General features: G+C 47.6%; 223 protein-coding genes and 11 tRNA genes (1 of these 234 cut by a window edge). 151 read left to right on the top strand and 83 right to left on the bottom strand.

The genetic code is table 11. The annotated features are described in order from the left end of the window. Window positions 1-512 carry the end of an aerobic respiration two-component sensor histidine kinase ArcB gene (arcB, locus tag MHM95_RS15835; protein ID WP_239385738.1) on the top strand. 1819 nt of this gene lie to the left of the window's left edge, so the window shows 512 of its 2331 coding nt (coding positions 1820-2331); its start codon lies off the left edge, out of view; the stop codon is at window positions 510-512. Here the strand turns inward: arcB and arcA are convergent, their stop codons facing one another. The 3 genes from arcA to MHM95_RS15820 form a co-directional block, all read right to left on the bottom strand. Next, on the bottom strand, window positions 513-1235 hold the full coding sequence (gene arcA / locus MHM95_RS15830; protein ID WP_022944137.1) for a two-component system response regulator ArcA: 723 nt from the start codon (window positions 1233-1235) through the stop codon (window positions 513-515). 107 nt (window positions 1236-1342) lie between these two features. Further along, the gene (locus MHM95_RS15825; RefSeq protein ID WP_026110996.1) at window positions 1343-1855 is read right to left on the bottom strand and encodes a YfiR family protein; all 513 of its coding nucleotides are present in this window, start codon (window positions 1853-1855) and stop codon (window positions 1343-1345) included. Between the two features lies 1 nt (window position 1856). After that, window positions 1857-3476, bottom strand: a complete 1620-nt coding sequence (locus tag MHM95_RS15820; RefSeq protein WP_022944135.1) for an ATP-binding protein — start codon at window positions 3474-3476, stop codon at window positions 1857-1859. Window positions 3477-3545: 69 nt separating this feature from the next. Between MHM95_RS15820 and MHM95_RS15815 the strand changes: the two genes are divergently transcribed. Continuing rightward, a complete protein-coding gene (locus tag MHM95_RS15815) occupies window positions 3546-4040 on the top strand; it encodes a DUF3293 domain-containing protein (protein ID WP_239385737.1) in 495 nt (164 codons plus the stop codon). Here the strand turns inward: MHM95_RS15815 and MHM95_RS15810 are convergent. Further along, window positions 4003-5049: a methyltransferase gene (locus MHM95_RS15810; RefSeq protein WP_239385736.1), complete on the bottom strand. Its 1047-nt coding sequence runs from the start codon at window positions 5047-5049 to the stop codon at window positions 4003-4005. The genes MHM95_RS15815 and MHM95_RS15810 overlap by 38 nt on opposite strands. Window position 5050: 1 nt before the next feature. Next, a complete protein-coding gene (gene trmB / locus MHM95_RS15805) occupies window positions 5051-5776 on the bottom strand; it encodes a tRNA (guanosine(46)-N7)-methyltransferase TrmB (protein WP_239385735.1) in 726 nt (241 codons plus the stop codon). Window positions 5777-5885: 109 nt separating this feature from the next. Here trmB and mutY point away from each other — a divergent pair, with 109 nt between their 5' ends. The 6 genes from mutY (at window position 5886) to MHM95_RS15775 (ending at window position 7845) form a co-directional block, all read left to right on the top strand. Then, window positions 5886-6983, top strand: a complete 1098-nt coding sequence (gene mutY, locus MHM95_RS15800) for an A/G-specific adenine glycosylase (protein WP_239385734.1) — start codon at window positions 5886-5888, stop codon at window positions 6981-6983. Window positions 6984-7039: 56 nt separating this feature from the next. Next, complete coding sequence (locus MHM95_RS15795) at window positions 7040-7312, top strand: oxidative damage protection protein (RefSeq protein ID WP_022944130.1); 273 nt, start codon at window positions 7040-7042, stop codon at window positions 7310-7312. A 117-nt stretch (window positions 7313-7429) separates the two neighbouring features. Continuing rightward, window positions 7430-7505 (top strand) — tRNA-Phe (locus MHM95_RS15790). Window positions 7506-7562: 57 nt separating this feature from the next. Then, window positions 7563-7638 (top strand) — tRNA-Thr (locus tag MHM95_RS15785). 7 nt (window positions 7639-7645) lie between these two features. Then, a tRNA-Phe gene (locus MHM95_RS15780) sits at window positions 7646-7721 on the top strand. 48 nt (window positions 7722-7769) lie between these two features. Next, window positions 7770-7845, top strand: a tRNA-Phe gene (locus MHM95_RS15775). Between the two features lie 422 nt (window positions 7846-8267). On the opposite strand, the gene MHM95_RS15770 is transcribed toward MHM95_RS15775, so the two are convergent. Genes MHM95_RS15770 through MHM95_RS15760 form a run of 3 tightly spaced genes read right to left on the bottom strand, consistent with a single transcriptional unit; the run spans window position 8268 to window position 10112 of the window. After that, complete coding sequence (locus tag MHM95_RS15770) at window positions 8268-8954, bottom strand: LrgB family protein (protein ID WP_239385733.1); 687 nt, start codon at window positions 8952-8954, stop codon at window positions 8268-8270. Then, entirely contained in the window at window positions 8951-9343 is a 393-nt protein-coding gene (locus MHM95_RS15765; RefSeq protein WP_022944117.1) for a CidA/LrgA family protein, read from the bottom strand. The genes MHM95_RS15770 and MHM95_RS15765 overlap by 4 nt, the downstream gene beginning before the upstream one ends. Further along, window positions 9315-10112 (bottom strand): crotonase/enoyl-CoA hydratase family protein, encoded by a 798-nt coding sequence (locus MHM95_RS15760; RefSeq protein ID WP_152441097.1) that lies wholly within the window; start codon window positions 10110-10112, stop codon window positions 9315-9317. The genes MHM95_RS15765 and MHM95_RS15760 overlap by 29 nt, the downstream gene beginning before the upstream one ends. A gap of 257 nt (window positions 10113-10369) precedes the next feature. Here MHM95_RS15760 and MHM95_RS15755 point away from each other — a divergent pair, with 257 nt between their 5' ends. From MHM95_RS15755 to MHM95_RS15735, 5 genes are all read left to right on the top strand, one after another. Beyond that, a complete protein-coding gene (locus MHM95_RS15755; protein ID WP_239385732.1) occupies window positions 10370-11545 on the top strand; it encodes an efflux RND transporter periplasmic adaptor subunit in 1176 nt (391 codons plus the stop codon). A gap of 11 nt (window positions 11546-11556) precedes the next feature. After that, the gene (locus MHM95_RS15750) at window positions 11557-14673 is read left to right on the top strand and encodes a multidrug efflux RND transporter permease subunit (RefSeq protein ID WP_239385731.1); all 3117 of its coding nucleotides are present in this window, start codon (window positions 11557-11559) and stop codon (window positions 14671-14673) included. 121 nt (window positions 14674-14794) lie between these two features. Next, window positions 14795-15109, top strand: a complete 315-nt coding sequence (locus tag MHM95_RS15745; RefSeq protein ID WP_022944113.1) for an HI1450 family dsDNA-mimic protein — start codon at window positions 14795-14797, stop codon at window positions 15107-15109. A gap of 9 nt (window positions 15110-15118) precedes the next feature. Then, the gene (locus MHM95_RS15740) at window positions 15119-15931 is read left to right on the top strand and encodes a DUF481 domain-containing protein (protein WP_045978550.1); all 813 of its coding nucleotides are present in this window, start codon (window positions 15119-15121) and stop codon (window positions 15929-15931) included. 33 nt (window positions 15932-15964) lie between these two features. Further along, window positions 15965-16405, top strand: a complete 441-nt coding sequence (locus tag MHM95_RS15735) for a hypothetical protein (protein ID WP_045978551.1) — start codon at window positions 15965-15967, stop codon at window positions 16403-16405. Window positions 16406-16447: 42 nt separating this feature from the next. Here the strand turns inward: MHM95_RS15735 and MHM95_RS15730 are convergent, their stop codons facing one another. Together MHM95_RS15730 and MHM95_RS15725 are read right to left on the bottom strand one after the other, a co-directional pair. Then, window positions 16448-16936, bottom strand: coding sequence for a peptidylprolyl isomerase (locus MHM95_RS15730; protein ID WP_022944110.1), 489 nt, complete (start codon window positions 16934-16936; stop codon window positions 16448-16450). A gap of 12 nt (window positions 16937-16948) precedes the next feature. Continuing rightward, window positions 16949-17857: a folate-binding protein YgfZ gene (locus MHM95_RS15725; RefSeq protein ID WP_022944109.1), complete on the bottom strand. Its 909-nt coding sequence runs from the start codon at window positions 17855-17857 to the stop codon at window positions 16949-16951. A gap of 145 nt (window positions 17858-18002) precedes the next feature. Here MHM95_RS15725 and MHM95_RS15720 point away from each other — a divergent pair, with 145 nt between their 5' ends. Further along, complete coding sequence (locus MHM95_RS15720) at window positions 18003-18254, top strand: succinate dehydrogenase assembly factor 2 (protein ID WP_022944108.1); 252 nt, start codon at window positions 18003-18005, stop codon at window positions 18252-18254. Further along, a complete protein-coding gene (locus tag MHM95_RS15715) occupies window positions 18247-18672 on the top strand; it encodes a protein YgfX (RefSeq protein WP_082079264.1) in 426 nt (141 codons plus the stop codon). Before MHM95_RS15720 ends, MHM95_RS15715 begins: the two co-directional genes overlap by 8 nt. Here the strand turns inward: MHM95_RS15715 and nadB are convergent. Then, on the bottom strand, window positions 18647-20263 hold the full coding sequence (gene nadB / locus MHM95_RS15710) for an L-aspartate oxidase (protein WP_022944106.1): 1617 nt from the start codon (window positions 20261-20263) through the stop codon (window positions 18647-18649). The genes MHM95_RS15715 and nadB overlap by 26 nt on opposite strands. A 203-nt stretch (window positions 20264-20466) precedes the next feature. Between nadB and rpoE the strand changes: the two genes are divergently transcribed. From rpoE to MHM95_RS15655, 11 genes are all read left to right on the top strand, one after another. Next, window positions 20467-21048: an RNA polymerase sigma factor RpoE gene (rpoE, locus tag MHM95_RS15705; protein ID WP_022944105.1), complete on the top strand. Its 582-nt coding sequence runs from the start codon at window positions 20467-20469 to the stop codon at window positions 21046-21048. 1 nt (window position 21049) lies between these two features. Next, complete coding sequence (locus tag MHM95_RS15700; protein ID WP_239385730.1) at window positions 21050-21652, top strand: RseA family anti-sigma factor; 603 nt, start codon at window positions 21050-21052, stop codon at window positions 21650-21652. A gap of 60 nt (window positions 21653-21712) precedes the next feature. Then, window positions 21713-22600 carry a MucB/RseB C-terminal domain-containing protein gene (locus MHM95_RS15695; protein WP_231658110.1) on the top strand — a complete coding sequence of 296 codons (888 nt, stop codon included), beginning with the start codon at window positions 21713-21715 and terminating at the stop codon, window positions 22598-22600. 3 nt (window positions 22601-22603) lie between these two features. Beyond that, window positions 22604-23053: a SoxR reducing system RseC family protein gene (locus MHM95_RS15690; RefSeq protein WP_239385729.1), complete on the top strand. Its 450-nt coding sequence runs from the start codon at window positions 22604-22606 to the stop codon at window positions 23051-23053. Between the two features lie 68 nt (window positions 23054-23121). Further along, window positions 23122-24909: a translation elongation factor 4 gene (lepA, locus tag MHM95_RS15685; protein ID WP_239385728.1), complete on the top strand. Its 1788-nt coding sequence runs from the start codon at window positions 23122-23124 to the stop codon at window positions 24907-24909. Window positions 24910-24930: 21 nt separating this feature from the next. Beyond that, window positions 24931-25866: a signal peptidase I gene (lepB, locus tag MHM95_RS15680; protein WP_022944100.1), complete on the top strand. Its 936-nt coding sequence runs from the start codon at window positions 24931-24933 to the stop codon at window positions 25864-25866. A 2-nt stretch (window positions 25867-25868) separates the two neighbouring features. Then, window positions 25869-26546, top strand: coding sequence for a ribonuclease III (gene rnc / locus MHM95_RS15675; protein WP_022944099.1), 678 nt, complete (start codon window positions 25869-25871; stop codon window positions 26544-26546). A 1-nt stretch (window position 26547) separates the two neighbouring features. Further along, window positions 26548-27447: a GTPase Era gene (gene era, locus MHM95_RS15670; protein ID WP_138547680.1), complete on the top strand. Its 900-nt coding sequence runs from the start codon at window positions 26548-26550 to the stop codon at window positions 27445-27447. A 6-nt stretch (window positions 27448-27453) separates the two neighbouring features. Next, complete coding sequence (recO, locus tag MHM95_RS15665) at window positions 27454-28149, top strand: DNA repair protein RecO (protein ID WP_239385727.1); 696 nt, start codon at window positions 27454-27456, stop codon at window positions 28147-28149. Between the two features lie 7 nt (window positions 28150-28156). Then, window positions 28157-28888 carry a pyridoxine 5'-phosphate synthase gene (gene pdxJ / locus MHM95_RS15660; RefSeq protein ID WP_022944096.1) on the top strand — a complete coding sequence of 244 codons (732 nt, stop codon included), beginning with the start codon at window positions 28157-28159 and terminating at the stop codon, window positions 28886-28888. A gap of 71 nt (window positions 28889-28959) precedes the next feature. Continuing rightward, window positions 28960-29355, top strand: coding sequence for a hypothetical protein (locus MHM95_RS15655; protein ID WP_239385726.1), 396 nt, complete (start codon window positions 28960-28962; stop codon window positions 29353-29355). A 26-nt stretch (window positions 29356-29381) separates the two neighbouring features. Here MHM95_RS15655 and barA read toward each other — a convergent pair whose 3' ends face one another. Next, on the bottom strand, window positions 29382-32141 hold the full coding sequence (gene barA, locus MHM95_RS15650; RefSeq protein WP_235419859.1) for a two-component sensor histidine kinase BarA: 2760 nt from the start codon (window positions 32139-32141) through the stop codon (window positions 29382-29384). Window positions 32142-32220: 79 nt separating this feature from the next. Between barA and rlmD the strand changes: the two genes are divergently transcribed. The 5 genes from rlmD (at window position 32221) to eno (ending at window position 39573) form a co-directional block, all read left to right on the top strand. Continuing rightward, a complete protein-coding gene (gene rlmD, locus MHM95_RS15645) occupies window positions 32221-33534 on the top strand; it encodes a 23S rRNA (uracil(1939)-C(5))-methyltransferase RlmD (protein ID WP_239385725.1) in 1314 nt (437 codons plus the stop codon). Window positions 33535-33542: 8 nt separating this feature from the next. Beyond that, window positions 33543-35708: a GTP diphosphokinase gene (relA, locus tag MHM95_RS15640; RefSeq protein ID WP_239385724.1), complete on the top strand. Its 2166-nt coding sequence runs from the start codon at window positions 33543-33545 to the stop codon at window positions 35706-35708. Continuing rightward, window positions 35708-36469 carry a nucleoside triphosphate pyrophosphohydrolase gene (mazG, locus tag MHM95_RS15635; protein WP_239385723.1) on the top strand — a complete coding sequence of 254 codons (762 nt, stop codon included), beginning with the start codon at window positions 35708-35710 and terminating at the stop codon, window positions 36467-36469. The genes relA and mazG overlap by 1 nt, the downstream gene beginning before the upstream one ends. A gap of 107 nt (window positions 36470-36576) precedes the next feature. Beyond that, window positions 36577-38211: a CTP synthase gene (locus tag MHM95_RS15630; protein WP_022944090.1), complete on the top strand. Its 1635-nt coding sequence runs from the start codon at window positions 36577-36579 to the stop codon at window positions 38209-38211. Window positions 38212-38280: 69 nt separating this feature from the next. Then, on the top strand, window positions 38281-39573 hold the full coding sequence (eno, locus tag MHM95_RS15625) for a phosphopyruvate hydratase (protein WP_045978620.1): 1293 nt from the start codon (window positions 38281-38283) through the stop codon (window positions 39571-39573). A gap of 109 nt (window positions 39574-39682) precedes the next feature. Here the strand turns inward: eno and MHM95_RS15620 are convergent, their stop codons facing one another. Continuing rightward, window positions 39683-39925 carry a hypothetical protein gene (locus MHM95_RS15620; RefSeq protein WP_239385722.1) on the bottom strand — a complete coding sequence of 81 codons (243 nt, stop codon included), beginning with the start codon at window positions 39923-39925 and terminating at the stop codon, window positions 39683-39685. Window positions 39926-40141: 216 nt separating this feature from the next. On the opposite strand from MHM95_RS15620, the gene MHM95_RS15615 reads away from it, so the two are divergent. Together MHM95_RS15615 and MHM95_RS15610 are read left to right on the top strand one after the other, a co-directional pair. Continuing rightward, window positions 40142-40465: a hypothetical protein gene (locus tag MHM95_RS15615; RefSeq protein WP_022944087.1), complete on the top strand. Its 324-nt coding sequence runs from the start codon at window positions 40142-40144 to the stop codon at window positions 40463-40465. A 5-nt stretch (window positions 40466-40470) separates the two neighbouring features. Then, on the top strand, window positions 40471-40902 hold the full coding sequence (locus MHM95_RS15610) for a fosfomycin resistance glutathione transferase (RefSeq protein ID WP_239385721.1): 432 nt from the start codon (window positions 40471-40473) through the stop codon (window positions 40900-40902). A gap of 39 nt (window positions 40903-40941) precedes the next feature. On the opposite strand, the gene mutH is transcribed toward MHM95_RS15610, so the two are convergent. Next, window positions 40942-41610, bottom strand: a complete 669-nt coding sequence (mutH, locus tag MHM95_RS15605; protein WP_045978562.1) for a DNA mismatch repair endonuclease MutH — start codon at window positions 41608-41610, stop codon at window positions 40942-40944. Window positions 41611-42069: 459 nt separating this feature from the next. Here mutH and rppH point away from each other — a divergent pair, with 459 nt between their 5' ends. From rppH to MHM95_RS15560, 9 genes are all read left to right on the top strand, one after another. Then, window positions 42070-42591 (top strand): RNA pyrophosphohydrolase, encoded by a 522-nt coding sequence (rppH, locus tag MHM95_RS15600; protein WP_022944084.1) that lies wholly within the window; start codon window positions 42070-42072, stop codon window positions 42589-42591. 9 nt (window positions 42592-42600) lie between these two features. Beyond that, on the top strand, window positions 42601-44874 hold the full coding sequence (ptsP, locus tag MHM95_RS15595) for a phosphoenolpyruvate--protein phosphotransferase (protein ID WP_151172375.1): 2274 nt from the start codon (window positions 42601-42603) through the stop codon (window positions 44872-44874). Window positions 44875-44949: 75 nt separating this feature from the next. Next, on the top strand, window positions 44950-45756 hold the full coding sequence (locus tag MHM95_RS15590; protein ID WP_022944082.1) for a sulfite exporter TauE/SafE family protein: 807 nt from the start codon (window positions 44950-44952) through the stop codon (window positions 45754-45756). 12 nt (window positions 45757-45768) lie between these two features. Next, entirely contained in the window at window positions 45769-46584 is an 816-nt protein-coding gene (gene lgt, locus MHM95_RS15585) for a prolipoprotein diacylglyceryl transferase (protein ID WP_022944081.1), read from the top strand. Between the two features lie 4 nt (window positions 46585-46588). Beyond that, window positions 46589-47422, top strand: a complete 834-nt coding sequence (locus MHM95_RS15580; RefSeq protein WP_239385720.1) for a thymidylate synthase — start codon at window positions 46589-46591, stop codon at window positions 47420-47422. Between the two features lie 79 nt (window positions 47423-47501). Then, the gene (locus tag MHM95_RS15575; protein ID WP_138542749.1) at window positions 47502-48095 is read left to right on the top strand and encodes a FlgO family outer membrane protein; all 594 of its coding nucleotides are present in this window, start codon (window positions 47502-47504) and stop codon (window positions 48093-48095) included. 12 nt (window positions 48096-48107) lie between these two features. Beyond that, entirely contained in the window at window positions 48108-48833 is a 726-nt protein-coding gene (locus MHM95_RS15570) for a FlgO family outer membrane protein (protein ID WP_239385719.1), read from the top strand. A gap of 60 nt (window positions 48834-48893) precedes the next feature. After that, complete coding sequence (locus tag MHM95_RS15565; RefSeq protein ID WP_022944077.1) at window positions 48894-49463, top strand: FlgO family outer membrane protein; 570 nt, start codon at window positions 48894-48896, stop codon at window positions 49461-49463. Window positions 49464-49529: 66 nt separating this feature from the next. Then, window positions 49530-49604, top strand: a tRNA-Arg gene (locus MHM95_RS15560). 108 nt (window positions 49605-49712) lie between these two features. Here the strand turns inward: MHM95_RS15560 and MHM95_RS15555 are convergent. The 4 genes from MHM95_RS15555 to MHM95_RS15540 all read right to left on the bottom strand — a co-directional run bounded on the left by MHM95_RS15555 (window position 49713) and on the right by MHM95_RS15540 (window position 53393). Further along, on the bottom strand, window positions 49713-50240 hold the full coding sequence (locus MHM95_RS15555; RefSeq protein ID WP_235419866.1) for a hypothetical protein: 528 nt from the start codon (window positions 50238-50240) through the stop codon (window positions 49713-49715). Between the two features lie 10 nt (window positions 50241-50250). Then, the gene (locus tag MHM95_RS15550; protein ID WP_239385718.1) at window positions 50251-51084 is read right to left on the bottom strand and encodes a hypothetical protein; all 834 of its coding nucleotides are present in this window, start codon (window positions 51082-51084) and stop codon (window positions 50251-50253) included. Window positions 51085-51339: 255 nt separating this feature from the next. Then, window positions 51340-52074 carry a glutathione peroxidase gene (locus MHM95_RS15545; RefSeq protein WP_235419868.1) on the bottom strand — a complete coding sequence of 245 codons (735 nt, stop codon included), beginning with the start codon at window positions 52072-52074 and terminating at the stop codon, window positions 51340-51342. Window positions 52075-52223: 149 nt separating this feature from the next. Then, the gene (locus MHM95_RS15540; protein WP_239385717.1) at window positions 52224-53393 is read right to left on the bottom strand and encodes a flagellar assembly protein T N-terminal domain-containing protein; all 1170 of its coding nucleotides are present in this window, start codon (window positions 53391-53393) and stop codon (window positions 52224-52226) included. A 127-nt stretch (window positions 53394-53520) separates the two neighbouring features. On the opposite strand from MHM95_RS15540, the gene MHM95_RS15535 reads away from it, so the two are divergent. The 3 genes from MHM95_RS15535 to MHM95_RS15525 all read left to right on the top strand — a co-directional run bounded on the left by MHM95_RS15535 (window position 53521) and on the right by MHM95_RS15525 (window position 56865). Then, window positions 53521-53976 (top strand): LPP20 family lipoprotein, encoded by a 456-nt coding sequence (locus MHM95_RS15535; RefSeq protein ID WP_045978622.1) that lies wholly within the window; start codon window positions 53521-53523, stop codon window positions 53974-53976. Window positions 53977-54283: 307 nt separating this feature from the next. Beyond that, a complete protein-coding gene (locus MHM95_RS15530; protein WP_235419869.1) occupies window positions 54284-54919 on the top strand; it encodes a transglutaminase-like cysteine peptidase in 636 nt (211 codons plus the stop codon). Further along, window positions 54916-56865, top strand: coding sequence for a LapD/MoxY N-terminal periplasmic domain-containing protein (locus tag MHM95_RS15525; protein ID WP_239385716.1), 1950 nt, complete (start codon window positions 54916-54918; stop codon window positions 56863-56865). Before MHM95_RS15530 ends, MHM95_RS15525 begins: the two co-directional genes overlap by 4 nt. Here MHM95_RS15525 and MHM95_RS15520 read toward each other — a convergent pair. From MHM95_RS15520 to MHM95_RS15505, 4 genes are read right to left on the bottom strand one after another with little or no spacing between them, the layout of a single operon-like run. Beyond that, the gene (locus MHM95_RS15520; protein WP_239385715.1) at window positions 56862-57458 is read right to left on the bottom strand and encodes a response regulator transcription factor; all 597 of its coding nucleotides are present in this window, start codon (window positions 57456-57458) and stop codon (window positions 56862-56864) included. The genes MHM95_RS15525 and MHM95_RS15520 overlap by 4 nt on opposite strands. Window positions 57459-57460: 2 nt before the next feature. After that, window positions 57461-58885 (bottom strand): HlyD family type I secretion periplasmic adaptor subunit, encoded by a 1425-nt coding sequence (locus MHM95_RS15515; RefSeq protein ID WP_239385714.1) that lies wholly within the window; start codon window positions 58883-58885, stop codon window positions 57461-57463. Next, window positions 58882-61014: a type I secretion system permease/ATPase gene (locus tag MHM95_RS15510; RefSeq protein ID WP_239385713.1), complete on the bottom strand. Its 2133-nt coding sequence runs from the start codon at window positions 61012-61014 to the stop codon at window positions 58882-58884. Before MHM95_RS15510 ends, MHM95_RS15515 begins: the two co-directional genes overlap by 4 nt. A gap of 23 nt (window positions 61015-61037) precedes the next feature. Then, complete coding sequence (locus MHM95_RS15505; RefSeq protein ID WP_239385712.1) at window positions 61038-63011, bottom strand: TolC family outer membrane protein; 1974 nt, start codon at window positions 63009-63011, stop codon at window positions 61038-61040. Window positions 63012-63239: 228 nt separating this feature from the next. Here MHM95_RS15505 and MHM95_RS15500 point away from each other — a divergent pair, with 228 nt between their 5' ends. Then, window positions 63240-69266, top strand: coding sequence for a retention module-containing protein (locus MHM95_RS15500; protein WP_239385711.1), 6027 nt, complete (start codon window positions 63240-63242; stop codon window positions 69264-69266). 56 nt (window positions 69267-69322) lie between these two features. Here the strand turns inward: MHM95_RS15500 and flgN are convergent, their stop codons facing one another. From flgN to flgA, 3 genes are all read right to left on the bottom strand, one after another. After that, window positions 69323-69751 carry a flagellar export chaperone FlgN gene (gene flgN / locus MHM95_RS15495; protein WP_022944063.1) on the bottom strand — a complete coding sequence of 143 codons (429 nt, stop codon included), beginning with the start codon at window positions 69749-69751 and terminating at the stop codon, window positions 69323-69325. Further along, window positions 69744-70070 carry a flagellar biosynthesis anti-sigma factor FlgM gene (gene flgM, locus MHM95_RS15490; protein WP_239385710.1) on the bottom strand — a complete coding sequence of 109 codons (327 nt, stop codon included), beginning with the start codon at window positions 70068-70070 and terminating at the stop codon, window positions 69744-69746. Before flgM ends, flgN begins: the two co-directional genes overlap by 8 nt. A gap of 72 nt (window positions 70071-70142) precedes the next feature. Next, window positions 70143-70859, bottom strand: a complete 717-nt coding sequence (gene flgA, locus MHM95_RS15485) for a flagellar basal body P-ring formation chaperone FlgA (protein WP_239385709.1) — start codon at window positions 70857-70859, stop codon at window positions 70143-70145. A 167-nt stretch (window positions 70860-71026) separates the two neighbouring features. On the opposite strand from flgA, the gene MHM95_RS15480 reads away from it, so the two are divergent. The 32 genes from MHM95_RS15480 (at window position 71027) to MHM95_RS15325 (ending at window position 103481) form a co-directional block, all read left to right on the top strand. Beyond that, window positions 71027-71959, top strand: coding sequence for a chemotaxis protein (locus tag MHM95_RS15480; protein ID WP_022944060.1), 933 nt, complete (start codon window positions 71027-71029; stop codon window positions 71957-71959). A gap of 47 nt (window positions 71960-72006) precedes the next feature. Then, entirely contained in the window at window positions 72007-72840 is an 834-nt protein-coding gene (locus tag MHM95_RS15475) for a protein-glutamate O-methyltransferase CheR (RefSeq protein ID WP_026110988.1), read from the top strand. Window positions 72841-72913: 73 nt separating this feature from the next. Then, the gene (gene flgB, locus MHM95_RS15470; RefSeq protein WP_045978574.1) at window positions 72914-73324 is read left to right on the top strand and encodes a flagellar basal body rod protein FlgB; all 411 of its coding nucleotides are present in this window, start codon (window positions 72914-72916) and stop codon (window positions 73322-73324) included. A gap of 2 nt (window positions 73325-73326) precedes the next feature. Next, entirely contained in the window at window positions 73327-73749 is a 423-nt protein-coding gene (gene flgC, locus MHM95_RS15465) for a flagellar basal body rod protein FlgC (RefSeq protein WP_045978575.1), read from the top strand. 14 nt (window positions 73750-73763) lie between these two features. Beyond that, window positions 73764-74441: a flagellar hook assembly protein FlgD gene (locus MHM95_RS15460; protein ID WP_022944056.1), complete on the top strand. Its 678-nt coding sequence runs from the start codon at window positions 73764-73766 to the stop codon at window positions 74439-74441. 39 nt (window positions 74442-74480) lie between these two features. Beyond that, complete coding sequence (gene flgE / locus MHM95_RS15455) at window positions 74481-75806, top strand: flagellar hook protein FlgE (RefSeq protein ID WP_022944055.1); 1326 nt, start codon at window positions 74481-74483, stop codon at window positions 75804-75806. A gap of 129 nt (window positions 75807-75935) precedes the next feature. Next, the gene (locus MHM95_RS15450; RefSeq protein ID WP_022944054.1) at window positions 75936-76679 is read left to right on the top strand and encodes a flagellar basal body rod protein FlgF; all 744 of its coding nucleotides are present in this window, start codon (window positions 75936-75938) and stop codon (window positions 76677-76679) included. 21 nt (window positions 76680-76700) lie between these two features. After that, a complete protein-coding gene (gene flgG, locus MHM95_RS15445) occupies window positions 76701-77489 on the top strand; it encodes a flagellar basal-body rod protein FlgG (RefSeq protein ID WP_022944053.1) in 789 nt (262 codons plus the stop codon). A 14-nt stretch (window positions 77490-77503) separates the two neighbouring features. Then, complete coding sequence (flgH, locus tag MHM95_RS15440; RefSeq protein ID WP_026110987.1) at window positions 77504-78184, top strand: flagellar basal body L-ring protein FlgH; 681 nt, start codon at window positions 77504-77506, stop codon at window positions 78182-78184. 11 nt (window positions 78185-78195) lie between these two features. Then, complete coding sequence (locus MHM95_RS15435) at window positions 78196-79287, top strand: flagellar basal body P-ring protein FlgI (protein ID WP_022944051.1); 1092 nt, start codon at window positions 78196-78198, stop codon at window positions 79285-79287. A 150-nt stretch (window positions 79288-79437) separates the two neighbouring features. Next, window positions 79438-80373, top strand: a complete 936-nt coding sequence (gene flgJ / locus MHM95_RS15430) for a flagellar assembly peptidoglycan hydrolase FlgJ (RefSeq protein WP_239385708.1) — start codon at window positions 79438-79440, stop codon at window positions 80371-80373. A gap of 3 nt (window positions 80374-80376) precedes the next feature. Continuing rightward, entirely contained in the window at window positions 80377-82386 is a 2010-nt protein-coding gene (gene flgK / locus MHM95_RS15425; RefSeq protein ID WP_239385707.1) for a flagellar hook-associated protein FlgK, read from the top strand. A gap of 5 nt (window positions 82387-82391) precedes the next feature. Further along, on the top strand, window positions 82392-83639 hold the full coding sequence (gene flgL / locus MHM95_RS15420) for a flagellar hook-associated protein FlgL (RefSeq protein WP_239385706.1): 1248 nt from the start codon (window positions 82392-82394) through the stop codon (window positions 83637-83639). Between the two features lie 279 nt (window positions 83640-83918). Next, entirely contained in the window at window positions 83919-84911 is a 993-nt protein-coding gene (locus tag MHM95_RS15415) for a flagellin (RefSeq protein ID WP_138507733.1), read from the top strand. Between the two features lie 389 nt (window positions 84912-85300). Continuing rightward, window positions 85301-86284 carry a flagellin gene (locus MHM95_RS15410; RefSeq protein WP_138587855.1) on the top strand — a complete coding sequence of 328 codons (984 nt, stop codon included), beginning with the start codon at window positions 85301-85303 and terminating at the stop codon, window positions 86282-86284. Window positions 86285-86443: 159 nt separating this feature from the next. Further along, on the top strand, window positions 86444-87436 hold the full coding sequence (locus MHM95_RS15405; protein ID WP_138507731.1) for a flagellin: 993 nt from the start codon (window positions 86444-86446) through the stop codon (window positions 87434-87436). A 78-nt stretch (window positions 87437-87514) separates the two neighbouring features. Next, window positions 87515-87946 carry a flagellar protein FlaG gene (locus MHM95_RS15400; protein ID WP_239385705.1) on the top strand — a complete coding sequence of 144 codons (432 nt, stop codon included), beginning with the start codon at window positions 87515-87517 and terminating at the stop codon, window positions 87944-87946. 24 nt (window positions 87947-87970) lie between these two features. Then, the gene (gene fliD / locus MHM95_RS15395; protein ID WP_138507730.1) at window positions 87971-89386 is read left to right on the top strand and encodes a flagellar filament capping protein FliD; all 1416 of its coding nucleotides are present in this window, start codon (window positions 87971-87973) and stop codon (window positions 89384-89386) included. Between the two features lie 14 nt (window positions 89387-89400). Further along, window positions 89401-89823 (top strand): flagellar export chaperone FliS, encoded by a 423-nt coding sequence (fliS, locus tag MHM95_RS15390; RefSeq protein WP_239385704.1) that lies wholly within the window; start codon window positions 89401-89403, stop codon window positions 89821-89823. Further along, window positions 89816-90100: a hypothetical protein gene (locus MHM95_RS15385; protein WP_138587853.1), complete on the top strand. Its 285-nt coding sequence runs from the start codon at window positions 89816-89818 to the stop codon at window positions 90098-90100. The genes fliS and MHM95_RS15385 overlap by 8 nt, the downstream gene beginning before the upstream one ends. 85 nt (window positions 90101-90185) lie before the next feature. Next, window positions 90186-92309, top strand: coding sequence for a 6-hydroxymethylpterin diphosphokinase MptE-like protein (locus tag MHM95_RS15380; RefSeq protein ID WP_239385703.1), 2124 nt, complete (start codon window positions 90186-90188; stop codon window positions 92307-92309). After that, window positions 92306-93496, top strand: coding sequence for a UDP-N-acetylglucosamine 4,6-dehydratase (locus MHM95_RS15375; protein ID WP_239385702.1), 1191 nt, complete (start codon window positions 92306-92308; stop codon window positions 93494-93496). Before MHM95_RS15380 ends, MHM95_RS15375 begins: the two co-directional genes overlap by 4 nt. Further along, on the top strand, window positions 93496-94653 hold the full coding sequence (locus tag MHM95_RS15370; RefSeq protein WP_239385701.1) for a LegC family aminotransferase: 1158 nt from the start codon (window positions 93496-93498) through the stop codon (window positions 94651-94653). Before MHM95_RS15375 ends, MHM95_RS15370 begins: the two co-directional genes overlap by 1 nt. Continuing rightward, the gene (gene neuC, locus MHM95_RS15365; RefSeq protein WP_138590774.1) at window positions 94650-95807 is read left to right on the top strand and encodes a UDP-N-acetylglucosamine 2-epimerase; all 1158 of its coding nucleotides are present in this window, start codon (window positions 94650-94652) and stop codon (window positions 95805-95807) included. The genes MHM95_RS15370 and neuC overlap by 4 nt, the downstream gene beginning before the upstream one ends. Further along, window positions 95800-96882: an N-acetylneuraminate synthase gene (gene neuB, locus MHM95_RS15360; RefSeq protein ID WP_138590772.1), complete on the top strand. Its 1083-nt coding sequence runs from the start codon at window positions 95800-95802 to the stop codon at window positions 96880-96882. Before neuC ends, neuB begins: the two co-directional genes overlap by 8 nt. Then, entirely contained in the window at window positions 96875-97507 is a 633-nt protein-coding gene (locus tag MHM95_RS15355) for a NeuD/PglB/VioB family sugar acetyltransferase (protein ID WP_239385700.1), read from the top strand. The genes neuB and MHM95_RS15355 overlap by 8 nt, the downstream gene beginning before the upstream one ends. Window positions 97508-97519: 12 nt before the next feature. Continuing rightward, a complete protein-coding gene (locus tag MHM95_RS15350) occupies window positions 97520-98578 on the top strand; it encodes a nucleotidyltransferase family protein (protein ID WP_138507721.1) in 1059 nt (352 codons plus the stop codon). Further along, a complete protein-coding gene (locus tag MHM95_RS15345; protein WP_239385699.1) occupies window positions 98578-99543 on the top strand; it encodes a Gfo/Idh/MocA family oxidoreductase in 966 nt (321 codons plus the stop codon). The genes MHM95_RS15350 and MHM95_RS15345 overlap by 1 nt, the downstream gene beginning before the upstream one ends. Continuing rightward, window positions 99543-100238, top strand: coding sequence for an acylneuraminate cytidylyltransferase family protein (locus tag MHM95_RS15340; RefSeq protein WP_138590764.1), 696 nt, complete (start codon window positions 99543-99545; stop codon window positions 100236-100238). The genes MHM95_RS15345 and MHM95_RS15340 overlap by 1 nt, the downstream gene beginning before the upstream one ends. Beyond that, window positions 100235-101044 (top strand): SDR family oxidoreductase, encoded by an 810-nt coding sequence (locus MHM95_RS15335; RefSeq protein WP_239385698.1) that lies wholly within the window; start codon window positions 100235-100237, stop codon window positions 101042-101044. The genes MHM95_RS15340 and MHM95_RS15335 overlap by 4 nt, the downstream gene beginning before the upstream one ends. Window positions 101045-101114: 70 nt before the next feature. Further along, window positions 101115-101900 (top strand): flagellin, encoded by a 786-nt coding sequence (locus MHM95_RS15330; RefSeq protein WP_045978595.1) that lies wholly within the window; start codon window positions 101115-101117, stop codon window positions 101898-101900. 150 nt (window positions 101901-102050) lie between these two features. Continuing rightward, the gene (locus tag MHM95_RS15325; protein WP_022944847.1) at window positions 102051-103481 is read left to right on the top strand and encodes a sigma-54 dependent transcriptional regulator; all 1431 of its coding nucleotides are present in this window, start codon (window positions 102051-102053) and stop codon (window positions 103479-103481) included. A gap of 60 nt (window positions 103482-103541) precedes the next feature. Here MHM95_RS15325 and MHM95_RS15320 read toward each other — a convergent pair whose 3' ends face one another. Beyond that, window positions 103542-104117, bottom strand: a complete 576-nt coding sequence (locus MHM95_RS15320; protein WP_022944846.1) for a DNA-3-methyladenine glycosylase I — start codon at window positions 104115-104117, stop codon at window positions 103542-103544. Window positions 104118-104290: 173 nt separating this feature from the next. Between MHM95_RS15320 and MHM95_RS15315 the strand changes: the two genes are divergently transcribed. From MHM95_RS15315 to MHM95_RS15165, 31 genes are all read left to right on the top strand, one after another. Next, window positions 104291-105406, top strand: coding sequence for an ATP-binding protein (locus tag MHM95_RS15315; protein WP_235419887.1), 1116 nt, complete (start codon window positions 104291-104293; stop codon window positions 105404-105406). Continuing rightward, the gene (locus MHM95_RS15310) at window positions 105399-106799 is read left to right on the top strand and encodes a sigma-54 dependent transcriptional regulator (RefSeq protein ID WP_138547723.1); all 1401 of its coding nucleotides are present in this window, start codon (window positions 105399-105401) and stop codon (window positions 106797-106799) included. The genes MHM95_RS15315 and MHM95_RS15310 overlap by 8 nt, the downstream gene beginning before the upstream one ends. Before the next feature lie 188 nt (window positions 106800-106987). Continuing rightward, entirely contained in the window at window positions 106988-107320 is a 333-nt protein-coding gene (gene fliE, locus MHM95_RS15305; protein ID WP_026111098.1) for a flagellar hook-basal body complex protein FliE, read from the top strand. A 19-nt stretch (window positions 107321-107339) separates the two neighbouring features. Next, on the top strand, window positions 107340-109061 hold the full coding sequence (fliF, locus tag MHM95_RS15300; RefSeq protein ID WP_022944842.1) for a flagellar basal-body MS-ring/collar protein FliF: 1722 nt from the start codon (window positions 107340-107342) through the stop codon (window positions 109059-109061). After that, on the top strand, window positions 109054-110091 hold the full coding sequence (fliG, locus tag MHM95_RS15295) for a flagellar motor switch protein FliG (RefSeq protein ID WP_022944841.1): 1038 nt from the start codon (window positions 109054-109056) through the stop codon (window positions 110089-110091). The genes fliF and fliG overlap by 8 nt, the downstream gene beginning before the upstream one ends. Window positions 110092-110094: 3 nt before the next feature. Then, window positions 110095-110952, top strand: coding sequence for a flagellar assembly protein FliH (gene fliH, locus MHM95_RS15290; RefSeq protein WP_239385697.1), 858 nt, complete (start codon window positions 110095-110097; stop codon window positions 110950-110952). Next, entirely contained in the window at window positions 110949-112286 is a 1338-nt protein-coding gene (gene fliI / locus MHM95_RS15285) for a flagellar protein export ATPase FliI (RefSeq protein WP_239385696.1), read from the top strand. The genes fliH and fliI overlap by 4 nt, the downstream gene beginning before the upstream one ends. Further along, window positions 112279-112731 (top strand): flagellar export protein FliJ, encoded by a 453-nt coding sequence (gene fliJ, locus MHM95_RS15280; RefSeq protein ID WP_130145089.1) that lies wholly within the window; start codon window positions 112279-112281, stop codon window positions 112729-112731. The genes fliI and fliJ overlap by 8 nt, the downstream gene beginning before the upstream one ends. A 72-nt stretch (window positions 112732-112803) precedes the next feature. Next, window positions 112804-114681, top strand: a complete 1878-nt coding sequence (locus tag MHM95_RS15275; protein WP_239385695.1) for a flagellar hook-length control protein FliK — start codon at window positions 112804-112806, stop codon at window positions 114679-114681. Between the two features lie 46 nt (window positions 114682-114727). Next, the gene (gene fliL / locus MHM95_RS15270; RefSeq protein ID WP_239385694.1) at window positions 114728-115261 is read left to right on the top strand and encodes a flagellar basal body-associated protein FliL; all 534 of its coding nucleotides are present in this window, start codon (window positions 114728-114730) and stop codon (window positions 115259-115261) included. Window positions 115262-115270: 9 nt separating this feature from the next. After that, window positions 115271-116365 (top strand): flagellar motor switch protein FliM, encoded by a 1095-nt coding sequence (fliM, locus tag MHM95_RS15265; protein WP_022944834.1) that lies wholly within the window; start codon window positions 115271-115273, stop codon window positions 116363-116365. Between the two features lie 42 nt (window positions 116366-116407). Further along, entirely contained in the window at window positions 116408-116812 is a 405-nt protein-coding gene (fliN, locus tag MHM95_RS15260) for a flagellar motor switch protein FliN (RefSeq protein WP_022944833.1), read from the top strand. Next, entirely contained in the window at window positions 116809-117204 is a 396-nt protein-coding gene (gene fliO / locus MHM95_RS15255) for a flagellar biosynthetic protein FliO (protein WP_022944832.1), read from the top strand. The genes fliN and fliO overlap by 4 nt, the downstream gene beginning before the upstream one ends. A gap of 4 nt (window positions 117205-117208) precedes the next feature. After that, complete coding sequence (gene fliP / locus MHM95_RS15250; RefSeq protein WP_022944831.1) at window positions 117209-117952, top strand: flagellar type III secretion system pore protein FliP; 744 nt, start codon at window positions 117209-117211, stop codon at window positions 117950-117952. Window positions 117953-117954: 2 nt separating this feature from the next. Continuing rightward, window positions 117955-118224 (top strand): flagellar biosynthesis protein FliQ, encoded by a 270-nt coding sequence (gene fliQ, locus MHM95_RS15245; protein WP_022944830.1) that lies wholly within the window; start codon window positions 117955-117957, stop codon window positions 118222-118224. A 2-nt stretch (window positions 118225-118226) separates the two neighbouring features. Next, window positions 118227-119006, top strand: a complete 780-nt coding sequence (fliR, locus tag MHM95_RS15240; RefSeq protein WP_022944829.1) for a flagellar biosynthetic protein FliR — start codon at window positions 118227-118229, stop codon at window positions 119004-119006. 8 nt (window positions 119007-119014) lie between these two features. Further along, window positions 119015-120145 (top strand): flagellar biosynthesis protein FlhB, encoded by a 1131-nt coding sequence (gene flhB / locus MHM95_RS15235; RefSeq protein WP_239385693.1) that lies wholly within the window; start codon window positions 119015-119017, stop codon window positions 120143-120145. An 80-nt stretch (window positions 120146-120225) separates the two neighbouring features. Then, the gene (gene flhA, locus MHM95_RS15230; protein WP_022944827.1) at window positions 120226-122331 is read left to right on the top strand and encodes a flagellar biosynthesis protein FlhA; all 2106 of its coding nucleotides are present in this window, start codon (window positions 120226-120228) and stop codon (window positions 122329-122331) included. A 31-nt stretch (window positions 122332-122362) separates the two neighbouring features. Next, window positions 122363-123862 carry a flagellar biosynthesis protein FlhF gene (gene flhF / locus MHM95_RS15225; RefSeq protein WP_045978605.1) on the top strand — a complete coding sequence of 500 codons (1500 nt, stop codon included), beginning with the start codon at window positions 122363-122365 and terminating at the stop codon, window positions 123860-123862. Next, window positions 123855-124715: a MinD/ParA family protein gene (locus MHM95_RS15220; RefSeq protein WP_022946906.1), complete on the top strand. Its 861-nt coding sequence runs from the start codon at window positions 123855-123857 to the stop codon at window positions 124713-124715. Before flhF ends, MHM95_RS15220 begins: the two co-directional genes overlap by 8 nt. Before the next feature lie 15 nt (window positions 124716-124730). Next, window positions 124731-125453, top strand: a complete 723-nt coding sequence (locus tag MHM95_RS15215; protein WP_022946905.1) for an RNA polymerase sigma factor FliA — start codon at window positions 124731-124733, stop codon at window positions 125451-125453. Between the two features lie 38 nt (window positions 125454-125491). Next, the gene (gene cheY / locus MHM95_RS15210; protein ID WP_010560568.1) at window positions 125492-125875 is read left to right on the top strand and encodes a chemotaxis response regulator CheY; all 384 of its coding nucleotides are present in this window, start codon (window positions 125492-125494) and stop codon (window positions 125873-125875) included. 17 nt (window positions 125876-125892) lie between these two features. Then, window positions 125893-126648, top strand: a complete 756-nt coding sequence (locus MHM95_RS15205; RefSeq protein ID WP_022946904.1) for a protein phosphatase CheZ — start codon at window positions 125893-125895, stop codon at window positions 126646-126648. Between the two features lie 16 nt (window positions 126649-126664). Next, window positions 126665-128962: a chemotaxis protein CheA gene (locus tag MHM95_RS15200; RefSeq protein ID WP_239385692.1), complete on the top strand. Its 2298-nt coding sequence runs from the start codon at window positions 126665-126667 to the stop codon at window positions 128960-128962. Window positions 128963-128975: 13 nt separating this feature from the next. Next, window positions 128976-130109: a chemotaxis response regulator protein-glutamate methylesterase gene (locus MHM95_RS15195; RefSeq protein WP_022946902.1), complete on the top strand. Its 1134-nt coding sequence runs from the start codon at window positions 128976-128978 to the stop codon at window positions 130107-130109. After that, the gene (locus MHM95_RS15190; protein WP_045978608.1) at window positions 130102-130866 is read left to right on the top strand and encodes a flagellar motor protein; all 765 of its coding nucleotides are present in this window, start codon (window positions 130102-130104) and stop codon (window positions 130864-130866) included. The genes MHM95_RS15195 and MHM95_RS15190 overlap by 8 nt, the downstream gene beginning before the upstream one ends. A gap of 1 nt (window position 130867) precedes the next feature. Next, the gene (locus tag MHM95_RS15185; RefSeq protein WP_151172403.1) at window positions 130868-131848 is read left to right on the top strand and encodes an OmpA family protein; all 981 of its coding nucleotides are present in this window, start codon (window positions 130868-130870) and stop codon (window positions 131846-131848) included. Next, window positions 131848-132630: a ParA family protein gene (locus MHM95_RS15180; protein ID WP_022946899.1), complete on the top strand. Its 783-nt coding sequence runs from the start codon at window positions 131848-131850 to the stop codon at window positions 132628-132630. Before MHM95_RS15185 ends, MHM95_RS15180 begins: the two co-directional genes overlap by 1 nt. After that, a complete protein-coding gene (locus MHM95_RS15175) occupies window positions 132627-133481 on the top strand; it encodes a chemotaxis protein CheW (RefSeq protein WP_239385691.1) in 855 nt (284 codons plus the stop codon). Before MHM95_RS15180 ends, MHM95_RS15175 begins: the two co-directional genes overlap by 4 nt. 62 nt (window positions 133482-133543) lie before the next feature. Next, a complete protein-coding gene (locus tag MHM95_RS15170) occupies window positions 133544-134038 on the top strand; it encodes a chemotaxis protein CheW (protein WP_022944775.1) in 495 nt (164 codons plus the stop codon). Window positions 134039-134041: 3 nt separating this feature from the next. Next, window positions 134042-134458: a DUF2802 domain-containing protein gene (locus MHM95_RS15165; RefSeq protein WP_239385690.1), complete on the top strand. Its 417-nt coding sequence runs from the start codon at window positions 134042-134044 to the stop codon at window positions 134456-134458. On the opposite strand, the gene MHM95_RS15160 is transcribed toward MHM95_RS15165, so the two are convergent. Then, window positions 134455-134760, bottom strand: coding sequence for an EscU/YscU/HrcU family type III secretion system export apparatus switch protein (locus MHM95_RS15160; RefSeq protein ID WP_022944773.1), 306 nt, complete (start codon window positions 134758-134760; stop codon window positions 134455-134457). The two genes, MHM95_RS15165 and MHM95_RS15160, sit on opposite strands and share 4 nt — an antisense overlap. A gap of 1 nt (window position 134761) precedes the next feature. Continuing rightward, window positions 134762-136966, bottom strand: coding sequence for a flagellar hook-length control protein FliK (locus tag MHM95_RS15155; protein ID WP_239385689.1), 2205 nt, complete (start codon window positions 136964-136966; stop codon window positions 134762-134764). Between the two features lie 102 nt (window positions 136967-137068). Here MHM95_RS15155 and ccmA point away from each other — a divergent pair, with 102 nt between their 5' ends. The 10 genes from ccmA to MHM95_RS15105 are packed head-to-tail and all read left to right on the top strand — an operon-like array spanning window position 137069 to window position 144765. Next, on the top strand, window positions 137069-137689 hold the full coding sequence (gene ccmA, locus MHM95_RS15150) for a cytochrome c biogenesis heme-transporting ATPase CcmA (protein ID WP_081604405.1): 621 nt from the start codon (window positions 137069-137071) through the stop codon (window positions 137687-137689). Continuing rightward, window positions 137689-138375 (top strand): heme exporter protein CcmB, encoded by a 687-nt coding sequence (ccmB, locus tag MHM95_RS15145; RefSeq protein ID WP_022944770.1) that lies wholly within the window; start codon window positions 137689-137691, stop codon window positions 138373-138375. Before ccmA ends, ccmB begins: the two co-directional genes overlap by 1 nt. Window position 138376: 1 nt before the next feature. Then, window positions 138377-139126, top strand: a complete 750-nt coding sequence (locus MHM95_RS15140) for a heme ABC transporter permease (protein WP_022944769.1) — start codon at window positions 138377-138379, stop codon at window positions 139124-139126. After that, a complete protein-coding gene (gene ccmD / locus MHM95_RS15135; protein ID WP_022944768.1) occupies window positions 139116-139328 on the top strand; it encodes a heme exporter protein CcmD in 213 nt (70 codons plus the stop codon). Before MHM95_RS15140 ends, ccmD begins: the two co-directional genes overlap by 11 nt. Next, window positions 139325-139804, top strand: coding sequence for a cytochrome c maturation protein CcmE (gene ccmE / locus MHM95_RS15130; protein ID WP_045979864.1), 480 nt, complete (start codon window positions 139325-139327; stop codon window positions 139802-139804). Before ccmD ends, ccmE begins: the two co-directional genes overlap by 4 nt. A 3-nt stretch (window positions 139805-139807) precedes the next feature. Next, window positions 139808-141760 carry a heme lyase CcmF/NrfE family subunit gene (locus MHM95_RS15125; protein WP_138547556.1) on the top strand — a complete coding sequence of 651 codons (1953 nt, stop codon included), beginning with the start codon at window positions 139808-139810 and terminating at the stop codon, window positions 141758-141760. Beyond that, on the top strand, window positions 141757-142326 hold the full coding sequence (locus MHM95_RS15120; RefSeq protein ID WP_045979862.1) for a redoxin family protein: 570 nt from the start codon (window positions 141757-141759) through the stop codon (window positions 142324-142326). The genes MHM95_RS15125 and MHM95_RS15120 overlap by 4 nt, the downstream gene beginning before the upstream one ends. Then, window positions 142323-142784 (top strand): cytochrome c-type biogenesis protein, encoded by a 462-nt coding sequence (locus MHM95_RS15115; RefSeq protein ID WP_022944764.1) that lies wholly within the window; start codon window positions 142323-142325, stop codon window positions 142782-142784. Before MHM95_RS15120 ends, MHM95_RS15115 begins: the two co-directional genes overlap by 4 nt. After that, entirely contained in the window at window positions 142784-144019 is a 1236-nt protein-coding gene (ccmI, locus tag MHM95_RS15110; RefSeq protein ID WP_152441052.1) for a c-type cytochrome biogenesis protein CcmI, read from the top strand. The genes MHM95_RS15115 and ccmI overlap by 1 nt, the downstream gene beginning before the upstream one ends. An 8-nt stretch (window positions 144020-144027) precedes the next feature. Next, window positions 144028-144765 (top strand): VacJ family lipoprotein, encoded by a 738-nt coding sequence (locus MHM95_RS15105; RefSeq protein ID WP_022944762.1) that lies wholly within the window; start codon window positions 144028-144030, stop codon window positions 144763-144765. 59 nt (window positions 144766-144824) lie between these two features. Here the strand turns inward: MHM95_RS15105 and MHM95_RS15100 are convergent, their stop codons facing one another. After that, a complete protein-coding gene (locus MHM95_RS15100; protein ID WP_151172410.1) occupies window positions 144825-146045 on the bottom strand; it encodes an HDOD domain-containing protein in 1221 nt (406 codons plus the stop codon). Window positions 146046-146419: 374 nt separating this feature from the next. Here MHM95_RS15100 and putP point away from each other — a divergent pair, with 374 nt between their 5' ends. Then, a complete protein-coding gene (gene putP, locus MHM95_RS15095) occupies window positions 146420-147907 on the top strand; it encodes a sodium/proline symporter PutP (RefSeq protein WP_026111087.1) in 1488 nt (495 codons plus the stop codon). Between the two features lie 111 nt (window positions 147908-148018). Here the strand turns inward: putP and MHM95_RS15090 are convergent, their stop codons facing one another. From MHM95_RS15090 to MHM95_RS15055, 8 genes are all read right to left on the bottom strand, one after another. Next, entirely contained in the window at window positions 148019-148750 is a 732-nt protein-coding gene (locus tag MHM95_RS15090) for a DUF3379 family protein (protein WP_045979857.1), read from the bottom strand. Further along, window positions 148743-149267: a sigma-70 family RNA polymerase sigma factor gene (locus MHM95_RS15085; protein ID WP_257220993.1), complete on the bottom strand. Its 525-nt coding sequence runs from the start codon at window positions 149265-149267 to the stop codon at window positions 148743-148745. The genes MHM95_RS15090 and MHM95_RS15085 overlap by 8 nt, the downstream gene beginning before the upstream one ends. Window positions 149268-149408: 141 nt before the next feature. Continuing rightward, the gene (locus tag MHM95_RS15080; protein ID WP_239385688.1) at window positions 149409-151010 is read right to left on the bottom strand and encodes a BatD family protein; all 1602 of its coding nucleotides are present in this window, start codon (window positions 151008-151010) and stop codon (window positions 149409-149411) included. Beyond that, on the bottom strand, window positions 151004-152902 hold the full coding sequence (locus MHM95_RS15075; protein WP_239385687.1) for a VWA domain-containing protein: 1899 nt from the start codon (window positions 152900-152902) through the stop codon (window positions 151004-151006). The genes MHM95_RS15080 and MHM95_RS15075 overlap by 7 nt, the downstream gene beginning before the upstream one ends. Further along, on the bottom strand, window positions 152899-153894 hold the full coding sequence (locus tag MHM95_RS15070) for a VWA domain-containing protein (protein WP_045979854.1): 996 nt from the start codon (window positions 153892-153894) through the stop codon (window positions 152899-152901). Before MHM95_RS15070 ends, MHM95_RS15075 begins: the two co-directional genes overlap by 4 nt. After that, window positions 153887-154318: a DUF4381 domain-containing protein gene (locus tag MHM95_RS15065; RefSeq protein ID WP_239385686.1), complete on the bottom strand. Its 432-nt coding sequence runs from the start codon at window positions 154316-154318 to the stop codon at window positions 153887-153889. Before MHM95_RS15065 ends, MHM95_RS15070 begins: the two co-directional genes overlap by 8 nt. Then, the gene (locus tag MHM95_RS15060; RefSeq protein WP_239385685.1) at window positions 154319-155284 is read right to left on the bottom strand and encodes a DUF58 domain-containing protein; all 966 of its coding nucleotides are present in this window, start codon (window positions 155282-155284) and stop codon (window positions 154319-154321) included. It abuts the gene before it with no gap. Next, the gene (locus tag MHM95_RS15055; RefSeq protein WP_022944752.1) at window positions 155284-156240 is read right to left on the bottom strand and encodes a MoxR family ATPase; all 957 of its coding nucleotides are present in this window, start codon (window positions 156238-156240) and stop codon (window positions 155284-155286) included. Before MHM95_RS15055 ends, MHM95_RS15060 begins: the two co-directional genes overlap by 1 nt. 292 nt (window positions 156241-156532) lie before the next feature. Between MHM95_RS15055 and fadI the strand changes: the two genes are divergently transcribed. The 4 genes from fadI to MHM95_RS15035 all read left to right on the top strand — a co-directional run bounded on the left by fadI (window position 156533) and on the right by MHM95_RS15035 (window position 161243). Further along, complete coding sequence (gene fadI / locus MHM95_RS15050; protein ID WP_022944751.1) at window positions 156533-157843, top strand: acetyl-CoA C-acyltransferase FadI; 1311 nt, start codon at window positions 156533-156535, stop codon at window positions 157841-157843. After that, window positions 157843-160029 (top strand): fatty acid oxidation complex subunit alpha FadJ, encoded by a 2187-nt coding sequence (fadJ, locus tag MHM95_RS15045; RefSeq protein ID WP_239385684.1) that lies wholly within the window; start codon window positions 157843-157845, stop codon window positions 160027-160029. Before fadI ends, fadJ begins: the two co-directional genes overlap by 1 nt. 199 nt (window positions 160030-160228) lie before the next feature. Further along, the gene (locus MHM95_RS15040; RefSeq protein WP_022944749.1) at window positions 160229-160420 is read left to right on the top strand and encodes a hypothetical protein; all 192 of its coding nucleotides are present in this window, start codon (window positions 160229-160231) and stop codon (window positions 160418-160420) included. Window positions 160421-160790: 370 nt separating this feature from the next. Next, window positions 160791-161243 carry an FxLYD domain-containing protein gene (locus MHM95_RS15035; protein WP_239385683.1) on the top strand — a complete coding sequence of 151 codons (453 nt, stop codon included), beginning with the start codon at window positions 160791-160793 and terminating at the stop codon, window positions 161241-161243. Window positions 161244-161381: 138 nt separating this feature from the next. On the opposite strand, the gene MHM95_RS15030 is transcribed toward MHM95_RS15035, so the two are convergent. From MHM95_RS15030 to MHM95_RS15020, 3 genes are all read right to left on the bottom strand, one after another. Next, window positions 161382-161681, bottom strand: a complete 300-nt coding sequence (locus tag MHM95_RS15030; protein ID WP_239385682.1) for a hypothetical protein — start codon at window positions 161679-161681, stop codon at window positions 161382-161384. A 71-nt stretch (window positions 161682-161752) separates the two neighbouring features. Continuing rightward, window positions 161753-163852, bottom strand: a complete 2100-nt coding sequence (locus MHM95_RS15025) for an EAL domain-containing protein (RefSeq protein ID WP_235045733.1) — start codon at window positions 163850-163852, stop codon at window positions 161753-161755. A gap of 213 nt (window positions 163853-164065) precedes the next feature. After that, window positions 164066-166774 (bottom strand): insulinase family protein, encoded by a 2709-nt coding sequence (locus tag MHM95_RS15020; protein WP_239385681.1) that lies wholly within the window; start codon window positions 166772-166774, stop codon window positions 164066-164068. A gap of 164 nt (window positions 166775-166938) precedes the next feature. On the opposite strand from MHM95_RS15020, the gene sixA reads away from it, so the two are divergent. Continuing rightward, window positions 166939-167406 (top strand): phosphohistidine phosphatase SixA, encoded by a 468-nt coding sequence (gene sixA, locus MHM95_RS15015; RefSeq protein WP_022944744.1) that lies wholly within the window; start codon window positions 166939-166941, stop codon window positions 167404-167406. 3 nt (window positions 167407-167409) lie between these two features. On the opposite strand, the gene MHM95_RS15010 is transcribed toward sixA, so the two are convergent. Continuing rightward, entirely contained in the window at window positions 167410-167739 is a 330-nt protein-coding gene (locus MHM95_RS15010; protein WP_022944743.1) for a translation initiation factor, read from the bottom strand. Between the two features lie 120 nt (window positions 167740-167859). Between MHM95_RS15010 and MHM95_RS15005 the strand changes: the two genes are divergently transcribed. From MHM95_RS15005 to MHM95_RS14990, 4 genes are all read left to right on the top strand, one after another. Then, window positions 167860-168165: an STAS domain-containing protein gene (locus tag MHM95_RS15005; RefSeq protein ID WP_022944742.1), complete on the top strand. Its 306-nt coding sequence runs from the start codon at window positions 167860-167862 to the stop codon at window positions 168163-168165. Further along, entirely contained in the window at window positions 168158-169852 is a 1695-nt protein-coding gene (locus MHM95_RS15000; protein WP_239385680.1) for a fused response regulator/phosphatase, read from the top strand. The genes MHM95_RS15005 and MHM95_RS15000 overlap by 8 nt, the downstream gene beginning before the upstream one ends. Before the next feature lie 135 nt (window positions 169853-169987). Then, on the top strand, window positions 169988-170653 hold the full coding sequence (locus tag MHM95_RS14995; RefSeq protein WP_239385679.1) for a GAF domain-containing protein: 666 nt from the start codon (window positions 169988-169990) through the stop codon (window positions 170651-170653). Window positions 170654-170681: 28 nt separating this feature from the next. Continuing rightward, window positions 170682-171875 carry an amino acid aminotransferase gene (locus MHM95_RS14990; RefSeq protein ID WP_239385678.1) on the top strand — a complete coding sequence of 398 codons (1194 nt, stop codon included), beginning with the start codon at window positions 170682-170684 and terminating at the stop codon, window positions 171873-171875. A gap of 56 nt (window positions 171876-171931) precedes the next feature. On the opposite strand, the gene MHM95_RS14985 is transcribed toward MHM95_RS14990, so the two are convergent. Further along, window positions 171932-172243, bottom strand: coding sequence for a YebG family protein (locus MHM95_RS14985; RefSeq protein WP_053911165.1), 312 nt, complete (start codon window positions 172241-172243; stop codon window positions 171932-171934). Between the two features lie 216 nt (window positions 172244-172459). Between MHM95_RS14985 and MHM95_RS14980 the strand changes: the two genes are divergently transcribed. Beyond that, window positions 172460-172756, top strand: coding sequence for a ComEA family DNA-binding protein (locus MHM95_RS14980; protein ID WP_138510590.1), 297 nt, complete (start codon window positions 172460-172462; stop codon window positions 172754-172756). Window positions 172757-172791: 35 nt separating this feature from the next. On the opposite strand, the gene MHM95_RS14975 is transcribed toward MHM95_RS14980, so the two are convergent. From MHM95_RS14975 to MHM95_RS14965, 3 genes are all read right to left on the bottom strand, one after another. Further along, window positions 172792-173094 (bottom strand): DUF6170 family protein, encoded by a 303-nt coding sequence (locus tag MHM95_RS14975; RefSeq protein WP_239385677.1) that lies wholly within the window; start codon window positions 173092-173094, stop codon window positions 172792-172794. Continuing rightward, complete coding sequence (gene dsbB / locus MHM95_RS14970) at window positions 173091-173612, bottom strand: disulfide bond formation protein DsbB (protein ID WP_022945073.1); 522 nt, start codon at window positions 173610-173612, stop codon at window positions 173091-173093. Before dsbB ends, MHM95_RS14975 begins: the two co-directional genes overlap by 4 nt. A gap of 158 nt (window positions 173613-173770) precedes the next feature. Then, window positions 173771-174034, bottom strand: a complete 264-nt coding sequence (locus tag MHM95_RS14965; RefSeq protein WP_239385676.1) for a hypothetical protein — start codon at window positions 174032-174034, stop codon at window positions 173771-173773. Between the two features lie 493 nt (window positions 174035-174527). On the opposite strand from MHM95_RS14965, the gene MHM95_RS14960 reads away from it, so the two are divergent. The 5 genes from MHM95_RS14960 to MHM95_RS14940 all read left to right on the top strand — a co-directional run bounded on the left by MHM95_RS14960 (window position 174528) and on the right by MHM95_RS14940 (window position 181040). Beyond that, window positions 174528-176372, top strand: a complete 1845-nt coding sequence (locus MHM95_RS14960; protein ID WP_239385675.1) for a hypothetical protein — start codon at window positions 174528-174530, stop codon at window positions 176370-176372. 228 nt (window positions 176373-176600) lie between these two features. Next, on the top strand, window positions 176601-177560 hold the full coding sequence (locus tag MHM95_RS14955; RefSeq protein WP_239385674.1) for a hypothetical protein: 960 nt from the start codon (window positions 176601-176603) through the stop codon (window positions 177558-177560). 490 nt (window positions 177561-178050) lie between these two features. Next, window positions 178051-178764, top strand: a complete 714-nt coding sequence (gene fadR, locus MHM95_RS14950) for a fatty acid metabolism transcriptional regulator FadR (protein ID WP_022945083.1) — start codon at window positions 178051-178053, stop codon at window positions 178762-178764. A gap of 280 nt (window positions 178765-179044) precedes the next feature. Continuing rightward, the gene (locus tag MHM95_RS14945) at window positions 179045-179650 is read left to right on the top strand and encodes a peroxiredoxin C (protein ID WP_022946413.1); all 606 of its coding nucleotides are present in this window, start codon (window positions 179045-179047) and stop codon (window positions 179648-179650) included. A gap of 157 nt (window positions 179651-179807) precedes the next feature. Beyond that, window positions 179808-181040 (top strand): ectonucleotide pyrophosphatase/phosphodiesterase, encoded by a 1233-nt coding sequence (locus MHM95_RS14940; RefSeq protein ID WP_239385673.1) that lies wholly within the window; start codon window positions 179808-179810, stop codon window positions 181038-181040. A 71-nt stretch (window positions 181041-181111) separates the two neighbouring features. Here the strand turns inward: MHM95_RS14940 and MHM95_RS14935 are convergent, their stop codons facing one another. From MHM95_RS14935 to MHM95_RS14915, 5 genes are all read right to left on the bottom strand, one after another. Further along, window positions 181112-182875, bottom strand: coding sequence for a DEAD/DEAH box helicase (locus MHM95_RS14935; RefSeq protein ID WP_239385672.1), 1764 nt, complete (start codon window positions 182873-182875; stop codon window positions 181112-181114). Between the two features lie 304 nt (window positions 182876-183179). Beyond that, complete coding sequence (locus tag MHM95_RS14930; protein ID WP_022946410.1) at window positions 183180-183446, bottom strand: GrxA family glutaredoxin; 267 nt, start codon at window positions 183444-183446, stop codon at window positions 183180-183182. A gap of 101 nt (window positions 183447-183547) precedes the next feature. Beyond that, window positions 183548-183826: a peptidylprolyl isomerase gene (locus MHM95_RS14925; protein ID WP_022946409.1), complete on the bottom strand. Its 279-nt coding sequence runs from the start codon at window positions 183824-183826 to the stop codon at window positions 183548-183550. Window positions 183827-183835: 9 nt separating this feature from the next. Continuing rightward, window positions 183836-184858, bottom strand: a complete 1023-nt coding sequence (locus MHM95_RS14920; RefSeq protein ID WP_239385788.1) for a galactose oxidase — start codon at window positions 184856-184858, stop codon at window positions 183836-183838. 22 nt (window positions 184859-184880) lie between these two features. After that, complete coding sequence (locus MHM95_RS14915; RefSeq protein ID WP_152441030.1) at window positions 184881-185369, bottom strand: TlpA disulfide reductase family protein; 489 nt, start codon at window positions 185367-185369, stop codon at window positions 184881-184883. A gap of 218 nt (window positions 185370-185587) precedes the next feature. Between MHM95_RS14915 and MHM95_RS14910 the strand changes: the two genes are divergently transcribed. The 3 genes from MHM95_RS14910 to MHM95_RS14900 all read left to right on the top strand — a co-directional run bounded on the left by MHM95_RS14910 (window position 185588) and on the right by MHM95_RS14900 (window position 186929). Next, window positions 185588-186034: an Hsp20 family protein gene (locus MHM95_RS14910; protein WP_022946406.1), complete on the top strand. Its 447-nt coding sequence runs from the start codon at window positions 185588-185590 to the stop codon at window positions 186032-186034. A gap of 64 nt (window positions 186035-186098) precedes the next feature. Beyond that, window positions 186099-186443 carry a Fis family transcriptional regulator gene (locus tag MHM95_RS14905; RefSeq protein WP_239385671.1) on the top strand — a complete coding sequence of 115 codons (345 nt, stop codon included), beginning with the start codon at window positions 186099-186101 and terminating at the stop codon, window positions 186441-186443. Between the two features lie 9 nt (window positions 186444-186452). After that, complete coding sequence (locus MHM95_RS14900) at window positions 186453-186929, top strand: NYN domain-containing protein (RefSeq protein ID WP_239385670.1); 477 nt, start codon at window positions 186453-186455, stop codon at window positions 186927-186929. On the opposite strand, the gene MHM95_RS14895 is transcribed toward MHM95_RS14900, so the two are convergent. The 5 genes from MHM95_RS14895 to MHM95_RS14875 form a co-directional block, all read right to left on the bottom strand. Continuing rightward, the gene (locus tag MHM95_RS14895; protein WP_239385669.1) at window positions 186915-187430 is read right to left on the bottom strand and encodes a hypothetical protein; all 516 of its coding nucleotides are present in this window, start codon (window positions 187428-187430) and stop codon (window positions 186915-186917) included. The two genes, MHM95_RS14900 and MHM95_RS14895, sit on opposite strands and share 15 nt — an antisense overlap. After that, window positions 187427-188614, bottom strand: a complete 1188-nt coding sequence (locus tag MHM95_RS14890) for a peptidylprolyl isomerase (protein WP_239385668.1) — start codon at window positions 188612-188614, stop codon at window positions 187427-187429. The genes MHM95_RS14895 and MHM95_RS14890 overlap by 4 nt, the downstream gene beginning before the upstream one ends. After that, window positions 188614-189633, bottom strand: a complete 1020-nt coding sequence (locus MHM95_RS14885; RefSeq protein WP_235419924.1) for a phospholipase — start codon at window positions 189631-189633, stop codon at window positions 188614-188616. Before MHM95_RS14885 ends, MHM95_RS14890 begins: the two co-directional genes overlap by 1 nt. A gap of 95 nt (window positions 189634-189728) precedes the next feature. Next, the gene (locus tag MHM95_RS14880; RefSeq protein ID WP_239385667.1) at window positions 189729-191285 is read right to left on the bottom strand and encodes a cryptochrome/photolyase family protein; all 1557 of its coding nucleotides are present in this window, start codon (window positions 191283-191285) and stop codon (window positions 189729-189731) included. Beyond that, window positions 191278-192597 (bottom strand): DASH family cryptochrome, encoded by a 1320-nt coding sequence (locus MHM95_RS14875; RefSeq protein WP_239385666.1) that lies wholly within the window; start codon window positions 192595-192597, stop codon window positions 191278-191280. The genes MHM95_RS14880 and MHM95_RS14875 overlap by 8 nt, the downstream gene beginning before the upstream one ends. 124 nt (window positions 192598-192721) lie before the next feature. Between MHM95_RS14875 and MHM95_RS14870 the strand changes: the two genes are divergently transcribed. Further along, a complete protein-coding gene (locus tag MHM95_RS14870; protein ID WP_022946398.1) occupies window positions 192722-193504 on the top strand; it encodes a DUF4124 domain-containing protein in 783 nt (260 codons plus the stop codon). Between the two features lie 71 nt (window positions 193505-193575). Here MHM95_RS14870 and MHM95_RS14865 read toward each other — a convergent pair whose 3' ends face one another. The 3 genes from MHM95_RS14865 to MHM95_RS14855 form a co-directional block, all read right to left on the bottom strand. Further along, window positions 193576-194748: a type III PLP-dependent enzyme gene (locus MHM95_RS14865; protein WP_239385665.1), complete on the bottom strand. Its 1173-nt coding sequence runs from the start codon at window positions 194746-194748 to the stop codon at window positions 193576-193578. Window positions 194749-194904: 156 nt separating this feature from the next. Beyond that, the gene (locus tag MHM95_RS14860; protein ID WP_239385664.1) at window positions 194905-195900 is read right to left on the bottom strand and encodes a DUF4382 domain-containing protein; all 996 of its coding nucleotides are present in this window, start codon (window positions 195898-195900) and stop codon (window positions 194905-194907) included. Between the two features lie 60 nt (window positions 195901-195960). Then, window positions 195961-196554 carry a hypothetical protein gene (locus MHM95_RS14855; protein ID WP_022946395.1) on the bottom strand — a complete coding sequence of 198 codons (594 nt, stop codon included), beginning with the start codon at window positions 196552-196554 and terminating at the stop codon, window positions 195961-195963. A 432-nt stretch (window positions 196555-196986) separates the two neighbouring features. On the opposite strand from MHM95_RS14855, the gene MHM95_RS14850 reads away from it, so the two are divergent. Genes MHM95_RS14850 through MHM95_RS14825 form a run of 6 tightly spaced genes read left to right on the top strand, consistent with a single transcriptional unit; the run spans window position 196987 to window position 202616 of the window. Then, on the top strand, window positions 196987-197433 hold the full coding sequence (locus MHM95_RS14850; RefSeq protein ID WP_157795522.1) for a hypothetical protein: 447 nt from the start codon (window positions 196987-196989) through the stop codon (window positions 197431-197433). A gap of 31 nt (window positions 197434-197464) precedes the next feature. After that, complete coding sequence (locus MHM95_RS14845) at window positions 197465-197941, top strand: hypothetical protein (RefSeq protein ID WP_151172444.1); 477 nt, start codon at window positions 197465-197467, stop codon at window positions 197939-197941. A gap of 54 nt (window positions 197942-197995) precedes the next feature. Further along, window positions 197996-198694: a molecular chaperone gene (locus tag MHM95_RS14840; RefSeq protein WP_239385663.1), complete on the top strand. Its 699-nt coding sequence runs from the start codon at window positions 197996-197998 to the stop codon at window positions 198692-198694. 1 nt (window position 198695) lies between these two features. Next, window positions 198696-199400: a hypothetical protein gene (locus tag MHM95_RS14835; RefSeq protein ID WP_239385662.1), complete on the top strand. Its 705-nt coding sequence runs from the start codon at window positions 198696-198698 to the stop codon at window positions 199398-199400. Continuing rightward, window positions 199376-201796 (top strand): fimbria/pilus outer membrane usher protein, encoded by a 2421-nt coding sequence (locus tag MHM95_RS14830; protein WP_239385661.1) that lies wholly within the window; start codon window positions 199376-199378, stop codon window positions 201794-201796. Before MHM95_RS14835 ends, MHM95_RS14830 begins: the two co-directional genes overlap by 25 nt. Continuing rightward, window positions 201786-202616: a hypothetical protein gene (locus tag MHM95_RS14825; protein WP_239385660.1), complete on the top strand. Its 831-nt coding sequence runs from the start codon at window positions 201786-201788 to the stop codon at window positions 202614-202616. Before MHM95_RS14830 ends, MHM95_RS14825 begins: the two co-directional genes overlap by 11 nt. A 4-nt stretch (window positions 202617-202620) precedes the next feature. On the opposite strand, the gene MHM95_RS14820 is transcribed toward MHM95_RS14825, so the two are convergent. The 14 genes from MHM95_RS14820 to leuS form a co-directional block, all read right to left on the bottom strand. Next, on the bottom strand, window positions 202621-203172 hold the full coding sequence (locus MHM95_RS14820) for a LuxR C-terminal-related transcriptional regulator (RefSeq protein ID WP_022946388.1): 552 nt from the start codon (window positions 203170-203172) through the stop codon (window positions 202621-202623). 107 nt (window positions 203173-203279) lie between these two features. Further along, the gene (lipA, locus tag MHM95_RS14815; RefSeq protein WP_138589182.1) at window positions 203280-204248 is read right to left on the bottom strand and encodes a lipoyl synthase; all 969 of its coding nucleotides are present in this window, start codon (window positions 204246-204248) and stop codon (window positions 203280-203282) included. Then, complete coding sequence (gene lipB, locus MHM95_RS14810) at window positions 204245-204898, bottom strand: lipoyl(octanoyl) transferase LipB (protein WP_239385787.1); 654 nt, start codon at window positions 204896-204898, stop codon at window positions 204245-204247. The genes lipA and lipB overlap by 4 nt, the downstream gene beginning before the upstream one ends. A 12-nt stretch (window positions 204899-204910) precedes the next feature. Then, window positions 204911-205189, bottom strand: a complete 279-nt coding sequence (ybeD, locus tag MHM95_RS14805; protein ID WP_022946385.1) for a DUF493 family protein YbeD — start codon at window positions 205187-205189, stop codon at window positions 204911-204913. A 157-nt stretch (window positions 205190-205346) separates the two neighbouring features. Continuing rightward, window positions 205347-206507, bottom strand: coding sequence for a serine hydrolase (locus tag MHM95_RS14800; RefSeq protein ID WP_022946384.1), 1161 nt, complete (start codon window positions 206505-206507; stop codon window positions 205347-205349). A 47-nt stretch (window positions 206508-206554) separates the two neighbouring features. Next, the gene (locus tag MHM95_RS14795; RefSeq protein WP_045979817.1) at window positions 206555-207322 is read right to left on the bottom strand and encodes a septal ring lytic transglycosylase RlpA family protein; all 768 of its coding nucleotides are present in this window, start codon (window positions 207320-207322) and stop codon (window positions 206555-206557) included. Then, window positions 207322-208425: a rod shape-determining protein RodA gene (gene rodA, locus MHM95_RS14790; protein ID WP_022946382.1), complete on the bottom strand. Its 1104-nt coding sequence runs from the start codon at window positions 208423-208425 to the stop codon at window positions 207322-207324. The genes MHM95_RS14795 and rodA overlap by 1 nt, the downstream gene beginning before the upstream one ends. Beyond that, complete coding sequence (gene mrdA / locus MHM95_RS14785) at window positions 208422-210305, bottom strand: penicillin-binding protein 2 (RefSeq protein ID WP_045979816.1); 1884 nt, start codon at window positions 210303-210305, stop codon at window positions 208422-208424. The genes rodA and mrdA overlap by 4 nt, the downstream gene beginning before the upstream one ends. A gap of 8 nt (window positions 210306-210313) precedes the next feature. Continuing rightward, the gene (rlmH, locus tag MHM95_RS14780; RefSeq protein ID WP_022946380.1) at window positions 210314-210784 is read right to left on the bottom strand and encodes a 23S rRNA (pseudouridine(1915)-N(3))-methyltransferase RlmH; all 471 of its coding nucleotides are present in this window, start codon (window positions 210782-210784) and stop codon (window positions 210314-210316) included. 2 nt (window positions 210785-210786) lie between these two features. After that, window positions 210787-211104: a ribosome silencing factor gene (gene rsfS, locus MHM95_RS14775; protein WP_022946379.1), complete on the bottom strand. Its 318-nt coding sequence runs from the start codon at window positions 211102-211104 to the stop codon at window positions 210787-210789. A gap of 55 nt (window positions 211105-211159) precedes the next feature. After that, the gene (nadD, locus tag MHM95_RS14770) at window positions 211160-211801 is read right to left on the bottom strand and encodes a nicotinate-nucleotide adenylyltransferase (protein ID WP_239385659.1); all 642 of its coding nucleotides are present in this window, start codon (window positions 211799-211801) and stop codon (window positions 211160-211162) included. A 2-nt stretch (window positions 211802-211803) separates the two neighbouring features. Beyond that, entirely contained in the window at window positions 211804-212838 is a 1035-nt protein-coding gene (gene holA, locus MHM95_RS14765; protein WP_151172453.1) for a DNA polymerase III subunit delta, read from the bottom strand. Beyond that, on the bottom strand, window positions 212838-213332 hold the full coding sequence (lptE, locus tag MHM95_RS14760; protein WP_239385786.1) for an LPS assembly lipoprotein LptE: 495 nt from the start codon (window positions 213330-213332) through the stop codon (window positions 212838-212840). Before lptE ends, holA begins: the two co-directional genes overlap by 1 nt. 1 nt (window position 213333) lies before the next feature. Further along, window positions 213334-215916 carry a leucine--tRNA ligase gene (gene leuS, locus MHM95_RS14755; protein ID WP_239385658.1) on the bottom strand — a complete coding sequence of 861 codons (2583 nt, stop codon included), beginning with the start codon at window positions 215914-215916 and terminating at the stop codon, window positions 213334-213336. A 167-nt stretch (window positions 215917-216083) separates the two neighbouring features. On the opposite strand from leuS, the gene MHM95_RS14750 reads away from it, so the two are divergent. The 5 genes from MHM95_RS14750 to MHM95_RS14730 all read left to right on the top strand — a co-directional run bounded on the left by MHM95_RS14750 (window position 216084) and on the right by MHM95_RS14730 (window position 222764). Next, window positions 216084-216542 carry a hypothetical protein gene (locus MHM95_RS14750; RefSeq protein ID WP_022946374.1) on the top strand — a complete coding sequence of 153 codons (459 nt, stop codon included), beginning with the start codon at window positions 216084-216086 and terminating at the stop codon, window positions 216540-216542. Between the two features lie 61 nt (window positions 216543-216603). After that, window positions 216604-219012: an ATP-binding protein gene (locus MHM95_RS14745; RefSeq protein WP_022946373.1), complete on the top strand. Its 2409-nt coding sequence runs from the start codon at window positions 216604-216606 to the stop codon at window positions 219010-219012. Further along, window positions 219005-219478 (top strand): FKBP-type peptidyl-prolyl cis-trans isomerase, encoded by a 474-nt coding sequence (locus MHM95_RS14740; RefSeq protein ID WP_022946372.1) that lies wholly within the window; start codon window positions 219005-219007, stop codon window positions 219476-219478. The genes MHM95_RS14745 and MHM95_RS14740 overlap by 8 nt, the downstream gene beginning before the upstream one ends. Window positions 219479-219680: 202 nt before the next feature. Beyond that, the gene (locus MHM95_RS14735; RefSeq protein WP_239385657.1) at window positions 219681-221321 is read left to right on the top strand and encodes a chitinase; all 1641 of its coding nucleotides are present in this window, start codon (window positions 219681-219683) and stop codon (window positions 221319-221321) included. A 135-nt stretch (window positions 221322-221456) separates the two neighbouring features. Further along, window positions 221457-222764, top strand: coding sequence for an amidohydrolase (locus MHM95_RS14730; RefSeq protein WP_239385656.1), 1308 nt, complete (start codon window positions 221457-221459; stop codon window positions 222762-222764). Between the two features lie 11 nt (window positions 222765-222775). Here the strand turns inward: MHM95_RS14730 and lnt are convergent, their stop codons facing one another. The 5 genes from lnt to miaB are packed head-to-tail and all read right to left on the bottom strand — an operon-like array spanning window position 222776 to window position 228217. After that, window positions 222776-224326: an apolipoprotein N-acyltransferase gene (gene lnt, locus MHM95_RS14725; RefSeq protein ID WP_239385655.1), complete on the bottom strand. Its 1551-nt coding sequence runs from the start codon at window positions 224324-224326 to the stop codon at window positions 222776-222778. Further along, window positions 224301-225182: a CNNM family magnesium/cobalt transport protein CorC gene (gene corC, locus MHM95_RS14720; RefSeq protein WP_022944677.1), complete on the bottom strand. Its 882-nt coding sequence runs from the start codon at window positions 225180-225182 to the stop codon at window positions 224301-224303. The genes lnt and corC overlap by 26 nt, the downstream gene beginning before the upstream one ends. A gap of 60 nt (window positions 225183-225242) precedes the next feature. Next, the gene (gene ybeY / locus MHM95_RS14715; RefSeq protein WP_239385654.1) at window positions 225243-225704 is read right to left on the bottom strand and encodes an rRNA maturation RNase YbeY; all 462 of its coding nucleotides are present in this window, start codon (window positions 225702-225704) and stop codon (window positions 225243-225245) included. Beyond that, entirely contained in the window at window positions 225701-226732 is a 1032-nt protein-coding gene (locus tag MHM95_RS14710; protein ID WP_022944679.1) for a PhoH family protein, read from the bottom strand. The genes ybeY and MHM95_RS14710 overlap by 4 nt, the downstream gene beginning before the upstream one ends. Window positions 226733-226780: 48 nt before the next feature. Continuing rightward, window positions 226781-228217 (bottom strand): tRNA (N6-isopentenyl adenosine(37)-C2)-methylthiotransferase MiaB, encoded by a 1437-nt coding sequence (gene miaB, locus MHM95_RS14705; RefSeq protein ID WP_022944680.1) that lies wholly within the window; start codon window positions 228215-228217, stop codon window positions 226781-226783. Between the two features lie 253 nt (window positions 228218-228470). Between miaB and MHM95_RS14700 the strand changes: the two genes are divergently transcribed. Further along, window positions 228471-229625: an FAD-dependent oxidoreductase gene (locus MHM95_RS14700; RefSeq protein ID WP_239385653.1), complete on the top strand. Its 1155-nt coding sequence runs from the start codon at window positions 228471-228473 to the stop codon at window positions 229623-229625. 126 nt (window positions 229626-229751) lie between these two features. Here the strand turns inward: MHM95_RS14700 and MHM95_RS14695 are convergent. The 6 genes from MHM95_RS14695 to MHM95_RS14670 all read right to left on the bottom strand — a co-directional run bounded on the left by MHM95_RS14695 (window position 229752) and on the right by MHM95_RS14670 (window position 230650). Further along, window positions 229752-229836, bottom strand: a tRNA-Leu gene (locus MHM95_RS14695). A gap of 79 nt (window positions 229837-229915) precedes the next feature. Continuing rightward, window positions 229916-229990: transfer RNA gene (locus MHM95_RS14690), tRNA-Gln, on the bottom strand. Window positions 229991-230131: 141 nt separating this feature from the next. Then, a tRNA-Leu gene (locus MHM95_RS14685) sits at window positions 230132-230216 on the bottom strand. A gap of 38 nt (window positions 230217-230254) precedes the next feature. Continuing rightward, window positions 230255-230331 (bottom strand) — tRNA-Met (locus MHM95_RS14680). A 2-nt stretch (window positions 230332-230333) separates the two neighbouring features. Continuing rightward, window positions 230334-230408 (bottom strand) — tRNA-Gln (locus MHM95_RS14675). Window positions 230409-230565: 157 nt separating this feature from the next. Continuing rightward, window positions 230566-230650 (bottom strand) — tRNA-Leu (locus tag MHM95_RS14670). Window positions 230651-230686: the final 36 nt, after the last annotated feature.

Below are 230686 nucleotides of genomic sequence, written 5' to 3'. Positions count from 1 at the left end.
AGCTACGGGGCATTAAAGTGCAAGGCTCACTCGCCAAGCCGATTAATACCAACAAACTCGATAAGATGCTAGCGACGCTCTTTGGTATTGGAAAAGACTGTGCACAGCAGGCAGCAGCCAAACAACTAGTCGATGCTGCATCGCCGCAAGCACTCGATGTGGATGAGATAAACCTAGATAGAGAGATTATCTCTGAATTCTTGGATTCTATGGGGGCGAAAGCCTTTGCCCGCAGCGTTGACTTGTTTGCAAAGTTGGCACCTGGGTATCAGCAGCAAATGCAAGATAACCTTGCCAGTGATGTGGATGAGTACAAATCAGTCGCCCATAAATTGAAAGGAGCCGCAGGCTCAGTGGGACTCAAAGCGGTGCAGTTGCAGGCCAAGGAAATGGAGAATAATTGTCAGCAGGTTGAACAAGAACAGCGCCAGCAATGGTTAACGCAGTTAGATGGGCAAATAAAAGAAGGGCTCAAGGCCCTTCAGTCATTCTTATCTCAGTTAGCTCAGTAATTACGAGTTGCTGTCGATTTTTCCGATAAAACGATAACCTTCACCATGGATGGTGCTGATCAGCTCAGGCGTGCTGGCGTCGCTTTCAAAGTGTTTACGGATACGACGAATAGTCACATCAACAGTACGGTCGTTAGCACGAAGCTCACGGCCAGTCATATGTTTAATCAGCTGCTCGCGGCTAAAGATACGACCTGGTGAGTCTAACATTAGACGTAATGCGCGATACTCACCCTTAGGTAAGCGCTTAGATTCACCCGCCGGAGACGTTAAGCAACGGCTGTTTTCGTCTAATTCCCAACCGTTAAAGTTAAGCACACCATCAGACTCAAGTGCAGGGTCATCTTTGCTGGCTGCTGTGCGAGAAATAAGGTTGCGGGCACGAATAGTTAATTCGCGTGGGTTAAATGGCTTAGTGATGTAATCGTCCGCACCAATTTCAAGACCTAAAATACGATCGACATCGTTGTCACGGCCGGTCAAGAAAATCAAACCAACATTGCGTTTTTGACGCAATTCACGGGCGAGGATCAAGCCATTTTTACCTGGTAAGTTGATATCCATAACAACCAGGTTAATTTCATCATTGGTGGTGAGCTTATCATGCATATCATCACCATCAATGGCTTCAACTACAGTGTAGCCTTCCGCTTCAAATAAGCTAACGAGGTTCAGGCGGGTTACGTCTTCATCCTCTACGATCAGAATGACTGGCGTTTGCATTGTTAATTAACCTTTTCGGAATATTTTATTTACAGAAAAACCGGAAAAACGAGAATTCCGCGAATACTTGCGATTATAGGAGTATATCTAAATGTTAACAAGTAAAATCAATTTGGATAAAACTTAGATACTGTCATCAGCCTGGCTTGTACTTTAAAGCTTACTTGCTCGAGCTGCTCCCTGTTGATATACAGTCGAATCTTCTTACCTTCCTGAATTAAGGCAGCCACACCGCCTTGCTCAAGGAACTCGAAATTACTGCCAACGGTGAATGTTGTTAAAGGCCGAGTTTTGATCCAAGGCGACAGTATATCATTCTCTATTTTTCCATCAAAGTATGTGATGTCACATTGCCGAGAAAGTTCATCATTTTGTGAACTTTTACTGAGTTCGGTTATGGCAATTGGTTGTCCACGTATCAATAAGTTCTGTTGTTGCGCAAGAAATGCACCAGGCCCTTTGCTTAAGTTAGTAAAACAATAGCGCACCGAATCAGACTGAACATGAGTAAAGTCGATAAACTTGGCTATTTGAAAAAGCAGCGCCGAGCGCACTTGATCGGGCGTTCCTGCTTGAGCAGATAGGCTGCACATCAAGGCGGCTAAACAGACTACACGCATACTACTGTACCCCACTTAATGGGATCTGAACTATGAAGTGACTGCCTTGTTTATGCTCAGGAGCAAGCAGCACCTTGCCGCCAAGTGCTTGAGTTACGAGGTTGTAGACTAGGTGTAAGCCTAAACCACTGCCGCCAGAGCCTCGCTTCGTGGTCACAAAAGGATCAAAGACCCTGGGCTTTAATGTTTCGCTGATGCCGCTACCATTGTCTCGGTAGTCAATCTGCAGCTGTCCGGAGTCGGTTTGTACATCAATATCTATACGTGGATCTGGGTGATCTTTGAAGGCATGGATAAGAGAGTTACTGATAAGCTGCTGCAGTATCTGTTGGATAGGCCCAGACTTTGATTGGATATGTAAATCCTCGGGGCAGTGCACGTTTATCTGCGGGCTAATGTCATCAAGGTCGGCACGCATACTAATCATGACCTCGCCAATGAGCGCGCTTAAATTAACGTCGGTGATGCTCTCACTATCTTGGGTCACAGCGACTTTTTTAAAGCTGGCGATAAGCTCGGCTGCGCGGTTAAGGTTGCGATAAATCAACGACAGATTTTCTTCACCATCTACCAAGAAGCGCCCTAGCTGTTGCGAGGTGAGTGTTTTTTCTTCAAATGAATGGCGAATATCACCGAGCTTGTCACGCATTAATGTTGAGGCAGTTATCCCCAATCCCAAAGGGGTATTGACCTCGTGAGCGACACCCGCAACCATTTGCCCCAGTGACGCCATCTTTTCATTTTCAACAATTTGATTCTGATATTGGTGCATCCGCTCTAGCGTACTGAGTAGCTCTTGGTTAGCGTCGCGCAGGGCATCGGTGCGCAGGTTCACTTTTTCCTCAAGACTCTGGTTTAGGGCTTCTATTTCTTTTTTATCTGTCTCATTACGCTCGATTTGCTTTTCTGTGCGCCGCAGCATGGTGTTGACACTTAGCGCCAGCTGATTGAGTTCTGCTATATTACTGCTCGGGGCGCGAACGGTATAGTTACGGTTTTTGGCAACGTCTTGCAGTAACTGGCTCAATGTATCAATAGGATTACCGATATGGCGCTGGAAAATACGCGCTATAACATAGGCAACAACCAGCACCGCTACGCTCAACATAATATCGATAATTATTTTGCGGTGCAGGTAATTCTCAATACTCTCTAAACTGGCTCGAACATACACATAACCTATGGTGTTGTCTTGGTTGGTGATGGCTTTAATGATTTCTAAGTGGCCATCTTCGACTTCTCCCTTACCGATACTCTCGAGACGTTTAGTTTTTACTGGCACTGGTGGCGTGCGAGGGGCGTTATAACTGGCAAAAAACTCAACTTCGTCATTGAATTCATCTATACGATAAATATGAATGTTTTTTATTGCCTCTACAGCCTGAAAGGCTTGTAGGCGCTGCTCTTCGGTTTTGCTGTCGTCAAAAAGAACCGTCACTTGAGCGTTAAAAGCGGTGAGCTCGGCAAAGGTTTCTACGCGCTCTTCCAGCTGTTCTCGCTGCTCTTGAATGTCAATGTAGGTAGAAATAGTAATAGACAAAATGAGCGACAATGACGCAACAGACATGACCGCGTAGATCAATGCCTTTCTTATACTAGTTGTTGAGCCTTGAATACTCATGAGTGTGCGCGGTTCACTAATAGCTGTGTTACAACATTAAACTAGTTTAGCAAATCATTGAATAGTCGAATGTTAAAATCAGAAAAATGCATAAATAAAAGCACTTTTGTCGGCATAGATAAGGATACCTTAGCGGCCTATGAAAATCCTTACTTCTGGTTTGCTCAAAAACCTAGTTATATCGCGTCTGGGTTTATTATAACCGCTTGGAATCCGCAGGGGCTGCGCCTTGGACAAAGACAAAATCGCTTACATACGCAGCGCTTGGCTAAACGGCTCGCAGGCTTTGACCTGCACTGGGGTTTTGGCGGTAACCAAGAGATGACCTATCGCGAGCGCAGCGCCTTAGTGCGAGCACCTCGCAGCTATGGCAAGAAGCTAATGAAGGAATTTAGCCAAAATGCTATCTACCTAATAAAAGGTGGGCGACTATATTTGTATTTCTATAATGCTCAAGAAACATCGGTCAACGGGGATTGGCAGCGCCGTGTAAGCCATCTAAGACAACTGCCACGGCGTAATTATGCTATTGGTTTTGATACACCGCAAAACGCTTCGTTTTAGCAATTGTTTGGTGAGTGTTAAATTGTTGCTGTAGTTGCTCTGGGTAGGCTAAAAAGCTATTAGCGACTAGAGTAAGCGCACCGCCTTTATTCAGGTGTACTTTCGCGCTGGCAAAAAAGCGAGCGGTGATATCATAATCGGTCTTTAGCCCGGTATGAAAGGGCGGGTTGCTGACGATGATGTCAAAGCGCTCGTTGATGTTGGTTAGGCCATCGCTGAGCACAATATTGCCTTGCAGGTCATTGGCGCGAAGGGTTTGCTCACTGGCATATGCGGCTAAGGCGTTTACATCCAAGGCACTGCCTTGAATGTGGGCAAAGCGCTTCAAGCAAAAGCTGATAATAACTCCGGCACCGCAACCAAAATCAAGTAAGGATTGGGTGTTAGTTAAATCAGGTAAGTTATCCAGTAACAACGCCGTACCATCATCCAGTTGGCCATGGTTGAATACACCCGGTAGGCTAACTATATCACAGCTCACTTGTTCACCAGCTATGCTGCGAGTAAGACAAAAGCGCTTTTCGTAGCGACTGATATCGAACTCGGGCAGCGGGGTAATATCGCTGTATTGGTATAATTGACAATGTTTGGCAGAGTCAACCTTATGGCCATGAGCGAGGCCTTTTAGCTGTTTATCAATGGATTTTACGCCGCCTTTTTTCTCCCCCACCACCAGTAACTGCGCATCATCATTAATACAAGCACGAATATTATCTAAGGTCATTAAAGCTTCGGCTTTGGCCTTAGGATAATAGTAAATTACTAAGTCGAAGCGGTGTTTAGGAAGCTCATGAGACACCAGAGTTTGGGCCTGATGTTGCTGGGCTTGGCGTTGTGCAAAGTCGCCATTCGCTTGGTTATAAGAGAATAAATGAATATCAGCTGTTGGGTTCAGCTCACGCAGTTCGCTTGCAAACCCATCACAGTTAAAATTGACCACTAAAATGGTTTGCGCGACTAACAGCTCAGGGCTGCGCAGTAGGATCTGCGACGGGTTGCTCAGTACCATATTATTTCACGCGCTCAAACATTAAGTCCCAAACACCATGGCCAAGACGATGGCCACGTTGCTCAAACTTAGTTAGTGGGCGAAAATCTGGACGTGGTACATAGTCATTCGTGCTTGATTGGTTGCTAAAATGGCTATTGCCTTGCATTACTTCGAGCATGTGTCCAGCATAGTTTTGCCAATCTGTCGCCATATGAAAGACCCCGCCAATTTTTAGTTTGCTGCGCAGGTTTTCGACAAATTCAGGTTGCACAATGCGACGTTTGTGGTGACGTTTTTTATGCCATGGATCGGGGAAGAACAATTGCACTTTAGCTAGGCTTTCATCGCTGATACAGTCCGCTAACACTTCCACCGCATCGTGTTCAAAAACGCGCAAATTAGTAACGCCTTCGGCATCAGCGTCCATCAGGCAAGCACCTACTCCAGGGCGGTGAACTTCGATGCCGATAAAGTTTTGCTCTGGTGCGTTTTTAGCCATTTCTACAAGCGATTTACCCATGCCAAAACCGATCTCAAGAACAACATCATTGTCATTGCCAAACACTTGGCTGAAATCAAGTAAGCCATTTTGATGCTCAAGCCCCATTGTCGGCCAGCATTTCTCTAGTGCCGCTGCTTGACCTTTGGTCAGTCGGCCTTCGCGTTTTACGAAGCTGCGTACCTTACGGATATACTTTCCTTCGCGCTGTGCTTGCTCCAATGCTTGTTGCGTAGATTCACTCATGGTCTTGGCTGTCTCTGTAAAAATGGGTGCGTATTATCCCCAGTTGTAAGAGGAAGTACAAGTAAAGGGTATTGATATTTACCTGCACAATTATAGACTGAGCGCAAATATGTACAGGGGCGTTATAAAAGTAGTGGAAATAAGTAAAAGCACGCGTGATTGGTTTGCCACTCAAGTACTCGATTGGTACGACAAACATGGTCGCAAGACGCTGCCTTGGCAGCTAGAAAAAACACCCTATAAAGTTTGGGTATCAGAGATTATGCTGCAGCAAACGCAAGTTGCTACGGTGATCCCTTACTTCAACCGCTTTATGGCGCGTTTTGAGACTATTGAGGCGTTGGCTGAAGCGCCGCAAGATGAGGTTCTCCATTATTGGACAGGTTTGGGGTATTACGCTCGAGCACGTAATCTACATAAAACCGCACAGTTGATCTGTGAGCAGTACCAGGGTCAGTTTCCGCACACCTTGGAAGAAGTAATGGCTCTGCCTGGGATAGGGCGCTCTACTGCGGGTGCTATCTTAAGCCTATCGCGCGGCGAGCATCATGCGATTCTCGATGGCAATGTAAAGCGGGTATTAGCGCGGTTTTTTATGATTGAGGGCTGGTATGGTGTCAAAAAAGTGGAAAACCAACTTTGGCATCTAAGCGAGCAATTAACGCCAAAGCACGGTGTCACTCAGTTTAATCAGGCGATGATGGACTTGGGAGCAAGCCTGTGCTCACGTAGTAAATATGACTGTCAGCCCTGCCCACTCAATGATAAGTGCCAGGCGCGAATCAATGACAAAGTAAACGAGTTCCCACATTCAAAACCCAAAAAGCAAGTGCCGAAGAAGCATTGCGTAATGTTTATTCCCGTTTATGAAGGGCACACCTACATGGAAAAGCGCCCCGATCAAGGCATTTGGGGAGGGCTACATTGCTTTATCGAGTTTGCGAACCAGGATGGGGTTAAAGAGTTTATGGCAATCAATGGTATTAGCGGTAAAGAACATAGGTTAGAGCCATTTACCCATGTATTTTCACACTTTCAGTTAACTATAGAGCCTATTGTTGTGCATTTGCACAAACCCATACAACAGCTTGCAGAGCGCGCAGTACTAACTTATTCACTAGCGCAGCAACCTGAGGTGGGGCTAGCAGCACCGACAAAGAAATTATTGAAACAGCTAAAGCAGCACCTTGCAGGTGCGAGTGTTTAAGCATTAGGTTACACTACAGAGCAATATGTATTAGATAATCGTAAATGAGGATAAACATGGCACGTACGGTATTTTGTCAGAAGCTGCAAAAAGAAGCTCCGGGACTTGCTTTTCAACTTTACCCTGGTGAAGTAGGCGAGAAGATCTTCAACAATATTTCTCAACAAGCATGGGATGAGTGGCAAAAGAAGCAGACCATGTTAATTAACGAAAAGCATCTAAATATGATGGATCCGGAGCATCGTACCTATTTAGAAGAGCAAATGGTTGGCTTTTTGTTTGAAGGTAAAGATGTAGAAATTGAAGGTTACAGACCACCTGAAAAGTAGCAACTTAGCCGGGATTTTCGTCAATAAATCTCGGTTTGCATGAAAACTGTGCAAACGGTTTGTTTATTTTAAAAAATGGTTGACTTGATACCCTAAAAACCGTTTAATACGCCGCACGCCCAGATAGCTCAGTCGGTAGAGCAGAGGATTGAAAATCCTCGTGTCGGTGGTTCGATTCCGCCTCTGGGCACCATTATTAAAGGTGTTTTTGACAATTCAGAAGCACGTGCTTTTGCACACAGTTTTGTGTGCCTGCTTAGCTCAGTTGGTAGAGCAACTGACTTGTAATCAGTAGGTCGCCAGTTCGACTCCGGCAGCAGGCACCATTCATTTGCCCAGATAGCTCAGTCGGTAGAGCAGAGGATTGAAAATCCTCGTGTCGGTGGTTCGATTCCGCCTCTGGGCACCATTATTAAAGGTGGCGCTCAATGGGCGCCATTTTTATGAAAAAACTTTTGCCCAGATAGCTCAGTCGGTAGAGCAGAGGATTGAAAATCCTCGTGTCGGTGGTTCGATTCCGCCTCTGGGCACCACGATTTAAGAAACCCTGATCAGTAATGGTCGGGGTTTTTTATTGCCTGTAGCATAATGCAAGGCGTAATCTCACGCTTATTAGCTCGGGTGGTTCGATGGTAAAATACATCCATGTATTTCACCGCTTTGCGGGCAATTACCATTGCCCAAAATTGCTCCAGACAATTTTGTCCGCATCTAAGCACCACGATTTAAGAAACCCTGATCAGTATTGGTCGGGGAGTTTTTTATTGCCTGCAGCATAATGCAAGGCGTAATCTCACGCTTATTAGCTCGGGTGGTTTTGACCAACCAGCCTCCTTCCTCTTTAGCTTGCTTTGCTAACACCGCATTCGCCACTACATCGGTACCTAAATAACGTAAGAAAGCATTCAGGAGCCAAGAAGGTGTTGCAACCGGCCAGTAATAATGCCTCAGATAGTCAAAGCACTAAGCTGGCAAGCCAAGGGTAGTAGATAGGCACGATGATAGGCGAGAGCAGTGCACTTAACGCCATGGCTGCCGAGGCGTAGGCGGCGCTGGTTTCATTGTCGGCAATAGCGGTGGCGGTGCCAATGGCATGGCAAGCACCGCCGAGGGCCACGCCTTGAGCCCCCTTATGATTGATGCCAGTCAGCTTAAGCGTGTTGAAGCCAACAATAGCACCGACAATACCAATGAGAATGACCATGGATGCGGCAATGCTGCCAAGTCCGCCTAACTGCTCGGTGACAAGTAAGGTGATAGGGGTAGTGACTGCAAGGCTAGCAAGGGAGGCCTGCAATTGTTCGGGTACCCTAAGCAAAGAGGTGATCACAACGGCGGTGGTGGTGGCCGTGATTATTCCGGCAGCCACAGCGATAAACATCAATAAAAGCTGTCGCCTTAACTGGTGGATTTGCTTATAAAGTGGCACTGCTAAAGCAACGACGGCCAACTCCAAAAGATAATCGAAAATTTGTGTGTGAGCGCGATACTCGTTGATGTCGATGTGCCAGGCCGACAAGATAAATACTGAGGCGGCAATAGTGAGCAAGACGGGGTTGCATAGTGGCGAGCGTACCTTGGTGTGCAGGGCTCGAAACGCTAAAAATAAGGCCACTGTCATAGGGATAGCCAAATACATCATTGCTCTTTACCCAAACGTTGCATTATCGTCCCGATGATAAACAGGCCAATCAGCGGGACGATTACTAAGCACAACAACAGTGGCAACCAATAGCGGGCGACCAATTCGACATGCTCTATAATGGCAGCGGCTGCGGGCACAAAAAACAGCGGCATATAATTAAGTAAGGGATGAGCACTGCTAGTAAGCCAGTGCAGTTTAACAATGCCTAATTGCAAAGCTAAGAATAGCGCTAGCATGGCACTGAGTGGTGCTGGGAAGCTCACTGAGAAGTAGTCGCTGAGGGCATGGGCTGAGAATAGAAAAGCGCTAATTATAGCAGCACTCAACATGAATCTAGCGCTGTGTTTAATGATCTTTTTACCAGCGCCGACGCGGTTGGTACTCATCGAAGGAATCATCCTTGCGCGAAGCATTTTTAATAGCAATACGGGTATTTTTACACATCAGCAGTTTAATTTGCGAGAAAGTTTCCTTAGCCAATAGTCTACGATGGGGCTGTCGGTAAGCGCTTTGCGTTAACCGTTTGATTGCACTGATGGCATCCGGTGAACGCGCGCTAAAGGTGTCGATGATATGTGCAGCGCGTTGCTGCAAATTGTTATCAACATAAGATACCAAGCCTAAATTGAGGGCCTGTTGCGCTGTAACAGGCTCTGCAGACATGGCAAGCTGTAAGTAATTGTCGGCACTGAGGACTCCTGGAAGCACTAAGCTTGCCCCCATATCGGGGCATAACCCCCAGCGTGACTCCATGATCGCTAAGCTAGCATCCTCACTGGCGATGCGAATATCAGCGCCTAAGGCTATTTGCATCCCGCCACCCCAACATCGCCCTTGTAGTAGAGCAATTACGGGAATACTTAACGACTGCCACCCCAGCACCACACGTTGAGCGAGGTTTTGGTTGCCTGGCAGCGGTTTAAACAGCAATTTGCAGATATCGGTGGGTTTGCTGATCACACTTTTAACGTCTAGCCCAGTGCAAAAATCCGGCCCTTGTGCTTGAAGTATCACCGCTCGCAAATCACGCTGCTTCTTGATTTGTTTAATCACCCCATCAAGTTGTTTGAACATCTCAAAGTTCAGTGCATTACGTTTACTTTCATTAGCCAAGGTTACATAGGCGACTTGCTTAGCAGTGGTTAGTGTTATCATTATTATCTCCTCTGACCAGTATCAATTTACCTCAACATCTGATTGATGTCATGTTCCCGTTACTAGCACTTGATATACTCTGCTTGCGCAATGCACTGTACTCATTTTTAAATATCGGTATAACTTAAATACAGTGAGTTACAAAATAGTCTATATTTCTCAGGGAACTAGATTTATTTTATGTCAGTCTATTGAGCGCCTATCTGGCCATTGAAAACAACATTGCTAGCGACATAACGATTCTAAGGAGACACGCGATGCATTTATCCCCTTCGGGCCCAAAGTATTTCTATCATTCAGTTTTAGCTGGGCTCTGTTCGTTAGCCTTGGTGGGCTGCTCTGAACCGCAACAACAAAACCAGAGCATGCCAGCGCCGGCGGTGTCTGTTTATGAAGTGGCGATGCAAGAGGTTGGTAATTATCGCGAGTTTGTCGCTCGCACCGAGGCCTTTCAGGAGGCAGATATTCGTGCTCGAGTTGAGGGTGAACTCATTGAGCGGACTTTCCGTGAGGGCGCATATGTAGAAAAAGGCCAAACGTTATTTAAAATTGATGCATCGGAATACACCGCCAGTGTGAGTGAAATTGAAGCGTCCTTAAAAAGTAATCGTGCAGCGGCCTCTCGAGCTGAGCGAGATCTTAAGCGAGGGCGTGAAATTGCCAAAGATGGGTTTATTTCTGAGGCAGACTTAGACAAATTGCAAACGAACTTAGATCAAGCCCAAGCCGCTGTTAAGTCTAGTGAAGCGGCGTTAGAAAAGGCCAAGCTGAACCTCAGTTACACCACTATCGACGCGCCATTTAGTGGCCGCATAGGTAAAGTGAGCTTTGATGTGGGCAATATCGTTAACCCACAATCCGGTGCCTTGGCACAACTAACAGATATCGACCCCATTTATGTTAGTTTTCAAGTAGAGGAATCCGATTACATCAGTTACCAACAGTCGCATCAGCAAACTAATAATAGCCCTGAAGATGTCCCTTTAGACTTAAGCCTGCGCTTACCCAATGATACTGACTTTGAACAGCCGGGTACGCTGGATTTTGCCGACACTAAAATTGACCGTAGCACGGGGACGGTTGAGTTACGTGCCAAATTTGATAACCCCAATGGCATTGTAATGCCGGGCTTGTTTGTGACCTTAGTGGTTGAGAGTCAAGATAAGCAGTCGCAAGCCTTGGTGCCGCAAGCAGCAGTGCAGGAAAATCAACAAGGCAAATTTGTCTTGGTTGTCAAAGGTGACAATACAGTGGCGCAGCGCTTGGTGGATTTGGGTCGACGCATCGATGCCATGTGGGTGGTTAAATCAGGTATTGAGCAAGGCGAGCGGGTTATTGTCGAAGGCCTACAAAAAGTGCGCTCAGGGGTGGAAGTAAATCCTGTTGTCAAACAAGTCGACGCCAAAACCGGCACCATCAGTGACCAACAATAAGCGAGTCGAGGATGATCAGTAAAACTTTTATATCCAGGCCCAAACTGGCGCTGGTGATCTCCATTGTTATTACATTGGCTGGGCTTATCTCTTTGACCCAGCTGCCCGTCAATATGTATCCGCAAATCACGCCGCCGCAGGTATCGGTGACCGCGATTTACCCCGGGGCCAGCGCACAAACCATTGAAGAGACAGTTATTCGTCCCATTGAAGAGCAAATTAATGGCGTCGAAGACATGATGTACATCGAGTCCACATCCAGTAACAATGGCTCGGCAACCATCACCGTTTACTTTAATGTCGGTACGGACACCGATATGGCCCAAGTGAATGTGCAAAACAGGGTGGCGTTGGCAGAACCTAGTTTGCCTCAGGAAGTACGCCGTCAGGGGGTAACGGTTAAGAAAAAATCTAGCAACATGTTGATGGGCATAAGTTTGTACTCAGAAGACCCCAATATGGATGCTATGTTCTTAAGTAACTACGCCACTAATTACCTTACTGAGCCACTCGGGCGTATCCCTGGGGTTGCCTCTGCTGAGGTGATGGGTGAGAAAACCTATTCCATGCGTATTTGGTTACGGCCAGATAAAATGGCCTCCCTAGGAGTAACAGTGGCGGAAGTGAAGGCTGCACTGGAGGAGCAAAACACCTTGGTCGCCGCCGGTAAGCTGGGCGCCGCTCCGGCGCTCCCCAACCAACAATTCGAATATGCGATTCAAGCTCAGGGGCGCCTTGTCTCTGCCGATGAGTTCGGACAAACCATTGTGCGTGCTAATTTGGACGGTAACTTTGTGCGCCTTAAAGACATCGCGCGCATAGAGCGGGGCTCAAAAAGCTATTCAGGTAGTGCTACATTCAATCAAAAAGACACCGGTTTTATTGTTATTTATCAGCTCACCGACGCCAATGCCACGGCGGTTGCTGAGCAAGTTAAAAAACGTATGGCGGAACTGTCTAAGCAGTTTCCTGATGGCCTTGAATACAAAGTGCCTTATGACACCACTGAGTTTATTAACCGCTCCATTGATGAGGTGGTGGTAACTCTTTATCAAGCGGTGGCATTGGTCATCTTGGTGGTGTTTCTATTTTTACAAAATTGGCGTGCCACCTTGGTACCAACTGTGGCGATCCCAGTATCGCTCATTGGTACTTTTGCGGCGATGATGGCGATGGGCTACTCCATTAACCTGATTACGTTATTTGGTTTAGTACTGGCGATCGGCATTGTCGTGGATGATGCCATCATCGTGATAGAAAACGTTGAGCGCATACTCAGAGAGGACAAGCTACCCATTAAGGAAGCAGTGACCAAAGCCATGGAGCAGGTGAGCGGGCCTATTGTGGCCACAACGTTGGTGCTGTTAGCGGTGTTTGTACCCGTAGGCTTTATGCCAGGGATCACCGGAGAGTTATACAAGCAATTTTCTGTCACCATTAGCTTTGCTGTACTGATTTCATCAATCAATGCCCTGACACTGAGCCCGGCGCTCTGTAGTTTGTTGTTGTCAGCTGAAAAAATGAAGCCAATAAAATGGTTACGACCTTTTGAAAACGCCATAACCCGCTCCACGAAGAGTTATACCGGTGTGGTTGGGTTTATGCTCAAACGAGCAGGGCGGATAGGTATTGTTGTGGTGGCGCTATTTGTTGCTACCGGTTGGTTTGCTACTAATGTACCTACCGGATTTGTGCCCCCAGAAGACCAAGGCTTTGTCTTTGTTGATGTGCAGTTGCCAGATGCCGCCGCGATTAATCGTACCGATGCTGTGGTAAAGAAAATCAGCGATGTGATCATGCAAGATCCAGCCACTGAAGATTTTATTGGCGTCTCCGGGTTCTCTTTACTAGGTGGCGCTGGCTCAAACAACGCGTTGGGCATTATGGTGCTCAAAGACTGGGAGCAGCGAACGGCACCAGATATGGGCTTAAAACAGATTATTACCCGTATCCAAGGGCAGTTATGGGCCATGCCAGATGCCCAGATTATGGTCTTTAATGCACCGCCTATCCCAGGGTTGGGCAATAGCTCGGGGTTTGAGTATCGATTATTAGACTCCGAAGGTAGAGACCCAGCCGAGCTAGCGCAAGTTATGAATGGTTTGATATACGATGCCAACCAACGCCCTGAACTGCAGAATGTATTTAGTACATTCCGCGCCAATGTGCCGCAATACTTTTTAGAGGTCGATCGCAATAAAGCGAAAGCACAAGGGATCACCTTGAGCAATATCTTCTTAACCCTGCAAGCGCAGTTAGGCTCGCTCTATGTGAACGACTTTAATCAGTTTAGCCGTACTTATCAGGTCACCATTCAAGCTGAGGCTCAATTCCGTGCTGAACCTGCTGATTTGCAGCATTACTATGTACGCAATAGTGAGGGGGATATGGTCCCTCTGACGACCATAGCCACGCTGAAGCCTATTCTTGGCCCTACCAGTATGAACCACTTCAATTTATATAGAAGTACCAGTATTACCGGCAGTGCTGCACCTGGTTATTCCAGTGGGGATGCCATTGCGATCATGAAGGAGCTCTCTGCACAGTTGCCCAATGGGTATATTTTTGATTGGGCAGGGCAAACACGACAAGAAATTTTAGCGGGCGACCTCGCGCCGGTACTCTTCTCACTGGCGGTGCTCTTTGTGTTCTTGTTCTTAGTCGCGCAGTACGAGAGTTGGACGATTCCGTTTGCGGTCATAGCCGCTGTACCCTTGGCTATTTTTGGGGCCATGGCTACCTTGTTTACGGTGGGAATGACGAACAACATCTACGCCCAAGTCGGCTTTGTACTGCTAATAGGTATGTCGACTAAGACAGCTATCTTGATTGTTGAGTTTGCTATGGAGCAACGCAAGGCGGGGCAGAGTATCTTTGATGCCGCGCAGATAGCCGCATCGCAGCGTTTCAGAGCGGTCTTAATGACGGCCTTGTCTTTCGTCCTAGGTGTGTTACCGCTGGTGTTGGCAAGTGGCGCAGGGGCGGCAAGTCGAGTGTCTTTAGGTGTCACAGTGATGTCAGGCATGATTGCCGCGACTGTGTTTGGTACCTTATTTGTGCCCTTGTTTTACACCTATATTCAGCATATGCGCGAGGGTGTTAAGAGGCGACTCGGCATTAATAGCTAAAGTATAAAGCAGTGCACTAAGAGCCGGGAGTTTCCCGGCTTTTTATTGGTCGCGAGACAATGCACATTCTTATCAAGTTTTGTTATTATCGCCAGAAATAAGCATCAACGGGATCAGCACCATGTCAGGGCCGCGCCTATTCACTGAACAAGAAATAACTCATCATGCCTATGAAGTATTCTTGGAGCTTGCACCTGAGCACTTGTCCGAGCAGGACATCAACGATTTTAACGAGCATCGTGAGGCTCTGGGGTTTATAGAAGAAAGTGCGCCAAGTGAGCAATGGCAAGGGATTGTGGCGATGGAAATCGAGCCGGAGTTTTACAGCGAAGTGAGCATCGGGCTCGAGCTGGAGAATGAAGACTTGGTATTCGCACGGGTATTGATCAGCCGTGATAAAGATGCGCCATTTTGTCACGTTATTTGGAAAGAGTAAGCACTAACTATGCGTTTTATCGCTCTATTAATTGCTTGTTGGAGTGTAAGTTGTTGGGCCGTTGACCCATTTGAAGACTTTCATGAATACGGACAGTTGACGGATGCAGAAATCCACGAAATTCACCAAGGTGAAATGTTTTACGGCGACGCCGAGTTTGGCTTTATCGTGACTCGAGGTAACACCGATTCAACGAGCTTTAAGCTACGTAGCAATATTTACCAAGATTTCACCCATTGGCGCAATCAGTTCAAATTTGACTCTTTATACCGTCGTGATGTTGATGCTGAAACCGGCGAAGAAACTATTTCGGCGCAACGGTTTTTTGGCTCTGCACAAACGAACTACAAAGTAGGCGAAAAAAACGCCTCGTTGTTCTTTTACGCCGATTACGAGGAAGATGAATTTAGTGGTTTGGAGTACAAGGCCACAGTGGCAACCGGCTATGGTAACCGTCTCTACAAAGGGGTGAAAAACACCGTCGACTTTGACATCGGCCCAGGTCTATATCGCTCTGAGGGCAAACCCGCTGAAGAAGGTGAAGAGCCGACTGAAAGTGAAACCGGGTATTTATTGCGCTTAGCTTTACAGTGGGAGCGCACGGTCTCTAAACGTACTCGTTTTAATCAGTTTATCAGTGCTGAGCAGTCACTCTCAGGGCTGAATTCGCGGCTAAAATCAGAAACTTCTTTGATTAGCCAAATTATGGGGCAGTTATCACTTAAATTTGCTTATTTATATCGTTATAACTCCAAACCGGAAGAAGATAAGCGCAATTTCGACTCAGAATTAAGTGCCACTTTCGTCTATAGTTTCAATTAATGTTAGCGCTGCGCTGACACAAAAAGGAATAGTATGTATCAACATAAGCAAACTGCTTGGGCCATTCTCATTATTTTGTTGTGGGTGGGCGGCTTTTTGGGATTAGCCTTTTATCTTATGGAAGGGGATGGTCCGATGATGCTGTTTGCGGCCATTTTAGTGATACTGGCATTTTTATTTCATGGCTTAACAGTGCGTGTAGATGAACAGGGCGTAGAATGGTTTTTTGGCCCTGGTATCGCTAAAAAGCGACTCGCATTTGATGAGATTAAATCGGTTGCTGTTGTCAGTAACTCGTTTCGTCATGGGGTGGGCATTCGCATTACTCATGATGGCTGGGTATACAATGCCAGTGGTTTTGCTGCTGTAGCCATCGAGCTGCATGACGGCACATTTTATCGCGTTGGCAGTAATGACGCTGATAATCTGGCTAAGCACATTAGTGCTCACTTACCGGCTCAGGAACAAAGCTAAAAAAAGGCGCTTAAGCGCCTTTTTTTAAAGAGTCACAGACAACTATTCGTGGTCGTGATCACATCCCCCTTCGCCGTGAACATGGCCATGGGCTAATTCATCAGCGGTGGCATCGCGTACATCTACAATTTCCACGTCAAATTTTAGGTGGACACCTGCAAGTGGGTGGTTACCGTCAACGATCACATCTTCACCTTGAATATCGACGATAATAACTGTTTGCTCACCGTCATCAGTGGTGGCGCGGAACTGCATGCCTACCTCAATATCCATACCATCGAACATTGATTTAGGTACAGCCTGCATCAATTGCTCATGACGCTCACCATAGCCATCTTCCGGCGCGATTTCGACACTCAGGGTATCACCTGCTTGTTTACCAATTAGCGCATTCTCTAAGCCCGGGATCAAAAAGCCAGTGCCAACAATAAAGACTAATGGCTCACCATCAAAGGTATTGTCGATGGTGTTATCGGCTTTGTCGACTACGCTGTAGTGCATAGTTACGACTTTCTTCTCGGCTATATTCATAACGTTTCCCAATTATTCTTCAGTGAGTGAGTAAGGGAGTGGCTCAATACTGAACATCACCTCAGGTGCGTGTTTTGCACGAAGTTGACTGTCGAGTTCAAGATCGTTTGGCAACACGGCCAAGCCATAAAGCCTGCCTTGATCAACCGCTTGTGCTATCAAGGTGCCACCGCGACGCCAATTGTCACCGACCTGACGTTCTAAATCCACTGGCTGTACTTGACCCTCTGTGAGCGGTGGCGCTAGTTTGCTGTCTGCTTGCGCAGAGAGTACGAACATCGCGCGTTTGTTTTTACCTAGGTACTTCATGCGCGCGACAGTCTCTTGACCAGTGTAGCAGCCTTTACTAAAGCTGATGCCGCCAAGCGCATGTAAATTAACCATTTGCGGGACGTATTCATCAATTGCGGCAGCACATAAGCTGGGCTCTGCGGCCTTAATTTGCGCGCACAAAAAAGCCTCGCTTGAGTGCGCGGGTGCTAAGGTGTCGGCATCGGCTACAACAAGGTAACGGTCATCGGCAAGAGTGAGCACCAACCCTTCAGGTAGGTTGGTCGCGGGATTATCAAGGTTGACTCCTAAGTGCGCACCTAGAGCTTGTTTATCACCTAACACGCCAGATACCTGTTGCGTCATAGAGGTGATTTCAACTTGGCTAAATACCGCATATTTCTTTAGCTCTCGCAGCGCTGCTTCGGCCTCATCGGCGCTACAAATTAATAAATAGCCTTGCTGATAAGCTGCGATGCGAAAGCAGGCCCATAGCTTTCCTTTTGCGCTGCATTGCCCTGCCCACAGCCAAGTGTTTGGCTCAACAAGGTTAATATCTTGTGTGAGTTGTCCTTGCAGGTAAGATTTAGCATCAACACCACTAACGTAGATCGCAACATAATCTGTTGCGTAAACAGTAAATGCAGACATACACGACTCCTTAGGTACGCAAGCTAATGACAAGCGCAAGTGTATCGTAAGCGTCGCAGTGATGACACCCGATAGACGCAAAATAGCTGTGAGTAGCAACAGTTTTTGCTAAACTGCGGCGCAGTAAACCATAAAGAGGTAAACCATGGCGAAGTTAGACAGTAAAGCACGCTTACGTTGGGCGTGTCGCAGAGGCATGCTTGAGCTTGATGTGTTGTTTATGCCCTTTGTTGAAGAGGCGTACGACTCCCTTAATGATGATGACAAGGCGACGTTTCAACGTTTGTTGGCGGCTGATGATCCCGATTTATTTGCTTGGTTTATGGGTCATGAGCAATGCGAAGACGCAGAACTTGCGCGTATGGTTAAAATCATTCTAGACCGCGTACGTGTATAGAGGTGTATTTTCTGCCAATACGGCGAATCACCGGCCATTGTTGGGGCTAGTCGGGCTTATCTACATAATACTCGTGTTTAGTCAGCCGCAATGGTTATGGGCTTTGCTATGTGCAATTGTGCTCATGATCGCGAGTTGGCATGGCTGGCGGGTATATAAGCGTTGCTGGCCGCGCTATGGCATTATTACTATTGATAATCAGCAAGTAGAATTGCATGGCCAAGGCATTGAGCTCAGTGGCAAGCTATTAAAGGGGACTAAGGTATTCAATGGCCTAGTATGGCTGCATTTGCAAAGTACCTACACCGGCGCTAAGCGGCACGTGTTTATAGCGGATAAAGCGATGGCGCCCGAGCAGTTTCGTGACTTAGCTCGGGCTGTTAACGAAAACCTTAACGACCCAGTGTCGCAGGATTAAGCTCGGTGATATGGCTATGCGGTAAACGCTCTGGGTAGTCCAAGGTGTAGTGTAGGCCTCGGCTTTCTTTGCGCGCTAAGGCACTGTGGATAATAAGCTCGGCAACTTGGACGAGGTTACGTAGCTCCAATAAGTTATTGCATACCCGGAAATTCGCATAATACTCATGGATCTCTTGTTGCAATAACTCTACTCGACGTAGTGCACGCTCAAGGCGTTTGGTCGAGCGCACAATGCCGACGTAATCCCACATAAATAGCCTGAGCTCATGCCAGTTATGGGTAATGACGACCTCTTCATCGGAGTTAGTGACCCGGCTTTCGTCCCAATCGGGCAGGGTGCTAGGCTCTGCGGGTAACCCCAATTTTGCGACGATGTCTTTGGCTGCAGCTTGGGCAAAGACAATACACTCCAACAACGAGTTGCTAGCCATGCGGTTCGCTCCATGCAGACCCGTGTAGGCGACCTCGCCAATGGCATAGAGATTGTCCAAGTCGGTTTTGCCGTTAAAGTCGGTCATCACGCCGCCACAGGTGTAGTGCGCTGCAGGGACTACCGGAATGGGTTCTTTGGTGATATCGATTCCCACACTTAGGCACTTGGCGTAAATGGTGGGGAAGTGCTCGATGATAAATTCTTTATCACGATGGGAGATGTCTAAATAGACGCAATCAGCCCCTAAACGCTTCATTTCAAAATCAATGGCTCTGGCTACGACATCGCGAGGGGCTAGCTCGGCGCGCTCGTCAAACTCCGGCATAAAGCGTGTACCATCTGGGCGCAATAAATAAGCTCCCTCACCGCGCATTGCCTCGGTAATTAAAAAGTTCTGTAATTTTGGATGATACAAGCTTGTGGGATGAAACTGGTTAAATTCCATGTTAGCTACTCGGCAGCCTGCTCGCCACGCCATGGCAATGCCATCGCCACTGGCAACATCAGGATTCGAGGTATACAAATACACTTTACTGGCGCCGCCGGTGGCCAAAGCAATAAAGCGAGCGCTGAGAATTTCTACTTGCTCTTTGGCACGGTTATAAACATACACGCCATGACAATGTTTGCCGTCGCGGCCAAGTTTGGCGTCGGTAATAAGGTCGATGGCGTTGTAATTCTCTAACAAGGTAATATTAGGGTGTGCTTGCACCCGCTCAATCAGCGTTGTTTGCACTGCTTTACCAGTGGCATCGGCGGCGTGCAGAATACGGCGATGGCTGTGTCCACCTTCACGAGTTAAATGGTAACGCTCATGACCTTTGTCATCGGTTTCCATATCAAAAGGGACACCTTGCTCTATTAGCCAGCGCATGCAAGCCTTCGCATTCGATGCTGTGTAGTGCACAGCCTCACGATCGCACAGCCCAGCACCTGCTTCTAAGGTGTCTTCAACGTGCGACTCAATGCTGTCGTTTTGCTTGTCGAAAACGGCAGCAATACCGCCTTGGGCATATAAAGTCGACCCTTCTCGCAGTGCACCTTTACTAATAACCGTAACTTGGCAATGGTTGGCAAGTGACAAGGCCAGTGATAAACCAGCGGCACCGCTACCTATGACGGTAACGTCGCTGTGATGTTGTTTGTTTGGGTTCATGTTATAATGTGGCTTGAGGTTTTTATACCTACGTGGCTCTATATGTATCATATTTACGGGTGTCACACGACTTTAGTTGCTTGCCAATGCAAAAATATTTGCCCAAGCGCGAACTTTTTCATTTTACTCAGGTCAGACACAGTGTATTTGGTAGCAAAGATGCAGCAAGAAAAGCACGACAACGCAGAGGAGTACCGGCTCGAATGAGCGAGCAGGATTTGGATTTAGCGCTGGTAAGAAAGGTTCAACAAGGAGATAAAAATGCTTATAACCTGTTGGTCACCAAATATCAGAATAAGGTTGCAGGATTGATTTCTCGTTACGTTGCCAATCAAGGTGATGTTGCAGATGTAGCTCAGGAGGCGTTTATTAAAGCCTACCGGGCCCTGCCTAACTTTCGGGGCGACAGTGCGTTTTATACTTGGTTATACCGTATCGCGGTGAACTGTGCGAAAAATTACTTAGTAGCACAGGGTCGTCGGCCGCCTGCGAATGATGTAGATGCAGACGAAGCAGAGTTTTACGAGGGCGCTGATTTATTGCGCTCAAATTCAACGCCCGAGAATTTGCTTCTGAGTGACGAGGTCAGAGACGTTATTTTTGCAACCATAGATAAGCTACCAGAAGATTTAAAAACAGCCATCACTCTGCGGGAGCTAGAGGGGATGAGCTACGAGGAAATCGCTGCGGTGATGGATTGCCCTGTGGGTACGGTACGTTCGCGTATATTTCGTGCCCGAGAAGCGATAGATAATAAGTTAACTCCGTTAATAGGTGAGTCTTAATATGACTAAAGCAAAGTGTAGTGAGCAGGATAAGGCGTTTGTCTCTGCTTTGGTTGACAACGAAGTGTCTTTGGACGATGTCCAAACTGACGATATTGATTCGCAAACCTTAGCCCGCTACAGCCTAATTGGCGACGCGATGCGCTCAGAGACCGCGCCTTCAATTCAATTAGATATTGCCGCTTCGGTTGCTAAGCAATTAGAAAACGAACCTGTCCATGCTGAATTCGGCCAACAACAAGCACAACAACAGCCGGCCGCATCACAGCAAAGCGCTCAGGTTATATCTGGTGGATGGTGGCGTGGTATCGCCCAAACAGCGATTGCCGCAAGTGTTGCTGTGGTTGCTGTAGTGGGTGTGCAACAATATGGCACTTCTGGTTCAGAGCAAAGCGACTTGCCACCTTTGCAATCGCAGCCATTTTTAGGTTCCGCATCGCCGGTAAGTTATTCTTCGGAGCCGGCGCTTGATAACGCCGAGCGTGGTTTAAGAGAATTGCAGAAGCAGCGTATTGGTGCGCTTGTTATGGAGCACCAGCGACAAACCCGTGAAGCGGCGCGCATCGCTGCTAACGACGAGTCACAAAGTAAAAAGGATCAGTAACAAGTAATGAAGTACCTGTATGTTGCGCTTTTTAGTCTGTGGCTGACTCCTGCGTTGGCCATGTCCGAGATGACCGCTAAACAGTGGTTGGATAACATGGCTACGGCCGTTAAGCAGCGCAACTTTGTTGCTTCTTTCGTGGTCGTCAAAGACCGTGCCATGGAGCCTTATCGTTGGAGCCATGGTATTTATCAAGAGCAGGAGTTAGAGCTTCTTACGCTGTTAAATGGTGCCGGCTTGGAAATGGTGCGAGTTGATGATCAGGTCACCTATTACGAGCCGCAAAATCAGCCATATTCAATCGCTACTAATACCATCGCTGGGCCTATTCCCGAAGTCTTATTTAGCGATATTGATAAGTTGCAAAGCAACTACCGCTTTGTGCTTGGAAATAAAGGACGTATCGCTGGGCGACCGGCACAGCAAATTCGCATCGAGGCGAAAGACCAAGATAAGTACAACTACTGGTTGTGGTTGGATACTGAGACCTCGTTATTGCTTAAATCCGCTTATGTGAATCACAGTGGTGAGTTGCTAGAGCAGTTACAGTTAAGCCATATCAGTGTGACCGAGCAACCTGCTCCGGAGCTGGTGGAAATCAGTCAACGTGAATTTCCCACGCCGCTGCCGAAACTAGATGGGCAAAGCGGTGAAAGCAGCTGGAGTATCGGATGGCTGCCGCAAGGGTTTGAACTGCTTAAAGCCGACCGCCATAAACTGAACATGAATAATGAGCTGGCCGATTACTACCTTTATTCTGACGGCTTAGTTGATGTCTCGGTGTTTGTGCAGCGGCCTCTAGCTAGTCAGCGTCCTAGCGGTGCACTGACCTCGGGAGCAACTACCGTGTATATTCATAATGCCGGAGCTTACGATGTTTCGGTGATAGGAAATATCCCGACGGCAACGGCGAAAAACATTGCCGAATCTGTCCAGCGTCCTCTGTAGATTATGATCGAGCAAACCCTAACGGTGGTATCAGTGAAAGGGGATACCGCCTTTTTAAAAAGCGAACAAAAGCCAGCTTGTGCAGGGTGCAACGGTAAATGTGGCGCGCAAATCTTTGCCAAGTTATTCAAAACCGACAAAAAGACCTTCCCGTATCAATTTTCTGAACCTGTTGTTGTGGGGCAAAAAGTGAAGTTAGCTTTGGATGACTCCCACATTGTCAGCAGTTCGTTTGTTGTTTATATCTGGCCATTGTTGGCGGCATTGGTAAGCGCCGTGCTTGTACAAAGTGTTTTAGGCTTAGGCGAACTGGCACAAATTGGCACTGCTGTGGTGGCCGGTTTCGTTGGCTTTGTCCTGGCAAAACAACGTCTTGCACAGGTTGTTCATGATGTAAAAGTATTAAAAATTTACCCTTTGAGCCTACCTATTTCGCAAAGAGTTGGTGATTAGCGTCAATTAAAGGTAAAATCGGGCCTTTATTTACACGAGCTCAAGTTTAAGAAGTCAGAATCCAATTTATGAAGCATATCCGTAACTTTTCGATTATCGCCCATATCGACCATGGTAAATCGACCCTTTCCGATCGTTTGATCCAAGTATGTGGCGGGTTAACCGACCGCGAAATGCAGCAGCAAGTTCTGGATTCAATGGACCTCGAGCGTGAGCGTGGTATTACCATCAAAGCGCAAAGTGTAACCTTGAATTACACCGCCAAAGACGGTGAAACTTATCAGCTTAATTTTATCGACACCCCAGGGCACGTTGACTTCTCCTATGAAGTATCGCGTTCTCTTGCGGCCTGTGAAGGCGCGTTGCTTGTTGTTGATGCTGGCCAGGGTGTCGAAGCACAAACCTTAGCCAACTGTTACACTGCCATTGAAATGGACTTAGAAGTGGTGCCTATTCTTAATAAAATAGACCTACCACAAGCAGATCCACTGCGTGTTGCCGAAGAAATAGAGGACATTGTCGGGATTGATGCCACTGATGCCGTGCAGTGCAGTGCAAAAACAGGAATTGGTATCGACGATGTGCTAGAGCGTATCGTTCGCGATATCCCGCCACCGCAGGGCGACACCGACGGGCCTCTTAAAGCACTTATTGTCGACTCGTGGTTTGACCCTTATCAAGGCGTTGTGTCTTTGGTGCGCATTGTTCAAGGCGAGCTGAAAACGGGCGACAAGATTAAAATCATGTCGAACGAGCAAGTTCATATTGCTGACAAGGTGGGTATCTTTACCCCTAAACAAACTAATACTGGCACACTGAAAACGGGCGAAGTAGGCTTTGTAATCGCCGGTATTAAAGAAATCCATGGTGCGCCAGTCGGTGATACGATTACCTTGGCGAAAAACTCAGCACAAGAGCGTTTACCTGGCTTCCAGCGCGTTAAGCCACAGGTATATGCAGGCATGTTCCCGATTTCTTCGGATCAATACGAGGCATTTCGTGATGCTCTTGATAAGCTCAGTCTCAATGATGCATCGCTGTTTTTCGAACCGGAAAACTCAACCGCATTAGGTTTTGGTTTCCGTTGTGGCTTCTTGGGCATGTTGCACATGGAAATCATCCAAGAACGCTTAGAGCGTGAATATGATATTGACCTCATTACAACCGCGCCTACGGTAATCTATGAGGTTGAGACCAAAGACGGCACGATTCAGATTGATAATCCATCGCAGTTGCCTGCTGTAAACGATATTCTTGAAATTCGCGAGCCTATTGTTGAGGCCAATATTCTTGTGCCACAAGAATACTTAGGCAGCGTTATTACTTTGTGTGTTGATAAGCGCGGCGTGCAAACGCGTATGAATTATCATGGTAATCAAGTGGCTATCACATACGAACTGCCGATGGCCGAAGTGGTGATGGATTTCTTCGATAAGTTGAAGTCGACCAGCCGTGGTTTTGCCTCTCTGGATTATAACTTTAAAGAATTCCGTACCTCAGACATGGTGCGGGTCGATATTCTTATTAACGGCGACCGTGTTGATGCCCTAGCGATGATTTGTCACCGCAATAATGCTCAAGGGCGAGGCCGTGAGCTTGCAGAAGCACTGCGCGAACTTATCCCAAGGCAGATGTTTGATATCGCAATTCAAGCGGCTATTGGCAATCATGTTATTGCCCGCTCGACAGTTAAGCAGTTGCGTAAAAACGTAATCGCTAAATGTTATGGTGGCGACGTGAGCCGTAAGAAAAAGCTCTTGCAGAAGCAAAAAGAAGGTAAAAAGCGTATGAAGCAGCTTGGCAATGTGGAAGTGCCACAAGATGCCTTCTTAGCAATTTTAAAAGTTGGCAAATAATAACAAAAGGAAATGCCTCTGATGGCCGGATATTTCTCCATATTTTTGGTGTTATTAACCCTTGGTTCTGGGTTAATTTGGTTGGTTGACCATCTTGTATATGCACCTAAACGTAAAGAGCGTATAGCCCTAGCTGAAGGGGCGGCGGGTAAAGAACTTGATGAAGAGTTGAAGCAAGAAATCGCACCTGAGCCTGTGCTTACCGAGCATGCTAAGTCGATTTTCCCAATGATCGCTATCATTACGGTGTTTCGCTCTTTCATTTTTGAACCCTTCCAAATTCCATCGGGGTCAATGATGCCGACCCTTTTGGTGGGGGACTTTATCCTCGTACAGAAATACTCTTACGGCGTTAAAGACCCGGTCTGGCGCAGTGAACTTATTGAGACCGGCAAGCCGGAGCGCGGAGATATTGCGGTATTTAAGTTTCCACCAGATCCTAAATTAGACTTTATTAAACGTGTCATTGGGCTGCCTGGCGATGCCATTGTGTATCGCAATAAGCAGCTGTATATCAAACCAAACTGCGCCGAGGGTGAGCGTACTCAAGGTGCATTGCAATGTGGCGAATATAATAAAATTGCGCTAGAGATCATCAATAAGGATGAGTTCTCGCTCAGAGGACAATCGCTGGTGCGGCTGCAAGAGAGTTTGGGTGAAGTTGAGCATGACATTCTGATTAATCCAACGTTGCCTGAATTTAAGAGCAAATATTATCGCCAGCAGGGATCAAAAATTGATGAATGGATTGTTCCCGAAGGCCATTATTTTATGATGGGTGACAATCGCGATAACAGTCAAGATGGACGCGCTTGGGGGTTTGTACCTGAGGCTAACCTTGTCGGTAAGGCCGTGTTTATTTGGATGAGTTTTGAATTTGAACATGAACCAGATAGCGCGCTTCCAAGTTGGGTTCCAACCGGCGTACGATTCGAACGCCTAGGTAATATTCAGTAACAATGAAGAAAAACGTAGCAGAACTTTATAAAAAAATTGGTTATACCTTTAGTGAGCAAAACTTACTAGAGCAAGCCCTTACACACCGCAGCCACAAAGGCCAGCATAACGAGCGCCTGGAGTTCTTAGGTGACTCTATCCTTAGCTTTGTTATTGCCGATGCGTTGTACCACAAGTTTCCTAAAGCGCGAGAGGGCGATTTAAGCCGTATGCGCTCGACCTTGGTTCGTGGGCAAACACTTGCCGAATTTGGCGTTGAATTTGAATTGGGTGATTACCTGCGCTTGGGACCCGGTGAGCTAAAAAGCGGCGGTTATCGCCGTGAGTCTACATTAGCTGATGCGGTAGAAGCGATCATCGGTGCGGTGTTCTTAGACTCCGATATCGATACCTGCCGTGACCTAGTACTAAGCTGGTATGCTACTCGCCTTGAGTCAATTTCCCCAGGAATGAATCAAAAAGATCCAAAAACTCTACTGCAAGAGTTTTTACAGGCGCGCAAACTCCCCTTGCCGGGCTACACTGTGATTGATACGAAAGGTCAAGCGCACAATCAAACATTCACGGTTGAATGTATTGTTGAAGGCATGGACAGCATTATTTCTGTAGGCAGTTCACGCCGTAAAGCAGAGCAAAAAGCGGCGGAAAAAGCCTTAAAGATGTTAAAGAATGACAGCTGATATGCAAACAACTACCCATTGCGGTATGGTCGCCATTGTTGGCCGCCCCAATGTAGGAAAATCGACCTTGCTTAATAAAATTGTTGAGCAAAAGGTCAGTATTACCTCGCGTAAGCCACAGACCACGCGCCATCGCATTATGGGTATCCACACCGAAGATAATTACCAAACGGTTTACGTTGACACACCTGGCTTACACGTAGAGGAAAAACGTGCTATCAACCGGCTAATGAACCGCGCAGCATCAAGCTCAATAGGTGATGTTGAATTGGTGATTTTTGTTGTTGAGGGGACGCATTGGACTGATGATGATGAAATGGTACTCAGCAAAGTCAGTGGCGGCAAAACCCCGGTGTTGGTCGTGATCAATAAGACCGATCAAGTTAAAGACAACAACTTGATTTTGCCGCACATTAAGTGGCTCAGTGAGAAAGGCGATTTTGCTGGCATTATTCCAGTATCGGCAAAACACAACCGCAATCTTGATTTGATCAAAAAAGAGGTACGCGCTCGCTTGCCAGAAAGTGAGTTCTACTTTCCAGAAGATTATATTACCGATCGCTCAATGCGGTTTTTAGCGGCTGAAGTAGTGCGTGAAAAGCTGATGCGCTTTATGGGTGATGAGCTGCCTTACTCGGTTACTGTAGAGATTGAACAGTTTAAGTGGCAAGACAATGGTGTATGGCATATTAATGCACTGATCCTTGTTGAGCGTGAAACACAAAAACGTATGGTGATCGGTAACAAAGGTGAAAAGTTAAAAACTATCGGCCGAGAAGCACGTAAAGACCTTGAGCATATGCTCGATAATAAAGTGTTTTTAGAGCTTTGGGTGAAGGTCAAATCAGGTTGGGCAGATGACGAGAGAGCACTGCGCAGCTTAGGTTATGGCGAAGATTAAACGCCGATGGAAGCCGGTTTTGACCGTGCCTTTTTACTTCATCGTCGAGCCATTAGTGACTCGCAGTGGCTCGCTGATTTTTTAGTACAACACCGTGGTATGATGCGCATGATCGTGCGCCTCAGTGGTAAACACGCCGTAAAACATAAGGCTCAGTTACAGCCTTTCCAACCTTTGCTCATACGCTATCAAGGCGGCGGCGATCTTAAGTATTTGCAGCATTTCGAACTATCAGGCTCACACCCCGCTTTGATTGGTGACAAACTATATTGTGGTTTTTACATGAACGAGTTGGCCGTGCGTATCGTACCTTTGAACGAGCCGCTGGAGCAGGTGTACGACCTTTATCAAGCGCAGCTCAAGGCCTTGGCGGCCACTAACCACATGGCAGCGAGCTTACGCTATTACGAGCTCACTTTATTGGAAAGTTTGGGGTATGGTGTTGATTTTGAATACGATAATACCGGTAAAGAAATCAGCGCTGATTGTCATTATGACTACTATCCAGAGCAAGGGTGGGTGATGCAACAACAGCCTAAATATGGCTATGGTTTTAGCGGTAAGCAAGTGCTTGCAATGGCTGCGCGTGAGTTTACAGATCCTGAAATTCAACAGGCGGCGAAGCATTTTTGTCGCTTTCTACTTAAACCCTTGCTAGGCAGTAAGCCATTGAAAAGCAGAGAATTATTTAAATCAAGGTAAGGCAGCAATGAAAGAAATTCTATTAGGCATTAACGTTGATCATATCGCCACCTTGCGCCAGGCGCGCGGCACTCGTTACCCTGACCCTGCCCATGGCGCAGCAATCGCTGAGCATGCGGGCGCTGATGGCATTACTATCCACCTGCGCGAAGACCGTCGTCATATTCAAGACCGCGATGTGTATGTGATGAAAGACACCATTCAAACCCGTATGAACTTAGAAATGGCGGTGACTGAACAGATGCTGGCCATTGCCCTTGAGGTACAACCCGCGTTTGTATGCCTAGTACCAGAAAAGCGTGAGGAGCTCACCACCGAAGGGGGGCTTGATGTGGTCGGTCAATTCGATAAAGTTGCCGACGCGGTTAAACGACTCACGGCTGCGGGTATCAAAGTCAGTCTATTTATTGATGCCGATAAAGCGCAAATTGATGCCAGTGTGAAAGCGGCGGCACCCTATATTGAAATTCACACCGGAGCCTATGCCGATGCCGAGAATGACCAGCAACAAGCGAAGGAACTAGAAATTATTCGTGAAGGTGTGCGTTATGCTCATAATCAAGGGCTCATCGTCAATGCAGGACATGGCTTGCACTATCATAATGTGAAGCCAATTGCCGCGATGGAAGAAATCTATGAGCTTAATATTGGTCACGCCGTTATTGCTCGTGCGGCCATTGATGGCATGGAAAAAGCGGTTCGTGACATGAAGCGCTTGATGTTAGAAGCGCGGGCGTAATTAGACCCTAAGCACTGGTGCTGCCCAGCTCGGTGGTATGAGTGCTTTGCAGTTGCTGAAGTAAACATAACATGCGCAGCGCCTCAACCGATCTCGATAACAGGGCACCTGTTTGGCTGGCGCTGTCGGAATTGTTTTTAGATACTGCAGTGAGTGATCACTATGATGCTATCGCCCGGTGCTGTGCGCACTCACCTTACAGTCTCAATGAACTTGCCTTTATTTTACATTATGAAGTCGCCCCAGTGCTGTGGCGAAACTTATTATCACCTGCTGGGCACTGGAGTGGTTTTGATGAGCAGTGGCTTATCAGCGCAGTCAAAGCGCATGTACTTAGCGCACGCACACCGCTAAGGCGGGCGTTACTGTATCTGTACTCGCTTTGTTATCGTCGCTATCTGCACCATCATTGGCAGGCATTAGTACCAAGGATAAAGCACTGGCGACAAGTGCAAGGCAATGCTTAATGCACTGCCTTCACGTATCAGTACAGTCAAGATGAGCTGCTTTTCTCTAAACCGGCGTCAGCCATTAGATTGCTCAACTCGTCTTGTAGCTCTAAAAGCTCGGGCTCAATATCATTAATGCTGGCTTTTTCTTTCATTGCAGTTTCAATCAGCTCGGCGAGCTTTTTCAACTTAGGCACGCCGGTATAGCAACAAGCACCATGAAACTTGTGGATTATCGACAGTAAACGTTCATGATCATCTTTTGCCATCGCCTCTTCGATAAGGTTCAGTGTTTCAGGAATACTTAATAGCAACATATTCAGCATCTCTTGGGCCAAATCTTCCTTGCCACCGGCACGTTGCAATGCCAGCTCCCAATTTAAACTGTCGCTGATAAAGGGGGGCTCGCTTAGTGGCGGTTTAGCACTGACGCGCTCACGAGCAAGCTTGTCATTGGGGGCATAATGCAATAGAGCATCGCTGAGCATATCCTCATCTAACGGCTTAGTAAGGTAACTGGCAAAGCCGACATGTTTTAACTGCTCCTTTTCACCATCTAAGGCATGGGCAGTGACCGCAATAATCGGGGTATCTTCATTCAGAGATGACTCTAAGATTAGTTTACACGCGGTAATGCCATCCATAATCGGCATTTGAATGTCCATAAAAATTAAGTCGTAACGATGGCTTTTACATACTTCGACCGCTTGCGCGCCGTTATGTGCGGTATCTAAACTCTCCACTTGTTCTTCGAGTAAGGCACAGATCAGTTTTAGGTTGGCATCATTGTCATCGACCACCAAGGCTTTGAGTGGCAAACGGGTCGTATGATGGTCGTGAGTGTGAATAGTTGGGTGATCCAAGCGAAATGGCGCGGCCAACATTTCGCAGAATTTGCGATGGTTAATTGGCTTACTAAGACACCCATCGGCACCACTGCCAACGAGTGCCTCACGCATATTATGTGACACTGTGTTGAGTAACAAGTAGAGGTAGTCACTGCATTGACGAGCAATGGCAATGAGCTGCTTCATTCTGGCCATGGACTCTGCGCCGCCGGGGTCACCAAGCACACAGATATCGTAGTTGAATGCGTTACTAGCAGCCTGCTCGAGCTCTTCTATGGTGCGGCACCCGGTTAAATGCACGCCCCAAGCCGCCAAAATACTGCTGGTTGCCATATAACTGTGTTCGTTCTGCTCGAAATACAGCACCCGCTTGTTGACCAACGAAGCACAAGGCAGGTCAAGTTCAAAGTGATGTTCAGGTACTTTGAACACGGCGTTGAAGGTAAAACAGGTGCCCTTGCCGGGAGCCGAGTTCAGAGTGATGCGACCGCCCATAGCCTCGACTAAATGTTTGGTAATGATAAGGCCGAGGCCTGTGCCGCCAAATTTTCGGGTAATGGAAGAGTCGGCTTGGCCAAAGGGCGTAAACAAAGTGTCTTGCTTGTCCATGGCAATGCCCACACCCGTATCCTTAACAGATATTAACAATGAGACACGTTCGTCGTTCAACAACCGGCTACTAATATCAATATTGACTTCGCCGTGTTCGGTAAATTTAATGGCATTACTGACTAAGTTAGTCAGTATTTGCCGAAAGCGTGTGGGGTCGCCAACAAGGTGATCGGGCACGTTTGGGTTTACGTGAATAGACAACTCCAGGTTCTTCTCATGAGCGCCGGGGGCTAATAAGGTGAGCACTTCATTAACGGCATCACGGATTTGGAATTGAATGCTTTCCAGTTCCATGGCGCCAGCTTCAAGCTTAGAAAAATCGAGAATGTCACTGATGATTGTCAACAGGCTATTCGCTGAGAGCTCAATGGTATCGAGGTAATCTTTTTGGTTTTTATTCAGTGGCGTTTTATAAAGCTGGCGGGCAAATCCGATGACTCCGTTCAGTGGGGTACGCAGTTCATGACTCATTTTCGCTAAGAAGTCTGATTTAACTTGGTTGGCAGCCAATGCATCACGTTTGGCGATATTGAGCTGGATGTTTTGCATCTCATACTGCTCGAGGGTTTCTTGATAATCAGCAGTGGCTTGGTCAATATGACGCTGCATCTCATCCTTTTCTTCGGCCATATGCTGGTTAATATGCAGTAACCCTTGGCGCAGCTGTTCGAGCTCGCCCTGCATTGGCTTTTGAATATTATCAGCCTCTTTCCCATGAGCGACTTCTTGGGTTGCTTGAACTAAACGCGACAGTGGCTGAGTGATCATACGGCTCAAACGAATCGATATCACCACGGCAAAGCCAATGGCTAGCAGAATGACCGCAGCACTGATCAGCACCGCCTTTTGCTGCTCGACTACCGCAACTTGGCGATTAAATTGCACCATGACAATGCCATTAGTTTTAAAAGGCTGATGACTCGGCGCATTGGGGTCAAGTATGCCATGGTAGATAACCAGGAAATCGCCTTCTCGGGTGGTTTTGCTACTGGTTTTATTATCAAGCGTCGGTACTTGGGTTAAACGCGCAAACTCACGGTGTAAGTTGCTGGCCAACACCAGTTCATCGTTGCTATCGAAAATAGCAACGGACTTAATAAGAGGTGAGTGTTTGTTATGAATATGCCTGGCGATGCGCTCAAGTGCGCCTTGGTCGTTGTTCGCCAATGGGTTTTCCAGCGCTATACTTAAGGGCTCGATGATCGTATTACCTTGCTCGATAAGAAATTCATCCAGCTCAAGGTAGCGATTTATAGTAAAATAACCGCCAAGTAACAGACCAATCACCACAGTAGGCACCAAGGTCAGGATCAATACCGAGTCCCGCAGGCCTAATCGGTTCATAATCAACCATATTTTTTGTCTGTGATAGGTTTAGGTTATAGCTTTCACAGGCCTTTCGCAATGTTAATTAGGGTAGTCAATGGCGAAGTTCTTTAAGCCCACAAAAAAATCAGTCAGTCAGCGCTTTCGTACCTTGTCGATATCCGGGCTCGACCACCATGGTCGCGGTGTCGCCAAAGATAAAGGTAAAGTGATCTTTGTTGCTGGGGCGCTCGGATCGGAGCAAGTCAAAGCAGAAATACTCAGCGATAAAAAGAATTACGCTGAAGCACGCTGTGTGAAAGTATTAAGCCCCAGTGCTGAACGAGTGGAGCCAAAGTGCCAACACTACCAGCACTGTGGTGGTTGTAACTTGCAGCACCTCGAGACAAGTGCACAGTTGGCTGAAAAACAAAAATCGTTAGCGGCGTTATTTCATAAGTTCACTGGGCTCAGTTCATTGCCATGGCAGAGTCCCATTGATAGCTCACCTTGGCATTATCGTCGTAGTGCCCGGGTAAGCGTATATTGTGATAATAAGCAAGAGACCATCAAAGTAGGTTTTCGCCAGCAGGGATCAAAACAGATCACTAATATTGTTGCTTGCCCGGTGCTTGATGCAGGGTTTATGGGTGTCTTTGACTTCTTTCGTGATGTTATTGGTGCGCATCGTGCTTTGCGCTGTATTACCCATTTACAGTTGGTGAGTGCCAAAGAACATAATTTCATTGTTGTACGCCACACTAAAACAATAGCGCAAGCACTGCGCGAAGATATAAACGCGCAGGCGCAACAACACAATTGGCAACTTGTTTGGCAAAGTGAAGCGCAGCAGAGCTTGCCTAGCACTTACTATGAGCTGGAAAGTAGTCAGCTCCGCCTTGGCTTTGGTTTGCAAAATTTCATTCAAGTAAATGCCGAGGTCAACGACAAAATGCTTACGCAAGCCATGTCATGGCTTAATTTAGCGGCGCATGAGCGGGTATTGGATTTGTTTTGTGGGGTGGGCAATTTCTCGTTGTTAGCGGCCATGCAAGCACAGCATGTTACGGGTGTCGAAGGAGTTGAATCGGCCGTCTCTCATGCGCGCGACAATGCTCAGCATAATGGCATTGATAACTGTGATTTTTATTGCAGTGACCTCACGCAGCCATTAGCGCAAGCACAGTGGTTTTCAAGTGAACTTGATGTGTTGATCCTCGATCCATCTCGTACTGGTGCTGAGGCGGTGCTTGCGCAATTACCGTGCAATCAGTTTAAACGTATCTTGTACGTGTCGTGCGATCCCGTTACTCTGGCCAGAGACAGTAAAATTATACTCGCCAGCGGACACCAGCTAACTAAGCTTGGGATAATGAATATGTTCCCACATACCGGGCATATTGAAACAATGGCCTTATTCGAACGGGGGTAGTTGCGGCCATGGTGGCAACCAGACAATCACACCGTACAGCACAGATAGAGAGCTTTGATACGGCGCTAAATCAACTAGCTCTGAGCGATGACAAACATGCGTTAGTGAAAGCGGCCGCCGACTATTGTGGTGAGCGCCAGTGCGCCGAGCATGACCGTCTTGCCTTAGAGATGGTAGAAATTTTGGCGCAGTTAAACCTGGACGCCAATTCATTGGCGACGGCCTACCTAACGCCCTATTTCCTTGCTGGTTGTATAGATATTGAAGACACTCGCAACACCTTCAACAAAGACGTGGGTCTGTTACTCAAAGGGGTGGAGCAAATGGCAACCATCAGCACTTTGGCTCATGCTGGCAGCGGCCAAGTGCAGGTGGATAAAATTCGCCGCATGCTGTTGGCAATGGTGGAAGACGTTCGCGCGGTGGTGATTAAACTCGCGCAGCAGGTTTGCTATTTGCGTGAAGTGAAAAATGCCGAAGAAGAAGAGCGCGTAATTGCAGCCAAAGAAACCGCTAATATTTTTGCCCCTCTTGCAAACCGTCTTGGTATTGGTCAGTTAAAGTGGGAGCTAGAAGATTTAGCTTTTCGCTATTTGCATCCACAAACCTACAAACGCATTGCTAAATTGCTTGAAGAGAAGCGCTTAGACCGTGAAGCGTATATGCGCGATATGGTCAAGCAGGTAGAAGACAAGCTTACCCAAGCGGGAATTCAGGCGCAGGTATATGGCCGCCCGAAGCACATTTTCAGTATTTTTAAGAAAATGAGCAAAAAGAACTACGAGTTTGATCAATTATTCGACATTCGTGCCATGCGCATCATCGTCGATGAAATTCAAGATTGTTACGGTGCCTTGGGTATCGTACACACCAGTTGGCGTCATTTACCCAAAGAGTTTGACGATTATGTTGCCACACCCAAACCGAACGGCTATCAATCCATTCATACCGTGGTCTTCGGGCCGGAAGGAAAAACCGTAGAAATTCAGATCCGTACCCAGCAAATGCATGAGGATGCGGAGCTAGGTGTGGCGGCACATTGGATGTATAAAGAAGGTGCACTGCCTGGTCGGGACTCGGGTTACGAGCAAAAAATTAATTGGTTGCAGAAGATTCTGCAGTGGCAAGAAGATGTCGTGGATGGCACCGACCTAGCGGATGAATTGAAAAACCAGGTGGTCGAAGACCGGGTCTACGTGTTCACCCCGCGCGGCGATATTTTCGATTTACCCCATGGGGCAACCCCCTTGGATTTTGCCTATTACATTCATTCCAACGTTGGTCATCGTTGTGTTGGCGCTAAGGTATTTGGCAAGATTGTGCCTTTCACCTACCAGTTACAAACTGGTGATCAGGTCGAGATTCTTACCCAAAAAGAGCCCAATCCGAGCCGTGATTGGCTTAATCCTAGCTTAGGGTATATCCGCTCCTCACGAGCACGTTCGAAGATCCACCACTGGTTTAAGCAGCTAGATCGAGACAAAAACTTACAAGCTGGTAAGGATATTCTCGATGGCGAGCTGCAAAAGCTCGATATTCACTACAAAGACCTCGAGCCGGCGATTAAGCGTTTTAATTTCTCAGCTCTTGATGACCTCTTGGTCGCTATCGGTGCCGGTGATGTGCGTCTAAATCAGCTGCTTAACTTTGTGCAAAACAAAGGTGAAAGCGAACCACAAATCAAGTTCAAGCCGCACCGAGGTAATCACAAAGGCGATAAAAATGGCATCGTGGTTGATGGCGTTGGTTCGCTGATGAGCCATATGGCGGGCTGCTGTGAGCCGGTGCCGGGCGATAGCATTTGTGGCTATATTACTCAGGGTCGAGGCATCGCGGTGCATCGCAGTGACTGTGAGCAATTTGCGCAGCTACAAGAGCGTCACCCCGAGCGCATTGTGGAGGTCAGTTGGTCGCAAAAAACCAGCCAAGACTTTGCTCTGTCAATTAAGGTCGAGGCCAACGATCGCCAAGGGTTAATTCGCGATATCAGCGCGGTGCTCGCCAATGAGAAGGTCAATGTGATGAGCATGAATGTGAATACTATTGATGAGAAGCAACTGGCGATATTTTCGATGAAGATCGCGGTCTCAGACCTAAGCAGCACCAATCGACTGCTAACGAAGTTACTGCAAATTGATGGCGTGTACGATGCCAACCGAGTTGGAGCTAGCTAATGGGCTCTGTTGATGAACTATTGGCGATTATGGCCAAGCTGCGCTGTCCTGAGTCGGGTTGCGAATGGGATTTGGGGCAAGATTTTCACACCATAGTGCCGCACACTATTGAGGAAGCCTATGAGGTCGCCGACACCATAGAGCGTGGTGATTTTACTGCCCTTAAAGCCGAGCTTGGCGACCTGTTATTTCAGGTGATTTTTTATGCGCAACTGGGAAAAGAACAGCAGCTGTTTGATTTTGAAGACATCGTCAGTGGTTTAAATCGTAAGCTCAAGCAGCGTCATGGTCATATTTTTGCCGATGAAGCCGAGCCCGGAAATTGGGAGCAGCGCAAGCATCAGCAGCGCCAAGCGCAAGGGCAAAAGCAGCTTCTAGACGATATTCCCAGCAATCTTCCAGCGCTCAGTGCGGCTCACAAAATTCAAAAGCGGGTCGCCAGTGTGGGCTTTGATTGGCCCTGCATTAGCGGCGCTTTGGATAAGGTGAATGAAGAGGTCGAGGAAGTGCGTGAGGCCATCAACATTGATCCACACAGCGATCACAGTGCTGAAGAAATTGGTGATTTGCTGTTTGCCACCGTTAATGTCGCTCGCCATCTTGGTCGTGACCCTGAGCAGTTACTGCGCCAAGCCAATCGAAAATTCACTAAGCGATTCAACCAAGTGGAAGTACACATCAATGAGCAGCAGCACAGCCTTAAGGACGCCTCATTAGCGCAAATGGAAGCAGCGTGGCAAAAGGTCAAATCACAAGAGTAAGGCCGCACCCGTAGGCCAATTTAAACTGGATTGGCGAAGGTGGCTTTGCTATACTATCGCCCCGTCTTGATTCTATTTAATCCATTTCCTGATATCTTAGGGTTCGCATGAGTACAAAATTTATCTTCGTTACGGGCGGGGTGGTTTCCTCGTTGGGTAAAGGTATTGCCGCAGCGTCTTTGGCCGCTATTTTAGAAGCACGTGGCTTAAAGGTGACCATCTTAAAGCTGGATCCTTATATCAACGTTGACCCGGGCACTATGAGCCCGATTCAACACGGTGAAGTGTTTGTTACCGAAGACGGGGCTGAAACAGACCTTGACCTAGGTCACTACGAGCGCTTTATCCGCACCAAAATGACCAGCCGCAACAACTTCACTCAAGGACGCGTATACGAAGATGTGTTGCGCCGTGAGCGCCGTGGTGAGTACCTAGGCGCCACCATTCAGGTTATTCCACATATCACTAACGATATCAAACGCCGTGTGATTGAAGGCGCAGAAGGGCATGATGTGGCCATCGTGGAAATCGGCGGCACGGTTGGTGATATTGAATCACAACCTTTCTTAGAAGCAATCCGTCAGCTTGGTACCGAGCTTGGACGTGAAAATGCGCTGTTCATGCACTTAACTCTAGTGCCTTTCTTAGGCCCGGCAGGAGAAGTGAAAACCAAGCCTACGCAGCACTCGGTGAAAGAGCTTCGTTCCATCGGTATTCAGCCTGATGTGCTGGTATGCCGTTCGGCGTGTAAATTGCCGGCCAACGAGCGCGCTAAAATAGCACTATTCACCAATGTTGAAGAAAAAGCGGTTATCTCACTGCAAGACGTCGACAGCATTTACAAAATTCCGGCGTTATTAAAGTCGCAAGATTTAGACAATATTATTTGTCGCCGTTTTTACTTAGATTGCCCAGAAGCGGATCTGTCTGAGTGGGAACAAGTACTGTATCAAGAGTCGAACCCAATTGGGGAAGTGACCATAGGTATGGTCGGTAAGTATATTGAGCTTCCTGATGCTTATAAATCGGTGAATGAAGCCCTTAAACATGCCGGTTTGAAGAATCGCTTAACTGTTAATATCCAGTATGTTGACTCCCAGGATATTGAGAGCAAAGGCGTTGAATTACTGCACGGCTTAGACGCTATCCTCGTACCGGGTGGCTTTGGCGGCCGAGGTATTGAAGGCAAAATTCGCACAGCGCAGTATGCTCGTGAAAACAAGGTGCCTTACCTAGGTATTTGTTTGGGGATGCAAGTCGCATTGATTGAATACGCACGCAACGTTGCTGGCCTAGAAGGGGCGAACTCAACCGAATTTGATGCCGGCTCTGCGCATCCGGTGGTTGGCCTTATCACCGAGTGGCTGGATAAAGACGGTAATGTTGAAATGCGTGATGCAGACTCTGATTTAGGCGGCACTATGCGTTTAGGCGCGCAGTTATGTCACCTTAAAGAGGGTTCAAAAGTACGCGAGGTGTACGGCAGTGACCAAGTGGTTGAGCGTCACCGCCACCGCTACGAAGTAAACAACAATTATGTTGAACAACTTGAGCAAGCGGGTCTGAAATTCACCGGTCTCTCCGAAGATAAAAAGCTGGTGGAAATCATCGAAAATGAAGATCATCCATGGTTTATTGCGGCGCAATTCCACCCGGAATTCACCTCAACACCACGCGATGGTCACCCACTATTTGAAGGTTTCGTGGCAGCAGCAAACAGCTTCCAGAAACAATCTTCGTAATTGTCAGATAAAGCCGTGCTCATGCACGGCTTTTTCGTTTTACACTTGGGACAAGAGGAATCAAGCAAGATGTCAGAAATTGTTAAAGTGATCGGCCGTGAAGTGATGGACTCACGAGGTAACCCAACTGTTGAAGCTGAGGTTCACCTAGCCAGTGGTGCATGGGGTCGTGCCTGTGCTCCATCAGGTGCATCAACCGGTACGCGAGAAGCATTGGAGCTGCGCGACGGCGACAAAGCACGTTACCTAGGCAAAGGTGTGCTAACCGCAGTCGGTTACGTAAACAACGAAATTGCCACCGCATTAAAAGGTCAAAATGCCCTTGAACAACGCGCTATAGATGCGGTGATGTTAGAGCTAGATGGCACTGAAAACAAAGAAAAACTAGGTGCAAACGCGATTTTGGCTGTGTCTTTAGCGAATGCTAAAGCAGCCGCTCAAGAAAAGGGCGTAGAGCTGTTCGAACATATCGCTGATATCAATGGCACCTCAGGTAACTACTCTATGCCTGTGCCGATGATGAACATTCTTAACGGTGGTGAACACGCCGATAACAACGTTGATATTCAAGAGTTTATGGTTCAGCCAGTAGGCGCATCTAGCTTCCGTGAAGCGCTGCGCATGGGCGCGGAAATTTTCCATAGCTTGAAGAAAGTACTCAGTGCTCGCGGCTTAAATACTGCGGTGGGTGATGAAGGTGGTTTTGCCCCTGATCTGAAGTCGAACGAAGAAGCTCTGGAAGTGATCGCTGAAGCGGTTAAAGCTGCCGGTTATGAGCTCAACAAAGACGTGACCTTGGCGCTTGATTGTGCTGCGTCAGAGTTTTACCACGATGGTAAATATGACCTTAAAGGTGAAGGCAAAGAGTTTGATTCTGCTGGGTTTGCAGATTTCTTGGCTGACTTGGCGGCGCGCTATCCAATCATCTCTATTGAAGATGGCTTGGATGAGAGTGACTGGGACGGCTGGAAAATTCTGACTGACAAAATTGGCGATAAGGTGCAATTGGTCGGCGATGATTTATTCGTAACAAACACGAAAATCTTAAAGCGCGGTATTGATGAAAGCATTGGTAACTCGATTCTTATCAAGTTTAACCAAATTGGTTCTCTGTCTGAAACCTTGGATGCGATCAAAATGGCGCAAGATGCGGGCTTCACAGCGGTTATTTCACACCGCAGTGGTGAAACTGAAGACGCCACCATCGCTGATTTGGCAGTAGGCACAGCAGCCGGTCAAATTAAGACGGGTTCATTGTGTCGCTCTGACCGTGTCGCTAAGTACAACCAGTTGCTACGTATTGAGCAGCAACTGGGTGATAAAGCGGTATATAAAGGTCGCTCGGAAATCAAAGGTCAATAACCAGTTGTTGAACAAAAAAACCGCAGCTCAGCTGCGGTTTTTTTATTGCTGGTATTATCAAGCACTTAAAAGCTTGGCTTGTGGTTAAATAGCACCACTAATACGAAGGTTATTGAAGGCTGTTGGTTGTACCGCGATTGAGCTCACGTTTTACGTAATCTTGACCTGCTTTTTCTTGTGCTGCTTTTTCTTCAGCAGTCATACAGACGCGCTTGGGTATGTTCGAGCCAGTCGGCCTTTTCAACTCACAAATCAGGCCGTCATTATTAGCGGTTTGTCCTTCATTAGTTTGGCCAGCGCAACCACTTAATAGCACCACTGCACATCCTGCCAAAAGCAATCCTAATTTCATTATTATCTCCTTAATAGTCCGTTAGCCCTCTTTTGGGGCCACCTTCATGTTATAAGGGAATTACTTTTCAGTTGCCAGTAAAGTAAGTGTTATTAATTGTTTTTAATAGTTAAATTAACCTGTTGTTAATATTGTTTACCTTTCATTGTTGTGTCACTATGAGTCTAAATCGGAACAGTCGCTGTATCTGCATTGGTAACGCTCAAGGAGGGCAGGGTGACAGTACTTTATTTTCTCGGATGTCCAGAATTAGACACGCTTAATACCGATGAGCGTAGTCAGGTCGTGGAACAGGCCTATAAAGAGTTTCGGGCAGTGCACCCGGTAAAATGGGCGATACGCTGGTTGTTAATTGTCTTGGCGCTATTACCCTCGGTGATACTAGGCGTGTTGATTGGCACTGAGGCTGCGCTCGCCAGTGCAGTGATAGCTATGGTGCTACTGCACATTGTCATTGCAGAGAAAGAGAGCACCTTAGCGCGCCATTATTTGCACCAGCATTTCAGCGAGCTCTGTGCGAAAGTGTTGCTTAAGTACTAAAACTGATGTTGCTAGGCATCAATCATCTTACTTTGACGGTGCATGATTTGCGGCGTTCGTTACAGTTTTACTCCGAGCTGCTATGTTTCACTCCGTTAGTGCGTTGGCGCCAAGGTGCTTACCTGCAAAACCAAGAACTGTGGCTATGCCTTAATGTTGGCCGACCCCAACCAGCGCAAGATTACTCCCATATTGCTCTAACGGTGGAGCCAAACCGTTTTTGTGAATTGCAACAGCGATTAACCGCCGCTGATGTGTGTTTTTGGCAGGAAAATAGCAGTGAAGGAAACTCTTTGTATTTCCTAGACCCTGATGGTCACAAGTTAGAAGCGCATGTTGGCGATTTAGGTAGTCGATTAGCAGCGATAGCGCAAAAGCCCTACGAACAATTGCATTGGTATCCACAAGGGCAGGCAGTGATAAAAGGCTATGATTGATACCTAAATCGGCGCTAGTTAGTCCGTTACAGACTGGGTTTATAAGGCGAAATGGTTGGCTAGAATCTGTCTCGTAAAATGGGTTTTAAGGTAAAAGCCACGGGGCAGAGTTTGAATTGTTTTGCCTTGTGGGCCAATGGCGTCGGTTAACGCTTGGCTGTTTGCTGCTTTAGGACGCAGTTGCAATACTTCGCCATAATGGCCGTTGAGCGTTTCTATTTTCCCCAATGCAATCAGCTCGGTGAGCTCCTCCCAATCACGTTTAAGCTGTGCAAACTGTTGCTCATTGGGACGCCACAAAAAGCCACTGCCAATGACTCTGTCGATTACTGCGATATCACGTTCGGCCAGTATTGGCAGCCACAGTACGTGATTAAGCTTCTTGTACACTGTGCTTTGTTCAAAGGTCAGCCCTTGTAGATTGGTTAAGGGGGCGACACTGACAAAGGTCGTCTCCAGTGGCAAACCTTTTTGCGAGATGGGCAGCGTTTTCAGTTCGACACCTAATGACACAAAGTCGGGTTCGGGCAGTGAGCCAGCACTGGCTCCTAACGCAAGTTCAATAAGCTGACCAACCCAGCCTTTTTCACGCAGCAAGTCTTGCGGTGTTTTAAAGCCCAGCTCACCTGCCAATTGTCCCAGCGTTTTACCTGCTATAGCATCGACCCGTTGTTGCAGTTGACTAAGGGTTTGTGGCGGTGCGTTCATGTCTTTGTCTCTAGAGTATTTCAATCGCTATGTTAGCAAACTCTTGCGTAGCGGAGAATGCGTCACCTTACTATCTCGGCTAAGTATTGCTAGCAAGTGCCTTAGTTGGTGTTATTTTGAACATGTTTTCAGTGGTTAAAATAACATCGCTTTATAAGTCCTTGTCGAAAAATAACATTATGAAAAATAAAGACATTTTCCATTTTTCCTCTCGGGCTTTAATAATGTGCTGTTGTTTTAATCCACAAAATACAGTCCTATAAACATATTTATCCACAGAATCTGTGGAGAAACACCTTTTTATGATTATCAATTGTGGATTTGTTCTATTTTTACCCTTGTTTTTTAAAAGTTATGCACAACTTGTGAGTAAGTTGGTGTTTAGTGCGAATAATATTTGCTGTGCTTTAGGGATTATGGAACAATCGATAAAAATCGACTTACAAATGAGGCACTAAGGTGATTGATGCCGAAGGTTTTCGTGCCAATGTCGGAATCGTAATTTGTAATAACCAAGGCCAAGTCTTTTGGGCTCGTCGTTACGGACAGCATTCTTGGCAATTCCCGCAAGGTGGCGTAGACGATGGGGAAACGCCCGAGCAAACCATGTATCGTGAATTACACGAGGAGGTTGGCTTACTCCCTGAAGATGTAGAGATACTGGCAAGTTCTAGACATTGGTTGCGTTATAAGTTACCGAAGCGGTTGATCCGCAGAGATTCCACACCTGTGTGTATTGGCCAAAAACAAAAATGGTTCTTGCTAAAATTAAAGTGCAAAGATGAAGACGTAGATTTACTTAAAACTCACCACCCTGAGTTTGATGACTGGCGTTGGGTGAGTTATTGGTATCCTGTGCGTCAGGTCGTGGCCTTTAAACGCGACGTATACCGCCGGGTAATGAAAGAGTTTGCGCCGGTTGCTATGCCTTTTAATCGCAAGGAGTCACAGCCGCAAGGGCAGTGGCGCCAACGCCGATAGGAGAACACCATGTTAGCCACCATGCGCACCATCGTCGAGCAAGTTGCTCAGCAACCGAGTTTGGAAAGCGCATTGGTGGTATTTGTATCGCAAGTAAAAAAAGCGATGCGCACCGAGTGTTGCTCAATTTACTTCGCTGATTACAGTAAAGATAACTTCGTCTTAATGGCTACCGATGGCCTCAATCCTGGTGCTGTGGGTCAGTTTCGAGTCGGTTTTACTGAAGGCTTGGTGGGCTTAGTGGCGCAGCGTGAAGAACCTATTAATTTGGCTTATGCCAAATCGCACCCGCGCTTTGTCACCTCCGATTTAGTGCAAGAAGATCAGTACAATGCCTTTCTTTCTGTACCTATTGTGCATCAACGCCGCGTGCTCGGTGTTATTGTCGTGCAGCAGCAGGCTGCGCGGGTATTCAGTGAAGATGAAGAGTCATTTTTAATTACTCTTTCTGCTCAGCTAGCGCCTCAGTTGGCCGACGCACAACTGCAAACCTTGCTCAACCAAGATGGGCAAAGCCAGCGCTCCACAACTCTTAAAGGCATATCCGGCTCGCCGGGTATCGCTTTGGGGCAGGCCTATGTGGTGTTGCCTAAAGTTGACTTTTCGTCGGTTGAAATGCGCAAAGAGCCTAACAAACTCAAACAAAAGCAGCTATTTTTCCAGGCGGTAGCCGCCACCCACAAAGAGTTCAGCACCCTGGCAACGTCGATGCAAGGGCACCTTCCCGATGAGGCTGTGGCTGTCTTTGAAGTGTATTTACAGCTTCTTGATGCGAAGAGCTTAGGACGCGATGTTGAATTAGAAATAGCCGATGGGTGGTGCGCCAAAAGTGCGCTGAAGCGGGTTATTGAGCGTCTAGTGCAGCAATTCAATGCTATGCAAGATCCTTATATAAAGGAGCGCGCTGTTGATGTTAAAGACATTGGTTTACGGGTTCTGCACCACCTATTAAATACTGAGAAGGCCACCAAGGTGTATCCAGACGATACAATTTTGGTGGCGCACACATTAACCCCAGCTATGCTAGCTCAGGTTCCCAAAGAAAAACTCAAAGGGGTGGTCAGCGTCCATGGTGCGGCGAACTCCCATGCCTCTATTCTTACCAAGGCGATGAACATTCCCACCGTGTGGGGCATCAATGATATTCCTCTATTGCAGTTTGACCAAAAGGAATTGATTGTTGATGCTTATGCGGGGCGCGTCTATTTATGTCCTAGCGAGGCTCTTAAGCAAGAGTACGCACAAGTACAGCATCACGATGCAAAATTACATGACCAGTTTGAGTCTGAGCACCATCTTGAGGCGAAAACCGCAGACGGGAAAAGCATCGACTTGTTGCTTAACGCTGGCTTAGATTTAGGCAGTGAGCTCAATAGTGCCCGATATTGCGATGGTGTTGGGCTGTACCGTACTGAGTCTTGGTTTATGCAAAAGGGGACATTTCCGTCTCAGCATGAGCAAGAGGTGTGGTATCGCCAAGTACTCAGCAGCTACCATCCTGCGCCAGTTACTATGCGTACACTGGATATTGGCGGTGATAAGGCACTGGATTATTTCGATATTGACGAGGAAAATCCGTTCTTAGGGTGGCGCGGTATTCGCGTAAGTTTGGATCATCCGGAGCTTTTCCTCGATCAACTGAAAGCCATGATCAAGGCCAATACTGGCTTAGGTAATCTACGTATTATGTTGCCGATGATAAGTGATATCGGGGAGGTCGATGACGCGTCTGCGCTGATGGAACGCGCTTATTATGAGTTGCAACAAGATGCACCGGATCAATTCAGCTACATTGATAAGCCGCTAGTGGGAGTGATGATTGAGGTGCCCTCGAGCATGTATTTACTCAAGGAGTTAGCGGCCAAAGTTGATTTTTGTTCGGTGGGCAGTAACGATTTAACTCAGTATCTGTTAGCTGTGGATAGAGCTAACTCCAGAGTGGCTGGGCTTTTTGACCCTTATCATCCCGCAGTTTTACGAGCTTTAAACGGTATTGCCCAGCAATGCCAAAACGCCAACTTTCCCTTTAGCCTATGTGGTGAACTTGCCGGTGAGCCTGAAGGCGCGGTGCTCCTTATTGCTATGGGGTTTGACAGCCTAAGTATGAACTTCAGCTCGTTACACAAAGTGAAGTGGGTGATCCGCCGTGTCGGCTTGGCCGCTTGTGAGGTGCTATTGCATCAATGTTTGGCTGCTTCCAGTGCAAAGAAAGTGCATCGCTTGGTGCGTGAATTTATGCTCGAAAACCACCTTGGCGCGCTTCTTTATACGCAAAAAGAGTGATCAATAAGTGGTCGTGAAATTGCCTTTATAACCTGATATATTAGCGCTATAAGAAAAGTTTATAAGAAGGGCGGTATGGCTGACCTGATATGGCTATTTTTGCTATGCACAGTGCTTGGCAGCGTAGTAGGCTTTTTAGCTGGATTACTGGGAATAGGAGGCGGCTTACTTATTGTCCCGGCGCTTTCGGCGTTATTGGTGCACTTTCATGTCACGGATGTTGAGCACGTGTTAGTGATTGCCATTGCTACCTCCTTGGCTTCGATTTTATTCACCTCCACCTCTTCTGCTTTGGCGCATCATCGTAACCAAAATGTCCCCTGGCAAGTTGCACCTTGGGTGCTTGTAGGCGTTTCACTGGGCGCCCTGATAAGCGGCTTTATGGCAAGTTATATACCTCAACAGGGATTGAAAACCATATTTGCTGTCTGTGTGATGTTCATTGCGATGCGTATGATTGTCTCTACGCGCAGAGTAATGAAGACTCGGGCTATGCCTAAAGGTCCTGTGGTTGCTGCTAGTACCTCGGTACTTGGGGCCATATCCGGGTTAATCGGTATCGGCGGCGGCGCGCTTGTGGTGCCGCTTTTAAATTATTTTTCTGTGGATATGAAAAAGGCCATTGGCTGCGCCGCAGTCAGTGGCATAGCCATTGCGCTGTTTGGCTGCTTGGGTTACATTGCCTCCGGGTGGCAAGTGAAGAGTTTAAGCGATGGCTTCTTGGGCTTTGTGTATTTACCTGCTTTAGCGGGGATTGTTGTCACCTCCTGGTTCACTGCTCCTTTTGGCGCGCGAGCAACGCATTTTTTACCAGTATCGCAAATTAAGAAAATCTTCGCCGTGCTATTGGTGGTGATCGCCTTGCGAATGGTGTTTAGTTAGGCATTGGAATTTATGGCTTTAGAGTTTCCGCAAATCGACCCCATTATTTTTGAAGTGGGTCCGGTGGCTGTACGTTGGTATGGCTTGATGTATTTAATTGGCTTTGCTTTCGCTCTGTGGCTGGCAAACCGACAAGCAGCAAAACCTGGCTCAGGGTGGAGCAAAGAGCAGGTAAGCGATCTGCTGTTTTACGGCATGCTCGGTGTGATCCTCGGCGGACGTGTGGGCTATGTGCTGTTTTATCAGTTTAGCTATTTCCTCGAAAATCCATTGTATTTACTGCGTATTGACCAAGGCGGAATGTCCTTTCACGGAGGCACCCTCGGCGTGATCGCGGCGATTGTGTGGTTCGCTAAAGCCAAAGGTAAGTCAATCTTGGCGGTGGGCGACTTTGTGGTGCCTTTGGTGCCGTTAGGACTACTGGCCGGGCGCATTGGTAACTTTATCAATGGCGAGCTTTGGGGGCGCGCATCTGATGTGCCTTGGGCTATGGTATTTCCTACTGGCGGGCCTGAGCCAAGACACCCTTCACAATTATACGAGGCATTTTTTGAAGGCCTCGTGCTGTTTCTTATTTTGCAGTGGTTTATACGCAAGCCACGCCCAGCAGGCAGTGTCGCCGGATTGTTTTTACTCGGTTACGGGGTATTCCGTTTTGCCATTGAGTACTTCCGTGAACCTGACGCTCATTTAGGCCTGTTTGCAGACTTTATTTCCATGGGGCAAATTTTATCCTTGCCAATGATTATCGTGGGTGCTGGGCTGATGTATTGGGCATACCAGCATAACAACAGCACAGAGAAACACGGTTCACAACAACCAAGCTAATACTATGAAGCAATATTTAGATTTAATGCGCCATGTGAAAGAGCATGGCACCAAAAAAGAAGACCGGACCGGTACCGGTACCCTTAGTGTATTCGGCTATCAAATGCGCTTTAATTTGCAAGAAGGGTTTCCCTTGGTGACCACCAAGAAGTGTCATTTGCGCTCGATTATCCACGAGTTGTTGTGGTTCCTTAAGGGCGATACCAATATTGGTTATCTTAACGATAATGGCGTGCGCATTTGGGATGGTTGGGCCACGGCAGAAGGTGAGCTGGGCCCAGTATATGGCAAACAATGGCGCAGCTGGGAAGGTCCTAATGGTGAAGTGATTGACCAGATTAAGGACGTGGTCGAGCAAATTAAAACTAATCCAGATTCACGACGGTTAATTGTGAGTGCCTGGAATCCAGCATTGTTGCCAGATACTCAGTTTAGCCCTAGCGAAAATGCCGCTAAGGGCAAGCAAGCACTGCCGCCGTGTCACACGCTATTCCAATTCTATGTGCTTGATGGCAAGCTGAGTTGTCAGCTATACCAACGTAGTGCAGATATTTTCTTAGGTGTGCCGTTTAATATTGCCAGCTATGCGTTACTGACCATGATGATAGCGCAAGTATGCGATTTAGAATTAGGCGACTTTGTCCATACCTTTGGCGATGCGCACTTGTACTTGAACCACTTACAGCAAGTAGAGGAACAGCTTGGGCGTGAACCCTTCGCCAAACCGACCATGAAGATTAACTCTGAAGTGAAAGATATCTTTTCTTTTAGCTTTGATGACTTTGAGCTGGTGGATTACCAGTGCCATCCTCATATCAAGGCGCCTGTTGCTATTTAATCTAGCCTCAGGTTATTGCTGGCACCTTTATTGCAGGCACATTAAATAATATTCATAAATGTGTTTCGGTGAGGGTGTCATGCGACTCTTAATCACGATTTTGCTAGCGGCGATGGTGACGGCTTGTGCGCCTTCACAACGCATAGAAATTGTGCCCCGCGTCGGTGAATACCGACCTGTTCAAGAAAATACTATTCACCAATATAGTGTCCGTCTTGCCAATAATATGACAGCGGCGCTGCAAAGCATTGCTCCGGGTGCCAAAGTCGCAGTCGGCACCTTTTTGCCGCCCCAGTCTTTAACGCTCAAGCAAATGACACCTCAGCAACATCAGATAGCTCTACAACTTCAAGAGAGTTTTATCACCCTCTACAATCAAATGGGTTTCTCTGTGGTTGAATATCGAACCCGTAATAGCATTGCTTTGCGTGACGGCGGAGATGTTATGTTGAGCCGAGAGGTAGGGCAGTTAGCAGCCCGTCATGGTATCGACTTTTTTGTTACCGGGACTATGACCCCACAGCAAGATGCTTATGTGGTCAATGTGCGGATGATTAACATCAGTAATAATGAGGTGGTCGCGGCGGCGACGGACTATTTACCTAATAATGTGTTAACTAGTGCCGATAAAGTACATATGCAAAATGGCCATATTGAGCGCCGCGCTTATTAACGAGGAAAGACTATGAACACTCCCGCAATTTCAGGGCTTTTATCGCTGACCTTAGCTGTAGCTGGTTGTGCCAGTATGAATCAATGGACCGCGCATGAAGATGAAGTAAAGCGCCAGGCAATTGAAGAGTATGAAAGTGCCCATCAGCAGGTTAAAGTGATTGGTGCCCCAGAGCAATCCGTGGCTGGTAATACAGCTCAGTATCAAGGCCTTAACAATCCTCTTAAAGTACATTCTAGCCGCCAAAGTTACGCGAAACATTCTGTGAAAAACATTAACCATTATGTGCGCGGATTGATGCAAGATATGATGAGTAACATTGACGCCAGCGCACAAAATCAGGTTATGGCAGTATCAAGCTTCGTCTACTTAGATACCGACTACCAGCAGGGCACATTATTGGGCAACCAATTGGCAGAGAGCTTTATGCATGAGTTGCATGAATTTGGGGTGCCTGTAGTGGATTACAAGACCACCGATTACATTCGTGTAACCCCTGATGGCGACTTCGCTTATAGCCGTGACTTTTTAGAGTTGCAGCAAGATCACCCAATGCGCTTAGTGTTAGCGGGCACGCTGGTGAAACACCAAGGCGGAGTCTTAGTGAATGCGCGGATTGTTAGCGTCAATTCGAAAATGGTCATTGCCAGCTCTCAAGGTTTGATCCCCAACGATGTAGTAAACGCGTTACTGAGTAACGCCAGTTATAATGGTGTGGAGCTCAGCCAAGCGAATTAGTTATAAAGTTTTTAGCCCTGGCGCCGATAACCGACTATATGGCTTAAGTGGGTAAAAACAATGATAAAGCGTTTTCTTGTTGGCGCCATGGTAACAACCATGGCCATGGCTGCATGGGCTCAAAGTGAGCCAAGCAAGGTCGAGATAAACCCTCTGTATATCAGTGTTGATAGAGGGTTTAACAATGCTCACCACAAACACCTAGGGGATTACACTCAACAATTGGCATTGAAACTCAGTGATACCATGGCGACACAACATGTCAGCCATATTGCAGTGACCAGTTTCGTTGACTTTGATCATCGCCTTGATAACGCTGGCGCCCTTGGTAACCAGTTAGCCGAAGGGCTGATGACAGACCTGCAACAATTTGGTTTTGCAACGGTCGAGCACAAGCTTAAACGCGCTATTTCTGTTCAACCATCCGGTGACTTTGCCCTTTCTCGTCATGCCAGCGAGTTGGCTGAGTCGGTGGGTGTAGACCATGTTCTCACCGGTACACTGGTGTACCGCCCCAATGGTGTGGTGATTAATGCTCGAGTGATCAGTAGTCAGGATCAAGTCATTAAAGCCAGCGCCCGCCAGTTTATTCCTTACTTCGTCTTAGACGACCTATTGCCGCATGGTTAATAGCTCAGCGTTTGTGCTTTAAGCTATTGCTATTTAAGGTGAAGTTATTTGATAATAGAGGCCAGTGGCCTCTTAGTTAAATGGATATAACAACCCCCTCCTAAGGGGTAGTTGCAGGTTCGATTCCTGCAGGGGCTGCCAATAAAACCATTAATTACTTTTAAACCCACCAAGTACCCTTCTTTCAGCTTACTGAAACCATGTCCTAGACTTGAATGTTTAATTTTGAAATTTTGCGGTAGATAAGTGTTAGCACATACCTTCAAATAGCTTTTTATCAATGTTTTTAACTTTGATAGCTTCAAAAATCGTTAGTAACTTATTTGAGTCGGTTCTTTCTGATTTCGTGCCGATAGTAAATTTTTTATTGATCACAGTACATCCAAAGATGGGGCCTGCTTCACCCAAGCCACCAGAATATAATGCTCTTTTATTATCAGGGGTATCCTCGGAAACAGTGCTAATGGGAGCTCGTTTACCTGATTGACTCACAGAGAAGTACTTAATTTCACTACTTTCACTCCAACCTTCATTGGCATCCATCTGTGTCACAAGCACACCTGAAGGGGGGATATGATACACCCTCGAGTTACCTTCATACTTGGGTGGTTGACCATTTGGTGCGTTGAACACAATATATAAGGATCCTACGTATCCTTCAGGTATTAGATAAGTTGCAGGTTCTCTTTTTTTGACTTCTGTACAGGAAGATAAAAATGCGACCATTAACCCAACTAGCAGTATTTTATAAAAGTGAGTGTTGGAGGAGTATTTCATGAAGTTTCCTTTACTTTAGTAAGCCATCAAAGCAATACTTTAAACTTGCTTTTTCGAGTAACATACAGTGACCACTATTAGCAGGAATAGAGATAAACCGGTAATTCCAATCAGTTATTTTTTGGAACTTTAGTTTTGGTTGTTTATTGGTTCGCCTAAAGAGTTCATCACCAACAGTCCCTTTAAAACTACCATTGTTATTAAGGGGTAATCGTATTGCGCTTGCTATCATCGAGTAGTCAGCATTTAAAGATAAACTCACAGGTGCTGCTCCTTTTCGAACGTGTACACCCAATGAAACGGCTTGTCCACCAGGGCCTACAATAAAAGCCTCGCAATTTGGAAAACCATCGCCAGTAATATAAGTTACAATGTCCATGTGACCGTTTTGCCTGTCAATATCTATAACGATTTTGTATTTAACATTTAAGGTCGGAACATAGGAGAAATCTAGAGCTTCTTGTATCTCAGGGGAGCCTGGCATAGCGTGGTTAACACCACCATATTGACCTTCCATCCTATACTGGTAAATGTGTTTATTGGGAAAAACTCTGCTTGTAAGAAAAGTGCGTCCTTTTGGTGCCAATTCACCATTATAAACTCTTTTTGCTCTCTCCCAAGGAGATTTTGATGGATCTGAAACAGTTTCTTTTGAGTGTACTTTATTTTCTTTAGTCGAGAGGTAAAACTTATGCCAAATGCGAGATGTTACACCTTCAGTACCACTCGGCTTTAGAGAAAACCCACGATTGTCCCCTTCAAACATGAGGCCTGACCAACCGAATGTTTTCTCTGGGTGAAATGAGCGTATATTAATTTCATAGTCTGCTAATTGGAGAGTCATGCGATAATTCCATTTATCAATAAGTTATAATCCGTTTCGACTAGGGTAACATCGAGCTTGGTCAAAAACAAACCAAAGAACACGATGCCATAAGCAAAAAGTAAATAGCGCTTTTTCGATAATGGATGAGGAAGCTGTCACGCGTATGTCGAAGTAAATTGTTTGTCGTGATACTTCTTAGAAGCACGATTTGGGTGTTTATTTACTAGAAAAGAGGGTTACGCATATAGTAACCCTTCTAGGATCTGATGGGGGTTATTCGAAGTATCTCGCTAAATCATCAGAGCCACCTATATGTTGCCCACCAATAAATACTTGCGGTACCGTATCTCTACCGGACATTGCTTTTAAGCTGGTAAGCGACGCTTGACTACCCAACACAATTTCCTCAAAAGCAAGACCGTGCTGCGTAAGCATTGCTTTCGCTTTGGTACAAAACGGGCATCCCGGCTTTGTAATAATGCTTACTGGCTGTGGCTTACTTTGTTTGGGGTTAATATAATCAAGCATAGTATCTGCATCCGATACCTCAAAAGGGTCGCCTGGTTTTTGCGGCTCGATAAACATCTTCTCGACCACGCCGTCTTTCACGAGCATGGAGTAGCGCCAGCTACGTTTACCAAAACCTAGGTCATTCTTGTCGACCAGCATGCCCATGCCGTCAGTGAACTCGCCGTTACCGTCAGGGAGTAAGGTAATATTGTCGGCTTCTTGGTGCTCAGCCCAGGCATTCATCACAAATGTATCGTTTACCGACACGCAGACAATGTCATCTACGCCATTTTGTTTTAGTACACCGGCAAGCTCGTTGTAGCGTGGTAAGTGTGTTGACGAGCAGGTTGGTGTAAACGCACCGGGCAATGAGAAAACCACGACCGTCTTACCTGAAAAGATATCGTCTGAGGTAAGTTGTTGCCATTGCTCGCCTTTACGCACTGCAAATGTCACCTGAGGAATTCGTTGGCCTTCGCTGTTGTTTAATGTTGTCATACTGATAATCTCCTTTCGATGTGTTGGGTACAGTGTGACAAAAGCGAATTGATTTGTATATCAGTAAGAATTGATGACTTTGATTGTTAAAATCGAACGTTGAACGTATCTTGATTTTAAATGGTACGCAGGAAAGTGCTGAGCCTAGGCTATTGGCTCAGCAACACTAAGTCGTTGAGTTGAATATTCGCCAGTGGCCGTTTACCAATATTAGTGGCAATGGCACTGTGTTGGTAAAGCTGATTCACTTCTACACGGTGTAAGGTGGTTACCTGACGTGGCAAATGTTTGCCTGCATAGGTGGTGAGGTTGCTGCTATGCGCCAAAGTGAGTTGCTGACCCATCACTAAGCCGTTGGCTTTACCTAAGTTGACAACTACTTGGTCACCATCAATATGCTGAATTAATCCACGGGTGGGTAGGCAGCGCAGCTCATTGTTAAGGTCAAACATCACTTTCTCACTAAGCGCAGTAATGGCTCGTCCGTATTGGCTTTGCCAAAAAGTGCCACTGTTTACATCGATACGAGCGGTTTTTTCAAACTGCCAAGGCCCTTGAGTTTGATAGGCTTTTTGCCATATTTTTTCAAAGCTCAAGGCATCGAATAACGCAAACTCTACATTAAAATAGCGGTTATAGCTTTCATCCTGCCAAAATGCATAATCATTATTCAATTGCTTGCCGGTGGAAATATCGGTGATTTGCGAGAGTAACACGTACTGACTGTTACTTTTGCCGCGAATATATTCCAGTACGTTTTCATCATACTGAAATTGCTGTGTAAAGAAGGGGCTAACATCCACTGCTTCTTTAAAATAAGGAATAGGCAGCATAGCTAATTGCGTTTGGCTCATAATTGCGTAGAGCTGCTTAGTAAAAGCAGGGGCTACGTCAAATATTTGACCATAACGAGCTTGCTGTGGATTATCCAATGCCGTGCGTGTGAGGGCAAAGTGGCTAATAAAGTCGTGTTCAGGGCATTGCTGTGGGTTGTCTAACACTTCAATTTGCATGGTGACACTGATCATGCCATCACTTTGTTGCTCTTCGAGAAGCTGCATTTGTTGTACTTGACCATGTGCTTGCAAAGAAAGGTGATCCTGAGTGAGCACGCCGTTAGTCAAGGTCTGCACACTGGATAGCTCCAGCCCTGAATATAATAACGCCTGTTTTATAGCGTCACTGACCGCGTTGGCGCGTGCTGTTTCGGTATCTCCATCCTCTAAAGTCGCAACCCCTGTGGTTTGCAACCATTGGGCGCTGACACTCGGGCTTATTAGTGCAATCATCAGTGCGCACACAGATGCCAAATATCGCATAGTTATCCCACCTAAAAATGTTCTTGCAACAAAGATAGCAAAGAACATACCAACTCCCCTGTAATAGTGGCATTTATCGTGCATACTACTGAGCATAGGTTTAGAGACAATCAGTGTGGAGCAAAACATGCTACGAATGATGATACTGCTGATCAGCACATGGAGCATGCTCGGTTGCAGCAGCGTGTTTGATAAGCACGTTGAATACACCATAGAGCAACCTGACAATTATCCGATTTTACGGGCGATTGGTTATGCACCTATCGCCCCACAGCCCGGTGAAAGCGCTCAGCAAAAATCACTGATGGCGATGAAAGCTTCGAAGATAGAAGCCTATCGGGAGTTGGCGGAGCAGGTTTATGGCCAACAAATGCAAGGGCAAACCACCGTTGCCAATGCCATTGCCGGAGATGATGTACTGCAAGCGCGGGTTCAAGGGGTGATCCGAGGGGCTCGAGTTAAACGCAGTTATGTTGTTGGCGATAGTTATGCGACTGAATTAGAGCTGGATATGAAGCTAGTACACGATCTTTACATTACTCAGAGTAAGCCTCGCAAGGTAAAAAAGGTCACTTACTACTGAGGTGCTTGCTGATATACAACATTGCCCCAAGTGTACGCCAGTGCGCTTGGGTTTATCTTTTCTTGCCTTTATACACCTGCATTTTTGCTTTAATTTCTAATATCAAACTTATTCTAAGCACCTCTTTATACTGCATTTACGGCTAACATCGGGTGCTGCAGAACTGAAAATCACTGCTATGCTTTAATAAATCAAACCCATTGCGTCCTAAGCGGTGCGCAGAAACTATGTAGGCCTTTAGGACGTAGTGAGCAGTGCGAAAATTATAAATAAAATACGGTGGCTGGGGCTAGGTTTAGTGTTCGCCATGACGTTGCTCATGAGTGGCATTCACGCTGGCGCAACTATGGACAGCGGCTTGTTTCAAACGCTTATGCGCAACCAATACGGTACTCAACGTTTACTGGTGGCGCAGCGCTGGCAGCAATTACTAGCTAGCTTGAGTGCTGAAACCGAAACCCGCAAAGTGCAACTGGTCAATCAGTTTTTTGCCACGCAAGTGCGCTATCGCACCGACCAACTTCTCTACAAACAACAAGATTATTGGGCAACGCCATTAGAAACCTTAGGTCAGGGGCTGGGCGATTGTGAAGACTACGCCATAGCGAAATACGCGTCATTGAGGATGCTAGGCATCGCTGATAATAAGCTGCGGCTTATCTATGTTAAAGCGCAAATAGGCGGCCCTCGCAGCCGAGAGTTTCAAGCGCATATGGTGTTGGGTTATTACCCGACCCCCAGTAGCCAACCCATCATTCTCGACTCGCTCACAAGTGCTATTTTGCCAGCAGCGAAGCGCACTGATTTATATCCGGTTTTCAGCTTTAACAGTGAAGGTCTGTGGACTGCAACGTCAACTCACAGTGTGGCCGACCCTCGGGCGAGATTATCTCGCTGGCATTCGGTTTTAAAGAAAATGGAACAGCAAGGAGTTAGGTGGTGATAAAGCAAGCATCTACAGCGTCCAGTGGGGCGCACCGTATATCTCTGGTGGTACAACTGTGGCTGGTGATTGTGGTTATTGCTTTGAGTGGGTTGATCAGCAGCGTACTCATTAGCGGGTACAATGTTAAATCTAGCTTCACCGAAGAGCTTTATTTGAAAAACGCCGATAATGCCACAACCTTAGCACTTGCGCTCAGTCAGATGGACAAAGACCCAGTGACGGTTGAACTTTTCGTCTCAGCAGCCTTTGATACCGGCCACTATCAGCAGATTAAATTAGTCGATACACAGGGGGAAGTTGTGGTTGAGCGTTCGCTTGCACAGCATGAACATGCTTCAGTACCTAGTTGGTTTGCACAGATGTTTGCTTTTGAGGTCGACGCCGGCGTTGCACAAATAAGCAATGGTTGGCAGCAATACGGCACCTTGTATATTCAGAGTCAGCAAAGATATGCATTAGAAGCTTTATGGGACAATGTGCTCAATTTAGCCAGTGGTTTTGCTATCGTTGCGTTATTGAGCTGTATTGCTGCTTCACTCATTTTACGTTGGGTTCTGAAGCCTTTAGAGCGAGTGGTCGCTCAAGCCCAAGGGTTCTCAAAAAAGCAATTTAAGCAGCTTGCAGTTCCCAATACGGCCGAACTAGCTGAGGTGACAGAGGCGATGAATCATCTGGCTGAGCGCTTTGGTGGCATTCTGCGCGAAGGGAACGAGCGTATCGCCCGCGCACAATACCTAGCCCAGCATGATACAACAACAGGGCTTGCCAATGGTCGGTACTTCCTGTCGCGTATGGAGCAAGAGTTAAAGCAAGTTAGTCATCATCAGCAAGTGCTGATACTAATGCGTTTAGCAAATTACGAGCAACTGCGGGGGAGCTTAAACCCGGAACAGTTTTATAGCTTGGAGAAAGAGCTGGCGCAGTTACTGATTAGGTATGCAGAAACTCAGCAAGATAACCTTCATGACTGGCAACTTGGGCGTATCAGTCATTGTGACTTTGCTCTTCGACTCAATGAGGTAATGGCTGCAGAGGATAGCTCACGGACGCTGACGCAATGCTGTAGTGAATTTAGCGATACCTATAATGGGCTGGTAGAGCTGAGGCACAGTATTACCTATATTGAAGAAAAGCAAAGCGGTGAAGAGGCTTTGCAGCAAGGTCAGCGGTTGTTGGCTATGGCCACTGCTTCCGGCGTAGATATGTACGCCGATGCTGCAACCGAGCATCACCAAGTCGCGGCGGTGACTGGGCAATCCTTAACGCAAGCGCTTGAAAAAGAGCAGTTTGAATTAAAGCTCACAGACGTACTGAATTTTGACGATAGCTGCGTGCAAAGTGAAGTCGGTTTATATTTGAAAGTGGGTAACAAGGTCCATTCGCGACGCTACTATCAACGTCTGCTCAGTGAGCAACAATTGGATGCGCAGCTGGACTGGAAAACGGTGAAAACATTTTTCAATGAGAAGTTATGGCTGCATTACGCTCAGCCTCTTGCTATCAAACTCAGTGAAGCGACTCTAGAAGATGAAATCGCTTATACCAGTATTCTTGCATTGATATCGAGTGAGCGGCTGCTAGCATCGCGCCTAACCTTGGAGTTTTCTGAATCATGTTTAATCAGCATGGCTGAACAAGTGAAAGAGTTCTGCCGAGAGGCAAAATTAGTGGGTTGCCAATTAGGTTTAACGGATGCAGGTCAAGCATTGAACCAAGTTGATGGTTTAGAACAGTTGGGGTTAGATATTATAAAGCTTGATAACACCTTGGTGCACAACATCAGTAATGATGAGGCCACCCAACAGTTGGTGAGGCATATTTGTGCACAAGTGCGCCCTTTGGGGATGATGGTCGTGGTGGAGGAGTTGGCTCAAGACATTGCTGTTGAATTACTCAAAGAGTTGGGAGTCAGTGCCCGTATTCAAACTCAGCAGGGGCATTAATGCCCCTGCCCAGCACCGTTGACATGCAACGCTAATTGCAGTCGGTCTTTAACCTGTAGCTTTGCAAATGTCGAGCTTAGATGCTGTTTAACGGTACGCTCAGAAATATAGAGGCGTGCCGCGATAGCCTTGTTGGTTTGTCCTTGAGCCACGAGCTTGGCGACCTCACATTCACGCTCGCTCAGTTTACTTAAATCCGCAGAAGTAGGTGAACAGGCCTTATCGGCGATGGAAAGCGCACCAATAAGGTTGCTTAGCAAGCAGCCAGGAAGCCACAGAGCATTGTTTTCAATCGCGTCACGCGCCTGTTTAAGTACAGCCGTAGTGGCGAACAGTTCAACATAGCCGCGCGCACCTAAGCTAAACCCTTGTTGTAATTCACTGACACAGGGATTACGGGTCATCAAAATAATTGCGATATGACGATCATGTAACTGGCCAATGATCTGTTGCCAACCGGGCATGCCAGTGAGTACCCAAGCAACACGAGCATCGGGTATTTGCTCGGGCAGTGTATAAAGCACTTCTATTGGCTCACCTAGGCGCTGCCAATGGCTAGATATGAGCCCTTGTTCGGTTATAAACAGATCCATGGCTAACGCTCCGTCATCGCCTGAGAAGTGGCTTTAAGAATGGGTTTTAACAAATAGTCTAATACCGTTTTTTGCCCAGTGATAATATCCACTTGGGTTGTCATTCCTGGGATAATCGTGAGCTGCTCGCTCAATGAGCCGCGCGATGTTTTTAATTGCACTAAGTAATAGGTGTTATCGCGTTCATCGGTGACAGTATCGGCACTGATGTGAGTGACTTGGGCTTCCAAACCGCCATAAATAGTAAAGTCATAGGCTGTGAGTTTGATCATCGCCGGCTGTCCTGGGCGTAAAAAGGCGATGTCTTGTGGCGCAACTTTGGCCTCCACAAGTAGTTGATCATCAAGGGGGATGATTTCCACCAAGTCACTGCCAGGTTGTAACACCGCGCCCACGGTATTGACCAATAGGCGTTGCACAGTGCCACGAACTGGCGAGCGAATATCTGTTTGTGTAACCTTATCAGCAAGCCCCGTTTGTGTTTCCCGCAAGGCGTCGAGGCGCCGCATCGAGTCGGAGAGTTGGTTGCGCCAGCGGTTCACCATGGTCAATTCGACCTCATCAATTTTACTTTGTGCTTCTTCAATCGCCGCCTGGGTTCGCTTTAATGCCGCTTGGGCGCGCTTTATCTCACCTTGTAAGTCCACAGCCTGTCGCTCCAAGCGGATTATATCGACTTCAGAGACGGCCCCAGATTGCAGTAATGGTCGTGTTACCCTCAGTTCTCGTTGGCTTAGTGCTAAGCTGGCGCGGTACTGCTCAATGGCTGCTGCTGTTTCATTGTAGTCTTGGCGTCGCTGTTCTAATTGCCGTTGGTGAATACGAATTTGCTGGGTCAATTCCTGCTTGTTACTGCGATATTGGGCTTGCTCATACTTAATCGCATTAGGCGCCTGTTGCGTTAATTCATCGCTAAATACCAGTTCAGTATGGGCGGTGAGTGCTTGTAAGCGAGCCACTTCAGCGCTTAACCCTAAATACTGGGCGCGGCTTTCACGCAGGCTGGAGACAAACCGAGTCGGGTCGACCTTGACGAGGAGGTCCCCTTGTTCAACAACTTGCCCCTCCTTGACGAAAATTTGCTCGACCATGCCTCCGTCATAAGATTGCACAATTTGCAGTTTTTGCGAGGGGATCACCCGCCCTTCGCCGCGTGTCACTTCATCTAGTTGTGCGTAGGCGGCCCACACCAGCAGCAGTATAACCGCCACGGCTATAGCATACAGAAGACCGCGCGCCGCCAGTGGTTGCTGCTGCATTTGCTGCCAATGCGCATCAGCCACCCAATCTTGCTGATTGGGAGGCACGAAGAAACCATTAAACAGACGATTGAATAACCCCTTTTTGGCGCTGCGTTGAATGCCTCGGCCTAAGCGCTCAAAACTCGCTTGCTCAATACTGGATGGCGGGTGTTCTTGCTCTTTCATGATGCGTGTTTCACCGATTTTTTCGTCAAGTGAGAGGTGATCGTCGCTTTATCTCCATCGGCGATGATTTGGCCCTTGTCCATGACTATAACTCTATCAACGAGTTCCAACAGGGCTGAACGATGGGTAACAAGCACTAGCGTTTTGCTGGAGCAGCAGTGTTTTAGGGTGTGAATTAACCGTTGCTCGCTGCTGTGATCTAGGGCTGCACTGGGCTCGTCCAATAGCAACACCGGAGGATCATTGATGAGGGCCCGAGCCAGAGCAACGGCTTGGCGTTGTCCGCCAGAGAGTAACTTTCCTTGTTCGCCAACTTGCAAATCAAGGCCGTCAGGATGGGCGTTGATAAGCTCCATTAGACCAGCTTTCTCTGCAGCTGCTATTATTTGTTCATCTTCGGCATGCCACGCACCAAGCGTGATGTTGTCTCTTAACGTACCGTACATTAAGCTCACGTCTTGGGGAACGTATCCTATATTGTGGCGTAGCTCAGCCGGGTCGAGTTGGCCGATATCAATGTCATCAACTAATATATGGCCTGCATTAGGGCTATATAACCCCATAAGAAGCTTCTCAATGGTGCTTTTGCCAGAGCCATTTTTACCGACCAGGGCCACATGCTCACCGACATTAATTTGCAGTGACACGTTGCGTATAATAGGCACTGCGTTTTCATCATAACTAAAGTTAACTTGATCTAACTTAAGGTGGCCGTTAAGGACAGGGTGAGACACCCAGTGTTTGCCCTCTGGTCGCTCCACTGGCTTGTCCATTATCTCATTGAGCGAATCCATAGCCGTAGCCGCGTGGTGATATTGTGCCATCACAGCGGCTGTTTGCGAGATTGGGGCCATGGCGCGAGAAGATAACAGATACGCGGCAATCAATCCGCCTTGCGTTAATTCGCCGTCAATCACCAAGTACACACCAACAATGATAAGGCCAATGCCGACTCCTTGCTGCATCCAAGTAGACAGATTAGTAATTGAGGCGCTGAGCAAACGGCTTTGGGCATTTATACGCGCCAAGTACAGTGTCGCTCGCTCCCACGCTGATTGCACTTTACATTCTCCATGAAAGGCTTTGATATCATCGAGGTTGTTTAAGCTTTCAACCAGCACAGCATTGCGCATGGCACTGACTTTCATGGTGTTGTCACTTAGCTGCTCAAGGCGATTGTGACTGGCAAGGGCGTACAGCAAAATGACTACAGCGCCAATGATCAGCGGCACAATTAGCTCTAAGCCAATCAGTGCGATGATTAATACGTAAATTAATACAAAGGGTAAGTCGACTAACGCTACTAAGGTCATAGAGCTAAAGAACCCACGGATAGACTCAAAAGCGTGAAGGTTTGCGGCAAATGAACCTGAAGATTGAGGCTTATTCTTCAGTTGCATGCCGAGTACCCGCTCCATAATGGTGGCTGAGACTTTCACATCGATACGGCTCGCGGCTAATTCAAGAAAGTAACTGCGCATCAAACGCAACACCAAGTCGGCGCTGAGCGCCAACATAGCGCCAATACCTAAAACCCATAAGGTATGTACGGCTTGGTTTGGGACAACGCGGTCGTATACGTTCATCACAAACAGCGGCATAGTCACTGAAAACAAGCCTATGAATAGTGCGGCAATAATCACATCGCGATACAGCGAGCGACATTCTTTGATGATTGGCCAAAACCACCCGGCGCGGCTATTTTTATTAGTCAGAGGCGCGCGGGCATCGTAGGCAAATTCAGGCTGAAGGTAGATAACCGCGCCGCTATAGGCTTTTTCAAACTCCCCAGTACTTTGTTGTACTGGCGTATCTGCAAGTTCAGGGTAAATCACAGATACTTGCTCGTTATGCTTATCGAAGCTTAGCAGCACACAGGCTTGATTGTTTGCCATTAACACAATAGCGGGCAGTAAAGCGGTATTAACCGCATCAAGGTCTCGATGTACGAGCTTCGACTTAAAGCCTGCCCGTTTGGCGGCGCGTGACAGCACAGAAGGAGTGAGCTTATCGTCAACAAGAGGAAGGCCAGCGATAAGCGCTTCGCCAGAGAAGGGGCGATTATGATAATTGCATATTATCGCTAAGCAATCCGCTAAGGCACCACCGTGAGCATGATCCATTTTCATAAAACGCCATTTTTAGTCGGTGGTTAGCTATTGATTTTGGCTTCAATTCGCCTATTGAGCGCGTTGGCGCGCACCGAGATTTCTTGCTGAATAGGCTGTTCAATACCAAAGCCCATGGCAGTGACCCGCTGCGCAGAAATACCGAAGTTATTGATAAGAATCTCGGTAACAGCAAAAGCGCGGCGCTCTGACAGCCGTTTGTTATACTGAGGTTCGCCATCAAGTGACGCGTGGCCGTGGATTTCAACGGTTTTATCTGGGTGTTGCTTTAAGAATGTCGCGAGGCGTTCAATCTCAGCGTAGTATTGCGGCATTACCACGTCAGAATCGAAGGCAAAGGGAATACCTATTTCCACCGAGCGCGTGTCCGCTGTATATTTAGTGCAGCCTTGGGCGTCGACCTCGGTTGCAAATGGTGTGGCCGGACACTGGTCTTTATCATTAGCAATGCCATCACTGTCGTCATCAGCACTTATAACGGCTGCGTTACTGCTAAGACCAGCAGCCGGTAATGTGGTGTCTATTTTTATACTTTTATAGGCGTTGTTGCGCTTATTTTTCTCGGCAAGAAAAGACTTGCGAGACATTTGGCTGGCAACGTCGACTTTGGGGCAAAGGTGCTCGCTATCTGCTGTAAGCGGCGACTCAGTTAACTCACTTAAAGTAGGGTATTGTTCGTTGGTAATACTTAAAGCTTCGAGTAAACCGCCCATCTCTGCTAGCATCGCCAATACATTATTCATTCGCTCATACTCGGCATTTATATAGGCTCGGCTGGATTGAAACGCCTCATTTTCAGCATCAAGCACGTCCAGCAAAGTACGCTCGCCGATATCGAACTGATCCTTATAAGCCAGCTTGACCTTCTCTGAGGCGGCCTGGTGCTGCGCTAAGGCCGGTAGCTTACGCTCTAAAATGCGTACGTTATTGTAGGCGATTTGCACGCCTTGGCGTATCTCTAAACAGGCTAAATCGCGCTGTTGCTTAGCAACATTAACTTGTTCGTATGCTTGCTCGAGATTGGCACTATCAAGGCCACCATTAAACAGGTTGTAGCTTACATCGATGCCAATGCGGCCTTCGGAGCGAGTTGTGTTAAAACCAAGCTCATCTCTGTCTTGCATGCCATAGCGAGCGGATAAGTTCACGTTGGGGTGAAACCCAGACTTTTGGCTTTGTGCAAAGGCTTGCTCGGCGCTGATACCATAGAGCGTGGCATAAAAGCGCGGAGAGTTTTCATATGCTAGCGCTAACGCTTTGTTGATAGAAAACGGAATTTGTTCATCATCGATCCCCGCCTCGTTGAGGTTGCTAGGGGGCAGCTCGCCAACAATCCGTAGATAGCGGGCATTGACATCGTGCAGGTTGGCAAGCTCGGTCATAACGTTAGACTCGGCCAGCGATAAGCGTCCGGTGATTTGCTCTAAGTCGGCTGCTCTGGCTACGCCAGCGCCGACGCTTTGCTCTATCTGTTGAAACACCATTTGGTGTTGTTCAAGGTTTTGCTCTGCTAACTCCACCAGCTTGTTGTAGCGAATAACATCAAGATAAGCGGTAGCAGCATCTAAGCTGGTTTGTTGTGCTTGAGCTAGCAGCTCAAAGTAACGTGTTAGCTGGATTTGCTCAAACCGCTCCACTTCGTTGCTAGTGCGAAAGCCGTCATAGAGCATTTGAGTTACGCTCAACTCGGCGGTATTTCGCGCATACTCATCATCAACGCCGTAATTACGAGTCTCGTACCCAGTGCTTGCATTGACGTCGACTTTAGGCAAGTACCCAGAGAATGCAGCATCGACCCCATGCATTGACGCTTTAAATTCATGCCAACGCTGTTTTACCTGCGGATTTGTGTCAATCGCTTGTTTGGCGGCGTAAGAAAGTGGCTCAGTGGAGCGCGCTTGTGATGACGAGCTTGCAAACATCGTTGTCAGTGCAATAGCGGTCAGTAGAAGCGGTTTAAGACCTATGAACTCCTTGTTAGCCTGTTCACGATCCATGCTAACCTCCCAGTTTTGTTAAATAAACCCAGTACTGCCATGTCAATTGTATGATTTAGTCGAGAATTCACCGATGCGCAATAAAATCATTTTTTGTACCTCTAAAATTCGTTCGACTTACTATAAAAGTATGGTTTTTTGGCGACAAAATTGGACTGCTGTCCAATAACACTTTGCTCGTCAGTTTCTACACTTAATTTGTCGGCCAAATTCAGTGAGGAAACCGCCATGGACCAGTTAATTGTAAAAGAGGTAGTAGGGGAAGTATTTGTACGTTTGCCCAATGGTGAGGTAAAGCTTGTTAGCGTTGGCGATAGTATCGTCCAAGGCGCGCGCATAATGACCCAAGCACAAAGCTCAGTGACACTCTCAGGCACTCACAGCGACTTTGAAATTCCTGCCAATCAGCATGTATCGCTCGGGGCAGACACGCTAGCTGAATTTGGTTTGAGCCTAGATGAGCATCAGGTCGCCCAGCAAAGTGTTGCCGAGGCACTCAATGGCCTTGATGCACAGCCGACCTCACCTTCTGCCACTAACGAAGACCCCAGTATTTCCTCTTTTTTGGATGCACTGCAAGGTGACGGTGACATTCTCGATGCCTTAGAAGCAACCGCAGCTGGTGCGGGTGGAGGCACCGCTGGTGGAGGAGGGACCTCTTTTGTACAGCTCACACGTATTAGCGAAACGCTATCAGGTCAGCAACTGAACCTAAATGACGATTTTAGCGCTCAGAATCAAGGTGCGCTCACGGTTGAGAACACCGGCGATGGGGTGTTGCCAGAGGGTGAAGCAGCGAGTGGTGAGAGCGGAGTTATTACGGTGACGCCGATAGGTTTAACTAATAACCCAGACATTCAAGTCAGTGGCACCAGTACAAATATGGCAGGGCAAACTGCGACTGTGACATTGATCACGGCTAATGGTGTTTCGATTGAGCAGACAGTGGTTATTGATGATGGCGGGCAGTGGCAAGTGGTGTTCTCTGATGAGGTAGTAGACGGTGCGTTCGAAGTGACTGTTACGGCCACCGATCCTCAGGGAAACACTGTGGTGGGAACAACGTCAGGGGAGCTTGACACCACAGCCCCCGTTATTGTTATCGCTACACCTATAGGTGAAGATGACCCGACGCCAGCTATTTCGGGGAGCAGCGATTTAGAGGCTGGATCAGCAGTGAATGTGCTCATTACAGATGCAGCAGGCGCTATCCAAACACTGGTCGCTACTGTGGGGGAGGACGGCACTTGGCAAGTGCAAGTGACGCAACCATTGGTGCAAGGGGAGTTCAGTGTTGTTGCTAGCAGCACTGATGAAGCAGGGAATATTGGCCAGGCGCAGGCACAGGGCAGCTTTAATGGTGACACTGACCTAGAGAGTTTAACTATTGATATCGCTGCGATTGGCACCACAAACGACAGTACGCCGAGTCTAGCGGGCAGCACGGATGCCCCTGATGGCAGTGTGATCACTATCACTGTCGTTGACGCTTTGGGAAATGAGCAGAGTATAACCACGACAGCTGTTGCCGGTCAGTGGCAAATTGATGTGGCTCAGCCATTGGCCGAAGGCGAATTCTCAGTGACCGCATCTGTAGCGGCGGGTGGCTTAGAGGCCAGTGACTCAGAGTCTGGTTTATTGGACAGCCAAGCGCCCAGTATAGTCATTGACTCTTTAGCAACCATCAGTGATAACACCCCAATAATCAGTGGCAGCAGTGATGAAATCGGCGCTACCGTCAACATATTGGTTACTGATGCGGCGGGAGTTGCGCAAAGTTTAACGGCTGTCGTCCAGGCAGATGGTAGCTGGCAGGTGGAGGTGCCACAGGCGCTGGCTGAGGGAGAGTTTGAGGTACAGGCTAATGTCACTGATGTGGCAGGTAATAGCGCCAGCGATACCGAGCAAGGAGTTATAGATGTCAGTGCGCCGGAGTTAACGATAGATTCTCCTGCGATTACCAATGACACAACCCCCATTATTACTGGCACCAGTAGTGAAGTTGGGGGCACCGTTATTGTGATTGTCTCTGATGCTGAAGGCAATCGACAAACATTAGAAGCGACCGTTCAGCAAGATGGTAGCTGGCAGGTGCAAACTCAACAACCGCTAGGTGAGGGTGTTTACCAAGTGCAGGCGAGTGTGGTTGATGCATCCGGCAACAGTACCAGTGATACTGCTCAAGGTGAGGTGGATACTACAGCGCCGAGCCTAACCCTGACTCCTTTGGGAGTCACGAACGATCCCACCCCAGTGATTTCCGGAATAAGTGATGAAATAGGAGCAACGATAGCGGTCGAAGTGGTTGATGCGAATGGCACAACTCAGTCATTCACTGCTGTGGTGCAAAGCGACGGAAGTTGGCAAGTTGAGGTGCCGACAGAGCTTGCTGAAGGGGGATACCAAGTTGAGGCCAGTGTGAGCGATGAAGCTGGAAACAGCACATCAGCAACGGCAAGTGGAACAATTGATACCAATGCTCCCGATTTGAGCATCGACCCGCTATCACCCACCAATGATGTAACACCAACGATTTCAGGTTCTAGCAGTGCAATAGGTGCCGCAGTAAATTTGACTCTCACCGATGCAAATGGGCAGATACAAACCGTAACAGCGGTGGTGGCGGCAGATGGTAGCTGGCAGGTGGAGGTGCCACAAGCGCTAGCTGAGGGGGTGTTTACCGTTTCAGCGAGTGTTACTGATGCCCAAGGAAATGAAGCGCAGGCAAATACCCAAGGGCAAATAGATGTTACGGCTCCGACGCTCAGTATTGACCCGCTTGGAGCGCAAAGTGATACCACGCCTATTATTTCCGGTGTTAGTTCGCAAGTGGGCGCAAGCGTGGTTATCGAGGTCACCGATAGCGATGGTACGACGCAAACGTTAACAGCAGTGGTGCAAAGCGATGGTCGCTGGCAGGTAGAAGCCTCCCAGCCGTTGGCTGAAGGGGATTATACTGTACTTGCATCAGTGACTGATGAAGCAGGGAATAACACCCAAGCGTCAGCGCAGGGCAGTATTGATGCCAGCGCACCGGATTTGACCATCGACAACCCGGGTATAGGCAATGACACGACTCCAATCATTACTGGCAGTAGTTCTGAGGTTGGAGCAACGGTGGCTATTACCGTGGTCGATGCCAGCGGTAATACCCAGACGGTTCAGGCGACGGTGCAAGATGATGGCACTTGGAGTGCGTCGCTCGCCACGCCTTTAGCTGAAGGGCAATACACTATCACCGCCGAAGTCAGTGACAATGCCGGTAACCAAGCGAATGATCAAGTCCAAGGTGAAGTGGATATTACAGCACCCTCTGTGACAATTTCGCCCGTTGGCAGTGTGAATGATGAAACCCCTGTAATTAGCGGCAGTGCTGAAGGCAACGAGGGAGATGTTGTATCAATTACCGTAGTTGATGCCAGCGGAGATAGTCAGAGTTTTACGGCACTGTTAGCCGGTGATGGCAGTTGGACAGCTGAGGTGCCCACTGCACTTGCTGAGGGGGATTTTGATATTACCGCCAGCATTACTGATGCTGCGGGAAACGAGGGCACCGACAATGAATCTGGTACTGTTGATACTGCTGGCCCAGGGATCACGATTGATCCCGTAGGAGTGATAAGCGATGCCACTCCTGTTATTTCTGGTATATCGGCGGGCGCTGCGCCTGGAGCCGTGGTGTCAATAGTCGTGGTTGATGCCCTTGGCAATGTTCAGAACTTGAGCGCCACAGTCGGCGCAGACGGTACATGGAGCGCAAACGTTGGTGCAGCGCTGGCAGAAGGAGAGTTTACTATCACAGCCAGCGTTGACGATGGAGCTGGCAACACCTCAACGGATTCTGAGACAGGGGTTATCGATACTCTTGCTCCAAGTGTTGAGATTGACCCACTCGAGCTCACTAACGACAACACGCCCCTTATTTCTGGGGGCTCAAGCGAGGCGAACAGCCAATTAACACTTATCTTTACTGACTCTCAAGGGAACAGTCAAAGCGTAATCACTACCACTGATGCCAATGGGAATTGGCAGGTATCCGCTCCTTCAGCGTTAGCCGATGGTACTTATACCGTAGCCGCGACCATTGTTGATGATGCAGGCAATACGGGTACTGATTCTCAGAGTGCTGTAATTGATACCATTGGCCCTGAGTTGACCATAGTGCCATCGTTTCTGTTAGGTAATCTTGTTTCCTTGTCTGGTACTTCGGATTTGCCCGCAGGCAGTGAGGTCACCATCACAGAGCACCTCGTCGGAGGAGGGATTGGTGCAACGTACACAGCGATCACCGATGCGGATGGCAATTGGACTTTAGTTAATTTGACGGTGCCGCTTCTGACATTAGCCTATGTGACTGCGTCAGCCTCTGATGCCGCTGGTAATTCGACCACCATCAGTACACTCGATTTTGATAATGAACCGCCTGTCCTTAGCATTGATACCCTTGGCTTAACTAATGACAGCACGCCAGTTATCAGTGGCACAACGGATGTGGCTGATGGCACCGTGGTAGAGGTGATAGTGACCGATGCGTTCGGTGACCAGCAAACCCTGCAAGCGTCTACCTCAAATGGCAACTGGTCTGTGGCTGTGCCTACGGCGCTGGCTGAAGGTGGTTTTACTGTAGCAGCGGCAGTACGTGATGACGTTGGCAATCTAACCGAAGTGAGCGCAACCGGCGAGGTGGATACCACCGCCCCTAGTCTAAGCGTGAACGTGCCAGCAAATGGCAATGACAATACCCCGCTTATCTCAGGGACCAGTGATGAAATAGGTGCCACTGTCTCTGTCACAGTCACTGACGGCAATGGTGATAGCCAGAATATTTCAACCGTTGTCGCAGCCGATGGCACCTGGGCTGTGACGCCTTCAGCGTTATCTGACGGCACCTTCTCCGTGAGTGCAACGATAATGGATGATGCGGGCAATACCACCACAGTGTCTAACACCGGAAGTATTGATACTCAAGGAGTGAGTGTCACCCTTGATCCATTAGGGTTAGGGAACGATGCCACACCGCTGCTGAGCGGTACATCGAGTGAAATAGGCAGGGAAGTGAGTATTAGTGTGCTGGATAACAACGGTGATACTTACACACTCAGTGCGACGGTAGACGGCAGTGGTAATTGGTCGGTGCCTGCCCCCAGCCTAGCTGAAGGAGATTACACCGTAACCGTCAGTGTTTCTGATGCTGCTGGCAATAGCAGCAGTGCAAGCGACACTGGCACCATAGATACCATTGCACCGACCGTAAGCATTGATCCAAGCAGCGTGGCACTAACTAATGACAACACCCCGCAAGTCAGTGGCTCCTCAAATGAAGCGAATGCTCAGGTGAGTGTGCAATTTGTGGATGATGCGGGCACTATCCACACGGTGACCACCAACACAGATAACAACGGTGATTGGTCTATTAGCGCCAGCGCAGTACTGGTCGATGGTCAATATACGGTGACCGCACGTGTTACCGACCAAGCGGGAAATACCGGCAGTGCTGTGGATAGCGGTATCATAGATACAACTCCCATTAGCTTTGAGGTCACTGATTTTGACCCCGGCATTTTGGGTTTAGTGCTACCGTCAGCGGAAGGCACAGCACCTGCAGGTACAGAGATCTACATTATTGGCTCTAGCCTGCTAGGTGTAGGGCTAGCTGGCATCGACCTTGATGTGTTAAGCACGTACCCCAGCACGACGACTGACGGTGATGGCAACTGGCAGTACACTCTATCTTTATTAGATGTTGATTTACTTAGCGGTGAAGATTATTACTTCGTGACTATTGATGATGCCGGCAACTACCTCGTAAAAGACACTGACAATCAAGAAGTGGAGCGCGGCTCAATTTATGACAATGCTACTGCGGATGAGACGTCGGAGGCCAGTGTGGCAAGCGAAGATGATTTGGCCTTCGAATCAGGTGAGCAAAGCCATTATGCCAGTGTTGAAACTCTGGATTATGAGGCTGTAAGCTTGAGCTTAAATGGCGAGCAGTTTACCGAGTTTAACCAAGTAAAAGAAATCACAGTCAATGCCGAGCAAACTATCAGTGAATCGGGCTTGTTAGGCGCTGAGTCTATTTTGGATAATCCCGATGAGGCAGAAGAGGTATTAGCTCAATTTGATGATTTAGCCTCAGAGCAAACAATAACGAGCGAGGAGCATGGCTTTGGAGGAGCCTCACATTATGCCACTGTTGGCGATGATGAAGTGATCAAAGCAATGCTGGATAGCTCGGGCAAAGGCGAATTATAAGAGATAAAAAGGGAGCTTAGGCTCCCTTTTTCGAATCAATATTTAGCTTAGTAGGTTCAGGCTTTTAAATTCTTTACGATTTTATTTTCGCTGCGGTCAATCCCACCATCGGCAGCATAGGTTAATGAACTTGGTGCGCCGATAAGAATATCTTTGAGTTGTTTGACGGTGAGCTGAGCATTGTGAGCAGCCTGAGCATTCACTTGATTTTGCTGTTTGCACTTTAGCAATAAAGTCTGTGCATGCTCTATCATCTCTTGGTGCGGCGCTAATACCTCTTGCTCTTGCGCTTTTAATAGCTGAGCAATGTGCTGGTCTTGTTGCTGAATTTGAACAAGCGCCTGTTCTTTTTTAGGCGTTAATTCCTTCAGCTCATCACCACTGCGCCCGGCAATAGCGCTCAGCTCATCTTCAAGTAGTTGTAGCAAGTCTTGTAAACTTGAGAGCTGTTGGCCGAGAGCCACACTAAGTGCCGAATCAGCCATACAAATCGAACTCAAACGCAGCGATGTTTTTAGCAAGCTTTTCGCTATCTACTTGATATTTGCCTTCACTGATAGCTTGCTTTAATTCGTCAACCTTTTGTTGATCGAACCCTGATGAGCGCTCAGCTTTTTCTTGCAAAGACTTCATTTGCTTTGCTTGTGGCGTAAGGCTTACTGAGTCTACTGCAGCCTTCGTACTGGCTTTTGCATTTGCCTCATTACCTTGCGTTTGCGTTTGGTTGAGCTTTTGTTGCTCCACTTTATTTTGTGGTGTGTTGTACACCGAGCCTTGCTGGCCTTTGTTGACTTGATTCACCATCACTAATTACCTAAGCTATATTGACCTTTGCACTGTTTATCGGCCATTCTAGCCAATACTTTAGCATAAAATTTAAATATTAACCGCCACGGTTTCCACTGCTGTTACTTTGGCATTGATCAGCCGGCCAGACTTTACATTACGCACGCGAATATTATCACCGACACCGCCATCTTCTAGCGCTTCTCCAGATGTTTTTATAGTGAGTCCGTTAAAGCGGGCAATAATGCTCACATTATCGCCCTTACACACCATACACAACTGATTCATACTAATTGGCAATCCTCTGCGAATACTGCGTTTACTGCGGCTGCCGACAATAACTTCTGGCTGCTCTATGTAGCGAGCGCGAACAAAATGTTGCGGACGCTGCTCCGTAGTTAAATCATCAGCACTAATAATTTGCCCACGGGCAATGTGATCATTGGCGACCACGATAGTAGAGAGCTTACTGATGCGTACATGGACATACTGACTCCAAAGAGCAGGACTTGGGCACTTAAGTTTTACTGTTACCTGCCGATTAAATGGCGGAGCGCTAGCCGTAGAGGCTTGCGGTGTTACTGCACACTCTCTGGGACCTATGCGCGCATCTAAGTCCATCGCTTGCACTCGCAGCTCTTGATCGGGCTGAATCTGCGCTTGCTCTGTGATGTATTGCTCAGCAAGCGTTTGCAAAGCGTGGCGATCATAGCGCTGTTGTTGGCCGTTGTTTGCCTCAGCCGTTGAGCTTATTAATACACCGGCTATTAACCATAAGCTTTGGAAAAGTTGAATTTTTTTGAACATACTCACCATGTTTCGACTATGCTTATTGGGTAAAACAGGGTATAACTACGAAGCGTCAAAAACTGGGCGTTCTAGCGTAGTTATACTAACGTATGAAGCTAAGAAGCAAAATGCGTTCCTATTTGGCGCGAGTGTGCGAAGTTGTAAATTAATGCTAGGAGAATCCGATGGCTGGCATTTTAGATTCTGTCAATCAACGAACCCAACTTGTGGGTCAAAACCGCCTTGAATTATTGCTGTTTAAACTAAAAGGACGCCAGCGGTTCGGGATCAACGTTTTTAAAGTTAGAGAAGTCCTTCAGTGTCCACCACTAACAAATATGCCGAAAACGAATTCTTATATTCGTGGGGTAGCGCATATTCGTGGACAAACCATTTCTATCATCGATTTGTCTATGGCTGTAGGCGGTCCGGCCATCACTGATATTGAAAATTGCTTTATTATTATCGCCGAATATAACCGCTCTGTGCAGGGGTTTTTGGTGGGTGGCGTTGAGCGTATCGTCAATATGAACTGGGAAAAGATTATGCCACCGCCGTCAGGTGCGGGGCGTTATTCATACCTTACCGCAGTGACTGAGATTGATGACGAGCTCGTAGAAATCTTGGATGTCGAAAAAATTCTTGCAGAGATCAGCCCTGTTAATACCGAGGTCAGTGAGGGCATTGCCTCAGATGGCGAGATGCAGAAAGATCTCGGTGAGCGTATTGTGTTTATTGCCGATGACTCTGCCGTGGCGCGTAATCAAGTAAAACGGGCGCTGGAGCCTCTCGGGGTGCAAACTGAGCTGGCGAAAAACGGTAAAGAGGCCCTGTTGCGATTAAAAGAAATAGCGAAGCTCGACTGCAAAGATGATATCACTGAGCGAGTGGCGTTACTGATATCGGATGTGGAAATGCCAGAGATGGACGGCTATACCTTAACAGCAGAGGTCAAAGCGGATCCGAAGCTGGCACCATTGCATGTGATACTGCACACCTCTTTAAGTGGCGTATTTAACCATGCGATGATAGAAAAAGTTGGGGCGGATGATTTTATTGCCAAATTTAACCCCGACGAACTGGCTACAGCAGTTAAAAAGTGGGTGCATTGTGATTAATGCCGCCTTGTCTTGTAACCGCTTCAAGTGAGTTAGGTGAGAGTAATTTGGAAAATAAGCATTTAGAGCTCGGTGAATACAACCAGTTTCGTGCATTTTTAGAACAGCAGTGTGGCATTGTGCTGGGTGATAACAAACTTTACTTAGTTAAAAGTCGCTTGGCTCCGCTGATGGCTCGCTTTAGCGTTGAATCTTTGTCGCAGCTGGTTAGCAAAACGTTGAGTCCGCATGAGCGGCAACTTCGTGCCGCTGTTGTTGATGCCATGACCACCAATGAAACATTGTGGTTTCGCGACTCTTATCCGTTTGAATTATTGAAGACAAAGCTCTTACCTGAGTGCAAAGATTTACGTCGGCCGGTAAAAATTTGGTCGGCGGCCAGTTCTTCAGGGCAAGAGCCCTACTCAATAGCGATGTCAGTGGCCGAATATCAACAGTCTCGCCCAGGTCAACTGTCCTCGGGAGCGCAAATAATAGGTACGGATATATCTAATACCATGCTCGATATTTGTAAAAATGCTGAGTATGACTCATTGGCATTGGCTCGGGGGCTCAGTGCTGAAAGACGCAAAAAGTTTTTTAGCGATAGTGGCAACGGTATGGCTAAAGTTAATGACAATGTAAAACGTATGGTGAGCTTTCGCCATTTGAATTTATTGGATTCATATGCGTTGCTGGGTAAGTTTGACATTATCTTTTGTCGCAACGTCCTTATTTATTTTTCTCCGGAAGTAAAAGCCAAGATCATTGGTCAATTCGCGCAAGCGCTGAATCCTAAGGGGTATTTGTTTTTAGGAGCGAGTGAATCAATGACAGGCTTGAGTACCGAGTTCGATATGATCCGTTGCAATCCCGGTATCATCTACCAAAAAAAGTCCTAAATACATAGCCTTACAATCTATGGTCTAAAAATTGCTGTAGCCCCTCTAAGAGAGTCAAAAATTTGGAGAGGCTATGGCTATCAGTTTTGATAAAGCATTTGGTATTCATCCCCAAGCAATGCTCGTTCGCTCGCAAAGGGCTGAGCTATTGGCGTCGAATATTGCCAATGCAGACACCCCTGGCTATAAAGCGAAAGACATTGATTTTGCCAGCGCGTTAAAAGCGGCAAACAATCGGCAGTTAAGCGGCAATAGCTTAGCTCGCACCCATCCGGAACACCTCCAAGCAAGTACCCAAATGAGTATGGGTGAAGCAAAATTTCGTGTTCCAAATCAACCAGATACAGGCGATGGTAACTCTGTTGATGTACAGGTGGAACGGAACTTGTATACACAGAACGCTATAGAGTATCAGGCCAGCTTACGCTTTATGAACGGCAAGATTTCCGGTCTTAAGAAAGCCCTAGGTGGTCAAGGAGCATAATCATGAGTTTATTTAACGTTTTTGATGTTTCTGGTTCGGCCATGAGTGCGCAAAACGTGCGCTTAAATACCACGGCCAGCAACTTAGCAAACGCAAACTCGGTTAGCTCCTCAGTGGAGCAGACATATCGCGCTCGCCAACCTGTTTTCGCTGCTCAGCTGCAGCAAGCGGTAGGCAAACAGCAAGGTGAGTCTGTGGGAGTGAAAGTGCTGGGTGTAGTCGAGAGTGACAAACCGTTGCAAATTGAATACAACCCAGGTCACCCGATGGCGGATGAGAACGGCTATATCTATAAACCCAATGTCAATGTGGTTGAGGAAATGGCCAATATGATTTCGGCGTCACGCTCCTATCAAACGAATGTGCAAATAGCCGACTCTGCTAAGCAAATGCTAACGAGAACGTTGCAGCTTGGTAAGGGTTAAAGCGAGGATAGAGCATGAACAATAATGTGCAATCAGCAACGGGTCTAGGCTCCCTGTATTGGGATAACCAAAATAAGGCGCCGGAAGAAAAGAGCGATGAGCTCACCCAGGAAGATTTTTTCAGCTTGCTGACTCAGCAGTTGTCCTATCAGGATCCGAGCAAACCTGCGGATAATGACCAGATGATTGCGCAGATGACTAATTTCACCATGGCTGAGGGGATCTCAAAGCTCAATGAGAATTTTAACTCTTTGGCTGCGTCAATGACATCTAACTCGGCGCTGCAGGCGTCAACACTAGTCGGGAAAAAGGCATTGTTGGAGTCTGAAACTATCGAGTTGTATAGCGGTGAAGTGAGTAAAGGGACTGTTCTTGCTAAAGAGCCTGTTGATAATTTAAGCCTCACTATCAAAGACGATAAAGGTCAGGTGGTTGAGGTGGTTGATTTAGGCTCGCAACCTGCTGGTGCAATTCGCTTTGAATGGGACGGTTTAGACAAAGACGGCAATCCGTTTCCTCCCGGTGAGTACGACATTGTGGCAGAGGGCAGCATCAATGGTGAATACAGCTCTTTACCTATGGCGACATTCAAAAATATTGAAAGCGTTAATATCAACGGCGCGAATGGGATCATCGTGAACACCAAAGAGGGCGCAGTGAAGCTCGCTGAGGTGGCTGAGATTTCAGTGTAAAGCATTTGCCTGCGGGCAGTTATTACGAAGAGGTGAAACATGAGTTTCAATATCGCTTTAACAGGGTTGGCGGCAGCCCAAAAAGATTTAGATGTGACCGCAAACAACATTGCGAACGTCAATACCACAGGTTTTAAAGAATCCCGCGCAGAGTTTGCTGATGTGTATGCGGCATCAGTATTCAGCGGCGGTAAAACGAAGAACGGTGACGGTGTGCAAACCACCATGGTCGCGCAGCAGTTTCACCAAGGTTCTTTAAAGTTCACGTCAAATGCACTGGATTTAGCGATTACCGGTGAAGGTTATTTTGCTATGGCTGACGATTTAGCTTCGCAAGATTTTACCTATACGCGTGCTGGGGCGTTCAAGCTGAATGATGATAACTTCGTAGTCGATGCTAAAGGTAACTTACTGCAAGGTTTCCCAACGGATCCGGTAACCGGTGATACCACTTCGGTGAGCTTGAGTACGGCCAACCCGATTCAAATACCTGATTCATCAGGCTCTCCAAATGCGACAGATAATGTCTACAGTTCATTTAACTTGGATGCGGGTGCCACCGTCCCAACGGTAACGCCATTTAACCCAAATGACTCAGCCACCTATAATTCGTCAACATCAACAACGGTCTACGACTCTCTGGGTGAGCCCCACGTGCTGCAGTTTTTCTTTGTAAAAACGGCCTCTAACGAATGGGATGTGCGCGCCACCGTCGATGGCACTGAAGTTGATAACGCGGGTAACGCAGGTGCAGGCCCCATCACCCAGTTTACTTTTGATGCAGCAGGTTTACCATTACAAACTGATGGTACGCCCAACACCGGTGCGACGTTTAACCCTATGACGCTATCGGGTGCCAACCTGAGCGCCAGTGGTATTCTGACCAACGGGGCCCAGTTTAATGATATTAACTTAAACTGGCGTGATGAAGCTGCGACGGGTAACAAGCTCCCAACCCAATTCTCTAGCCGCTTCGAGGTGAAGGCGTTGGAACAAGATGGTTCGACCGTGGGCCGCTTATCTAATATTGAAATCGGTAGTGATGGTAAGTTAGTTGCCTCATATAGTAATGGCGACTCTACCTTCTTAGGTCAGGTAGCGATGGTCCGTTTCCCTAACTCTCAGGGCTTGCAGCAGGTAGGTAATACCAGTTGGAAAGAAAGCTTAGACTCTGGTGAGCCCATCGCCGGTGAGCCAGGAACCGGGACCTTGGGCACGATTAATTCCGAAGCGTTGGAGCAATCGAATACCAACCTTACTAATGAGCTAGTTGATTTAATCAGTGCACAACGAAACTTCCAGGCTAACTCTCGGGCGTTAGAGGTGAACTCAACGCTGCAACAGAATATCCTGCAGATCCGATAAGAAAAATCCTACTAGGCCACCTTTTGGTGGCCTTTTTTCATCCCTCTAGTCTCTCCTTTTAAATAACTCCTTTCTCTTGGTATCAATCTTGCTTTAGTCAATATAACGACGATTTTAAGGAGCAAGCCAATGGACAAGATGCTGTACATTGCCACCTCAGGAGCTAAGCAAAGCCTATTGGGGATGGGGGTTAAAAGTAACAACCTTGCCAACGCCAACACCACAGGCTTTAAAGCCGATATCGCTCAGGCACGCTCGATGCAGGCCTTTGGTGAAGGGCTGCCGACACGCGTTTTTGCTCTGCAAGAACGGGCAGGGACCAACACCACAGCCGGTGGTATTTCTGAAACCGGTCGCGATTTAGACATTGCTATGAGTGAGCACGGTTGGCTGACGGTATTAGATGATGCTGGCAACGAGGCCTATACCAAAGCCGGTTCATTGAAAATGACCCAAGAGGGGATGCTACTCGATAGAGATGGCCGTCAAGTTGTTGGCGAAGGGGGGCCTGTAATCCTGCCTGTTCCGATTGAGAAAATAAGTTTCAGCAAAGACGGCACCATTCAAGTTCGCCCTCAAGGTGCACCGGCCAACTTTCTTGAAGAAGTGGACAGATTGCAAATCGTTGAGGCCACAGGGCATCAGGTGGAAAAGGGCAACGACGGTCTGTTTCGGCCCGTAAATGGCCAACAACTTGATGTTTCTGAAAATGTCTCAATCATGTCAGGGGCTCTCGAGATGTCGAATGTCAATCCTGTGCATGAAATGGTCGATATGATCAGCCATCAACGTCAGTTTGAATTACAAGTCAAGCTAATGAAAACCGCCGAAGAGAATGACCAGCGTGCTGAGTCATTGCTACGGATTATGTAACATTAGCGAGGAGTCACTACTATGAACCCAGCATTGTGGATCAGTAAAACCGGGCTTGACGCCCAACAGACCGATATTTCGGTTATTTCCAACAACTTGGCTAATGCCAGCACGGTCGGTTACAAGAAAAGCCGCGCCGTGTTTGAAGATTTGTTGTATCAAAATATCAACCAACCTGGCGGGCGCTCTTCACAAGATACAGAGATGCCTTCGGGGTTGATGCTTGGCGCCGGTGCCAAAGTGGTTGCTAACCAGAAGAATTTCTCCCAGGGCAATATGCTAAGCACGGAGAACTCCCTCGACTGGATGGTTCAAGGACAAGGCTTTTTTGAGGTGTTGCTCCCTGATGGCAATATTGCTTACAGCCGTAATGGTCAATTCACGACCGACGAAGACGGTCGTATCGTCACCAGTGGTGCTGGTTTTCCGGTGCAACCAGAAATGAACGTGCCCGATGACGCGCAGTCTATTACTGTGTCGCAAGACGGAGAGGTTTCGGTGCGCGTAGCCGGGCAGGCGGACAATGTAGTGATTGGTCAGTTGGTGATCAGTGACTTTATTAATCCATCAGGGCTTGAACCTATGGGCCAAAACCTTTACACCGAAACCGCTGTCAGTGGCGCTCCGGTGCAAGGTAACCCGGGAGTAGACGGCTTGGGTATTATTGTTCAAGGAGCATTGGAAACCTCGAACGTCAATGTGACCGAAGAGCTGGTCAACTTAATTGAGACACAGCGTGTTTATGAGATGAACTCTAAAGTGATTTCATCTGTAGACCAGATGCTCAGCTATATTAATCAGCAGCTATAAGTGGGGGCATTATGATTAGGCCAATTGCACTATCAATTACTTTTGTACTTGCTACAGGGTGTGTTTCTACACAAAACTCCCATGTTGTCGAAAACGACCCTTACTATGCGCCGATGTATCCGCAGGAAGCAACACAAAACATGACCCAAAGTGGCGGCCTTTTCAATCCCGTATTGGCGAACGATTTGTATGCCGATAAGAAAGCGTTGCGTACTGGAGATATCATTACTGTGGTACTGCGTGAGTCAACGCAAGCATCAAAAACGGCGAAAACAGAAACTGACAGGGAGACTGAGCTGGGGTTAGAGCCGGTTATTGGTTTAGGCGGCAATCCGGTCAATATCGGTGGAGATAGCATTCAAATGGGTGTGAACTCAGATGCTTCGTTCACCGGCGACGCTAAATCTAATCAATCCAACAGTTTGTCAGGCAATATTTCCGTGAACGTGATGCGCGTGCTGCCCAATGGTAATTTGGTGATTCGTGGCGAAAAGTGGTTAACGCTTAATACTGGCCAGGAGTTTATTCGCTTAGAAGGCATTGTTCGCCCAGCTGACGTGAGCTCCGAAAACACAGTAGAAAGTAGCCGTATCGCTAATGCGCGTATTCAATATTCTGGCAAAGGCGAGCTGCAAGAAACGCAAAGTGCCGGTTGGCTATCACGGTTCTTTATGAGCACTTTGTTCCCATTCTAAGGAGTCCAGTCATGAAATGGTTAAACCTTATCGTGTTCTGCATGGCGTTGACTAGCTGGCAAAGTTTTGCCGAGCGTGTCAAAGATGTGGCCATGGTTGAGGGCGTACGTAGTAACCAATTAGTGGGTTATGGTCTGGTTGTGGGTCTGCCTGGCACGGGAGAGAAGAGCCGCTTTACCGAACAAAGCTTTAAAGCGATGTTGAATAACTTTGGCATTACTTTGCCGGCCAACCTTAAGCCTAAGATTAATAATGTTGCAGCGGTTGCCGTTCATGCGGATATGCCGGCGTTTATCAAACCCGGCCAGAGTATGGATGTCACTGTATCTTCAGTAGGCAGTGCCGAGAGCCTACGCGGTGGTACCTTATTGCAAACCTTTTTAAAAGGTGTCGATGGTAATATTTATGCTATTGCTCAAGGTAGCTTAGTTGTTAGTGGATTAGGCGCGCAAGGGCTTGATGGCTCACGTGTGGTGGTCAATACGCCAACTGTGGGTCGAATTCCTAATGGCGGCATTGTCGAGCGCGCGATCCCGAGTCCCTTTACCCAAGGGGATTACATTACCTTTAATCTTAATCGCCCTGACTTTACTACCGCGAAGCGCTTGTCCGATACCATTAATAATCTTGTCGGGCCGAATACCGCAATGGCAATGGACGCCGCGTCAGTGCGCGTAACTGCCCCACGTGATGTTTCGCAACGAGTTGCTTATTTATCGACGCTGGAAAACCTTGAATTCACTCCTGCCGATAATGCTGCGAAAATCATTGTCAACTCCCGTACTGGCACCATAGTGATTGGCAAAAATGTTAAGTTGCAGCCAGCGGCTATTACTCATGGCGGGCTCACAGTGACCATCGCCGAAAATGCAGAAGTGTCGCAGCCCAATGCATTGGCCGAGGGTGAGACGGTGGTGACCAATCAAAGTATTATCGATGTGCGTGAAGACGACTCGCGTGCCTTTGTTTTTGACCCCGGGGTGAGTTTAGATGATCTTGTGCGCGCGATTAATGAAGTGGGCGCCGCACCGGGAGATTTAATGGCCATTCTTGAGGCGTTAAAAGAGGCTGGTGCTATTAATGGTCAGTTGGTGGTCATTTAAATCTGATACTGCAACCGCAAACCCCAGGTGCCCAAAGCCTTGGGGTTTGCTGTTTTTATAGCCACCTAAGTTCTTGTTAATCAGAACGATAAAGTCAGTGGTACGTTTTTTGCTTTAGTTTTTGCATCTAGTCATAACTTTGTCAGTCTTATGGATGCTAACCAACTGCAAACGCAAAGCGTCTTCGATCTCAATAGCTTAGATAAGCTTCGTCAAGATGCGTTAAAACAGCCTGCCGGCAGCGACGGCGAGCGCGAGGCCCTAAAGCAAGCAGCGCAGCAGTTTGAGTCTATCTTTACGCAAATGCTGCTCAAAAGCATGCGCAAAGCCAATGAAGCCTTCGAAGATGAAGACAGTCCGTTTAATGCCAGCAGCGTTAAATACTTCCAAGACATGCATGATCAGCAGCTCTCCAGTGAGTTATCGGCGAATGGCTCATTGGGCTTGGCCGATTTGATTGTGCAACAGTTATCGCCACAAAAAGACAGCTATATGCCTGCGTCAGCTTTGCGGGATGCACGATTAAACAACGCGCAAGTGAAAACCCAAGAACAACACACTGAGGCATCTCCTATCGCTCACAAAGCCGATTTCGCCAATGCCAAAGAGTTTGTCGAAGGGGTGTGGGACGTTGCCCGTGAAGCGGCCGGTAAAATCGGTGTGCATCCCGGTGTTATGGTTGCTCAAGCTGCATTGGAAACTGGTTGGGGCAAGCACATTATTAAAACTGCGAGCGGTGAAAGTTCGAACAATTTATTTAATATCAAAGCGCACCGTGACTGGCAGGGGGAAGCGACTGTAAAACCAACATTAGAGTATGAAGGAGGAGTTGCGGTTCAGCGCAAAGAACCGTTCCGAGTGTATGACTCTATTAAGCAAAGTTTCGATGATTTTGTCTCATTTTTGAAAACTAATCCCCGTTACCAGCAGGCTTTAGATGTGGCCGATAAGCCTCATCAGTTTATCGACGCTATACAACAAGCTGGCTACGCCACCGATCCACAGTATGCAGAGAAAATTAAACGCGTGTTAGGACAAAGCGAATTACGTGCCCTAGCCGGTGATCTGCTAAGGCAAGGAGAGTAGATCATGTCATTTAACCTACTAAACATTGCCAGTTCAGGCATTCGTGCCAATACCGAGCTGCTTAATACTACCAGTAAAAATATTGCCAACATTAATACCGAAGGCTACGTGCGCGAGCGTACAGAGCATGGCACCACCTTCGACAATCAGGTTGGCCGTGGACAAACCTATCGTCTGCTCAATGAGTTTGCACAACAGCAACTCAATAGAGACACCTCTAATCGCTCCTTCTTTGAGCGCTTTATGGAGGAAGCACAGCGTATTGATAGCCAGTTTTCCGAGGAGTCTAATAGCCTGTCTACGCAAATCAATGGCATGTTTAATAATTTGCAAGAGGCGCTGAATCAGCCCTCTAACAACGTTACCCGCTCGTTGTTCTTCACCAACGCGGAAAACTTTGTTAATCAGATGGATAGGTTGTCAGGAATTGTATCGCAACAAAAGAGTGTGGTGAATGATCAGCTTGGGATCCTTGCTGATGAAGCCAATGGCTTAATTGAGAAAATTAGTGAGCTGAATAACCAAATTACGGCTGTTCATGGCAAGAAAGATCAAGCTGATGCCAGCTCGGTCTATAACGAGCGCGACAAAGCGATTAAAGATCTTTCAGAGCTAATGAACCTAGAAACACTCGATGGGCCTCATGGTGAAAAATTGGTGTTCATGTCTACAGGTGAAGCTTTGGTTATGGAAAATGGTAGCTTTAACTTGTTCTCGTTAAATGGCGATCCAGATCCGAATCTTAAGGAACTTCGCCTTGATGTGACCTCCGGACAAGCCAATAGCTTAGAGGTTGATACCAACAGCTTAAAAGGTGAGATTGGTGGCCTGCTGGCTTATCGAGACGAGGTACTCATACCGGCGCAAAATCAGCTGGGGCAAATGGGCTTATCATTGGCCGACGCCTTCAACCAGCAAAACCGCTTGGGGATGGACGCCAACGGTGAAATAGGAGGTGATCTGTTCACTTTGCCCACCGTCAACGGCTTACCATTCGCCGCTAATGCGGGGTCGGGCAATTTGCAGGCTGGTTTAGAGCAGGGGATGGGCAAAGAGATTCCGGCAACGGATTTCCGTGTTACCTTTACTTCGCCAACAACCGTAGAGATAGTGCCCCTTAATAATAAAGGTGAGCCTATCGGTACGCCGTCGACGGCCAACGTAACGGCGGGAGTGATAGACTCAACCACAGTAACAAGTGGCGAGTCTTACGGCTTAGATATTGATGTGACAGGTGCGCCAGCGGCGGGAGATAGCTTTGATATCAAGTTAAATGCCTTTGCAGCCAGCAATGTTGGGTTGGCGACCACGCGGCCAGAAAAGCTGGCATTAGCGTCGCCAATTCGCACCGAAACAGCGTTAAATAACGTCAGTGAAGCGGCAATTTCTCCCGGTTCGGTGACTGATATTGTCAACTCAACCGGCATCACTGTGGGCCCGCCGCCAAGCCTAACGAACGGGCCAATCAGCTTGCAAAAAACAGGTAATCCTAACGAGTACACGATTACCGATGGCAATGGTACAACGACTTTTACCATTACACCGCCTGCTGAAAATATGCTCGCTCAAGCAGGAGCACCGTACGCTAACTATGGCTTTGACTTTAATATTGAAGGCAACCCGGCTGCAGGTGATACGTTTAGCCTCGAGTTTAATACCGGGGGTTTTGACGATAACCGTAATGGCCTGGCACTCGCTGGGCTACAAAGCGAAGAGTTAGTGCGAGAAAATGTGCTGAGCAGCGGCAGCGCCGATAATCTCAAAACATTCAACCAGGCATTCGCAGGTATAGTGACTGATATAGGGATTGTAACTAGCCAAGCACAAACCAGTCATGCGGCTTTCTCTGCGTTGGAGGAACAATCGAACGCATGGTATGAGTCGATGTCAGGTGTCAATTTAGATGAGGAAGCGGCTAATTTACTGCGCTTTCAACAAAGTTATGCAGCATCAGCGCGTGTGCTCTCTACAGCACAAACGGTGTTTGATAGCCTGCTTAGCTCCGCGAGGTAAGTAATATGCGTTTATCCAATAATCAAATTTATCAAAAAGGCTTAACCAGTATTTTAGAAAACCAGGTTAAGGTTGCCAAAGCACAAGAGCAGATCAATACGCAAAAGCGTGTGTTAACTGCATCTGATGATCCATCTGCAACAACGCGAGCCATGCTATATGGTGATGCTATTGCTAGTAACGAGCAATACACCAAGAACCTTAATTTGCTCAACAGTCGTTTAGAGACAGAAGACAGTGTCCTTAAAAACATTAAAGACTCTATTCAACGTGCTAATACGCTTACCGTACAGGCTGGTAATGGTGCATTAACAGAGCAAGACCGTAAAGGTTTAGCGGAAGAGTTAAAAGCGATCCAGGCTAACTTGCTTGATTTGATGAATGCCAAGTCTGAAGACGGTAAGTTTATCTTTTCTGGCTATCAAGATAACAACCAGAGTTACCAGTTTAATAGTGCAAGTGGGCGTTACGAGTATGGTGGCGACCAAGGCCAACATAAAGTTACGGTTGCCGAAGGGGTGAGCATTAAATCATCAGACAACGGTTTCGATGTTTTTGAAAAAGTACCCACGCGTTTAAATGTTGACAGCAATATAGCAACGCCCGGCGGCGGTGTGACTTCGGCAACAGTGTATGTGAACGAACAAAACGCTTTTGACCAATTTCATAAACAAAATTACAACTCAGACCCAGCCGCTGGCGCAACCGCCAATACGATGACGGTAGATATCACGGCCGGACCTCCTGATAGCTATCAAATACTACAAGATGGGGCGCCATTAACGCCTGCGGTTACTGGGACCTACACTCCCGGTGAGCCGATTAAGTTTGCTGGTATGGAAATTGATATTCAAGGCGCAGCACCTGGACAGGCGACCTTCGATTTGGCCCCGCCGGGGCGAGACAATGTGCTTAATACCCTTGAAGATTTGATTAATGGGATCACCACACCTGGATTAGGTATTGAGGATTACCAACAAGTTTTGGCCGATGGTTTGGTGCAGTTAAGTAGTGCACAAAACCAGGTATCACTTACCCAAGCAGGTTTAGGCGGACGCCTTAATACGGCTGAACGTATTGAGTTTTCCAACGCCGATGTTGATATTAATAACAAAGAAGCAAAAGCTGATCTTGTTGAAGTGGATATGGCTGAAGCGGTGACCGAGTTAACTCGTCATGAGACTGCACTGCAGGCTTCGCAGGCCACTTTTAACCGCTTGTCGAACTTATCCTTATTCGACTATATCGGTTAGTTGAGATTACTATTTGTGGTTGGGGCCGCAAGGCCCTTTTTTATTTTTTGTTCCTATAACTATTCGCTCTTCTCCTGCCTCAACGTTACCAACTTATAAGTAAAGTTATTAATTTTTATATTTAAATTCATAGTGTTGAAAAAAAGTATAAAAAAATCCTAAAGGAAAAAAGTGCTCGCCCGATAACCTAAGTAACTTAGCAAAACGTCAAAAAACAAGCTTTCGCTTAGTAATTGACAGTTTGAGAGTAAATTCAAAGTTTACTGTGGGAGAAATGACATGGCACTTTATGTAAATACTAACGTAAGTTCACTGAACGCCCAGCGTCAGTTAATGAATTCAGGTAACGAGTTAGATACTTCGTTCCAACGTTTATCATCGGGTTTTCGTATTAATAGCGCAGCTGACGATGCGGCAGGTCTACAAATTAGTAACCGTTTAGGTTCACAAATCATGGGTTTGAACCAAGGTAACCGTAACGCCAATGATGGTATCTCTTTAGCACAAACCGCTGAAGGAGCAATGGATGAGGTTACTAACATGTTTCAGCGTGTTCGTACTTTATCGCAGCAAGCTGCAAACGGCTCTAATACAGATGAAGACCGTTTAGCGTTGCAAGAAGAGATTCGTGCCTTGATGGATGAAGTTAACCGCGTTGCGTCTGATACTACATTTGGTGGTACAAACCTTCTTGATGGCTCGTACAAAGCAAGTTTTCAGGTTGGAGCTGATGCCGCACAGGTTATAGGTTTTAGCATGCAACAGGTAGGCGGTACATCAGGTGACTCGGATCACTCGCTATCTGCAAATGGAGGTTTCACTCTTTCAGGCATTGCAGGCGTCGCGTCAGAAGTAACTTCCAAGGCGATGACAGATGTACTTGGAACTGATGGCATTTCAACGTTGTCATCGATTAATTCCGACTTTGCTCTTACGGATGCAGCATTCTCTAATGTGTTCACTGAGACAGGCATTTCTGTCTCGAGCCAAATGAATGCGCAACTGGTTATGGCTGGTATGGATTCGTTAATTGCGGTAGTGGATAAAAAACGGGCTGAATTGGGTGCGGTACAAAACCGTTTCCAATCAACAATTCGTAACCAAGCAAACATCTCTGAGAACTTGAATGCGGCAAAGTCTCGCATTAAAGATACAGATTTTGCTCAAGAGACCGCAAATCTAACTAAGAACCAGATCTTGCAACAGGCAAGCCAGACCATTCTTAGTCAGGCAAACCAGCGTCCACAGGCAGCATTAAGTCTTCTTGGATAAGTAAAATGAAAAGCGCCCTTGCTGATGGGGTATTGGCAAGGGCGCGAAGTTGGATTTTAAAGCGGAAGCTAATTGCTAAAAAAATCCCAAAGTTGGGCAGGGTGCTACATCCCACCCAACTTCATTCAGTATAAGCAGCTATTATGCCAAAAAGTATAACAATTTTTTGGCACTCGATTTCACTCTCAAACACAAGGGCCGTTACGGCCCTTTTTTCATATTGGCCCACTTATTGCTCATTTACTCTTATACGCGGCTAGCGCGGGTTTTTAACGGCAAATAATTGCCAAGCCCCCTCTGAAAGCGGCGTAAAGGATCCGCCTTAGTGTGGAAACAATTCGCCGCAAGCAGCGGTTAATAACCAAATTGAGAGTGAAAGAGAGGCTATTATGGCTTTATATGTAAATACCAACGTCAGTGCGCTTAATGCACAGCGTCAGTTAATGAACTCTGGTAATGAGTTAGATACCTCGTTTAAGCGCTTGTCTTCTGGCTTGCGTATCAACAGTGCTGCCGATGATGCGGCAGGCTTACAGATTTCAGATCGTCTGCAGTCACAAATCCTCGGTTTAAACCAAGGTAACCGAAATGCCAATGACGGCATCTCCTTAGCACAAACCGCTGAAGGTGCGATGGATGAGGTGACATCCATGTTCCAGCGCATTCGAGTACTGTCTCAACAAGCCGCAAATGGTTCAAACACCGATGAGGACCGCTTGGCGCTGCAAGAAGAAATACGCCAACTTTCTTCTGAAGTAAACCGAGTCGCATCAGATACGACCTTTGGTGGCCAAAATTTACTTGATGGTTCTTATTCTGCAAGTTTCCAAGTTGGCGCAGATGCGGTGCAGGTTATCGGCTTTACCATGAAAAATGTGGGTGGAACGGCTAATAGCTTGTCGGCTGATGGCGGGTTCACTATTTCGGGTATCGCTGGTGTAGCATCAGGTGTTGGCAATAATGCGATGACGGCTATTCTCGGAACTGATGGTGTTTCTACGCTTTCTGGCCTTGACTCTAACTTTGCCCTCACTGACGCTGTTTTCTCTAATGTATTCACAGAAAGTGGAGTGTCCGTGTCCAGCCAGGTTAATGCTCAGCTAGTGATGGCAGGCATGGATTCACTTATCGCGGTTGTTGATAAGAAACGGGCCGAGCTCGGTGCGGTACAAAACCGCTTCCAATCGACGATTCGAAACCAAGCAAACATTTCGGAAAATTTAAGTGCAGCAAAATCACGAATTAAAGACGCAGACTTCGCCATGGAAACTGCAAAGCTAACCAAGAACCAAATTTTGCAGCAGGCAAGTCAGACTATTCTTGGTCAAGCGAACCAGCGTCCGCAGGCCGCACTGAGCTTGCTGCAAGGATAAACTGATACTTAATTCGTATTTTTAAAAAATTATTAAAGCCTCCGTTTTAACTGTCGATAACAGAGCTAGAGAACTGTAACTCTAGTTCTTATCGTGAATCTAAGCTGAATAGGGGTATTTCGCTTAGGTTCATACAATTAAGATAAAGCGGAGGCTAATATGGCTTTATATGTAAATACGAACGTTAGCTCGCTCAATGCGCAGCGTCAGCTAATGAACTCGGGCAATGAGCTTGATACATCTTTTAAGCGCTTGTCCTCAGGGTTTCGCATTAACAGTGCATCTGATGATGCAGCGGGTATGCAAATTTCAAACAGGTTGACGGGGCAGGTCAATGGCCTAAACCAAGGTAACCGAAACGCTAACGATGGTATTTCTTTAGCGCAAACCGCTGAAGGGGCGATGGATGAAGTAACTAACATGTTCCAACGTGTTCGTACCCTAGCCCAACAAGCTGCTAACGGCTCAAACACTGATGAAGATCGTGTAGCGTTGCAGGAAGAAATACAGCAGTTAATGGGTGAAGTTAACCGTGTTGCTTCTGACACTACTTTTGGTGGTCAGAATCTACTTGATGGCAGCTACAAAGCCAGTTTCCAGGTCGGTGCTGATGCCGCTCAGGTCATTGGATTCAGTATGCAGCAAGTGGGTGGTACCGCAGGTGATAGTGATCATTCGCTTTCCGCTGATGGTGGCTTCACTTTATCAGGGATTGCTGGTGTCGCGTCAGAAGTTACGTCTAAAGCAATGACAGACGTACTAGGTACAGAAGGTATCTCTACACTGTCATCAATTAATTCCGACTTTGCTTTAACTGACGCAGCGTTTTCAAATGTCTTTACCGAAACGGGTATCTCGGTATCTAGTCAAATGAATGCGCAGTTGGTGATGGCTGGTATGGACTCATTGATTGCCGTTGTTGATAAGAAGCGAGCTGAATTGGGTGCGGTACAAAACCGTTTCCAATCTACAATTCGTAACCAAGCGAACATCTCGGAAAACTTAAGTGCTGCACGTTCGCGCATTAAAGATACCGACTTTGCTGCTGAGACAGCTGCTTTGACGAAGAACCAAATCTTGCAACAGGCAAGTAACTCAATTTTGAGCCAAGCAAATCAGCGTCCTCAGGTCGCTCTTTCGCTACTGGGTTAAATTGAACTGATTTAAGCCATAACTGACGGTTAGGCGGTTATGGCTTATACTCCTTCTAAGCATTGTTGGAGATGTTACATGGCTGAAATTAACTTAAATCAAGACTTGGCAACTGTCTTGCAAAGTAGCTCAACGGCGAGTAAAAAAGACTCGTTATCTGAAGCTAAAAACGAAGCAAAGCAGGGTGTCCAAGAAGATATTGAACTAAAGACCGAGGGTGACTCTTTAGTTTCTAATGAAAGCGAGTTGATGCAAACAGAGCAACAACTCGATGAAGAGCTAAGAGAGAGTTTGGATAAAATCAATGACTTTATTCCAATTCGTTCAACGAATCTGGTTTTCGAGTTTGACGAACTTGGAGATCCTCCGATCGTTAAAGTTATAGATCGCGATAGTGAAGAGGTGATTCGAGAAATTCCACCTAAAGAGTTCCGCGAGGTTGCTAAAGCTTTAGAAGAATTTGCCGATAAACTTGATAACCGTGGAGTGTTCTTTGATCAATCTGCGTAACGTAAACTGAATTAGGAGGTTTTTATGCCATTAATCACTCAGGCGGGCATAGGCTCGGGTCTTGACCTTGAGAGCATTATCAGTGCGTCTATTGAGGCTGAAAATGTTCCTAAAATGCAGAAGTTCATTCAGAAAGATGAGCGCCTTCAAGTCGAATTATCTTCGATTGGTGCGGTCAAGTCTGCGTTATCCAAGTTAAAGGACACCATGGAGAAATTAGGTGATCCCGATAACTTTAATAAACGTTTGGCGAATATTTCACAGCCTCCAAGTGGCGATATTATCTCTGTGAGCCCCTCTAGTGATATCACTCCAGGTAACTTTGATGTGCAGGTCCAACAGCTTGCCCAGGGCAGTCGTGCTATGTCAGCCGCCAATGCCTTTGCAGATAACTCCGCTGTAGTTACAGCGTCTGGAGGAACTCTAAGTTTCGGCGCTGGTGACAAAAGCTTTGATGTAACCTTGGATGCTGGAGCCACGCTATCAGATTTACGTGACGCTATTAATGATTCAGACACGAACTTTGGCGTAACTGCCAACATTATCAACACTGGTAGTGAAGCTAAATTAGTGCTGACTTCAAACGAAACTGGATCGGGTAATGATCTTGTTATTACCAATGACAATGCCGAACTTGACGCTGTCTCAACGGTCGCTAATGGTGGCGGTGCGGGAGGCATGAGCATTGCGGCGGGAGACGAAGCGACAGACGCCAAAATCACCGTAGATGGTATTGAGATTGTTAACGACAGCAATGTGTTTAAAGATGCCGTGCAAGGCATGACTATCACCGCTAAGCAGGTAAGTGAGGCAGGTGAAAGCGCAGGCATCAATGTCAGCGTGGATAGAGAAAGTGTTAATACACTCGTCAACAAGTTCATCGAAGATTATAACAATTTAGTTGGCACCATCGCCTATCACACTAGTTACGACGAGGAGCGCCAAGTGGGTTTGCGCGGTGATGCGACCATGCGTTCGTTGAGTGACCAGCTTGTAAGTGTATTGTCCAGTGAGCTGACTGATGCCGGTCCTTTCACCAGCATTTTCGACATTGGATTAAGCGTTAATGATGACGGTTATTTGGAAAAATCCAGCATAGTTCGTAGCCTAGACGAAGCAATGGATACCAATTATGATGATATTGGCAAGGCTTTTGCAGGTGAAAACGGTGTCGCGAATAAATTAGAGGAGCTGCTTGGCTCGTTTGTTGACTCTGGTGGTATTTTGAAAAGTCGTGAGGAAAACATTAATAGCCAGATTGACGATCTAGAAGAGGATGTGCTGGATCATCAATATAGGATGGAGGAGCTAGAAACCCGGCTTCGTAAGCAATACTCCAATTTAGACGTTTTATTAGCACAGATGAGTTCGACGCAGCAGTATTTAGGTGCTCAGTTAGCTAGTTTACCAGGTTTCGGTAGCGGCAAATCATCATCTTAGTGAGGTTATAAATTATGTATAATGCAAAAGTTAAGAATTATCAGAAAGAAGCATTAAAAACCCGCCTCGCGGGCGCTGATAGATATGAAGTGATCCAAATTCTAATGGCCGGTGCAATTGAAAAGATGGTTCATGCTAAGGTAGCTATCGAGCATAAAAACTTTGAAGCGAAGGCTGAACATCTAGGTAAGGCATCTTCAATTATCGAGGCTTTGCGTGGCTGTTTAGATTTTAATGTGGGTGGTGAAGTAACGGAAAACTTATATGCACTTTATTCTTATATGCTCGACCAGCTCATTGATGCTAGCGTAGAAAATAGCGTTGAAAAAGTAGAAGAAGTGAGTGTGTTACTTAAAGAGATTAAGTCTGCTTGGGATAGTATTCCTGTCGAAGTGAGAGAGCAAACTCTTAATACCCAAGAGGCTCAGCTTGGATAAAATTGCTGAGTTGCAAGCCGATTTAAAGTCGCTGGAGGAAGCTTTATCCTGTGGTGACTACGGCGAGGCTGTCAAATATCATAGCAAGCTAGATAATAAGCTTCGTGGTCTATCGGAGCAAGAGGTTGCTGGTAACCAAAATGCGCTAGCAGATGTTTATAATAAGCTCACCTTGCTCAATGAAAGTGCGAGAGAGACTCAGTTGACAGTAAAGAAAGACCTTTCCAATTTTACTAAAAACCAAAGTAAGCTCAAAGCGTACGACATTCCCCGTTAAACTTTAAATGTTCATGTAATAATGGCACTCAACTTGCTGAATATATGCTAAATTACTCTTTAGCTATCAGTTTATAAGGTTGATTATGAGCGCTGGTAAAAAGCACAATGATCTAAACGATGCACTCAATGCGGCTCAGGAAAAACTTCGTCACGCACAAGCTCACAAAATGAGAGAAGCCGCTTTTGCCGTGGAAGCAAATGAGCGGTTTGACAAAAATTTGACGGCCTTCAGGCATTATTATCCAGATATTGCAGATTTTATACAAAGCTACCAAACCCGAGACGACTTCTGCCTTCATGTAACCGAATCTGGCGACGCTACTTTTTATCCTGAAGGAAGTGATGTGCCCATCTATGGTGACAACCCTAGGGCCCAAGCTAAGGAGCAAGTTGAACACTACGTGCAGCATGCTAATTTCGGCCGAACGGACTACTTTAAAGCCTCAAGTGAAACAGCGAGCAGTGAGGATGAGAGGCTGCACTTGCGATATATGTATAAGTTGGTCCGAGAACTAGCAAAGACTAAATCAATAGAAAGCAAGCCTCTTACCGAGCTACCTGAATCTTTCCCGTCATGTTTAATTTTTGGCATCGGCCTTGGTTATCATATTCCTGAATTGCTTGACAAATGCAAGTTTGACTACGTGTTTATCTGTGAACCAGATTTAGAAATGTTTTTCGCTAGCCTTTTTTGTATTGATTGGTCAGATGTTATCCACCGACTAGACGAACAAGATGCTTGTCTTTTCTTACATTTAGGTACCAGCTATGAAAGCTTCTTTAACGAGGTCTTTCAAGTTGCTGAGGATATTGGCGCTTACTCGGTTATCAATAGTTTTTGCTATCAGCATTATCCATCCGAAAAGGTAAATAAATTAATAAAAACATTTTTTAGCAACTACTATCAGCTCCACCAAGGTTTCGGATTTTATAACGATGCTATAACAGGGCTAGCTCATGGAATTCGTAATATTGAACAAGGTGGAGAGTTTTTATTTGCAAATAAAAAGGCGTATGAACTGGTGGGCAATACGCCAGCCTTTGTTGTTGGGAATGGCCCCTCACTAGACGCTGCTATAGAAGTCTTGAAAAACTTTAATGGTCAAGCTGTCATTTTCGCTGCTGGAACAGCATATCAAAGCTTACTAAAAGCAGGAGTTACTGCAGATTTTCATGTTTTAGTTGAAAGGCCAAGGATCACATATGACATCCAGCGAACGATTGAACCAGAACAAGGTTACGGCGATACAAATTTATTAGCTGTAGATGTTATGTATCCTGATGTTCTAGGACTATATAAATGGGCGGGCTTAGGGTTAAAAGGGCCTGAGGCAGCCTCATCCTTCATTTCCACACATACCAAGAAAAAGTATGGTGTCTCAGCCACAACCCTCCCAGCTAGCGGACCGATGGTGTCCAACACAGCCTTGTCATTTGCATTGTGTATGGGATTTACCGAAGTTTATCTATTTGGTGTTGACAACGGTTACAGTCTTGGTGGCGTGACGCACTCCGAGCTAAGTATTTACAACGATAAAAAATTAAAAGAGCAATTCAAGCCACTTAAGGGTGCGAGAATTGAGTTTGAGGGAAACTTGGAACACCCGGTGAAAGCGACACCTCTGATGGCTATGTCTAAAACAACGTTTGATAGGTTGGTTAAGGGAGCTTCCCAATGCCATGTGTATAACGTTGGTGAAGGGGCGAAAATAGAGGGGGCGATGGCACTTAAGGAAAGTGATGTTGGCTTAGCGAATACAGTTACAGATAAGTGTAAGTTAGTTGAAGATTTAAAGTCTCTGTTATTCAAAAGTATTGAAATAGAAGATATAGAGACAAAGATTAGCTTCGAAGAATTCGACTCTCTATGTCAGTATTTGATTGATATAGGCAACCGAGACTTTTCAAGTCGCGATGAAGCTCATGCAATTCTCAAATCTCAACAGCGGTTAGTTTATGCTTACCGAAAATCAGTGAACCCACATTTATTTAACCTATTAAAAGGCAGTTTACTATATTTCCACTGTCCACTGATAACTTTGCTGTATTACTTCGATGATGAGCAAGAAACACTTAAGCACTTCAGATCTGCTTTTTCCGTTTGGCTTGAATTGATTGAGAAAATCAAAGATGACTTCCCTGTTAATTGGAAAGCGAAGTGTACTTGGACAAAACCACAGTATCAGCAATACAAAGAGGCCAAGTGATGGATATATTGCGAGTAGTCAGTCGCAGCCAGCCGCTCTTTTCAAAGGATCTCACAGCGCATGAGCAAGAGTTGTCGGCGAAAGTGTCAGCGTCACGTTTTTTAGTGCTCGGTGGCGCGGGGACTATTGGTCAAGCCGTATGCAAAGAGATCTTTAAGCGTAGCCCTCAAGCCCTCCACGTTATCGATATTAGCGAAAATAATTTGGTGGAACTAGTGCGCGATATACGCTCGTCATTAGGTTACATCGAGGGGGACTTCCAAACTTTTGCTTTGGATATTGGCAGCTTAGAGTATCGCGCCTTTATCGAACAACAACCTAAATACGATTATGTGCTTAACCTTTCTGCATTGAAGCATGTGCGCAGTGAGAAAGATCCCTATACGCTGATGCGTATGATTAACACAAACATCTTTAATACTGAACAATCTTTACAGCAGGCAATTGCCCATAACAGCAGCAAGTACTTCAGCGTCTCCACTGATAAAGCAGCGAACCCAGTAAATATGATGGGTGCATCAAAACGTATCATGGAAATGTTTCTCATGCGTGGCGGTATGCAAATACCCGTCTCAATGGCTCGTTTTGCTAATGTGGCCTTTAGTGATGGCTCGTTACTTCACGGTTTCAATCAACGGCTACTGAAGCAACAACCTATTGTCGCTCCTAGCGACGTTAAACGTTATTTTGTCACCCCAACAGAGTCAGGGCAATTATGCTTGATGTCATGTTTGTTAGGTGACAATGGAGATATTTTCTTTCCTAAACTCAGTGATGAATTGCACTTACAAACCTTTAGTGAGATTGCAAAGGCCTATCTACATCAACGTGGATATGAGCCCTTTATATGTGAGAGTGAACAACAAGCACGTGAATTAGTGCACTCATTGCCCCAACAAGGGCAATGGCCTTGTTTATTTAGTTCCAGTGACACCACCGGGGAAAAAGACATCGAAGAGTTTTATACCCCGACAGAAGAGCTGGATATGACACGCTTTGATGACCTTGGCATCGTCAAGAGTAAGCTTGCCTATGACTCGACCAAGCTAAGCGCATTTGTAGACAATATTAATGCTATGAAAAGTGCGGGACGATGGAGTAAAGCTGATCTTGTCGCTGAGTTTATCAAACTGCTTCCTGAATTTTCCCATACCGAAATGGGTCGTTATCTAGATGGGAAAATGTGATGGAGGAGGTCAAAAAATTAGTTGAATTGGTGCGTAATCACTACGGTACCAATGACTTTATTCCACTGCATGCCCCTCGATTCAATGGCAATGAAAAGCGTTATGTATCGGATACCCTAGAATCCACGTTTGTATCCAGTGTAGGTGCTTATGTTGGTGAGTTTGAAGACCAAGTTTGCACTTTCACCGGGGCTGGCGCAGCCGTTGCCACGGTTAATGGCACGGCTGCATTGCATACCGCGTTATTCCTATCAGGTGTAAGAAGTGGTGATATTGTTATCACTCAAACCCTTACATTCGTCGCTACGTGTAATACCATTGCCCACCTTGGGGCCACACCACTTTTTATTGATGTTTGCCGGGAGTCGCTCAGTCTTTGCCCAATCGCTCTTGAGGACTATTTAAGTGCTCACAGTGAGATTCGTGATGGCCAGTGTTATCACACTTGTGGCGCTAGAATAGCTAGCGTGGTGCCAATGCACACTTTTGGTCACCCAGCCAAAATGGATGCATTGAAAGAGGTCTGTGAACGCTACCATATTACGATAGTTGAAGATGCGGCAGAGAGTTTGGGAAGCTTTTATAAAAACCAGCACACAGGGACCTTTGCTGATTTTTCGGCGCTTAGCTTTAATGGCAATAAAGTCATAACAACTGGCGGTGGAGGTATGGTTTTGTGCGGCACACCTGAATTAGGCCAGCGCGCTAAACATATAACAACAACAGCGAAAGTGGCACATGCTTATGAGTTTTATCATGATGAACTCGCTTTCAATTATCGCATGCCTAATATCAATGCCGCTTTGGGGTGCGCGCAAATGGAACAGCTACCGGCTTATCTGAAAAATAAGCGTCGATTAGCAGCAACCTATAAAGCCCACTTTAATAACAGTGAACTGGTGTTTGTGGATGAGCCTCAAGATGCTCATTCAAACTTCTGGCTCAATGCGCTGTTATGCCCCTCGCGACAATATCGCGATGCATTTTTAAAGCAAAGTAATTCAGCCGGTATAATGACCAGGCCTGTCTGGCAGTTAATGCATACCTTACCAATGTTTAATAGTGCTCCTCGAGGACCACTGACAAACTCCGAATTTCTTGCTGATCATTTGGTCAACATACCGAGCTCGGTTGCGCCCGAAAAGGAGGTAAGGTGAAGAAAATAGGGATAGTAACCGGAACCAGAGCTGACTTTGGCTTGCTGTGTCGCACGATTTTACTGCTACAGAGCCACGGCGACTTCGACACTTACACATTTGCTTGTGGCACGCACTTGTCGCCTGAATATGGTTTGACTATAGACGAGCTCAGGGACAGTGGTGTTGAAAATATAGTGACTGTGGAAATGTTGCTTTCATCGGCATCCAAAGTAGGCGTGGCAAAATCCACAGGTCTTGCCACAATCAGTTTTGCTGACGCTTTTAGTCAACATAATCTAGATTGCATCTTATTGTTGGGCGATCGCTTTGAGACATTCGCGGCCGCGCAAGCGGCGCTATTTTTGGGTGTTCCTATTGCTCATATACACGGCGGTGAAGTAACCGAAGGCGCGTTTGATGATGCTTTGCGTCATAGTATTAGTAAAATGGCGGATATTCACTTTCCTGCAGCGCAGGTCTTTGCTAGGCGGCTCATGCAGTTAGGCGAGCAACCAAGTCGTATTTTTGTGGTCGGTGCGCCGGGCATCGATAACATCATGTCAGCACCTAGAGCAAGCCAACAGCAACTTGATGCTGTGCTTACATTTGCTGATCACGCCGCTCCTTTAGTACTTGTCACCTATCACCCTGTGACTCGGGGGACGAGTGCTGAAAATGATATCACTGCGCTTGTTGACGTGGTTAAAGAGCGTACCGATTTAAACTTTATGATCACCTATCCCAATGCCGACGGCGAAGGTGCAGAAATGATTGCACAGTGGCAAACATTAAGTGCATTGCCCCATGTATCGGTATGTCCCTCCCTTGGTTTTAAGCGCTATCTTAGTGTTATGGAGCGTGCATCCTGTGTGCTCGGTAATTCATCAAGTGGTGTTATTGAGGCGCCTAGTTTTAAAGTGCCAACAATTAACATTGGTACTCGGCAACAAGGCCGGCCGAAAAGTTGCACGGTGATTGACTGTCAGTTATCTGAAGTACGTAATGCGCTTAACAAAGCATTGAGCCCGGAGTTTGTAATGTCTTGCCAAAGTGCTGAGAATCCATATGGCTCAGGCAATACCGCAAAGAAAATAGTGAGTATTTTGGCTGATATCGATCTACAACAGCTGCAGCCCCAGCCTTTTTACCAATCCGAGAACGCTTATGAATAGTCGAACTTTAATCATTGCTGAAGCAGGCGTAAATCATAATGGTGATGAGCACCTAGCCCTTGAACTTGTGCGCCAAGCCCATGCGGCTGGAGCTGATATTGTTAAATTTCAAACTTTTAAAGCGGCAGAAATTGTTACGCAAGATGCTGCACAAGCGCGTTATCAAAGCGAAAATATTGGCAAGCAGGAATCTCAGTTTGCCATGTTGCAGCGCCTAGAGTTGAGTTATGAGTGTCATCGTCGTCTGCTTCAAGAGTGTCAGCAATTAGGTGTGGAGTTTTTATCTACGGCATTTGACGAGCAAAGTCTGTCTTTTCTGATTAATGACTTGGGTCTGCAACGTTTAAAAATACCCTCAGGGGAGCTTACCAATGCGCCATTGTTATTAAAGCACGCTCAAACAGGTTGCGACCTCATAGTGTCAACAGGCATGGCGACTTTAGGGGAGGTCGAGCAGGCGTTGTCGGTTATTGCATATGGGTTAACTCACCCTGACAGTGAGAGTCCGCAAGAGGGGGACTTTGCAAAAGCGTATGCCAGTGAGCGTGGACAACAGTGTTTGCGTGACAAGGTTACACTTTTACATTGTACAACTGAGTACCCAGCACCGTTGGATGAAATCAATTTAGGCGCGATGGACAGTATGAAACAGGCTTTTCATTTACCTGTTGGCTACTCCGACCATAGTGCTGGTTGGCTGGTGCCTGTGGCTGCTGTGGCCAAAGGGGCAACGGTCATTGAGAAGCACTTTACCTTGGATTGTAATTTGCCTGGGCCCGATCACAAGGCATCCCTTGAACCAAAAGAGCTTCAACAGATGATACGTTATATTCGCCAAAGCGAGCAGGCGCTGGGTCATGGTGTAAAAATGCCCACAGCAAGTGAAATTAATAATAAAGCTGCAGCCCGTAAGAGTTTAGTCGCGGCTGAGGAAATCCCTGCCGGTGCGCCCTTTACACAATGTAACCTTGCGGTGAAACGGCCAGGTACGGGAATGTCTCCGCACCTGTATTGGCGCTTACTGAACTGTAACGCCTCGCAAAATTACAAGCCTGGCGACTTAATCAATGAATAAACCAGCCATTTTGATGTTTGGCGCTGGTGGGCATGCCAGTGTGCTGGCCGATATATTAATGAAACAAGGGCAGTCACTCACAGCCGTGTTCTCGCCACAGTCTATTCAACGTCAAGCGTTGATAGGAATAACTCACTATAAAGATGATCGAGATGTGACGTTATTTAACCCTGAAGATTGTCAGGTGGTTATCGGCATTGGCCCGCAACCCTACGGCGACAGTCGCTCGAAGCTGGCGTCAAACTTGCAAGGTAGAGGTTATCGTTTTGCAACCGTTATTGCCGACTCCGCAGAGGTTTCGACTTATGCCAGTGTGCAGCTAGGGGGGCAGGTGCTGAGTGGGGCGATAATTAATGCGGGCGCGCACATAGAGCAACATGTGGTAGTGAATACTCGGGCCTTAATCGAGCATGATTGCAAGGTGGCAAGCTTTAGCCATATAGCCCCCGGAGCTGTGCTGTTAGGCGGTGCTGAAATTGGCCCGCATGCATACATAGGAGCAGGTGCGACTGTATTACCGAGCGTTAAAGTCGGTGCCGGCGCGGTGGTCGGTGCAGGGGCACTGGTTGATAGAGATGTCGAGAGTAACGCTGTTGTTTACGGTGCACGGGCGAAGCAGAAATAAAGGGAGACCCAGATGAGTTTTTCATGGCAAGAAATATTAATGGCCCCAGAGCAGTCTCTGCGCGAAGCGCTTGAAGTGATAAATACACAAGCGTCGCGAGTGGTACTCATTGTTGATAAGCAAACGCATTTACTAGGTGTGATTACCGATGGTGATATACGACGTGCGTTATTAAATAATCTCGGGTTGGAAGTTGCGTTATCGGAGGTCATGAATACCTCGCCGATATGTGCAGAGGTAGGCACACCTAAAGAACAGCTTATTGAGACTATGGAGCAAAAGGGAATTTTATCTATTCCCGTGGTGCGCCAGGGTAAAGTGGTTGGGTTACAGACCCTCAAGCATGTGTTAAGTAAACCAAAGTTTGATAACCCTGTTTTTCTCATGGCTGGCGGGTTTGGCACACGATTACGTCCGCTGACCGACCACTGCCCTAAACCTATGTTGCAGGTAGGCAATAAGCCGATACTAGAAACCGTTCTGAAAAGTTTTGTCAAAGCAGGCTTCAGTAATTTTTATATCTCAACCCACTATATGCCTGAACAAATCGAAGAGCACTTTGGCGATGGTAGCCAATGGGGGGTCGAAATAGAATATGTCCATGAAGAGTCTCCCTTGGGGACAGGGGGAGCTCTCGGTTTATTGCCAAAAAGTATGCGACGTGACCTACCATTAATTTTAATGAATGGTGATGTACTAACAAAAGTCGATTTTGCACGTTTACTAGAGTTTCACTGTGAGAATGGCGCAGACGCAACAATGTGTGTGCGTGAGTACGAGTATCAAATTCCTTACGGTGTTATTCAAGGCGAAGGAAGTCGAATCACCGATATGGTGGAAAAACCAATACAACGGTTTTTTGTTAACGCCGGTATCTATGTGGTTTCCCCTGAAGTGATCAGCTCCGTACCCTTTAATCATCGCATCGATATGCCCACCGTGCTAGAGCAGCGAATAGCTAAAGATAAAGATGTATTAATGTTTCCCATCCATGAATACTGGCTTGATATAGGCCGGATGGACGATTTCAATCGCGCTCAGGTGGATATTCGTAGTCTGGGAATGGGTTAATGCAAAGCGTAGCCGTTATTGGTTTAGGTAATATCTCTCATCGCCATAGAAAGAATTTGAAGGCTCTAAAACCCGACGCTCGAGTTATCGCCATGCCAGCAAGCAATCGACAATTAACAACTTTGCCGGCCCATGCCGATGCCTGTGTAACGCAACTCAATGAGCTGATTGAATTGCGACCTGAGTACGTCATTGTCGCGTCACCTGCGAATCTACATACAAGCCATGGTAAGTCGCTGCTAGAGGCAGGAATTCCATGCCTTATAGAGAAACCACTGGGTGCAAGCCTAGACCAAGCTCAGGAATTGTTGAGATGTGCTCAGAAGCCATCAGCTCCTGCTTGTGCAGTGGGTTACTGCTTGCGGTTTATGCCGACAGCACGAATCATGAAAGACCTGGTTCAGCAACATGCAGTGGGCGAAATCTATAATATCCACATTGAGGTTGGCCAATATTTGCCACAATGGCGATCAGGTTTAGACTACCGTGATTCAGTGTCAGCGCGTAAAGAGCTTGGCGGCGGTGCCTTGTTGGAGCTGAGCCATGAGTTGGATTACGCTCGCTGGATATTTGGTCCTTTGGCACTAAGCCACGCCCATTTGCGTTCATCATCGGAGCTTGGTTTAGAGGTAGAGGACTTAGTTGATGTTAGCCTGCGTACCGAGCATGACGCGCATGTGCAAATACATCTTGATTTCTTGCAACGTCAACCACAGCGATTTTGCCGTGTGATTGGAAATAAAGGCCGCCTTGATTGGAATTTACTAAGAAACGAGTTGGTGTTAACAGACTCGCAAGGGCAGAGTCAACAGTTTGGCGATTCTCATTGGCAAGCCAACACTATGTATCTGGATATGTTGGATAATTTTCATAACCAAATCGCACAGCGACCTTATCAAGGGGCGAGCGTGGCGCAAGCTTTAGAAGTCGTTAACCTTATTGATGTTATAAAACAGAGTGCCTAATGAACCATTATGCTTTTATCTTTGCTCGAGGGGGTTCAAAGGGACTGCCTCGCAAGAATGTTCTTCCTTTGTCTGGAAAGCCGTTAATACATTGGTCGATTGACTCAGCTAAAGCCACTTCTTTGATATCGCGGGTTTTTGTCTCAACTGAGGATCCAGAGATAGCTCGTCTAGCGAAAGAACGCGGAGCGGAGGTTATAATCAGGCCCATGGCCTTGGCACAGGATGACTCACCAGAGTGGCTTGCTTGGCAGCATGCTGTGCAGTGGGTCGAGGAAAAATATGGTCAGTTTGACACTTTTATCAGCTTACCAACAACAAGCCCATTGCGCGCCAGTGAAGATATTGAAGGGGCTTTGCAGCAGTTGCAAAAAGTCGGTGCAGATATTTGCATTTCAACAACACCTGCGGCACGTAGTCCTTTCTTTAATATGGTAATGCGTCAGCAGGACGAAACTGTGCAGTTAGTATGCGAGACGCCGTCAGGGGTTTCGCGCCGGCAAGACGCGCCCAGCGTTTATGATATTACTACAGTGGTGTACGCCGCGCGGCCAGCTTATATCCGCCAAGCCACAGGCTTATTGGCGGGGAAAGTAACCAGTATTTGCGTACCCGCAGAGCGAGCCGTAGATATCGATACACAATTGGATTTTGATTTCGCCGAGCTGTTGGCTAAGAGAATGAGGAAAGTATGAGAACATTGTCACAATTACAACAGTTAAATGGCCAATGGGCATTGATCACCGGTGGTGCTGGGCATGTTGGCCATGCTGCAGCGCAAACGCTACTAGAGCTTGGTGCTCATGTGATTTTACTAGATAGAAGTGAACAGCAGTTACAACAAGTTCATAGCTCGGTGTATGGCAGCACTGACAAAGTTCATACTCTCCCTTGCGAGTTATCACAGCCAAGTGAAATAAGCACAGCAATGGCTAAGGTCAGCGAGCTCACTCAAGGCAAGCTCAACATTCTCATTAATAACGCAGCGTTTGTTGGCACTGATAAGCTCTCAGGCTGGTGTGTGCCTTTTGAGCAGCAGTCATTAGAGACTTTCAACGACTGCCTAAATGTGAATTTATCTGCGCCGTTTCAGCTGTGCCAACACGCTTATGAGCTAATGAAAAACACGCCCGGTGCCGCAGCAAGGATCGTTAATATCTCCTCAATTTATGGCGTTGTTGGTCCACAAATGGACATGTATGAAGGCACCGATATGGGCAATCCAGCTGCATATGCCACCAGCAAAGCGGGGTTGATGCAATTGACACGCTGGTTAGCTGCCAATGTTGCACCTAGAGTCCGAGTAAATAATATAGTACTAGGCGGCATTGAGCGTGGCCAGCCAGATTCATTCTTGAATAAATATAATGCCAAAGTACCTTTGGCTCGAATGGCCACAGAAGAAGACGTCAAAGGAGCCATTGCTTATCTTAGTAGTGAATTATCTAACTATATGACCGGCCAGAGTTTATTCTTAGATGGTGGGTGGACAGTGATTTAAAGTGCTTGTTGGAGACCAATGTTCTACACTTTAGTATAAGTGCAGGCCACAAAACTCTAGGAGGCAGGTTATGAAAATCAACTCAGAAGCTGCAAGCCAACTAGCGTCAATCAATACTCGTTCGACGCAATTAGATCAACAACTCGCTACAGGTAAGCGCGTTAACTCAGCGGCTGATGATGCAGCTGCGCTTCAAATTATTGACCGCTTAACGGCGCAGCAAAATGGTTTTACACAGGCCAGCCGTAATGCCTATGACGGTATTTCCTATGCGCAAGTGAGTGAGTCAGCATTGAGTAACGTCAATGATTCTGTTGGCCGTATTCGCGAGCTATCCATACAAGCTGGTAATGGTGCACTTTCCGATAGCGATCGCCAGGCTTTGCAAGAAGAGGTCGTGCAACTGCAAAGCGAAATTACCAACACGTTAGAGCAAAGCAGTTTTGCCGGGAAGCCGTTATTTGATGGCCAAAGTGTCAGCTTCCAAATTGGCGCTGATGCGAATCAAACAAACGCCCTTGAACAGCCCAATAGCGACTTCCTTAGTGCCGTAAATGCTATTGATATCACCACTCAAGCGGGCGCTAATTCAGCGTTAGATGTGACTGAGCAAGCCGCAGAGCAGGTTAACCAGCAGCGAGCGCAGCTGGGCGCTTTCGAGAATAGCCTAAGCAGTCAAATTCGCTCGCTTAGCGAGCAAAACGAGAATGTTGCAGCGAGTCAAAGCCGCATTGCTGACACTGACTATGCAAAAGCGGTGAGCGAGCGCACCAGTAATGACATCCTTAACCAAGCATCTATCGCGCTGCGCGGCCAAGCTAACCAAAACGCCGCCGCAATTTTAGGACTGCTGTAATGGTGGTTCACTATGCGCTGAATCAAACAAAACTAGGAAAAGCGTCTGATTTTTGGCATTAACGTCAAAAACATGCCGCTTTTCCTTGAATCCTCCCTGAACTGCAATACAATCTAGAGTTATAACAATCGCTTAGTATTTGGCGGCGCGATGATCCTGATTCTAGATGACAATACGACTCGAGCCCAAGGGTTGAGCTCAGCACTAACCTTTGTGGGTGAGGCTAATGAACTGACCACCTCAGGTGATTTGTGTGCAAATATTGATAAGCACCACGAGCCCATTATTGTGCTCGGGGCACTCAATAACGGCGAACACCAGCAATTAATTAAAGCGCATCCAGAGTTACCATTTTTGTTAATTGGTGAAACGTTAAAACCCTTATTAGATATCGCTAACGTCATTGGCCTTATAACCGAGCCTTTTCACCATGATGTAACCACCCAATTGCTCCATGACTGTCAGCAGTATGCGCGCATGAAGCCCACCCAAAGTGCGCACAATCCTAAAGCCTTCAATGGCTTAGTGGGGGATACTGAAGCCGTCAATCATGTTCGCTTTTTAATCTCTCAGGTGGCGAAAACGGAAGCAAATGTACTCATTCTTGGGGAGTCGGGCACGGGTAAAGAAGTGGTGGCTCGTAACGTACACCTTCTTTCGGGACGTAGTTCAGGCCCATTTGTGCCGGTAAACTGTGGCGCTATCCCCGGCGAATTATTAGAAAGCGAATTGTTTGGCCATGAAAAAGGCGCATTTACTGGCGCCATATCAGCGCGTAAGGGGCGCTTCGAGTTGGCTCAAGGTGGTACCTTGTTCTTGGATGAAATCGGCGATATGCCATTGCAAATGCAGGTTAAGTTACTGCGTGTATTGCAAGAGCGCACTTACGAGCGAGTTGGTGGTACCAAAGCCATTCAAGCCGACGTTCGAGTGATCGCAGCGACGCACCGAAACTTAGAGCAAATGATTGAAGCGGGGGATTTCCGTGAAGATCTATACTACCGCTTGAACGTTTTCCCCATCGAGAATCCGGCGTTGCGTGAACGTGGCGATGATATTGGCTTATTGCTCAAAGAGCTGACTAAGCGAACAGCCCAGCAAAGCGGTCAAAGCGTTAAGTTTACCGACCGCGCCATTGAAAGTTTAAAAGGCCATACGTGGCCCGGAAATATTCGTGAGCTCGGTAATCTTGTCGAACGCATGGTGATTATGTTTCCGGATCAAGTGGTTGATGTACCAGACTTACCGAAGAAATATCAGCATCTTGATGTTGAAGCATTTGTTCCAGAGTACCCCGAAGAGCTATTAGAGCGCCAAGCCCTGAATGATATTTTCGGTGAAGGCTTTGTTGATGACGATGAGCAACTACCTGCTGAGCATGAATCTGCAGCGGACAATATTGGGGTGCTGCCTGATGATGGAGTCAACCTCAAAGAATACCTTGCAGAGTTAGAAGTGAGTCTTATCACGCAAGCGCTTGAGCGCTATGACTATGTTGTTGCCCGTGCTGCTGAGGTGCTGGGCGTGCGTCGCACCACCTTAGTTGAGAAAATGAAAAAATATAATCTTAACCGCGATTAGCTTTGCCGCAGCAACACAAGCGGTGCCAGCGCCCCTTAAGTAGTTAACTCAGGTTCAAAGCTAATACAAAGCGATCACCTGCTCTTTGCGAAAGCATTGGTTGTGGTGGTCGTTAACCATGCCACAAGCCTGCATATGAGCGTACACTGTAGTGGACCCTAAAAATTTAAAGCCACGCTTTTTCAAATCTTTAGCAAAAATATCGGATTGCTCACTGGTTGCTACGTAATCTTCAGGACTCGCGATGCTGTTGACGCGCGGTCTGTCATTCACAAATTGCCATTGATACGCGCTAAAGCTACCAAACTGATGTTGAATTTCAATAAAGCGTTGAGCGTTATTAATAGCGGCATTAATTTTTAACTTATTGCGCACAATACCGGCATCATTGAGCAAGCGCGTGATGTCTTCGCCATCAAAAGCGGCGACAGTGTGAATATCAAAGTCAGCAAAAGCACGGCGGTAGTTGTCTCGTTTTTTTAAAATGGTATACCAGCTCAAACCAGCTTGTGCCGATTCGAGAGTAATAAACTCGAATAAGCGTTGATCATCATAAACAGGCACACCCCATTCATCGTCATGGTAGGCAACGTAATCGGGCTTACTTAAGTCCACCCAGGCGCAGCGAATACACATAAAAACTCCTTGTAGAAAGCGCTATCAACTAATGTATCAGGTAACTGTTTTTTTATACAGTGTCATTTTTTTGATAGCAATAATAATAATGTAAATCCATGAATATTAAATAAAATAAAGTTGGTACGCTTTGTGCTTTTATGGATTAGACCTTGTGTTTAAGAGTGAAAATCATGGCATTAGCGAGTGTTATCAACCCACAAATCCTTCATCATGGCCAGTTTAGCCCGGCATTAGCGCAAGAAGCTTACGTTGGAGAGCTGAGCGACTTGCGGCTACAAGCCAGCTGGCTGAGTCATTTAGTCGATACCATGCCTGCGGGTGTGGTGGTGCTTGATGGACAGGGAATGATAGCCAAAGCCAATCAAATTGCCAGTGATATGTTAGGCGAGCCGCTCGAAGGTGAGAAATGGTTTGCGGTGATCCAGCGCTCATTCCGCCCGCAACAGGACGATGGCCATGAAGTATCGTTGCGCGATGGACGGCGTATAAAATTAGAAATCCGCGCGCTCACGCCCGAGCCCGGGCAGCTTATTTTAATGACCGATTTAACGGAAACGCGTCGTTTGCAATCAAGAGTGGCGCACATGCAACGTTTAAGCGCGCTTGGCAAAATGGTGGCTACTTTAGCCCACCAAGTGCGTACACCGCTCTCGGCAGCCATGTTATATGGGGCCAATTTGGGCTCGTCGCGATTGAATAATCAATCGCGTGCCCACTGTCACGATAAGCTCATGTCGCGTTTGAAAGATTTGGAAAACCAAGTGAATGATATGTTGTTGTTTGCCAAAAGTGGTGAGCAGCAAGTCGTTGAGCCGATGTCATTAGGGCAGCTACTTAATGATGTAAATTCTGGCAGTGAAGCCATGCTTAGCGAGCATGAAGCGCACCTACAAGTACAGCTTCCTGAGCCCGATATCGAAGTCATGGGCAATCGTACTGCTTTGGCCAGTGCCATCAATAACCTAGTGCACAATAGTTTACAGGTGATAGGCAGTGGTGCGCACATTAAGATGCAGGCACGTCGTCAACGCACGAACAGTGATTATGTCGATATCATCATTAGCGATAATGGCCCAGGGATCAAAGAAGAGATTATTGACAAAATTTTTGAGCCTTTTTTTACCACTAAGCGTCAGGGCACAGGTTTAGGTCTGGCTGTGGTTGCCTCAGTGGTGAATGCCCATAAGGGGCAAATAAAAGTAGAGAACCTTCAAAACGGTGGCGCGCAATTTACGCTAACGCTTCCTGTTTTGCACAGCAATACCCAGGAGCAGAGCAATGAATAACTATGTACTTGTTGTCGAGGATGACAAGGGGTTACGCGAAGCCCTAATCGATACATTAACACTGTCAGATATTCGCTGCATTGCAGCAAAAAGTGGTGAAGAAGCAATCATGATGCTAAAAGAGCACAGTGTTGCTTTAGTGGTCAGTGATGTGCAGATGCCCGGTATTAATGGCATTGAATTACTAAAAAGCATCAAGCTTAACTATCCAGACATGCCGGTATTAATGATGACGGCCTACGCCACTATTGATGATGCGGTCGAAGCCATGCGTCTGGGGGCCATCGACTATATGGCAAAGCCATTTGCCCCCGAGGTCTTACTAAATTTAGTGAGTCGTTATTTACCCAATGAGACGGCTAGCCAAAGTGGCCCGGTGGTCGCCGATGCCAAAAGTTTGGCGCTACTCGATTTAGCCAATAAAGTGGCTGACAGTGACGCGAGTGTCATGGTGATGGGTCCAAGCGGGAGTGGTAAAGAGGTATTGGCGCGCTATATTCACGACCAATCGCCGCGCAAAGAGGCGCCATTTATCGCTATCAATTGTGCAGCCATTCCCGAAAACATGCTTGAATCGACTTTGTTCGGTTACGAGAAAGGCGCGTTCACTGGCGCTGTGAATGCCTGTCCAGGTAAATTTGAACAAGCACAAAATGGCACCATTTTACTTGATGAAATTACTGAAATGGATTTAGGCCTACAAGCGAAATTGCTACGTGTATTGCAAGAGCGCGAGGTTGAGCGCTTAGGGAGTCGCAAAACCATCGAGCTCAACGTACGGGTGTTGGCCACGTCAAACCGTGATCTCAAAGAAGCGGTCAGAGCCGGTATATTCCGGGAAGATTTATATTATCGCCTAAACGTGTTCCCGCTGACCTGGTTGCCGCTCAATCAGCGTCCCGGGGATATTATTCCACTGGCTGAACATTTATTGGAGCGCCATTGCCAAGCTAGCAAACAAGCGACTGCCTCGCTCAGTGCCGATGCCAAAGAGCGCTTAATGGCGCATACTTGGCCGGGAAATGTGCGTGAGCTTGATAATGTTATTCAGCGTGCGCTGATCTTAAAATCCGGTGACGAGGTGCACGCCAGCGCCATTTATATCGAAGAGTTCGTCACTGATGATGAAGTTGAGCTCAATGCGCACCAAGATATGCCCTCTGCGCTCAATCAACACTATGATGAGCTGCCAGTGGCATCACCCCAAGGTGTAGACCAAGCCCATAACTTTAAAGATGAGCTTAAAAACAAAGAGCACAAAATAATTCTCGATACCTTAGCGCGCTTCAACGGTAAGCGTAAGGATGTTGCTGATGCCTTAGGGATCAGCCCGCGCACCTTGCGCTACAAAATAGCGCAAATGCGCGAGCAGGGGATCCATCTTCCTGCATAGTCTCGTCATAATGTTCTATTTCAGCCCGGGATATGCTCGGGCTTTCTTGTGGGCGTCAAAAATATAGCTTGCCTAATTCCTCAGTGTCAAAATTAAAATAGCAATAACCTACTGTTAAATAACAACATTTTATTGGCACGACTTGTGCATTATTCAGGGTAAGTTTAATTAACTGAGTGATGCCCAAGATGAAAGTCCAAGCCAACTCATTATTTCAAGAAATGCAGTCGCTCGCGCAAGAAGCGCAAGCTCGTAACCCATTGAAAGAGGCACAAAACCAAGTGCCGCAAACATCGACCAGCCAATTTGGTGAGCTACTAAGTAGCGCAATCGATAATGTTCATAACCTACAGCAAGATGCTAAATCGAAAGTGGTTGCTGTGGAGATGGGTGATCGCCGCGTTTCTCTTGCCGAAGCAATGATCGCATCGCAAAAATCCTCTGTCGCATTTGAGGCCACTGTGCAGGTTCGTAACAAGCTAGTGGAAGCCTACAAAGACATCATGAACATGCCTGTATAACGGATAGCGGAGAACAGTTGTGGCACAAGCAAACCAATCAACAGATTTAGCCCTTGCCGATGGCGGTGTTGACATGAACACCGACTCCTCGGGTGAACAGCAAGAACAAAAGTCTGGCTATTTAAGCGCCCTCAATGGCGTGGATATGCTACGACAGGTGACGCTGATCATCGCTTTGGCTATTTGCTTGGCCATCGCTATTTTTATCATTATTTGGGCGCGTCAGCCTGATATGCGCCCGTTAGGTAAAATGCCTACCGAGGAATTGATTCAGACCTTGGATTTCTTGGATGCGCAAAAAATCGATTATGAACTCGATGGCAACGTGATCATGGTTGCCGAAGATGCCTATCAAGATATAAAACTGAATATGGCTCGAGAGGGGCTTACGCAAGGCCCGCAATCTGGCACCGATATCTTGATGCAAGACATGGGATTTGGCGTATCACAGCGTCTTGAACGTGAACGTCTCAAGCATTCTCGCGAGCAGCAGCTAGCGCGTACTATTGAAGAACTTAATAAAGTATCTCGCGCCAAAGTATTACTGGCCATTCCTAAAGAAAATGTATTTGCTCGTATTGAGAAGAAGCCTTCAGCAACGGTTGTAGCGACGGTTAAACGCGGCCGTAACCTCAACAGTGAAGAGATAGACTCTATCGTCGATATCGTCGCCTCGGCCGTGCAAGGACTGTCTCCTGAACGGGTCACGGTGACCGATCAAAATGGTCGTCTGCTTAACTCCGGTTCACAAAATTCGTTATCGGCGCGCTCACGCAAAGAGTATGAGATTGAGCGTCAACGAGAGCAGGAATATATAGAAAAAATTGATAGCATCATGATCCCGGTAGTCGGACTGGGTAACTATACTGCGCAGGTCGACTTGGTCATGGATTTCAGCGCAGTAGAAGAGACTCAAAAGCGTTACAACCCAGATTTGCCAGCGGTGCGCAGTGAAACCACATTAGAAGAGAATAACATTGGTGGTTTAGCGGTCGGCATTCCTGGTGCTTTAACAAATCAACCGCCAGTGAACTCTAACATTCCAGAGAATGCGTTGGACGAGCAGAGTGCGCAAACTCGCTCACCGTCGCGCAGCCACAAAGAAGCGACCCGTAATTATGAGCTTGATACCACTATTTCTCACAAACGTAAGCAGACTGGGGTGATCCGTCGTATCAGTGTTTCCGTGGCTGTGGATTACACACAAACGGCTGGTGCGGATGGGCAAACCACCAGTGCACCGCGCAGTGCCGAGGAGCTCAACAATATTCGTCGCCTATTACAAGGAGGCGTGGGTTTCGACATGCAGCGTGGTGATGCCCTAGAAGTTGTGAGTGTCCCCTTTGTACGTGAAGACCTGGGCGCGGTTGCTGAACTGCCACTGTGGGAGCAAAATTGGTTTATGAAGATAGTGCGTTTAGCACTGGGCGCATTAGTGATAATCGTGTTGATCATTGCCGTGGTTCGCCCCATGCTTAAACGACTTATCTACCCAGATGATACACTGGAAGAATACAATGAAGATGCGTTGAGTTCGGGTGTTGATATCGGTGATAGTACATTAGAGATGCTAAACAAAGATTTCGACTCGGCAGCGGTGGGCTTCTCCTCCGACGGGACACTGCAGTTGCCAGACTTACATGGTGATGAAGATCTCCTAAAAGCGGTTCGCGCCTTGGTTGCCAATGAGCCTGAACTATCCTCGCAAGTAGTTAAAGCATGGTTGAGTGAAGATGACTGAAGAACAACAGCAACTAACTAGCGGCTTCGATGTTGATAAACTCGAAGGCGTAGAGAAAGCAGCAATCCTGCTACTGAGCTTGTCTGAAGAGGATGCCGCGCAAATTCTTAAACACCTTGAGCCCAAACAAGTGCAAAAGGTGGGGATGACCATGGCCGCGCTTGACGACCTTAGTCAGGATAAGATCAGCGCCGTGCACAACCTGTTTATTGAGCAAATTCAGCAGTTCAGCACCATTGGCTTCCAATCAGAAGACTTTATTAAGAAAGCTCTGACAGCCGCATTAGGTGAAGATAAAGCGGCAAGCCTGATTGACCAAATTGTGATGGGTTCAGGTGCAAAAGGTCTAGATTCGTTGAAATGGATGGACTCCAAACAGGTGGCGAACATTATTCGCAACGAGCACCCGCAGATTCAAACCATCGTTTTATCTTATCTGGAGCCAGAGCAAAGTGCAGAAATTCTGGCCCAGTTCCCAGAGAAAGTACGTTTGGATTTAACCATGCGAATTGCCAACCTCGAAGAAGTGCAGCCGGCAGCGTTGCAAGAGCTCAACGAGATCATGGAGAAGCAATTTGCAGGTCAAGCTGGGGCACAAGCTGCGAAGATGGGCGGCCTGAAAGCGGCGGCCGATATCATGAACTACCTCGATACCAATGTCGAAGGCCAGTTAATGGACTCTATTCGCGAGCACGACGAAGAAATGTCGCAGCAAATTCAAGATCTTATGTTCGTCTTCGAGAACCTTATGGATGTCGATGACCGAGGCATTCAGGCCATCCTACGCGAAGTACAGCAAGATGTGCTGATGAAGGCAATCAAAGGTGCCGATGACGGACTGAAAGAGAAAATCTTCACCAATATGTCCAAACGTGCAGCCGATATGCTGCGTGATGACCTTGAAGCCATGGGTCCTGTGCGTATCAGCGAAGTGGAAGCGGCGCAAAAAGAGATTCTCTCTACGGCGCGACGCTTATCCGACTCCGGTGAAATTATGCTTGGTAGTGGTGGTGGCGAGGAGTTCCTCTAAGCCATGAGTGAGTCAAAATTACGTCGTGGGCAACGATTAGACGCCAGTGAGGCAGCAGATGAACTGCTGGAGAACTGGCCTATTCCCGATGTCAGTGCAGATCCAAAGAAATATCAAGGGCGTTCAACCGCCTTTGGGACACCGCTCGAACAGCTTTATAAAAAGCATGTCGAGGAAGATGAGCAGAGCGATGGCGAAGAAATCCTGACCCCTGAGGAGACCAACTTTCCTAAACTGACCCTTGAAGAGTTAGAGCAAATTCGCCAAGATGCCTACGAAGAAGGCCTCAAACAGGGGCATGAACAAGGCTACGTTGACGGATTTGATAAAGGTGCCAGTGAAGGCAAAGAAGCGGGGTTCCAAGAAGGGCTAAAGCAAGGCAAAGAGCAAGGGCTTGAAGATGCGAAGCCCATCATTGACGAACAACTGGATGCGTTAAAAAGCACGTTAGAAGCGCTTGATGAACCCGCCAAACACATTGATGAGCAGGTTGAGCATGAGCTGATCTTTCTCGCCAGCGAGTTAGCCAAAGCCATTACCTTGAGTGAGTTAAAAACCAACCCCGACACTATTTTAAATGCGCTTCGCGCGGCAACCGAAGCCTTGCCAAGTAATGAGGCAATGTGCCAAATCAGCCTCCACCCAGATGATTTAGCTATAGTGACGTCACACTTCAGTGATACCGAGTTGGACAATCGCCATTGGCAGTTACTAGGTGAGCCGACCTTGGCGCGTGGTGATTGTAAAATCAAGCAACAGCGTTCATCTATCGATTTCACATTAGGGTTGCGAATCCAACAAGTACTGGAACCGTTTTTGCACGACAGCGGTGTCCATGTGCGTGATGAGCCAAAATCATGACAACTTCATTAAGTGAGCGTTTGCACCAGCAGCGTAAACACATCCATCAACCTCAGGTCGCGGTAGCGGGGAGCTTGACCCGCGTTGTTGGCCTGACCCTTGAAGCAAAAGGGCTGCAAGCACCGCTGGGTAGCCAGTGTCAGGTCGAAACGAACCAAGGCTTAGTTGATGCCGAGGTGGTGGGATTTAACGACGACGTGCTTTATTTAATGCCCAATGACCGTATCTCTGGGGTGTTGCCTGGAGCCCGCGTTATCCCTCAACACAAGCAGCAAGGGCTGCCAGTAGGGATGAGCTTACTCGGGCGTGTGATCGATGGTTTGGGGCGCCCTTTAGATGGACTCGGGCCACTGCGCTGCGAGGAGTTTACTCACTTTGCAAAAAACACCATCAATCCTTTAGCACGGCGACAAATAAGCCAACCTATGGACGTGGGCGTGCGTGCTATCAACTCCATTATCACCGTGGGTCAAGGCCAACGTATGGGCTTGTTTGCCGGTAGTGGTGTGGGTAAGTCGGTATTGTTAGGGATGATGACCCGAGGCAGTGCGGCCGACGTTATTGTGGTCGGCTTAGTGGGTGAGCGTGGTCGTGAAGTTAAAGAGTTCATCGAGGAAATCCTGGGTGAAGAAGGGCGTCGTCGTTCTGTGGTGGTGGCCGCGCCGGCTGATGCATCACCATTGATGCGTCTAAAAGGCTGTGAAAGCGCCATCACTATTGCCGAATATTTTCGCGACCAAGGCCTCAATGTATTGTTATTACTTGATTCGGTCACTCGTTATGCCATGGCACAACGGGAGATAGCACTCGCCGTTGGAGAACCACCCGCAACGAAAGGCTATCCCCCTTCGGTGTTTGCCAAGCTACCTGCTCTTATTGAGCGTGCGGGTAATGGCGGTGAAGGCCAAGGCGCCATTACTGCCTTTTTCACGGTGTTGTCAGAGGGGGATGATTTGCAAGACCCGATTGCTGATGCCGCACGAGCTATTTTAGATGGCCATATTGTGCTCTCACGAGAGCTTGCCGACAGTGGCCATTACCCGGCCATTGATATCGAAAAATCGATTAGTCGAGTAATGCCGCAAGTGGTCTCAGAGCAACATATGCAGCAAGCGCGGTTAATCAAGCAAGTGGTGGCAATGTACAATGAAAACAAAGACATGATCACCCTAGGCGCATATCAAAAAGGCACCGACCAGATACTCGACCAAGCCATTGATATGATGCCGCGTATTAATAACTTTTTACGCCAGGGAATGAAGGATGTGGTGCCTTACGATGAGTGTTTAACCTCGTTAGCCAATTTACTAGGACAGGGAGGTAACCATGGCTAAGCTGGCGCTGCTTTATAAACTTGAATCGGACAAAGAAGAAAAACTGCGTGCTGACTTCCTAGGCGCGCAACAGCACTGGCAGTCTCATCAGCAAAAGCTCAATGGACTTAACCAGTTTCGCCAAGAGTATTTTGCACAACTGACGCAAAAGGCACAGGCCGGTCTATCCAGCGCTGGGTTTAGTCACTACCAAAACTTCATCAGCAAAATAGACCAAGCCATTGAGCAGCAAACACAGGTGGTTGAAACTGCCCACAGAGTCACGGAGCAGCGCCAATCACAATGGCGTCAACAGCGGGTACGTACTGAAGCCGTAGCCAAGTTAATTGAAAAAGAAAAACTTAAGCAACAAGCGAAGTTAGCGAAAGCAGAGCAAAAAATGTTGGATGAATTCGCTACCAATCAGTTTTATGCCCGACGGCGTTCAGGCGAAACTGGTATGTAACTTGCTGTAATTTTCTAAAAGCTTAGTTAACCTTGCAAAGCGGCACTGCTTTGCCACCTTTGAAGGGGTCATATGATGACACAGGTAGAATCAGTAATTGTCCTTCCCCAATCGGGACAGAGCCAAGATAAGGGTGCATCATCCACTTACGATTCTGGTGAGAAAAAGTTTGCGCAATTCTATTCTCAAGAGCAGCAACGCCAAGACCGTGTGAAGCGCTCCCCAGAGGATGAAAAGCAGGCCATTGGCGGCTTTGTGGGTCAAAATAGTGATTCAAAAGAGTCCCAAAAGAATGCTCAGGAAACCGAGCAAGGCGTTGATAAATCAGCGGAAAAGGTTAACGAGCAAAGTAAAGATAAAGAACCATCAACAACGATCTTGGATGGCGAGGGTGACGCAGCTGATGACGCTGAGCCGCTTAGTAATACGGCGCAGCCTAGCGAAGAGGTGGCGCAGAGTACTCCCATAGCTGCTAGTGAAGATGACTTTTATCAGCAACTTTTTGCGCAATTATCGATGAGCACGGAGCTCTCTGCGGTCGCCAAAGAAGTGGGCAGCGCTCTTAATGGTACCGGGTTCAGTGATGATATTGATGTCGACTTTATTGCTAAGCTGCCAATCGAGCTTAAACAATCACTTGCCCGTTTAACGCCGGCACAGCGCAGTGAGTTGAGTGTGCAACTGCAGCAAATGGCCTCGGCAGCGGGGATAGATGCAAAAGCGTTGGCTAGCTTAGAGACACAACTGAATCAGTTAGCGGCCACCCCAGGGCAATCAGGCCTGAGCGATGCTGAACGTATTGCCGCGCAAGCCAAAGAGTTATCAATGGCAAAAGCCAGCGAACAGGTGCAGCGTCCAGCCGAGAGTGTAGCAGCACGCAGTGCTGAGGATGCCAGCAAACTAAACAATTCAACTAAGGTTGCCAGTGACGTTCAGCAAGAACTGAATAAAGTACTCGCTGATGGCAAAGCCCTTGGTGCAGAGGCTGCTAAGTCTGATGCAAAAAATAGTACCGCGAGCGCGGCGCCAGGATCATTAAACCCAGAGCAACAGCAACGCCAATCCCAAACCCAAACCCAGCATATATTGGCAGCAGCCAAAGTTGAAGCCGACCAAGGCGGACCCAGTGCCAGCAAAACGACCCAAGCAGCGGTTAATCCAATGTTGAGCGATGCACAAATGAAAGCGGCTCAGCCACAAGGGGATAAGCAAACTAATCTATCAGCGAGTAAATTCAGCGCCGAGCCTATGATTGAGTCAGGGGATAAGGCGGTTTCGCCAAGTAAAGGCACGCAAGGGGAGAACGCTCAGCCTTCAGCCAATGCTTTGAGCGCTCAGTCTAAAGTGACTCAGCTTGCCAGTGCCTTAGTGGCACACGCGCAAGGCAATACCGAGCTCAGCAGTGCAATTGAGGCGGACCTTGCACATTGGCAACAGGTGCAACAAGCCGCCATGCAAAGTACGCAGCACACTCAAGCTCAAGGGCAAACTCAGCGTATGGCGCTGGATCCTGCACTACTGCAAGCAATTAATATCACTAAAAACGACGCCGCGCAGCAAATACAGCAGCGCGTTAATATGATGCTTAACCTCAATAACCAAGAAGCCGAAATCCGTCTTGATCCACCGGAGCTAGGAAGTATGCAAGTGCGGGTACGCAGTGAGGGAGAACAAGCACATGTTAATTTTGTAGTGCAAAATCAACAAGCTAAAGAAGCGCTAGAGCAGGCGATGCCGCGATTAAGAGATCTACTAGCGCAGCAGGGGTTATCTTTGGGTGATACCAACGTCGAGCAGCAAAATCAGCAAAGTGCGCAGCACGATGGTGAACAAGGTCAAGGCAGCGAGCATGGCCCACTGACAGAGCAAGCAAGCAATGATGAAAACCATGGCTTAGAGCAACAGCAGAAAAACGCGCCAATGGAACAAGGAATTGATTTCTATGCGTAATAACTATTGCTATTATACAGTTAAGTGATTTTATTCGAGGCAACCTATGGCCGATGATAAGCAAACCGACCTGCAAATAGAAGAAGGCGGCGGCTCAAAGAAAAAACTGATTATAATCATTGCTGTTGTAGTGCTATTAGTCGGTGGTGGTGCAGGCTATTTCCTGCTTGCTGGGGGCGACGACCCGGCGCCTGCTACACTGGAACAAGAGCAAGGCGGTGCATCAGAGCAAGGTGGTGCAGCACCGAGTGCACAGCTTGGCAGTGCATTGTATGTCGGCATGCCTCGTCCTTTCGTATTCAATGTACCGGGCGCTGCACGTGACCGCATAGTACAAATTAAAGTGCAGCTATTAGTGCGTGGCGAAGGGAACGAAGAGGCCGCTAAAAAGCATATTCCACTTATTGAAGGCACATTATTAAGTGTGTTCGCCGGTACCAATGCCGATGAGCTAAGCACTGCAGCAGGTAAAGAATCTTTGCGTGACGAAGCGCTTACGCAAGTACAACAAGCCCTCGAAGGCGTAGAGGGTTCTAAAGTCGTAGAGCGAGTGCTCTTTACCGGCTTTGTAATGCAGTAAGGGGTAGATGTGAGCGACTTATTATCTCAAGACGAAATTGATGCGCTACTGCACGGGGTAGACGATGTCGAAGAAGAGGATACCTCCGAGGGTGCCAGTGCCAGTGGCGAGAGCGCGCTGCAGTATGACTTTTCTTCACAAGATCGTATTGTCCGTGGGCGTATGCCAACGCTTGAGATTGTTAATGAGCGCTTTGCCCGACATATGCGCATCAGCTTATTTAATATGATGCGTCGCACCGCTGAAGTGTCCATCAACGGCGTGCAAATGATTAAATTTGGTGAATATATTCACACCTTGTTTGTTCCCACCAGTTTGAATATGGTGCGCTTTCGCCCGTTAAAAGGCACCGGTCTGATTACTATGGAAGCGCGGCTGGTATTTATATTGGTAGACAATTTCTTTGGCGGTGATGGTCGTTATCATGCCAAAATTGAAGGTCGTGAATTCACCCCTACCGAACGCCGTATTGTGCAGATGCTGCTGAAAATCATCTTTGAGGATTACAAAGAAGCGTGGGCTCCGGTCATGGATGTGTCGTTCGAGTATTTAGACTCGGAAGTAAACCCGGCGATGGCCAATATTGTTAGCCCCACTGAAGTGGTGGTGATCAGCTCGTTCCATATTGAGCTTGATGGTGGCGGTGGCGACTTCCATATTGCCCTACCATATTCCATGTTGGAACCCATCCGTGAGCTGCTTGATGCCGGTGTACAGTCTGATACTGAAGACACTGATTTACGCTGGTCTAAAGCTCTGCGCGATGAAATCATGGATGTTGAAGTCGACTTATCGACACGGTTATTAGAGGTAGACTTGAGTCTTGAGCAGATTATGGAGCTCAAAGCTGGAGACATTATTCCAGTAGAAATGCCTGAGCATATCACTGTGTTTGTTGAAGACTTACCGACCTTCCGCGCGAAGATGGGCCGCTCTCGGGATATGGTGGCATTGCAAATTAGTGAAAAGATTAAACGCCCAGAATCGGTGAAGTCGGAACTTCATGTGTTTACGAAAGGCGGTAAGAAGCTCGACTCAGATGCTGAATTAGCCGAGCTTGAGGAAGATCTGCATTTAAGTGAAGGCGTAGATTTAGATTGGTAAAAAGGTGCGCACATGCGCGCCTAGCAACAGAGGTTGTATGTAATGAGTGATGATCAAGATACCATGGATGAATGGGCCGCAGCCCTAGCCGAAGCCGAAGAAGGTGAACAAGGCGGTGGCGACGATGCCCAGGTTGCAGAGCTAGACGAGCTCTCCGAAGAGCGCGATGAGGTCACGCCAGAGGAAAAGCGTAAGCTGGATACCATTTTAGATATTCCGGTGACCATTTCTATGGAAGTGGGCCGTTCTAAAATCAATATCCGAAATTTGCTACAGCTTAACCAAGGCTCAGTGGTAGAACTTGATCGCGTTGCTGGCGAGCCACTGGATGTATTAGTCAATGGCACCTTGATCGCGCACGGTGAAGTGGTGGTGGTGAACGATAAGTTTGGTATTCGCTTAACCGACGTGATTAGCCAAGTAGAGCGGATCAAAAAACTACGATGAGAGCATTGGCCTCGCTTTTTGCCCTCGTGGCACTTCCCGTTTATGCGCAAAATGGTGCCGCCCAGCCTGGCGCGGGGCTGAATCTCAATGTTATGTCTATGTTGTTGTCGCTGTTGTTGGTGGTCGGGACAATTATCGCATTAGCTTATATGCTTAAGCGTTTTAATCCGAATATGGCCAATAATGACGATTTTAAAGTTATACGCACTTTGCCACTGGGGACTAAAGAGCGGCTGCTGGTGGTAGAAATCGATAATAAGCAACATTTATTAGGCGTTACGCCAGGTGCCATCAATTACTTATATGAGCTGGAAACGCCGCTCAAAGAGCGCGAGATGGCGCCACTGGCAAAGCAACTCAGCCACATACTCAATACTAAAAAAAAGACCTAAGATAATGAAATACTGGCTAATACTTCTTTTTGCTATGCTTTTAAGCCCGACTGCTTTTGCAGAGCAGGGGCTTCCCGCCGTGACCGTAACCACCAATGCCGACGGCACGCAGGATTACTCAGTCACCTTGCAAGTATTAGCGATTATGACGGCGCTCAGTTTTATCCCTGCCGCCGTTATTATGATGACCTCATTCACCCGTATTATTGTGGTGTTGGCGATATTGCGCCAAGCCATCGGCTTGCAACAAACCCCTTCGAACCAAGTGCTGCTAGGCATGTCTTTGTTTCTGAGTATTTTTATTATGGCACCGATATACAATCAGGTGCATGACCAAGCGATTCAGCCTTATCTAGACGAAGAAATGTCCTCTATGCAGGCGCTGGAAGCCGCTAAGCAGCCGATGAAGGCTTTTATGCTTTCACAAACACGGATAAAAGATTTAGAAACTTTTGCGCAAATAGCCGGTTATGAAAAACTAGACTCGCCTGCGGACACCCCTTTTATCGTGGTGATCCCCGCATTTGTCACCAGCGAATTACAGACCGCGTTTATTATTGGCTTTATGTTTTTCATTCCCTTTCTGATCGTTGATTTAGTCGTGGCCAGTGTCTTGATGGCCATGGGTATGATGATGCTCTCGCCAATGATTGTCTCCTTGCCCTTTAAAATTATGCTATTTGTATTAGTGGATGGGTGGTCACTGGTAATGGGCACTTTGGCACGTAGCTTTGGGTTGGGAGTGTAATAATGGAGCCGGGCATTTTTGTCGATATTCTCAGTGATGCTTTATTTTTGGTGATAAAGTTGGTGTCGGCGATCATTGTCCCTAGTTTGATTGTTGGTTTGATTGTTGCGGTATTCCAAGCGGCGACCTCAATCAATGAGCAAACCTTGAGCTTCTTACCTCGTTTGCTTGTCACCCTAAGTGCACTTATTATCGGTGGCCACTGGTTTACGCAGGAACTTATGGATTTCTTTAACCGCTTAGTGCTGTCGATACCTGAAATTGCGGGATAACCATGGAATACCCCTTTGCCGTCATTGTTCAGTGGCTAAGTGACTACTTACTTCCCTTAGTCCGTATACTGGCAATGTTGATGGTCATGGCAGGGATAGGGGCACGTAATGTCCCTTCGCGTATTAAGCTTGGCTTGGCCTTGGTGATTGCCTTTGTTGCGGTGCCGGTATTGCCTCCTACTCAGTTCACCAACCTGTTTTCGTTGGAAATGGTGTTTGTGGTGCTGCAACAACTGCTCATTGGTGTGGCTATGGGCTTTGCCTCGCAGTTATTATTGAATACCTTCATTCTCGCCGGGCAAATCTTAGCAATGCAAACGGGCTTGGGTTTTGCCTCGGTGGTTGACCCCTCAAATGGCCTGAGCGTGCCGGCGGTGGGGCAGTTCTATTTAATTCTCACCACCTTATTATTTTTTGTTTTTAACGGTCATTTGATGATGATCCAAATGATTGTGCACAGCTTTATCGCGGTCCCTATCGACGGCACTTGGTGGGCGGTTGATCACTACTGGGATATCGTTACCTGGGGCGGGTGGATGTTTACCACCGCTTTGGTATTGGCGTTGGCACCGCTGACTGCGATGTTGGTCATTAATTTATCTTTTGGCGTGATGACGCGAGCGGCACCGCAATTAAATATCTTTTCAATTGGTTTTCCCTTCACCCTAGTGGCGGGACTAACCATTATCTGGGCAACCTTAGGAAACTTCATGGCGCAGTTCGAGGCGCAGTGGTTACGCATGGTTGAGCTACTTTGCTCGATGGCAGGCTGTAGTCCTTAGGAGTTGTTATGGCAGAAGATTCAGGTCAAGAACGTACCGAAGAGCCCACGCCGAAAAAGCTACAAGAGGCGAAGAAAAAGGGCCAAATAGCACGCTCAAAAGAGTTGGGTACCACCTTTGTATTGATTATGTCGGCGGTTTCTTTGCTCATTTATGGCCCCGATATTGGTCGTGGTTTACACACAGTCATGAAGCGAATGCTATCGCTGAGTCGTAACGAAACTTATGACACCACCAAGATGTTTGCGGCATGGGGGGCGGTGGCGGATTCATTGCTCTATCCCATGAGTATGTTTGTACTGGTTATAGTTATCGCCGCGTTTATTGGTAATACCATGCTTGGCGGATTTAACTTTTCATGGCAAGCGATGGCACCCAAAGCCAGTAAGATGTCGCCGATGAAAGGGTTCAAACGTATACTTGGGCCGCAAGCAGCAGTTGAGCTGATAAAAGCGCTGCTCAAATTCGGGCTAGTTGCAGCGTGTGCGGTGTTTTTGATCAAAATGTATTTTTACGAAATTCTGCATTTGAGTATCGAAACGCCACCGAACAATATAGCTCACGCGTTGGAAATTATTGCGTGGATGTTTCTAGCATTGAGTTGCACCATGATTGTTGTCTCGGCAGTGGATGTGCCTTATCAGGCGCACAACCACCATAAACAGTTGAAGATGACCTTACAAGAAGTTAAAGACGAGTATAAAAACTCCGAAGGTGACCCGCAGATCAAAGCGCGTATTCGGCGAACCCAGCGGGAAATGTCACAACGTCGGCAAATGCAAGATGTGCCGGATGCTGATGTGGTGGTAACCAACCCGACGCACTTCTCGGTAGCGATAAAATACGATACTGAAAAAGCCGGTGCGCCAATAGTATTGGCTAAAGGGGCCGATGAAATGGCCTTACAAATTCGTAAAATAGCCAAGGGGAATGACGTCCCGCTGGTAGAGTCTCCGATGCTAACACGGGCGCTCTATCATACCACCGAAGTAGGCGAACAAATTCCCGAGCAGCTATTTACCGCCGTCGCGCAAGTGTTGGCCTATGTGTATCAGCTGAAACGCTTTGAAAAAGGACGCGGTCGCCGACCGTCTAAACTGGCGGACAAACTACCTATTCCTGATGAATTCAAGTATTAACCAACTGAAATATAAGATATAAAAAACTGGCCTACTCCTTGCTTTGATGACTGCAGTGTCAATTTATTGCTGTAGCATTTATGGATTTTAAGGCCGTTCTCACCCAGCTTAATCGCGATAAAAAAGAATATGCAAAAGGCGTAGGTACGCCGCTGTTGGTGCTCGCCGCACTGGCAATGGTGGTATTACCTATGCCGCCATTTTTACTGGATATTCTGTTTTCGTTTAATATTGCGCTGGCCTTGGTGGTGCTGTTAGTTACGGTCTACACCATGAAACCGCTTGAATTTGGAATGTTCCCAGCGGTGCTTTTAGTCGCGACCATTATGCGTCTGGCGCTCAATGTTGCCAGTACGCGGGTGGTGTTATTAGAGGGCCACCAAGGCGGGGATGCGGCCGGTAAAGTAATTGAAGCCTTCGGCTCGGTGGTGATCGGCGGTAACTATGCCGTGGGTCTGGTTGTCTTTCTGATCTTAATTATTATCAACTTCGTGGTTATCACCAAAGGGGCCGGACGTATATCAGAAGTGTCTGCCCGCTTTACCCTCGATGCGATGCCCGGTAAACAAATGGCCATTGATGCCGATTTGAACGCGGGTTTTATCAGCGCCGAGCAAGCGCGGGAGCGGCGTGAAGAAGTCACCCGTGAAGCGGACTTTTACGGTTCGATGGACGGTGCCAGTAAGTTCGTAAAAGGCGATGCCATTGCGGGTATCGTTATCTTAGTGATCAATATCGTTGGCGGGTTATTTGTCGGTATGATCCAACATGACTTGAGTTTTTCTCAGGCCATGGAAGTGTATACCTTACTCACCATTGGTGATGGCCTTGTGGCACAGCTGCCATCGCTGTTGCTATCAATCGGTACTGCCATCGTCGTAACTCGCCAAAATGAATCACACAATATGGGCGAGCAAGTTAAAACCCAACTTGGCAATGACAAAGCACTGTGGATAGCATCCGGTATTCTCATCACTATGGGGTTGGTACCGGGTATGCCCCATGTGGCGTTTTTAGGCTTAGGTGGCTTACTTGGTTTTGTTGCTTATTATTCGCAAAAGCAGGCAAAGCTTGCTGCTGAGCAGGAGCAACAAGAAGCTGAGCAGGGCCCTGGCAGCAATGTTGCCACCCACGACGAACCAAAAGAATTGGGCTGGGACGATGTACAGCAAGTCGATGTCATCGGTTTGGAGGTAGGCTACCGCTTGATCCCGCTAGTGGATCAGGCCCAAGGTGGAGAATTGTTAAGCCGCATTAAAGGGGTCCGTAAGAAGCTCTCACAGGAACTGGGCTTTTTGGTGCCGCCCGTTCATATTCGCGATAATCTAGAATTAGACCCTAATGCCTATCGTATTACCCTCATGGGCGTGTCCAGCGGTGATGGTGAACTCAGTCATGGTGATGAACTGGCCATCAACCCAGGTCAAGTCTTTGGCCCAATCAATGGTGTGGCGACCAAAGATCCGGCTTTTGGTCTGGATGCGGTGTGGATCAAACCAGAGCAAAAAGATGAAGCACAGTCTTTAGGTTACACCGTCGTTGACGCTGCTACGGTAGTGGCGACCCACATTAGCCAGTTACTCACTAATAACGCCTCACTGCTATTGGGCCACGAAGAAGTGCAGAGTCTGCTTGATATGCTAGCGAAAAGCCATCCACGTCTAGTAGAAGGTCTAGTACCAGATGTGTTACCGCTGACTACCATAGTGAAAGTGCTACAAAATCTCCTCAATGAAGGCGTTGCTATTCGCGATATGCGTAGCATAGTGCAAACTCTCGTAGAGTATGGTCCACGCAGCCAAGACCCAGATGTATTAACCGCAGCGGTACGTATTTCATTGCGTCGTTTGATTGTGCAAGATGCGGTTGGCGCTACGCCAGAAATTCCTGTCATAACATTGGCGCCTGAGTTGGAACAGATGTTGCATCAGTCGCTTCAGAACGCAGGAGATGAGGGTGCTGGCATTGAGCCAGGCTTGGCAGAGCGGCTACAGGCCTCTTTAAGCGAAGCCCACCAGAACCAAGAAATGTCGGGTGAACCTTCCATCTTATTGACCTCCGGGATGCTTCGTACAGTGTTATCACGTTTTGTGAAGCACACCATCCCAGGGCTGAAGGTGATGTCTTACCAAGAAGTGCCCGATGAGCGTCAAATTAAGATTGTTAGCTCCGTTGGACAGCAATAGATCGGAAAGCCGGTTGTGAGAGGGTAATATTATGAAAATCAAACGCTTTTTTGCTAAAGATATGCGTACAGCACTGAAAGAAGTAAAAGATGAGCTGGGTGTTGACGCGGTGATCATGTCGAACAAAAAGCTTGCAGATGGCGTTGAAATCGTTGCTGCTATTGACCATGAACGCCCAGCAGCCGCACCGAAAAGCGCTCCCCAGCAGCAAATGCAGCCGCGCGCCACTGAGCAGCGTATGGTACGTCCACAAACACGTACGCAACGTCCTGAGCCACAAAGTCACAATGGTGTGGCTGATTCATTGCAGGCGTTGTTAGAGCGTCAGAGTCCGAAACCAAAGAACGCTGCTCTCGCCGACATGTTTTCGCAATCAGGTATTGATATGAGCGCGCCTGAAGAGCCCGTTGAGCAGCCTCAGCGTCGCGCTGCGCCGGCCAATAACTACGCTCCGCAGCCAACGCTAGCAGAGCCAACGCAAGCCCGCGCTGCAGCGCAGTCCATGGGTGATGATTTAGACGGTGACGGTTTTGATGAGCTACACCGCCAGCCCAATGATTCTGTACAGCAAGAGGCCATGGACAGCGAAGAGATCAGTGCCATGCGCGATGAGATGAATGCCATTCGTCAGCTTCTTGAACATCAAGTATCCGGCCTATTACATCAGGACCGAGCGCGCCGCGATCCAACTCGTGCCTGCTTCATCGAGCGCTTGCAGGGCATGGGTATCGACACTGAAGTGGCTGAGCAGTTAGTGCGTTATGTACCAGACGACGTATCGCGCAAGCAAGCATGGAGTGCAGCCTTGGATATGGTGCAAAAGCAGCTACACACCACCAATAATGAGATTTTACGTCATGGCGGCGTATATGCGTTGGTCGGCCCTACTGGCGTAGGCAAAACCACAACGGTTGCAAAACTGGCCGCATTAGGGGCGCAAAAATATGGCGCTGACAAGGTTGCGCTGATCACCACGGATACATACCGTATCGGTGCTTACGAGCAGCTAGCAACTTATGGACGCATCATTGGTTGCCCTGTGAAGCAAGTAAAAGATGCCAATGAATTGGCCGATGTGCTTTATCAATTACGCAATAAACGTCTAGTATTAATTGACACTGCGGGAATGAGCCAGCGCGATTTACGTTTAAGTGAGCAATTAAACACGCTCATGCGTAGTACGCGAGTCGATATTCGTAGCTATTTAGTGCTCAGTGCCACAGCACAACATGAAGTGCTTCAAGAAACCGTAAGGCACTTCCAAAAAGTTGACTTAAGTGGTTGTATTTTCACCAAACTTGATGAAAGTCTAAGTTTAGGCGAGATTATTAGTGTAGCGATTCAAAATCGCTTACCAATAGGGTATCTTACTAACGGTCAACGCGTTCCAGAAGATATTCGCGTTGCTAACTCAGAAAAAATGGTTAGAAAAGCTGAACAATTGTTTATCAAACGCCAAAAAACACAAAAATCAGCGGCACCAGCAGGGCGCCAAACAGTGGCGTCTCAGGCAGTAGGAATGTATGATTAACACAGTGCACGATCAAGCAAGTGGCCTTCGAAAAATGAATCAAAACAATAGCCAAGGCGTAAAAGTAATCGCCGTGACCGGTGGCAAAGGGGGCGTCGGTAAAACCAATGTCTCTTTGAATTTAGCTATTGCCATGGGTCAGCAAGGCAAACGAGTCTTAGTGTTAGATGCTGACCTAGGACTGGCAAACTGTGACGTTATGCTTGGTCTGCGTGTTGAAAAGAACCTTTCTCATGTTCTAAGCGGTGAGTGCGAACTGCGCGATATACTGGTAACTGGGCCTGCGGGCATTCGTATTGCGCCGGCAACATCGGGGTCACAGAGCATGGTTGAACTGAGTGCTGCAGAGCATGCAGGTTTAATCCGTGCGTTTAGCGAGCTCGATAACGACTTTGATGTCCTCATTGTCGACACCGCCGCCGGTATCTCCGATATGGTACTGAGCTTCTCGCGTGCTGCGCAAGACGTTGTGGTGGTGGTCTGCGATGAGCCAACCTCGATTACCGATGCCTATGCGCTGATCAAGGTGCTTAGTCGTGAACATGGCGTATACAAATTCAAAGTCGTTGCCAATATGGTGCGCAGCCAGCGTGAAGGGCAAGACTTATTTGCCAAACTCTCCAAAGTAACCGACCGATTTTTAGATGTGGCGCTCGAATTAGTGGCCACCGTGCCCTATGATGAAAACATGCGTAAATCAACGCGTCGCCAGAAAGCCGTCGTGGAGTTATTCCCTAACTCACCCGCTTCGGTATCGCTGAAAAGTCTCGCTGGCAAGGCACTAAAATGGCCAACCCCTAATCAACCATCGGGGCATTTGGAGTTCTTCATTGAAAAGCTGGTCAATAATTAACTGTTGTTCGGATTTATGAATAAAGTGGCTGGATATCAAGATCAATTACAATTAAACACTCTGGTCGAGCGCCATGCCGCGCTGGTCAAGCGTGTCGCATGTCATTTGCTGGCTCGACTGCCAGCGAGTGTGCAGCTCGATGATCTCATTCAGTCCGGCATGATTGGCCTCATAGAGGCATCAAAGACCTTTGACGCCAGTAAAGGCGCCAGCTTTGAGACGTTTGCTGGTATTCGTATTCGTGGTGCGATGCTTGATGAAGTACGACGGGGAGATTGGGCTCCACGATCGGTACATCGCAATAGCCGCGCTGTAGCTACCGCTGTACATGAATTGGAAACCTCCCTGGGTCGGGAACCAAAGGATGTTGAAGTAGCTGAAAAACTTGATATTTCGCTCGATGAATACCATCATATTTTAAACGATGTTAATTGCTCTAAAGTGCTCGGTATCGAAGACTTAGGTGTCGATGAAGATGTACTCACCCCGAGCAGTGAACAATCTCAAACGGGGCGGCCCTACACCAGCGTTCACAACGAACGCTTTAACCAAGCATTAGTAGCGGCAATTAATTCTCTCCCCGAGCGTGATGCATTGGTATTATCGTTGTACTATAACGATGAAATGAATTTAAAAGAAATTGGGCAAATACTGGACGTAAGTGAGTCCCGTGTGAGTCAGATACATGGTCAGGCAATGATTAAGCTCAAAGCGAAAGTCAATGACTGGGTCAATTAGTAGTAAGAATAAAGGTTCATACCTCACTGGAGGATACTTTGGATAAAAACATGAAAATTCTCGTGGTCGATGACTTTTCCACTATGAGAAGAATCATTAAAAACCTATTGCGTGATTTAGGCTTTACCAACGTGCAAGAAGCGGACGATGGTAGTACCGCGCTGCCCATGTTGCAAAACCAAGAGTTTGACTTTGTGGTTACCGATTGGAACATGCCAGGTATGCAGGGTATCGATTTGCTCCGTGCAATTCGCGCCGACGACAGCTTAAAGCACATTCCAGTACTGATGGTAACTGCAGAGGCGAAGAAGGAACAAATCATTGCCGCTGCCCAAGCTGGCGTGAACGGTTACATCGTTAAGCCCTTTACCGCAGCTACATTAAAAACCAAGCTGGATAAAGTATTTGAGCGCTTAGGTTAACCGAGAAGGAGAGGTTTATGTCAGCTCCCGCTGCACCTCACATTACCCTAGAGCAAGCCAAACAGCTTGTATCGTTTCTTGAGCAAGGTGAGCAGGAGAAAGCCGATCAGCTGATCCTCGATGCTGCCTCCAAGGAACAGTCCGAACTGTTTGCTGAGGTTGGCAAGTTGACGCGGCAACTTCACGAGTCGTTGAAGAATTTCCAACTCGATACGCGCTTGAACGACCTCACGCAAGAAGCCATTCCCGATGCTAAGCAGCGTCTTAATTACGTGATGGAAATGACCGAGCAGGCGGCAAATAAAACCATGGATGCCGTGGAAGCCAGTTTGCCCATCGCTGAGCAGCTATCCACTGAACTACATCAAATTAAACCCATTTGGGATAAATTGATGCGTCGCGATCTCGAATTAGGTGAGTTCAAGCAGTTGTGTCATCAGCTTGATAGCTTTATGAACCGCTCTCAAGGCAGCACAGTGGAGCTGCACGACCTTCTTAACAATGTGCTGATGGCGCAAGACTACCAAGATTTAACAGGGCAAGTAATTCGCCGCGTAATCGAGCTGGTGCGCGAGGTAGAAGACAGCCTTATTAATTTATTAACTGTGTTTGCGGGCAACGAAGGTGAAGAACCGGTGGTTGAACAACAAAAAGCAAAACCAGCTGTGAACGCAGAAGGTCCAGAAGGGCCAATTATAGACACAGAATCACGTGATGACGTGGTCTCAGGCCAAGATGAAGTAGACGACTTGTTGTCTAGTTTAGGCTTCTAAAGAGGAGAGCGGCTGCATGAGCTTTGAAGTAGATGAAGATATTTTACAGGACTTTTTAGTCGAAGCAGGTGAGATATTGGAGCAGCTCTCTGAGCAGTTAGTAGAGCTTGAAAATAACCCTGATGATAAAGACTTGCTCAACGCTATCTTCCGGGGCTTCCACACTGTTAAAGGGGGAGCTGGGTTCCTTGGCATGAATGAGCTGGTGGATGCCTGTCATGGTGCTGAGAATGTGTTTGATATTCTGCGCCAAGGTAAGCGCCAGGTTACTTCTGAACTGATGGACGTGATCCTGCAAGCGCTCGATACAATTAACGACATGTTTGCGCTTATTCAAGCACGAGAGCAGCCGCAACCTGCAGACCCTGAGTTACTTGCCGTATTGCATAAACTGAGCGAACCTGAATCCGAAGATGAGGCACCTATTGCTGTGCCTGAACCTGCCGCAACTCCGAGTGAACCTGTTGTTGAACCCGAACCTGTGCCTGAAAATGTCGCATCAGGGGCCGATGATTTTGGCGATGATATTTTGTTCGATGCGCCAAGTGCTGACAGTGACGAAGGCGAAGCGATTGACGAAATCACCGAAGATGAATTCGAAAGTTTGCTGGATGAATTGCACGGCCAAGGCAAAGGCCCGTCTGTGGGTGAAGGGTCAGCGGATGCTGGGACATCCGGTAATGATGAAGATATTACCGATGATGAGTTCGACTCGCTACTAGACGAATTACATGGAGCAGGCAGCTTTGGTGCCATTAGCGATAATGGCTCCACGCCGAGCGTCGAAGAGCAAGGAGCTGCGCAGCAGAGTGTACCGACTACACCGGGCGAATCAGAGTCGGCCAGTGGTGGTGATGAAGACATTACCGAAGATGAATTTGATGCGCTGCTTGATGAGCTGCACGGCAAAGGCAATGCGCCTAAAGCAAGCTCTGCAGAAGCTTCGCCAGCGCCGGTTGAAAAGCCTGCGGCGCCAGTAAGCCAAAGTAAAGCTAAAGACACACCGCCGGCAACGCCAGCGCCTAGTAAAGCGCCAGCGGCCGCAAAACCAGCGCCGAGTACGGCGAAGGGGAGCACCCCGCCTAGCAGTGGTGATGCCAAAAAACCGGCACCTAAAGCCGCGCCACCGCCACAAGCAGAAACGACAGTGCGCGTCGATACCAAACGACTAGACCAGATCATGAATATGGTGGGTGAGCTGGTATTGGTACGTAATCGTCTTATTACCTTAGCGAATAATAACAACAGTGAAGCTATGGGTAAGGCTATCTCAAATCTTGACGTGGTCACCGCCGACCTACAAGGTGCGGTGATGGCAACTCGGATGCAGCCAATTAAGAAAGTATTTGGCCGCTTCCCACGTGTGGTACGTGACCTTGCCCGCAGCTTACAAAAAGATATTTCCTTGGTCCTTGAAGGGGAAGAGACTGATTTAGATAAAAACCTTGTCGAAGCCCTAGCTGACCCACTCGTGCACTTAGTACGTAACTCAGTGGACCATGGTATTGAGATGCCTGATGTTCGAGAAGCAGCAGGTAAACCTCGCACCGGTACGGTGCGCTTATCGGCTTCTCAAGAAGGCGACCACATTCTCCTGAGCATCCACGATGATGGCGCAGGGATGGATGCCGAAAAACTGAAAAAAATCGCTATTAGCAAAGGGGTTATTGATCACGACCAGGCCGCCCGGTTGAGTGACACGGAAGCCTATAACCTTATTTTTGCCCCTGGATTCTCCACCAAAGAGGAAATTTCTGATATTTCTGGGCGTGGTGTGGGTATGGATGTGGTGAAAACCAAGATCAGCCAGCTTAACGGCACCATTAATATCGACTCACAGCTCGGTATTGGTACCCGTCTAGATATCAAAGTACCGCTGACGCTTGCTATTTTGCCAACGCTGATGGTGATTGTTGGTGAACAAACCTTTGCTCTGCCATTGGCGGCTGTTAGTGAGATTTTCCACCTTGATTTGACCAAAACTAACATTGTTGATGGCCAGCTCACCATTATTGTGCGTGAAAAAGCTGTACCACTATTTTATTTAGAGCATTGGTTAGTCAAAGGTGCGGACCGCACCCAACGTAAAGCCGAAGGCCATGTCGTCATCGTTCAAATTGGTACTAAAAAGGTCGGCTTTGTGGTGGATTCGCTGATTGGTCAAGAGGAAGTAGTCATAAAGCCTCTGGATGCGTTGCTGCAAGGCACACCAGGTATGGCCGGGGCGACAATTACCTCAGACGGTGGCATAGCCTTAATTCTAGACGTGCCAAGCATGCTAAAACATTACGCTGGGCGCTCCAGCGTTAACTAAAATCGAGTATTAAATGGCTGTCAAAGTTCTAATAGTTGACGACTCAAGCTTTTTTCGTCGCCGGGTTACTGAAATTCTTGAAGGTGATGCCAATATCGAAGTCATTGATGCAGCTGTCAATGGCGCCGATGCAGTGGAAAAAGCAGTTAAGTTACGCCCAGATGTGATCACCATGGATGTGGAAATGCCAGTGTTAGATGGTATTTCTGCGGTGAAACAAATCATGGCGAAATCGCCAACACCTATTCTTATGTTTTCCTCACTGACGCGTGAAGGAGCCAGTGCCACACTGGATGCACTTGATGCCGGGGCATTGGATTTCTTACCGAAAAAGTTTGAAGACATCGCGCGCAACAACCAAGATGCGATTGAGATACTTCGACAAAAGGTGCGCGAGCTAGGACGTCGTCGTCTTTCGCGTTTTAATCGCCCAACGACCTCGACAACGGCATCGTCACCAGCGCGCCCCAGTGTCACCACACGCAGTTCAGCGCAACCTGATAGAAGCTTTAACCAAGGAGCTTCGACTCGGCCTCAAAGCGCTAGCCAATTCAAGCCCAGCGGCAAAAAGTACAAGTTGGTGGCTATTGGCACCTCTACCGGGGGGCCTGTGGCACTGCAAACGATTCTGACCAAGCTGCCAGCCAATTTTCCTCATCCTATTTTGCTTATCCAGCATATGCCGGCCGCATTTACTCCTGCGTTTGCGCAGCGCTTGAATAACCTTTGCAAAATCAAGGTAAAAGAAGCGCAACAGGGAGACCGTTTGCAACCTGGAACGGCGTATCTTGCACCAGGTGGTCAGCAAATGATGTTTGATGGCCGGGCTCAACAGCAAACTCTGAAGGTATTTCAAGACGACAACCCAAGAATTACTTATAAACCCAGTGTTGATGTTACTTTTGCCAGTAGCGCAAAAGCATTTGGCGGTGATGTATTAGCCATTGTGCTGACCGGGATGGGCGCTGATGGTCGTGAAGGTGCGCGGATGCTCAAACAATCAGGCTCACGGGTTTGGGCGCAGGACGAGCAGTCTTGTGTTGTGTATGGCATGCCGCAAGCGATAGCCAGTGCCGGTTTGCATGACCACCAAGTGGCTCTTGACGATGTTGCCGCGCATTTACTCAAGGAAGTCGGCTGTGGATAAACTTTCCATAATTGGCCTTGCTGTTGCCATTATCGCCATTACCTTAGGCTATAGCCTCGAGGGCGGTATGGTTTCAGGGCTAATTGATGGACCGGCACTGATCATTGTCCTTGGCGGCACTTTAGGTGCCGTGATGTTGCAATCGCAACTAGCGACCTTCAAAAAGGCCTTGGGAGTCTTTAAGTGGGTATTTGTTCCCCCGTTTTATGATACCCAAGCTGGGATTGAGCAAATTAAATCGTGGGCCAGTACCGCACGTCAAAAAGGGTACCTGGCTCTTGAGGAACAAGCACTCGTAAGTGAAGACCCTTATGCGGCTAAAGGCTTAAGCTTGCTGATTGATGGCTCTCATGAGCAGCGCTTACGTGACACCCTAGAAATCGAGCTTATGTTAGAGCGCGAGCGGTTGCTAGATGCAGCTCGGGTTTACGAGGCCATGGGAGGATATGCGCCGACCATTGGTATTTTAGGGGCTGTGCTCGGGCTCATTCAGGCGATGGCATACATTAGTGAGCCCGATAAATTGGGTGCTGGGGTCGCCACCGCATTTTTGGCCACGATTTATGGCGTGGGCTTTGCCAACTTGTTATTCCTGCCCGTTGCCAACAAGCTAAAGCAAGTGATTGAAGAAAAAATGCTCTATCATGAGCTCATCGCTGAGGGCATCATGGCAATGCAGCAGGGAGAGACGCCCGCAAATATAGAGTTGAAACTCGAGGCTTACTGCGCTGAGCGCCATGTTAGTGCAGGGTACTAATATGATGCGTATTCGTCACCGCCGAGGTCATGTAAAGGAGTCGCAACACACCCACCGTTGGCTCGTTTCTTACGCTGACTATATGACCATTATGTTCGCCTTGTTCGTGGTCATGTACGCGATTGCTATCAATAAAAAAGACGAAGAGTTTGCTATTTTCTCGCAGACTTTGGAGCAATTTTTTGACCGTGCTACCCAAGTGACTCAACCCATATTAACTGAGCAGCAGCAATCCACAGGAGACGGTGTGTTGCAACAACCACTGCCCGTCAATGACAATGTGTTAGAAGGTGAGAGTATTGTCAAAGAGCCTATTCGTGGCTCAAAGTTGATTCCAGAGCAAGCAGACGTGAGTCTTATCGAGCAAAAAGAGCTCGGAGAGCCTTTAGAAACTTTGTTAGATAAGTTAACTGGCACTTTGCTTAATGAAATTCGCCAAGGTGATGCACAGCTCCAACTGAATGAGAACTGGCTTACTATTGAGATGAGTTCGGGGCTGCTTTTTCCGAGCGCCAGCGCCACAGTGACGAATCGCGCCGAACAAGTGGTGGCTCGTATTGCTGAGATCATTTCGCCAATGCGCAATTACTTGCGTGTGCGTGGCTATACCGATGACCGCAGTATCAATAACGAAATGTTTCGCTCCAATTGGCAGTTATCAGCGGCACGTGCAGCGGCGGTAGTCAAAGAGTTGCAAACCCTGGGCATAAACCCTGCGCGAATGGCGTTGGAAGGGTATGGGCAGTACACCCCTTTTGCTGACAATGATACTGCCCAAGGGCGGGCGCAAAATCGTAAAGTGGTCATCGCAATTTCAAAGTTTGCCTTGCCACTGCAAGAGGCCCGGCAACAAGACAGTGCCGTTGAATCAGTTGAGCCCGCAGTGGAGCAAGAGCTGCCAAGCACTGACAATACAATAAAAATAATACAACTACCCCATGGCGGTATTCGTATTACGACGCGCAATGAGGAACAGCAATAATGAAGGTATGGACGGTCGCGAACCAAAAAGGCGGGGTGGGTAAAACCACCACAACGGTGTCTTTAGGCGGTCTATTGGCTGAACAAGGAAAGCGTGTCTTATTAATTGATACCGACCCTCACGCGTCGCTTACCTACTATTTTGGTATTGATTCAGAGGCCATCGAAGTGAGTGCTTACGATGTTTTCACTCGCGGTAAAAATATGGCGAGTGAGGAAATACTGCAATCGCTGTGTCCATCCGGTGTCGAAAATATTGATATTCTGCCGGCTACCATGGCCATCGCCACGCTTGATAGAAGCATGGGTAATAAAAACGGCATGGGGTTAATACTTAAAAAGGTATTAGCGAAAATCAGCGAACATTATGACTATGCCATTCTCGATTGCCCGCCGGTACTTGGGGTGTTAATGGTGAACGCGTTGGCAGCAAGCGAGCGCGTGCTCATACCTGTGCAAACTGAGTTTCTTGCGCTCAAAGGACTAGATCGCATGATGCGCACGATGGAGTTGATGCAGCAGAGTGCACAAACCTATAGCTATCAATACACGGTGGTCGCGACTATGTATGATAAGCGCACTAATGCCTCTTTGGATGCATACAAAAAACTGCGCGCTACGTATCATGACAGTGTTTGGCCGGGTGTGATCCCCATTGATACCAAGTTTCGCGATGCCAGCCTTGCGCAGCAGGTGCCTAGTAAGCACTGTGCTAAGGCGCGAGGCGTACAAGCCTACCGTGCGCTCTTAGACTATTTGCAAAACAAGCAGGTGGATGCATGAGTGGTCCTAATGAAAAGGTGATGAAGGAGTACCTCAGCGCGCTACTTAAAGAAGAAGCAGAGCCTAGGCGGGTAGCTAAGCCGGTCATCACTGAATCCCCTCAGGCAAATAAACTTGAGCCACTTGAAAAGTTACTTGCGCAGGCAGAGCAGCAAGCACAGGCTCGCGAGCAACAGCAACAGCAACAGCAACAGCAACAGCAACAGCAACAGCAACAGCAACAGCAACAGCAACAGCAACAGCAACAGCAACAGCAACAGCAACAGCAACAGCAACAGCAACAGCAACAGCAACAGCAATCCAGCACGCACGTTGAGGATATTGCTCGGGCAATTAATAAGGCAAAACCTGCATCCTCAGGCACTAAGCTGCGCGCGCCACAGGCGGCGCGAGAAGAATATATGCAGGGCGAGTTTCAGGCGCTGTTTTTTGACGTGGCTGGTTTGCTATTAGCAGTGCCTCTGAAATCTCTCGGTGGTATTCACCAGATTGGTGAAGTAAACCAATTATTCGGGAAACCACCTTGGTTTAAAGGGGTGATGTTAAACCGCGATGAAAAAGTCAGCCTTGTGGACACCGCCCGCTGGGTAATGCCAGAAAAATATGACAAAAACTTGGAACAGGCATTAAACTATAAGTATGTGATAATGCTTGGAGAATCTCAGTGGGGATTAGCCGCTGAGAATTTGATCAACAACGTAACCTTGAAAAGTGAAGACGTAAAGTGGCGACAAAGCCATGGTAAGCGTCCGTGGCTTGCTGGGGTTATAAAAGAAAAAATGTGTGCTTTAATTGATGTGGATAACCTGCAACTGCTTTTAGAGCAAGGGTTAGACAGTCAGGCTGAGTAATCAGGCACAAACTAATTGGTAACCAAGGCCGATTCATGACAGACGGCGTTATGGAGCTAAGTATGAGCGAAGAAAGAATAGTATCAGCGAAAGATGTAGACAGCAGTGATGAGGTACTGCAATGGGTCACCTTCCGGTTAGAGGAAGAAACCTATGGTATCAATGTGATGCAGGTACAAGAAGTACTTCGTTATACCGAGATCGCGCCCGTGCCCGGTGCACCCAGTTATGTCCTGGGTATTATTAACTTGCGAGGCAACGTGGTTACCGTGATTGATACCCGTTCACGCTTTGGGTTGGTTGACGCTGAAGTCACAGACAACTCTCGTATTGTGATTATCGAAGCGGAAAAGCAGGTTATTGGTATTTTGGTCGACTCGGTCGCTGAGGTGGTGTACCTGCGCAGCTCTGAAATCGACAGTGCGCCCAACATTGGCACAGAAGAGAGTGCTAAGTTTATCCAAGGGGTCTCAAACCGTGACGGTGAGTTACTGATTTTGGTGGATCTAAACAAACTACTCAGTGACGAAGAGTGGGACGAGTTAAGTAATATCTAAGTAATGAAAGACCCGAATCTGCTGTATATGATAGCCGCTAGCATAGTGTTATTGCTGGCGGTTTTAGTAATAGTGTTGTGGTTACGTACGTCGCAATTAGCGCGGCAAATGCGGGCACTGCGACAAAACATGGACACTGAAAAACAGGCGTCATCACAAACGCAAATTTTGCGTGCGGAGGTCAGTGAGTTGCGCACAGCATTGGAAAATATGAGCAACCGTATTGGCCAAATTCAACAGCGCACCGAAGAAGTGGCGCAACAGCAAGACACTATTCGTGAAGCAGACCCGCAAGCACGAATCTACTCTCGAGCAGTAAAAATGATTGAGCTAGGTGCGCCCATGGAAGAAGTCATGAGCGAATGTGAGCTACCTCGGGCAGAAGCTGAGTTACTGTTCTCATTGCATCAGAAAAATTAAGCTTTCACATTGAGCTTATTGCTAAAGTTCTGCCATCCAGGTGGAAACTTACCACGTAATACATAGGAAAAGGCAATAAGCTCAGCAATCACATAATAAAGCTCTTTGGGGATTTCTTGGCCTTGATCGAGCTTTTCTAAGGTCTTCGCTAAATCAGCATCTTGGTGAATTAAAATGCCTTGTTCTTGCGCTGCTTCGATAATGTGCTCGGCTAACTCGCCAAACCCTTTGCTCGACACGGTTGGTGCACTGCCATGCTCGTAGAGCAATCCAATGGCACTGCGTTGGGTTGATGCTGTCATACTACACCTTTAAATTAACGATACTATGACGGCGATAAAACTGCCGCCACTGTTGTACTTGTTGCTCACTCACCTGCTCAACCTTAATGGGCGCAACGCCGAGGCCGTGACTTTGCAGCTTGCGTCTTAGTGTTTCACTGTGTTCGTTAGCAAGGTGGTGCAAAGCCTGAGAGCTGGCGCGAAGTTCACAATTGAGGGTTTGCTTACACAAGTGCGCCTGCACACTGAGCTCTCCCAATTTCGGGTAGTCAAATTGCATACGCACAAACCACACGTCTTCGCCTTTACCTTGTTGGCTCTTTTCTTTGTAGCGACAAATACTTAGCTGCGTTTGTCCTGCCTCGGGTGGCAAACGCATAGGTAAAAACAGCTGTACCAAAGGGTTAGAATCTTGTTGCGTTGTTAATTGTGGAGCGCTGGACTGTGGCGTCATACTTTGTTTAATGGCTGCCAAATCGCCGCCTAATGCTTGCGCCCCCGCACTTTGCAGCTGTTGCAATACTTGCTCAGCAGCAGAAGCTGGCGCTTGCGGTGTTTGAGCTAAAAGTAGGTTTATCAGTGGCATCAAGGCGCTTTGGCTGTGAGTCGCCATCGTGCTTGGCAGCTGTTGCAGGCTCTGAGCGCCCAACAGTGATAGCAAAAGAGTATCGATTTGAGCTGTGACGCTTGCACGGTATTGGCTAACAGGCTGTGACCAAGGCTGCAATTGGGCTTGCAACTGATTGACTGTGTTGGCTGCCGGGGTATGCGGTCCAACCATTTTACTAAAAGCTTGATTGACGAGTTGCTGTAGCTCTTTAGGCGCGTTTTGCACCAGAGTGTCTAGATTGGCAAGGTGATGGGTCAAGCTATGCTGTGCTGTATAAGGCTTTATTAGTGGTGCCATTAACGCCTTACTGAGAGGCAAGGAGAGTACTTGCTGTGCCCCTGATACCGTTTCTGTAGCAGCCCCAGACACCAAGGTTGCTTTTACCGTGTGTTGCATCTGTGCGGTTAATGCTAATAGCGGCGACTGACTGCGAAGGGTATTAAGCAAGGCGCTCACCTCAACGCCCGGGCTTAATGGTTGCCCCATGGCGTTGTGTCTTGCCGCGCCATTAAAGGCGCTGAGAGACACCGGTTCAAGCTTTTTCGGCGTATCAAATAGCACCGTACTAAGCAGTGGCTTTGCAGTACTTTGTAATAACTGCTGAGCACTTGCGAGTGAATTGATACTTGGCGCACTTCGCCCTTGCTGCCAAGACTGTAATTGTTGCTTAGCATGCTGCCATAACGAGGTGTTTGCTTTGTTGTCTATTACCGGCCTATCACCGAGTTGCTGTGTTGCCGGGGAGGCCGTGGCGGTGCTTTGAGTGCCCACAATCACTTGTGGGCGGGCAACGTGTAAGTCGATACGCGGTAATTGCAGTTTGAGTTGTAACGCAGGTGATGTTGGCGCTACCCCCAGGCTTGTTGTGAGGCCCTGAGTTGGCAGTTGAGCCGATACGGTTCGGTTTATCGGCAAGGTCAATATGGCTTTATTCGCTTGGCCACCGACCAGGTTGAGCTGAGCATGCTTACCATCGGGACGTGGTAGCAACTGCAAGTTCATCGGCGTCTTTAGCAGCATGGCAACGAGCTTTTGTTGGCTCATCGGCAGTGGTAATTGGCTCCCTCCACTAAGCGGTAAGTGGGCCTGTATCTTTCCTTTCACTAACTGAACGATCAAGGATGTCGGCGATGGCTGAGCGTTAATTATCTCGGCACTGGATTTATTTAGATGCAAACTGGCATTAAGCGCCGGTATTGATAATGCTGCTTTATCAGTTAATTGCACTGTTAGTGCCAAACGCGTTGGGCTCACAACTTGGCCCTGACCATTGGTTAAGGCTGCGCCAAGCAAACGCATTATATCCTGAGCGGAGCTAAGCGGTAGCGAGGTTTTGCTGGGCGTTAATTGCAGTTGTCCTTGAGCATTAAGTTGCACGGTGCCTTGCTCAATAGTCAATGGTAGCGGCCCCTTTGGCGGTGATTGCAAGGGAACTTCGAGGGTCCGCCATTGACCTTGCAGCTGAACTTGCATTGTTGCTTTGTCAGCGCTGATATGAACATTTTTAACCGCCAAGGGCTGCTCAGTGGGCAGCGTGAGTGTCCTAGCCTGCTGCGTATCGCCAGCGATGCTCAGCGTTTGTGTGTGATGAATTAAAGGGGCAGATGGGCCCGACATATTACCCCCGAAACAAGATCAAAGTTTTGCCCGCAATTTTTCGCATTAGCATAGCATTATGGTAGACTATCGCCCAATTTTAAGCACTGAGAATGTCTGTTCGTGTTACACGTTGACGCAGTCACTTGCATTAAGCAAGAGCGATGCCTGTTTGAAGACCTTAGCTTTTCAATAAACGCTGGGGAGATCATGCAGTTAGAGGGGCCTAATGGGGCTGGGAAAACCTCTTTATTGCGCATTTTGGCGGGCTTTTCAGAGCCTATGCAAGGGCAAGTACGCTTTATGCAAAAGTGTATTCGCCGTGACTACGAAAACTATGCGCAACAAGTGTTGTTTATTGGCCATAAAACAGGTGTAAACACACAGTTAAATGCATTGGAAAATTGTCAGTTCTGGCTTGATACTCACGGACTGAAAACCGACCTCAATATTTATGACGTGCTGAGCAATCTTGGCTTAGTAGGACTAGAAGATGTTCCGGTGCGGCAATTATCAGCTGGCCAACAGCGCCGTGTCGCCTTGGCTCGGTTGTGGCTCAATGATGCCAAACTGTGGTTTTTAGACGAGCCATTCACTGCCGTAGATAAAAAAGGTGTGGCATTATTGCAACAGCGTTTCGCTCAGCATTTAGCCCAACAAGGGGCGATTTTACTCACCAGTCACCAAGACTTGACCGCGCACTTTTCTCACCTCAGTAAGTTGCAGTTGGAGTATCGCATTTAATGATTCAGCAGCACTCCTACTGGCGAGTTTGGGCCAGCGTATATAAAAAAGATGTGCGTCTTGCCTTTCGCCAGCGCAGCGATATTGTTAATCCGCTGCTGTTTTTCTTAATCGTGATTACACTGTTCCCACTTGGCGTGGGTCCTGAGCCAAACTTATTGGCACGCATGGCGCCGGGTATTATTTGGGTCGCTGCTTTACTAGCGACGATGTTGGGTCTGGATAAAATGTTCCGAGATGATTACCTAGATGGTACTTTGGAGCAGTTATTATTGTCGCCATTCCCTTTGTCGCTCAGTGTGTCGGCAAAAATTGCAGCGCATTGGACCATTACAGGCTTGCCAATGGTGTTATTAACGCCACTGTTCGCATTACTAATGAATTTAGAAATGCAGGCCCTCAATGCAACGTTGTTAACGTTGCTTATCGGTACTCCATTATTAAGCTTGATCGGGGCGATCGGCGCGGGGTTAACCGTGGGTTTGCAAAAAGGGGGAGTGTTACTCAGTTTGTTGGTCTTACCGCTGTACATTCCCGTATTGATTTTTGCGACTTCCGCCATTGATACAGCCAGCATGTCGTTGGCTTATGGCGGTCAGCTCGCAATCTTAGGTGCATTTCTTACCGTCGCCATTGTGCTTGCGCCTATTGCCGTTTCATCAGCATTGAAAGTGAGTATTAACTAGTATGTGGAAGTGGTTACATCCCTATGCCAAGGCCGAGCGGGCCTACACGCTGTGTAACACACTGTTGCCGTTTTTTGCAGTGGTTACCGTGATATGCATGATCTTAGGTTGGGTTTGGGGGTTGGCTTATGCGCCGGCCGATTACCAACAAAAAGACAGCTATCGCATTATCTTCATTCATGTACCGTCGGCTATTTGGTCGATGGGTGCTTATTCGTCGATGGCCATTGCCGCCATCGTCGCGTTAGTATGGCAAATTCGCAATGCCCAACTGGCGGTGATTGCTATAGCCCCGGTGGGGGCGGCAATGACGGTGATCGCATTATTGACCGGCGCCGCGTGGGGTAAACCTATGTGGGGTACTTGGTGGGTATGGGATGCACGCTTAACCTCAGAGCTCATCCTGTTGTTTTTATACCTAGGGGTCTTGTCTTTGTACCATGCCTTTGAAGACAAACGTGCTGGAGGCAAGGCAGCGTCTATTTTGGCCCTTGTCGGAGTGGTCAACTTACCCATTATTCACTTCTCAGTGGAGTGGTGGAATACCCTGCACCAGGGCTCAACCATTACCAAATTTGATACCTCTGCCATCGACCCAAGTATGTTTTGGCCGTTAATGGTTAATATTGTCGCTTTTGCTGGTTTTTTAGGCTGGGCAACGTTGATCCGTTTGAAAACGGAGCTGTTAAAAAGTGAACAACATCGACCGTGGGTGAGAGCACTCGCCACAGGAGCAAAACATGGAGTTTAATAGTTTTTCTGAATTTCTCGCCATGGGTGGGTATGGCTTTTATGTATGGCTTTCCTTCGGCAGCTGTGCATTTATTTTGATTGCGCTTTTAGTGACCTCGCTATTAGAGAAACGTAACGTGCTCAAGCAGGTTGCCGCTCAAAGCGCACGAGAGCAACGTATTGAGAGGGCGAAACGCTCGCAGCAGGAGTCGTCACTATGAACCCAAGACGCAAAAAACGCTTAATCACCATTATTGCCTTATTGCTCGGTTTATCATCGGCGGTGGGGCTTACTCTGTATGCGTTGCAAGAGAACATTAACCTTTTCTATACCCCCAGTGAGCTGATTGAAGGCAAGGGTAAAGATTTGGAAAAACCCAGTATTGGCCAAAAACTACGGATTGGCGGCATGGTGGTGCCAGGCTCAGTTAAGCGCGACGAAAACTCGCTATTTGTAGAGTTTAAACTGATTGACAGTGGCCCTATGGTCACCATCCGTTACAAAGGCATCTTGCCGGACTTATTCCGTGAAGGCCAAGGCATCGTAGCCCAGGGCACCTTAGTGCAGAGCGATGTGGTAGAGGCATTTGAGGTACTCGCCAAGCACGATGAAGAGTACATGCCAGAGGAAGTGGCAGAAGCGGTGAAGGGCATCAAACACGAGAAACCTAAATACAATAGCAATTACGGCAACTAAATTATGATTCCAGAGCTCGGGTACTTTTCCCTAACCTTAGCAATGGTGCTGTGTGTACTGTTGTTTATATTTCCTTTGTGGGGCGCGCATACCGGTAATCTCAGGTTAATGCGTGCAGCTCCTTCTTTGGCTGTGGGCCAATTCATTTTTGTTCTGCTCTCTTTTGCGGCTCTTATTTACGCCAGTGTCACCGATGACTTTACCGTCGCCTACGTTGCTTACCACTCCAGTAGCACGCTACCTTGGTATTACAAAATAACCTCGACTTGGGGTGGCCATGAAGGCGCTATTTTATTATGGCTGGTCATGCAAGCAGGGTGGACAGCCGCAGTGGCGCTGATGTCTAAATCGTTACCATGGCCGCTGCGCGCCCGGGTGCTCGGCGTACTTGGGTTCTTAGCGGTTGGCTTTATGCTTTATACCTTATTGATGTCGAGCCCGTTTGAACGCTTATTACCTTACTTTCCAGTAGAAGGGCGCGATCTTAATCCTTTGCTGCAAGACCCTGGCATGATTATTCACCCGCCATTGCTGTATATGGGCTATGTGGGTTTATCTGTCTCTTTCTCATTTGCCATTGCCGCACTGTTGACCGGTCAACTAGATAATTTGTGGGCCAAGTGGTCTCGTCCTTGGACGATGGCTGCCTGGGGCTTTTTGACTCTCGGTATCACTATTGGTAGCTGGTGGGCTTATGCTGAACTTGGCTGGGGGGGCTGGTGGTTCTGGGATCCAGTAGAAAACGCCTCACTGATGCCGTGGCTGGTGGCCACCGCATTATTGCACTCTTTGGCGACCACGGAAAAACGTGGCATCTTTAAGTCATGGACTGTGCTATTGGCTATCGCAGCGTTCTCGCTGAGTTTACTAGGTACCTTTATCGTGCGTTCAGGGATCATCGTCTCGGTGCACGCGTTCGCGTCAGACCCAGATCGCGGTATGTTTATTTTGGCGTTTTTAGCCATCGTCGTCGGTGGCGGCTTGTTGCTGTATGCTCTGCGTGCAGGGCAGGTACAAAGTGAGGGACGTTATAGCCTATTCTCCCGTGAAGTGGCACTGTGGCTAAACAATATTTTACTGGTGGTGGCAACCCTTATTGTCCTGCTTGGCACGTTGCTCCCTATGGTGCACAAGGAGCTCGGCCTTGGGTCTATTTCCATCGGTGAACCGTTCTTCAATCAGATGTTCAGTTATTTAATCGTGCCTTTTGCCTTGTTATTAGGCGCCGCACCACTGCTACGCTGGAAGCAGAATAAGTTTAGCCAAGTGGCACGTAAGTATGGCCTTGGGCTAGTCCTGACACTGATCGCGACACCGGTGTGGCTGTATAGCAGCTTCGATAACGTCAGTGCCTTGACGCTACTGGCCACCGGCCTTGGAGTGTGGGTGTTAATCATGAGCGCCCAAGACCTATTATTAAAAGTGTCACAAGCCAACAGTGTGGCCACTGGCATTAAGCGCCTCGGTTTGAGCTATTGGGCGATGCTGCTAGGCCATGTCGGTCTTGCCTTAGTCGTGATCTCGGTCACCCTAACATCGGCTTATTCCACCGAACGAGACGTGCGCGTTGAGCCCGGTGAGCAAGTTGCCTTAGGTGGCTATGAATTCCGTTTTGATGGTGTTAAAGCCATTCGCGGCCCCAATTACAGTGGTCACGCTGGCGTTGTCACTGTGTTTGATGGCGATGAAGTGGAAGCCGTATTACATGCAGAAAAACGCCGCTATGACATCGGCATGCAGTTTATGACCGAGGCTGCGGTTGACCCAGGTTTTACCCGCGATTTATACCTGGCCCTTGGTGAGCAATTAAGCGGTAACGCATGGTCTTTACGCTTGTACCATAAACCTTATGTGCGGGTAATGTGGCTAGGTGGGATATTAATCTCCTTAGCTGGGTTTGTTGTGTTGTTCGATAGACGCTATCGCCGTCGCGTGCGTAAGGAAGGTCAGTCATGAGTAAAAAGTGGATAGTGATTACGCCGTTATTAGTTTTCGTGCTGTTATGCGGTTTTTTACTCAAAGGCCTTTTTTCGGATCCGCGCGAATTACAAAGCGGTCGCGTGAATCAGCCTTTGCCGGCCTTTGACTTGCCTGATCTCATGGATCCAGATAAACGCTGGACCAATGCCGACCTGCAAGGGCAAACCTATTTACTCAACGTTTGGGGCACTTGGTGTCCTACCTGCTTGGCGGAGCTGGGTTATTTGACCGAGTTACGCGAGCAGGGAGTTAGTATTGTTGGTTTGTATTATGAGCAAGGCTACGATCCTGATTTTGACGGTCAATTTAACCTCGCTGCTTTGCAGCAAGAAGTGCGTGATATGTTGGCCCGAGCAGGCGACCCATATCAATTCAACATGCTTGATCTAGATCGCCAATTTCTTCTTGATTTAGGCGTTTCAGGTGCGCCCGAAACCTTCCTAATTAATAGCGAGGGGAAAGTGCTTGTGCATCATACCGGCGACATTAACCAACGTGTGTGGCGCGCTAAGTTCGCACCCTTAATGCAGGAGGCGCAATGAGATATTTACTATTAGCCATAGTACTGATGTTGGCGCTGCCAGCACTTGCTGTGGAGGAAAAGTACGATTTTGCTAATGACGACCAGGCACAGCTGTTTTCAGAGCTAACCAAAGAGCTACGCTGTCCAAAGTGCCAAAATCAAAACATCGCTGACTCTGATGCCGTGGTGGCCAAAGATTTACGCGATAAAGTCGAAGAGCTCGTTAAAGAGGGTCAAAATAAAGACCAAGTGATTGATTATATGATCGATCGTTACGGTTACTTTGTGCACTATCAGCCGCCAGTCACCCCAGCGACCATTTTATTATGGATCTTGCCAGGGCTGATCGTTATTGCAGGCTTAGCTTTTATTGTTTTACGGCAAAAGAAAGCGGCGCAAAAAGCAAGTTGGTCAGCGGCCGATGAGCAAAAACTGCAGCAACTTATCAAGCAATATCAGCGTAAGGAGTCAGCGTAATGCTTACTATGTGGGGGGGCTTTGCTGCCCTGATTATTATTGCTTTAGCGTTTGTCTGCTGGCCGTTTTTTCGACGTTTTCAGGCACAGAGTAATTCAGGCGTGAATGCGCAGCGTATCGACATTTTCAATCAACGTCAGCAAGAGCTTGCAGACGAACTCGCCATGGAGCGCATCTCACAAAGCAGTTTTGACGAGTCCATGGTTGAGCTGAAGCGTCGTTTGCTGAATGATTTATCACCTGAACAACAGCTACATGGCCGAGGTAATAACCGTATTTTGGCGCTAACAGGGGTGCTCTTTGTGATGGTCCTCAGTGGCGTGTTTTACTACTTTACTGGCAGTTATCAGCAGCTAAAGAGCTGGGAGCAGGCTATTGAACAACTGCCTGAGTTAGGTGAGCGTGCGGTGATGGGCAAAGGTGAACCATTGTCGGCCAACGAGCGACAAGCGTTATTACTCGGGCTTCGTACCCGCTTGGCACAAGATGGCGATGATGCCGTTGCCTGGCTGATGTTAGGACGCGTTGCTATGACTCTGGACGAGTTTGAAATGGCCACTCAAGCTTTTGATAAAGTATTGGCCATGGACCCAGACAACTTAGGCGCTAAAGTCAGCTACGCACAAGCGCTGTTGGTACGGGGTAACGACAGCAGTATGACGCAGGCAGCAAAGTTACTCTCGCAAGTGTTGCAGCAGCAGCCGCAAAACATGGATGCGATTTCCATGTTGGCGCTGATAGCCTACGAGCGCCAAGATTGGCTTGAAGCAAAAAGTGCCTTTGAGCTTATTTTATCGTCCATGCGTCAAGACGACCCGCGTTATGCCATGGTGGCGCAGCGCATCGATGAAATCGAGCAACGCATTAGCCAATCGCAGCAAAGCTCCGGCGAGGAAATAACGGTTGCTGTCGCGCTGGCCGATAAAGTTAAAGATCGCATCCCCCATCAAGCGATTTTGTTTGTCTATGCTAAAGCTGCTTCCGGGCCACCTATGCCTCTGGCAGTAAAGCGTTTTTCTGAATTTTCATTGCCAATGACGGTGACATTATCGCAAGCGGATGCGATGATGGCGGAATTAACATTGGCTCAATTTGAGCAAGTGCAAATCATCGCTCGTATCTCCAAAGATGGTGATGTCGCCATTGCCAGCGGCGAATTACAAGGACAGTCTGGTGTGATTGACCAGCAGCAACAGAAGCAAGTGGACGTGCTTATCGACACTTTGATTCAGTAGGAAGTGACATGTTAAAGAAGACTTTTATAACGCTTGTAGCGTTAGTACTCAGTGCCTGTGCCCAGGTTCCTCCAGAAAAAGAGGATCCGCGCGATCCGCTACAAAGCCTGAACCGACCATTGTATGACTTTAATATGGATGTGTTGGATGCTTACATTTTGCGTCCAGTTGCAGTGGGTTATGTGGAAGTAACGCCAGCGCCTGTTCGTCGTTCGGTGGTGAACTTTACCGACAATATCAGCGCGCCAACCGATGCTATTAACGCAGCACTGCAAGGTAAAGCGGATCACACCGGCATAAGCATTGCGCGCTTTTTAGTCAATACCACAGTAGGTATAGGGGGATTATTTGACGTGGCTTCATCCCTGGGGTTGGAGTATGTTGATGAGGACTTTGGTCAAACCTTAGGGGTTTGGGGAGTAGGTGATGGAGCCTATGTGATGATCCCAGGCATGGGGCCGAGCACCGCACGTAACGTAACCGGCGATATTGTGGATAATGTGGTATTGCCTGAAATCGCTCTGACCACACCACAAACTATTTTAGTGTTTGCTTTGAAGGCCGTGGAGGCGCGAGCTTCATTGATCCCCCAAGAGAGCTTGCTAAATGAGTCGCTGGACCCTTATACCTTTATGAAAGATATTTACTACCAGCGCCAGTTGTATGAGCTATATGACGGCAATCCGCCTATAGAGGAAGAGCCTGAAGCGCAAGACTACGACGATGACTTTTTGGAGAACCTCTAGTCGATTAGCGCGAACAGCGAATAATAAAAAAGCCGGCAATTTGCCGGCTTTTTCAATTATTACATAATGGCTTGCATTTGCTCGTTGGCCCAATGAATTGCCTCGTGATAGGCATCGGGCACTTTGTTGGCATCCAGTTTCATTTCTTCTACTGTTGCGTTAGCTTGTTGCCACTGGGCGTGCTCATAATATTTTACCAAGGTGATATAGCCCGCAAGTACGCCTTCGTTGTCGCGCAGCGCCGCTTTTATATCATTGGCCAAAGGCAAACGTTCAACAACCGCTGCCATATCTTGGTCTAAAATCGCGTCTAACAGAGACATCATGCCGGTTAAGAATGCACGTCCTGGGTCACCTGCATTTTGGTGCTGCTCTGCTAATACCTCGGCAAAACGGGCGCGGGTAAGGGATAAGCGCATCAGTTCGGCAGGTTTGTCTGAAGACAGTTGCGCGGTGAACAGCAGCGATAAAAACTTTTTAATCTCTTTGGCACCGAGCACCACGAGCGCTTGCTTAATGGTGGATACCTCAGCGCGGCGTTTAAACATGGCGGAATTGGAATAGCGCAACAACTTGTAAGAGAGGTTAACGTCGCGTTCAAACACCTTAGTGACTTTTTCCAAATCCATTTCACTGGTTGATGTTTCGTATAGCAACTCGGCAAGCGTCAACTCCGAGGGCGGCAATGCCTTACTTTGTACCATCTCAGGCTTAGAGAAGAAGAAGCCTTGGAAGTAGCTAAAACCAAGATCGAGCGCGTGCTGGTACTGCTCATAAGTTTCTACCTTCTCAGCCAACAGCTTGATATTAGGGAAGCCTTTAATCGCAGCGACCACTTCTTGTATTTCTTGTTCGCTGTTTTCTAGGTAGTCGATTTTAATAATATCGATAAAAGGGAAGAAGTGACGCCAGACGTTTTGATGCTTATAGTCATCAAGGGCAATGGTATAGCCTTGCTCTTTCAGGTCTTGTACTAGGGCTAGCAGACGTTTGCCAGGTTGCACGGTCTCGAGTATTTCAACGACAATTTCGTCAGTGCCCATCATGGTGGCATACCCTTTACTGAGCGTTTCCAAAGTAAAGTTGATATAAGCCGGCTTATTGTCGGTTAGCTCTTCAAGGCCAAAGGTAAACTGACTTCCTTCGATAAGCTTAGAGGTGGCTTCATCACCATTAATTTGTGGGAACACATTGGCTAAGCCATCGCGGAACAACAGTTCGTAGCCGACCAGTGTTTTCTCTCTATCCAGAATGGGCTGACGCGCAGCGTAAAAATTCATTTATTGGCACTTCCAAAAATACGTTGCTAATTGCTTAACAATATATGAAAAATCTAGGTTGTTTTCATTAATAATTATACTTTTTTGTGAGCTAAGTGCGCAAATGTGACGTTGAAACCATCATATGTATCAAATATTTAATACATAAGTATGGATATCGCACTAATTGGAGTTGCGGGTCAGGGCCATGCTATAGTGGTGTGAGCGTACGTTGTGATAAAAATACACTGCAACGTCGTTAGGGTATGCTGACCTTTGCTGCAAAAACAGGCAGCAAAGGTCAACGCGCCTAAGTAATAATAACAACATTCTTCGCCCAATCTGTGCTTCGTGCGGCTTTTGGGGTGAAGCTCAGCGCTAAGTTGGAGGCTAAATTGGAAGTAGGTACGATAATTTCTCTTGCTCTGTATTTCATCGTTATGCTCGGCATCGGTCTGTATGCATACAAGAAATCAACGGATGATGTATCAGGGTACATGTTAGGTGGGCGTAATCTTAGACCCAGTGTAGCAGCGCTTTCTGCAGGTGCTTCTGACATGAGCGGTTGGATATTGATGGGCTTGCCTGGCGCTATGTTCTTAACTGGCTTTAGTGCTACCTGGATTGCCATAGGATTGGTGATCGGTGCTTGGGCTAACTACCTATTAGTGGCGCCGCGCTTACGTGTGTATACCGAGCGGGCCAATGATGCGATAACCATTCCTGATTACTTTGCTAACCGTTTTAACGATTCCAAAAACGCGCTGCGCGTGGTGTCTGCGGTGGTGATCATCGTGTTTTTCACCTTATATACCTCTTCAGGCGTTGTCGCTGGCGGTAAACTGTTTGAAAGCTCGTTCGGTTTATCCTATGAAATGGGCTTATATGTGACCACCGGCGTGGTCGTATTGTATACCTTATTTGGCGGCTTTTTAGCTGTGAGCCTAACTGACTTTGTGCAAGGCTGCATTATGTTCTTAGCGCTCATTATCGTGCCTTTTGTTACCTATACCTTACTTGAGCAGCCTCTACCTGCCACGCTTGAACAGGTAAATCCGGATATGCTTGAGTGGGTGGGGACCGGCTCAGTACTAGGAATTATTTCGGCTATGGCGTGGGGTCTGGGTTACTTCGGTCAGCCCCATATCATCGTACGCTTTATGTCAGTTCGTGGTTTGAAAGATATTCGCGTTATGCGCCGTATTGGTATGTCGTGGATGATTGTTGCTGCGGTAGGTGCAGTGGCAACAGGTTTATGCGGTGCTGCTTATAGCTATGAGAAAGGTATTACCGTTGAAGATGCGGAAACCATTTTCCTCATTTTATCTCAATTGCTATTCCACCCACTGGTGGCCGGATTCTTATTAGCAGCTATCTTAGCGGCTATCATGAGTACCATTTCCTCGCAGCTATTAGTGAGTTCCAGCTCGCTGACAGAAGACTTCTACAAGATTTACATCAAACGTGATGCCTCAGAAAAAGAGCTTGTGCTCGTGGGTCGCATCAGCGTGCTACTGGTTGCACTGTGTGCCATCTACCTTGCATATGACCGCGATAGCTCGATTTTATCGTTGGTGAGTAACGCTTGGGCCGGTTTTGGTGCGGCGTTCGGTCCGCTAGTATTATTTAGCTTGTATTGGCGCCGTATGAACCTTCCAGGCGCGCTTGCAGGTATGATTGTTGGTGCGGCTACAGTGCTATTCTGGATTTACGCGCCTGTTAAGATTGATGGTCAGTCACTAAGCGACTGGATGTATGAAATCGTCCCAGGCTTTATTCTTGCGAGTATCGCTATTGTTGCAGTATCGCTGGCGACTAAAGAGCCCAGCGAAGCACTGACAGATACCTTTGATAAGGTTGAGGCAGAGCTGCAAGAAGGCTAATCCCTGAGAATTAGAGATAGTAAAAGGCCACCCTTAGCGGGTGGCCTTTTTTGTGTCTTTGAGCTGTCCTAAGTAGCGTTGAGGGTATTTAGTAACAGCAACCCTAGTTCGCTAATTCCAACGCAGTGATTGGTTTATCCGTGCCTGGTATTCATCCACTGGCGCTTGCGCCATAGCCACCAGTATGGCGTCTCCTTGAGGGAAGTGTGAAACGCGTCCAGCGAAGCGCTGATCATTAAAATGAACATCACCGAGATAATCGTTCGCAGAGGGGACGATAAATACCGTCATCGGCCCGAAATCCGATTGAAAAACTAGGTGCAAACCTTTTTGCCCTTTGAAATTACAGTAACGAGCGTAGGTGATAGCCCCAGGTAACTCATCAAGGTGGCCGCCAAGTTCAGAGAGTCGTAAATTGACCTCATCCAAGGCTATTTCCTCATTTACGCTCAGTGCGTCAATTTCATGATAAACATGTGCCAAGGCGTGCTCACCAATAGATAACGTTGGCGACATCAGGTGATACAACACCCCAGTAAAGGCGATAACCACAGACGCAGCTATGGCGATATACCAAGGCGTTTTTGGTTTAGTCTGCTTCGCTGCGGGGTTATTGCCCGAGCGTTGATCGCTTTGCTCCCCCATGGTTTGGTTAAAAATAATTTTATCAGCCAAATTATCGGGTACAGGTACCTGCATCGCCTCAACAAGCTCTTTATCAAGCTGTTTTAACTCATTAACTAATTGTTTGCGCTCAGGACTTTGCTCTGCAAACTCAAGCACGTCCTTGTCTTTGGTGTTTGGATGAGCAAAAAGGCGCCGGCGAAATTCTAATTCATCCATTTGGAGCCCCTTTCATAGGTTCAGTGGTTCGAGTGAGTGCGCTTTTAAGCTGATTTCTAGCTCGATATAAGCGCGTCATAACCGTGTTTTTGTTTAAGCCGAGGATTTGCGCAATTTCATCGCCGCTGCAGCCACCAATCACTTGTAGGATTAACGGTTCACGGTATTCTTGCGCAAGCTCCATAATACGTCGTTGGACAACGGTCATTTCCATTTCGTCATCTAAAGAAGTGCTGCGTTCGTCGCAGAGGGTGTCTTGTTCGACATCACTGTAATCAAACTGCTTGCGTTCAAAGCGGCGAGCATTTTCTCGTCGCAAAATAGTAAACAGCCACGACTTAGCAGCGTTCTGATCGACTAATGAATCTAATGAACGCCATGCTCGTAAAAAAGTTTCTTGGACCAGGTCTTCAGCCACACTAGGGTCTTTGCAAAGCCAATAGGCAAAGCGGTAGAGCTCTTTGTGGTATACCTGCACCAGCGCCTCATAGCGCTTTTGTTTATCTGCCATGCCCATTAAGACCTCCGACAGCAATAAAACATTTCACTTAACGGGAAATTTATTTGCTCAAGGCAATATTAAGCGCCTGCAGAGCAGGCGCTTAAAGACGGTTGCAGTGATTTGCAGTTGCCACTCGCAGTGAAGCGAACTAATGCCTTAATACAAGGAGTCTAGTTCAGTTTGTTGCTTTTGCTGCATGCTCACGGGTGTGTTAATACCTTGCGCAATCAAAGAGTAGTCAACCACGGTCTCGTCATGGCTATAGAGTTGCTGGCGCAACTTGGTAAGTTCTTGGCGGGCATTTTCAGGCCAATGGCTTTGCCATTGGTGAAGTGAGCTTTTGTTCGCTTTGGCATGCGCATCTAGGGCGCGATAGAGCTCCTGCGGGTTTTGCGCTTTAAGCGCGCGCTGCACAGCCTGCAAATTACCCTTTGCTGTTTTAGGCTGAGGTTTGGTGCTGCTCGGTGCTAAAGGCTGAGTACGTTGACGTTGCCACCACCATGCTGCCATAGTCAGTAGCCACAGCACATAACCTGGTATCGCCCATAGCAAGCTTACATCAGAGTGCGTGGGTGGCGCGCTAACATCGTTAGTTGCGGTGGTTTGCGGAGCATCACTAGGGGAGGGGGCGGCCGTGGTGCTGGCCTCGCCAACCACGGTAATGGTTTTTTTTGCTACTTTGGCTATCTGCGCGCGTCCTGTAACGGTATTAAACCAAGGCACCTCGATTGCTGGCAGCGTATAGGTGCCAGGCTGTTGAGGCACATAGGCAATGGATGTGGTGGTTTGAGCAATAATACGACCATCGCGAATAAGATGCGTGCGTTCGGATTGATCGGGGTAGCTGCGCACGTTTTCAAGGTCTGGGCTGGTTAAATCCGGCAGTTGCTCTTTGGTGGTATTCAAAGCCGTCAGTGTCAGCGTTCGAGTGATGGGGGTGCCCACCTGGACTTGTTCATCAGCGCCTTGCCACTGTTCACTTAAATCCACCAACTCACTTGGCAACCATGTGCCATTAATGCCTTCGGGCATGGGCTTCACATCAACCAATGTATTTGTGGCACTGGCACTGACTGCCATAGCACGGTAGTTTTTACGCACTTTGCCGTTTAAGCGTGGCGCTTGTAACTCAAAGGTGCCACTTTTTTGTGGTTGTACTAAGTAGTCGCGTTGGATCACTAGGTAGCGCCGCCCATCAATGACTTCTTGGCTCTCTCGCTGCTTGCCCATTTGCGTAATATTGGCGTTTTCCATACTCGGCGCGGCCAGTGAACCATCAATTAAATCAACACCTAAGTAAAGTTTGACGGTATAAACCCCGGCTTGCTGCACATACAGTGACTGCGGGGTGAGCTCGGTTTTAATAAAGGCGGTGCTATCGTCAAGACTGCTGTTGGCGTTGTTAACCACTTTTAGAGTGAATGGCTCTGAGCTCACGCCATTAATAGTAAACGCCGGGATTTCATAATTACCCGCTTCACGTGCCATCAGCTCGATTTGCCATGTAGATTGTCGGCTTACGGCACCATTGATAATACGTGTTTGGTTACTACGAGACATAGGGCCAACCACAAAGTCATCAAGCAGCGCTTGAGTATCGGGTTGGCTGTTGTTGACCGTATCATCGGCTTTGATGGTTATAGCGAAATACTCACCGGCAAGCACAGGGTTTTTATCGACACTGGCGGTAAGCTTAGTGAGCGCCAAAACGGGCATTGCTAAGCAGGTGAGTGCGATGAAGAAGGCGGTTCTTACCATGATTTTTCAACTCCTTGTGGTAAGCGGCGATAACGTTGTCTTTTTCTTGATTCAAGTTGCATTTTATTGCGCAGCAGAATTTCAGGGTCGTCAGGGATCTTGCGCAATAACTGATTCAACTGCTGGGCGCGCTCGCGCTCCTCAGGCGTCAGCTCACTGGCTTGTGCCGCCAGTTGTTGCTCTGTGCCCTGCTGATCACCTTGCTGTTGCTGCATTTGCTGAGCTTGTTGCTGTTGTTCAGCACTTTGCGCTTTATCGCCTTGTTGCTGCTCGCCATTTTGGCGTTGCTGCTGTTGCTGCGACTGCTCACTGTCGCTTTGTTTAGACTCAGACTCGGTGGGTTGTTGCCCACTCGATTCATCGTTTGCTTGGGCACTGTTTTGCGGGTCATTGTTGTTTGCGTCGTTACGCTGACCGGCGCTTTGTTGTTGCCCTTGTTGTGACTGTTGTTGCTCACCTTGCTGCTGATTATCGTTGTCTTGCTCTGTTTGCTGCTTATTTTGTGAGGAATCTTGTTCGTTATTTCCTTGTTGTGATTCCTGTTGCTGTTGTTGGCGCATTTGTTCAACTAATGCTTTGTTCCGTGCAGCCGATTCGAGCTCAGGATTTTTTTCCAGCGCTTGCTGATAACGCTCAATTGCCTCATCAAGTTGCCCTAATTGCGCCAGGGCGTTGCCTTGGTTGTACAGCCCTTGCGCTGAATTGTCTGAAGCAAAGGCATCAAGAGCGCCTTGGTAATCCTGTTGTTGATATTTTGCTGCTCCGGCTATCAGCGGGTTTTCAGTTTGGCTGGCCTGATCATAGGCCTCGTTCTGATAAGCGGATAGGGCGTTTTGCTGTTCGTTGTTAAACCAGCTCTGCCACTGCGCCGCATAGGCCTTAGGTTGTGGCAGTAGCACCATAAAGGCGCACAGTACTAAAGCGCGACGGCCCATTAGCCATAACATTAACGGCACGATTAGCAGGGTTAAATAGATGCCGGCATCAATGCGCCATAAGGTCTGTTTATTGTCCTGTTGCAATTCTTGCTGCGGTTGCTCGGTGCTCTGCAGTACCGAGAGGTTTGCCGCACTTGCTTGATAGCGTAATAATTTTCCGTTGCCGGCTTGGGCCAAGCGCTGGAGACGTGAAAAGTCGGTGGTAGGGATAACGATTTGCCCGTACTGATCTTTAAGAAAACCCCCATCTGGCAAGTTAATCGGAGCACCCTCGGCAGTACCTATGGCATAAATATGTAAGCGATAGTCATGACTGGCGAGCCAATCACGGACATCCGCTTCTTCATCGGCATCTATGCCATCGCTCAGTAAGATCACATCGCCACGTGCATAGCCTGCTTGGCTGAGTAACTCTTGTGCCTGTGTCAGACCAGCAAGCACATTACTGCCTTGTCCGGGCATAATATCTGGGCTGAGACTGGGAATCAGATTGGTCAACGTCTGACTATCTGAGGTTAAGGGCGAAATTGTATAGGCATCATTGGCGTAAGCAACCAGCGCAGTTTCTCCTTCGGTGAACAAATCCACCATATCCAGAGCTTTATAGCGTGCTTGTTGTAGCCGGCTTGGGGCGATATCGGTGCTATACATTGAGCGCGACATATCCATGACTAACACCCGGGCCATTTTGCTTTGATAGACTGGCACCTCTTTTTTGCTAAAGCTTGGGCCGGCAATCGCCACTACCATCAAGGCCATAAGCAAAGTACTTAATACATGACTAGGTGCTCGCTTTTGCTGGCCTTGACTCAGGACCTGTGTCGCCAAGTGCAGAGCAATAAGTTGGCTATTACTAGGTTGGCGTTTGCTCCCAGTGAGTCGCCAGAGCATGTACAAAGCCACCACTATCAGCAACCACAATGCATCGGGGCGAATAAACGTAAACTCGGTCATGCATCACCTACTACAGCTTGCTGCTTCAGTTGTCGCCATAAAGCAGCCAAAAATAACATCAATAAAGCGCCGCTCAGGGGCAGGTAAAACAAGGCATCCACTGGGCGGAATGTTTGCTCTTGCTCAGCTTGTGGCTCGAGCGCATCCAATTCTTTATAAATATTGGCCAAACTTTGGGTGTCTGTGGCGCGAAAATACTGACCGCCGGTCTGCTCTGCAATGGTTTTTAGCAGCGATTCGTCGAGCATGGCCCCAGAGCTGCCAAGCATAGAGAACAACCCGCCTTGGTTGCGGCCATCTGCGCCCACACCCACGGTATAGACTTTGACGCCGGCGTCTTTGGCCAAAATAAGCGCCTCTTCGGGTTTCAGATTACCAGCGGTGTTTTGGCCATCGGTGAGTAAGATCACTACCTTGTTTGATTGTGACTTTTCATTAAAACGCTTTACCGACAGTCCAAGGGCATCACCAATGGCGGTGGCACGTCCTACTAAACCAATTTGTGATTCTTCGAGCATTTGCGCCACGGTGTCAACGTCGCGTGTTAGTGGCGTTTGTAAAAACGCGGTGTCAGCAAATAAAATAAGTCCTAGCTGATCGCCACGGCGTTGGCTAATAAACTCACTGAGCACCGCTTTAACGACACTAAGGCGGTCGACGAATCGCCCTTGATAAGCCATATCTTGCTCACGCATTGACCCAGATAAGTCCACCGCCAGCATAATGTCACGGCCTGGCTCTGAGAGAGTGATGGGTTCACCACGAAACACCGGATTGGCAGCACTGGCCACGACCAGCGCCCAGACAATTGCGAGCAACCAGTGCGGCCACTTGCGGCTGGGCGTGACCTTGGTATTGGTCATTCCCATGTGTGCCAATGCGTGAATGCGCAGCATCAAGGTGCTATGGTGTTTTTGTTTGCCAGCGATGAGCGCAATAAGCCAAGGCAAAGGCAGCAGGGCAAAAGCCCAGGGCCAAGCAAATTCAAACATCGATGCGCTCCTTGGTTTTAAATTGCTTTATGGCTTGGTGCAGCTTGTTTTTTAGCTCATCGCTTACCGCTCTAGGCTGATATAACTGCTGCAACTCCCGGGCGTTAAAATCAATATCACTTAATAGAGTCAATACTTGGCTCCAGCGCTCGGCACTGAGCGCCGCTACACGCGTACCATAGTAATGTTTGCCTAACCGTTTGAGCAGTTGATGCAAACGGGCGGCATCTTGGCTCTGCGCCAAGCGCAGTGCTTCGCGTTTGGCGCGGTTATGGCGGCGTTGACGCACATACAGGGCCAGCGCCAATACCGCAGCGATCAACAGCACAGCAGCGATAATCCACCAGGCGGGGCCAGGCGGCCAAGCACTTACCTGCTCAGGGACCATGACATCGTCTAATTGAGAAAGGGGATTGCCTTGCATTTATGCACTCCGAAGCGAAAATTGTTGCTCAAGGGCACTGGCAGCGGAAATCTCGACCAGTGAGTGGCAATGGCGAGATAAACGCTGTAGGCGCTGCGAGTCAAATTGCTGTGCTTGGCGATGATAGCGGCGGCGAAAGTGGGCATCATCCAGGGCCAAACTTATTTTACCCCGGCCGGTGTCAACGTTGATGGTGTCATTGAATTGTGGCAGTTGGCGCTCGAACGGGTCGCTAATGACACCGGCCACCACTTCACAATGGCGTGCCAGGTGCTGCAGTTGACGTTCTATGGCATCGCCGTATTCATCGTTGAGCTCAACAAAGTCACTGAGCAAATACACCACACTGCCTGGCTTGGCTAATTGGTTCATGCGTTGCAACTGGCTGAGCAGGTTCCCGGCGTGTACTTGCTCGCCAATGTCTGCGTGCTGCATGTCTTGCATTGCATGAAGTACCCTCAATACCGCTTTGTCACGGCTTTGTGGGCGAAACTCATGGTGCTGCTGTTCGTTAAATACTAAGGCGCCAAGTTTATCGCCGCGTTTACACGCCGACCAAGCCACCAGCGCAGCCACATGAGCGGCTTGCACCGATTTGAATACAAACTGTGAGCCAAACTGCATCGACGAGCTAAGATCGACCATTAGCAACACAGGGCGTTCTTTTTCCTCTTGAAAAAGCTTGGTGTGCGCTTCGCCAGTACGAGCGGTGACACGCCAGTCGATACTGCGCACATCATCGCCTTGTTGGTAATGGCGCACCTCAGCAAACTCCATACCACGGCCTTTGTGCGGCGCCAGATACTGACCACTTAGCGGGCTGCGTAAACGCTTTTGCACCGCCAAATCCAACAGCTGGGTTTTGCTTTTATAATATGTCAGCTCTTTCAGTGACAGGCTATGACCATTGCTGTGCAGCTTTTCAAGCCAGTACGCCACTGAGTGAGTGGGGGCCTGATTGTTCATTAGGGCACAGCCACTCGCTCAAGAATGTGCTGCAGCACTTGGTCTTTGGTGATGCCATCGGCTTGCGCTTCATAACTTAAAATGATGCGATGGCGCAGCACGTTATGGAACACCGCTTGAATATCTTCGGGGCTGACAAAGTCACGACCCTCTAGCCAAGCATGGGCCCGCGCAGCACGGTCAAGGGCTATGGTGGCACGGGGGCTGGCACCATATTCTAGCCAGCTAGCAAGCTGGTCATCCAGTTGCTTGCCATCGCGAGTCGCCATAATGAGTTGCACTAGGTACTGCTCCAACGGCTCGGCTAAGTGCAAGGCTAATACTTCCTTGCGCGCGGCAAATAAATCCGCCTGGGTGAGCGGCTCAATACGGGCGTGTTCCCCCTCAAGTGCTTCGCCGCGCGTCAGCCGTAAAATGGCGAGCTCGGAGTCCGCATCGGGGTAGTCAATATTAAGGTGTAGTAGGAACCGGTCAAGCTGAGCTTCGGGCAGTGGGTAGGTGCCTTCTTGCTCTAGCGGATTTTGCGTCGCCATTACCATAAACAGCTGCTCTAGCGGATAGGTGTTTTTACCCACGGTAATTTGCCGCTCTGCCATGGCTTCTAATAATGCCGATTGCACTTTTGCTGGTGCCCGGTTTATTTCGTCGGCTAACACTAAGTTATGGAAAAGCGGGCCTGGCTCAAATACAAATTCGCTGGTTTGCTGACGATAGATATCGGTTCCAGTAACATCTGAGGGCAGTAGGTCAGGGGTGAACTGAATGCGTTGAAAACTCCCCTCCAACCCTTTGGCCAGCGCATTAACAGCCCGCGTTTTGGCAAGCCCAGGTGGCCCTTCCACCAATAAGTGACCATCAGCGAGAACAGCAATTAATAATGCTTGAGTCAAATGGGGTTGGCCGATAATTTCGCTATCGAGGTAGGTTTTTAATTGTGCAAACTTAGCAACTGCCATAAGTGTACGTATCCTTGCCGGCATAAATGAAACAGAGCAACCTAAATGGTGGGGAACCCAGCCCTAGGTTGGCGCAACGCCCTTTAGGCACTGCACTGTTTAAAAAGTTCGATTGATTTTACTCACAATTACATAGTTTTAAAGTCTTGTTTTTATTTTCATCGTACCCAGTTCTTAACTATTGTTGTAGCTGGCGCAGGAATTTTAGCGTCACTATTGGCATTGCGCTTTGGGTTGTTTTAGAATCGAGGAAATATTAACAGGTCAGACCTGTCAGCAGGAGAAGCATTTTATGTCTGAGCAAACAAAATTAACAACACGCAACGGGGAGCGCATCGCCATTGTTAGCGGCCTGCGTACGCCTTTTGCAAAACAAGCTACCGCCTTTCACCACGTCCCAGCACTCGATTTAGGCAAGCTGGTCGTCAACGAAATGCTTGAGCGCTTGGACTTTGATCGCAAAGAAATTGATCAGTTGGTGTTTGGCCAAGTAGTGCAAATGCCCGAAGCGCCGAATATTGCCCGTGAAATTGTCCTGGGCACTGGCATGCCAGTCAATGTCGACGCTTACTCGGTATCACGGGCTTGTGCGACTAGCTTCCAAGCAATTGCCAATGTCGCTGAATCAATTATGGCGGGTCATACCCAAGTGGGTATTGCTGGCGGTGCAGACTCTTCTTCTGTCTTGCCTATTGGTGTAAGCAAGAAGCTGGCAGGCAGCCTTGTGGATTTAACCAAAGCGCGGACCCTATCACAGCGCTTGAAGATTTTCTCTAAGTTGCGTCCTAAAGATCTTATGCCAGTGCCTCCGGCGGTTGCCGAGTACTCAACTGGGCTTTCTATGGGGCAAACGGCAGAGCAAATGGCGAAAAGCCACAGCATTAGCCGCGCTGATCAAGATGCCCTAGCGCATCGCTCGCACACGTTAGCCAGCCAAGCTTGGGCTGAGGGCAAATTGACGCAGGAAGTTATGACTGCACATGTACCACCTTATAAGTCATTTATTGAACAAGACAATAACATTCGTACCAATTCACAGCTTGAAGGCTATGCCAAATTGAAGCCGGTATTCGATCGCAAATACGGCAGCGTCACTGCCGCGAACTCGACGCCATTAACCGATGGTGCGGCTGCGGTGATGCTGATGAATGAAAGCAAAGCCAAAGCGATGGGCTATGAAATCTTGGGTTACATCCGCAGTTATGCCTTCAGTGCCATCGGTGTGCACGAGGATATGTTGATGGGTCCGGCACATTCTACCCCTGTTGCCCTAGACAGAGCTGGGATCACCTTAGGCGATCTAGACCTAATTGAAATGCACGAGGCTTTCGCGGCGCAAACCTTAGCTAATATGAAAATGTTTGCTTCTGATAAGTTTGCCAAAGAGCAGCTTGGCCGTGATAAAGCCATTGGTGAAATTGACATGGACAAATTTAACGTCAACGGGGGCTCGCTAGCATATGGCCACCCCTTCGCCGCTACCGGAGCCCGTTTGATTACACAAAGTATTCATGAGCTTAACCGTCGCGGCGGTGGCTTAGCCCTAACTACGGCGTGTGCTGCCGGTGGTTTAGGTGCGGCCTTTGTATTGGAGAGCGCATAATGACAACAGAATCCGTATTTAGTTTTGAGTTAAATGATGAGCGTGTTGGCATCGTCACTATTGACGTGCCAGGCGAGAAAATGAACACCTTGCGCGCCAGTTTTGCTGAGCAGCTGCAAGACATTGTTCGCACCGCCAATGAAAATAACGTCAAAGGCTTGGTATTTACCAGCGCCAAGCCAGATAACTTCATTGCCGGCGCCGATATCAACATGCTCGATAACGCTCATTCACGTGAAGAAGCCTTAGCGCTATCGACCATGTGTCAGGAAGCGTTTTTTGAACTGGAAAAGCTGCCTTATCCCACCGTCGCGGCTATTCATGGTGCCGCCCTAGGCGGGGGCTTAGAGTTTGCCTTGGCATGTGATTATCGGGTGTGCAGCGACAGTGATATTACCAAAATGGGCTTGCCTGAAGTGCAGCTTGGCCTACTCCCAGGTGGCGGCGGCACACAGCGTTTACCTAAATTAGTGGGCTTGCAGAAAGCCTTAGAGTGGATGCTAACCGGCAAGCAAGTGCGTGCTAAGCAGGCGAAAAAAGCTGGCCTCGTCAATGACAGTGTCCCTCACAGTGTTTTACTTGAAGTGGCGTGTAAGTACGCACTTAAAGGCAAAGCGCGTGTAACTAAGCCGCCATTGGATAAAGTATCGGCGTTGTTGGAGTCTAATCCATTTGGTCGCAATCTGATTTTCAAAAAAGCGGCTGAAAACGTCGCCAAAAAGACCCGTGGTCATTACCCTGCACCGAATAATATTATTAAAGCAGTACGCGCCAGCGTTGAGCTAGATACCCTCAAAGCCTACAAAACCGAAGCCGACGGCTTTGCCGATTTGGTGATGAGTGATGTATCGAAATCGCTGCGCGGTATCTTCTTTGCTACCACGGAAATGAAAAAAGAGTGGCGCGCCGATGATGCTCCGAGCACCGATAAAGTAGCCGTGCTGGGCGGCGGCTTAATGGGCGCCGGTATCACGCATGTCAGTGCCATCAAAGCGGGCGTGCCGGTGCGTGTCAAAGACGTTGCCCATAAAGGCATTAGTGGGGCGATGAATTACAGCTATAAGCTATTAGAGAAAAAACGCAAGCGTCGTATTATCTCCAAAGCGCAGTTGCAAGAGCAGATGAGCCGCATTACCGGCACCACTGATTACAGTGGCTTTGCGCATGTAGATATGGTGATTGAAGCGGTATTTGAAGATCTCAAGTTGAAGCAATCAATGGTTGCCGATATTGAAAGTCATGCCCAAGCACACACTATTTTCGCTAGTAACACCTCGTCACTGCCCATTGCCCAAATTGCTGAGCAAGCGCAGCGCCCAGAGAATGTTATTGGCTTGCATTACTTCTCGCCGGTAGAAAAAATGCCGCTGGTGGAAATTATCCCCCATGCAGGCACCAGCGAGCAGACCATCGCCCGTACGGTGAGCTTTGCCCGTAAACAAGGCAAAACACCCATAGTGGTGAAGGATAAAGCCGGCTTCTTTGTAAACCGTATCTTGGCGCCTTATGTAAACGAAGCAGCCAACCTATTGTTAGCCGGTGAGCCAATTGAAAAAATCGACAAAGCCTTGGTTGAATTTGGTTTCCCAGTGGGGCCATTAGCCTTGCTTGATGAAGTGGGCATCGATATTGGTTCTAAGATAGCGCCTATCTTGGAAAAAGAACTGGGTGAGCGTTTTAAAGCCCCCGATGCGTTTAGCCGCTTAATCGATAACAAGCGACTAGGACGCAAATCAGGCCGTGGTTTCTACGATTACTCGAAAAAGGACAAAAAGCCTGACGAGTCAGTGTACGAACTTCTTGGCGTGACTCCGGCTCCTAAGTTGAACAAAGAGCAAATAGCCGAGCGTTGTGTTATGCAAATGCTTAACGAAGCGGCGCGCTGTTTGGATGAGGGCATCGTTGCGAGCGCCCGTGATGGCGATATTGGTGCCATCTTCGGTATTGGCTTCCCACCTTTCCATGGCGGACCTTTCAGCTACATGGATAAGCTAGGGCTGAGCAATGTGTGCTCAACGCTATCGAGCTACGCCCAGCAAAACGAGGTGTTCACGCCAGCCCCCGCTTTGGTGGCAATGGCTGAAAAAGGGCAGCGTTTTTATGACCAAGACGCGGCGCCACAGGACACAGTTGAGCAGGATACTGTAGATCAGGGGACCGATGACCCCTCGACGCAACCATCTTGATGGCTCTGCCGATCGCCTAACACTTAGCGCTGGTTTTTAACCGGCGCTTTTTTATGCCACAGGCTTAGGCCGCGATGTGCTCAAAGGCGCTAAAAAGGCACTATGGTTGCTGCTTAGGCCGATAAACTTACGACTTTGGTGTGGTTAATAACTGAGCGTAAAAATGCTAGACTGCGCGCCTACATTCAGTGGGGGTTGTATGTTGTTGTTAGTGAGTGTGTGTTTTGCTTTGTTGTTGTTTTTTGTGGCCTCGTTTAAAGGCATGCCAGCGAAACGCTGGGCGCTGGCGGGTGGCTTAATTGGCCCGGTCGCGTTAGCGCTGTTTAACGTACATTATCGTCGTGCATTAATGCGCAGCGTTGCCCACTGCGGTATCATCTGGCGACCTTAGTGCCCAAGAGTCAAAACATTGCGTGAGCAGTACGAAAAGGGAATAGGCAAGGTTAATGCGTGCACCCTGATATGCAACATATAACTTAGCACTGAACAATAAGCAGCCGTGGTTCGTTTGCGAGACTCAGTAGTGCCATAGGCTAACGGCACCATCCAACTCAGACTATAAGCCTCGTTACATAACGTTTTTCCCCAAACAATCATATCAATTCATCAGTGCCACAGAGTGAATTTGTTACCGCGAGTGATTGTCTTTGTACAACCAAATAGATCATCATTAAAACTGCTTGGGTGAGGGAACCACTGGATTCCTGTCTCCCTAGCGAGAGCTACCCCTAACATGCAGGCATTAAGCCAAGGAGAGTATTATGTTAACTAAAAGTATGAATGAAGTATTGAAAGGGTTCTTTTGGGGGCTTGGTTTTGCTATTTCAGTTATAGGCTTGGCCAGTGTTTATAGCTTAACCATAGCCGCTTCTGTCGATATGGGTTTTAAGAAAAACGTACGTTTGCACGCTATGAGTTCGTTTGAAGACTTTGCATCTGACTATGAGCTGAGTTTATCGGAGATATTTAAGGAGAATGGCCGCGTTAAGATCACCGCTGAGCTCAAGAATATCTCTAACGACGAGTTGTATGCGATGGGGGTTGTTGCGTCCACCTTCGATTCCAACGGCCGATTTATTGGCAACTGTTCAGGTAAAGGCGCCGAGATAAGTTTGTCTCCCGGTGAGGTCAGTTACGTTGAAATTGACTGTAACTTTTTCAAGACCCAAAGTGAAAGAGTGCACTCTGCGAAGTTAACAGTTAAGTGGATTTGATTGTCTCGCAGCCAACTGCTGGTAAGGGGTATAGGCAAGCGCTTGTGCCTATCGCCTTGGTGAGTTACTGCGCTTGAGGGCCTTTGCCTGTCTTTTTGGAGATGGCAATGCGGCCCTTTTTATTTGTGGTAGTGGGCGTTACTGCCGAAGTCTCTGCTCCTTTAGATTGAGACGCTGGTGGGAACTATATACGCGGGCTTTGTCATCGCCTTTGCTCACATAGGCGTCCATCTCAACGCTTATTAGCGCAGATGGGAACACCTCGAGAATCCCCAACTCACCCAAATTAGCGGATAGCAGTGCAGTTTTGCCAGTGGCAATGAGACTGCTATCGACATCTCGCAAATCGCCATCGACATACAATTTAGCGCCGTGGAACCAGGAGTTAATGATTCTAATATGGTGCCCTTTGACGGTGAAGGTGAATTCTTTTTTCATTTTTAAAGTCCTTTTAACAGCGGCCTAAAATATTCTTGCTAAGCCTTCATTGAGTCCGCGTCACACTGTGGTTATTGCACCAACGACAAGTGATGCTGATCTTGCGTTTTACTGCGTTCGCGCAATAAAAACGCCTCGAATTGTTCAGCTGAAAGCGGTTTAGCGTAGTAATAGCCCTGCATTGTTTCGCAGCCCAACTGCTTTAATTGTTGCAGTTGCTTGGCTTCTTCAACGCCCTCAGCAACCACATGAAGACCTAAGTTTTGCGCTATGGTAATAATCGAGTCGACCATGTTTTTACCTCGCTCATTAACCATATCAACGATAAAGGCGCGGTCAATTTTCAACGTGTGCAATGGGAAGCGCTTTAAATAGGCCAGCGATGAATAACCAGTGCCGAAGTCGTCCATCGCTAGATGAATCCCTTTCCCTACTAGGGCGTGCATAATCGCGATTGCTTGCTCTGGGCTGTCCATTACGGTGCCCTCGGTTATTTCCAGCTCAAGAGCACTGGCGGGAAGGTGGTATTGCTGTAGTAGGGCGTCGATACGATCGGTTAAATCAGGCAGAGCAAACTGTTTCGCCGATAAGTTTACAGCAACTCGCCCGGAAAATAGCTCGGCATCGCGCCAGCGCTTTACATCGCGACAGGCTTTTTTTAATACTACTTCACCAATCTCGATAATTTGTCCGGTTTCTTCGGCAATGGGAATAAACTGCCCAGGACTGATCAACCCTTTTTTCGGGGTTATAAAGCGCACCAGCGCCTCCATTCCGGCTAATTGGCCAGTGGCGATATCCATCTTCGGTTGGTAAAAAACCTCGAAATGATCGCGTTTAAGACCAAAACGCATTAAGTTCTCAATTTGCAGTCGTTTAACCGCTTGGTGGTTCATCGCATCATTAAAGAATAAGTAACGGTTCCCTTGCTGCTTAGCATGGTACATTGCGGTATCGGCGTTCTTTAATAGAATTTGTGGCGATACGCCATCCTCCGGGCTCAATACTATGCCAATAGAGGCGGTGATGGCGAGTTCATGGTTCATCATCCGAAATGGTGTTGCAATGGTTTGCAAAAAGTCGTTACTAATCGCGGTAATAGTATGAATGTCGTTGGTGCCGCGCATCACCAATGCAAACTCATCGCCGCCGAGGCGATAAAAAGTGTCTTGCGGGCGCTTACGCTCACTTAAACGCTGGGCTAATTTGATAAGTAGCTTATCGCCTAATTGATGGCCCAACGAATCATTAATCTTTTTAAAGTTATCCAAGTCCATCACCATCATGGCATGGTGGCTGTCTTGTTTCATTAAGGTGTCGAGGTCGACAAAAAATTGGTTACGATTGGCAAGCCCAGTCAGGCTGTCTTGATTAGATAAATCATTGAGGGCTTGTTCAGTCTTTTTGCGCTCGCTTAAGTCGGAGTAGACCATAATATAGTAGTCTACCTCGCCCTGTTGGTTAAGCACCGGGTCCACGCTCAGTTCCATGGCTAATCTTTTACCATGCTGGCTGCGCACTGACACTTCACACTGAATATGGCTGTGTTGTTGCACTTGGCGCTTCAGTGTACTTATTTGCTTGGTATTCAAACCCGGAAGAGTAAAAGCCAAGCCTTGGTGCTTTTTCTGAGATAAGGAGAACAATTCGGTGAATGCAGGATTGGTATCAACTAGTTTGAATTCATGGTCATATATGGCCATCGCATCACTGAGATTCTCAACGCATTTAGCAAATAGGTCTAAGCGCTGCTCAGTGGTTTTGATATCGTCGATATCTTTCATTGTGCCACTCATACGCAGCGGTTGTAGTTGGGCGTCTTTTTCTACCACCTTTCCTCTATCTAGCATCCATCGCCACTGTCCCTGTTGGTCAAGCAATCGGTAGTTAGCTTCAAAAAACGCTGTTTTTTGTGCAAGGTGGGCGCGCAAGGCACTTTGAACGCGAGGTAAATCCTGTGGGTGTATTAGCGCTTGGTTCGGGGGAATGCAAAAACTTTGTGTGGTTGCACTGTGATTGGCATGTTCATCATTAACGCGTTTGACCTCACCGGTTTTTATATACCAATCCCAGAGGATGTCACCGCTGCCTTCTAAGGTCAGTTTTAGGTGTTGTTCTGAGCGTGCTAATTTCTTACGTGAGCGGCGCAACGAAATAACACTGAATGTCATAACGCATAGCAAGGCAAGAAGTAGTGATAAAACAACCGTGTGTAAAGGGGAGTCGAACAGCATGTGCGCTTGCTCATGAGCAAACGAGCACCCACTGACAAGCAACAATCCGCTTATTATTAAGCCTTTTCTACAACCTGACCTAAACACACACTGTCATTCTAATTACTACAATCATGCTAGGTTAATTCAAGCCGTTGATTGAGTAAAGCATTATGCGTGTTCCAAGGCTTGTTGCGACTGTTTAACCCCGTCACTGAGCCATTCCATGCGAGCCCGCGAAGGAGAAAAAAGCTGCTGCATATAGTGTTGTACGTCTTCCAAGGAGATAGCATCAAGTGTCGTTAATAAGTTACTTTGCAGGCTAAAATCGACGCCCGGGTTACTAATTGCTAACCAGAAGCGTTGTGAACGCAAGCGCAGGTTTTTGTCCTTTTCGGCAATTTGCCGGTAGAGGCTGTGCTTGGCTTGTTGCCAGTGCGGCTCATCAATTTCAGCAAAGTCCTGAACATACTGATTAATAAAGGCGCGGTGATGAGAAAGTAACGTGTGCGCATCGACATTGGGTGATTGCACGTAAAATGCCAGTCCAGCGCGAGAATTAAACGGTGCATAGCCTGCACCGACCAAATAACCTAATTGCTGCTGTGTACGCAGTTGATGAAAATAGGGCTGATTAATCAGGTGGTTAACAACCATCATCAATACTTTTTCTTTTATATCTGCGGTCTCTGCTTGGTAGTAAATGACCATGGCATTGTCACTGCACTGCAGTTTTAGGTGATGAGTGTCGACTTGCGTAATTTCATTCAATGGGCGACTAATGCTGTCGATACTCGTGCGGGTACGTAAATGAGATTGCACCAAACGTAAGAAATCGTAGGCATCGGCTGGGCGCCAATTACCATGTAAAAACGCCTCTACATGCACGGATTCGAAAAACGCTTGGCGGAACTGTTTAAATTGCATGTAGCTGGTGCTTTTAAGTGCCTGAGCAAGCTCCGTCGGGGTGGGATTCCAAGGCATAATCTGCGCGCCGATACGGCTGAAAATCTCACTGACAGGCTTATTTTGATTACTGCTTTGCCAGTGGCGCACTAGCTGCTTTTTGTACTCAGCAAAGCGTTTCGTGCAAATATCCGCATGAAACAGGGCTTGCAATAGGCCCTGCACCAGTTCTAGTTGGCTTGATGACAAGCCGGCGGTGTGTAAAGTCAGCCCACCTTGATGCGATGAAATATGGTAATTCAGTCCAGCCAACTCGGCGGGGTAGAATTGCTCTGCCACACAATCAATAAACAGATCGGCAAATAAACGAGTCAGCGCCATATGCTGCACGTCTTTGACCGCCAGCTCTGAGTCCAAAGCGAGATAAAAGTGACCCTTAGCAACTCGGTAGGTCGCATCTTGCTTAAACCAGAAATTAAGTCCTGGATGAGTGGCGAGCTTTTGTGGTTTATTGCCTGGCGCCACTAATTCATGAAGCACGCAAGGACGCTGTAGGTAGGGGTTTGTGCTTGGCAGAGACATGGTATTGAGTGGCGTATCAATACTCTCCAGCGCGGTTAACCAATCTTTATCGAGTGCGTTGATGCGGTACGGCGTGTTATACCACTTTGTATAGCGACTTGGCTCTACGCCGGGGTGGATTAGCACCAGACGCATATTCTGGGGATTCAGCCATTGCAGCACCTCAGCAAATTGCTGGCTATCAAAGCCAGTCATCAGGTAGTCACCGTACAAGTAATGCTCACTGGGGTAGTGGTGCATATTCACGCTGATACCGCTGACCCAATCGAGTAAGCGAACTCGCTCTTGGTTATCAAAGGCAATTTGCAACAACGTTTGCTTGTCACGATACAGCGGCGACAGCTTATCGTCGTGACATTTTATCAGCGCAATATAAGCGAACACCGTTTCAACGATGTCTTGGTAATACTCAATGCCCTCATCGGTGAGTGCGAGGCTGATATTAAAATCTTTAAAGTTACTGCCATTAATGCCTCCACCTGCGGATAACGCATTGATCCATCCTTGATTTTTTAGCAGTGAGTGCAAGGAGCCCGGGCCTTCGTAGCCTAATAAGTGGGCCAAAAAGCTCACCGTTTTGTGTTTATAAAAAGCATCAATGCTGGGCATAGCAAAACTAATTATGAGCTTTTGTAAGTGCTTATGCGGCTCAATATGCAGCTCAACCCCCAAGTCCTGCTCTCGGTATAATGGCTCGGTGATCGCAGGTTTAGGTTGCTGGGTGCCAGTGATGGGGGTGAATAGCTCCAGAGCCCATTGCTTGAGCTCAGACAAAGAGTGAGGGCCGCTCAATACCAATGTCATCCACTGGGCTTGATAATGTTGCTTAAAGAAAGCCAGCAAATCATCGCGAATGGCGTTTTGCTCATCACTTAATGTGTTGCTATTGCCCACAGAGAACTTGGCAAAAGGGTGTTTTGGGTTCACCGTTTCTTTGTGCGCCTGGTATATGCGCCGGCCATCGTCCTTTATTTTAAGTTTAAACTCGGCGTCAATGGCGTTACGTTCTTTATCGACCTCTTCGGCGTTAAATAACGGTGCATAAAAAAGCTGGCTGAAGCGTGTTAACGCTTGGTAGTAATGCTCGTTGGCGACATCAAAGTAGTAGCAACTGTGTTCGGTGCCAGTCCAAGCGTTACTGCTGCCACCATGATGACTGATAAAATCGTGGAATTCTCCGGAGGCAGGGAAATCTTTGGTACCGAGAAATAACATGTGCTCTGTGAAATGCGCTAACCCTTGTCGGTGCCAAGGATCATCAAAGTGCCCAGTATTCACCGTCAGTGCCGCAGCGGCTTTTTGGCTGTCTTGATCCTCAACCAACAACACCCTAAGACCATTGGGCAGTGTCAGCGGTTGGTAGAGTCTGTTATCATTGCGGCTGATATTCAAACAATGCTCCTGAAACTAGAGAAGTTGCAAGACGTTCAGGGCCAGCTGTTACGGCTTGGTGCCTACCCGAATATCGATGGTTAAGCTAGACTATAGCGAACATGCAACCAAGATGGCTAGCTTTTAGGTTAAAACTTTTTTGCTAATTAGTTGATTTCTTTGCAATGAAAACCATTTTAATCATGCGCCATGGGGAAGCTCAAGCGCTACAAGCGCAGGACCACTTGCGCGAACTGACTCAAAGAGGTCGGCAACAAGCTGATCATGTAGGCCAATGGTTAGCACAAAGGTTTAATCCACAAGGCTTGTTAGTGAGCCCTTATGTGCGCGCTCAGCAGACGGCCGAGTGTGTCAAAGAACATTGCCGAGGTTTCACCTTGGAGCAAACGTGCGATGACATTATCCCCAGCGCTAATGCAAAAACCGCCGTTGACTACTTACAAGCACTCACCGAAGTTCATACTGAAATAGACACTTGGTTGGTGGTGGCACACATGCCAATCGTCAGTTACATGGTCGCGGAGTTCTGCCCTGAACAAATGCCTATTTTCGCAACCTGTGGGGTGGCTCATATTGACTATGATCCGGCCACCATGAGAGCGCGCTGGCAGGCGTTATATAGCCCTAACTAGAGGCTAACCGCCGGCAATTTTAACTTTGAAGCCCTGAGCTTCAAGCAAACCTTTGAGCTTGTCGCGATCGTCGCCCTGAATCTCAATCACTCCCTCTTTAACGGCGCCGCCTTGGCCCATTTTTGACTTCAGGGTTTTTGCCAGCTTTTTCATATCATGCTCGTTTGGATCAATGCCCACAACGAGCATGACTCCTTTACCTTTGCGTCCTTTGGTTTGACGCTCAATACGCAGTGCACCGTCTTTAAAAAGCTTAACATCCGGCTGTTCACTTTGTTTTTCAGGTCGAATGCGGCCAGAGTCGGTAGAGTAAACCAAGTTATTATCGCTCATGGGTTGCTCCAATTAATAAACATAAAGTGTCATCCTAACATATTTTGGTGTTGTCATTGCGAAATGGCTGGCAAGGTTTATATTTTAAACAGGTAGATTATCAGTGGCTTAGGAGCGTGTATGAGTTTACAACAGCATTATGTTGAGGAAAAACAAAAACTAGTGATAGTGATAAAGGAAAAGTTTGACTTTAATCTTGTGCAAGATTTTCGTACAGCCTATGCAGACGTGCATGCCGACACTAAGCACGTGGAAGTTGACCTGCGAGAAACCAGTTACATGGATAGCTCAGCGTTGGGTATGTTGCTCAATATGCATAAAGCTCTGAAGGGGCAGGTAGAGGGCATTACCATCAGCCATGCAAACCCGCAGTTAAAGAAGATTCTCCAAATTTCGCGTTTCGATAAGAAGTTTACCATTGACTGAAAAGTACATTTCCTTTCCTTCACATGGGCTTAGCGAAGATTTGCCCTTAGTGCTCATTGTTGATGATGAGTCCATGAACCGGCGTATCCTGCGAGCGATGCTGGAGCGTGACAACTATCGCGTCATTGAAGCTGAAAATGGCATTCAGGCGCTAGCGCAATGTCAGGCTCACGATGTTGATGTGGTACTGCTGGATATTCTTATGCCCGAAATGGATGGCTATGAAACGGCAGCGGAGCTTAAACGCACCAATACACGAGTTTATACTCCCATTATTTTTATTACCGCTTTGGAAGATAACCCCTCATTGGCAAGATGTTTGGACGTAGGCGGTGACGACTTTATGCCCAAACCGTTCGATTTACAGATACTGCGAGCCAAGTTACATGCGCATCTGCGTATTCGCCATTTAGTCAGCGAGTCAAATAAGCAAACGGACGCGTTGACCTATTATCAAAATCAAACCGAACGCGAACACGAACTAGTCGAGCATATTTTCAATAATGCCCTGCAACATAAGGATAAACCCAAGGGGGTCGACTCACACTTGTCGCCCGCTTCTATGTTTAATGGCGACGTGTTTCTCAATGCCTTGGGGCCAAATGGCTCGCAATATTATCTATTAGGCGATTTCACTGGGCATGGGTTAGCCGCTGCCACCGGGGCGCTGCCAGTGGCGCGTATTTTCTACACTATGGTGGAAAAAAACTTGGCCGTAGGAGATATAGCCAGAGAGTTAAATGCCGCTTTATACGATTTGTTGCCGGCGCATATGTTTTGCGCTGCAACTATTTTCGAAATTAGTGCCAATGCACAAAGTGCGACGTTTTGGATGGGCGGCTTGCCTGATGGTTACCTTATTGATCATTCGGGCTACATGCTTAGTCAGCTCGAATCAAAACATATGGCATTGGGTATTTTGGATGATGAGGAGTTTGAGCGTGATGTGCGCCATGTCAGGCTCAATGAATATAGCCGTATCGTGGTTTACACCGATGGCATCATTGAGGCCGAAAATGCACAACAGCACCAATTTGGCTACAGCGGTTTGCTACGTACCTTGGCGTCGCAAGCGATGATCCGTACTGACAACATCATTGCTGCTGTGCACTATTTTACCGGTAATGAAGATCAACAAGACGATTACAGCGTGGTGATTATCGACCCGCAACCTCAGGCACCTCTACAACCCATTAATCACACCATAAGTCCGCTCCCCATTGAGCTTGAGGTGGCGTTAAGTGCCGAGGAGTTGAAAACGGTGGACCCAGTGGCGCAATTGATGGACCTAGTTGGCCACTTGCCGGGGCTGAACACCCACAAATCGACATTGTTTATATTGTTATCAGAGGCTTATAACAACGCTCTAGAGCACGGTATTTTGGGGTTAGACTCTGCTTTAAAGGCCGATGACGATGGCTTCTTACAATACTACAGTGAGCGTGAGCAACGCCTAAGCGAACTCACCGAAGGTGAGATATGCCTGCGTGTTTGTTATCAGCCACAGCAACGAACATTGCTTTTAAGCGTTAAAGACTCGGGAGCTGGTTTTTCCCTGGAGCCAGCTGCAGGTAGCCAACTCCAACACAGCTATGGTCGTGGTATTGAGCTACTTAAAGAGCTATCCGAAGATGTGGAATACAACCAAGCGAGAAATGAAATACGCATTCGCTACCATATCGACTAACCCTCTCATATTGCCTCAGAACCCTATTTTTACCTCTAAATGACTGGCTTAGTGTCGAAGTGACGGTTTTGTATTGCACGGCAATAAAAAGGTGTGCTAGCATCCGGCTAAATGTTTAGATGTTTGGATGGCTAAATGCTTTTAAGCTACTTAGAAAATGCACAACTTAGCGCTGAGCCCAAATTAGTGGCGAATAAACAACAGTCGCTACAGCAATACCTTAACAATGCGAGTGCCGATGTTCGTTGGCAATATCAAATTCCTGAGTTGGGCGAGGGTGGGGCGTGTAGTTTATTTGGTCATCTGCAAGAGCTGCCCTTCGATTTACGCGAACATTTGCCCTCAAGCAGTGAAGCAAAGTTGAGAAAGCTTCAAGCGATTGTCGATTTTGTTGTTCAAGAAAGTGGCGTAGACTGGTTTGGTATTTATCAAAGTCAACATATTGAAGGTCAGCCACAGCTACTTAAGCTCGCTTATTACGGCGCACCTAGTCGCCCTCTTTTTCCTATTAACCCTGACTTTGCAACAACCAGCAATAATGTGCAGGTTGCACTCAGCGGGGTTGCTCGGGTGATAAATGATGTGGAAGACTATGTTGCCAACGGTGGCGAATACTATACATGTGACCCCAAAGTGAAAGCAGAAAGCTGCTTGCCGCTTTATGACGAGACAGGTAAAGTAGTGGGCATTATTGATGCTGAAGCATTTACAGACAAGTTTTTTACCCCTGATCAGGTTGCGTTGCTAATAGCTGCGTGTTTAGAGATTAGCAAGCACTTACCAACCAGCCGTCAGGACTAACCTAACCTGAGATAATAAAGAGAGTTCCATGTTCTCACAATTAAAACCTTTACCGACAGATCCAATTCTTGGGCTTATGGCTGCGTTTAAAGCCGACACCAATGACAAAAAAATTGACCTAGGTGTTGGCGTATACAAAGACGAGCAAGGGCAAACCCCTGTATTGAAGGCCGTTAAAAAGGCTGAAGAGTTTCGTCTCGCCAATGAAACCACTAAGTCATACATTGGGCTGGCCGGTAATTTGGAATATTGTCAGAAAATGGAGCAACTGCTACTTGGCGATGCTCACCCGGCTTTGCTAGCGGATCGTGTGCGTACAGCTCAGGCTCCAGGTGGCACGGGTTCGTTACGGGTGGCGGCAGAGTTCATTAAGCGTTGTAATGAGCAAGCCACGGTGTGGGTGACTACGCCAACATGGGCCAACCACATTAGCCTATTTGAAGCGGCTGGCCTGAATGTGAAAGAGTATCCTTATTATGACTATGATAACAAAGGTTTGTTATTTGATGACATGGTGAACACGCTCAGCCAAGTGCCTGCGGGTGATGTGGTGCTGTTACATGCATGTTGTCACAACCCAAGCGGCATGGACTTGAATTTTGCGCAGTGGCAAAAAGTAGCTGAAATCGCTAAAGTTCAAGGCTTTACAGTACTGGTTGATATCGCCTATCAAGGTTTTGGTACGAGTTTGGATGAGGATGCTGCGGGTTTGCGCCATTTGGCCTCGCAGGTAGATGAGCTAATCATTTGTTCGTCATGTTCGAAAAATTTCGGCTTATACCGTGAGCGTATTGGTGCCTGTTCGGTGATCTCAAAAGATCAAGCCACGGCTGATATTGCTAATTCAGTGATGCTCAGTGTGGTACGCAGTATTTATTCGATGCCGCCGGCACACGGTGCAGATATTGTTAATACTATTCTTAGTAGCGACGAGCTAACTGCGATGTGGCACCAAGAGCTTGATGACATGCGCTCTCGTATCAATGGTTTGCGTTCATTGCTTAAGGATAAGTTAAACGACAAATGCGAAGGTATGGACTTCTCATTTATTGAACGCCAGCACGGTATGTTCTCTTTCCTAGGGATTAACAAAGAACAGATCGAACGCCTACAAAAAGAGTACTCAATCTACATTGTCGGTTCTAGCCGTGTAAATGTGGCAGGGATAAGCAAAGATAATATCGATTACTTTGCCGATGCCGTTGCAGCGGTTACTAAGTAACGCGAATGATAAAAAAAGCCAGCAATGCTGGCTTTTTTTATGTCTAAGAAATAGCTTTACGCTTCTTTGGCTTTGAGCTCAGTAACATTTTCCTTATCACTTGGCTCTTTGCTGGCTTTTTTTGTGGCCTTTGCCGCAGGCTTAGTACCTTTAAGTACATGCATAAAGTCGTCTTTTTGTTTTGCTATTTCCAACGACAGGCTTTCTACTTGTTGCTCACTTAAGGGAACATCAACGCCGCCTAATAACTCTTCTAAGCTTTCGGCAATATCGAGCATCTTATCATAGGCATCGGCTTCTTTTTTGCTAGTAAAGGTCATGCGCTCGACTCCGTCTCGTTCTACAACGTATTTAGTTACAACAGCCATGGCTTCTCCTCAAGGATACTGTTTTTTTATACAGTAAGGGTAGTGGTTGGCGATTCGCCCGTCAAGGGTTTTAATCATTCCTTTTAAAGGGTTAAGCATTTTTACCACAAAAAAGCACGACTTTATCGTTAGTTTTATTTGACACATCTCAGTAATTATTCTTTATTTACTTCTGAAGTAACACGGATTTTTACTTTAACTTCTAAGGAGAGAAGCATGAAGCTACTAACCGCACTCTACACCGCCTGTGCGCTTGTACTTACCCCAGCGGTGGTCGCTGCTGAGGCACCTCAACAAGCGAGTGAGCAGGTAACCCCAGCCAAACTTGATATTAACCAAGCATCCGAAGAACAGCTACAATCGCTGCCGGGCATTGGCCCCACTAAAGCAGCCGCCATCATCGAATATCGTCAGGTGCAAGGCAATTTCCGTAGTGTTGATGAGCTAGACGCTGTGCCAGGTATTGGTGCAAGTACGTTGGCGCAAATTCGGGAATTGGTGAAGGTAAGATAGTGGCAAAGTATTGCTGATAAACCAAAGGGCAACGTTTAGTTGCCCTTTTTATGTGCGGCGATGGCTTCTTCAAGGTGAAACAGCGCGAATGCGTGGCGCACTGGGAGCACAATAATAGGATAGGCGATGCCGGCTAAGAGCAGCCATGGCAACATGTGCCAGCCTTCAAAGCGCACCAGCAGCAGAAATAGTGGGGTGATCAGCAGCAGTTTAATAATATTGAGCATGACTCGGCGCTGCGCTGATAGCCTGTTTAATGAATCCGCCACTATAGCGAGTCGCTCATTGTGACTGAGCGACTTGAGTTTCGGGATTTGACTGGGAAGAAAGTAAATCATGAAGCCTTAGGTTTATAAAAAAAGCTGCTTAAGGTAATGATAATTGCAACGACTGCCATCACCGCAAAGATCACTTGCATCCACCCAGGCATTGATAACCCCATAAATTGCCAATCAATGTTGCCACAATCTCCGGTAGCAGCAAAAAAGCTCGGCAGCCACTCGTGTAAAGGCATAAAGCTTGGGAAGTTAGGTTCAAACTCGCATACGAAGGCAAAGGGATCTGTGGTGGTTTGCATCATGATATGTTCTTTGGCGAGCAAGAAACCCCAAATACTCGCAACCAGCCAACTCGCTAGCGCCACTAGGCGTAAATACATATTTTGTGGATTAATACAGCCTAGTAAGGCCGCAAATAGCACACCCAAGACTGCTGTACGCTGATAAATGCACATAATGCATGGCGCTAAGTCCATGGCATATTGGAAATACAAAGCAGTTGCTTCGAATACGGTGGCAATCACCGCTAACAGTACCCAAGGCGCACGTTGGTGCGATAGCTTACCTAACCAGCTCATAGTTAACTCACGTCGTTGTTGATGGGCTGATTATGCCACGCCTTCGGCGCTATGCAAGCGTCTTTGCGGGTATGATAAAGGTGAAGCAAGGCGTATCATTGGCAGCGACTAAGTGACTGTCGCCACAGGGTATTGGGCGGCCACTTTGATGGCAAGATTTATAACCAATGGCAATGCTCGGCATCGACACCTAAACTTTTAGGTGGGTAGTCATGCACTGTGGCTACTTTCATACTATGAGTGAGGCATAGTTTTGTGACCATATCACTTTTTGAACGTTTAGGTGGTAACGAGGGGATCACAAGGATTGCTAATGATGTCGTTGATAACCACGTAAATAATGCAACCGTCAGTAATAGGTTTATAGGGGTCGATATCCCCCAGCTAAAGTAGTCAGCAGCGAACTTTTTTATTACCGGCACCGGTGGCGACAATGTCTATCAAGGAAAAGATATGCTCAGCGCCCATAAAGGCATGAATATTTCAGAGTCTGAATTTATGGCGGTATTGGGTGATGTTCTTGCGGCGTTGGACAAAAACCACATCGGCCAGCGCGAACAGTAAGAGGTGCTGTTTATTTTGTACAGCATGCGTAAAGAAATAGTACATGTTTAGCTATTAATAAGGGCAGGGGCGCACGCTTCTGCCTTTATTTTTTGCGCTGTTGGTATGGCTTTGTTAGCCAATACAGATAAGTACTAAGGCAAGGGGAGAGTATTTCAAGAACGCCACCAGTTCCTTTTTTCATAAAAAGATAATTTAATAAGGTTTTGTGAAGAACAAAAAATAGGTGTTTACTCTCGCCGGTCCGTTTCTGTGCTTTTATTGATGGTTTGTTTGTAACTATATCGAATAGAGGTCTATGGTTAGTATCAAACTACTCATATAAAAGTATATAAATAACAAGGATGTTTTATGAAATTGTCCAATGTTTTATCCCTAGTAAACCAAGTCGAGAAGTCAAAGTTCATCAATGCAGTTGACCGTATTTGCGGAGATGCTGTCAGACACGATAAAAAAATTGAGGCTCAACTTAACAAGCTGGATGGGCAAATCAAAAACGCATCCAGCACAGATATCACCCAATTATTTAAAATTATCCTTCCTTATTTTGAAAAAGCAGTCAGAGAGCAACTTGCAATGCTAGGGGCTCAAGCAACGCTCTTAACGAACATACTAAGTAGAGATGGAAACAGTATTGCCAGAGCCACTTGGGTAGAATCGCTGTACTCAAAAGAGTGGGATGTGATTAATAAACGCGCCAAAGAGCTCAAAGCGGAAATTGAGGAAGCAAGCGATGATGACTCATTCGGTGACAGTAAGCGCTTAGGTATTTACTTTGCATGCTTTAGCGAAGCGCATTCCAATGACCAAAGAATCAATCGCGAAGCCAAAATTACCGATGATGAACGTGGGATTTTAAATGTCCTAGCGAAGCAGCTAGATGTGACTGCTGATGACCAAGCTGGGATTGAACACTTGGTAGACAAGATTCCCAAAAACGGGGTGCAAGATGCCTTAAATGAACTGCGGGAAATAGGCCTAGTGTTTATCAGTAGGAAAAGGCAAACCGTTTATGTCCCTGATGAGATTGTTAGCCTATTACACCGAATACAGGGTAAAGAGTTAGCCGACAAGCACTTGTTGAGAATTCTAAGAACATTCAGCGACGCTGAGCTCTCAAACATCCTCAAAAACCACCGTAAGAAAATTCGTGGTGTGGAGCGCAAAGAAAAAGTGTCAAACATCATGAAACTGGGTGTCCCGGTGACGCAAATTTTACAGCATGATTTGTTTAGTGACGAAGCAACATTAAACGAGAGAAAGGATAGGCTCAAAGAGCTCATACAAGCTTTAGAGCTAGACCTAGAGAAGCTGGGAACGACGGTCGAAGAAAGAACTGATATTATCTTACACTCCCTCAATAACTGCGCTGAAAGTGAGTTTAATGTACTCAGTGCTACGGGATTTAAAGAGCTTTTTGCAGCGCTTCAAAACCACTTCCCAATGCTCTCAAAAGTCCTTAAACATGAGTTTGAGCTAGAAGAACAAGAAGAGCTAGATGTTGAGAAATTACGAGCGCTTAGCATCACTCCTTATGACATTCTTTATATGCTCACTAATGAGGAAGTAAAAAGTGTTGTAGAAAGTATGGGTATCAAGAAGCGAGGGAATTTGCGCTTAAATATTCTCAATAGTTTCGCAGATGCAACAGACAAGTTAATAGATAACTACGCTGCGCTAGCTCGCAGAGACTTAGCGTCTTTAAAGAATAGTAATATTGATATCGCAGAGTCCGAAATTGGGGTGAAGTTTGAAGAAGTGACCAAAGCTATTTTTGAGCAACTGGGACTCGCAGTGGACGAAGACCTCAGAAGAGCAGTGAACACCACAAAAGATAAAGCGGATGTTCTTATTTCGTTAAGCGAAGACGATGTTATCGTTGGTGAGGCAAAAACCTGTAAAAATGGAGACTTCGCCAAGTACTCAACAACTTCTCGGCAAGTAAAAGCATACGCAAATCGCTGTGAGTCAGCAGGAAAACGCGTTGCACAGGTATTAATTGTGGCACCCACGTTCTCAGATGACTTTGTTGAAAGTGCAGAGATGGACACAGAAGTTAATATATCTCTTCTAGAGGCAGATGGACTCAAACGAATTTTAGATGCCTACAAATCCAGAAGGAGCCCTAAATTTTCTGCAAAGCTATTCACCAAAGGAGGCTTGCTGAAAGCGGATTTAATTGCCAAGAATATATAGCTATATGGCATGTGAATTGGAGGATAGTTTGAGTATTTAGGCCTCTCCAAGTTTACTGTAAGAACTAATTTTCTATGATCTCTGAAGAGCAATTTACATTGAAAAGTTTTCTTTTGCTATCGTTGTTATATCCAAAACCAACGCGCTTCCCTATGTTCATGAAAGTTAGTAATTGAACAGCAGTGCGATGTGGTTGTGTGAGTTTTAAGCAAGATGTTGAGAGGCGCAATGAGCAAGCCAGGTGATGACCTTGAAAAAATTGTAGAAATAATTGAGCGGTCCATATCTCCCACCGCGAAGATAGAGCAGAACGTATTTCTTCCAATACTAACCTCAGTCGAGGGTCATACCGCTCAGTGTGACATTGTTATAAGAAACGGCAACCCTCCAAGGGAAACCTTAACACTGGTAGAAGTACAAGATCGAAACTCCAAAGTTGACATCAATACCTTTCGTGGCTGGTTAGGTAAAATTGATGACGTTGGAGCTCAGCATCTTATCTGTGTTTCTAGAAAAGAATTCCCTTCCAGTATTAAAGAAAAGGTATCACAACGAGGCTCAAAAATATTCCTAGTCACTTTGAAAGAACTATCACCAGAACGAATCCCACTCGAGTTTATAAGTTTCATATTTCGATATCGGCATTTAGACATAAAATCTATAAAGAGCATTCGTCCATTTGTCGGGCCAGGACAAATTGAAAAACTGGGACTAAATCCAATGGCTCATAACCTAGATGACAGAGCATGGTCTTTAGATGGGAAAAATATGATTTCCTTGCTTGAAATATGCAAGAGAAAAATCAGTGTTGAAGATAAGGCCTCTGGTGCAAGCAGATATATCGAAGGCGCAGAGAACATGTCTTTCAGTCTCAATGGCGGCGAAGAGCTCTTCTACGGACATAATGGAAAGCTTGTGCGCATAGGCTTGGAGTGTGAGTTTGAATGGGGATTCGAATATGCTGAAATACCGATGTCTGTAGCTTCTTACGAACAAGACAAGCATGGGGCTTTAGCATGGCTCTTTGAGGTTAAATATAACAGCAAAAGCGGGTTGATCTCGGCGAAATTGCCAGTAGTCAAGCTGGATAACGGGAATTACAAGCTTCTCGACAGCATAATCAACTCTGAATTTGAATATGCTGTCGATGTTATCCCAGTAAATCAGCAACCGCACAAAAGTACATAACAACATATTGCTCTGGACAAATCTGCGCTTCGCTTTGGTTTGCCCCAGATCACGACCTGCACCGTCCGCTTTTGACACTAAGAAAGCATTCGTCTTAGCTCGTTTCTGTCCAAATATGCGTTATGTTCAACGTCTGCTCACACTCAATGTTGGCCTTGAGATCGCTACTAGCGCAAGGCAGTCTCCCCCGCATATGTTAATTACACAACATAGAAACCATCAAACAAACTTCTTCAGCACATTTTCAATCGCTTTTTGTTAGCGCTCATTTAGCCAGAGGCTCCTGCAACTCGAACTTCTAACATCTATAAATAAGGGTTCTGTATTAGGGTTACTCTATAATAAAAATCACATCCTGCCGAATATCCTCATTTGCAATGGCAACTGCCAAACCGTGACTGGGCGAGTGTGCTTGTTAGTTGCTTCGCATCTGGTACAATCAGTATGTTAAGATCAATAACAATATTTTTAGTAGTGAAGTGGACGTTAGATGAGAATATTCAAAGCCAAAAGCCCAGCTGGATTTGCTGAGGAGTACATAGTTGAGTCCATCTGGAACGGCGAGTTTCCGCCTGGCTCAATTCTTCCAGCTGAGCGTGAGCTATCGGAACTGATTGGCGTCACTCGCACTACCTTGCGTGAGGTATTACAACGCCTAGCCCGCGATGGCTGGCTGACCATTCAGCATGGCAAGCCCACGCGCGTGAACAACTTTTGGGAAACCTCAGGGCTGAACATTCTTGAGACCTTGGCCCGTCTTGATGAAGACAAAATGCCAGAGCTGACTGATCAGCTGCTTTCTGCACGTACGAACATCAGCGCCATTTACATGCGCGCAGCGATTAAAATAGACCCAGAACGTGTAAAAGAAATTGTTGCAGATAGAGAAACTGTAGAAGACACAGCGCAGGCCTTCGCTGATTATGATTACCTTGTCCATCACCAATTGGCAGGAGCAGGGAACAATAAAATCTATGTATTGATTTTAAATGGTTTTAAAGGTTTTTACTCTAAAATTGGCTGCCACTATTTCTCTGACCCGCGTACTCGAGAGCTGGCGCGTCAGTTCTATTCAGACTTAGCCGAGCTTGCCGAGCAGCAAGACCACGATGGCGCAATCGCCCTGATGCGTCGCTACGGTCATAAGAGTGGCCAAATCTGGCAAGAAATTCGTGGCAATATGCCCGAAGATATTATGGATTAAATAGCTTAAAAGCCCGCACTAGCGGGCTTTTTTGTGCCCAAGGCAAAGGCGTTGGTGTTAATCAGTTTTATCGATGATAGCTATCGCTAAATGCGATTGTTCTTTTGCGCACAGGGTCAGTACCATATTGCGCAGAATTAGGTGCAACGTGAATTTTACGTGATGGGGTTGGTTTTTGCTTTTTCGTCACTATATTTAGTTGCACATACATAAAATGCTTTGACGCATTTGCCGTCAGAGCCACTGTGTTAACGATAAACTCAAACTATTGGAGATTACAATGGGTGTATTAGTAGGCCGCAAGGCACCAGATTTCACAGCAGCTGCAGTGCTAGGTAACGGCGAGATCGTTGAAGACTACAACCTACACGAAAAAATCAAAGGAAAGAAAGCGGTTATCTTTTTCTACCCACTTGATTTCACATTCGTTTGTCCTTCTGAACTTATTGCTTTCGACAAGCGCTATGAAGAGTTCCAAAAGCGTGGTGTTGAAGTAATCGGTGTTTCTATCGATTCTCAGTTCTCACACAACGCATGGCGTAACACTGCTGTTGCTGACGGCGGTATTGGTAAAGTTAAATATGACCTTGTTGCTGACGTGAAGCACGAAATTTGTCAAGCGTTCGACGTAGAGCACCCAGAAGCGGGCGTTGCTTTCCGTGGTTCTTTCCTAATCGACGAGGAAGGCACAGTACGTCACCAAGTAGTTAACGACCTACCACTAGGCCGTAACATCGACGAGATGTTGCGCATGGTTGACGCACTAGCATTTCACAGCGAGCACGGTGAAGTATGTCCTGCTGGCTGGACTGAAGGTAAAAAAGGTATGGACGCAAGCCCTGAAGGTGTTGCTAAGTTCCTATCTGAAAACGAAGGCGACCTATAAGTCGACCCCAGGTTTCAAGAAAAACCGCGCTTTAGCGCGGTTTTTTTATGCCTGAAAATAGCTCTAAGCCTGTACTACAGTAACTAAAATCGCTACCTTCATCATAACTTCATTCTTCTCAACTAAGATTTTAGTTTTTATAACAAGGATATGTGACATGCGCGCAGTATTTTCTATGGTGCTCTTTTTGTTTTGTAGTGCGGCGGCTTACGGCCAATCGGCTGTTCAAAAGCCCGCCACGGTGATCATTTCCATTGATGGCTTTCGTCATGACTATATTGAGCATTTCGATACCCCGGCGCTGGCCAAATTAAGCCGTCAAGGAGTGCGGGCGCTGCGCATGAAAACGGTTTATCCGAGCAAAACCTTCCCCAACCACATCAGCATCGCCACAGGCCTGCTACCCAGTCATCATGGTATTGTGGGTAACCGCTTTTGTGATAAACAGCGGCAACAATGCTATGCCATGGGCAAAGGGCAGGCCGATACCAGCTGGGTGTCAGGCACGCCACTGTGGAATTTAGCCGAGCTACAAGGGGTGAAAGCCGCCACCTATTACTGGCCGGAATCGGATGCGCGTTTCAATGGCCGCACTGCGTCTTACTTTTATCCGTATTCTAGCCACGGCAAGCAGTCTCATCGTGTAGAGCAAATCATTCAGTGGTTGAAACTACCCAAGCAGCAGCGCCCCAAGCTCATTATGAGCTACTTTTCTGAGGTTGATAGTCTCGGCCACAAGTATGGGCCGAACGCGCCGCAAACCAAAGCAGGGGCCCTAGGAATCGACCGCCTAATTGGTGAGCTGTGGCGCAGAATTAACACCGAGTTAGACACCGAAGTGAACCTGATTGTGGTCTCTGATCATGGCATGAGTGAAGTAAACCCCGATGCCGGCATTGCTTTGGCATCGCTCAACATCGACGATGAATTTCATGTCATTAACTCTGGCACCCGAGTGGCTATTTACCAACATCAAGCGTCTACGCGCGCCTTGCAGGCACTGCGAGAGCGACTGCACAAGCAGGCGGCGGACCAATATCAGGTGATGAGTAACGAGCAACTGGCTCAGTATGGTGTCACTATGGGGCCGAGACAGGCTGATATTGTGCTGCAAACGCGCCCACCGGTGGTCTTTACGCAGCCAGATCATCACTATCTAGGCACCCATGGTTTTATCGATGATGACAATATGGATGCCATGTTCTTAGCTGTGGGCCCAAGTTTCCATCAAGGAAAAACGCTGGCACAGGTGCGTAACCTTGATATTTACCCTATGGTGGCACATATCCTCGGCTTAGAGATACTGACCCCCATCGACAGTGACGGCGCTACCTTGTGGCCAGCCTTGTTGTCACCGCCAAAGCGTGAATCGGCAACGCGCAGCAACTAAGGGTTGTTTCCAGGCTGAAATCCAGGCACAAAAAAACCGCCATAATGGCGGTTTTTTATGTCATTGAAGGCTTATTGAAAGCTCACAGCTTTGCGCTCTTTACGCTGGCCACGGCCTTTAGCGTTAGGGTCGCGGAAACTACGCTTTTTGCCTTCACCGCGTGCTTCACGTGGTGCACGTGCTTCGCTTTGGCTAAGTGTCAGCTTCATAGGACGCTTGCAGATATACACTTTTTGGAAGTGTGCTAGCTTGTCCTCAGGCATGCCTTTTGGCAGCTCAACGGTGCTGTGAGCGTCAAATAAACGAATGTCGCCAATAAACTTGCTGGAGATATCCGCTTCATTAGCAATGGCACCGACGATATTTTTCACCTGGACGCCGTGCTCGCGACCTACCTCAATACGGTACGTATCCATTGGCGTGTTAGCATCACGACGCTCGCGGCGAGGCTTATCACCGTCGCGACGACGATCGCCTTTGCGCTCACTGCGTTCACCGCGCTCTGGACGTTCCTTCGCTTTGATTTCCTCGACCTTCAACGGCGACTGTTGCTGTGCCAGATAAAGTAGCGCGGCGGCTAAGTCACCCTGGCTTAATTGCAACTTGTTACCTAAGGTATTGGCTACTTGCGCAAAGAACTCGCTGTCTTTGTGCTCCAGCGCGGCGGCCACTTTCTTCTCTAGGCCATCAATACGCTTTTGCTCAACGACTTTAGCGCTCGGCAGTTCTACCTGAGCGATATCGCTCTTGGTGTGGCGCATGATGTTCTTAAGTAGGTAACGCTCATTACCCTTAACGAACAAAATAGCTTTACCTTGACGACCTGCACGGCCAGTACGACCGATACGGTGTACATAGGCTTCGCTGTCTTGTGGGATATCATAGTTAACCACTAGGCTGATGCGTTCAACATCTAGGCCTCGTGCTGCCACGTCGGTAGCTATAACAATATCAAGTAAACCATTTTTAAGGCGGTCAACGGTGCGCTCACGCGCCTGCTGGTTCATATCACCGTTTAATGGTGCGGCAGAGAAGCCTTCGCGCTCAAGGAGCTCAGCCAACTGCACGGTGTCGTTACGAGTACGCACAAATACAATGGCAGCATCAAAGTCTTCGGCTTCTAAAAAGCGCACAATGGCTTTGTTTTTGTGTACACGCGCTTGCCAGTACACTTGCTCGATAGTGGATACTGTGCTGTTGCGCGGCGTAATACGCACTTGCTCTGCGTCTTGCAAATAGGTTTTGCAAATAGACTGAATCTGTTTTGGCATGGTCGCCGAGAACAAACAAGTTTGCTTGTCTTCTGGTGTTTGCGCCATGATGCTTTCCACATCATCGATAAAGCCCATGCGTAGCATTTCGTCGGCTTCATCCAATACCAATGCACTTAAGCGTGATAGGTCGATAGATTTACGACTGATGTGATCAAGTAGACGACCCGGAGTCGCGACAATGATTTGCGCACCGCGACGTAGGGCGCTGAGCTGAATACCGTAGCTTTGGCCGCCGTAAAGCGCGAGTACTTCTACGCCCTTAGTAAATTTTGCGTATTGCTCGAATGCTTCTGCAACCTGGATTGCGAGTTCACGGGTGGGAGTAAGCACAAGCACTTGCGGATATTTCGCATCCGCATCCAAGTTATTCAACAATGGTAAGGCAAAGGCGGCGGTTTTACCCGTGCCTGTTTGTGCCATTCCCAATACGTCCTTTTTGTCGAGTAAAAGAGGAATACATTGAGCTTGGATCTCGGAAGGAGTCTCATAACCCAATTCGCTCACTGCTTTTAAAGTAGCAGGAGAAAGGTGTAACGACTCAAAGGTGACTGGTTCTGACATTAAAACGCCTCAGGGAATTCAAAGAGGCGCGCATTGTACAGGAATGAAGCAGTAATTGCTTGTATAAATTACAACTATTTCCTATGTGCTTGGTTTTGTATGAAATTTAACCAATAGTGTTCGTTGAACTTAGATTTAGTCACGGAGAAATCACGTAAATTTAACGGTTTAACGCGTGTGTACTAAGGATATTTTGTTGCTATAAATGCATTAAAAACTGACGGGCCAAAGAGAGTTTGTCAGTTCAAAAATGGCGCGCAGGGGGCAAAAAAAAGCCGAGTATGATCCCGGCTTTTTTATCGTATTAGTCTTGGTATAGACCTAAATTTTCTTTCGCGTAAGCTTCGAATTCAGTGAATCCACCAATGTGCGCCTGATCGATAAAGATCTGCGGCACTGTTTCACATGGTTTGCCGGCTGATTTTTCTAAATCCGCTTTGCTGATACCTTCTTTAACAATATCGATATAGCGGTATTTGAAATCATCGCGGCTTTGCGTCAGTTGCTCGGCAACATCTTTTGCGCGTACGCAGAAAGGGCACCCTTCACGGCCAAAAATAACAGTTAGCATAATTCTCTCCAGTGCAGTTAAAAACGTTAGGTTTGCAGTGTAGCGAGGTTCGTCGCCGGGGTAAAATAAGCAAAAACGATTTCTATATTCGCTAAAAGCGATTAACTACGATAAACGGTTTTAATAAGGTGGTAACCAAACTTGGTTTTCACCGGCCCGTGTACTTCCAATAGCGGTTTTTTAAACACCACATCGTCAAAGGCTTTGACCATAGTGCCGCGCTGAAATTCACCCAAATCGCCGCCACGTTTTTTTGATGGACAGGTGGAGTATTGTTTCGCGAGTTTATTGAAGTCGCCGCCTTTGTCTAACTTGGCTTTGATAGCCAAGCACTCTTCTTTGCTCTTCACTAATATGTGATATGCACACGCTTTTGCCATAACTGCGTCCTAAAATGAATATCGATAAGGGGTGACCACGTCGAGCACCTTTTGCTTTTCGCCCATGCCGCCAATGCGATAGGCGGTGCCTTGGTGACTCAGTAAACCCCGGTGGTCCATGGTGCCCTGTTGGGCATGCTCTAAACGTTGCCAACGATTAGTATCAGTATCGAAACGCCATACCTGATTTGACGGCGAACTGGGTTTACCATTATAGCCGATACCGTTGTAGTTATAAGGGTTAGGGGAGCCCGCCATAAACACCAGCTGGCCATTGATTGTTCCCGCTGCCATACGATAATGACTCTTGCCGGTGGGGTGGCTAATCATACGCCAATCAATTTTTGTTGGCTTGTCGGGGTGGATGATCCCTTTAAAACATTGGGCTTTGCCATCGAAGCCTCGGCGTTTATCAATATAAGCAACGGTTTTTACGCCATCACACACCACCATGATATTACCTTTAATTGCACCGGCGTGACCAAATACCGGCTCGCCTAAAAATGGCGACGCTTGTTGCCAAGTATTATTAGCAATGTCATAGACTTGTACTAAGTTCACGTTGCCATCATTGTGCCAGCCACTGATCAAGTAGATAAACTTGTCTTGGTAATTCAACGCAACGCTATCATCGACAGGCACCGGCATATCCGCTAGGCGCTGGTAGCTGTTGGTTAGCACATCAAAACGATAGGCGTCGGGCGCTGAAATTTCACTGTGATCGTCGGCCACGGTATAGCCACCAAAAACATAAGCGTATGGACCCACTCCCACAGCAGTCGCCGCCAATCGGCCTTTTAATTCGGTACTGGCGGGAACACTTTTTTTGCCTTGCCATTGCCCCTGGCCAATTTTTAATGCCCACACTTTATTGTGTACGTCCTCGTGACTTTTCCCAGCACCTAACCCCATGAAGCTAATGAAATAAGGCCCTTGTTCCGTTGTCACTTGCGCGACCGCATTATTGGTCACTGGCTCGGGTAACGCTGGCAGGGTTTCTGTGGCCCACGTTGGCGCGCAGAGCATGCTCAGCGCCGCGACAAAGCAATGTCGTTTATTCATCTCTACCTCGGTATTTTATGCCTAATTCACTGGAGTAGCCCATAGAGCGGGCAGTTATGCGCAGTGATTCATCAATAACATAATAGGTTGGGAATGCAGATATTTTATATTGCTTGGCGGTTTGTGCGCTACCTAAAAGTACGGGCATGGATAAAGAGAGGTCAGCGACAAAATCTTGCACTTGTTGCTCACTTTGATAATCAAGAGCAATGGCCACAGCGTTAATATCGCCATCATCCATTGCCGATTGTAAGTTAGGCATGGATACCTTGCAGATAGAGCACCATGGCGCAAAAAAGTATACCACGGTGGTTTGCCCTTGGAGTTCTTTGATGCTGTATCGCCCCTGTTCATTGAGTTGTGTTAAGGCAAAGTAAGGCGCGGGGGTGTGATCGGTACTGAGCAGATTGCGCTGTTGGAATGCGCTGACAGCAAAGAAAACGATCGCAATAACAATAATCTGCAATAAAATTTTTTTCATATTTAACTTAAAATTCATAGGCTTAATAAATTAGACCGGATAGTGGGAGAAAAAATTTTGCATCTTTTTCTTGAAAATAAAGACGCTGTCCATACATCAGTTAGTGAGGACGCCGGAAAGGGTCCCAAACTAAGTAAACTTATTGATTTAAAACGTAAATGTTACTTGTTCATCGTGAAAAGTAGCAACTAATATCGCTTAATTATGAGGATATCATTATGCGTACAGTAGATTTATCACCACTATATCGTTCATTCATCGGTTTTGACCACCTTGCATCACTTATGGATGCGGCGGCACGCACCGATAAGCAGCCAAGCTACCCACCTTACAACATCGAGGCATTGGGTAAAGACCAGTATCGTATCACCATGGCGGTGGCTGGGTTCAGCGAAGATGAGCTGAGTATTGAGTCAGAGAACAATACTCTGAAAGTCGCCGGTATTAAGGCTGACAAAGACGACAAGCAAGAGCGAAAATTCATTCATCAAGGTATTGCTGAGCGCAACTTCGAACGTAAGTTCCAGCTTGGTGACCATGTTAAAGTGCTCGGCGCAGGGCTTGAAAACGGGCTCCTAGTCATTGACTTAGAGCGAGAGATCCCTGAAGCCTTGAAGCCACGTAAAATTGAAATAGGCTCTGGCAATTTGCTTGAGAGCAAATAATTTCTAGTCATTCTCCCTGTGTTTACGCCGCCCAACCGGGCGGCGTTTTTGTGTGGATAAACCGATGCGTAAAACTGATAAGAAAAAAGACAACACACTGCGCAAAGCGCTGACCCGCTTTTGTAATGAACATTGTGAGCCGTTGTCAGGTTTTGAGTGGCTGACCCATGTTATAGATTGGCAGCGAGCCGACAACATCAAAGTGATTGTGGTGTTCACCACCGATGAACAGTTACGTTCCTTTTTAGGCTCACAAATGCGCCCGCAATTGGAAGCGCAGTTGATGGCGGTGCTCAAGGCCGAGGACTTAGCTATGCACAACCCGAAAAAACAGATAGTCTACGACACTGAACAGCAGTGCAAAGTAGGCCACAATGGTAACTGGGCACGGCGATTAAGCCACTTTTAGAGAGGATCTATGCCTACAGCGGCCATTTTTGTAGATGTACAAAATATTTATTACACCTGCCGTGAGAGCTTTGCGCGCAATTTTGACTACAACGCCTTTTGGCGCGAGGTAAGCGCTAAGTACGAAATAGTCACCGCCATCGCTTATGCCATTGATCGTGGCGATAGCAAACAACGAGAATTCCAAAATATCCTCCGAGCCATTGGCTTTGAGGTCAAGCTGAAACCTTATATTCAGCGTGCTGATGGTTCGGCTAAAGGCGATTGGGATGTGGGTATCACCCTTGATGCTATGGAGCATGGAACGCAGACGGATACCACCATTTTACTCTCTGGTGACGGTGATTTCGATATGCTCGTCGCCAAGCTACGTCATAAACGTAATAAGCGCGTCGAAGTGTACAGTTGTGCGCCGTTGACGGCGACATCTTTGATCAATGCCGCCAGCCATTTCCGCGCTATAGACGATACGCTATTGTTGGGCTAATTGCTCTTCCAGCTGTTGTTTGGCTTGCTCTAAGGCGGCAATTTTATCCCGAGCAAACTGCAGCTGTTCCGGCGAGATGCCTTCTCGCTCTCCCCGCGCTAGCCAAGTTTTAAGGAGCGCGACTTTATCTTTTGCGGCACTGATATAGGCGCGTTTAAAGTCGTTGTGTTGGCGCTGCTGGTAGCGCTGATAAGCTTGGTGATCGCGCAAATCACCTTGATAAACGTCGTCTTGTTGCCGGTCTTTGGCGATAGGAGGCACATATTCTGGCTCTGTGATAGGCGCATGAGCGCTTATCTGTTTAGGGGGGTCAACGGCTTGCGAATACTGTGTTTTACTCTGGCGAACAGAGACCGCCTCTTCGGCTGCCACTGAGGGGGTATCACGCACTGGCAGCAAGGTGGGCGAGCCGCTGCGGGCTTTGATAGCCCCAGCATCGGCGCTCAAATACCAGGCTAGAGCGCCTATGAGCAGTATTAAAAGCACTGTGACTCGTTTCATCCGGCTGCCTCCATGTGCGCGCGCCACGCCTTAAACTGTGCTTCATAGTTCTGCTGTGCCAGCTCCTTAGCGAGTGCCTCAATGGCTTGGTAACGCACCGTTTCACTGTTTTTAGCATAGTATTCATAGGCTTTTTCCGTGCTCATTAGTACTAGCCACTTGTTTGCAGGCGTGCGTACTGGGCGCGATAAGGTATCTGTTGGCAACGTGAATGCCAGTTGCTTGGCAAACACCGGGGCGCTGTCGTTATCGCGACTTAATACGCTATTTTGTTTGCCGAATACATTTTCTTTGTCGCCCATTGCGCTAATAAAACCCTGACTTTTGGCTTGTTGATAGAACTTTTGCGCTTGCTCATGCTGATCAAACTGAACACCGTAAGCTCGTACCTTGGCAATATAGCGAAAGCGCTCGCGGTGACGCTCATAATAGGCAACGATATCTTGCTCTTTGATGTCCTGTTTGAGGCGCTCCAGCTCACCGCTGCTGCCGTGCATGGTTTGTTGTACGCCGAGCTCGGTTAAGAGGCTAGGGCGAAGGATATCTGCCAAAGCGATGTTTTGTAGGCGCTCAAGGCTGAGCTGATGGCTCTTGAGCAGAGGGCTCACCAATAGGGCGCTTTGACGAAATCGATGCCAACGTTGCAACTCGCTATGAAATACGGACATGTCACCTTGATGCAACTTATATTTTATCTGCATCGACATGCTCTGGTAAAAATCTGCCATGTTCAAGGTGTTGGATAATGCCGTGGCATCCAGTAGCTTGATGCCTGCGAGCTTATTCACAGTGGCGCCCTCAAGAGCACCATCGGCCGGGTAGGGGCCCAGTGTGCGGCGTAACCAATCATCATTGTAAGCGGGGTTAAGCGCCAACGGCGCTATGGCATTGTCGTCTAACCAGCCTTGAGCCTGCCAAGCGCTCAGTAAGTAGCGGCGCACATGATAGTGATTGTTGAAGCCCACGGTAGCTTGGCGAACCACTAATGATGGAAAACGCTGATGTGCTTGGTGTAGCAAAAAAGCATTCTCCACCAACCTTTGACGGGTGTGCGCCGCTAAATCGGCACTGTGTTGTTGGTATACAGTGCGCATAAAGCGCACTTCAGCATTGCTCGGCAGTTGCGAGAATGACGAAAAAGATAGGCCAATAAGGCCTATCCAGATAAAAATCCTGAACCCCATTAACGCTGCTCCATGGCATGGTTAAGCAGGTGCACGACCATGGCAATAGCATGAGGAATAACAAGGCGTCCGGTGTTGACCCGATCGTAGTGATCTTCAGAGTTAAGTACGATGCCGCCTTGAGCGTAACTAAACGCCCCCCCTTGCGTGAGGAGTGGGCGAATATCTTGTTGTTGTGGGTCAAGGGCGCTAAAGCTATCCATGGCATCACGCACTAAGCTCATATCATTGAGCTGCTCTTGGTCATAATAGTCTTTTACCCAACCCTCCCAACTAGAATGGTTAAGTGCTGAGGTTGTCCAGGTATGGTGTGGTTGCAATAAGTCTGTGGTGTGGAAGACAAATCCCAGCACCTGCGGGTTGCCGCTTTGCAGATAGCTTTGATACCAGTACTGGCCCAGATTATCTAAAGGTTGGAAGGGCATATCCTCAAAGTCATCGTACATGCTGTATTGTGAGTGGCTATCGATACGATAGTTGCGCTCGGTGACGCCATAGCTATTGTATTTGCTACTGTCGGCATTGAACCAACCGGTCTCACCACCTTGACCATCATCGAGGTAGTCTCCCTTGAGCCATGTGGCGGCTAGTTTATCTACATCGCCCCAGACCGTGAGCTTTTGGTAATTGTAGCCGCCAAAATCATTGCCGTGCACATCGGCACCTTGGCTGTGATTTTGAAAGTGCCAATAACTGGTGTATTTAACGATGCTTTTCGCAGCACCCCAAAGTGGCGCTTGTACGCACGACCCAGTTATTGCACCGCAAAAAAAGGTATCTTCAAAGTCATCCACATCATAAGCTGACTGGCCCAGTAAATCGGCGAGAATGTCCACCGACATATTGTTTTGTTGTGCATACTGCTCAAGCTCAGCATAGGCTGTGGTATTCGGATTCTGCTGCATATAAGCAACGGCATCGATAACGATACGCTTATGGGTCTCTTGGCTAAAAGCATGTGCTTGGCTGGTGGCCGCACTTGCTATCAGCAGTGCGGCAATAAGGTGTTGTTTTTTCATAATGTTCCCGTTTTTTAAATGGTAGCTGTATTAAAATGGGAACGTCTTACATTGAGGTTACATGAATGTTAATTATTTGATCTATTTTTATGTCTTTATAATTTCTCTACATTATCGATGCACCACTGCGCTCGTTCTAACACCTGCTGTTGCTGGCGTTTATCTTGTTTATCCCAATTTCGGTATATCATGCCGATGCGGTGATTATCACCGAAGCGCTCACGGTGGCGAACCATAAAGTGCCAGTAAAGACTGTTAAATGGGCATGCCTGCTCGCCTACTTTTTCGCGAACGTTATAGTGGCAGTGTTTGCAGTAATCGCTCATTTTGTTGATGTAGTTGCCACCACTGCTGTAAGGTTTGGTAGCAATAATGCCGCCGTCGGCAAATTGGCTCATGCCCCGAGTGTTGGGCATTTCCACCCATTCAATGGCGTCTACATAAATACCTAAGTACCAGGCATCGACGGCATCGGGGTCAACACCAAGTAGTAAGCAAAAATTGCCGGTGATCATTAAGCGCTGAATATGGTGGGCGTAGGCATAATCAAGGCTTTGGCCAATAGCGTGGCTAAGACAGGCCATATTGGTTTTTCCATGCCAGAAAAACTCCGGCAGTGGCGCCGAGGCCTCGAGAGTATTTAACGAGCTATATTTGGGCATGTTAGCCCAATAAATCCCACGCACATACTCACGCCAACCGAGGATTTGTCGAATAAAGCCTTCAACCTGAGCTAGGTTTATGGCGCCATCACTTTGCTCATAGGCCGAAGTGGCCGCGTTGATCACTTGCATGGGGTGCAGCATTTTACTGTTTAGCGCGAATGATAACCGGCTGTGATAAAGGCTCCACTGGCTGTCACTTTGACAGGTCATGGCGTCTTGGAAGGTACCAAAACAAGGCAGTAAGTGGTCACAAAAATAGCGCAGTAATTGCTTGGCCTGTTTGCGGCTCACAGGCCATAATAGCCTGTCACTGCCTTGACCTATAGTACTTACCTTATGGCGGGTGATGCGCTCTTTGATGCTACGCACATCGTTGTCAAAGCACAGTGGCTGAGGCAGCTCGGCGAGGTCTTGTTGGTTTAGCTTATTGCGATTTTCTTTATCAAAATTCCACCGCTCCCCCAAAGGCTTGTCGCCCTGCATCAACACCTTAAAGCGTCGGCGCATTTTACGGTAAAACTGCTCCATAGTGTGATGGGTGTCGGCCTGAAAGTAATCGCTCAGCTCATTAAAGCCCAACAAGAAGTGTTCACTATCATAGGCGTTCAAGGTGATGTCTGCACCGAGGTTTAAGTCGCGCAGTTGCTCATATAAGCGATATTCATCAGGCAGTTGGTAGCTGAGGGTATTGGCACTAAAGCGCTTCACCTGCGCCTTGAGTAGGTGCGCTAAATCATCGTAACCCTGTGTATCATCGAGAGTCAGATGAAGAACACGGTGCCCAGCTAATTCCAGGGCTTCGGCAAAGCGAGCCATAGCAGCGAAAAAAGCACACACTTTTTGAATATGATGCTGGGTATACTGCATTTCTTGGTGTAGCTCAGCAATGATATACAGTACATCGTCGCTCTTGTGCTCAAACCAGCTATGTTGCGCATTTAACTGATCGCCGAGAATAAGGCGGATTTCTTTGTAGCTTTCACTCATGAGTCACGCCTTGTTGGGGCCAGCCGGTGTAATCTTGATAGTCGATGTCGCTTTGGCTCGCTTCGCCTTGCCAACGGCTAATAAACTCGCCATCGGGATCAAATTGCTGTTGTTGTTTCGCTAGATTGAAATGACGGCCGCCACGAGGGTCGGCGCCTACGCCCGCGATATATTGCCAATTGCCATAGTTGCTGGCGCTGTCGTAATCAATCAACATACGCTCAAAATAGGCGGCGCCATAACGCCAATCAAGATTGAGTTCGTTGACAAAGCAGCTAGCAACAATTTGTCTGCCCCGATTGGACATCCAGCCGGTGGTATTAAGTTCATGCATCAGGGCGTTAACCAACGCATAGGGGGTGTTGCCTTGGCACCACGCTTGGTAGCGCTGAGCGTAAAAGCTGGTTTGTGGCTTAGCGCCATTGGCGCCTGCAAAACAATATAATTGCTTACCTTGTTTTATAGCCAGCCACTGAAAGTACTCGCGCCACAATAGTTCAAAGTAAATCCAGTACGTTGATTCGTTGGCACCGTGCTGTGCTTCATAGTTACGCAATTTGCTCAGCATCAGGCGTGCACTTAAAGCGCCGTTTGCTAACCAAGGTGACAGTGCCGTCGAAAAGTGCTGACCTTGAAGCGCGTTGCGCGTTTCTTTATAGCGACTGGGTGCATCCGTAGCAAAATAGTTCTCAAGCGCTTGCGCAGCGCTTTGTGCAAACCAAGGCGTGAGTACAGAGGTGGATGCATCACCTTGGACATAAAGGTTTTGCTTAACGGGGACGCTAGGAGCAAGCTGTGTTGGCGCTGCAAGCGGTTCATCGGCACTTAGCTCAGACTCAACGGCTTTGCGGAATTGACTAAAGGTGCTGGGTAGCTCATCCACAGGGCCTGGGAGTTGTGCCAAGGTGAACAGCGTATGATCATGATCTTGAATCAGCTCAATAGCGTTGTAGCGCTCTTTAATATGAGCGATAGCCATTCGCTCATCCCAGCCATGCTGATGCCCTACGCCTAGGTGAGTGATGTCATGAACGCCAACCAGTTCGTCGAGTGTCTTAAGATTATCAATGCAGCACAGTGAGTGATGATAAGGCGCTAGCGCTTGGCCTAGGTGGTGTAATGTTTGCTCAACAAATGCAGTGCGCGCAGGCCCTTGCTCGCGAGCATTGTAAATGGCGCGCGATGGCACAGTGAGAGTGTGCAACGGACAATACGCCAATATAAGCCGATCAACTTGTGAAGATAATCGCCTAAGTGTCTGATTGTCTTCTAATCTCAGATCGTGATAAAAAAGATAGAGCCCCGTTTTCATGGTGCACCTCGGTTATTACGAATACCGCTGTGGTACGTTTGAACGCCGCACATGGATCCTTCGCATGTGGCTATGCATCAGCTAGACTTGAGATAGGTACGCGCTCTGGCGCTTAGGAGAAAAAATGATTCGCTTGTTTGTTATAACAGTGTTTACCGCCGCTTTACCGGTGAGTGCTGGCACCACAGTATATCAATGCACCAAAAATGGCACTGTAGAATTTTCGCAGCTCCCTTGCTCTAAAGATGCCAAGACAGTGGTGGTTAATACCATTGCCGCCGACACTTCAAGCGCAGATAAGCCACAAAGCGACAGTGATATTGAGGGGTATATACGCAATCAGCAGGCGGATAAAGAAATTGCCCAGCACCGCGATAAAATAGAGACTTACACACGTCAAATGCAAGAAGAAATTGCGCGCTTGAAAGATCAGTCAGATGCCCAAGTTAATAACCTCACTGGAGCTGAAAAAGACCAAGCCATTGCCAAAGAAATGGAGGCGGTGAGTAAGCGTTATCAAGCGTTGATCGATCGGGAACAAATGCATATTGACCGTTTGCTGGCCCAAAAAGAGATCTTTAAAGACAGTGCAGCAAATGCCCCAGACAGCATCGACAGTTTTATTCGCTTGCAGCAAATTGACCGCGATATGCGCCAGCATCTGGATAAAATTGACACCTATCACACGCGTTTAGACAATGAATTAGAAGCGCTGCAAGGGGAAGCGGCGCAAACTCCGGATAACCTCGTTGATGCTACTTATGACAATGCCTTGTCGCAACGTATGTCAGCAGTGACGGCTAAGTACACCACCTTAATTGATGTTGAACAAAAAGGGTTGGCGCGCCTATCTCAAGAGCGCGCCGAATTAATGCAAAAAGCCAAGGAAAACAAAGACACGAACTGATACCCACCAGCGCGATTCTGAGACTCGCGCTGGTGGAGTAAGGTTAGCTTTTGAACTTCAGCTCTAGAGGGCTAACCCAATTGCGCCATGCTCAGTGCACTATCGACACTAATAACAGGCGCTTTGGCGAAGAAATTAAAATCAGTGCTCGTTGTCCATGTATAAGCGCCCATATTAGCGGTAAATACTCGCTCGCCATCCTGCAGTTGCGCCATACTCACATGCTCTGTAATGACATCTATGCTATCGCAGGTTGGCCCCGCTAAAACACACGGCTGCTCTGGGGCTTGGTGCAAAGTGTAAAAGCGTTGCGCAGGCTCGCCGTACACGCGGCCGCTAAACGCACCATATACGCCATCATCCATATAATACCAAGGCTTACCGCCGCGCAGGCTTTGGCCCATTACACTCATTACGTGCACCATGGCCGAGGCAACAATATAACGACCAGGTTCTGCAATAAAATGGGTGGTTTGCGGCCACTGCGCCAATGCTTCGCGAATGGGAGCACAATAGCTATCGATATCAATGTTGTCGTTTTGATAACTCACCGGAAAGCCACCACCAATATCCAGTGTATTCATGGCAGGCAAACCCGCGCGCCGAGCTAATTCAAAGACTTCTTTACATTGCTCTATTGCTGCCACGTATTTATGAGGATCGCGTGTTTGTGAGCCTACATGGAATGACAGCCCGCGCACGCGAATACCCATGCTATGAGCTTGTTGCAACAATGGCAAAGCTTGTGCTGGTGTTACGCCAAACTTTTTCGACAAATCAGCAGCCGCATCTTCATTTAAGAAGCTTAAGCGCAGTAATAGCTCAACCTCATGGTTATAAGGCGCAAACTTATGTAACTCATTGGCACAGTCGAATACAAAGGTATTGCACCCATAAGCCAAGGCCTGCTCAATATCGGCCACGCGCTTGACCGGGTGAGTGTGAATGGTTTTACTTGCTGGCACAGCACACTGAGCCACCACATCCACTTCACCATTGGTCGCGAGGTCAAAACTACCGCCCAGCGCGTCTAAGACACGTACCACATCTGCATGAGGTAGGGGCTTTAGAGCATAGTGTAAAGTCACCCCCGGAAGCGCAGCATGAAGCGCTAGGTAGTTCTCGCGAACACGGTCAATATCCAGCACCAGTAAAGGGGTACCGTATTGATTGGCAAGTTGGTCGGCTTGTACGAATTGCTCGGTAAATGAGTGAGCAGGAGCTCGCAAAGAAGAAACAGACATAATAACTCCAAAATTGAATTTGGATAGTTACTCTTCGCCTTGGCTGGAGGGCTGTACTAGGATTGGCTATCGAATTAAAGTGGCGCAATAATAGTTAAATTATCGCGCCATGCAAGCAAAAATTTAAAATATTCTTAGTCTTTAATTTTCAATAGCTTATTGGGCTATGTCAAAGGTAACTTGAGCGTCTTCACCGCTTGTCACCGTGACTGTCTGTTGCTGATACAGCGTAAACGACTCATCGAGGATTTCGGCGTCATCAATGTGTGCAGCACAAGTGTAGGCTAGCTGATATTCACCTGGAGCGACAAAGCCGATTTCGAACTCATAACGTTCATCTTCCTCATCGTAGCTCACGCCACCGGTCGCGATAGGTGCATCAGCCGCAACCGTTTCGCCGTCAAGGTACAAATCTTTAGGCTCACTGACATCGCTATTATAGAGATATACGGCATGACCGAACCCCCCGGTGGCAGGCGCGATATCTGCATTGTCAGTTTCGCAGTTTTGTACCAACTGCTGGCTAACTACACCCTCGATATCTTCCACTTGGGCAAGGTTTTCTAGGCGAATTCCTGTGGGTTTAAGCTTAACTTCGTTACTGTTACTTGGGTTGACCAAAGATTTTTTCAGGTCAAACTCAAGCACGAAGTCGTTGTCACCACTGACCAAAGTGAAGTCATTAATTTGAATTTCACCGATGCCGTCATTGCCCTTACGGGTGACGACAAGTGGCACGACAGTGTCATCGTTATAAACCAGATGTGAAGTCATCTCGATATTGGCCATGTCGCCATTGACTATATCAGCGCGTAGCCATTCATAGTCACCGGCAGCAACAAGCTCATCATCGATAAGCGCAAACACATCATCACCAGTGTAGTCCAGTAAGTTTACCATCACGGGTTGATCTGGGTTCTCTTCAGAGCGGGTCTCAAAGGTTGGCATCTCACCATCGCCCGCGTTCAAGGTAATGCTGTCAAAGGCAACCCACACTGCTTTAACGTTACTTACTGGCGCATCAGATACGCCTAACGAGAATTCTGCTTGTGTCGGCTCTGGGTTGGTGATGTTGTCGTCATTATCGTCCGAACCCCCACAGCCACTAAGTAAAACGGTGCTAATTGCACTCGCAAGAATCAGTTTATTCATTAAATGTACTCCGTCAGATTGCACACTTATCTAGCGTAGCAAAGTTACCTGAACACTGTTTTAACTGTGTGCTGCGAGGGAGTGATAAATTTCTTGATAGCCTTGCTTGTGGTTATCAAACAGGAACTGGCGCAGCTGTTTTTTGTTGGTGTTACGTATAAATGTGACAGCAATGAGTGAGCCTTGTTGCCGCGCTTTTTGCATCTCCAATTGCATTGGCGGATAGTCTGGCAGGATTAACTTGGCTGTGGCCCTTTGTGGCGCATGCTTGATTTGCTCAGCATCAATCACTGCGCCTGTAGAGGATAAAGAATGAATAGGAAGCTTTCGTCCGTCGTCGGTGAGCAAGTAAATACTCGTGGGATTATCAAAGCGCCAGCTGCGGTGTTGCCCAAGAGCCTCGAAAATTTCTGGTGCTTCCAGCGCGGGCTGTAAATCACCGTTTGCGGTTAATGACAGCGAGAGAGGAAACCAAAGTTCAAAGTGCCCGACCTCTGCCAACATACATAACCCAGGCTGCTCAAATAGGGAGGCAACATAATCCGGTAACTCCGAACGAAGGGACAAGCCGGTGGTGTTAACATCGTCGCCTTGCAACGTGTTTTCGCTAAATACCTGCTGGAAAAAAGCCAGCTCTTGTTCGGTGAACTCCATCTCTGTACCCCAAATAACCCTTTGCGACTATAAAAAAATAAAATCAAATATGCAAAATTTGGGCGCAAATTTAGCAGACACTCGCTGAACGTTTAAAGAACAACAAATTATAACCTAGAGCGTTATTCTAATTTTTCAATTAAATTGAATTAGTTTTGCTTAGCTTGCTTTGTGGCGAATGTCTTACAAAATTTTAAAAACAGTCAACTAGAAGACTGATTTATCGATATTTATACGTTCATAAAATCCCCATTATATACCCAAGTAAACGGCCGTTTAGGAAAATGTTTAACGTTCATAAACGTGCTTCATCATAAACAAACGTTTTAAATCCCCAAATCTCAGTTAATCTTCTCATCGTTGTTTGAAGCACACCAATAACGGGTCAGTATGCGAAAGCAAAACGTTATAAAAATCTGTAAGTTGGCGCTAATGCTAGCAAGTTTAGATGGCTCCTTAGCCACCGCAAATGAAGTTAGTCTAGCCATGTATGGATATATAAAAGCCCGTTGCTCTGTTGCGTTTCATCAACATGATGTTGAGTTGAGCAATACAAGGTCCTCTCAGGCTGAATTGGATTTACGCTGTAATTCACCCATGACCCTAACGCTTTATTCTCAAAATGGGGGGTTAAGCCATCATAACAATGATGTGTTAGTGCCTTACCGAGTGACGTTGACCGTGCCGAAAGCCAAACGGGAAACAGTATTTTCAGCCTTGCAATTAAAGCAAGGAAAGGCGATTCACTTCGAGCAGGTGTTGTTCTCTGAACGCGCTTCTCTCGCGGTACAGCTGCAGCAGCAATTGGTTTTTGCCGGCCGCTATAGCGACGAAATTCGTCTTGAAATCACGCCTGATCTATATGGTCGAGGCCTATAACGATTATTATTTAAGCAAAAGGACATTACACATGAAAACAGTACTTATCTCTGCTGCGATTGCTCTAACTCTTAGCGCAACGGCGCATGCTTCAAGTAGCCTGAATCTTAACGGACAAGTTGATTCGGTATGCACCGTTTCTAACTTGACCAACAGCCAAACCTTCTCTTCTTTAAGCTCTGGTGCGACAGCGATGTCAGACGTTACATTGCTATGTAACGATGCTGATGGCGCGACTGTGAGCCTGACTTCAGCAGAAGGGAATCTGCAAAATACCGACAATGAAAACCGTGGTATTGACTACAAAGCCTCTCTTAGTGCTGGCGCCGTTGCCCTACAGTTAATGGCCGACACCGGTGAAAACGAGAAACGTGTTAGCGTTGATGTTGACGGTTCAGAAGAGCTTGCTCGCGGCGTCAATGGTCAGATTCAGCTAGAGCTATTAGAAGATGCCTTGTATGCAGGCACTTATTCAGACACGCTGCAAATTGCTATTACCGCGCGTTAATCCAATTTCCATGTTGAGTTGGGCAGCCTTCGGGCTGCCTTTTTAGGTTATGTTATGAGAATTGTACTGCTTACTCTTTTACTTTGGATAGTCGCCCCAGTTTACGCGTTCCAAGTACAGCCTATGGTGGCCGAGCTTGCGCCTATGGGCAAGCAAGCGCAGCGTAATATGCGTATCGTGAATATTGAGGATACGCCTCTGACGGTGGAAGTCAGTGCTAAGAACTTGGTCATTAACAGCCAAGGTGAAGAGCAACTCACCAATAATGACAGCGACTTCTTAATTCTGCCAATGACAGCGGTTATTCCACCAGGGCAAGCGCAAACAATCGTCGTGCGTTACATTGGTGAGCCAGCGCTAGTCGCGTCGAAAGCGTACCGTATTGTTATTGACCAAGTGGCTCTGCCAAATCAAACGCAGTCCTCTGTAGGTATGGCTCTGAGCTTTCGTACTTTATTTAATGTGGCTCCTGAAGACGCTAAAGCAGATCTTGCGATTACTGACATTCGTAGCGACGAAAAAGCGTGGCAGGTCAATATCAGCAACTCAGGTAACAAGTATATTCGCCTTATTAAAACCAAATGGATACTACAACAAGGCGAAGAACAACGAATAGTACAAGGTTCGGCGCTGTCTGCGGCTTTGCAAACCAGTTTTATTCCTCCTAATAGCGCGCGCGTGATTGGGTTTACGCCTCCTCCTGGGTTTAAAGCTGAAACGACAAAAGTGCGCATAGAGCCCTTGAGTCACTAGTATGGCTAAGTGGTTGTTGCTCTTTGGCACTCTGATCACCAGCCACCTGCTAGGTGCTGTCGAGGTCACACCCATGGTGCAGCATATTAGCCATAAGCCGGGGAGCCGTGGTTATTTTGTTATTCATAACCCAAGTAATCGTGAGTTTGCGTTTGAGCTGGGTGTTGAGCGTATTCACTTTCAAGATCAAGGTTATAGTTCGAGCGAAAGTGATGACCTGATGGTTTTTCCGCCAGCAATGATTTTAAAGCCAGGGCAGTCGCAGCGTGTTCAGATAGTGGTCGACAACATGCCAGCTAACGGTGTAGAGGCTAGTTACTTCGTGCGGTTATTGCAGCAGCCGCTGATATTATCGCAGCCACAACTGCAGATGTTATTAGATATTAATGTTGTTGTGCACTTGGATGTAGCGGGTGCAAGCAGTGATGTGCGCATAGTGGACTCGAACATTACTGCGCACAATGCAAGCTTAACGCTTCATAACCAAGGAAACGCGAGAACATACCTTAGTTCACTACCTCTGGTACTTATCAGCGCTGATGGTGAAAAAGTTCTTTTACGCGACAGTGATATTGCGCGGCTCTCTGAGGACAGCTTATTGCCTGCTAAGAGCAGCCGCAATATTAGCTTAAGCTCGCAATGGCATCAGTATTTACTTTCAAAGGCAGTAGGGAAGGCGCCATGGCGGCTCGCGTTGCGCCAGTAATTAGCCTGTGCTTATTGTTACTGATTGGCTGCTGTTGCTCTGTTGCTCATGGGGCGCTGAACCCGACAGGCCAAGACCTGGATTTGAGTGTGGAGCTTGTCGTAAATGGTGCTAATTTGAGTGTGGTTGATATTCGCATTGCAGCAGATGACACCATTTATGTTGATAGTGATGAGTTTATACACGCGCTAACACCACTCGTACTGCCGACAATCACAGGCTCATTAGCGCAGCCACAGAAAAAATGGTTACCTTTGCTTGCATTACGTGAGCAGGGCATTCGCGTGCAATTCGATATGAGTCAGTTCCAGCTAGTGACCTCTATTGATCGCCAGCTATTGCAAAGCCGCACGGTGTCAGCGGCGCAACAGCAACCGTTCTTGGAAGCGCATAAAATGGCTCCCTACAGTGGTTACCTCAATAACTATCTGAGCGTTATTAAAGAGCAAGCATCCAAAGAGAGCCTCAGTGAGGAGCAATTTACCTGGCGCACCGAGCTTGCACTGCGCGCCCATGGTTGGCTGTTGGAGTCGGAGCAGCAACTTCAACACGGACGCTCGGCTCGGGCGAGTCGATTAGGAACTCGTGTCAGCTATGACTATGCGGATATAGGAGCGCGCCTTAGTCTTGGTGATAACTACGTACTCGGTGGCTATTTTCAGGGCAGTGAGTCGAGTTTAGGCGTTGCTTTTGTTAAAAACTTTGCGCAAATTACACGCCATTCCCCACGCCCCTCTGCTTCACAGAGCTTCACTCTCGAGCGCCCCTCCAGCATTGATGTGATCGTTGAACAGCGAGTCGTAAAACGTTTACAGCTTGGTCCCGGAGTCTACACGCTTGCGGATATTCCGTTGCAAGAAGGCAGCAATGATGTGTCGTTAAAAATAACGGATGATGCGGGTAAAGTGGAGGTGATCGAGTTTGATATTACCACCGGCTTAGATTTGCTCGCCCAAGGCGATTTGCAACTGCAAAGTTTTGCTGGTGTATTAAGTCAAGCCTCTGCAACGGGGTATGACTACCTTTGGCAGCAACCCTTTATTAGCGCGAGCTTTGACTATGGGTGGTCGCCTAATCTAACCCTAGGCGCTGGGCTGCAATGGCATGAGCAAAGTAGGCAATTGAGCGCTCGGGCTACCTATGCAATGCCGTGGTTTATTGCCGCCAGCGAATATGCGTTGAGTCATCACTCTCACTTAGGAGCTGCACAGGCCTACCGAGCATCTTTACGCAGCTACCGAACTAACTCTGGTAGCGAATTTCAGCTCGGTTACGAATATGTAGCGAAAGCCTACACTCCGCTGCAGATAAGTGCTGTTAAAGCGGCTCGCTCATTGCCAGTGCAGCACCAGTGGCAGTTTGACTACAGCTATGTATTTGATAACGCCAACACAGTTAACTTTTCCCTCAATGCGCAAAAACGTCATCGACAAGGTAGCAAGAAACAATCTTGGCAGCGTAGTGCCACTTTGAGTGTAGGCGGGCATAGTTGGCAGCAAGGTTGGTCTTGGCGAGTATTTACTGGAGTTCGTGATGAGGGTCAGCGGGATTACAACTTAGGTTTCAACATCAGTTATCAATTTGCTCAAGGTAAGCGCCTACGTTTGTACGCACAACAGCGAAAATACCTTGAGCGCTTAGAATACAGTTTCCAGGGGAGTGCTCAACATATTGGTGTGAGCCAATTCACGGCTGGCATTGAAAACAGCATTGATTATCAAAGCGCCGTCGATGTGAGCATGCGATACAATGGCAACCGTTTTGGTAGTGCACTGGATCATGGCAGCTTTTATAAGCGTTTACAGGCTAATGAAGGGCGGCATCAAACCCGTCTCTCACTCTCAACGGCCCTGGCGTTCGCGCAAAATCAGTGGGGGGTGGGGCGTACAATTAACGATAGTTTCGCTTTAGTCGATACGCACTCGAGTTTAGATGGGTTAAAGGTACGTTTGACCGACCAAGGTCAAGCAATACGCGTTAAAAATGATGGCTTAGGGACCATGTTGCTGCCTGATCTTAACGCCTATAGCCAAGGTGGAGCGGCGGTAGATATTCCTAACTTACCCATTGGCTATGACATCGGCACGGGGTTATTGCGGTTCTATCCTCACTATCGCTCTGGTCATTATATCAAGGTCGGCTCCAGTGCCAATATTACCGTGATGGGAACACTTATTGATGACGATGAAACGCCCCTTGCTTTAACCGTGGGTGAAGCGGTATGTGGTGATGATGTGAAAGCTTTTTTTACTAATCGTCAAGGACGTTTTGCCATCACCGGCATGAAACCGTGTCGCTATCGCATTCGTTTTGATGATACCCACTTACCGAGTGTCTCGCTGGAAGTTGAGGATGAACAACAATTGCAAAGAAAAGGGGTGATTTATGTGCGTTAAATGGGTGTGTTTAGTATTAGCGCTTGCTGCTTTGCCAAGTACAGCACAACAAAGCTGCACGGATATGCAACTGCACATTGAAGAGCTTAGCGACACCTTGGCAAGCTACCGCCCTCAGAGCACGGCGCAGGCGAGCTATCGATTGCGTATTACGCCTAGGCAACACGAAGACTGTGAATTTCAACTCAGCTTACACTCTCAGCAGCAGTTCCGCCTACATGGGGATAAGGCGCGCCTTAGTTACGATGTGCACAACGACCAAGGTCAGGCACTGGCGATGCCTATGCATGTGCGCGGCGCTCAAAGCACCATTATCAATCTCAAATTAAGGCGTCAACAATCAGCACCTGCTGGGTTCTACGAAGACACTCTGCTTATTACCGGGCACTTCCAAGGGCAACTAATAACGCAAGCAAATGTGGTGGTTGATACTCATCTGCCACAGCGCTTTTCGTTGACCTGGTTAGGACACAATGCGCGCCAAGCGAGCGTCAATCTTGGTGAGCTGCGCAGTAACAAAGAGTATCATCACCTTCCTAGTTTACAGGTGCGTAGCAACACTGACTTGCGGTTATTGATGCGTTCACAAAACCAAGGGTATTTACTGCATGATACGCAAAAATCTGCTTGGCGTATTGGCTATTCGCTGGCTGTGGCTGGGCGTTGGTACGACCTACAACATGCGCGACAATTGCCAATCGCTGCACAGCAGTCTACTCAATTGCTGCCGCTGGCCATTCGCTTACAAGATTTTGAACGTCAAGTGGCAGGCCGATACAGCGATATTATTTACTTTCGAGTAGAGCCTCGCGAGTTGTAATTGTTCAGGTCAGATGCTGCTGCGACCAAAGCATGGCTTGTTGTTTGTTTTTCACACCGATTTTTTGATAAATCTTATGTAGGTGAACACGCACGGTCGCATCGCTGATGAATAATCGCTCGGCAATGCTAATAAGCGGCATTCCAGAGGCCAGTAACTTAAGTACCGTCATTTCTTTTTCGGTCAATAGAGACTTTTGGCTTTGCTGGTGCTCTTCTGTGGCTAGGTAATGGCGCATCCAGTGATCCGTTACTTTACGTGGGAACCACAGCTTTCCTTCAGCAATGGCTTGCAGGCCTTGCATCACCTGCTCATCAGTACTTGGGGCAATAAAAACACCGCGCAGATTAGGCCAACGTTTAAGGTGGCCGAAGTTCATATCGCTGGGCACATTGGCTATGACTAAGTGCTTTAACTTGTTTTGATGCATAAAGCGGGTAACGGAGGTTGGGTCAACTAAATCACTGATTACCTGATAATCAAGTAATAGAGTATTGAATTGTGGGTAACTGCTGATTAGTTGGGTGGTCGTGTCCTTGACGTGCGCTGAAGTCATTTATCTCTATCCTTATCTTAACGACTTGCAACGGATACTAGCACATTTGTATTAGGGATGTGAATAAAGAAGGGACGCGCCACAATGCCATGACGCGTCGTAATCGCTTATTTAACTTCTTTACCTGCTGCTTGTTGGTCAGCATGATAGCTAGAGCGTACAAAGGGACCACAGGCTGCTTGGGTAAAGCCGATGTCATCTGCGTACGCTTTTAAAGCGTCAAATTCCGCTGGTGGCACGTAACGTTTTACCGGCAAGTGGTGTTTCGAAGGCTGTAAATACTGGCCTACTGTGAGCATATCGACATTGTGCTCACGTAAGTCGCGCAGCACTTCTTCGATCTCGCTCATTTCTTCACCTAACCCTACCATTAGGCCTGACTTGGTGCGCACCTCAGGGTGTGCTTCTTTAAAGCGCTTTAATAGCTCTAAAGACCATTTGTAGTCTGCGCCTGGACGAGCCAATTTATAAAGGCGTGGAGCTGTCTCTAAATTGTGGTTAAAGACATCTGGTGGTGTCTCGCTGAGGATCTCTAATGCTCGGTCCATGCGACCACGGAAATCTGGCACTAGAATTTCAATAGTAATGCCCGGGTTGTGCTTACGAATTTCGCGAATACAATCGGCGAAATGTTGGGCCCCTCCGTCACGTAAATCGTCGCGGTCTACCGAGGTGATCACCACGTAGTTGAGCTTCATGTCCTTGATAGTCAGTGCCAGCTTTTCTGGCTCTTGAGCATCAGGTTTCAGTGGACGACCATGAGCGACATCGCAAAACGGACAACGACGCGTACAAATGGCTCCTAAGATCATGAATGTGGCGGTGCCGTGATTAAAGCATTCAGAAAGGTTAGGGCAGCTTGCCTCTTCACACACGGAGTGCAAGCCGTGCTTACGCATTGCCTGTTTAATGCCATCAATGCGCTCGTTAGATTTAGGTAAGCGGATTTTCAGCCACTCTGGCTTACGTAGCATTTCGTCTTTTTCAGTCGGTAGGACTTTGACCGGGATAAGCGCCATTTTCTCAGCGTCACGTAATTTTACACCCGGTTGCATTCTTACTGATGATTTCGTCATTCTTTCGCTAACCCTTGTTGATACTCAACGTGTTCGGGGTTGAGTCGTTTAATTAATTGCTCGACAAGCCCTTGACCGGCTTGCTCTGTGGACTGAGGCCCATTTAAATCTTTACATTGCACCATTTGCATACCCGCATAGCCGCACGGGTTAATACGCAAGAAAGGCTCCAAATCCATATTGACGTTCAAAGCCAAACCATGGAAGGAGCAGCCTCGACGCACGCGCAAACCTAAGGAGGCAATCTTGGCGTCATTAACATAGACCCCAGGTGCATCTTTTTTGGCGTAAGCGTCGATTCCATATTTACCAAGACTGTCGATGATACTGTCTTCTAGCCAGGTAACCAGGTCGCGTACACCGATTTTCAATCTTCGTAAGTTGAAAAGTACGTACAGCATTTGCTGTCCAGGGCCGTGATAAGTGACTTGTCCGCCACGGTCTACTTTGACCACAGGAATGTCACCGGGCATTAGCAAGTGCTCGTCTTTGCCTGCTTGGCCTTGCGTAAATACAGGCTCATGTTCTACCAGCCAAATTTCATCGGCACTGGCCTCGTCACGGGTGTCTGTGAAGGTTTGCATTGCCTGCCAAATAGGCATGTATGGGCGAGAGCCCAATTGGCGTACTATTAAGGTGCTCAATGTCAGTCCTTAAAAGGCTTACAGAACGTAGCGTACATCATCAATGCTACCTAATTCAGTATAGATAACTTCGATATGCTCTTTTGATGTCACCGTCGCAACTAAAGTCACTGACTCATAATTACCTTTACTGCTCGGCTTCGTTTTTGGTGCATAGTCGCCAGGGGCGTGCTCTTGCATAACCGTTAATACCTGTTCCGTCAGGCTCACGTTAGCAAGACCCATCACCTTAAATGTGAAAGGACAAGGAAACTCTAGATATTCATCAAATTTGGTATTTTTGACCGGTTTGACCACGACAATAAACCCTCTTAACTACAGACGACGGTGTGTTTAAAGTATACGGAGCAAAGCTCTTAATAGTGTGTATTCTAGCATTTTTTAAGGTAAAAAAAACGCCCCAACAAGTGGGGCGCTAGGTAATGCGTGATCCGCTATAACAAATCAGCGGCGATTACATGATTTGTAAGCGCAAATAGTCGTAGATCTTGCTGAAAAAGCCACCTTCTTCAATACTTTCCAGTGTCACCAGTGGATAGTTGGCCACATCTTCACCGTCAAGTTGTAAGTACAAAGTGCCTACTTTGGTGCCTTTCTCTAGTGGCGCTTCAAGTGTCGTATCGAGCTCAAAGTTCGCTTCTAGGTTCTTCTGTTGGCCACGAGGGATAGTGATAGGCGTGTCTTCTAAAATGCCTAACGCCACAGTTTCTTTGTCGCCCATCCAGATGCGTTGGTCGGCAAATTTGTCGCCAGCTTTATACGGTGTGATGGTTTCGAAAAAACGAAAGCCGTAGTTAAGTAGTTTTTTGCTTTCCACTTTACGTGCACGCTCAGAGCTGGCACCCATGACCACGGCTATTAAACGCATATCACCCTTGGTGGCAGAAGACACAAGGCTATATCCGGCTTCGCTAGTGTGACCAGTTTTAATGCCGTCTACGTCGAGGCCTTGATCCCACAGCAAACTATTGCGGTTAAATTGTTTGATACCGTTGTAGGTAAAGTCTTTTTCTTTATACAGTGCGTATTCGTCTGGCACGTCACGGATAAGTGCAGCGCCCAAGGTCGCCATATCCCGAGGGGTAGTGAAATGCTCGTTGGTGTCTAAACCATGGCTGTTGATGAAGTGGCTGTTATCCATGCCAAGCTTCTGCGCGTGGGCATTCATGAGATCGGCAAATGCCGATTCACTTCCCGCAATATGCTCGGCCATCGCTACACACGCATCGTTACCCGATTGAATGATGATACCGCGATTTAAATCTTCAACGCTTACTTGCTTACCAACTTCGATAAACATTTTTGATGACTCTGGGAAATTTTTCGCCCATGCATTTTCACTGACGGTCACCATATCTGAAGGGGAGATGTTACCGGCATTAATTTCTGTACCGATGACGTAGCTCGTCATCATTTTCGTAAGGCTAGCGGGTGCCAATTTAGTGTCGGCTTCGCCTTCGGCGATCACCTTGCCCGTTGTGAAATCGACAAGAAAGTGGCCCTTAGCGTTAACTTCAGGTGGAGCCGGAATGATTTGCGCTTGAGCGGCAAACACTGAGCTTGCACACAGTAATCCGCCTAGGCCTTTGAGAAGAGAATGTTTAATTGATTTCATTATGCTTTTAAATATATTTTAGGTGAAAATGCGAATTGGTTAATATCTTAAAGGGCATGGTCATCATAAAGCAAGAAAGCTTGGGCGAATTGGCCACTTTTTAATTGCTTCAATAGCGACTGTGCCTGATTTTCATCAGTTATTGGACCTAAGCGTAAGCGAAAAATTCCATCATTTTGCTTTTTTATATTCGTTGGTACGTGATACTGCTGCTCCAATTGATAAGCCAAAGCTTCAATATTAGCGAGTTTTGAGCCCGCAGCGACTTGAATATACTTAGTACGAGGTTTTGCGTCGGCAAGGGTAACTGCTTCGAGCTTAACCCGCGCTGTACCTTGGCGGTGGTAGCCCAGTTTGTAGGCTGCTGAGTATGATAAATCAATAATCCGGTCGTCATGAAACGGGCCGCGATCATTGACGCGAACGATCACGCTTTTGCCGTTATCGAGGTTGGTCACTCGAACGAAGCTGGGTAAGGGCAGGGTTTTATGGGCTGCGGTCATGGCGAACATGTTGTAGGTCTCGCCATTGGAGGTGTGATAGCCATGAAACTTGCGGCCATACCACGAAGCAATACCTTGCTGTGTAAACCCTCGTTCGTCAAAAATAGGCACGTAATGGCGCCCACGAACTTCATAAGGACGATTTGCAGCGGCACTTTTGGGTTCATCGGTGATCACCGCATCTTGCAGCTCCAGCGCGGTAGGCTGGCGTAAAGGAGCGGCATCATGGCGCATATGATAGCGCCCCGATGGCGTACTACAGGCACTTATTAAAAGTGTTATAAGAGTAAGAAAAAGCGCACGAACTGCCATTATTTATTTAACATCCGTTTTTCTGTGGCGATACTCATAATAATGCCAAAACCCGCCATCAGAGTCACCATTGAGGTGCCGCCATAACTGATCAGTGGCAAGGGGACGCCTACGACAGGTAATAATCCAGACACCATACCGATGTTGACAAACACATAAACGAAGAAAGTTAGGGTTAAAGCCCCTGCGAGTAACTTGCCAAAGGCTTCTTGGGCATTCACGGCGATATAGAGGCCGCGAGCGATAATGAATAAATACACCCCTAAGAGGATTAACACGCCAATTAGGCCAAACTCTTCACTCAGTACTGAGAAGATAAAGTCGGTGTGTCGCTCGGGTAAAAACTCCAACTGTGATTGGGTGCCTTGCAACCAGCCCTTGCCTTCTATGCCGCCCGAGCCAATGGCGATTTTTGACTGAATAATATGGTAGCCAGCACCGAGGGGGTCGCTTTCCGGGTTTAAGAAAGTAAGGACTCGCTGCTTTTGATAGGCGTGCATACCATAGTGCCAAAATAAGGGAGCGCCGGCGCCAACGAGCACAGCCAAAGAGCCAATCAGCTTCCAGCTTACACCGGCCAGAAACAACACAAAAATCCCCGAGCTGGCGATCAGAATAGATGTCCCCAAGTCGGGTTGTTCTTTAATTAGCAAAGTGGGCACCATGACGATAACCAGCCCGATAAACAAATGCCCCAAGCGAGGCGGCAGATGATTGCGGCCAATATACCAAGCAACGCCCATGGGCACCGCAAGCTTCATAATCTCTGAAGGCTGAAAACGAATACCAATGTCGAGCCAGCGCTGTGCACCCTTGGAACTGACACCGACAAACAACACCGCGATGAGCATCAAGGTGCCCATCAGATACAAAGGTACAACAACACGCTTTAACGTAGGTGGAGAGACTTGTGCAAACACTAACATAGCCACTAGAGCGCCACCCATCCGGGTGCCGTGGCGCATCATCATATTCCAATCTTGGCCGCTAGCACTGTAGACGATGCACAAGCTTGCGAACATCATGGCGAGCAAGGCTAAAAACAGCGGCAGGTCGATATGCACGCGTTGCCATAAAGAGTTGTGCTGATGTAATGGCGTCATTGCGATTCATCCTGTACTTCGCTGGCAATGGGGTTCGCAAGGAAATAGTAGTCCATTACCTCGCGGGCGATTGGGGCGGCCACCGAGCTGCCACCGCCACTGTTTTCAACAATGACTGTGACAACGATTTGCGGGTCGTCAAACGGAGCAAAACCAACATAAATGGCGTTATCACGATGGCGCTCTTTGAGCTTATCAGCGTCGTAACGCTCGCCCTGGGCAATGCTCACCACCTGTGCGGTGCCTGTTTTACCGGCAGGATCATAATTAGTCCCTTTGAATGCCTTATGCGCCGTACCTGTGACTTTTTTCACGGTATTATGCATGGCATCTAAGGCAATTTGCCAATGCTCAGGTTTTTGTAATTTTACCGGTGGCTTTTCGTCGTCATTAACGGTGGTAATATCGCTATCACGGCGTAATTGATGAACTAGGTGGGGCGGATTGTGTACGCCGCGATTGGCCATGATGTTGACGGCGTTAGCAATTTGAATCGGGGTTGCTGTCCAATACCCTTGGCCGATTCCTACAGAAATCGTATCGCCACGCCACCAAGACTCGCGAAAACGGTCTTCTTTCCACTCCTTGGAAGGCAAAATAGCCGTCGTTTCCTCGTGGATATCAATACCGGATAAATCGCCAAAACCAAACTGCGCCATAAAATTACTAATTTTGGTTATGCCAGCACGGTAAGCGATGTCGTAAAAATAAGTATCGCATGACTCTTCTATGGCTTTATATACGTCGACATGGCCATGACCCCAGCGCTTCCAGTCGCGCCATTTGTGTTCAACGTTGGGTATTTGGAAAAAGCCAGGGTCCCACATTTTTGTTTCTTCGGTCACCAACCCCTGCTCTAAGCCAAAAATCGCCATATGTGGTTTGATCGTTGACGCCGGGGCATAGCGGCCTTGGGTAGCACGGTTTATCAGCGGTCTATCGGGGTTAAGTAGGGCTTTGTAATTTGCTGAGCTGATACCGTGAACGAATAAGTTAGGGTCATAGCTGGGGTTAGAGTACAGTGCTAAAATGCCTCCCGTTTTTGCATCTAATGCGACAATGGCACCACGTTTATCTTTTAATGTCATTTGCGCGATTTGCTGCAGCCCAATATCGAGGGTCAGCATTAAGTCTTTACCGGGCACCGGAGGCGTTTCCTCAACGCGACGTAATACTCGGCCTCGGTTATTAATCTCCACCGATTGCGAGCCTACTTGACCATGTAACTGCGACTCATAAAACTTCTCAAGCCCGAGCTTACCGAAATCCCGGGTGGCGCGATAATTGGTGGCCAAGCCTTGCGCTTCCAGGTTGGTTAGTTCTTTTTTATTCAGTTTGGCAACATAACCAAGAGCATGAGTGAGGGTATCTCCGAAGGGGTAGTACCGGGCTAAGCGAGCCTCGACACTGAACCCTGGGAATTTATGTTGGTTTACAGAAAATAGCGCTACTTCTTTGTCATTCAAACGGCTTTTTAGCACCTGACTCTGGAACCGGCGATTGTGGCGGATATCGTCGAGAAACTCCGCACGCTGCTGCTCGCTAATATTGAGTAACGCGCTAATATCGTCCAGCGATTGTGTTAGGTCATCCACCTGTTCGGGGATCACCTCGAGGTTATAAACCGGCTTGTTCTCGGCCAGTAAAGTGCCGTTCCTATCGTAAATTAAGCCTCGGTTAGGAGCCACAGGCAATACTTTAATTCGGTTATCGTTGGAACGGGTTTGATAGGTCTTGTGCGCCACCACCTGTAGGTTGTAGAGATTCGAAATTAAAATGGCGACCAGAATAAGAACAAAAATAAAAGCCGTAAAAGAACGGCGCGCAAACAAATTGGCCTCGGCGGAATGATCGCGGATAGGAGTGCGTTTACGCAGCATAAAAACGGCTATTCTCGGTGATAGGGGTGATTGTTATTTAAGCTCCAGCCTCGATATAGGCTTTCCGCTACGATAATGCGAACCAGCGGGTGAGGCAAGGTTAAATTCGATAACGACCACTTTTGCTCGCTGCGGGCAATGCATTCGGGAGCTAGCCCCTCTGGGCCTCCGATAAGCAAACTGACATCACGACCATCGAGTTGCCACTTTTCCATGGCCTTGGCAAGCTGGTGCGTGTCCATCGCTTTGCCTGTCACTTCTAAGGTAACAATACGATTTCCCTTTGGAATGGCCGCTAAGGTGCGCTCACCTTCTTGCTGTAAAATACGTTTGATATCGGCATTTTTGCCGCGTTTACCAGCGGGTATTTCAATCAGTTCTAGAGCCATGTCCTTGGGAAACCGGCGTTGATATTCGCTAAACCCTGTCTCTACCCAAGATGGCATTTTGGTCCCCACAGCGACCAGTTGGATTTTCACCGTTAACCCCAGAGCTTCTCGAGTTGGTAAAAGTCACGAGTTTCATCTTGCATTACATGCACGACCACGTCACCTAAGTCCACCAATACCCATTCACCGATGTCTTGTCCTTCCATGCCTATCACATCTAAGTCATGTTCCTTGGCCTCTTTGGCAAGATGTTGGGCGATGGATTGAACTTGGCGTTTGGAATTACCCGAACAGACAACCATAAAATCAGTAATGTTCGATGTGTCGCGAACGTCTAAGGTAATGACGTCACGCGCTTTCATATCGTCAATTTTATCTAATGCAAAATCAAGAAGATTGTTGGTTTGCAAAATGCACTCTCTAAGTTAGTTAAAGCTTTCTAAGCGGCGTATTTTACCACTATTATCAACCTATATACAGGCGCTTATCGCGGATATATTGGTACACGGGCGGCGTAAGCAGTTCCTCACAAGGCTGCTGACGTTGCAATTTGGCTCGCACCTCGGAGGATGAAACCGCCAGCTGCGGGCCGGGTAAAAAGTAAACAAGCCCGCTGCGTTGGTTATTGAGCGCCGCCCCTTGCTGACACTGATGCTGTGATAAGTATTGCGTGAGTGTTGCGGAGAGGTCAAGGCGCTCTTGTGGACGCTGATAGACCACTAAATGACACAAAGATGTAATTTGCTGCCATTGATACCACGAATCAAAGCTGTTGAATGAGTCCAAGCCCATCAAAAAGAGTATTGGCTCTTGGTGATTACCTGCATTATCTAGTTCTTCACGTAACTCTTGTAGGCTCAGCAGTGAGTAGGATGGACCTTCGCGATGCAGCTCGCGCTCATCGATTTTAAAGCGCGGCTCGGAGGCTATGGCTAAGCGTAACATCGCCAGTTTGTCAGCATTACTGATGTTGCTCGCCTGCTTGTGAGCAGGGACGCGGTTGGGCATAAAAAATAGTTGCTCACTATTGAAGTGATTTAAGCACTGATTAGCCATATTAAGATGGCCGATATGAACCGGATCAAACGTACCGCCGAACAGAAGCATATTTACTCCGAAAAAATAGGCGCAGAAAATGGTAAGGTGCGACAGAAGCTCATACTGATGTGTGCAAGCATGGGGTAGGGTGAAGATAACTTGCCGCTTTTAAACTGGCTATCAAAATCACTGAGTAAATCACAAAGTTGCTCTATACGTGCCATGTCTAAGCGTTGCAGGGCTCTTTGATACAAAGGTTGCTGATTCTTCCAAATCCCCAGTTTTTTACACGCGCTATTAAAATCCTGTCCTTGATGGCGCAACTCTGCGAGTGTGAGGAGTTGCTGCGCTTCCTTGCCAAGAGCCCAAGCGATGGCGGTGGGCTCGGTGTTATCATTTTGCAGTCGTGCCAACACCTGCATCGCTTTGTCCCCCTCGCCACCAAGTACCGCATTAGCCAAATCAAAAATATCAAACTTATTTTGATTCAATAACATGCCTGTAAGGGTACGCCCATCAATGGCTTTATTTGCGTACAGCAAAGCCAGCTTTTCTAGCTCTTGGTGACAGGCCAGGAGGTTCCCCTCTGTGGTATCGAGCAGCACCTGCTTAGCATCCCCTTCAAGATTTAGACCTAGACGTTGACAGTGGTTATCAAGCCAGCGCCGTAAGTGATTGCCGGTTAGTGGGTAGCAGGGGACAAAGATGCCTTCTTTATCAAGCGCTTTAAACCAGGCTGAACGCTGGACGTCTTGCGATGCTTTCATGCCACGGATCACAATAATGCAATCAGGATTCACGCCTTGTGCACATTGCTTCAGGTGCTCGGCGCCGGTTTTCGCAGGCTTTTGGCCATTTAAGTCTAATTCTATTAAGGTGCGGGAGCTAAATAGCGACAGGCTGTGGTAGTGGCCGTCTAACTCTTGCCAGTCAAATTGCGCTCCGGCGGTGAGTTTAATGACCTCATCAAAGCCTTGTTGGCGCGCATTTTGGCGAATATGGCGGATACACTCATCAACTTGAAAGGGTTCATCGCCAAACACCATGTAAAAAGGTGCCAGCCCACGGGATAGTTGCTGTGCCAGTTGATTCGCGTAGATGCGCATTAGAGCTGTGCTAACTCCCTAACAATGCGGCGACTCGCCTGTTTGCGTAGCTCCTCCAACAAAATCGTCATTTCATTGGCTTTAGCTAAGGCATTGTCTGGATCGTCTTGGTAATTGCGATAAAGCTCAAAATATTGCTCGATAGGGTCTTCACCTGCTCGCTTAAGCGTGTAAGACACCGAGTAAATAAGCTCGTATTCTGCGACCTGACCGTTTTTAAACAGCGACAGTGTTCGTCTATCTAGGCGGTCGGAGGTGAGTCGTAACATCGGAGAGTTAGCGCGCAACCCTTTATTGACCTGCACATTACTGCGTGCAAGTTCACTCAATAGTTGCTCATACAGAGCTGAATTAGGATCGCTGGCGTTGACTTCCAAAGTCATGAGATCTTGCGGTAGATCCGAGGCCTTTTTAAGGTGAAAACCACAGCTGCCTAGTAATAATACTAAGCAGCTGATCACTAGGCTATGGCGTAGTGCACTGGCAGCGAACATCTTAGTTCGCCACCACATTAAGCACTTTGCCTTTGATGTAGATGACTTTACGCACGGTGAGTCCATCGGTGAACTTTTGTACGTTGGCATCTGCAAAGGCTGCTTGCTCAACGGCCTGCTGATCTGCATCGGCCGCTAGAGTCAGCTTCGCGCGGACTTTACCATTGACTTGAACTACCACCAGTTTCTCACTTTCAACCATGGCTGATTGATCGGCAACAGGCCATTGTGCGTCAAGGATATCGCCAGGCTTAGCGAGGTCTTGCCACAACTGATGTGATAGGTGTGGGGTAATCGGTGCCAGCATAATCAGCATTGCTTCTAACGCTTCATTGGCTACGGCTTTGTCACCGTCATCAGCTAATGGTGCCTTGATCAGCTTGTTCGATAGTTCCATTACCGCTGCAATGGCGGTATTGAAGGTTTGGCGACGGGCTAAATCATCGGTGATTTTAGCGATGGCTTTGTGCAACTCGCGACGCAGTTCTTTTTGCGCTTTCGTCAAGCTGGTAACATCTAGCTCAACAAAGCCCGCTTGCTTCACATCATAGGCATACTTGTATACCCGTTTGATAAAGCGGTGCGCGCCTTCAACACCGGAGTCAGACCATTCCAGTGTTTGCTCTGGTGGTGCTGTAAACATCATAAACAAACGCACAGTATCGGCACCGTATTGGTCGATTACCGTTTGTGGGTCGATGCCATTGTTCTTGGACTTAGACATCTTGCTCATGCCGGCGCTTTCAACCGGTTGACCATCATCCTTGTGCCAAGCTTTAATGATACGGCCTTTGTCATCAGTTTCTACTTCGACGTCACTGGGTGAGAACCAAATATCACCGCCTTTTTCATCTTTGCGGAAGTAGGTGTCGGCCAGTACCATGCCTTGGCAAAGTAGGCGCTCAAATGGCTCATCAGAGTCGACCAAGCCAAAATCACGTAATAATTTGTGGAAGAAACGCGCATAAAGCAGGTGCAAAATTGCGTGTTCAATACCGCCAATATACTGGTTGACTGGCAGCCAATAGTTAGCTGCACCTGGCTCAAGCATGCCTTCGTCGTAACGCGGGCTGCAATAACGAGCGTAGTACCAAGATGATTCCATAAAGGTATCGAAGGTATCGGTCTCGTGGAACACGGTTTCACCGTTGACGCTTGCCTTGGCCCATTCAGGGTCTGATTTAATGGGGGAAGTCACGCCGTCCATCACCACATCTTCTGGTAGGCGCACCGGTAGCATATCTTCTGGCGCTGCCAGTTCGCTGCCATCTTCTTTATTCAACATTGGGATAGGTGAACCCCAATAGCGTTGGCGGCTAACGCCCCAATCGCGCAGGCGGAAATTAACCTTACGCTCACCTACGCCAAGTTCAGTTAACTTATCGGCAATGGCATTAAAGGCGGCATCAAAGTCCAGACCATCGAATTCACCAGAATTGATGAGCGTGCCTTTTTCTGTGTAAGCGGCTTTGGATAAATCACACTCGTCACCTTCATTGGCAGCAATAACCTGCTTGATCTCTAAACCGTATGCTGACGCAAACTCAAAATCACGTTGATCGTGTCCTGGTACTGCCATAACTGCACCTGAGCCGTAGTCCATCAACACAAAGTTAGCTATCCAAATCGGCACTTCCTTACCGGTTAGCGGGTGAACTGCGTTCAGACCCGTGGCGATGCCTTTTTTGTCCATGGTGGCAACGTCGGCTTCGGCTACTTTAGTGTTTTTACACTGTTCAACAAACGCCGCAACATCGGCATTACTCTTCGCAGCTTCTTGAGCAATAGGGTGGCCTGCGGCAACAGCCACATAGGTAACACCCATGAAGGTATCGGGGCGTGTCGTGTAGACGCTGAATTCGCCTTGGTTATCGGCGCGTTTGAAGGTAATGTCGACGCCTTCAGAGCGGCCAATCCAGTTGCGCTGCATGGTTTTAACTTGCTCAGGCCAGTGCTCAAGCTTGTCTAAATCATCTAATAATTCTTGTGCGTAGTCGGTGATTTTAATAAACCATTGCGGAATTTCTTTTTGCTCAACCACAGCGCCAGAGCGCCAACCACGACCATCAATTACCTGCTCGTTTGCTAAAACAGTCTGATCTACAGGGTCCCAGTTAACAGTGGACATTTTTTTGTACACTAGGCCTTTTTCGTACAGCTTAGTGAAGAACCATTGTTCCCACTTGTAGTAATCTGGGTGACAGGTGGCAATCTCACGGTCCCAGTCGTAACCAAAGCCTAATAGTTTGAGCTGGTTACGCATGTAATCAATATTTTGATAGGTCCATTTGGCTGGGGCGGTGTTGTTTTTAATTGCGGCATTCTCTGCCGGCAAGCCAAAGGCGTCCCAACCCATGGGTTGCATAACATTTTTACCTTGCAAGCGCTGGAAGCGAGAAACAACGTCACCAATGGTGTAGTTACGCACGTGACCCATGTGCAGTCGACCACTCGGGTAGGGGAACATGGACAGACAGTAAAACTTCTCTTTTGAGTCGTCTTCACGAACTTGGAAAACCTTGTTTTCTTCCCAGTATGACTGGGCCTTAGCTTCTATTTCCTGCGGGTTATATTGCTCTTGCATCTACTATTCCAGACTTCTTGCAAAATGATGACAAATTTGCCGATAGCATACCCCAAATCGATATCTAATCACAGCAAGGCACAGGCTTTTTTATCGCTGTTATTGAATTGTCGGCAAGCGGGCTATAGTTACAAAGAGAGAGGCTGTTAAATTCAAAAGGAGCGAACATGGCAGATTATCGTCAATGGTTGGGTCAGTTTAGTGATTGGCTCAAAGATGTGAAAGAGCATGAAGTGAAAGACATGGTGTCCTCCTTTATGGAGTCGAAGCAGGCTTTGCAGGAGCTGAGTAAAGACAAGTACGAGCAATATAAACAATATTTACAGCGCGACATCGACCACCTCATTGAACACGAGAAACACTATAACGAGCTAGCATGGCAAGAACTTAAGGAGTCGCTGTGGTTCGAATTATCACATATCGAAGATAAGTCACAATTGGAGTGGCAAGCGCTTAGCCAAGACTTTAAACATAAAGGCGTTTATCACGCTGGAGAATGGATAGCCATGGGCACCTTAGTGTGCCAAAATTGCCATCATCAGGTGGATATTTACCACGCCAGTGAGATTCAGCCTTGCAGTCAATGCGAAGGCATTCACTTCAGCCGTCAGGCACTGCAGCCATAACGCAGTGCTCAGCGGATAATAATTGGGGCCCTCTATTAGGGCCCACTACAAGATGTGTCGAATGAAAGATAAAAGCAATAACGGTGTTACTCCTCTTAGTGCCAATGCGTTGGCCCCACAAATTTCAGCAAATCATGTGCGCACTTGTTTAGCGCATCCCTACCCCGAGGACTTACCTTTTATCGGCCAGCAGCGTGCCGACAGTGCTTTGGAATTTGCCCTGGGTATGCAGCTTCCTGGGTACAATGCTTATGTGATGGGAGAGCCAGCGTTAGGGCGCTTTACGTTAGTGCAGCATAAACTGCAACAACATGCCAAAGAGCGCGAAACGCCGCGTGAGTGGCTCTATGTTAATAATTACGATGATCACCGCGAGCCTATCGCCTTGTTAATGAATCCGGGCGAGGGACAAGTCCTAGTCGACGATATTGATGCGTTGCTGGATGAGATTCTTGATACCTTTCCGGCTGCGTTTGATAACCCTGGGTTCCAACGCAAGAAAAAGTCCATCGATCGTGAATTTGAAGATAAGTACGAAGATGCGTTGGCTGCGGTGGAAGACTTGGCCAATGCCCGCAGTGTCGAGTTGATTGAGGATGAAAATAACGTAGGTTTTGTGCCAATCGTCAACAATCAGCGCCTCAGCGATGAGCAATTCAGTGCCCTTGATGAGCCCACGCAAGAGCGCTTTCTCGACGCTATCGCAGAGCTTGAAGACGCATTAATTGATGCCCTCATTGAGCTGCCAAAGTGGAAGCGCGAGTCTAGCGAGGCACTGCGAAAGCTGAAGAAAAGCACCGCCGAAGCGGCAATCAAACCGCTTTTACGTGAGCTTGAGCACAAGTATGCCACCCATGTTGGGGTGTTGCGTTACTTAAAAGATTTACGCTCAGAGTTGGTCGATACGGTACTCGAGTGGCTTGATGAAGAGCAAGGCAGTGAAGATAACAAAGATGAGTATGATCGTGATGAAATGCTCACCGAATTCTTTGCTCCCAATTTATTGGTGTCCTTTAAAGAAGACGACCCCGCGCCAGTTATTTATGAGCCTAACCCGACCTTTGGTAACCTGTTTGGCAAAATAGAATATTCAACATCGCAAGGGTCGTTGGTAACCAGTTATCGCAGCATTCAGCCTGGCGCACTGCACCGTGCCAATGGTGGTTATCTGATTATGGATGCGGAAAAAGTGATGACCAACGCGCAAGTGTGGGACGGCTTAAAACTATCCTTAAAAACACATCAGATAAAAAATGATTTACCTTACCAAGACAGCTCGGTAGGTAGCAGCTTCACCTTACGACCGCAATTGATCCCACTGGATGTAAAAGTAATTTTACTGGGTTCTCGGGATTTGTATTACACCCTCAATGAATACGACGAAGAGTTTGCCGAGCATTTTCGCGTCCTGGCTGATTTTGATTATTACCTGCCAGGCTCAGATAAATACCAATATCAATTTATCACTAAAGTGATTGAGTATTGTCGAGAAAAGCTGAAAATTGAGCCTAATAATGAGGCGATGGCACTGTTGTTGCGTTTCAGCCACCGCCAGGCTGAGCATCAACAAAAGTTGTCAGCACGCTTTGCCGATGTACTTGAGTTAGTGGCTGAAGCAAGCTTTTACGCTCGTCAGGACAGCAGTGAACAGATCCTAGCTGCCCACGTAGAAGAAGCAATTGCTGGGAAAGAATACCGCACTGGGCAAATGAGCGAAAACATGCTGAGTGATATTCGTGAAGGACACATTCTCATTGATACACAAGGTGAGGCAGTCGGCATTGTTAATGGCCTTACCGTGCTGCACGTAGGTGATACCTCATTTGGCACTCCGGCGCGTATGAGCGCCTCGGTTTATGCAGGCAGTGATGGGGTGATTGATATTGAGCGCGAAGCCGAATTGGGTAAGTCTATTCACTCAAAAGGTGTCATGTTGCTAACCGGTTACCTAGGTAATAAATACGCGCAGGATTTCAGCCTGACTCTCAGTGCCAACATCGCAATTGAGCAAAGCTATGGCTATATCGATGGTGACAGTGCCTCGCTGGCTGAGTTATGTGCTTTGGTCTCAAGTATTACCCAAGTGCCCATAAAGCAAGGCATTGCACTGACTGGTTCAATCAACCAACGCGGTGAAGTGCAAGCCATTGGCGGTGTTAACGAAAAGATTGAAGGGTTCTTCAAACTTTGCCAAATGCGCGGTTTAGATACTCACCAAGGGGTCATTATTCCCAAGTCAAATTGTTTGAACCTGGTGCTCAATCAAGAGGTAATAAGTGCCGTTGAGCAGGGAAAGTTCCATATTTATCCAGTTTCGAGTGTCGATGAAGCCCTCAGTCTGCTAACTGGTAAGCAATGCGGGCAATTTCACCAGGGCCAATATCCCGAAGGAAGCTTGCACGACTTAGCCATGAAACGCTTGCGGGCTATAGCTGACATTGTTGCTGGTGAGGAAGAAAAGGATGATTAATGCGTTATTAATTCTCGCCATTGTCGTGTTGTTGGTACTGACCTTTCGCGGCCATCGGCGCAATCAAGCGGCAGCAGCAGAAAATGGCGATGCCGAGGCGCAATTTCTGGCCGAGAACAAACACAAAGAAGGAGTTGTAGAGCTTGATTGTGGGGTGCAAATGCTGTGGCATACTCGCAATCAGGCTGGTGAGCAGCCAAGCGCTAAGTCGAAAGTAACGGTGCACTATCGGGGTACATTGCTTGATGGCAGTGAATTCGATAACTCCCAGAAGCGAGGCCAACCCCTGACCTTCAAATTAAACCAAGTGATCAGTGGCTGGCAGCAAGGGCTGCTTGCCATGCATGCTGGAGAGCGGGCCACGCTGTATATTCCAGCTAAACTTGCCTATGGTAACCGCCGGGTGGGGAATATCGCCCCAGCAAGCTTGCTAATCTTCGACGTTGAGCTTATTGCTGTTAACTAAGCTGCTGTAAATACGCTAGGTCAGCGTAACTGATTTAGCGTGTACCCTGTCAATTTCATGTCCCCTATATAAGTAAAATTGAAAATACAATGTAAAAATATATTTGACAACGCTGTCTTTGTGGCAACAATAAACGGTGGGAGGGCTCAGTGATCAGTGCATGAGTAGCTGGTCGGTCTTACAACGAAAAAATGAGTCAAATATGTCTACAACAACACAACTATTCACCGTGCTGGGGATCAGCGCAGCCGTCTCCACAGCGGCCCACGCCATTAATGTACAACCCGATCCACAGAACCCCGAGGGCTATGTCCTCGCCAAAGCCGATATTGAAGCCATGGCAGCGGCGAAAACAGCCGATCCTATGTATCAAGTGTGGGCGCAGGCACTGCGTACTCGCGACAATGCCGTGGTTGAAGCTATTGTCCCAGGGAGCGCCACAAACCCCGAAAACGTGCAGCGCGCACAACGGGTATTTCCACAGCAGCAGTGGGACTTTCTTACGCAAATGGCCGCACCAGAGTACACCTACACGCGATTTTTAAGAGCGATAGGCAAATTCCCCGCGTTTTGTGGCGACTATAGCGATGGTCGTGATGCCGATGCTATTTGCAAACGCTCAATAGTCACAGCCTTTGCTCACTTTGCCCAAGAAACTGGCGGTCATATCAGTAAAGACAACGTCTCTGATAACCCTTTGGGGTTAGAGGAGTGGCAACAAGCGTTAGTGCATGTGCGAGAAATGGGATGGTCCGAGGGCGAAGAGGGCTATACCACAGGCTGCGGTCAAAATGATTGGCAAAACCGTCGTTGGCCATGCGCTCCAGGTCAGGGCTACTTTGGTCGCGGCGCAAAACAGCTCTCTTATCATTTTAACTACGGGGCATTCTCAGAAGTCATGTTCGATGGTGACGCCACCGTATTGCTAAATAACCCGGCGTTAGTGGCGGACTCGTGGTTAAACTTGGCTTCAGCTATTTGGTTTTTCCTCACTCCGCAAGCCCCAAAACCGGCAATGTTACACGTGATTGACCGTACCTGGGTGCCGTCGCAGCGTGAGCGTAATGCCGGGATTGGTTATGGCTTTGGTACCACCATTAATGTTATCAATGGTGGTATAGAGTGCGGCGAGCAAAATAAATATAAGGGCCAACCAGTCAATCGCATTCGTTATTGGCAGGGCCTCGCTCATCACTACAATATCGTTATAGAAAGTGACGAAGAGGACACCTGTTGGCAACAAACCCCGTATGGCAGTCTTAATCTTGAGGGCGCGACAGATGTGTTATACACCAATTGGGAAGGTGATTGGGGCTACTATGCCGACCGCCCCGGTGGCTATTCCTTCGAATGTAAGTTAGTAGGTTATCAAACGGCTTATTCGGCCTTGGTCCCCGGTGACTATGAGAAATGTGTTACTAACTTCTATCAGTCTCATGCCGGCTGGCCGCAAGTGCGCGTTAGCGACACCTTGCCTAGTGAGCCGCCCACAGAGCCGCCTGTGGATGGCGTTGCAGCGTGGGATGCAGCAACGGTCTATGTACAAGGTGAGCAAGTGAGCCAAGGTGGGCAAATCTATGAGGCCAAGTGGTGGACTCAAGGTGATGATCCTCTTAATGGTGGGCCCTGGCAACTTATTGACAGTGGCGGCCAAAGCGAGCCGACACCGCCAAGCGATCCGGTAGACCCTGCACCCGGTGACGGGGCGAACACCTGGGATGCGGCGACTATCTACGTCGGGGGTGACCAAGCCAGCAAAAATGGTGTCCTGTATCAGGCTAAATGGTGGACACAAGGTGACGACCCCATCAATGGCGGGCCTTGGCAGCGCGTCAATAATTAAGCTCATGAGTATAGCCTGCCTTCGCGCAGGCTTTTTTATGTCATTGGTCGCAACCCACTGTTTTTCACCTAAGTGTTACATTAGCGTTAATACCGAGGTGTAAGCACCCACCATTATTCAACAGGGGAACAATCCATGACAAAGCTTTCGGTTTTAGGCCAAGCGCTATTGCTGGCAGGTATGTTTAGTGTCACATCAAGCGTTGCGGCCGCTGATTTAGACCAACAAATTCAACAAGCCAATGAACAGGTTGCCGATAAGGTGATCACTTGGCGACGTCATATTCACCAATATCCGGAATTGAGTAACCGTGAGTTTAAGACCGCGCAGTACGTGGCCGAACACTTACAAAGCTTGGGCCTTGAGGTGGAAACCGGCGTGGCTCATACCGGGGTGGTAGCCAGGCTCAAGGGTGATAAACCGGGACCCTTGATTGCCTTGCGTGCGGATATGGACGCACTGCCTGTGACCGAGCAAGTAGACTTGCCTTTTGCTTCGCAGCAGAGTGCCACTTACCGTGGTCAAAAAGTGGGGGTGATGCATGCCTGTGGTCACGATGCCCATGTCGCTATCCTTATGGCTGTGGCTGAGTCCTTGGTGGCGTTAAAGTCGGAACTAGCTGGGGAAATACTGTTTGTGTTCCAACCAGCGGAAGAAGGCGCTCCTGAGGGAGAGCAGGGCGGTGCCGAACTGATGCTTAAAGAAGGCTTATTTGCACAAAAGCCTGAGGCGGTGTTTGGTTTGCATGTCACCTCATCACTTAATACCGGGCAAATTGGTTTTCGCTCAGGGCCGTTGATGGCCAGTGAAGACTCATTTAACATCAAGGTCAAAGGTCGTCAGACTCATGGTTCACGACCTTGGAATGGAGTCGATCCCATTGTCGCTTCTAGCCAAATCATTATGGCTACACAAACCATTGCTTCGCGCCAAGTCGATGTCACCAAAGCGCCTTCGGTGATTTCTTTTGGTGCCATCAATGGTGGGGTACGCAGTAATATTATCCCTGATGAGGTGGAGATGGTGGGCACTATTCGCACCTTTGATCAGCAAATGCGCGCTGACATCAAGCAGCGTTTGCAAAAAACCGTGGAGTTAACCGCCCAGGCAGCTGGGGCAAAGGCTGATATCCATATCGACCATGGTTACCCGGTCACCGTGAATGACCCGCAGTTAACGAACATGATGACCCCCACGCTGCAACGAGCCGCAGGCAGTGACAATGTCATCACCACGGATCTGATCACCGGCGCTGAAGACTTCTCTTACTACGCCCTGGAAACCCCTGGACTGTTCTTCTTTTTGGGAGTGACGCCAAAGGATCAGGATGCCAAAACGGCGCCAAGCAACCACTCGCCGCACTTTTACATTGACGAGAAAGCGTTGCCGTTAGGGGTCAAAGCGATGACTAACTTGGTGTTTGATTACCTCGACAAGCAATAAAAAAAGCGCCGTTAGGCGCTTTTTTTAACTCTTCTAGAATAGTACAGACTCAGGCCCAGTAAGCACAGCAGCGCCAACCACGTAGGCCAACGACCATACTGGGCGTATAGGCTGTCGCCAGAGATCAAGCGAACATCAGCGCGCAGTACATCCGCATCAAATTGCGCAAGGCTAAGTTGTGATTGCGAAATCGGGTCATACACGCCAGTCACCCCAGTATTAGTCACTCGTACCAGTGGACGCTGCAGCTCGAGCGCGCGCATGCGTGAGATTTGCATATGTTGATGAGGTCCGTGGGAGTCGCCAAACCAGGCATCATTACTCACGGTAAAGAGGATATCCGAATCACTGCGGTAATTATCTCTGACTAAATCCGGAAAGGCGATTTCGTAACAGATAGCCGCAAGGATGTGGTAGCCGTTGGCAATTAGGTTATCTTGCACGCGTTCACCGCGACTAAAACTCGACATTGGCAAGTCAAACAGCGGTGCCAAAGGGCGTAATAAGTCTTCAAAAGGCACAAATTCGCCAATAGGTAGTAACTGATGTTTGCGATAGCGGTTTTTATGGAGGTAGCGGTACTGACCTGCGCTGCTGTCTCGTTGTTTTTTGCCCACCACCACTAAGGTGTTGTAAACATTGCGGGTATCATATTGATAGTCGACGATGCCAGTGATAAGCGCTGTATCGTTAAATACCGCAGCCTTATCCAAGGATGTGAGGTATTCCCCCGCTAACTGTTCGAGCTCGGGGATCGCAGCCTCAGGCCACACCACCAGATCGGCATCCCAATGTAGGCGCGTCATATCTTGGTACTTGAGCATGGTGGGCCAGAAGTTCTCAGGTTGCCAGCGCATGCTTTGCTTGATATTGCCTTGCACTAAGGCCACATCCAGCTGTTTGCCAGAATACTGGTTATAACTGAATACTGTGGCTAGGGCTGCAACTAGGGCGCCTGCGGCGAGCGTTGCCACAAGGGGTTGCCAGACCTTGGCACAAAATAAACGATAAAGGCCATAACCCACGGCCAGTACTAGCACACTTAAGCCAAATTCACCCACCACCGGCGCGAGAATATTTACTGGCGAATCGGTTTGGGTGTAGCCCAGTGATAACCAAGGAAAGCCGGTCAGTAGTGTGCCGCGCAACCATTCGCTGAAGGCAAAGCTGATTAACAGCGGAGCCAGCCAAGCGCCGCTGTGTTTGTGTATAAACGCAGTGAGTGCCAGTGCCAGTGCAGGATAAAGTGCTAAATACACCACCAGTAAGGCCATAATGGCAATGGAGGCGGGCAGTGGCATACCACCAAACTGGGCTATGGAGACGTGCACCCAGCTTATTCCCGCAGCAAACCAGCCGATGGCAAAGATAAATCCGTACCAAGCCGCTTGTTTGACCGGTGCCTGATAACTGCAATAACACAGCACCGCAATACTAAAAAAAGCTAAAGGCCAGGCGCCGAAAGGGGCATAAGCAAAGGTTAAAACAAGGCCGGCAACCAGTGCCAGCCATGTTTTTTTATCACTAAATTGCTGTTTAAGCCGCGTCAGTATCTTCGCCATCGCTCGATTTCGGCAAGGTAACTTGCAGCTGCAAAATACGACGGCTGTCGGAATTTGTGACCTTAAACTGCAAAGGATCAATGTCTATGATTTCACCGCGCCCAGGCATATGGCCGAAGGCATGTAACACAATACCGCCAATGGTATCGGCTTCGCTGGTGTTGAAATCGGTTTTAAACACGTCGTTAAACTCTTCAATAGGCGTCAGAGCCTGTACAGAGTAAACGTGCTTAGAAACCTTACGGATGGCTTTACTTTCGTCTTCATCATCATGCTCGTCTTCAATCTCGCCGACAATGATTTCGAGAATATCTTCAATGGTCACTAAACCAGACACACCACCATATTCGTCGATAACAATCGCCATATGGTAGCGCTGTTGGCGAAACTCGTTCAGTAGCGTATCAACCCGCTTACTTTCCGGGACGACTACCGCCGGGCGGAGCATATCGCGTAGGTTTGGTAAGGCGGCCTCTTTGTCCATCAGTAATGGCAATAAGTCCTTGGCCAATAAGATACCTTCGACGTGGTCTTTGTCTTCACACACCACCGGAAAGCGCGAGTGCGAGGACTCAATCATCATCGGTAGTTGATCGAACAGTGGTTTATCTACATCTAAGGTGATCATGTGTGAGCGTGGGATCATGATGTCGCGCACTTTCAGCTCCGACACACCCAATACGCCTTCCATCATTTCCTTGGTCTCAGGGTCAATCAGATCGCGTTCTTGCGCATCTGAGATGACTTCAACCAATTCTTCCTTATTTTGGGGTTCTCCTTGGAACATCTGGGTGATGCGATCCATCCACGATTTTCCAGAAGAACCCTCTCTACTATGCGAGTTTTCGTCGCTCATTAGCTTTATGCGCTCCAAGTTGAATTAATTCCGATAGTGAGCAGAGCCTCACTATTGGGATTAACACTCATCATCCCTGTATGGGTCGCTGATATCAATGGTTGCCAACAGGCGTTTTTCAATCGCTTCCATTTCTTGGGCATCAGCGTCATTTATATGGTCATAGCCAAGTAAATGCAAGCACCCGTGTACCACCATGTGGGCAAAGTGGTCATGAAAGCTTTTTTGCTGCTCCAAAGACTCACGATATACCACTTCGGGGCAAATAATCAAATCCCCAACTAAAGGTAGCTCTACACCTGGGGGGGCATCGAACTCAAAAGACAAAACATTAGTCGGTTTGTCTTTGCCTCGGTAACTATGGTTGAGGCTTTGGCTTTCCTCTGTATCGCTGATACGAATAGTGATTTCGCTGTTGGGCTTAAGTTCATCAAGCACCAACGCGGCCCAGCGCTGAAATTGCTCAGCGCTCGGTAAATTATCAAATTCACAAGCAAGTTGCAGATCGACAGTGGTGGTCATGAGTCAGACTCTTTTTTATTTTGCTCTTTAGCGGCGCGTTTGGCGCGCTGTGCTTCATCATGGCTTTCGTAAGCTTCAACAATAGCAGCGACCACGGGGTGGCGCACCACATCATGAGCTTGGAAAAAGTTAAAGCTGATAGCCTCAACATCACTGAGCACCTCAATTGCATGACGCAGGCCTGAGCGCGCGCCGCGAGGCAAGTCGACCTGCGTAATATCACCGGTGATCACCGCTTTTGAATTAAAGCCAATACGGGTTAGGAACATCTTCATTTGTTCCACTGTGGTATTTTGGCTCTCATCAAGAATGATAAAAGCGTCATTCAAAGTGCGACCACGCATATACGCCAACGGGGCCACTTCGATGACGTTTTTCTCTATTAGTCGCTCAACCTTCTCAAAGCCAAGCATTTCAAATAAAGCATCATAAAGTGGGCGCAGGTAAGGGTCGATTTTTTGGGTGAGGTCACCAGGTAAAAAGCCTAGTTTTTCACCCGCTTCAACCGCCGGGCGGGTCAATAGAATACGGCGAATCTCTTGGCGTTCGAGGGCATCGACGGCAGCGGCTACGGCTAGGTAAGTTTTCCCGGTCCCTGCTGGGCCAATACCGAAGCTAATATCGTGATTTAAGATATTAGCTACATACTGACTTTGATTGGGGTTACGCGGCTTGATGACGCCACGGCGGGTTTTAATGAACACTTCTTTACCCCACACACTGGGCTGCTCTTGTTCGAGCACATCAGCTTCGGTGATGGCTAAATGTACGTGTTCAGGTTCGATCTCTTTTTGCTTACCTTTAACAGGAGCCGTATCAACGTAAAGATTTTTTAGAATTTCCCCGGCAGCTTTTGCAGTGTGCGGCTTGCCGGTGACTTTAAAGAGGTTTTCGCGGTGTGCAATTTCAACTCCCAGACGACGCTCGATGTGCTTAATATTTTCGTCGAAGGGTCCACACAAAGAAGAAAGGCGGGCATTGTCTGACGGTTCTAAGTATATATCGATATTCTTCAGCTGGTTACTCAAAGTTGCTTCCTGTTGTTTGGCGCTGCGTAAACGCAGCGCACGATTATTTTAATTCGGGGTGAATGTACCGACGCCGATGTCATTGGCTTGCGGCTCGCTCGGTGCTTTAGCAAGAATGTCGCTCGGCGCGACATCGCGACGTAGATTCATTTCATCTTCAGTGCGCAGCAATTCTCCACGCAGTGAATTAGGCAACGCTTCAGTGATACGGACATCAACAAATTGGCCGATCACAGAATGTGGGCCCTCGAAGTTAACTACGCGGTTATTTTCGGTGCGTCCACGCAGCTCCATAGGGTTCTTTTTCGAAGGACCTTCCACCAAAATACGCTGCTCAGTAGCAAACATATCACGGCTGATTTTCTGTGCCATTTGATTGATGCGATCTTGTAAAATGTATAGGCGCTGCTTTTTCTCGTCTTCGCTGACGTCATCCGGCAAGTCTGCTGCAGGTGTACCGGGGCGGGCACTGTAAATAAAGCTGAAACTCATATCAAAGCCGATGTCGTTGATAAGCTTCATGGTTGCTTCAAAGTCTTCGGTGGTTTCGCCTGGGAAGCCGATAATAAAGTCTGAGCTCATGCTGATATTAGGGCGGATCTTACGCAGTTTGCGAATAGTCGACTTATATTCAATGGCCGTGTGGCCACGCTTCATTAGGTTTAACACGCGGTCTGAACCACTTTGTACTGGCAAGTGCAAGTGATCAACTAACTCAGGTACATCCGCATAGGCATCAATAATATCAGGCGTAAACTCAACTGGGTGCGAGGTCGTGTAGCGAATGCGATCAATACCATCGATGGCGGCCACGTAACGCAGTAAGTCAGAAAAGTAACAGATTTCGCCATCATGCGTCTCGCCACGATATGCGTTAACGTTTTGACCCAGCAGATTCACTTCACGCACGCCTTGCTCAGCCAGTTGTGCAACTTCTAAAAGTACATCATCCAGAGGGCGGCTTACTTCTTCACCACGAGTGTAGGGCACCACGCAGAACGTGCAGTATTTTGAACAGCCTTCCATAATCGATACAAAGGCACTGGGTCCTTCCGCTTTGGGCTCTGGCAAACGGTCAAACTTTTCGATTTCAGGAAAAGTGATATCAACCACAGAACCTTCTTTCGCTTGCACTTGTTGAATCATTTCAGGCAAGCGGTGCAAGGTTTGTGGGCCGAACACGATATCTACGAAAGGCGCACGTTGGCGAATGGTATCACCCTCTTGTGAGGCCACGCAGCCACCAACACCGATAACTAAATCGGGGTTTTGCTCTTTGAGTAGTTTCCAGCGGCCAAGTTGATGGAATACTTTTTCTTGTGCCTTCTCACGGATTGAGCAGGTGTTAAGTAAAATGACATCCGCATCGCTGGCTTCTTCGGTCAACTGATAACCATTGGTGTCATCAAGTAGATCGGCCATTTTCTGAGAGTCATATTCATTCATCTGACAACCCCAGGTTTTTATATGCAGCTTTTTACTCATTGAGATAATGCCTCGCTTTCAATCCGGTAGATAATGCACGACAGAGCTTTGGGTTGGACTAACGGCCCGAGCTTCGCCTAAAGGACGCGTATTTTATATGCTATCGCGCTATGAGCCAAGTATAGATTTGATATTTACACTGTGACACAGGATGACATCAAAGCAACACGCTTTAGCCTGCGCTTAGACTGCCACCATTGCCTTAACTGAGTTACAATCACCATAATATTGAAGCATTTAGAGGCAATAGGCCATGAGTGTAAAAAATGTGCTAATCGTCGGTGGCGGTATGGTCGGAGCTGCTTGTGCCATTAAGCTGGCGCAACAAGGCATGAAGGTGACGGTATTTGAGCGCCACTTTCCAGATGCCACTACTGATTTGCAAAACAGCCGTGTTGATATTCGTGTCTCAGCGATAAATCGTGCCTCCGAACGATTGCTTGATGAACTCGGAGCTATGGCGACGATTAAAGCGACGCGTAGCGCGCCGTACACAGAGTTAGAAGCTTTTGAACAGCCCAACGCGCGTTTATTATTTTCCGCTGAACAACTGGGGTTAACCCATTTAGGTCACCTCATTGAAAACAACGTGATTCAAGCAGCGTTATGGCAACAATTCTCACAGTACGATATTACAGCTATCGAAAGTGCAGAGCCAATAAGTGCGATTGACGATGACGGTGAGCAAGTAACACTGACCTTAGGGGCAAAGCAGTATCAAGGCGATCTACTCATTGCTGCCGATGGCGGGCGTTCCGCTGTACGCTCGATGTTAGGAATAGGTAGCGAGGGGTGGCAATATCAGCAGCATTGTATGGGCATTTTGGTTAAGCTTGATGCCCCGCAGCAGGTGCGTACTTGGCAGCAATTTCAGCGGACCGGGCCAGTGGCGTTTCTACCCATGCAGGCACCTTATGCCAACTTGATTTGGTATCACCATGGTGATCACTTAGCTCGTTTAAAGGCTTTACCAAAAGAGCAACTGAAACAAGAGATTATTACTCATTTCCCAAGCTTGCCAGGTGATTTTGATATTGAGTCTGTGGCGGTTTTTCCGCTTACCAGAGCCCATGCTCAGCGCTATGTTCAAGGACGCTGCGTGTTAATCGGGGATGCCGCTCATACCATCAACCCGTTGGCAGGGCAGGGGGTCAATCTCGGCTTTGCTGATGTAGTGGCGCTTAATGCACAGTTACAAAATGACAACCCCATTGATATTGCATTGCAGCGTTATTGGCAAGCGCGCCGGCATGCCAACTTGGCTATGATGAGCACAATGGATGCATGTTATTGGGGGTTCTCTAATGAGAGTGGGCCATTAAAATGGGGGCGCAATCTATTTTTACGCGCAGCAAACCAGGCTGGGCCGATAAAAGATTGGGTACTAAAATACGCGATTGGTCACTAGATCAATCGCCATCTTGCAGCCGTGCCGGATTTTTTATTAAGTGAATTCTATAAATGCTTATAGGTGGTCGCGATAAGCAAGTAGTGCTTAGACTATGGTGATGTATAAAAGGTGAGATAATAAAAATGGTGCGGAAGGAGAGACTTGAACTCTCACATCTGAAGATACTGGAACCTAAATCCAGCGCGTCTACCAATTCCGCCACTTCCGCATTTTTTACTTTACCTAAAGGAACCTAATTAAAGCGTCTAATTGGAGACACTAGGCTCATTCCTCAACTTTAGGAAAGTTGGCTGGAGTACCAGGATTTGAACCTGGGAATGGCGGGATCAAAACCCGCTGCCTTACCGCTTGGCGATACTCCAACGAAATCTCAAATCTATTTGTGGACCAGGATTTGAATCTGGGGGTGGATGAGTGAGGGATCAAAACCTCTCTCTTCTGCCCTTACCGCTTGGCGATACTCCAGCAATCCAGGACGATTATTTTAGTTCTTATCGAGAACATGGTGCGGAAGGTGAGACTTGAACTCACACATCCGAAGATACTGGAACCTAAATCCAGCGCGTCTACCAATTCCGCCACTCCCGCATAGTGTATTTTCCATTTTCTTATTGGTAGAAAGAAAATGGTGGCTACGCCCTGATTTGAACAGGGGACCCCATCATTATGAGTGATGTGCTCTAACCAACTGAGCTACGTAGCCAATGGCTGGAGTACCAGGATTTGAACCTGGGAATGGCGGGATCAAAACCCGCTGCCTTACCGCTTGGCGATACTCCAACGAAATCTCAAATCTATTTGTGGACCAGGATTTGAATCTGGGGGTGGATGAGTGAGGGATCAAAACCTCTCTCTTCTGCCCTTACCGCTTCCACTTCGTGGCGAGGCGATACTCCAACGAAATCAAGTTTGATAATTTTAGTTCGTATCAAGAACATGGTGCGGAAGGAGAGACTTGAACTCTCACATCCGAAGATACTGGAACCTAAATCCAGCGCGTCTACCAATTCCGCCACTTCCGCAATATAATCTGGAGCATTTTGGAACTTAAGCCTAGG

Origin of the sequence: Pseudoalteromonas sp. CnMc7-15 (assembly GCF_022347925.1) — a bacterium.
Taxonomy (GTDB): Bacteria; Pseudomonadota; Gammaproteobacteria; order Enterobacterales; family Alteromonadaceae; genus Pseudoalteromonas; species Pseudoalteromonas ruthenica.
Note: the sequence above shows the minus strand (reverse complement) of the source record. Positions and strands in the feature narration are given on the sequence as shown.

Excerpts from the sequence above, each read along its gene's own strand:
- arcA (WP_022944137.1), bottom strand. The coding sequence starts at position 1,235 with ATGCAAACGCCAGTCATTCTGATCGTAGAGGATGAAGACGTAACCCGC.
- MHM95_RS15825 (WP_026110996.1), bottom strand. The coding sequence starts at position 1,855 with ATGCGTGTAGTCTGTTTAGCCGCCTTGATGTGCAGCCTATCTGCTCAA.
- MHM95_RS15820 (WP_022944135.1), bottom strand. The coding sequence starts at position 3,476 with ATGAGTATTCAAGGCTCAACAACTAGTATAAGAAAGGCATTGATCTAC.
- MHM95_RS15815 (WP_239385737.1), top strand. The coding sequence starts at position 3,546 with ATGTTAAAATCAGAAAAATGCATAAATAAAAGCACTTTTGTCGGCATA.
- MHM95_RS15810 (WP_239385736.1), bottom strand. The coding sequence starts at position 5,049 with ATGGTACTGAGCAACCCGTCGCAGATCCTACTGCGCAGCCCTGAGCTG.
- trmB (WP_239385735.1), bottom strand. The coding sequence starts at position 5,776 with ATGAGTGAATCTACGCAACAAGCATTGGAGCAAGCACAGCGCGAAGGA.
- mutY (WP_239385734.1), top strand. The coding sequence starts at position 5,886 with ATGTACAGGGGCGTTATAAAAGTAGTGGAAATAAGTAAAAGCACGCGT.
- MHM95_RS15795 (WP_022944130.1), top strand. The coding sequence starts at position 7,040 with ATGGCACGTACGGTATTTTGTCAGAAGCTGCAAAAAGAAGCTCCGGGA.
- MHM95_RS15770 (WP_239385733.1), bottom strand. The coding sequence starts at position 8,954 with ATGATGTATTTGGCTATCCCTATGACAGTGGCCTTATTTTTAGCGTTT.
- MHM95_RS15765 (WP_022944117.1), bottom strand. The coding sequence starts at position 9,343 with ATGAGTACCAACCGCGTCGGCGCTGGTAAAAAGATCATTAAACACAGC.
- MHM95_RS15760 (WP_152441097.1), bottom strand. The coding sequence starts at position 10,112 with ATGATAACACTAACCACTGCTAAGCAAGTCGCCTATGTAACCTTGGCT.
- MHM95_RS15755 (WP_239385732.1), top strand. The coding sequence starts at position 10,370 with ATGCATTTATCCCCTTCGGGCCCAAAGTATTTCTATCATTCAGTTTTA.
- MHM95_RS15750 (WP_239385731.1), top strand. The coding sequence starts at position 11,557 with ATGATCAGTAAAACTTTTATATCCAGGCCCAAACTGGCGCTGGTGATC.
- MHM95_RS15745 (WP_022944113.1), top strand. The coding sequence starts at position 14,795 with ATGTCAGGGCCGCGCCTATTCACTGAACAAGAAATAACTCATCATGCC.
- MHM95_RS15740 (WP_045978550.1), top strand. The coding sequence starts at position 15,119 with ATGCGTTTTATCGCTCTATTAATTGCTTGTTGGAGTGTAAGTTGTTGG.
- MHM95_RS15735 (WP_045978551.1), top strand. The coding sequence starts at position 15,965 with ATGTATCAACATAAGCAAACTGCTTGGGCCATTCTCATTATTTTGTTG.
- MHM95_RS15730 (WP_022944110.1), bottom strand. The coding sequence starts at position 16,936 with ATGAATATAGCCGAGAAGAAAGTCGTAACTATGCACTACAGCGTAGTC.
- MHM95_RS15725 (WP_022944109.1), bottom strand. The coding sequence starts at position 17,857 with ATGTCTGCATTTACTGTTTACGCAACAGATTATGTTGCGATCTACGTT.
- MHM95_RS15720 (WP_022944108.1), top strand. The coding sequence starts at position 18,003 with ATGGCGAAGTTAGACAGTAAAGCACGCTTACGTTGGGCGTGTCGCAGA.
- nadB (WP_022944106.1), bottom strand. The coding sequence starts at position 20,263 with ATGAACCCAAACAAACAACATCACAGCGACGTTACCGTCATAGGTAGC.
- rpoE (WP_022944105.1), top strand. The coding sequence starts at position 20,467 with ATGAGCGAGCAGGATTTGGATTTAGCGCTGGTAAGAAAGGTTCAACAA.
- MHM95_RS15700 (WP_239385730.1), top strand. The coding sequence starts at position 21,050 with ATGACTAAAGCAAAGTGTAGTGAGCAGGATAAGGCGTTTGTCTCTGCT.
- MHM95_RS15695 (WP_231658110.1), top strand. The coding sequence starts at position 21,713 with ATGTCCGAGATGACCGCTAAACAGTGGTTGGATAACATGGCTACGGCC.
- MHM95_RS15690 (WP_239385729.1), top strand. The coding sequence starts at position 22,604 with ATGATCGAGCAAACCCTAACGGTGGTATCAGTGAAAGGGGATACCGCC.
- lepA (WP_239385728.1), top strand. The coding sequence starts at position 23,122 with ATGAAGCATATCCGTAACTTTTCGATTATCGCCCATATCGACCATGGT.
- lepB (WP_022944100.1), top strand. The coding sequence starts at position 24,931 with ATGGCCGGATATTTCTCCATATTTTTGGTGTTATTAACCCTTGGTTCT.
- rnc (WP_022944099.1), top strand. The coding sequence starts at position 25,869 with ATGAAGAAAAACGTAGCAGAACTTTATAAAAAAATTGGTTATACCTTT.
- era (WP_138547680.1), top strand. The coding sequence starts at position 26,548 with ATGCAAACAACTACCCATTGCGGTATGGTCGCCATTGTTGGCCGCCCC.
- recO (WP_239385727.1), top strand. The coding sequence starts at position 27,454 with ATGGAAGCCGGTTTTGACCGTGCCTTTTTACTTCATCGTCGAGCCATT.
- pdxJ (WP_022944096.1), top strand. The coding sequence starts at position 28,157 with ATGAAAGAAATTCTATTAGGCATTAACGTTGATCATATCGCCACCTTG.
- MHM95_RS15655 (WP_239385726.1), top strand. The coding sequence starts at position 28,960 with ATGCGCAGCGCCTCAACCGATCTCGATAACAGGGCACCTGTTTGGCTG.
- barA (WP_235419859.1), bottom strand. The coding sequence starts at position 32,141 with ATGAACCGATTAGGCCTGCGGGACTCGGTATTGATCCTGACCTTGGTG.
- rlmD (WP_239385725.1), top strand. The coding sequence starts at position 32,221 with ATGGCGAAGTTCTTTAAGCCCACAAAAAAATCAGTCAGTCAGCGCTTT.
- relA (WP_239385724.1), top strand. The coding sequence starts at position 33,543 with ATGGTGGCAACCAGACAATCACACCGTACAGCACAGATAGAGAGCTTT.
- mazG (WP_239385723.1), top strand. The coding sequence starts at position 35,708 with ATGGGCTCTGTTGATGAACTATTGGCGATTATGGCCAAGCTGCGCTGT.
- MHM95_RS15630 (WP_022944090.1), top strand. The coding sequence starts at position 36,577 with ATGAGTACAAAATTTATCTTCGTTACGGGCGGGGTGGTTTCCTCGTTG.
- eno (WP_045978620.1), top strand. The coding sequence starts at position 38,281 with ATGTCAGAAATTGTTAAAGTGATCGGCCGTGAAGTGATGGACTCACGA.
- MHM95_RS15620 (WP_239385722.1), bottom strand. The coding sequence starts at position 39,925 with ATGAAATTAGGATTGCTTTTGGCAGGATGTGCAGTGGTGCTATTAAGT.
- MHM95_RS15610 (WP_239385721.1), top strand. The coding sequence starts at position 40,471 with ATGTTGCTAGGCATCAATCATCTTACTTTGACGGTGCATGATTTGCGG.
- mutH (WP_045978562.1), bottom strand. The coding sequence starts at position 41,610 with ATGAACGCACCGCCACAAACCCTTAGTCAACTGCAACAACGGGTCGAT.
- ptsP (WP_151172375.1), top strand. The coding sequence starts at position 42,601 with ATGTTAGCCACCATGCGCACCATCGTCGAGCAAGTTGCTCAGCAACCG.
- MHM95_RS15590 (WP_022944082.1), top strand. The coding sequence starts at position 44,950 with ATGGCTGACCTGATATGGCTATTTTTGCTATGCACAGTGCTTGGCAGC.
- lgt (WP_022944081.1), top strand. The coding sequence starts at position 45,769 with ATGGCTTTAGAGTTTCCGCAAATCGACCCCATTATTTTTGAAGTGGGT.
- MHM95_RS15580 (WP_239385720.1), top strand. The coding sequence starts at position 46,589 with ATGAAGCAATATTTAGATTTAATGCGCCATGTGAAAGAGCATGGCACC.
- MHM95_RS15575 (WP_138542749.1), top strand. The coding sequence starts at position 47,502 with ATGCGACTCTTAATCACGATTTTGCTAGCGGCGATGGTGACGGCTTGT.
- MHM95_RS15570 (WP_239385719.1), top strand. The coding sequence starts at position 48,108 with ATGAACACTCCCGCAATTTCAGGGCTTTTATCGCTGACCTTAGCTGTA.
- MHM95_RS15565 (WP_022944077.1), top strand. The coding sequence starts at position 48,894 with ATGATAAAGCGTTTTCTTGTTGGCGCCATGGTAACAACCATGGCCATG.
- MHM95_RS15555 (WP_235419866.1), bottom strand. The coding sequence starts at position 50,240 with ATGAAATACTCCTCCAACACTCACTTTTATAAAATACTGCTAGTTGGG.
- MHM95_RS15550 (WP_239385718.1), bottom strand. The coding sequence starts at position 51,084 with ATGACTCTCCAATTAGCAGACTATGAAATTAATATACGCTCATTTCAC.
- MHM95_RS15545 (WP_235419868.1), bottom strand. The coding sequence starts at position 52,074 with ATGACAACATTAAACAACAGCGAAGGCCAACGAATTCCTCAGGTGACA.
- MHM95_RS15540 (WP_239385717.1), bottom strand. The coding sequence starts at position 53,393 with ATGCGATATTTGGCATCTGTGTGCGCACTGATGATTGCACTAATAAGC.
- MHM95_RS15535 (WP_045978622.1), top strand. The coding sequence starts at position 53,521 with ATGCTACGAATGATGATACTGCTGATCAGCACATGGAGCATGCTCGGT.
- MHM95_RS15530 (WP_235419869.1), top strand. The coding sequence starts at position 54,284 with ATGACGTTGCTCATGAGTGGCATTCACGCTGGCGCAACTATGGACAGC.
- MHM95_RS15520 (WP_239385715.1), bottom strand. The coding sequence starts at position 57,458 with ATGGATCTGTTTATAACCGAACAAGGGCTCATATCTAGCCATTGGCAG.
- MHM95_RS15515 (WP_239385714.1), bottom strand. The coding sequence starts at position 58,885 with ATGAAAGAGCAAGAACACCCGCCATCCAGTATTGAGCAAGCGAGTTTT.
- MHM95_RS15510 (WP_239385713.1), bottom strand. The coding sequence starts at position 61,014 with ATGAAAATGGATCATGCTCACGGTGGTGCCTTAGCGGATTGCTTAGCG.
- MHM95_RS15505 (WP_239385712.1), bottom strand. The coding sequence starts at position 63,011 with ATGGATCGTGAACAGGCTAACAAGGAGTTCATAGGTCTTAAACCGCTT.
- MHM95_RS15500 (WP_239385711.1), top strand. The coding sequence starts at position 63,240 with ATGGACCAGTTAATTGTAAAAGAGGTAGTAGGGGAAGTATTTGTACGT.
- flgN (WP_022944063.1), bottom strand. The coding sequence starts at position 69,751 with ATGGCTGATTCGGCACTTAGTGTGGCTCTCGGCCAACAGCTCTCAAGT.
- flgM (WP_239385710.1), bottom strand. The coding sequence starts at position 70,070 with ATGGTGAATCAAGTCAACAAAGGCCAGCAAGGCTCGGTGTACAACACA.
- flgA (WP_239385709.1), bottom strand. The coding sequence starts at position 70,859 with ATGTTCAAAAAAATTCAACTTTTCCAAAGCTTATGGTTAATAGCCGGT.
- MHM95_RS15480 (WP_022944060.1), top strand. The coding sequence starts at position 71,027 with ATGGCTGGCATTTTAGATTCTGTCAATCAACGAACCCAACTTGTGGGT.
- flgB (WP_045978574.1), top strand. The coding sequence starts at position 72,914 with ATGGCTATCAGTTTTGATAAAGCATTTGGTATTCATCCCCAAGCAATG.
- flgC (WP_045978575.1), top strand. The coding sequence starts at position 73,327 with ATGAGTTTATTTAACGTTTTTGATGTTTCTGGTTCGGCCATGAGTGCG.
- MHM95_RS15460 (WP_022944056.1), top strand. The coding sequence starts at position 73,764 with ATGAACAATAATGTGCAATCAGCAACGGGTCTAGGCTCCCTGTATTGG.
- flgE (WP_022944055.1), top strand. The coding sequence starts at position 74,481 with ATGAGTTTCAATATCGCTTTAACAGGGTTGGCGGCAGCCCAAAAAGAT.
- MHM95_RS15450 (WP_022944054.1), top strand. The coding sequence starts at position 75,936 with ATGGACAAGATGCTGTACATTGCCACCTCAGGAGCTAAGCAAAGCCTA.
- flgG (WP_022944053.1), top strand. The coding sequence starts at position 76,701 with ATGAACCCAGCATTGTGGATCAGTAAAACCGGGCTTGACGCCCAACAG.
- MHM95_RS15435 (WP_022944051.1), top strand. The coding sequence starts at position 78,196 with ATGAAATGGTTAAACCTTATCGTGTTCTGCATGGCGTTGACTAGCTGG.
- flgJ (WP_239385708.1), top strand. The coding sequence starts at position 79,438 with ATGGATGCTAACCAACTGCAAACGCAAAGCGTCTTCGATCTCAATAGC.
- flgK (WP_239385707.1), top strand. The coding sequence starts at position 80,377 with ATGTCATTTAACCTACTAAACATTGCCAGTTCAGGCATTCGTGCCAAT.
- flgL (WP_239385706.1), top strand. The coding sequence starts at position 82,392 with ATGCGTTTATCCAATAATCAAATTTATCAAAAAGGCTTAACCAGTATT.
- MHM95_RS15415 (WP_138507733.1), top strand. The coding sequence starts at position 83,919 with ATGGCACTTTATGTAAATACTAACGTAAGTTCACTGAACGCCCAGCGT.
- MHM95_RS15410 (WP_138587855.1), top strand. The coding sequence starts at position 85,301 with ATGGCTTTATATGTAAATACCAACGTCAGTGCGCTTAATGCACAGCGT.
- MHM95_RS15405 (WP_138507731.1), top strand. The coding sequence starts at position 86,444 with ATGGCTTTATATGTAAATACGAACGTTAGCTCGCTCAATGCGCAGCGT.
- MHM95_RS15400 (WP_239385705.1), top strand. The coding sequence starts at position 87,515 with ATGGCTGAAATTAACTTAAATCAAGACTTGGCAACTGTCTTGCAAAGT.
- fliD (WP_138507730.1), top strand. The coding sequence starts at position 87,971 with ATGCCATTAATCACTCAGGCGGGCATAGGCTCGGGTCTTGACCTTGAG.
- fliS (WP_239385704.1), top strand. The coding sequence starts at position 89,401 with ATGTATAATGCAAAAGTTAAGAATTATCAGAAAGAAGCATTAAAAACC.
- MHM95_RS15380 (WP_239385703.1), top strand. The coding sequence starts at position 90,186 with ATGAGCGCTGGTAAAAAGCACAATGATCTAAACGATGCACTCAATGCG.
- MHM95_RS15370 (WP_239385701.1), top strand. The coding sequence starts at position 93,496 with ATGGAGGAGGTCAAAAAATTAGTTGAATTGGTGCGTAATCACTACGGT.
- neuB (WP_138590772.1), top strand. The coding sequence starts at position 95,800 with ATGAATAGTCGAACTTTAATCATTGCTGAAGCAGGCGTAAATCATAAT.
- MHM95_RS15355 (WP_239385700.1), top strand. The coding sequence starts at position 96,875 with ATGAATAAACCAGCCATTTTGATGTTTGGCGCTGGTGGGCATGCCAGT.
- MHM95_RS15350 (WP_138507721.1), top strand. The coding sequence starts at position 97,520 with ATGAGTTTTTCATGGCAAGAAATATTAATGGCCCCAGAGCAGTCTCTG.
- MHM95_RS15345 (WP_239385699.1), top strand. The coding sequence starts at position 98,578 with ATGCAAAGCGTAGCCGTTATTGGTTTAGGTAATATCTCTCATCGCCAT.
- MHM95_RS15340 (WP_138590764.1), top strand. The coding sequence starts at position 99,543 with ATGAACCATTATGCTTTTATCTTTGCTCGAGGGGGTTCAAAGGGACTG.
- MHM95_RS15335 (WP_239385698.1), top strand. The coding sequence starts at position 100,235 with ATGAGAACATTGTCACAATTACAACAGTTAAATGGCCAATGGGCATTG.
- MHM95_RS15330 (WP_045978595.1), top strand. The coding sequence starts at position 101,115 with ATGAAAATCAACTCAGAAGCTGCAAGCCAACTAGCGTCAATCAATACT.
- MHM95_RS15325 (WP_022944847.1), top strand. The coding sequence starts at position 102,051 with ATGATCCTGATTCTAGATGACAATACGACTCGAGCCCAAGGGTTGAGC.
- MHM95_RS15320 (WP_022944846.1), bottom strand. The coding sequence starts at position 104,117 with ATGTGTATTCGCTGCGCCTGGGTGGACTTAAGTAAGCCCGATTACGTT.
- MHM95_RS15315 (WP_235419887.1), top strand. The coding sequence starts at position 104,291 with ATGGCATTAGCGAGTGTTATCAACCCACAAATCCTTCATCATGGCCAG.
- MHM95_RS15310 (WP_138547723.1), top strand. The coding sequence starts at position 105,399 with ATGAATAACTATGTACTTGTTGTCGAGGATGACAAGGGGTTACGCGAA.
- fliE (WP_026111098.1), top strand. The coding sequence starts at position 106,988 with ATGAAAGTCCAAGCCAACTCATTATTTCAAGAAATGCAGTCGCTCGCG.
- fliG (WP_022944841.1), top strand. The coding sequence starts at position 109,054 with ATGACTGAAGAACAACAGCAACTAACTAGCGGCTTCGATGTTGATAAA.
- fliH (WP_239385697.1), top strand. The coding sequence starts at position 110,095 with ATGAGTGAGTCAAAATTACGTCGTGGGCAACGATTAGACGCCAGTGAG.
- fliI (WP_239385696.1), top strand. The coding sequence starts at position 110,949 with ATGACAACTTCATTAAGTGAGCGTTTGCACCAGCAGCGTAAACACATC.
- fliJ (WP_130145089.1), top strand. The coding sequence starts at position 112,279 with ATGGCTAAGCTGGCGCTGCTTTATAAACTTGAATCGGACAAAGAAGAA.
- MHM95_RS15275 (WP_239385695.1), top strand. The coding sequence starts at position 112,804 with ATGATGACACAGGTAGAATCAGTAATTGTCCTTCCCCAATCGGGACAG.
- fliL (WP_239385694.1), top strand. The coding sequence starts at position 114,728 with ATGGCCGATGATAAGCAAACCGACCTGCAAATAGAAGAAGGCGGCGGC.
- fliN (WP_022944833.1), top strand. The coding sequence starts at position 116,408 with ATGAGTGATGATCAAGATACCATGGATGAATGGGCCGCAGCCCTAGCC.
- fliO (WP_022944832.1), top strand. The coding sequence starts at position 116,809 with ATGAGAGCATTGGCCTCGCTTTTTGCCCTCGTGGCACTTCCCGTTTAT.
- fliP (WP_022944831.1), top strand. The coding sequence starts at position 117,209 with ATGAAATACTGGCTAATACTTCTTTTTGCTATGCTTTTAAGCCCGACT.
- fliQ (WP_022944830.1), top strand. The coding sequence starts at position 117,955 with ATGGAGCCGGGCATTTTTGTCGATATTCTCAGTGATGCTTTATTTTTG.
- fliR (WP_022944829.1), top strand. The coding sequence starts at position 118,227 with ATGGAATACCCCTTTGCCGTCATTGTTCAGTGGCTAAGTGACTACTTA.
- flhB (WP_239385693.1), top strand. The coding sequence starts at position 119,015 with ATGGCAGAAGATTCAGGTCAAGAACGTACCGAAGAGCCCACGCCGAAA.
- flhA (WP_022944827.1), top strand. The coding sequence starts at position 120,226 with ATGGATTTTAAGGCCGTTCTCACCCAGCTTAATCGCGATAAAAAAGAA.
- flhF (WP_045978605.1), top strand. The coding sequence starts at position 122,363 with ATGAAAATCAAACGCTTTTTTGCTAAAGATATGCGTACAGCACTGAAA.
- MHM95_RS15220 (WP_022946906.1), top strand. The coding sequence starts at position 123,855 with ATGATTAACACAGTGCACGATCAAGCAAGTGGCCTTCGAAAAATGAAT.
- MHM95_RS15215 (WP_022946905.1), top strand. The coding sequence starts at position 124,731 with ATGAATAAAGTGGCTGGATATCAAGATCAATTACAATTAAACACTCTG.
- MHM95_RS15205 (WP_022946904.1), top strand. The coding sequence starts at position 125,893 with ATGTCAGCTCCCGCTGCACCTCACATTACCCTAGAGCAAGCCAAACAG.
- MHM95_RS15200 (WP_239385692.1), top strand. The coding sequence starts at position 126,665 with ATGAGCTTTGAAGTAGATGAAGATATTTTACAGGACTTTTTAGTCGAA.
- MHM95_RS15195 (WP_022946902.1), top strand. The coding sequence starts at position 128,976 with ATGGCTGTCAAAGTTCTAATAGTTGACGACTCAAGCTTTTTTCGTCGC.
- MHM95_RS15185 (WP_151172403.1), top strand. The coding sequence starts at position 130,868 with ATGATGCGTATTCGTCACCGCCGAGGTCATGTAAAGGAGTCGCAACAC.
- MHM95_RS15180 (WP_022946899.1), top strand. The coding sequence starts at position 131,848 with ATGAAGGTATGGACGGTCGCGAACCAAAAAGGCGGGGTGGGTAAAACC.
- MHM95_RS15175 (WP_239385691.1), top strand. The coding sequence starts at position 132,627 with ATGAGTGGTCCTAATGAAAAGGTGATGAAGGAGTACCTCAGCGCGCTA.
- MHM95_RS15170 (WP_022944775.1), top strand. The coding sequence starts at position 133,544 with ATGAGCGAAGAAAGAATAGTATCAGCGAAAGATGTAGACAGCAGTGAT.
- MHM95_RS15165 (WP_239385690.1), top strand. The coding sequence starts at position 134,042 with ATGAAAGACCCGAATCTGCTGTATATGATAGCCGCTAGCATAGTGTTA.
- MHM95_RS15160 (WP_022944773.1), bottom strand. The coding sequence starts at position 134,760 with ATGACAGCATCAACCCAACGCAGTGCCATTGGATTGCTCTACGAGCAT.
- MHM95_RS15155 (WP_239385689.1), bottom strand. The coding sequence starts at position 136,966 with ATGTCGGGCCCATCTGCCCCTTTAATTCATCACACACAAACGCTGAGC.
- ccmB (WP_022944770.1), top strand. The coding sequence starts at position 137,689 with ATGATTCAGCAGCACTCCTACTGGCGAGTTTGGGCCAGCGTATATAAA.
- MHM95_RS15140 (WP_022944769.1), top strand. The coding sequence starts at position 138,377 with ATGTGGAAGTGGTTACATCCCTATGCCAAGGCCGAGCGGGCCTACACG.
- ccmD (WP_022944768.1), top strand. The coding sequence starts at position 139,116 with ATGGAGTTTAATAGTTTTTCTGAATTTCTCGCCATGGGTGGGTATGGC.
- ccmE (WP_045979864.1), top strand. The coding sequence starts at position 139,325 with ATGAACCCAAGACGCAAAAAACGCTTAATCACCATTATTGCCTTATTG.
- MHM95_RS15125 (WP_138547556.1), top strand. The coding sequence starts at position 139,808 with ATGATTCCAGAGCTCGGGTACTTTTCCCTAACCTTAGCAATGGTGCTG.
- MHM95_RS15120 (WP_045979862.1), top strand. The coding sequence starts at position 141,757 with ATGAGTAAAAAGTGGATAGTGATTACGCCGTTATTAGTTTTCGTGCTG.
- MHM95_RS15115 (WP_022944764.1), top strand. The coding sequence starts at position 142,323 with ATGAGATATTTACTATTAGCCATAGTACTGATGTTGGCGCTGCCAGCA.
- ccmI (WP_152441052.1), top strand. The coding sequence starts at position 142,784 with ATGCTTACTATGTGGGGGGGCTTTGCTGCCCTGATTATTATTGCTTTA.
- MHM95_RS15105 (WP_022944762.1), top strand. The coding sequence starts at position 144,028 with ATGTTAAAGAAGACTTTTATAACGCTTGTAGCGTTAGTACTCAGTGCC.
- MHM95_RS15100 (WP_151172410.1), bottom strand. The coding sequence starts at position 146,045 with ATGAATTTTTACGCTGCGCGTCAGCCCATTCTGGATAGAGAGAAAACA.
- MHM95_RS15090 (WP_045979857.1), bottom strand. The coding sequence starts at position 148,750 with ATGGATGAATTAGAATTTCGCCGGCGCCTTTTTGCTCATCCAAACACC.
- MHM95_RS15085 (WP_257220993.1), bottom strand. The coding sequence starts at position 149,267 with ATGGGCATGGCAGATAAACAAAAGCGCTATGAGGCGCTGGTGCAGGTA.
- MHM95_RS15080 (WP_239385688.1), bottom strand. The coding sequence starts at position 151,010 with ATGGTAAGAACCGCCTTCTTCATCGCACTCACCTGCTTAGCAATGCCC.
- MHM95_RS15075 (WP_239385687.1), bottom strand. The coding sequence starts at position 152,902 with ATGACCGAGTTTACGTTTATTCGCCCCGATGCATTGTGGTTGCTGATA.
- MHM95_RS15070 (WP_045979854.1), bottom strand. The coding sequence starts at position 153,894 with ATGTTTGAATTTGCTTGGCCCTGGGCTTTTGCCCTGCTGCCTTTGCCT.
- MHM95_RS15065 (WP_239385686.1), bottom strand. The coding sequence starts at position 154,318 with ATGCAAGGCAATCCCCTTTCTCAATTAGACGATGTCATGGTCCCTGAG.
- MHM95_RS15060 (WP_239385685.1), bottom strand. The coding sequence starts at position 155,284 with ATGAACAATCAGGCCCCCACTCACTCAGTGGCGTACTGGCTTGAAAAG.
- MHM95_RS15055 (WP_022944752.1), bottom strand. The coding sequence starts at position 156,240 with ATGGCAGTTGCTAAGTTTGCACAATTAAAAACCTACCTCGATAGCGAA.
- fadI (WP_022944751.1), top strand. The coding sequence starts at position 156,533 with ATGTCTGAGCAAACAAAATTAACAACACGCAACGGGGAGCGCATCGCC.
- fadJ (WP_239385684.1), top strand. The coding sequence starts at position 157,843 with ATGACAACAGAATCCGTATTTAGTTTTGAGTTAAATGATGAGCGTGTT.
- MHM95_RS15040 (WP_022944749.1), top strand. The coding sequence starts at position 160,229 with ATGTTGTTGTTAGTGAGTGTGTGTTTTGCTTTGTTGTTGTTTTTTGTG.
- MHM95_RS15035 (WP_239385683.1), top strand. The coding sequence starts at position 160,791 with ATGTTAACTAAAAGTATGAATGAAGTATTGAAAGGGTTCTTTTGGGGG.
- MHM95_RS15030 (WP_239385682.1), bottom strand. The coding sequence starts at position 161,681 with ATGAAAAAAGAATTCACCTTCACCGTCAAAGGGCACCATATTAGAATC.
- MHM95_RS15025 (WP_235045733.1), bottom strand. The coding sequence starts at position 163,852 with ATGACATTCAGTGTTATTTCGTTGCGCCGCTCACGTAAGAAATTAGCA.
- sixA (WP_022944744.1), top strand. The coding sequence starts at position 166,939 with ATGAAAACCATTTTAATCATGCGCCATGGGGAAGCTCAAGCGCTACAA.
- MHM95_RS15010 (WP_022944743.1), bottom strand. The coding sequence starts at position 167,739 with ATGAGCGATAATAACTTGGTTTACTCTACCGACTCTGGCCGCATTCGA.
- MHM95_RS15005 (WP_022944742.1), top strand. The coding sequence starts at position 167,860 with ATGAGTTTACAACAGCATTATGTTGAGGAAAAACAAAAACTAGTGATA.
- MHM95_RS14995 (WP_239385679.1), top strand. The coding sequence starts at position 169,988 with ATGCTTTTAAGCTACTTAGAAAATGCACAACTTAGCGCTGAGCCCAAA.
- MHM95_RS14990 (WP_239385678.1), top strand. The coding sequence starts at position 170,682 with ATGTTCTCACAATTAAAACCTTTACCGACAGATCCAATTCTTGGGCTT.
- MHM95_RS14985 (WP_053911165.1), bottom strand. The coding sequence starts at position 172,243 with ATGGCTGTTGTAACTAAATACGTTGTAGAACGAGACGGAGTCGAGCGC.
- MHM95_RS14980 (WP_138510590.1), top strand. The coding sequence starts at position 172,460 with ATGAAGCTACTAACCGCACTCTACACCGCCTGTGCGCTTGTACTTACC.
- MHM95_RS14975 (WP_239385677.1), bottom strand. The coding sequence starts at position 173,094 with ATGATTTACTTTCTTCCCAGTCAAATCCCGAAACTCAAGTCGCTCAGT.
- dsbB (WP_022945073.1), bottom strand. The coding sequence starts at position 173,612 with ATGAGCTGGTTAGGTAAGCTATCGCACCAACGTGCGCCTTGGGTACTG.
- MHM95_RS14960 (WP_239385675.1), top strand. The coding sequence starts at position 174,528 with ATGAAATTGTCCAATGTTTTATCCCTAGTAAACCAAGTCGAGAAGTCA.
- MHM95_RS14955 (WP_239385674.1), top strand. The coding sequence starts at position 176,601 with ATGAGCAAGCCAGGTGATGACCTTGAAAAAATTGTAGAAATAATTGAG.
- fadR (WP_022945083.1), top strand. The coding sequence starts at position 178,051 with ATGAGAATATTCAAAGCCAAAAGCCCAGCTGGATTTGCTGAGGAGTAC.
- MHM95_RS14945 (WP_022946413.1), top strand. The coding sequence starts at position 179,045 with ATGGGTGTATTAGTAGGCCGCAAGGCACCAGATTTCACAGCAGCTGCA.
- MHM95_RS14940 (WP_239385673.1), top strand. The coding sequence starts at position 179,808 with ATGCGCGCAGTATTTTCTATGGTGCTCTTTTTGTTTTGTAGTGCGGCG.
- MHM95_RS14935 (WP_239385672.1), bottom strand. The coding sequence starts at position 182,875 with ATGTCAGAACCAGTCACCTTTGAGTCGTTACACCTTTCTCCTGCTACT.
- MHM95_RS14930 (WP_022946410.1), bottom strand. The coding sequence starts at position 183,446 with ATGCTAACTGTTATTTTTGGCCGTGAAGGGTGCCCTTTCTGCGTACGC.
- MHM95_RS14925 (WP_022946409.1), bottom strand. The coding sequence starts at position 183,826 with ATGGCAAAAGCGTGTGCATATCACATATTAGTGAAGAGCAAAGAAGAG.
- MHM95_RS14915 (WP_152441030.1), bottom strand. The coding sequence starts at position 185,369 with ATGAAAAAAATTTTATTGCAGATTATTGTTATTGCGATCGTTTTCTTT.
- MHM95_RS14910 (WP_022946406.1), top strand. The coding sequence starts at position 185,588 with ATGCGTACAGTAGATTTATCACCACTATATCGTTCATTCATCGGTTTT.
- MHM95_RS14905 (WP_239385671.1), top strand. The coding sequence starts at position 186,099 with ATGCGTAAAACTGATAAGAAAAAAGACAACACACTGCGCAAAGCGCTG.
- MHM95_RS14900 (WP_239385670.1), top strand. The coding sequence starts at position 186,453 with ATGCCTACAGCGGCCATTTTTGTAGATGTACAAAATATTTATTACACC.
- MHM95_RS14895 (WP_239385669.1), bottom strand. The coding sequence starts at position 187,430 with ATGAAACGAGTCACAGTGCTTTTAATACTGCTCATAGGCGCTCTAGCC.
- MHM95_RS14890 (WP_239385668.1), bottom strand. The coding sequence starts at position 188,614 with ATGGGGTTCAGGATTTTTATCTGGATAGGCCTTATTGGCCTATCTTTT.
- MHM95_RS14885 (WP_235419924.1), bottom strand. The coding sequence starts at position 189,633 with ATGAAAAAACAACACCTTATTGCCGCACTGCTGATAGCAAGTGCGGCC.
- MHM95_RS14880 (WP_239385667.1), bottom strand. The coding sequence starts at position 191,285 with ATGAGTGAAAGCTACAAAGAAATCCGCCTTATTCTCGGCGATCAGTTA.
- MHM95_RS14875 (WP_239385666.1), bottom strand. The coding sequence starts at position 192,597 with ATGAAAACGGGGCTCTATCTTTTTTATCACGATCTGAGATTAGAAGAC.
- MHM95_RS14870 (WP_022946398.1), top strand. The coding sequence starts at position 192,722 with ATGATTCGCTTGTTTGTTATAACAGTGTTTACCGCCGCTTTACCGGTG.
- MHM95_RS14865 (WP_239385665.1), bottom strand. The coding sequence starts at position 194,748 with ATGTCTGTTTCTTCTTTGCGAGCTCCTGCTCACTCATTTACCGAGCAA.
- MHM95_RS14860 (WP_239385664.1), bottom strand. The coding sequence starts at position 195,900 with ATGAATAAACTGATTCTTGCGAGTGCAATTAGCACCGTTTTACTTAGT.
- MHM95_RS14855 (WP_022946395.1), bottom strand. The coding sequence starts at position 196,554 with ATGGAGTTCACCGAACAAGAGCTGGCTTTTTTCCAGCAGGTATTTAGC.
- MHM95_RS14850 (WP_157795522.1), top strand. The coding sequence starts at position 196,987 with ATGCTAGCAAGTTTAGATGGCTCCTTAGCCACCGCAAATGAAGTTAGT.
- MHM95_RS14845 (WP_151172444.1), top strand. The coding sequence starts at position 197,465 with ATGAAAACAGTACTTATCTCTGCTGCGATTGCTCTAACTCTTAGCGCA.
- MHM95_RS14840 (WP_239385663.1), top strand. The coding sequence starts at position 197,996 with ATGAGAATTGTACTGCTTACTCTTTTACTTTGGATAGTCGCCCCAGTT.
- MHM95_RS14835 (WP_239385662.1), top strand. The coding sequence starts at position 198,696 with ATGGCTAAGTGGTTGTTGCTCTTTGGCACTCTGATCACCAGCCACCTG.
- MHM95_RS14830 (WP_239385661.1), top strand. The coding sequence starts at position 199,376 with ATGGCGGCTCGCGTTGCGCCAGTAATTAGCCTGTGCTTATTGTTACTG.
- MHM95_RS14825 (WP_239385660.1), top strand. The coding sequence starts at position 201,786 with ATGTGCGTTAAATGGGTGTGTTTAGTATTAGCGCTTGCTGCTTTGCCA.
- MHM95_RS14820 (WP_022946388.1), bottom strand. The coding sequence starts at position 203,172 with ATGACTTCAGCGCACGTCAAGGACACGACCACCCAACTAATCAGCAGT.
- lipA (WP_138589182.1), bottom strand. The coding sequence starts at position 204,248 with ATGACGAAATCATCAGTAAGAATGCAACCGGGTGTAAAATTACGTGAC.
- MHM95_RS14800 (WP_022946384.1), bottom strand. The coding sequence starts at position 206,507 with ATGAAATCAATTAAACATTCTCTTCTCAAAGGCCTAGGCGGATTACTG.
- MHM95_RS14795 (WP_045979817.1), bottom strand. The coding sequence starts at position 207,322 with ATGGCAGTTCGTGCGCTTTTTCTTACTCTTATAACACTTTTAATAAGT.
- rodA (WP_022946382.1), bottom strand. The coding sequence starts at position 208,425 with ATGACGCCATTACATCAGCACAACTCTTTATGGCAACGCGTGCATATC.
- mrdA (WP_045979816.1), bottom strand. The coding sequence starts at position 210,305 with ATGCTGCGTAAACGCACTCCTATCCGCGATCATTCCGCCGAGGCCAAT.
- nadD (WP_239385659.1), bottom strand. The coding sequence starts at position 211,801 with ATGCTTCTGTTCGGCGGTACGTTTGATCCGGTTCATATCGGCCATCTT.
- holA (WP_151172453.1), bottom strand. The coding sequence starts at position 212,838 with ATGCGCATCTACGCGAATCAACTGGCACAGCAACTATCCCGTGGGCTG.
- lptE (WP_239385786.1), bottom strand. The coding sequence starts at position 213,332 with ATGTTCGCTGCCAGTGCACTACGCCATAGCCTAGTGATCAGCTGCTTA.
- leuS (WP_239385658.1), bottom strand. The coding sequence starts at position 215,916 with ATGCAAGAGCAATATAACCCGCAGGAAATAGAAGCTAAGGCCCAGTCA.
- MHM95_RS14750 (WP_022946374.1), top strand. The coding sequence starts at position 216,084 with ATGGCAGATTATCGTCAATGGTTGGGTCAGTTTAGTGATTGGCTCAAA.
- MHM95_RS14745 (WP_022946373.1), top strand. The coding sequence starts at position 216,604 with ATGAAAGATAAAAGCAATAACGGTGTTACTCCTCTTAGTGCCAATGCG.
- MHM95_RS14740 (WP_022946372.1), top strand. The coding sequence starts at position 219,005 with ATGATTAATGCGTTATTAATTCTCGCCATTGTCGTGTTGTTGGTACTG.
- MHM95_RS14735 (WP_239385657.1), top strand. The coding sequence starts at position 219,681 with ATGTCTACAACAACACAACTATTCACCGTGCTGGGGATCAGCGCAGCC.
- MHM95_RS14730 (WP_239385656.1), top strand. The coding sequence starts at position 221,457 with ATGACAAAGCTTTCGGTTTTAGGCCAAGCGCTATTGCTGGCAGGTATG.
- lnt (WP_239385655.1), bottom strand. The coding sequence starts at position 224,326 with ATGGCGAAGATACTGACGCGGCTTAAACAGCAATTTAGTGATAAAAAA.
- corC (WP_022944677.1), bottom strand. The coding sequence starts at position 225,182 with ATGAGCGACGAAAACTCGCATAGTAGAGAGGGTTCTTCTGGAAAATCG.
- ybeY (WP_239385654.1), bottom strand. The coding sequence starts at position 225,704 with ATGACCACCACTGTCGATCTGCAACTTGCTTGTGAATTTGATAATTTA.
- miaB (WP_022944680.1), bottom strand. The coding sequence starts at position 228,217 with ATGAGTAAAAAGCTGCATATAAAAACCTGGGGTTGTCAGATGAATGAA.
- MHM95_RS14700 (WP_239385653.1), top strand. The coding sequence starts at position 228,471 with ATGAGTGTAAAAAATGTGCTAATCGTCGGTGGCGGTATGGTCGGAGCT.